Raw genomic sequence first — 183,915 nt, 5'->3', positions numbered from 1 at the left:
TGCGGTGGGCTCGTTCGTCATCGCGTTTCTTGACTCGTATGAAGTTCGGTTTAAGGTCCGTAGGCGCACGCGCGGTGCGGACGGTAGAAGGCAGTTGCGCCGCAACAAGCGCAAATAAGAATGCCCGGGGTTAGAGGCCCGGGCATTTAACAACACCGGAAACTGGTCGCCCGCGCTTTCGATCACTTACGCGGGGTGCGTCGTTTCCTGTAGCTATTGTATCCCGAATCGCCCCGCCGATTTGGGACATTTTGAAAACGCAAACACGTCGGGCAAACCCGGACAATGCGGCCAGGCTCCGCTGGGCGAGGAATCGTGCTTGTAACTATCGAACAAATGTTTGTCAAAATCGCGTTTACCAGGCGTGGGTGCATACACTCGCAGTAAAATATCCTTGCGACGCATCCCGTGCGCGGGCGGCCGACGACTCGATCGGAGGTCACCATATGCTGAAATTCCTTAACGCGCTCGCTGCCCTCGCGGCGGTGGGCTCGTTCGTCATCGCGTTTCTTGACTCGTATGAAGTTCGGTTTAAGGTCCGTAGGCGCACGCGCGGTGCGGACGGTGGACGGCATTTGCGCCGAAAGCGCAAATAAGAATGCCCGGGGGTCGGATCCCGGGCATTTAACAAAAGCTGAAAACTAGGCCGCCCGCGCTCTCGTACACATACGTGGGGTGCGTCGTTTTCAATTGTCATTGTATCCCGAATCGCCCCGCCGATTCGGGACATTTTGAAAACGCAAATATGGGCTCAGGCACGAACGAAATCTCTTTAATTCCGAAAACTATGTATAATTCCAATATGAATTGGAATCGAACGAAAACGATGGAAATGAACGAAGCGCTAATCTACTTACAAGAAGCACTAGGCCTCTCCGCCAAGGCCAAAACTTGGCCTGGATCCGCGCGCTTGCCGCTGCATCTGCGGACGATTGAGGTCCGCGCTGTTGACGCAAACGGTTTTTCGTTTTTGCTTGCAAGTTTGCCTACTGGTGTCGGGCTTCCCGAGGCTAAGAGAGTCTATAGTCAGCTAGCCTTGCGCGCGGAGACTCCTGTTGTCGTTTCGTTTCTTGATGCCGATGCACGTCAGCGCAAAGCATTGGTCGCACAGGGGATTCCGTTTGTTTGCCCCGGCAGACAGGCTTTTCTTCCATTTATGGGCACGGCCTACACGGAGAGGGGCAGTGTCCGGTTTCGCAATCACGCGACCAAGATGTCACCCAACGCGCAGGCTGCCGCAATCTGGGGAGCAGCCCAGGAGCCATATCGTCCCTATGACCTTTGTCGCGCGCTTGGGATTTCGGCAAGCCGCGCGAGTGAGGCCATAACCGAGCTTGTTGACAGGGGGCTCGCGAGGCGCGAGCGTCGCGAGCGACGTGTCGTCGTGTTCCCTGTTGCCGTTGATCTTCTGCTCAGCGAACACATGGCAGAGCTCTCCTCGCCTGTCTCGAAGGTCTTTTTTGCAAGGAAGACGCCGCAGATCGAGTATCTTGTTGACGCCGGGGAGACGGCGCTCGCTGCGCGTTCGATGCTCGCTGCGCCGGGCATGGAACAAAAGGCCGTCTTAAGAAGTGCATGGCGTCAACTGAGCGACCTCGAAGTCGCAGATGGGGAGTTGCCGGATAACGAAACGGCGATGATCCAAGTGTGGCGCTATGCGCCCGTGTTTGCCGGCTCCTCCCGTGTCGACGACATTTCGCTTGCGCTATCTTTGGCGGCAATCGACGATGAGCGAATTCAGCTCGAAGTCGATCGCATGTTTGGAAAGGAATATCCATGGCAAGAAGCGCTGTAGAAGGTCTCCAAGAATTCGGACCGTAGGCGGTGTTTCGGTCCTAGCTGCGTTGTCCGACGCATGAGTTCGCTAATCGGCTATTATTTGTTTAGACAACTTGAGTTGTAGAGGAGTGACCGGCGATGGTGCAGGGCGCCAAACATATGAAGAGCAATAACGCCGCGGCCAACGGCGGCTCAAGCCCTCAGCCCAAACCTCAACCAAAGCCCAAGCGCCGTCGCAAGCGGCTGCCGCGCTGGGCCGACCGGCTCATCACCATCGTCATCATACTTATTGGCGTGGGCCTTATGACCTGGCCGTGGATCTTGGACCGGCTCGAGGCCTCGGGCGTGTTCAACCAGATCAGCACCGTGTCCAGCACCGTGGACGCGCTCTCCGAAGAGGAGCGCGAGCGCATCCTGCTCCAGGCACGCTCCTTTAACGAACAGCTGGCGGGCGAGGCCACCGAGCTTCCCGCCGACCAGATCGAGCCCTACGCTCAGCAGCTCATCTTTGACCGCGACCCCATGATGAGCTGGGTCGAGATCCCCTCCATCGACGTGAGCATGCCCATCTACCACGGCACGAGCGAGGAGGTCCTTATGGCGGGCGTCGGCCACCTGGAGGGCACGAGCCTGCCGGTGGGCGGCACCTCGACGCATTGCGTGCTCACCGCGCACTCGGGCATGCGCAACCTGAGCATGTTCGACGACATCCACTCGCTGGAGCCCGGCGACCTGGTGCTGCTGCACACCATGAACAAGACGCTCGCCTACAAGATGGTGGACTCCGAGGTGGTGCTGCCCGAGGAAATGGAGTCGCTGACCATCGAGCCCGGCGCCGACAAGGTGACGCTCGTCACCTGCACGCCCTACGGCGTGAACGACCATCGCCTGCTGGTGCATTGCGTGCGCACCAAGTACAGCAAGAAGGACGTCGACAAGCAAAAGTCGCTGGCCGGCCGCCACTGGGGCAAGCGCGAGTTTGCCGTGCTCATTGTGGTCGTGGCCATTGTGCTGTTGCTGCTGGACATCGTGATCCACGCGGTCCGCAAGCGCCGCAAGGCCAAGGCCTCGGCATAAGACATTCTTCAGAACCACCACAATGGGGACAGGCACCTTTGTGGTGGTCGGGGCATCCAAACCATCACAACATTCGATGAAAATCGCGAATTTGGCGAAAAACATCGAATGTTGTGATGGTCTTCGTTGTGGGCGGCGCGGTTTTCGTTGCGGGCGAGACGGTTTTAGCTATGGACGGTGCGGTTTCGCCGCAGAACCGCCAGCCCGCCGCCTGCCAGCCCGCCGCCCTCGTTACGTTTTCGCTGCATTTGGGTAAAGCGCCTGCTCCAAGCGGCATTGCCTTGTATACTAGAGCGGTTTATCTATTATGCGGAAGGGAGCGCCTATGGCACTCAGCGAGAAAGACGTGCGCGGCATCGCCGAGTACGCAAAGATCGCACTGACCGATGACGAGCTCACCCAGATGACGTCCTACATGAACGACGCCGTCCAGATGCTCGAGCCCGTCCTGCAATATGACTTGCCCGACGTGGAGCCCACGTTCCATCCTATCGGAAGCCTGTCCAACGTGATGGGCGACGACCTGCGCGAGCCCGAGCGCGACCTGCCGCTCGACGTCGCGCTCGAAAACGCCGGCAGCGCGCGCGACCGCTACTTCCGCGTGCCGTCCATTTTGGGAGAGGGGGAGAGCGAGTAATGGCGCAGAGCTTCGATTCCCTTACCGCCGCCCAGATCGCCGCGGGCGTTGCCGCCGGCGACTTTACCGCTACCGAGGTGGCCCAGGCCTCCCTTGCCGCCATCGAGGCGCGCGAGGGCGGGGTCCAGGCATTCCTGCAGGTGGCGCCCGAGCTTGCGCTCGAGGCCGCCGCGCGCGTGGATGCCGATCGTGCCGCAGGCAAGCCGCTGCCCCCGCTCGCGGGCGTGCCGCTGGCCATCAAGGACAACATGAACCTCGCGGGCACGCGCACCACCTGCGCTTCCCGCATGCTCGAGAACTACCAGAGCGTCTACACCGCCACCTGCGTCCAGCGCATGCTCGATGCCGGCTGCCTACCCATGGGCAAGGCCAACATGGACGAGTTTGCCTTTGGCAGCTCCACCGAGAGCTCTGCCTTCCACCGCACCAACAACCCTTGGGATACCGAGCGCGTGCCCGGCGGCTCCTCGGGCGGCTCCGCTGCCGCCGTCGCCGCGGGCGAGGTCGCGCTCTCGCTGGGCTCGGACACCGGCGGCTCCATTCGCCAGCCGGCGTCGCTGTGCGGCGTGGTGGGCTTTAAGCCCACGTATGGCGCCGTGAGCCGTTACGGCGTGGTTGCCTTTGGCTCGTCGCTCGACCAGGTGGGCCCCTTTGGCCGCACGGTCGAGGACGTCGCGCTGGCCATGAACGCGCTTACCGGCGCGGGCCACGATCCGTACGACTGCACCAGCCAGGATTGCGCCGTCGACTTTACCGAGCATCTCAACGACAGCATCGAGGGCAAGCGCGTGGGCATCATCCCCGCATTTATGGAGGCCGAGGGCCTGACGCCCGAGGTCAAGGCCGCTGTTCAGCGCGCCGCCCAGGAGCTGCAGAACCAGGGCGCCGAGCTGGTCGAGGTCGACCTGCCGCACCTGGATGCCGCCATCGCCGCCTACTACGTCATCGGCCCGGCCGAGGCGTTCTCCAACCTGGCTCGCTTCGACGGCATTCGCTACGGCTATCAGGAGGAGGGCTGCGCCAACCTGTCCGACCAGAGCTCGCTCTCGCGCGCCCACGGCTTTGGCGCCGAGGCCAAGCGCCGTCAGATGCTCGGCGCCTACCTGCTGAGCTCGGGCGTGTACGACAAGTACTACTACGCTGCGCAGAAGGCCCGCACGCTCATCACGCAGGACTACGACGCCGCGTATGCCAAGGTGGACACCATCCTCATGCCCGCCTCGCCGCGCACGGCCTTTAAGTTTGGCGAGATCAGCGACCCCACGCAGATGTACCTCTCCGACCTGTACACTATCTCGCTCAACATTTGCGGCAACGGCGGTATCTCGGTGCCGCTGGGCCTGGGCGAGGACACTCAGCTGCCCGTTTCTGCCCAGCTGGTGGGTCCGGCCTTTAAGGACCGTCAGCTGCTCACGTTTGCCCGTGCCCTGGAGCGCGGCTTTGCCGATGCCGCCACGGGTGCGCCCGCGCTTTCCGTCGCGCCCGATTTTGCCGGGAAGGGAGGCGAGCTGTAATGAAGGAGCTTTCCGAGGTCCTGCAGGATTGGGAGGCCGTGATCGGCCTGGAGATCCATACCGAGCTCACCGCACTCGATACCAAGATGTTCTGCAACTGCAAGCTCAGCCACGATGACGAGCCCAACGCCAACGTGTGCCCGGTGTGCCTGGGCCTGCCCGGCGCCCTGCCGGTGCCCAACAAGCGCGCCATCGAGAGCATCGTCAAGGCCGGTCTCGCCACCAACTGCGAGATCCAGCGCCACTCGATGTTCTACCGCAAGCACTACTTCTATCCCGATATGGCCAAGAACTTCCAGACCACGCAGGGTCCGGTCGCCTTTGCCATGTACGGCCACCTGGACCTGGACGTGACCGGTCGCGGTGCCGCCGAGCGCCCTGACTGCGCATTTGGCGAGGCCGAGGCCCAGAGCCTGGCGAGCGCCTCGGCCAACGCCGAGGGCCTGTCAACGTCCATGACGTCGACCATGCGCGAAGGCAATCAGCGCGCCGGCCATCTGGCCAGCTATGACGCGTCCAACCTGCAGATGCCCGAGCGTCGCGAGGACGGTTCCTACACGGTGCCCATCCGCATCCTGCGCATCCACATGGAGGAGGACGCCGCCAAGATGGTGCACGTGGGCGGTGCCGAGGGCCGCATTACCGCGGCGGCCGAGTCGCTCGTCGACTACAACCGCTGCGGCACGCCGCTCATCGAGCTTGTCACCGAGCCCGACCTGCGCACGCCCGAGGAGGCTCGCCTGTTTATGGAGAAGCTCCGTCGCATTTTTGTGACGCTGGGCATTTCCGATTGCTCCATGGAGAAGGGCTCCATGCGCTGCGATGGCAACGTGTCGCTGCGCCGCCGCGGTGAGACCAAGCTGGGCACCAAGACCGAGCTCAAGAACCTCAACTCGTTTAAGAGCCTGCATGACGGCCTTGCCTACGAGATCTGCCGCCAGGCCGAGGTGCTCGAGGAGGGCGGCATCATCTATCAGGAGACCCGCCACTGGGAGCCCAGCCGCAAGCGCACCGTGGTCATGCGCGTCAAGGAGACGGCCGACGACTATCGTCTGTTCCCCGATCCCGATCTGGCGCCCTTCGATCTGGACGACGAGTTCATCGACCGCTGCCGAGACGAGATTCCCGAGCTGCCCGATGCCAAGTGCGCCCGTTTTGAGGCCGACTTTGGCATTAAGGCGGCCGATGCCGAGCAGATTGCCGGCGACCCGGAGTTTGCCGAGTTCTTTGAGGCCGCCGCTGCCGGTATGGCTGGTAAGGAGGCCCAGACGGTCGCAAACCTGCTGGTGAACGAGATGATTGCCTACCTTAAGGGCGCGGGTGTGTCGCTGGCCGAGTCCGGCATCGCGCCGGCTCAGGTGGCAGCGCTGGCTAAGCTGCTGGCGACCGATGCCATCAGCTCCAACCAGGCGCACGAGGTCTTTGAGGCCATGGCCCAGACCGGCGACGACCCCAACAAGATCGTCGACGAGCGCGGTATGCGTCAGGTGAGCGATGCCGGCGCGTTGCAGCCGATCGTGGACGAGGTGCTGGCTAACTGTGCCGATCAGGCGCAGCAGTATCGTGACGGCAACCAGAAGGTCATCGGCTTTTTGGTGGGCCAGTGCATGAAGGCGAGCCGCGGCAAGGGCAACCCGAAGCTCTTCAACGAGTTGCTGAGAACGTCGCTCTCGTAGCTGCGAGGCCGGGGAAGCCCCGAGTCGCCGGGGTATTTCCTCCAAATTTCAAACAGTCCTATGCAAGACGAAGGCCACATTTAGTGGCCTTCTTTGCATGCGGAACTCATTTGGAGCAAACACCCCGGCGACTCGGGGCTTCCCCGGCCAGACGACTCGGCCGTTCGGGTCAGGCGGGCTGAATGGAATAGAGTGAATGGGCGCGCCAACGGCGCGCCCATTGTTTTGGAGGGAACTCATTTTGAGGAAGCACCCGCCCTGCCGGGGCTCCCGGGTTCTGCTACGACTCGGCCGTTCGGGTCAGGTGGGGCTGAATTGAATTTGGTGAATGAGGGCGCCGTTGGCACCCTCATTCTTTATATATGTTGGGAGCGCCAGGTGGTGGGGGTGGTGCCGGTGTATTGCTTGAAGGCTTGGGCGAAGGCGGCCTGTTGCGGATAATCGAGCCGCTCTGCCACCTGCGCTATCGTGAGCGAGCTATCGGCCAAAAGGTCCTGTGCTCGCTCCATGCGGCGTCTGCGAATGTAGGCGCCCAGGGACTCGCCAGTTTGGGCCTTAAAGGTGGCGCATAGCTTGGAGCGGCTTGTATAGAGCCTCTCGGCCACTTCGTTGACACCCACACGCCTGCCTTTGTCGAGCGCGCGCTCAATCATTGCCGTTGCTTCTTCGGCAATGGTTATGCTGACGCGGGTGTCTGCCGCCTGCCGCGCCTGCTTGTGGGCCGCGCGCGAACAGGCGAGCTCCGCGACCATGGTCTCCACGATGCCTTGCATATAGACGTGTCCGCCTACGGTGCGGGCGCGTTCCTCGTTAATCCGGCGCAGCGTGTGGCAGATGGCAGACGTCGCCTCCTCGTGCCACGACTCGGCAAACGCCTCAAAGACTCCCGCGAACTCAGAGGGATACCGATGCTCCAGCTCGTCAAAATACCCGGGCAAAAAGAGCACCGAGCGCGAGTGATAAAGCTGCCCTGCAAATAGCGGGCTTAACTCCTCGCCACAGTTATCTTGGATAAAGCTGCAGACGACATTGTTTGGCCACGGTCCATGCAAGGGTTTAAGGTTCGTAGGCGTTATGCCAGTCTCGGGCATGCATATAAGTGTGGGCGCGCTGACCTCGCTCACGCAGGCGTACGGCTCGGGTGTGTATTCGGCCAGGTACATATCGTGCGTCGGGGTAATGAAGTGCTCCATAACGATGCAGGTGGGGGAGAGGGGCATGATCCATGCGCGGCCGTGCGCCCGGTCGTTTGCCACCTCGCCGGTAAAGACGGCGCCCTTGCCGGTAAGCTCCAGGCCAAACTGCTCAAACTGCGGTGCGTAGAGCTCGGTTATGTCGGTCGCTGCCCGCCGTATTTGCAAAAGCGTCCCTTTCCTTTGCAGAAACGTCCACGCCTGGCTTGATTGTGAGCCATGGCTAACACATCAATGATAAGTTCATTACGGTTAACTCTCAAGCCGTTAGAAAGGAATCTCATGGCAAAGGAATCAAAAAGGGAAGGTGGAGGCATCGGCGAGTTGCTCGCGTATGCCGGTGACCGCAAATTCCTAACGTATTTGGGCATGGCGCTCTCGGCGCTCTCGCAGCTGCTGAGCTTTGGCCCGTACGTGTGCATTTGGCTTGTCGCGCGCGATCTGATCGCCGTGGCACCTAACTGGAGCGAAGCCTGCAGCATCGCGACGTATGGCTGGTGGGCCGTGGGGTTTGCGCTGGCAAGCATCGTGGTCTATTTCGTGGGACTCATGTGCACGCACCTGTCCGCGTTTCGCTGCGCGTCCAATATCCGCAAGACTACGAGCGAGCATCTGCTTAAGCTACCGCTCGGCTACTTTGACACGCACGCCACCGGTGAGCTGCGCCGCATCGTAGACGGATGCGCCGCCTCCACCGAGACCCTGCTCGCGCACATGCTACCCGATGTCGCCGGCGCCACCGCCATGGTCGCAGGTCTGCTCGTGCTGCTTTTCGCCCTCGATTGGCGCTTGGGCGCGGCATGCCTTATCTCGGTCGCCGTTTCGCTTGGCGCCATGGCCACCATGATGAGCGGCAAGGGCGCCGAGTTCATGAAGGCCTACATGGGCGCGCTGGTCAAGATGAACAAGACCGGTACCGAATACGTACGCGGCATTCCCGTGGTCAAGGTATTTCAGCAGACGGTCTACTCATTTAAGGCGTTCCACGACGCGATCGCCGAATACGCCGACATGGCGCAAAGCTATGCGGGCACGTTCTGCCGAGGTCCGCAGGTGCTCAACCTCACCGCGCTCAATGGCCTTGTGGCATTTCTTTTGCCCGTGGCGTTGCTGTTGGCGCCGGGCGAGACGGACTTCGCGCACTTTATGGTCAACTTCACGTTCTACGCGATATTTTCGGCCGTGGTGCCGACGGCCATGACTAAGCTCATGTTTGTGGGCGAGGCGTCTCAGATGAGTGCGGATTCGCTGGCTCGCATCCGAAGCGTTATGGATTCCAAGCGGCTCTCCGTGCCTGCCCAGCCCAAGCACCCTGCTGGCAGCGATGTGCGCTTTGAGGACGTGAGCTTTACCTACGAGGGTGCCGAAGCGCCTGCCGTCGATCATGTGGGCTTTAGCGTTCCCGCAGGCAGCACCCTTGCGTTGGTTGGTCCCTCGGGCGGCGGTAAGTCGACCTGCGTAAGCCTGATCCCGCGTTTTTGGGATGTTTCCTCGGGTCGTGTGCTCGTGGGCGGCGTAGACGTTCGCGACATGGATCCGCACGAGCTCATGGACCAGGTCGCCTTCGTGTTCCAGACCAACCAGCTGTTCCGGCAAACACTTGCCGATAACGTGCGCGCTTCCAAGCCTACGGCCACTGACGACGAAGTGCGTGCGGCCCTCTCCGCAGCTCAGTGCGACGACATTGTGGCCAAGCTTCCACAGGGCATCAATACCATGCTCGGTGCCGGCGGAGCATATCTTTCGGGCGGCGAGGTCCAGCGCGTGGCACTCGCCCGCGCGATCCTTAAAGACGCGCCTATCGTGGTGCTCGATGAGGCCACGGCGTTTGCCGACCCCGAGAACGAGGCGCTCATCCAGCGCGCCTTTAGCAAGCTGGCGGCGGGTCGCACGGTCATTATGATCGCGCACCGGCTTTCTACCGTGGTGGGGGCCGACAAGATCGTGGTGCTCAACCAAGGTAGCGTGCAGGAGGCCGGCACCCATGCCGAGCTGCTGTCCCAAAAGGGTCTATACGCCAAGATGTGGGCCGAATACGAACAGGCCGCGAGCTGGAAAATCACTGCAGCGACCGCGGATGCCGCCGTCACGAAGGGAGGCGAGGCCTAAATGTTCGCCTCATTCCAAAAGAAGTATTTCCTATCCGATAAAGGCGTCGCCGGCGTAAAACGCGGCATTTTCTGGACCACGCTCACTAATCTCATTACCATGGCCGGCATGGGCTTTTTATTCCTGGTTATGGCCGGCTTTGTCGAGCATCTCGCCAGCGGGGCTGACCTGCCGGATGCCCTGCCGATCGTGGGCGGCCTCCTGGTCTTTTTTGTGTTGCTCTTTGCCTCTAACTGGCAGCAGTATTACTACACCTACTGCATCTTTTACGAGGAGTGCGGCAAGCAGCGCATGGGGATTGCCGAGCGCTTGCGCAAACTGCCGTTGTCGTTTTTCGGCCGTCGTGATCTGGCCGATCTAACCGAAACCATCATGGGCGACGTTCAGACTATGGAGCACGCCTACAGCCACGTGCTGGGAGAGCTTTGGGGTGCCGTCATCGCAAGCGCCATTGTGTTCGTGGCGTCGCTGCTCTTTTGCTGGCAGCTGGCGATCGCGGCGTTTTGGAGCGTTCCCGTGGCCTTTGCCGTGCTGTATCTAACACGCGGCCCCATGACCCCGGTGTTCGACCGCGTGCGCGCCGAGAAGGTCAAGGTCACCGAGGCGATCCAGGAGACGCTCGACTGCGTGCGCGAGATTCGCGCCACCAACCAGGAGGCCCATTATCTTGAGGGGCTTAACGCCGTGATCGATGCCGAGGAGCGCGAGACCACCAAAGGCGAGCTCGCCAACGGGCTTTTGGTCAACTCCGCCTTTGCCATCCTGCGCCTGGGGATAGCCACCACGTTGGTCACGGGCGCCACGATGGTCGCCTCCGGGCAGGTCGACTTTTTGGTGATGGTTGCCTTCCTGCTTATGGTGAGCCGTATCTACGCGCCGTTTGATCAGGCCCTTATGCTCGTGTCGGAGCTGTTTGTCGCCGAGTCGTCGGCCAAGCGCATGCGCTCCATCATGGAAGAGCCCGTGGCGCGGGGCAGCGAGCAGTTTGAGCCCGTAGGTCATGACGTGGTGTTTGATCATGTGGCATTTGGCTATGGTGCGGGCGAGGACGGCCGCGCCGGCGAGAAAGTTCTTACCGATGTGAGCTTTACCGCCAAGGAAGGCGAAGTTACGGCGCTGGTCGGTCCTTCGGGTTCCGGTAAGTCTACGGTGAGCCGCCTGGCCGCGCGTTTTTGGGATGCCACCGAAGGCACGGTCACCGTGGGTGGCGTGGATGTTGCGAGCGTGGACCCCGAGGTACTGCTGCGCGACTACGCCATTGTGTTCCAAGACGTGCTGCTCTTTGACGACACGGTGATGGGAAACATCCGTCTTGGTCGTCGCGATGCCACCGATGAGGAAGTGCTTGCTGCCGCGCGTGCCGCCAACTGCGACGAGTTTGTGAGCCGTATGCCGCAGGGCTATGACACCATGATCGGCGAGAACGGCTCCAAGCTGTCCGGCGGCGAGCGCCAGCGCATCTCCATCGCCCGCGCGCTGCTCAAAGATGCGCCGATTGTGTTGCTGGACGAGGCGACGGCGAGTTTGGATGTGGAGAACGAGACCGTGGTGCAGCAGGCGCTCTCCCGCCTGCTCGCAGGAAAGACAGTTATCGTGATCGCCCACCGTATGCGCACGGTAGAAAATGCCGATAAGATCGTTGTACTCAAGGATGGTGTGGTTGCCGAGCAGGGCACTCCGGCGCAGCTCAAGGCGGCAGGTGGAGAATTAGCCCGCATGGTTGCGCTGCAAAAGGAAGCGGCTGCCTGGCAGCTGTAAGAAGGGGCAAAGGAACAGTCCCTTTGTCACATTGACAATCGGTTACTCTGCATCGTTAATTTTCAAAAGGTTAGCCATGGCTGACCTAGATAGTTAGATAGAATTAAGGTATTTCAAAAGCGTGCTCGAGCTAACTGATGAACTCGGGTGCTAAGGCACCATGCCGCGCCCCATGCGGCAAAAGGGAGAAGCAACATGAAGAAGTCGACGTTTAACACCCTGCTTGTTGGTGGCGGTTTTCTGCTTGGCACGGCCGGCATCAAGCTGCTCACCAGCGCTCCGGTAAAGAATGCCTGCGTGCAGGGTATCGCGTGCGGCATGCGCATCAAGAACGGCTACCAGGACATGGTCGAGCAGGCCAAGGCCGAGGTCGACGATATGGTTGCCGAGGCTGCCTATATCACCCAGAGCGAGGCCGCTGCGGACAAGGCAGCCGAGTAGCACTCCCAGGCACAAACTATGAGATTCTCGATTATTAGCGAGATCCCCGGCAGGACCCGTCTTCAGTTGGCGGGTCCTGTGCCAGAGAGCGATCTCGATGCGCTTCTTAAGCTCAGCGACGACATCGACGGCGTGCGCAAGGTGCGCGTCTACGGCCGTATTGGCCAGATGGCGCTCGAATATGACGAGCCGTGTCGCGATGCCGTGCTGGCCGCCGTCGGTGCGCTCGACGCTCAGGCCATTGCCGACGCAAAGACGGGTTATGTGATGCAGCTTGAGCCACGCAAGCACAAGCTCGTTATGGACTTGGCGACACTCGTCGGTGCTCATTACGCACGTCGCTGGTTCTTGCCGACGCCTCTGCGTGCGGTGTTTGTCGTGGCCGGTTACATGACCTTTTTGCGTGCCGCCCTCCGTGAGCTCGCTCAGCCGAGCCTGACCGTTCCCGTGCTCGACGCTTCGGCCATCGGCATTTCGTTCGTCAAACGCGACGTCGATACCGCAGGCCAGACGATGTTCCTGCTCAACGTGGGTGAGCTGCTCGAGGACTACACCCGCGCAATGAGCGAAAACGAGCTCATCAACTCGCTGCTCGACGTGCCCGATAAGGCACAAAAAGTAGTCGGTGACACCGAGGTAAGCGTTGCCGCCACCGAGCTTGAGCCCGGCGATCTGGTCGCCGTGCGCACTGGCATGTCCATTTGCATCGACGGTGTTGTCGAGCAGGGGAGCGCTATGGTCAACCAAGCGACCCTGACCGGCGAACCGCTGGCCGTCGAGCGCAGCGCAGGCGACGACGTGTTCGCCGGAACCGTCGTGGAGGACGGCAGCATCTTGGTGCGCGTGCGCGCCAATACGGCGCAAACTAAACTGCGCTCGATCGTCTCGCTCGTGCAGACGGCCGACTCGCTTAAGTCCGAGGGCCAGTCGCACATGGAAGACCTTGCCAACAAGATCGTCCCGTGGAACTTCCTGCTCGCGGGCCTGGTTGCGCTTACCACCCGCAGCCTCATCAAGACCTCGGCGGCGCTGATGGTCGACTACTCGTGTGCACTCAAGCTCACGGGTTCCGTTGCCGTCATGACTGCCATGAGCGATGCTGCCAAGATGGGCGTGATGGTCAAGGGCGCGAAGTACTTTGAGTCGTTTGCCAAGGCCGATACCATTGTGTTTGATAAGACCGGCACGCTGACCGAGGCGCAGCCGCGCCTGGCTTGCGTGCTGACGACCGATGGCTGGGGCGAGGACGAGGTTCTGCGCCTTTCCGCCTGCTTGGAGGAGCATTTTCCGCATCCGGTGGCGCGCGCCGTGGTCAACGCCGCCCGCGAGCGCGGGCTCGAGCACCGCGAGCGACATGCCGCCGTCGAGTACATCGTGGCGCACGGCATCGCTTCGTCCATCGAAGGGCGTCGCGCCATCATCGGTTCCGCGCACTTTGTATTTGAGGACGAGGGCGCGCAGCTCGAGTCCGACATCAAGGAGCGCATCGAGTCCCAGATGCAGGGCCTGTCGCCGCTGTACCTGGCGGTCGACGGCACGGTCGTCGGCGTGCTCGGTATCGAGGACCCGCTCAAACCCGGCGTGCGCGAGGCCATTGCCGACCTGCATGCGCTGGGCGTCAAGCATGTCGTCATGCTCACGGGCGATTCGGAGCGCACGGCCGAGCGCATTGCGCGCGAGGCGGGTGTCGACGAGTTTAAGGCCGAGCTGCTGCCCGAGGACAAGTACGCGTATGTGGAGCGCATTAAGAGCGAGGGGCGCCATGTTGCCATGGTGGGCGACGGCGTTAACGATTCGCCGGCGCTCGGTTTGGCCGACGTGGGCTTGGCGATGGGTGGCGGAAGCGACATCGCCAAGGAGGTCGCCGATATCATCCTGGCCGACACGGATCTCGCCGCAATCGTGCGCCTGCGCCGCATGAGCCAGGGCCTCATTGATCGTCTGACGAGTTCCTATTCTAAGGTGATGCTCACCAACTCAGCACTCTTGGCACTGGGCATTACCGGTACGATTACCCCGCAGGCGTCGTCGCTGCTGCACAATGGCTCGACGATTGCCTACAGCCTGAGCAACGCGAAGGCTTACCTGCGTTAGCAGACGTGTTCGCCCACGTTATCTGGCCTGCGCCCAGACGGCATCGGTGTCGTCCGCGCGCAGGCCTTTTGCGTTTGACCATGTGCTAGCTTCTCTATATAGTAGTGCTAGCAGGGCTAGCAATTGAAGGGAGCGGGATCGACGTGGGTGCTGTTAGCGGCATGGCACAGGTGAACGTTCGCGTAGATCGCCAGGTCAAGAATCGTGCCGAGGAGGCGCTGCGGCTTTCGGGCGGGTCGCTGCCCGAGCTCATCAAAAAGGTGGTGGCCAAGGTCGCGCAGGGCGGCGGGCAGTGCGAGGAAGTGCTTGCGGCCGTCGACGACCGGCAGCAGACCGTCGCGCCCGATACTCCGTTCGCCGCATCATGGGCGGCGGCGGATCAGCTTTACGCGGACCTGGGCATCGCTATGTCGCCCGCATCCGACGATCGCGATTGGGACACAATCTATTCCGAAGCCATGGACGAGCGCTATCGCCAAAAGGGGATGATCCAGTGAGTGGGGCGCCTCTCAAGATCATGGTGGACGCCAACGTATGGGTTGATTCGTTTTGCGCCGACCATGCCGAGTCGCTTGCCGCGCGTGCGTTTATTGGGCGGGCGGCGGAGGCGGGGGCATTGCTGTTCTTTCCAGTGCATATCGCCAAGGACGTGCTGTACGTTGTCCAACACGAGCTGAAGCGTAGCGTTCTTGCCAGCGGGGGAGCGCTCGACGAGGCTTCTGCTCGCGCGCTCGGCGAGGCCGCGCTGGCGTTTGTTCGGAACATGACCGAAAACGCCACGGCCGTGGGTGCAGATGCGTCGGACCTTTGGCTAGCCGACAAATACTTAGTGCTCCATCACGATTACGAGGACAACTTGGTGCTCGCCGCATGCAAACGCGCCCAGGTCGATTACTTGGTGACCAACGATCGCGAACTGCTCGAACATGCCGATCTTGCAGCAAAGACCCCGCGCCAAATGATGCCGATTCTGGCTTTGGCCGAACGCGGCGGCGCGGCTATCGGTTGACGCGAACTGCTTGCGGGCCTCTTGGACGACGATGCGCCAAGGGGCCCGCGTCTGCTATTTACAAAAGCTCGGCCTTAATGGCGGGACTTTCTGCGAGCAGCTCGGCTGCCTTTTCGTCGGAGCTGTTGAGCGCTGCCAGACTGCGGTAGACCCACTCGTTGACCTGGGTGTTCTTGACGCCTGCGGTCTGCATAAGGGCGCCTACCTCGCGGATTGCTGCGAACAGATCGGCTTTGGGACCCGCGAGCTCGACCTCGATGCCGTGGTAGGCGGCCACGCCGCGGTTCTCACTCACGTGGTCGATAAAGCCCTCGACGGTCTCAAACTGCTGGGCGAGAGCTGCATCATCGTCAGCGTCCAGCGCAACAAGGGCGTTCGAAACCGTGAGGGCGGGATGTCCGCAGGGGACAAAGCCTTCGATGACATCCATAGCTTCGGTAATGGTTGAGCCCAGGCCTGCGAGAGCATTGACGAGTTGCTGCTTGGTATCCATAACGGTCCTTTCGACGGGTCAATTTTGCTTGGCGAAAATATACGTGACGCGATCGGTAACAAAAGTGCGAAGTGCGGCGCACATTGGGGTCTTCACAGCTCGTGCATAGAACAGCTGTCCGCTTTCAGAACGTGGTAAGATAACACTCCACAAGCGGGGCTCGCCCCGTATGTTCCTTGAAAAGTCGACGGGTATCGGGTGTTTGCAGGCCCGATGCCATCCAGACTTTCCCAACAGTCGGGGGCGACTGGTTTCGACACGATAGCTCTGAGAGAGGAAGCAAGCCGAGGTCTCCTCGCCTCGTTAAACAGGGGTACCGTCAAATTGAATTGACAACAACTCTTCTTTTGAGCCTATGGCTCTCGCTGCTTAATTTATAGCGGCGCGTCAACCCGGTGATTTCCCCGACACCGGCGCGACGTCATTTTAGGGGAATGCTCCTGCGCACGTAATCGGTATGGCGCGGGCTAAGACTGAACCGGTTAGGACGCCGCGAGCGTGTCGCTGCGCGCAAAGCGTCCGAGACTAAACCAGCGACTGAGCTTGGAGATGCCAATCAGGGGGTTTTCGTGGACCGGAGTTCGATTCTCCGCGCCTCCACCATACGTAACAGGCAGGTAGATACTTATATCTACCTGCCTTTTTATTTCCAGTCCGTACCGCGGAGAATCGAACTCTGTGCAGGGCGCGAGCGTTAAGCAAACGCGAAGCGTTTGTAGCGAGCGGGCGAGGACGCCGGCAGGCGGCCGAAGCCGGTGCGGGTTCGCGAAGCGAACACGCGGATTCTCCGCGCAAAGCCTCAACCCTATATAGATGCGATGTTATCGAATCTCAGCCCGCCATGCGCCGCATCAACGGAACCCCAAGCCCGCGGAGAATCGAACTCTGCTCCAAAACCTGTGCGCCCTCCATCCCAAAACTGGGTAGAAGAAAGCCAAAACGCAATCGCAGGAGGTCAATATGACTGCAGAAGATAAGGCAAAGAATGCCGGCAAGGTCGCGCTCGTCTTGGAGGGTGGCAGTTTTCGCGGGCTGTTTACCGCCGGCGTGCTCGACGTTCTCATGGAGGCCGGTGTCGAAATTCCGGCTGTCTACGGTGTATCGGCCGGCGCCCTCAACGGCGTCAACTACAAGTCGCACCAGATCGGTCGCACCAACCGAGTCAATTTGACCTTCTGCAATGACAACCGCTACATGGGTGCCGCATCCTTTGCATCCACAGGTTCCATCGTGGGTTACGACTTTATCTTCAACGATATCCAGGACCGCCTGGATCCCTTTGACAACGAGACGTTCGACGCGAGCCCCATCGAGATGTACGCCGTCGCGACGGACATGCTCTTTGGAACCGCCGCGTACCTGCCGGTCAAAAACGCCGTACTTGACCTCGACGCCGTGCGCGCATCGACCTCGTTGCCGCTGGTGACGCCGCCGGTCGAGATTGACGGGCACAAATACGTCGACGGCGGCGTGGCCGATTCGGTTCCTATCGAGCATGTGCTCGAGGAGGCGGGCTTCGACCGTGCGGTCGTCATCGTTACGCAGGACCGCTCGTATGAGAAAAAGCCCTACGAGTTTTTGCCGGCGGCGCGTGCGCGCTATGCCGACTACCCCTACCTGCTCGAGGCTATCGAGACGCGCCACGACCGCTATAACCTCCAGCGCATGCACCTGTGGAAGTATGAGCGCGAGGGCCGCGCGCTGGTCATCGCTCCGCAAAAGCCGGTCGAGGTCGGCCATGTCGAGCACGATCCGGCCAAGCTTCTCGACCTGTATATCCAGGGCCGCCAGGAGGCAAAGCGCTTGCTGGGAGATATCGAGGCATTTGTCGAGCGCTAGCGTCGCGACATCATGGCCCGTGGACGACATGTGCAGAAAGTCTGGTCAGAGCCAAAATACCTGTTGACTCGGACGACGAGCGGGGTAATATGGACGGGTTACTTGCAGAGCCCCGTGAATCTCTGTAACAACACGTACTGTACATGGAGGAGTCTAAGTGATTTCGAAATCGACTCACTACGCCAAGCAGGGCGAGGTCCAGCGCAACTGGGTTCTCGTCGACGCCGATGGTGCTGTCCTGGGCCGTCTTGCCACCCAGATCGCAATGATCCTGCGCGGTAAGAACAAGCCCCAGTTCACGCCCAACAGCGACTGCGGCGACTTCGTTGTCGTCATCAACGCCGATAAGGTCCAGCTTACCGGTAACAAGGCCGACACGAAGACCTATTATCGCCACAGCGGCTACAATGGCGGCCTCAAGGCTGAGAGCTTCCGCCAGGCTATGGAGAAGCACCCGGAGAAGGTCATCGAGCGCGCCGTTCGCGGTATGCTGCCCAAGACCACCCTCGGCCGTGCCCAGATGACCAAGCTTAAGGTCTACGCTGGTGCCGAGCATCCGCACGCTGCCCAGAACCCCACGAAGATTGAGCTGGAGGCTTAAAGATGGCTGAGAACACCGTTGTCTACCAGGGTACCGGCCGTCGTAAGAACGCCGTCGCCCGCGTCCGTCTCGTCCCCGGCACCGGCAAGGTGACCATCAACAAGCGTGACGCCGAGCAGTATTTCGGCCGTCATCAGCTCGTTGAGAACGCCCTTGCTCCCTTCAAGGTGACCGACACCGCCGGTCAGTTCGACGTTATCGCTCTGTGCGATGGCGGCGGCATCTCCGGTCAGTCCGGCGCTCTGCGCCTGGGCATCGCTCGCGCTCTTCTGAACGCTGGCGACTACCGTGCTGACCTCAAGAAGGCCGGTTTCCTTACGCGCGATGCTCGCGTGGTCGAGCGCAAGAAGTACGGCCTCAAGAAGGCCCGCCGCGCTCCCCAGTTCTCCAAGCGCTAAGGTTTTATCTCCTTTCGAGATACAATGTACAAGCGGGGCCTGCCGATTCCTCGGCGGGTCCCGTTTTTCTTTTTCGACTAGGGTGGGCGGTTGCATATCGCCTGCTAGGGAAGGAGCGATCCTATGCCCCAGAACATCTTCGGTACCGACGGCGTCCGTGGCGTCGCCAATGCCGACCTCTCGTGCGACCTCGCGTTTCGCCTGGGCCGCGCGGCGACCAAGTTCCTTGGTCCGGATATCTGCGTCGGCCGCGACACGCGTCTTTCGGGTACCATGCTCGAGAGCGCTCTGACCGCCGGCATCATGGCCGAGGGCGGCCGTCCGCACTGCTGCGGCGTCATCCCCACGCCTGCCGTGGCGCTGCTCACTGTTCAAAACGAGCTCGACGGCGGCATCGTCATCTCTGCTTCGCATAATCCGCCGGAGTTCAACGGCATCAAATTCTTTAGCTGCAAGGGTATGAAGCTTCCCGATGCGGTCGAGGAAGAGATCAGCGCCTGGGTCATGTCCGAGGAAGCCATGGCTGCCGACACGCTGCCGACCGGTGCCGGCGTGGGCCACATCATCAAGATGAAGGACGCTCGCAAGGCATACGTCGACCACGCCATCGATACGCTTGATGGCCTGAGGCTCGATGGTCTGGTCGTTGCCGTCGACTGCGGTCACGGTGCTTCTTGCCAGACTACACCCGCCGCGCTGCAGCGCCTGGGTGCCACGGTCCATGCCATCAACACCGATTACTGCGGCACTGACATCAACGTCGAGTGCGGCTCCACTCACCTTGAGCCCCTGCGCGAGCTCGTGCTGCGCACTCACGCCGATATCGGCCTGGCCCACGACGGCGACGCCGATCGTGTGCTGTTCGTGGACAGCGAGGGCAACGAGATCGATGGCGACTACATCCTGGCTATCTGCGGTTCCGACCTGGCCGCTCGCGGCAAGCTCGCCAACTCCGAGATCGTCTCGACCGTCATGTGCAACCTGGGCTTCTCCATCGCCATGAAGGAGCAGGGTTTCGAGATGGTTCAGACTGCCGTGGGCGACCGCTACGTTCTGGAGCGTATGCTCGCGGACGGCGCTGTCATCGGCGGCGAACAGTCCGGCCACATCATCTTCCTGGAGCATAACACCACCGGTGACGGCCTGGTGACGGCTCTGCAGCTGCTGGCCGTGCTCAAGCGCACCGGTCGTACCCTCACCGATCTTGCCGGCATCATGAAGAAGTACCCGCAGGTACTCGTCAACGTGCATTCCGACAACAAGGCTGGTCTGGACGATTGCCAACCCATCTGGGATGCCGTCGCTGCTGCCGAGAAGGAGCTTGACGGCCGCGGCCGCATTCTGGTGCGCCCGAGTGGTACCGAGCCGCTGGTCCGCGTGATGGCCGAGGCGGAGACGCACGAGCTCACCCAGCGCGTTGTCGACGACATCGTCGAGGTTGTCAAGCGCGAACTTCCCTAATGGTCAAAAACGGGTGCCAAGTGGTAAACTGTTAAAGCTATTTTGGTTGATTGGTACATCCGAGGGGGAGCATGTTCACTAAAGTCCTAAGGTCTTTTGGTATGCGTGGTCGAGTCCTTACGCTGGATGCTCCCATCTCGGGCGACGTTATTCCGTTGTCCGAAGTAAACGACCAGACGTTTGCCACCGGCCTTTTGGGCCAGGGCGTTGCCATTCAGCCTACGGGTACGCGCGTGATCGCGCCGGCTGATGCCAAGGTCGAGGCCATTTTTCCCACGGGTCACGCCGTTGCGCTCAGCACGGTCGATGGCCTAGACGTGCTCATCCACGTTGGTTTGGACACTGTTCAGCTTGAGGGCAAGCATTTTAGCGTGCATGCACAGGTGGGCGATGTCGTCCAGAAGGGCGACGTGCTCATCGAGTTCGATCGTGAGGCAATTGCTGCCGAGGGCTACGATGTGACGGTCCCCATCTTGGTGTGCAACTCTGTTGAGTTCTCGAGCATCAAGGGCTCCGTTGGCGTGCATGTCGAAGAGATGGACCAGCTCATCGTTGCTCGCGAGCGCTAGCAAGTGCACGTGGCCATTAGCCTACAATTCAAACACGTTTACGGAGGGTGCCCTTGAAAGAGGACGCCCTCCGTGGCAAGATGGGATTTGTCCGAAGCTAAAAGGCTTCGGGTCACCGTGGACGGGCAGGGGCCTCGACGCGGCTAGACACGAGACACATACATTACGCGACCTCGCCCTGGTGGCCGCACACGTTGGTTGCGGCCGACGCGGGCCGCGGGCAAGTGCTTGAAAGGGGAGCCTTGCCTTTCTTGTACGAGAAAGGACGCGTAATGAAGATCATTAAAGCTAAAGACTACGAGGATATGAGCCGCAAGGCCGCCAATATCATCTCGGCGCAGGTTATCCTCAAGCCCGACTGTGTGCTGGGCCTTGCCACCGGCTCCACCCCGATCGGTGCCTACAAGCAGCTCGCTGCTTGGTACGAGAAGGGCGACGTCGACTTTGCCGAGGTCAGCACCTACAACCTGGACGAGTATCGCGGCCTTTCGCACGACGATCCCCAGAGCTATCACTACTTTATGCGTGAGAACTTCTTCGATCACATCAACATCGACCTGAACAACACGCATGTGCCCGACGGTTCCAACCCCGACGCCGCCGCTGCCTGCTCCGAGTACGACAAGGTCGTCGCTGCCGCCGGCTATCCCGATCTGCAGCTGCTCGGCATTGGCAACAACGGCCACATCGGTTTCAACGAGCCCGATGACCACTTCTCCAAGGGCACGCACTGCGTCGACCTCACCGAGAGCACCATTCAGGCCAACAGCCGCCTGTTCGACAGCATCGACGACGTTCCCCGTCAGGCCTACACCATGGGTACCCAGACCATCATGTATGCCCGCATGATCCTGGTCGTCGCCAACGGCGAGGCCAAGGCTCAGGCCGTGCATGACATGTGCTATGGCCCGGTTACGCCCGAGTGCCCGGCTTCGATCCTGCAGCTGCACACCAACTGCGTTGTCGTTGCCGACGAGGCTGCCCTTTCGCTCTGCGAGTAGCGCGAATCCTGCACCTCGACATAGCCTTGCCTAAGGCCTCCGCTTTGCGGGGGCCTTTTTGCTATCCCTTTCTGTCCACTTGACCAAAATCTTGCCGCAAGCTTGACGAATGCCGGATGCCCAACAGCTTGATTCATTCCATATCAGATTCTATGCAAAAATGCCACTAAAAGGTCGTAGACGGTAGCGGGTGCTAGGCGAGTTGAATGACATAGCTGAACCTTGTTCATCTGCGTTACACTGCCGCTTAGATGGGACAAGCTGACAAGCTCATTTACCTGCTTAAAGACCGATTAGTCGGGGGATTAATAACAATCGGCCCTCGCTGTACAAAAACTTGCCGCTTGCGTACCAAAAGACAACCTAGAACACAAGGTCGCTCTATTCATAGCGCGGCTTGTATGGTCTTGCGGTTACAGTGTCCATACGGTCGAGTTGAGGAGCGGGCATGGTAAACGATTTGGACAGTATAGACGACCTCGAGCTGATGCCGCTGGGCGGAGGCTATATGGTGCGACGCGAACGCTTGATGAATGAGCTTCTCGCCAAGGGCCGAAAGGCCGGCATCGTGGTTCTCTATGCGCCCGACGGGTTTGGGAAGACCTCGGTGCTGCTGCAGTACACCCATGAGGTTAAATGCGACCCGACGCGAGGCCCCGTGCGGATTATCGAGGCCGATCGCGCCACTGGGCGCGAGGTGTTTATGCAGCTCGAGGTGGTTACCGAAGAACTCAAAGACAAACCGCACTCCCTTATCGCGATTGATAATGTGCCAAACCTCGATCAGCACGATACCGAAGACCTCATCGACAGGATTCGCGGCCTGCGCGCTATGGGGGTAGGGGTCTTTATCTCCTGCCGTCCTTCAAATCGTCAACTGATTCATGGGCTGGGCGATTCGGTTAAGATCAATGCGCAGATGCTCAAGGTGCATGCCTATGAGTATTCGGCGTGGGCATCGGCGTTTTCGATCAGCACATCGCTCGACTTTTATCAGCTCACGCAGGGCGTGCCCGAGCTCGTTTCGGCATTGCAGACGGGTCTGTATGGCCAAGGCGACGTAGCCGGTCTGCTCGAAAACGAGATTGTCAACGTATATGGCGCGGCACTTGTCGATCTGGCTTCGCTCGACAATAATGCACTGTTTTGCGTGGCATGTCTCATGATTTTGATGGGCGAGGGCAATATCGCAGAACTCGAGGCTTGCGGGGTGAGGCTATCGATGGTCGACCAGTCCTACTTCGTACGCGACTACCCGATCTTTGGCTTGGACCCCGCTGAGCGGAGTTTTACGTGTCTGGGCACGGAGGATAACGGACGCTTGCGCTTGCGTAAGTTGGTGGCCGATGTTCGCCCCGAACTTGTTCCGAGGGCGGCCCGGATTTTGCTTAAGGCGGGCCGATGCGATGCGGCGATGGGCCTGGCGGACGCCTTTTTGGACCGTGGAGCGGTCCTTGAACTTGCTGGGCAGTATGGGGTCGATCTGGCTCTGACGGGGCACGGGGCCGATATCTGCCGAGCAGCGCTGGGCACGATCGATGCCGACGATCCGGCTCCAGAGCCAACGCCTGCCGAGGCGCTTGGCGTATATCTGGCAGCGGTCAGCGTGTCCAATACAAAGCTCGCTCGCTATATGTCATCGGTCATCGAGCGCGGGGGCGAACGGGCGGCATGCGAAATAGACCCTGTTTCATGGAGGGTGGCCCAGACACTGACGGCTGTTTGCTATGGGGACAACGGGCTTGGTCTTCCTACGAACCTGGCCGTGCCAGAAATCGAGACATCCCATACCGCGCTCGATATGTTGTCTGCACATATCGAGGTCAAGCGCTGCCTGACCGAGCGGGGAGATGACGGCGGCGTTCTACAGCAGCTCAAAACGAGCAAGGCCTACGACTGTGAGCTCGACATCGCGGGGATTGTTATACGGGCCGATAGCATGCTGGTGGAGCTCTTTGACGGGTCGTTTACGGGAACCGACGAGCGCGACGACGAGATGACGGTGGTGCGGGAGGCGCTCGACGTACGTGGGCTTAAGGCGATGGCTATCTGGGTGCGCATGGTGTTGGCGGCACGGCGGCTCCTCTCCGGCCTGCCGGTAACCGACGACGCGGCGTTCAACGAGCTCGATCGTTTTGCCGTGCGCATGCGCGACAACCAGATTCAGCTGTTTGGCCTGTTGCTAGAAGGCTGGCAGTCGCTGGCAGAGGGACGGCCGGTTAATGCAAAGTTCCGTGCGGTCCAAGTGCTCAAACTTGCCGAGGAGTCGATTGCGTACATGCGCGATAACGCATTGCTGCTGGAGCGCGCGGCGTATCTGCGTAACACCTCGATGGTTTCGGTGCGCGAGGAAGCGGAGTTGCTCGATATAAGCCAGACGCAGGTTGGTGGAGCGGAGGCCTGGATGGTGGCGCTGCATTTGGCCTGTGCGGGCCGAGACAGCGATCTTGCGGCCTGGATGTCCATGAATCGCGCGGGGATTCTAGAGCCATCGTATCGGCTCTTTGCGCGCCTTGCCATGCATTGTCTGGGCGAGCCGGCGACCAGGATTCGCAAGAAGCTTCCCGTGCGCGAGCTGTCGCGGTACTCGCTGCGCGACGATTTGGAAGGGGAGGGCGAGCGCCTGTTCCAGGCCGGCGAGGTTGAAGCCGTTGATACCATTGACCATATCGAGATTCGCATGTTTGGCGCGTTTCGCGCCGAGCGCGACGGGTTTCCCATCACGGACAAAATGTGGCGCCGCAAGAAGGCGGCGACACTTGCCGAGCGGCTTGCGCTGGGCATGGATGCGCTCGTCGATCGTGAGACGCTGGCCATGGAGCTGTGGCCCCATGCCGAGTTCAATAGCGCCCGCAACAACCTGTACTCGACGATATCGCGCTTGCGGTCGGCTTTGGGACCGACGCCGGATGGCAAGTCGTGTGTGCTCATCCAAAATGAATGCATCGGACTCAACGGCGACTACGTCAAGACCGATGTACGGCTGTTTGACCAGATAAGCCGTGAGGTTTTGGGAAATCGCACAGGTGCGCGCGGGCCCCATTTAGTTGAGCTGTGCCTTAAGATTGAGCAGCTTTATGCCGGACCGCTGTATGTTCCCAATGGCTGTAACCCCACCTACTTTTTGCGTATGCGACGCATTATGCAGTCAAAGTACATCGATTGCATGATTAAGGGAGCAAATGCCGCTCTAGAAGAAAACGATCTGCAGTCGGCGATTTGGCTGGCGGAGTCGGGGCTTCGGCAGGAAACGGCGCGTGAGGATATGGTGCGCTGCGCCATGCGCGTCTACAGTGCGGCGGGGCGGCGGCGCGATATCGTCGAGCTGTACAGCGGGCATATGCACCACCTGAGGGAGCAGGTCAATGGCGTGCCCGAGCCCGAGACGCGGCGTCTATACGAGCGCTTGGTGGAGGGGCGGCTCAATCGCGTGCTGGTCGAGCGATAAAAAACGGGCGCCCGAAGTACTTGGGCACCCGTAAGCTTGCTATGTGTTGACTCGCCGGATCATTGGCTCTTAGACGAGCTTGATCTTCTCGATATCCTTGCGCGAGGACTCGCGATACAGCGAGAACTTGCGGCCGATGACCTGGACGACCTCGGCGTGGCAGCGCTCGGCGAGCTCTTCGGCGGCTTCGCGGGCGGAAAGACTGGAGCCATCGAGCACGGAGCACTTAACGAGCTCATGCTTTTCCAGGTAGGCGACCGTCTGCTCGACGGTGCCCTCGTTGACATCGGACTTGCCGATGATGATGGCGGGGTTGAGGTGATGGGCCATGCTGCGAAGCTGCTTGACCTGGGCTCCTGTCAGTGCCATGGGTTCTCGCTTTCTATGTATGGGGCGCCCCGCGACGGGGCCTTAATCTACGTGAGCTGTCCCACGATAGCGCAGGAACGGCGCGGTGTGGAGCGTGTTTGCCCAGTTCAAAAAGAATGCGGATGCCGAGGTGATGGGCAGTGCGGGCTGTGAACGGGCTACGAGCGGGATTCAGAGACCGGTTCCCATGCAATAAACGCCCAGCGAACCTTACGGATATGGTCGAGCATATAGCGCCCCTGCGGCACGCCCTTGGAGCCCGGCTCACCGGCATGGGGATTCTCGATCATGTGTTGGGCGATGTAGTCGCGCAGACGGTCGACCTTATCCTCGTTGCCATGCTCAAGCATGCGGGAAAAGTCTGCCACGCCCGCTTCAAGGCTGTCGAAGGTATCGCGACGCGGCGATTCAAAGTACGTGACCTGCGGCAGGGCACCCATCTGAATGAGGATGTTGAAGGCGTACACAAAGCCATTACTGCAGGTAACCGAGGCACCGATAGCGTTCATCAAGTGCAGATCATAGCGCGGGCTGGAGTTGGCAACCATCGTGACAGCACAACGCCGACGAGCCGTACGGTCGAGCTTGGCAAGCGCACCTTTTAGATCGGTCGTCGTAACCGACCGACTGGCAAAGGCAACATCCGCCGCTTTCGCGACCGGTCCAACCAAACCCCAATCATCATCCCAAGCAAGCTCAAGCGGCGTAATGCGATCCTCGAGCCCATAGTACTCAATACCAGCATCAAGCGTGCCCAACATAGCAGGGGAGAAGTCAGCAGCAATCACAGGATGCCCAGCCTGAGCAAGCGGAATAGCAATCGACCCAGCCCCACACCCCATATCCAGCACGGATTCACCAGGCTTTAACGCCAACAGCTTCATAAAGTCCCGAGCATACGGGGCAGTTTCCAACGGCCGAAAATGCCGAGCCCGCTTATCCCATTCAAAAGAATCATCAGCCCGCCGCCGATCAGCTTGCAGACGTATCCATTCGCCATTCCAATCCGCAGAAAGCAGATCAGAACGAATCTCCCCATCAACCACGGGCCAACCTCCTAGCAACAAAAAAGCGACTCCTCCCAAAAGAAGAGCCGCAACCAGCATATATCAGAAAAAGAACCGCTCCAACGCCAAACCGCTGCACCAGCCAAGTGGTGCAGGAGCGAAGCAACTGCAACCGGGATAGAACCCAACTGAGGTCCCGTTGTGCGGGAGCCCCGGGGAGGGCAAATATATAAGGTCGATCGCGAGTTCCGCACGAGCCGGAGAGCACTTAATGTGCTCTCCGTGCGAGCCAGGACTGTCCGAGCAGGCGACCTTATATATTTGCCCTCCCCGGGGCTCCTCGCCAGTCCCCCTCAGCTAGTTCTTCAGCGAGTTCAGCGGCGCCGGGAAGCGTCCACCGCGATGGGCAAGCACGGTGCCGGCGTTGGGGTTCACCGGCATGATGGGCGCACGGCCGAACAGGCCGCCGTACTCGACGCAGTCACCCACGCCCTTGCCGATGGCGGGAATCACGCGGACGGCCGTGGTCTTGTTGTTGATGACGCCGATGGCCATCTCGTCGGCGATGATGCCGGCGATGGTCTCGACCGGGGTGTCGCCGGGGATGGCGATCATGTCCAGGCCAACGGAGCACACGCAGGTCATGGCCTCGAGCTTCTCGAGCGAAAGCGCACCGGCCTCGACGGCGGCGATCATGCCGGCGTCCTCGGACACGGGGATGAAAGCGCCCGAGAGGCCGCCCACGCTGGAGCTGGCCATGACGCCGCCCTTCTTGACGGCATCGTTGAGCATGGCGAGCGCGCAGGTCGTGCCCGGGCCACCGCAGGTGCCCACGCCGATGATCTCGAGGATGCGCGCGACGGAGTCGCCGATGGCAGGCGTGGGAGCCAGCGACAGGTCGACAATGCCCTTCTCGACACCCAGGCGATGGGCGGCCTCGCGGCTCATGAGCTCGCCGGCACGGGTGATCTTAAAGGCGGTCTGCTTAATCTTTTCGGCGACTTCCATCATCGATGCGGAATCGGGCAGCTTCTCCAGGGCAGCGGCCATAACGCCGGGGCCCGAGACGCCTACGTTGATGACGGCGTCGGCCTCGCCACCGCCGTGGACGGCGCCCGCCATAAACGGGGAGTCCTCGACCATGTTGGCAAAGCAGACAAACTTGGAAGCGCCGACGGAATCCTGGTCGGCCGTGAGTTTAGCGGCATCGATGATGGTCTGAGCCGCCATAAGCACGGCGTCCATGTTGATGCCGGCGCGCAGGCTGGCGACGTTGACGCTGGAGCAGACGCGGCTGGTGGTAGCGAGCGCCTGGGGGATGGACTGGATGACGCGGCGGTCGGCGTCGCCGATGCCCTTCTGGACGAGCGCGGAGAAGCCACCAAGGTAATCGATGCCGAGCGTCTCGGCCGCGCGGTCGAGGGCATGCGCGATGGGGGTGAGGTCCTCATCCTTGCAGCATGCGGCGATCTGCGCCACCGGGGTGACGGAAACGCGCTTGTTGACGATGGGGATACCGTACTCGCGCTCGAGGTTCTCGGCGGTCTCGACCAGATGCTCAGCCGTGTGCGTCACGTGGTCGTAGATCTTCGTGCACATGCGGTCGAGGTTCTCGTCACCGCAACCCATGAGCGAAACACCCATGGTGATGGTCCTGATGTCGAGGTTCTGTTCCTCAACCATGCCGCGGGTTTCCGCGATTTCTGCGGGCGTGATCGCCATCCTTGCGCTCCTATCTGCCAAAACGAGCATAGTCTTGTCTATTCTAACGTGCCGCACGTGCCAAGTGGCGCGTGCGGCACGTTTTGGTGCTCGGTTGTTTCCGTTGTGTTACTTCCCAAAGACCTCTTCGGCGATACGAGCGCTCTCGGCGGCGTCCTTGGCGTAGTAGTCCGCGCCAATCTGCTTGGCGTATTCGGGGGTGAGCACGGCGCCACCTACGATGATCTTGACGCCTGGCACCTCGGCATGGAGCAGCTTGATGGTCTCCTCCATGGCGACGACCGTGGTGGTCATAAGCGCCGAGAGGCCGACGAGTTTGATATCGCGCTCCTTGACGGTCTTGAGTACCTCCTGCGGATCGACGTCGCGGCCCAGGTCAAAGACGGTGTAGCCGTAGTTGTCGAGCAACATTTTGACGATGTTCTTGCCAATATCGTGAATGTCGCCCTTGACGGTGGCCACGCAGATCTTGCCCTTGTCGGCGATCTCGCCGGCGGGCATCAGGCGCTTGATGGTGTCGAAGCCCACGCGTGCGGCTTCGGCCGAGGCCATGAGCTGCGGCAAGAAGAATTTTCCCTGGTCAAAGAGGACGCCAACCTCGTCGAGAGCGGGGATAAAGTGATTGTTGATGAGGTCCATAGCGTCGTGGTCTGTCAGCAGACGCTCGGTCTCGGCAGCGATCTCGCCTTTGCGGCCCGAGACGACCATTCGACGAATCGGGTCGTCGTTGCCGTCAGTGCCGGCGGTGCCAGCAGCAGGCGCGGCATCACTCGATGCGGCCTGAGCCGCTGCCGGGTTGGCGGCGATCTTGTACGGATCGGTCCAGCCGGCATAGCGCTCGATGTATCCGGTCGAGCCCTCGTCCTCAACGCTCAGGACACGATAGCTGTAGACGGTGTCCATAAAGCGCTTGGAGCCCGGGTTCATGATGGGGGCGTCCAGACCCGCGCCAAAGGCGGCGGCCAAAAAGACCGAACCCAGCAGCGGGCGAGCGGGCAGGCCAAAGCTGATGTTCGACACGCCGAGCGCGCATTTGACGCCCAGACGCTCCTTGCACAGGGACATGGCGCGTAGGATCTGCTCGGCCTGGCGTTGATTGGTCGAGGCGGTCATGACCAGGCAGTCGATGAGGATACGGTCCGGGCCGATGCCGTAGCGGGCGGCCTCGGCCACGATGCGTTCGGCGATGGCAAAGCGGGCCTCGGCGGTATCGGGGATGCCGCCTTCGTCGAGCGTAAGGCCGACGACGTTGGTTCCATAGTGGGCGACCAGCGGAAAGATCTCATCCATGATCTGCTGCTTGCCATTGACCGAGTTGATGATGGGCTTGCCGGCGTAGCGACGTACGGCGGCCTCGACGGCGGCGGGGTCGGTGGAGTCGATCTGCAGCGGCAGCAGCGTGGAGCCTTGGAGCTGCTCGGTCGCTTGCTGGATGACCTTGACCTCGTCGATCTCGGGCAGACCCACGTTGACGTCCAGGATGTCGGCGCCCTGTTCTTGCTGGCTGATGCCCTGGCTCACGACGTAGTCCAGGTCGCCGTCGCGCAGGGCCTGCTGCAGGCGCTTTTTGCCGGTGGGATTGATGCGCTCGCCGATGACGGCAATCTTGTGGCCGTCGCAGGGGAGGTCCACCACGGTCTGGGCGCTTGTGACCGACATGCTGGGCTTGCGGTGGCGCGGACTGGGCGTGTGGTTATCGATAAGCGTGCGCAAGGCGGCCATGTGCGCCGGCGTGGTGCCGCAGCAGCCGCCCACGACGCTCACGCCGTCCTCAATCATGCCGGCGACGGCCTCGGCGTATTCGGGGGCCTGGATGTCAAAGACGGTATTACCGTCGTCGTCCACGTGGGGCAGTCCCGCATTGGCCTGCACCATAACGGGTTTGTCCGTAACGGTGAGCATACGTGCGGCGAGCCCTCGGAGCTCGGCCGGTCCCTGGCTGCAGTTGATGCCCAAAACGTCGGCGCCGATGGCGTCGAGCGTGATGGCGGCCACCTCGGGACTCGTGCCCAGGAACGTGCGACCGTCTTCCTCAAAGGTCATGGTGGCAAAGACGGGCAGGTCGGAGTTCTCTCGGCAGGCGAGGACGGCCGCCTTGATCTCGGCAAGGTCGGTCATGGTCTCGATAATAAAGAGGTCCACGCCCGCATCGACGCCGGCGCGCACTTCCTCGGCAAAGAGGTCGTAGGCCTCGTCGAAGCTGAGGGTACCCAAGGGGCGCAGCAGCGCGCCGATGGGGCCGATATCGCCGGCGATGTAGTGGGCACCGGCTGCGCGGGCGCAGGCGACAGCGGCGGCAAAGACATCTGCCACGGTGGCGGTACCGTCGAGCTTGTGGGCGTTGGCGCCAAAGGTGTTGGCGGTGATCACGTCGCAGCCGGCCTCGACGTACTGTCGCTGAATGTCGGTAATGACCTGGGGCTCCTCAAAGTTGAAGAGCTCGGGCAGGGCGCCTGCCTTCATACCAGCGGCCTGCAACATGGTGCCCATGCCGCCGTCGAACAGCAAGTGCCCCGTGCCCTCGATGGCCGCACGCAGGCGATCGTCCTTAATGCGCAGATCGTCGATCGTGCGCGTCTTGTACGCGGCGCCGTTGCAGCGCGCGGCATTGACAGGTGCCGCCAGCGCAGCACCGTCCAGATCATGAGTGATAAGCGGAGTAAACATCGAGGGCTCCTAATGGCTGGAATAGCAGGTGGTGTGGGCGGCACGGAAGCGACAGTGCTCGCGCATGCGGCAGATATTGCAGGTGGGGCGGCTCTGGGCGTCGTGGACTTCGCCGTCAAACAGACCAATCACCGCGGTCACGCTCTTGGTGGGCATGAGCAGGCTGGTGGGCGTGACGGTAAGCCCGATGAGCCGCGTGGCGTTGAGCGCATTCACGATCGAGCGCTGGGCCGAGAGCGGGCAGTCGCCATAGCCGGGACTAAAGCGCCAGTTGCCGGCGAGCCCATGAACGGCGGCGTCCGTCTTGACCTGCTGGTCCATTTGCTCAACGGCGGCTTCTACATAGGCAGAGCATGCGGCGTCGAGCACGGCTCCCTCTAGGGGCTGCTGAGCTCCCGTGGTGCGCAGACGACGCTCGGCGTCCATGCCGAGGGTGCATGCCATGAGCGCGGCCATGCGGGCGTCCTTGAGATGTCGATAGATGTCGCGACCGCGCAGCTCAACGTTGGTGCCAACCAGACGGATGCAAGGCTCTCCCTGCTCGTCCACGCCCGTGGCATCGACGGTAAACACGCGCCGCACGCCGCGGGGCTCAATGTCCAGCTCAAGGCGCTCGACCACAAGCTCAATACGTCGTGACAGCTCGGGCTCAATCTGCTGGCCGCCGTAGCCCAGATACCGCAGCATCTCGGCACGGTCGACACGGGGATGGTGCGCAGCATCGACACGGTAAAGCGCCGGCGACGCAAGGTCGGCCGGCACTTCGACAGCGGTTGTATCGATGTGCGGTTTTTCCACTACCCCAGGCGCTCCATAATGGTCGCGGCGATCGCAGGACGATTCATAGTGTACAGGTGCAGACCGGCGGCACCGTGCTCCTTAAGGTCGCAAAGCTGACGGGCGGCATAATCTACACCGGCTGCCTGCAGGCTCTCGGGGTCGTTCTCGTACTTGGCGAGAATCTTGATGACGGGGGAGGGCAGCGACGCGCCGCACATAAAGACCATGCGGCTGATCTGGGACTTGCCCATAAACGGCATGATGCCCGCGGTGATGGGCACCGTGATGCCCGCCTTGTCGGCAAGCTCGCGGAAGCGGTAGAAGCACTCGTTGTCAAAGAAGAGCTGCGTCACAAAGAAGCTCGCGCCGGCGTCCTGTTTTTGCTTGAGGTGCTCGACCGAGAGGTTGAGATCCTCGCAGGCAATGTGGCCCTCGGGGTAGGCTGCGGCGCCCACGCAAAAGCCGGCGTCGACGAGCTCGGGGATGAGGTCACGGGCGTAGGCGTAGTCGGAGGCGGGCTTGTCGTCCTCGGTCGCGCCAGCGGGCAGGTCGCCGCGCAGGGCCAGCACGTTTTCCACGCCGGCCGAGCGATACTCGTCAATCTTGGCGGCGATATCGGCATGTGTGCGGCCAACGCAGGTGAGGTGCGCTACCGAGGGCGTATCGAATTCGCTCGTAATCATATGCGCGATGGGGGCGGTGGTGGCACCGTTACCCGAGCCGCCAGCGGAACAAGTGACCGAGACAAAGCTCGGTGAAAGCTTGCACAGGTTGCCTGCCACCTCGCGAGCCGTATCGAGGGTAAGCTCACCCTTGGGCGGGAACATTTCAAACGAAACGGGTGCAGTGCCCTGGGATGCTGCCTGCTTAAAAACCTCGTCGACGCGCATATCGTGCTCCTTTAAATATTTAGTGCGATGTGTTGTAAGGATTCTACAGCACCGCTGTGCCACGGTGGAGTTTTACTCGCGATTTAGGGATACCAATCAAAGATGCCACGCTATCGGCATTGCCTATAGCAGAGCGGTCAATGTAGGAAAGGGCTATATTGAATGGTATCTGATGCAAAATACCAGTTAATAGAGCCCCATCCCAGATTGACTACTCTTAAACCATGCGGGGAGGTCTGCAATTTATGCAGTTCGTTGGCTGTTGAGGGTGGCAATACCGCTGCGATGCGGTAACCTCATTGATTGGTTTCGTGACAGCAACATAACGGTAATGTTGCGGAAACACGACGAGCCTAATCTATGACTCGTTCGTTAGTAATCAACACCGCTTCTCACGCGGTGCCGATACGAAGGGAGTTCCGTATGGCCGAACTTACTGACCGCTTCGGGACCATGGTGTTCTCTGAGGAAGTCATGAAGGACTACCTCCCCAAGGACATTTGGAAGCGCCTTGCTGCAACCCTCGAGGACGGTGAGCCGCTCGACCTGGATGTGGCCAACGCCGTTGCCCACGCCATGAAGGTCTGGGCCATCTCCAAGGGCGCGACGCACTACGCGCACTGGTTCCAGCCGCTTTCGGGCATTACTTCCGAGAAGCACGACAGCTTCCTCGAGCCCAACCACGACGGCACCGCCATTACCAAGTTTACGGGCAAGAACCTCATCCAGGGCGAGCCGGACGCCTCCAGTTTCCCCAACGGCGGCCTGCGTGCCACCTTCGAGGCCCGTGGCTACACCGCTTGGGATCCCACCAGCCCCGCATTCATTAAGGACGATGTCCTGTGCATCCCCACAGCTTTCTGCTCCTACACGGGCGAGGCCCTGGACAAGAAGACCCCGCTGCTGCGCTCCATGACCGCGCTCTCGCGTGAGTCCAAGCGCGTTTTGGCGCTGTTTGGCAAGACCCCCAGGAAGGTCGTTCCTTCCGTGGGCGATGAGCAGGAGTACTTCCTGATCAAGAAGGACGCTTACCGCAAGCGCAGGGACCTGGTCATCACCGGTCGCACTCTCTTTGGCGCTGCTCCCTGCAAGGGCCAGGAGCTCGAGGAGCACTACTTTGGCGCAATCCGCCCCACCGTCTCGGCCTATATGAAGGACCTGGACGATGAACTGTGGGCGCTTGGCATTCCTGCCAAGACCAAGCACAACGAGGTTGCTCCCTGCCAGCATGAGCTCGCACCGGTCTATGGCGAGGTCAACGAGGCCATCGACCAGAACCTGGTCATGATGGAGAAGATGAAGCTCATCGCCTCCCGCCACGACTTGGTCTGCCTGCTGCACGAGAAGCCCTTCGAGGGCATCAACGGTTCGGGCAAGCACAACAACTGGTCGCTTGGCACCGAGTCCGAGAATCTGCTTGATCCGGGCGACACTCCGCTCGACAACCTGCAGTTCATCGTCTTCCTCACCGCGGTGATCGAGGCCGTCGATAACTATCAGGAGCTCCTGCGTGCCTCCGTTGCCTCGGCCGGCAATGATCATCGTCTGGGCGCCAATGAGGCTCCTCCGGCGATTATGTCCATCTTCCTGGGCGACCAGCTTACCGAGGTCGTCGAGAAGATCATCGATGGCAAGGCTTCCGTCCATGCCACGCGCGGCGTGCTCGACCTGGGCGCCGATACCCTGCCCAAGTTGATGCAGGACAATACCGACCGCAACCGCACCTCCCCGTTCGCCTTCACCGGCAACAAGTTCGAGTTCCGTGCCTGCGGCTCCGAGCAGAACGTCTCCGACTCCAACCTGGTACTCGATGCCGCCGTGGCAAAGTCGCTCAAGTCCTTCGCCGACGCACTCGAGGGTACGCCCGAGGATAAGTTCCAGGACGCCGCGCTCGAGTACTGCAAGAAGGTGTTGACCGATCACCAGCGCATCCTGTTCTCCGGCGACGGTTACTCCGACGAGTGGCCCATTGAGGCCGAGAAGCGCGGCCTTGCCAACAACAAGACCACGGCCGACGCCCTGCCCGCCTTTGTTTCCGATAAGGCTATCGCGCTCTTTGAGGAGACGGGCGTCCTGACCAAGGCCGAGGCCCAGTGCCGTTACGACTGTAAGCTCGAGAAGTACAACAAGCTCATGAACATCGAGGCCACCACGATGGTTCGTGAGGCGCGTCGTACCTATCGCCCGGTCATTACCGCCTATGCCACCAAGGTCGCTAAGGGCCTTGAGACTATTCGTGCCGCCGGTGCTGAGGCCGCCATGCAGTGCGAGCAGAACACGCTCAACAAGCTCTGCAACGGTATCACCGCCATCAACGACTCCATCAAGGCGCTCGACGCCGTGCATCAGAAGGCCGAGGCCCTCGATGGCCAGGAACAGGCCAATGTGTACGCGCACGAGGTCGTTCCCGCTATGGATACGCTGCGCGCCGCCGTGGACGCCATGGAGGAGATCGTGGCCGCCGACTACTGGCCGGTTCCGACCTACGACGACATCCTGTTCTACGTGTAGAACGTAACTGACATATCGTCACGGTATTGAGCCGGGGTCTGCATCGCGTGGGCCCCGGCTTTTTTGTTGAACAAATTTATTAGGGAAGAGTCTGCTCCGTGCCGTTTGCTAGGGTAGGGGTGTGCGCGTTGCCGTGTCGTGAAAATGGAAGATGCTCGGAATATAACGCGCCTCGACATACTCAAATTGAGTTCCGGTTGAGTCGAATGTCTGGCTGGTTACGACCGCCAGATACGAAGAAGGATCGATGTCAAGCAACCGGCAGTCCTCAGTGTCGGGCTGGGCGAGTGTTATCGTTCGTTTGCTCACGGCAATGGTGAGCCCTAGCTCATCCTCGATGTAATGGAAGAGCGACAGGGTGGCATTCTGCTCGTTTAGGCCGGGGACGGAGGAAGTTAGGAAGTAGTGGCGGTCGACAGCGACCGGTTTATCGTCGAGCATGCGGACGAGCTTCAAATGCGTAAGGTCTTCTCCTTCGGGAAATCCCGTCAATTGAGCTAGACACTTATTGGTGCTTACGTGTTCGAAATAGACGATTTTTGACGTTGGAATTGCTCCGATCGCGTGTGCCGATTCGCTGAACGAAGAAAGGCCACTTACGGTGAATGCGCCCTCTTTGCTGGTGCCTGCAAGTGACGTCTCGATTACGAGGACTCCCTTGCCTTTAATGGACTGAACTAGACCTTCATTTGCGAGAAGTGAGATGGCCTTGCGCACCGTCATTCGAGAGCAGGAGAACTCTTTGGAAAGATTTTGTTCGGAAGGAAGGAGCGATCCCACGGGATGCTTACCTTCGACAATCCGCTCTCGAAGGCTGCGGTAAATTTCACTGTACAGGATCCTTGCCAAAATGCTCTCCTTATAGAGGTGGTGCGGAATGCGTCAAATCGGTGCGATAGTCTGTTTCTACCAATTATAGGAAGTGAAGGCGCTTAAAGTTACCGCTTACCGCCATAAATCAACCGTTCACCCGTGTGCTTAACATGTCTAGACAGATAGCAAATCATGTGGCTATAATTCAAGTCGTCAAGTACATGTCTAGACAGGAGGATTTGCAATGGCAAAACAGAGCTATGCGGTTACTATCGCGGGAGGCGGAAGCACTTATACGCCGGGCGTTGTTCTGACACTTCTCGCGAAGCGTGATGTGTTCCCCATCAATAGGATTACGCTCTATGACAACGATGCCGAGCGTCAGGGGACAATTGCCAAGGCATGTGCCATCTACATCAGGGAAAATGCTCCAGAGGTAACCTTCAGCTATACGACCGACCCTGAGGAGGCCTTCACAGGCATCGACTTTGTACTTGCCCAGATTCGCGTTGGCAAGTACGCTATGCGCGATAAGGACGAGAAGATCCCTCTGCGCTATGGCGTTCTTGGCCAAGAGACCTGCGGTCCTGGTGGCATTGCTTATGGCTTGCGCTCCATTGGCGGCGTACTCGAGATCCTTGACTACATGGAGAAATACAGTCCCAACGCATGGATGCTCAACTACTCCAACCCCGCGGCGATCGTTGCTGAGGCGACACGCCGTCTTCGCCCGGATTCAAAGATCATCAACATTTGCGACATGCCAATAGCCCTGATGGATATCATGGCTCAGATGTGTGGTCTCAAGGACCACAACGACCTCGTCGTCGGCTACTACGGCCTCAACCACTTTGGCTGGTGGACAAAGATTCACGACCGTGCAGGCAATGATCTTATGCCCACTATCAAGGCCCAAATGGCTAAAAACGGTTATGCTGGCGAGGATTCTGGCCTTGAATTCGTCGATGCGTCTTGGGACCAGACGTTCCGTAAGGCTAAGGATGTTTACGCGCTCGATCCGAATACCATTCCGAACACCTACCTCAAGTACTATCTCTTCCCGGACTATGTGGTTGAGCACACCGACCCCAACCACACCCGTACCGACGAGGTCCGTGAGGGTCGCGAGAAACGCGTCTTCGGTACCGCTCGCCAGATTATCGAAAAGGGCACGTCTGAGGGTTTCGGCCTTAAGCCAGATACCCACGCTGAGTACATTGTCGATCTCGCTCGCGCTTTGGCAGAGAACACCCGTGAACGTTTCTCGCTGATTGTTCCCAACGACGGGGCTGTGTCCAATTTTGACCCAACGGCTATGGTCGAGATCCCCTGCATCGTCGGCAGCGACGGCTACGAGAAAATTTGCCAAGGTGAGATTCCGCAATTCCAGAAAGGACTTATGGAGGAACAGGTCTCGGTCGAAAAGCTTGCAGTGTCTGCTTGGGTCGACCATTCCTATCAGGAGCTTTGGCAGGCGCTGACGCTTTCGAAGACGGTCCCCTCTGCCTCCGTTGCAAAGAAGATCCTTGACGATCTCATTGAGGCGAATAAGGAGTTCTGGCCAGAACTTCACTAGTATCGGAAATCAATTTAGCGAATGATGGCGGGCGGCCGACCTTGGACAGGTCGCATGGGAGGAAAACCATGAGCGAAAGCAAAGAGCTTGCAAATCGCAAGCTCGGCGAGGACGTAGTTGGCCTCGTCGGCGGTAAGGAAAACATCCTGAGCATCTCGCACTGCATGACGCGTCTACGTTTCAAGCTGCGAGACGATGCGAAGGCCGATACTAAGGCAATTGAATCTCATAAAGGCGTCATTCAAGTAATCAACGCGAATGGCCAGTATCAGGTTGTTGTCGGCATCAATGTGATTGAGGATGTTTACGATGCCGCGGTTGCCGCTTCTGGTGTCGAGGGGCTGGGCGAGGTTAATCTTGATGGTGAGCCCGTCAAGAAAGGAAACGTTGTTAGTGCCCTTATCGATACTATTTCGGGCGTAATCCAGCCGATTCTTGCGGTGCTGTGTGCCGCGGGCATGATCAAGGGTGTTTTGAGTATTCTCGTCGCCCTTGGATGGATTACGGCGACAGATGGCTTGTACCAGATTCTATTTGCGGCTGGTGACGGCTTCTTCTACTTCCTGCCGATTATCCTTGGCTATACCGCGGCAAAGAAGTTTGGCTGTAGTGAGTTCGTTGGCATGACGCTCGGTATCGCACTTACGTATCCGGCGATGGTCAACATCACATCTGGCGATGTTTTGGGAACGGTGCTTGCCGGCACTCCCTTTGCCATGAACTACTACACGACTTTTCTCGGCATACCTGTCATCATGCCGTCTTCGGGTTATACGAGCTCTGTCATTCCGATTATCATCTCTGTTTGGTTCGCGGCAAAGCTGGAGAAGTGGTGCCGCAAGCATTTCTCTGAGTATGTAAAGTTCTTCTTTGTGCCTACGTGCGTGCTCGTTGTGATGGTCCCCGCTACCTATTTGATTATTGGCCCGATTGCCACCCTGATCACGAACCTCATGAGCCTGCTGTTTAACTCCCTCTACAGCTTGCCTGTCATCGGCGGCGCGCTCGGCGGCATCGTGCTTACTGCCATTTGGCAGCCTATGGTCATCTTCGGATTCCACTGGAGTGTCATTGCCCTCATGCTGGTGAACATTGCCTCCCAGGGCTGGGATATTGTCATGGCGCCGTACATGGTTTGTTCATACGCTCAGTCCCTTGCCGTCCTCGCTATCCTTCTGAAGACTAAGGACGTAAAGCTCAAGCAGCTTGCATGGCCGGCGTTCATCTCGGGCTTCTTCTTCGGCATCACCGAACCCTGCATCTACGGCGTGACCCTTCCGCGCAAGAAGCCTTTTATCATGAGCTGCATCGCCTCTGTGCCCGGCGGCCTAATCATCGGCGCTCTTGGCACCAAGATGTTCGCCTTCACCGGCGGCGGCTTCTGCGCCTTCCCGGGCTTCATTGACCCGTCCGGTGCAATGGGCGCGAACTACCTGATTTACGTAATCATAGCCATCGTGGTTTCCAGCGTGATTTCGTTCCTGCTTACGTATGCGACGTACAAGGAGGACGTGCCGGCGGTAGAGGCTGCAAAGTAGCCAAAGAAGTGGAGCTGCGGGACAAGTATTTCCCCGCGCGCCAGCAATTAGATGAGGTCGTCCTTGAATAAGCGTCGAGGGCGACCTCATCTTGTACTGATTTCGTTCGAGAGGCAGTGGTTGAGGGTGCCTAATATTATCTTTGACAATAAGATGGGCGAGGCGTGCCTTGCGGCGTGGAGGTCCGCGGGTGTGGAAGTCCGCTCAGTCGTGGTCCGACAAGATGGTGAAGTCGTCTTCGAGCATGCGGCTGCGCCGTTCGCCCTCGAACACGTTCATCCGCTCTATTCTGTGACTAAGTCCTTCACTTCGGTTGCTGTTGGGATGTTGGTGAATGAAGGACGGCTGTCGCTGGCCGATCGCTGGATTTCATACTTTCCGGAATATGAAGGCGAGATTGCGGATGAGCGCTTTCGCAATGTGACGGTTCGCAATTTGCTGACTATGACGATGGGGCAGGAGAGTGACCTTTCGTATATTGGTGCGGGAGACGACTGGGCACATGAGGTTCTTCATCGTGAGTTTGACTGGAAGCCGGGCGAGGTCTTTCACTACGATTCGCTGTGTTCACATTTATTGAGCATGCTCGTGCAACGCATAAGTGGAACGAAAGAATCCGATTATCTCGCTGAACGTTTGTTTACGCCGTTAGGCATTAGAAATTGGTGGTGGGAAGAGGATCAAGCCGGTCATACGACCGGAGGTTTTGGTCTTCACCTTTCGACACCGGATTTGGCTAAGTTTGGTCAATGTTTGCTGGATGGCGGCAAGTGGCGTGGGGAACAGATCATTCCCGCGGAATGGGTTGCCGAGGCGACGAAGATTCAGGTGGAAACGAGTCCCTTTTATCCGTCTGAGGCGACTGAAGACAGCAATGGCTATGGATACCAGTTCTGGATGTGCCGGCGTGGCGGGTTCAGATGCTCTGGCCTTTTTGGGCAGCTGTGCTACATACGGCCCACAGATGGCCTTGTCATCGCTTGCTCGAGTTCTACGACAGGAAGTAAGGCGCTGCTTGATCCGCTGTATAAGGTATTGTTCAAAGAGCCTAGTGTTCGGGAAACGGTGGCTTCCGAACGTGACTTCGATAGCATTCCCGTGCCAGTTGGGTTGGCTTCTGGCGGACGTTTGAGCTCATTACGCCTCGAGGGCATTCATCATTGTATTTTCGGGGATTTTGAAGAGATCGATATTCGATTTCATGAGAATGAGCTGGATTTGTCTCTGTTGCGCGATGGTCGTGAGTACGGCGTGAGGGCCGGCTACAAGTCTTGGGTTTGCAAATCGGGCGATGGGGCCGGAGTTGGAGACCTCTTTCCTTTCGTGACTCATGAAGCTGAGAGGGACGATGCCCCCGCATGGGATGTTCGCAAGTTGTTTGCAGCGTATGCCTGGACTTCGCCAACAAATTTACAAATCGAGACCAGGGAACTGGACTACACGCGGCGCTGTTTTATCGATGTACGGATTGGAGGTATTTATGCTGTGTGCAGGGTGCGAGTTGAGGGAATGTGCTGTTTCCCGACACCCTCGGAACTCACAGCGATTTTGAAGTTGGGATAATTTTTCAAGACGTGCGATTGATAAGAAAGCTTGTCAACATCACGGCTAATGGAGACGGAGCTGTCTCCAGGCAATGTTTTTCGATACGGACGTTTCAGATATCGTATTGCTAGGGACTAAGTTAATCACTTGTTAGGGTCAAAGCGTAGATGCATTTTCTCGGCTTCGCACCCTGTTGGGCTCGAATCCCGGCGCATGGCAGCAAAAAGCCCGTTACCGCGAGGGCAACGGGCTTCTCAGTTTAAATGGTGCCCCCAGCGGGATGTCCGCGTGCGGCTGGCGCCGCCCGCTTTCGCTGCGTCGCTCCGCTCCTTGCGTGCTGCGCTGGAAAACGCTTACGCGTTTCCTCAGCTCCGCACCCTGTCGGGTTCGAATCCCGGCGTATGGGTAGCAAAAAAGCCCGCCACCGCGAGGGCAACGGGCTTTTCAGTTTAAATGGTGCCCCGTTCGAACAACTTCTCGAACCGAGATCTGCTCGTTCGGGACGATCGTTCTTCTTAGGATACCACGCACTAGGCTTGCGGCATAATCGCCTGGTCACCGTGCTCGTCGAGGTACGGCATGAGGTACACGCCGCCCTCGTCTGTCGTGAGCAGAAGGTACTCGCGGTTGAGCTTATCGCACACGATTTCCTGATGCACGCCATCCGGCAAATCGTAAATCGGGCCATCGGTTCGCGCGGGCGATACCGTCATGTCCTGCGCCCCCATGGCCTGCCTGGCGCACGAGGCGGCGGCAAACACGATGAGCAGCAGGATTACCGCCGCCACAAGCGGGCCGCACCCGCCGTTGCGGTCTTCGTCGGCAGGGCTTGGGTACGGCATCGCCTACACCTTCTCTGCGTACTTCTCGCCGGAGGCGGTTTCTACGGCGATCCAGCGCTTGTAGCCGGAACCGCCCGTATAGCGGCCCCAAACGTAGCCGTCGGCCGATGCGAACGTGCCGTCGAGCGTCACAGTCTCCCCGCGATGGTAGGTTGCGACGGTCGAGTAGCCGGTGCCAGCACCGGAGCGCACGTTCAGGGCATCGACGCAGATGCGGTACGTTCCCGCCGAGTTGCTGGTCTGCGCCTGCGCGGTGCCGACGCGCACGAGGTAGTCGTTCGGGTCGTAGCCTCCCGTGGGCTTGCCGACGGCGATGTAGCGAGTATGACCGCTGTCGCTGGTGTAGCGTCCCCACACGTAGCCGTCCGCGATGCAATACCAGTCATCGAGGTTGACTGTCTCGCCCTTGCCGTAGGAGGCTACCACGGAGCCTGAAAGCGCCGGCGCATCTCTGACGTTCAGACAATCGACTGTGCAGCGGTAGGTTCCGTTGAAGCCTGTACCCTCCTTGCCGGTGGCGCTCGGCTGCTCTGCCGGTACCGATGGCGGGACGGTCGGGGCGCTGCCGCCGTCGAGAATCGCGTTCACCTCGGATGCGAGCTGATCCATGCGGGCATGCAGCCACGCGCCGGGGCAATCGGTCGAGGAGAACATGCGGTGCTCGGTGAGCGTGGCGTTTCGCGTTCCGTCGTATGCGAGGCGGAAGCCGTAGCGGCGGCAGATGTCGGCGCACAAGTTGACGAGCGCGGCCCACGTGGCGTCGGTGAGCGAGGAGTCTGCGTTGTTCGCGCACTCGATCGTGATGGCGCGGTCGTCGTTCCACTTGCTAGCGGAAGTCCAGGCGCGGTCGCCCTCGTCCACGCTCATGGCGATGTCGCCGTCGTAGCCGATGCAGTAGTTCGAGCTTGCCTGGCGCGCGGTCGCTGCGAAGTAGTCGGCGCACTGCCTGCCCGTCCAATGGGCCGCCATGTAGTGCGGCGTGATCTTGCAAACGCGATTGCCCGAACGCCCGCTGTTGCGGTTGCCAGTGATGTTGGCGTAGGTGCAGAGGCTACTCTTCGTCATCGTCGCCCCTTCCGTCGTTAAGCTCTTCAAAGGTCTCGTCATCCATGGCTAGCCCTCCTTCTTCACGTCGCCGAGCGCCAAGAGCGCGTCGAGCCACTTGTCGGTAACGCCAACGCTCTTGAAGGCGGCGTAGGCCACCTGCACGCCGCCTACCGCGGCGAAGATGGACGTAACCCACGCCGTGGGGTCAGTCGGCATACCCCCGGCCATGGCCGTCAATGCGCCGCACAGCGCCGATACTGCAATGGCCGTCCAGCGGGCAACATTGCCAGTCATCGCCTTCGTCTTGATAGCCTGCACGATATAGGGCACCACGAGGACGGTCAGCACCGTGAGCCCTGCCTGTATATCAGTCATCTCTATCTCCCTGTCTCCTTGTTGTACATGAGGTCAACTCGGTCGTAGATATGGTCGACCTTCTCTGCCATGCCCTGGCTGCGCGCCTGGCTGTGGACCAAGTCTGCGTGAAGGACGTCATTTGACGCGACAACCGACTCCATGAGCGTTTTCATTCCTTCAATCAGGGTGTTGCTGCGCTCCATCTGGGCGGCGATGCGCCCCTCCATTTGGGACCGCTCGCGGTCGCGCTGCGCCCTCTCGTCGACTTCGGCCTGCTTGCGCTCCTCGCGTTTCAGGTCGAGCTCGCCCTTCCGCTGGTTTTGGCGTTTGTACTCCTCGAGAAACTGTCTCCCGAAGTAGAACGCAACGAGCGCCAGGAGCACGCCTCCAAGCCAAGCCGGTCCGTAAGGCGCAAAAAGTTTGAGCACTTCCATCCTGGGCGCCCTCCTTCCGCCTATTCGGCCGTGTACTCCTCGCCGGTGATCTCCTTGTACTCGTCGGCGGTGATCCACTTGCACTTGACGGCCTTATGCACTCGCGCCTTACTCCAAAGAGGTCGGTCGTAGTACTTCTTGACGAGCGCGAAGTGCTCGGAATGCTCTTCGGTCTTCTTCGTCGGCATTACTGGTCACCTCCAACCGTCATGAGCAGGTAGTCGATGTTCGCCGTGTTCTGCTCGGTCTGCGTCGGCTTCGACGCCTGCTCGCGCATCTGGCCGAGCAGCGCCGGCACGTCGGGCGTCTCGCCTCTGTCGTAGGCGGCGAGCGCCGCCGTATAGGCCATCTTCTTGGCCTTCTGCTCGATGTGCAGGTCGTCGTCGATGACGCCCGCCTCATGGGCCGCGTCGGGGTCGCCCAGCTGCGAGAGCAGGTTTCGCAGCGCGTTCACCTCGGCCTGCGTGCCGTCGTCCACGGTGTCGGGACGCTTCTCCTCAGTGTCCATGCGGACTCCTTTCGTGTCGGGGGATGTGCCGCCATCGTATTAGCGCCGTGAGATTGCCGAGCTTCCTGAACGCGCGCAAAAAAGAAGGCGCGCCGCAGCACGCTCTCAATACGCTGGTTATTTCGTTTCCGACCTGTCTAGGCCGCCGTTTTGAGCTGCCGCCCTTCCGCTATGGCGAGGGCGTTCCGCTCGAATCGCCTTCCGGGTTTGGCTGCATTGAGCAACCCCCCCGCGAGGTTTTCGAACAGACTGCGGTACAGCGCGTCCATGGCCAGCACGCTGCGGTGCGCGTCCAAATGCGCCATGCCGCCGCGCCAGCTCTGGTAGCTCTGCTCCACCTGCTCGGGGGTCATGACGCCATCGGCGACCATGCGGGCCATCTTCTTGAGCTTGCGGCGCTCCCGCGTTATGGAGTCTCGGCACGGCTTCACGACTATGTGGCCCGTCTCCGTGTAGAAGATACGCTTCTTCAGCCACGTGAAGCCGCGCGACAGCTTTACCACGCGGGTCTTGCGCGGGTTCAGCGCGATGCCGAGCTTCGCGCACTCGTGCTCTATCAGCAGAAGGCACACTTGCAGGTACTCCTTGGACTCGTGGATCAGGTAGAAGTCGTCCATGTAGCGCCCGTAGGCCTCGGGGCGCAGCATCTCGGCCACGTAGTGGTCGATGCGGTTGGGGTGCGCCACCGCGCATATCTGGTTTGGCTCGCTGCCCAGGCCCAGGCCGACCTCGCCCTGCGCGTCTATCAGGCGGTGCTCAAGGGCGACCACGCGCGGGTCGAGCAGCGCGTCGGCCACCTGCCGCTTGACCGGCTCGTGGGCAATGCGCGCGAAGTAGTCGGAGAAGTCGCCCAGCAGTATGTAGCCCTCGCGCCCATGCCGCCGCCAGTGGTCGGCCAGGTGGCGCTTGAGCAGCTTAAGGGCGTAGTCGGTGCCGCGCCCCTTGATGTTGGCGGAGTTCGCGGATACGAGCGTGGGGACTATCGCGGGCACGAGGGCGTTCTGGGACAGCGACTTCTGCACCACGCGCTCGGGGAAGTGCACTGCACTGATGTGGCGCAGCTTGCCGCGCTCCCACAGGTCGAAGCGGATGAAACCCCGGCATATGTCGCGGCCCTCCAAAAGGTCTTGGCGCGATTTCACGGCGTTTCGCAGGTAGTCCTTCATGTACCGCTGCGTCGAGGCCTTCCACATGACGCCACGCGCGGCCTGCTTGGAAGCCTTGCACAGGCTGTTGAGGTCGGCCACCGTCTCAAGGGTGCACGCCTTGACGCGCTCGGCCTTGGCCCTGGCGCGCTTCTCCTCGCGGCGCTTCCGGCGTGCGGCCCGCCTTTGCTCCGAGTTCATAGAAGGCACCCCGCACGGCTTGCAATGTGGCTCTGACAGCCGCTTGAGGTATGGCCATGAAACGCGGCGAAGCCACGGAGCGCCGCGCCATGCAAGCAGCGTCCGGCCACCCTCGCGGGGTGCGTATTTACGGGCTCGTGCCCGATGGTCGCGCCTTCCTTCCTCTCCGCGCTCTGCTTTCGGCCCGCTGGCCTACTCGGTCTGGCAGTAAGGGAATCCGGGGCGGGGGCGAACCCAGGTGTTCGTCGCCGAGTTGTAGTTGGCATTGCCGTTGTTGTTGACGTAGCACACGTTGGACGAGGAGCTACCCATGACGGAACGCAGCCACCAATTGTACCGATATACAAGACGGGACCGCCGCCCATTATAGCGAACGCAGGCGCTCTAGCTCGGCCTCGGCCTCGGCTATGCGCTCCTCTGTCGTCTTCTTGCCGGTGACGCGCACGTTCTTGCGCGCGCCCTTGAGCAGTTTGATCTCCTCCTCGACCATGCCCGCCAGCGCCTCGAAGCGGTTGGCGTTCACGGGCAGGCCGATGTCCATGAGGCACTGCATGTCGAGCATCAACTGCTCGCAGTCGGCTATCGCCAGCGTCAGGTAACGCTTGCGCTCAAGCGCGTTGAACGAGCTGTTGGGGTAGAAGCAGTCGGCGCGGTTGACGTTGTACACGATGCTGCGCGCGGTCTCCACCGTGGGGACTGCGTTCAGCAGCCTGTAGGCTTTCGGCACGACCGACGAGGAGGCCATGAGCTTGTTGACCTCCACGCGGATGGCAATGGCCTGCGTGAAGAACTTGTACTCGGACACCTCGCGGTTTCGCTGGTAGACGCCGCTCATGGCACCTCCCGGAAATAGTGGCGAAAAAAACGGCCCGCTACGCGGGCAGGGATGCGACCGCGCAAGGCGGTCGCATCGAAAGAGAAGTATAGAGCACTCGGCTGGCTAGCCAACGAGGAAGCCGGGGCGGGGGCGAACCCAGGTGTTCGTCGCCGAGTAGTAGTGGGCATTGCCGGTGGTGCCGACGTAGCACACGCTGGACGAGGAGCCACCCACGACGGAACGCAGCCACCAAGAGTACCGAGTTCCGTTCAAGCGGTGCGCGGTATCGCGGAACAGGTCGAACTGGCAGTCGAAGCCCACGCTGTAGCCCTTGGTGCCCCACACCGGGCAGCCGTACACCTCCATCTCGGAGGGCGACCACACCTTGCCGATGTCCTGCCAGCTCCAGCTGTTGGAGTCGCTGAGCGCGCCGCTCGCGCTGTAACGCTCCTCAAGCAGCACGCGCTGGGTGAGCAGGTACTTGGTCAGCCCCTCGGGCAGGCACGCCTCGAACAGCTTCTCCCACGCCTTGAGGTTGCTGTTCAGGTACGGGTTCTTCACGTCTGCGGTGCCCTGGTTGGTGTTCGCGGTGTTCCACATCAGGTAGCTGTCGTTGGCCACGCCGGTGACGGTCTTGGCCACGGCGACGGGCGCGGACGCGATGAACGCGATGTGGTGGCCCTTGGCGCTGTCGCCGCACTGGTAGTACGGGTCGAAGTGCGCAAGCAGGAAGCGCACGGACTGCTGGGCCGCCACGTTTGACGCGCTCACGAGCGGCACGTCGATGTAGTCGCCGACGCGCAGCCCAGCGAAGTTGCCGGCGGCGATGCGCTTGTGCAGGGCGTCGTACACCGTACCGCTGTCGATCTCCCCGGCAAGGATGGCGGCGATGCTCTGCCCGCCGTACTTGCCGATGAGGCTCTGGCGGTTGTACTCAGCGTTGTTGAGCGCCAGCTGGGCGTTCTCTCGGGCCGTGCCGTCGATGAGCGTGTAGGTTTGCCCGTCAATGCCGAAGCGCTCTGCGTTCACTGTTGCCATTTGAGTTTCCTTTCTATGCGAGCACGATGGTCGTGCCTGATACCGAGCAGGTGGAGCCGAGCGTGACGGTTCCGTTGCTTATTGACGCCTTCGCCGACGGGGCGTAGACGGTGCCGCCCATGAAGAAGAACTTGCCCGTGGCGTTCGCGAGCATCGAGGCCAGCTTCTCGTTCTGGCTGCGCAGGTCTGCGATGTCGGAATCGCCGACGCTGCCCTGGGCGATCGAGTTGGCGATCTGTAGGGCCTGGTTTGCCGCCGCGTTGGCGCGCGAGGCCGCGCCACTGGCGGCAGCTGCGGCGTTCGACGAGGCCTGTTGGTCTGCGATGTGCTCGTCATGGCGTTTCAACTCGGCCGTCTTTCTGGCGGCCTCGTTGCTTTCGCGCGTCGATTCGGCAGACTTGCGGGCGCTCTCGGCGCTTGCTCGCGAGGACTCGGCCGTTTTGCGGGCGTTCTCGCTGTTGACGCGGGCCACTTCGTTGTTGGCACGGTTCACCTCTGCGTTGAGGCGCGAGGTCTCGTTCGAAGCCCTTGTTTTCTCGGCCGAAACCCGCTTTTCCTCGGCGGCGTTGGCGTTGTCCATGGCCGTCTTGCAGTTCGCTGCGGCCTCTTGCGCCGCTTCCGCCGAATCCATGGCGATGGTCGATGCAATGTAGTAGATCTTGCCGTCGGTCGTGCGCACCCTATCGACGTTCCCGTTGGCGTCGAGCATCAGGGCGGCGTATTGGGTCGTTTCTGCCATCAATACCTCCCTTACTTGGCTATTAGGCCCGTGACGATAGCCTGCGGGCCGATGGTCTCGACGATGCAACGGTCGCCCGCCTTGGCCGCCGAGCATGCCGTGGTCATCGGAAGCCCCGAGAGCGTCGTGCCGGATATGGCGACCGCGAGCGTCGCGCCCGAGACGGACTTCACGGTGCCGAAGCCCACGGAGTGCCCCGAGCCGCCTTGCGGCGAGAACAGGGCGGCGAGCTGTTCACCCGCGTCGGCTATGGTGCTAGCGTTCAAATCGCCTCATCTCCAATTCCATCGGGCATCCTCCCACGAGGGTGAGAGTCTGCTTACGTATCGCGAAGTTCCCGAAGATGCCGGCGCTCGGCCAGCGAACCTCGATGGCGTCGGAAACGCCCACGGGCGCGTAGACGTGCGTCACCTTCAGGCGGTGGATCGCGGATTGCTGGGTGCGCAGGAGGGTCGCCGCCTCGGCGTTGGCGTTGGCCTGCCGTTCAGCCGCCGTGGAGCCTGCCGGAAGCTCGCTCTTCGTGTACTTGGCCGACTTGCGCCAACCGCGCGTGACGGTCGAGTACTGGCTGTTGGGGTCGGAGTCGATTGCCGTGCCCCTTATGCTTTCGTCGGATGTCGAGTAATCGACGTGCACGACGTTCGCCACGCCCGATTTGTCCAGCTCCTCGGTGCCGCCGTCCTCGAAACGCGCCCACTTGCCCTCTTCCATGACCATCGCTGGCGCGCGCTTGTCAGGTTCGACGTAGCGGCGCAGCAGCACGCGCCCCATCGGGTCGCACGACGCCGAGCTGAAGCCCGCCGCATCGAGAAGGGCGTTTACGGCCTTCAGGCGGGTGGCGTAGTTGCTCTCCCCGTTGCCGATTGCCCCGATAACCCACGTGGTCGTTAGCGTGAAGTCGGACGGGTCGGCGATAACCTCAAGGCCGACCTCGCGCAGGAGCTTCGCCGCCTCGCCGACGGCGTTGCTGCCAGCCGCAAGCGAGCGCGGGGCGTCGAACTCGTCTTCCGCAACCTCGGACAAGCGGCCTGATAGGTCTGCTTCAGACGAGTTGTAGCCAGTTGAACGCTTTGGCGTCGATACGACGAACGTACCAAGCGGCTCCGACACCGTTGTGTCGTCCGGGAACGTGGCATCGAGGTAGATGCGCAGGAGGTCACTACCGAGGTCGAGCGTTCCGAGGTAGTCGATCTTGCCCGTCTCGTAGCTGGTGTCCTGGTTTCGCTCGATGCTCCCGCCGTTTCGGATGTTGCGCAGTCGCTCGACATCGAGACCGGTCTTTCGGTCAACGCGCATAAAGCGGTACGAGGCCGCGAATCGCTTTTTCCAATCAGGCATTGCTCGGCTCCTCGAACACATCGTGCTCGACCTTCGCCGATGCCGACCAAAGCCCCGCAGATTTAAGCGACTCGTTGAACGTCATCGCGCCGAACGCACGCTCACCGGCGAGGCCGCGCCACCAGCCCTGCCACTGTGTGCGCATGATCTTGCGGAACAGGTCGTGCCCGTCTCGCTCAAGCAGGCAAGAGGCCGATGTCGCAAGGTCTGCCTCATCGAGCGCATACGACTGCGGAAGCCCACCGTTTTCCCCGCCGTCGGCGAAATGGAAGCTGTTGAAGCTTCGCGCCGCAGATGTCGAGTATTTGGCGTCAAGCTCCATCTTGAGCAGCGTCGAGGCATCCTGGCCGAAGTTGAGCGCCATGCACTCGGCGTGCAGGTTCGCCTTGGCCTCGGCGTAGGAAGACGTTCCGTTCGCCGCAGTGCCAGTTGCGCGGTACTTGAAGTCGGCGTTGAGCGGCGGCACGCGGTCGATGGTTTCCTGGACATCGAGCAGGCTCGACGTGAGAAGGTGGTCGCCCTCGACCAGCACGCGCTCGACCACGAAGCCGACGCATTTCGACGCGTCGCCAAACACCAGTTCGTCGCCGTCGCACGTGATCGTGCCGAGCATGGGTATCTCGCCCGTGTCCTCGTCGTAGGCCATCGGGCCTATGATCGTCGTCTCCTCGACGTTGTAGGCGGAAACGCCGTTCTCCACCTTCACGTGGCACGTGAGGTCATCGCCGTACGTCACGGTGATTACGGGGGTTGCCGGCTCCGCCCAGTGCGTCTTGAACCGGCGCGTGGCCGTTTTCGACAGGCCCGAGCCGCCCGCCACCGTCAGGGTGAGCAGGTAGTCGATTCCGTTCTTGATGGTCGTGTAGCTGCCAAGCTCAACGGGCTTCATGCTCGTCACGTCGGCCGTGGCTATCGTCGCTCCGCCGACCTCGGAAAGCGTCAGCGTGGCATTGGCTATCCCTGTCTCGTCGGAGGCCGATACCTGAACGGTCATCGGCACGGAGTCGATGAGCACGCCGTCGGTCGCAGGCGAGGCAACCCAGCACGACGGGTAATCGGCGACCACGAACGGCACGTAGTCAGACCACGCGCCCCAATCGGCGTGCAGGCCCTTGGTGCGAACGCGCACCCTCCAGCTGCCCTTGGCGAGCGACTTCTTAATGCTCTTCGCCGTTGTGACGCTTTCGGTGATCGCGCTCGGGCCGCTGAACTCGACCTGCGCGGCGGTCTGCTGCGAGCCGTCCGGATGGTTCGGAACCCACGACACCGCCGCCTGGCTTCCGGTGGCCACCACGGTCGGCGCGGTGACCTTCGGGGCGAGCGGCGGCGTGATGGTGGTTACCGAGTTCGACTTCACCCACGCCGAGGCGAGCGAGCCGCGCTTCGCCTGAACGCGGTAGACGACCGTTCCGGCTGGCGCGGCCTTGTCGTGCAGGTCGATCCATGCGGGGTCTTTGCCCTCGGTGGTCGTCGTTATGTCCGCCCACGTTGAGCCGCCGTCGACAGATCGCTGGATGCCCCACGCGTTTGCGTACGCCGCAGCGCCGTACACGCGCAGGGTCACCTCGGTAGCGCCAGCCTTCACGGCCTCAACGCGCGACGGCGCGTTGGGCGTGGTATAGGTCGTGCCAACCGACGCGTGAATGGAGTTGCCGCCGGGGCCGTGCGCGCACAGGCGGTACTCGTACTTGTGCCCGGCCTTGGTCGAGTTGTCCGTGTAGTTCTGGACGTCCCACGAAACGTCGGCGATGTTCACCCATGAGCCATCGTCGGTGCGGCGGTCAACGTAGACGCCCGCCCACGGGTAGGCACCGTCCATTCCCGTGTAATCGACGTCCCAGGTTATCTTCTGCGACGTGTTGGACACGCGCTGCAGCTTGCAGTTCTTGGGCGGATGCGGCTGCGAGTAGCCGCGCTGCGGCACCCATGCGTACACGGTAGCCCACGCGTCGCCGCCGGCAGAGCCGTAGTAGTTGTTGTACGTCTTGCCGTAGACGTGCACCTGCACCGGGCAGTTCCAGCCGCTCGCGCCGCGCGGCACGTCCACGTCAAATGTCACCGCGTCGCGCGTCGCCCAGTTGCCGTAGTTGTTCAGCACGACGTCGCGCGAGCTGCGCACCGAGCCGTTCACCACGACGTCGTAGTGCGTTCCGTACTCGGCGGCGTACTTGTCGTCGATCGCTGCGGTGACTCGCAGGCGAGTCGTGGTGTCGTTGACGTTCCACTGGCTGTCAACGGAGATGTAGCCGCGATACCAGCGGTTGCGGCCCGCGATCTGTATCTCCCTTGTGTGCTCTCCCATGGGCTACCTCCTCGCTGTGGATGAGCGGCGGGCTGCGGCAACCAAGGTGTCGATGGCGTCGGCCACCGCCACGTCTGCGTTCGCCGTAGCTCCGTCGATTGACAGGTAATAGGTGTCGCCACCGGAAACCGAGCCGACGGCTGCCGCAGCCCCGGTCTCGTAGGTGACGCTGTTTCCGCCGAACGACATGCTCAGGTCGTCGGCGAAGCCCGATACGGTGGCCTTCACGCCCTCGAAGCGCTTCTTCAGGCCCGTTTCGAGGGATTGCATGATCCAGCCGCCGTTCGGGATGAGCAGGCGCAAGTCCTTGCGCTTCGGGCCTTTGAGGCTGGCGATCTTGCCCGCGATGCCGGAAACGAAGTCGTACACGCCGCCGATGCTCGACTTGATGCCGTTGAGCAGGCCGCTGACGATGGAGCTGCCGGCGCTGTAGAGCAGGGAGCCGAGGTTCCCCAGCGCGCTCACGATTCGCCCGGGAATCGACGACACGAAGCTCACCACGGAGTTGATGCCGTTCGACACGCCGTTGCGGATGCTGCTCCACGCGTTGTTCAGGATGTTGCCGACCGCGTTCCATGCTGACGACCAGATGGATTGCACCGTGGACAGGCCGCCCGATATGAACGACTTCACGTTGTTGATGCCGCCTTGCACGGCAGTCTTGATGCTGTTCCACGTGCTGGTTACCCAGTTGCCGATAGCGCCCCAAATCGAGTCCCACACGCTCTGGATGAGCGCGAGGCCGTTCTGTATGACCGCCTGGATGAGCGCAACGTCGCCGCTGATGACGTTCTGGATGATGCTCCACACGTTCGCTGCCAGTGATTGGATGGCGCTCCAAACGGAACCCCAGTCGCCGTTGATGACGCCCAAGACAATCGTGATGATGTCCTGGATCGCCTGCATGGCGGACGTCACGATGGCCGAGATGTACGGCCAAACGGCGTCGATAACGCCCTGAATAGCGGTCATCGTCGATGTGATTCTCTCGACCAAAACGGGAAGCACCGTGGAGACGACCGTCTGGATAAGCGTGCATGCGTCAGATATGACCTGCTGGATCAGCGGCATGTTGGCCGTTATGAGGTCGGTCACCTGCTGGATGATTGGGCAAACCGTCGTCGTGATGGCTAGCGCCACCTGGCCTACCGCGTCGATGATCGTTCCGATTACGGGAACGAGGCCCGATACGATCGAGGCGATGACCGGCGCGATTGCCGCAACCAACCCGCCGATGGCGAGCGAGAAGCTGTTCACGACGATTACGGCGGCGGCGAAAAGCCCCTGAAGGGGTTCGGCCAAAGCCGTGAGGCTCTGGAACGCCGGGGCGAGCGATGACGCGATGCTCGAAGCGATGCCGACCATGGAGTTGCGAAACGCCTCGTTGGTTGCCATGCTGTAGGCGAAGATCGCCGCGAAGGCGGTGATTGCCGCGACAGCGACCGCAGCAGGCGCGGAAAGCGCCAGGAACCCAGTGGCAACGCCCTTCAGAGCCGGAACGATGCCGCCCGTAAGCGAGTTGGCAAGCGCGCCGAGCACGGGAATCTGCCCGATGAGGCCGCCAAGCGACACGGCGGCTAGGCCGGCCAAAGCGGCGGCGGCCACCTTGCCGCCCGTTCCGAGCTGTGAGAGGTCTACGACCTGGATCTTCTCGGCCAGGCTGTCGAGGAACCCGCACACCTTCTCGACCGCGCCGCCTGTGCGCGTCAGGTTGCCCTGCGCGTCGTATGTGACGCCCAGGAACTCGCCGAAGGCCACGGTGAGCGGCTTCAGCGCCGCACGGCACGAGTTCAGTACGCCTCGTATGGAGTTGAACACGGGGATGGCGGAGTCCTTGAGCGGAGTCATCCAATCCTGGCCGATTTTCGAGAGCGCGGCCTTCATGTTCGCCATGGAACCGGTGAAGGTCTCGTTCGCCGCCTTTGCCGAATCGCCGAACGCGGAATACATGGCGTCGGAGAAGGTTTGGAAGTCGATCTTGCCAGCCGTGACCATCTTGGAAACCTCGTCGGAGGACTTGCCCAAGTAGGTCGATAGCGTTGATATTGCGTTGATACCTCGGTCGGTGAACTGCGCGACCTGCTCGCCTGAGAGCTTGCCGTTCGCGGCCACCTTGGCCCAAATCGAGGAGAGGTCGCCCAAGTCCTGGCCGAACGTGGCGGCTGTGCCCACGCAGCCGTTCAGAGCCCTTTCCATGTCGTTGCCGGCGGCGACGCCAGATGCGGCGAGCTGGGCGCACGCCTGCGCGGCGGTGTCGAAGCCGAACGCCGTTCCGTCAACTGATTGCTGGATTGTGCTGTAGAAGTCGCTCCATTCGAGCTTCATGCCCTTGAACATCGTCTGGGCCTTCTCGATGTTCAAGGCGCGGCTCATGCCGCCGGTGGCGGCGAGCGTGGTAACGCCTGCGGTAACCGTTCCGATGGCGTTGCCAATTGACTTCGCAACGCTGCCGAAGCTGTTCGCGAAGTATCCCGCCACCTGCGAGCCGACGCCCTTGGCCGTCTCGGTGAGGCCCTTGAGCTTCGATGCGGAGCCATCGACGCCCGAGTCGAAGTTCGAGCCGTCGTAGGTTCCCTTGGCGGAGAGAACGTAATCAGCCATTCAGCTTGCCTCCTCCCCAAGGCGTCCATGGCGGGTTCTTTCGGTGCTGCTCCTTCAGCGCGTCGATCTCCTCGTAGGTGAAGGAGTCCTCGCGGAAGGAGCCGTTGCGCTTTTTCCAGAGCTTGTGGCGCTTCTTGGACAGGCAGTTGGCAACCGCCACCTGTACGGCGTCCTTGAAGAGGTTCGATTGGTCGACGGTCACGGTCTCAAGCTCTTTGCGCACGAACGCGAGCTGCACGGGCGTGTGCTGCGCGTACTGCTCGTAATCCCAACCGAGCCTGGCGGCGAAGAACGCGAAGTCGGCCTCCCTGCGGAACAGGGCGGCGTCTTGCGCGGCTTCGCCGCTTTTCGGCTTGGCGGTGAAGTAGTCGAAGCCGGTGAGGCGCGTTAGGGCTAGTTCCCTGCGCCCTTGAATAAAAAAGCGCAGTCGCGCTGAAGCGCCATCATCACGGCCTGGAACACGACGGGGTAGCCGTTCGTGTCGATGAGCTTGTTCACGATCTCCTCGGCCTTCTGCGGCAGGAAGTAGCCGCCGCCCTGCACCTTCAGGCCGTAGCCCGCGATGGCCGCAAGCTCCTTGAAGGTGAACATGCCGTCGTTCTTGTAGAACGAGGCGATGATCGGCGTGTGGCGCTCCTCGTAGAGGTCGATGCGCTTGCGCGAGAATCGGATCTCGCAGACGTGGCCGCGCACGGTGAAGGTCTGCGGCTCCATGCTCTCGGGGTCTTGTTCAAGCTCGTTCACGATGTCTTCGGTTTCTGCGGCATCTGCGGCGGAATCCTCAAGGAATGCGTCGAGTTCGGTGTCTTCTGTCATTGGTCAGGCTCCTTAGCTGTTGGAAACGGTGATGGTGGCTGCGGTGATCTGCTCCTCGGATGCGGTCTCGTAGAGCCACGGCTTGCCCGTGCCCTGGAACTCCATGGAGTAGGTGGCGTTGTCGTCGTTCGGCGCCTCGAAGCTGTCGGAGGACACGAGCGCGAGGCCCATGCGCAGCGGAACGTACTTGGTGTTCGCGCTCGTGCGGATACGCTTGCAGACCTTCAGGCACAGGTACTCGCCCTCGGCAAGCGCCTTGGCGACGGTCTTCGTGGCGGAGTCGTCGGGCGAGTACAGGCCGTCGATGGATGCGTCCCAGCTCTTGGAGCTGGCGAACTTGAGCGTCCAGCCGCCGATGGCGTCGTCCTTGGTCGCGGCCTCTGTGTTGTCCTGGCTCATGTTGAATTTGAGTCCCTGCTGGCCGCTCACGGCGAGCAGCTCGGTGCCGGTCTTGTCGGTAACGAGGGCAACGATGTCGTTGCCGCTGAGGGCCTTGGCGGTTGCTGCGTCGAAGTCGCAGCCGATGAGGTTGGTGTCCTGCTGAGCAGTAGACATCTCGGTTCCTTTCTAGTTCTTGACGCGGAGGCCGTAGCAAACGCGGAAGGTGAACTCCGCGATGGCGTGGCCCTCGTCGGTCTCGTCTTTCTTTACGGTCTGCACGCCGTTGCAGGTCGTGCGGTAGAGGCTGAACGGCGCTGGAAGCTCGAAGCCGTCAGCAAGCGCCTGTTCGAGCCGCTGCACCATGCCGAGCACCTTGGCGTTGCTGTATGGGCGCACTGGCTCGCTGATGCAGTGCACCCAAACGGTGATGGCGTCGATGTACATGGTTTTGGTGTTCTCAGGCTGCGTCGATTGCAGCTCGACGCTGTAAAGCGGCGAATCACGATTCTCTGGGCTGTCGTAGCAGCTGGTGCCGGTACCCGCCTCGATGGCCTCTATGAGGCAACCGAGGAACACCGCGAGGCTTAATCGTTGGATCATCGCGCTCTCCCTAGAGCTTCCGTAGCTGGTCGATTAGGTCTTGTCTGAATATCGGCTCTTGCGCCTTGACGTTGCGTTGCAGGAATCGCTGCCCCTCCACGTATCCGCCGTTCACCGTGCGGTGGCCGTACTCGACGTGAGGCGCGTAGTCCTTCGCGTATCCGACGGTGTCGCCGGACTGCCCCAACGACATGCGCAGCTCGCCGTGTGGCCCACCAGGCCTGGTCTTCTCGGTAGATACGGGCGTTCCGCCGTCCGCTTTGCCACGGTTGTAGATTTGGGCCATGTTCTTCATGATCACGGCCTCGAACCTTACGTGCGAAAGGCGGTTGAGCTTTCCGGCAAGACCGTTCACGTCGCGTATCACGAGGCCCATGGCTTGCACCTCTTGACGCTCACGACGGTTGCGTCGCCGTCGGCCATGACGTTCTCGACCTCGTAGGAAGTCCCTTTGACCTCGACGCCGCAGACGCCGGCGAAGTCGCTTGCCGGGCGCTTGGTGAGCAGGGCGCGGGAAACGCTGTCGAAGGCGTTTCCCGCCTCGGCGCTGCGAACCTTGTGGCTCGGGCCGAAGCGCACGAAGAAGTCGAACGCCTCGACGGTCGAGCAAATGGGGTTGTGCAGCTCGTCGATGCCCGTCTGCTTGCGTCTATAGGCCTTTGCCCTACACCACTTCATCGGCGCGCTCCCATGAACTTGATGCCTTTGGGGCGACACGCCTCGCGCAGGGCCTCGATGTCGTCGGAATAGGCGGACAGCACGTCGTCGATGAACGAGTTCGACATGCTGCCGCCGTCGGACGCCGATTCGGAGGTGCTGCCCTCGTAGCCGCGCAGGCGCAGGGCCTTCACCGCCGCATCGACGGCGATTGACTCGGCCAGGCGCGGAAGTCTCTCGACCTTGAGGCGGATGAGCAGACGGTCGGTGACCGTCTGGATCATCTCCTCGATTGCCGAGTCGTCCGGCACGGCCTCGTCGGGCAGGTATCGCGCCTTAACGCGGTCTACGAGCGCGGCCATGGCTAGCCCTCCACGTGGTTGGACTCGTCTTCGAGCGCCTGGGTGGAGGTGGTGTCGATGGTCGCGATGATGTGTCCGTAGACGTTGGGCAGCACGGGGATGAACACGCCGGAGGCCTTCGTCCACGTGGCAACGGGGTCGGGGGTGTCCCAACGGGTGCAGGTGACGAACTGCATCTGGCGCTTCTCGTCGAAAGCGCCGCCCTGCTCAAGCTCCTCGGGGGTGACGCCCCAAAGGCCCGTGCCCACGGAGCCGTCGTAGCCCACGGAGCACATGACGAACTTGTCCTCGGGGAAGAAGCGGCCCTGGGACACGCTGCCGCCCTTGGCCCCGATGATGCCGTAGCGCTCCTCGTCAACGGTCAGCGTGAGGCCGTTGAACTGCTGCGCGAGCAGGTTGTTCACCTGCGCCAGGCTGGGCAGGATGCCCGCGCCGTTGACGCCGAAGATGGCCTTCTGCACGGCGGCGTTGCGCTGGATAAGGGAGAACACCTTCTTGGAGGTGACGGCCACGGTCGGGGTCTGGCCCTTGCCCTGCGCGATGGTCACCCAACCGTCGATGTCTCCAAGGATGTCGGCTTCGGCAACCGCCCACTTGGCCGTGACCTTCTGGTCTTCGGGCACGCCGAAGTCGATTTCCATGGACACGTTGTTCTCGGCGATGATCATCTTGCCCGTGGTCAGGGCCTCAATTTTGGCCTTCTCGGCGCGCGTGACGACGGACTCGGCGGTGCGGGCGACGTCATCGAAGACGTAGCGGCGCACGGAGTCCATCTGCATGTCGAGGCCGCGAGTGATGCGGCGCAGGCGCTCGGAGAGGTTGATCTTCTCCTTGATGAGCAGGGACTCGGTGGTGACGCGCTCGAACGGCACGCGGGAACCGATGTGTGCCTCGGTGTCGAAGCCGTGGATCATGGCAACGGTGGGCAGGTTGCCGTTCTCGGCCAGGCGCGTGTACTCGGCCTCGATGTACTGCGTCTTGCGGTCGGGGAACAGGCGGGAGCCTGTGTAGCTGCGCTGGACGTTGAAGCCCTGCGAGAAGTCGAGCATGTCGCGCTCGGTGATGAGTTCAGAGATGAGACGCATGTTGCGCTGCTCCTTTCGTTAAACCAGGTAGAGGCCTGCTGCGGCGAGGTCTGCCTTCTTCGCCTTGGCCTCGGCGGATACCTTGTCGGCCTTGAGTCGGCCCTGGAAGATGACCGCAGCCGGGCACTTGTCGGTGTCGGTCATGTCGTAGTCCTCAAGGAACACGCCGAACTCGGACGTGCCCGTGAAGAGTGCGCCCGCCTTGATGAGCTTGCGGCCATCGACCTCCTTGGCCATGGCCTGCGTGGCGGTGCGGGTCTTCGCGACGATGCCCACCTCGGAATCGAGGATGCTTTGGGACTCGCCGTAGGTGAACGCCTTATTGAGCGCCATCTTTCTTTCCTCCGTTCATTCGGTTGCTGTAATCGGATGCGAACTTCGACGCGAACGACTGGCTGGGCTTGGTGCCCGCGCCGTCTTTCGGGGGCTGGCGCTTCAGCGCCTCCTGCACGGCGGCGTTTACCGCCTTGGTGAACAGCTCCTTGATCTTGGAGATCGCGGCGTTGGTGTCGTCGGCCTTCTCCGTGACGAACATGGACAACAGCTCGTCGCCGAGGTCGATGCCTGCGGCCTTCAGCTCGGAGCGCGCGACGCCCATCTGCTCGGCCAGGTTGATGCGGCGCTCAAGCTCGGCCTTCTCGCCCTGGGCCTTCTTCAGCTCGTACTGCGCGCGCTGCAGGTCGTTCATGCCCGCCAGCTTCTCGGCCTCGGAGCGCTTGTCGTCTGCCTGCTGCGCAAGCTCCTCGCGGATGCGCTTTTCGAGCTTCTTGCCCTCGCGCGCGAGCTTCTGCTGCACGATGGCGTTCACCTCGTCGTCGGTGTAGGTCTTACCTGCTGGCTTCGGCTCTGGGTCGGTGCCGTCGCCGCTTGGCTCGGGGTCGGGGTCGTTGCTCTCGTTGCCTTCTGCGCCATCGCCTGCAGGGTCGGCGCTGCCGCCCTGCGGAGGCGTGAGGTTGCCGCCCGCTACGCCCGCGAACTTCTGTCGGTTTCCGTCTTTCGCCATGTTTTGCACCCTCCATAAGGTTTCTCGTGGCTCATGCCTGCACGTTTCGCCGTAGCTTTTAGCGGGTTCCACGCCTGCCCGATGCCGTGGCTTTTAGCGACTTCAACGCTCGGTCGGTCTTTGACCAAGCCAGTGTCCCGCGTGCGTGAGATTCGCCCGCTACGAGGGGTCTAGGATGTCTTCAAGGCGTTCTAGCGTCGGCAGATCGGCAAGACGCATGACCTCCGCGCCTTCGTCGGTTATCACCACCATGGGGATGCGCGTTATGCGCTCGGAGTTGTTCAGCCGCTCCATAAGGCCGTCCCATGCCCAGTGCTCGCGCACCTGGTCTGGGTATTCGGCTGCAAGCGGCTCTATGACCGCCTTCCTGTAGGCTTCGCACGCGGGGCAGCCCCGGCGTGTGATGTACTCGGCCCTGATCACGTCTCCTCCAATCGGCAAAAGAAAAGCCCCCATGTCGGGGGCTTCGTTCTACCGTGGAGGTGAGAAGGGTGTTAGGTTTTAGCGGTGGAGTTCCTTGTTGCGCTTGCGGATGATAGCCTCGGCCTGCTCTTGGCTTATCTCGTCAAGCCAAAGCTCGCCTACCAGCACGGCCCACAGGTCGTTGTCGTCGCGCCATCTCCTGAGCGTGAAGTTGTAGGTCTCTGCGGTACCCGCCTCAAGGTCGATGCGCGAAACGCGCTTCACGGAATCGTCGGTGTAGTAGTTCATTTGCGCACCTCCTCGATGTTTGGCGGGGTTGAAAGCCCGTCGGACAGCTCTATCATGCGGCGCACAAGCTCGGCGCGCCGTTTCGGGTCGGTCTCGGGAAGCCGCTGCTCCTCGTAGAGCTTGTGAAGCTCGTTCTCCTTCAGGGCAAGCGACTCGGGCGTGTGGAACTGCAGCTCGAACTTGAAGCCGTCGGGCGTCTCGAACTGGCAGTTGACGCCGCGGTACGTTACGCCCGTGCTCTGCAGCGTGTTCTTGACCTTGACCAAAGTATAGCCCGCCTTCTCAAGCTCGACGCGGATGCGGGCGAACTCGTCGGCGAAGCTGGCCGTTTGAAGCTGATAGGTATACCGCAGCACGTCGTGGATGGAATCGGCTGCTTCCTGCTCGCTCATGGTCTTGTCGTGCGAGTCGGTGCGAATCTTGCGCGCGAGCGACTGCTGGCCCTTGAGCCTGAAATCAAGCCCCGCGAGCGTCGAGCCTACGCGCTGAAGCGATTGCAGGAACGACGTGGTTTCAGGCTCGCGCACCATGGCGTCGGAGCGCAAACGCGTTGCTTGGGTGCCCGAATCGCCTCCGCGCTTCTGCACGTACTCGTCTATCCACTTGTCCCAGTCGGCCACCTCAAGGGTATACGAGCAGCGGCACCACGGGTGCATGGGCGGGAAGTTCGTTCCCGGCATGCGCTCCGACAGCTTGGCCGGATGCTGCTTCTGGTAGGCCTCAAGCTCGCGGCAGACCTCGCAGGCCTTGCCGTCGTGTATGCAGCTGATGGCGTAGCTCTCGAACTCTGACTCGTGGACGCGTGCCTGCGCCTCGTTGAAGAGGTACGTGCCCTCGGTGTACACGAGGCGCATAGCCGTGCGGGTGCCGCTGTGGTTCAGCCTAGCCCGAAGCTCGCGCGAGATCTCATCGTATGAGACGCCGCGCGCTATGAGCTTCGAGAAGTCGTCGTTTAGGTAGCTCGCCAGCTTCTTGCGGTTTGCCCAAATGCGGGCGGAGAAATCCTCGCCAGCCGCCCAAGCGGCCCCGACGGTAGCCTTGACCACCTCGGAATCGTAGCGGTAGAAGTCCTTGCCGAAGCCCAGCTCCTCGGCGGCCATGTTGGCCGCGCGGCGCGCCTGCTCGGAGAAGTGGCGCTGAAGCTCTGTCTGCTCGATGGCCCCTATCTCGTACTGCTGGATGCGTATCTGAAGCTGGATGGCCTCAAGCTCGTTCAGCCGGTAGATGGACTCGCGGACGGGCATGAGGTCGGCGTACTGCGGGTACTTCTTGGCAAAGTCGTCCATGCGCTCCATGAGCAGGGTGTGGTCTTCCGCGCTGATGGATTGCAGCAGGCGGCGGTACTCGATCACCTTGTCCTCGCCGTACTGGGCGTAGTAGGCGGCTATGAGGCGGTCGAGCTTGGCCGCCTCGCTGGCGTACACCTTCTCAAGGCGCTTGCGCAAGGCGGACTCGTCCTTCTCAAGCTGCGCAAGGAACTCGTCTCGGCGCTCGCGCCAGTACTCGTCGCTAGGCTTACTCATCGCTGCCCATAAGAAGCTCGATGATCTGCGCCTTGGTGGCGTTCTTCGGAAGGGCCACGCCGCTTCCCTTGGCAAGCTCGCGCAGCTCGTTGATCTTCATGGCCATCAGGCCGGCGTTGTCGTCCGCCTCGGGCTGCTCTTCGGCAGGCTCGGGTTCGGCCTCTTGCGCAGGCGCTTCCTGCTGCTGTTCCGCCTCGGGCTGCGGTGCACCGCTCGGCTGCTCCTTGATTGCGTACGTTGTCGTATCCACCAGGGAGCCGACCGTCACGAGGTCTTCGCGGATGTAGCCGCCCATGGTCAGCTCAAGCCAGCCGGGTGCGGCATCCTCGACGTGCGCGGCGCAACCGCTGCCCATCGTTCCGATAATTGGCGCCTCTGCGCTCGGCTGCTCGCGGATGGCAAGGCGCTTGCCTCGGCTATAGATCGCTACCTTCATCGTTGGTTCCTTCCTCTTCGGTGTCATCGGCCTGAGCCGTCCTATTGGTGGGCATGCCGCCGCTTATGGCGTCGGCCTTCTCTTCCTGTTCGTCGCGCTTGCGCTGCATCTCTGCCTTCGGGTCGCTCACGCACGAGAGCACGGAAAGCTGGGTCTCCTCGGACACGATGCCAGAGAGCTGCCCGGCCACGCTTGCCTCGGATTGCAGGTCGTCGGGCATGTTGCGGTGCATGGTCACTTCCACGGCCTGCCAGTCGTCGCCCGCGAAATCGGCGTTGGGGTAGGCGGTCAGAAGGCGCATGCGCTCCTGCACGCCGCGCCTGAACTTCAGCTCTTTGTTTCGCGCCAGGTTGCTCATGGGCATCATGCGCATCTTGAGCGCTATGCCGGAGGCCGTGGCGAAGTTGTCGTCGGTGATGTCGGGCACCATGGCAGTCTTGTAGATGAGCGTTTCCAGGCGGTTGATGAGGTTTTCCTGCACGCCGTCGGCGTTCGGCTTCACGAGGAACATCACGTCGAGGCCCTCGGTCGATTCGCCGAACAGGTTGATGATCTTGTTCTCGCGGATATTCTCTATCTCGGACTCGTCAAGCTCCTTGCCCTTGACCACCATGTAGCAATCGCTGAAGTACTCGACGTCGTTGGCCTTCTCGGACAGCACGGCGTTGTACTGCTCGATGAGCGACAGCACGCCCTCGTAGAGGCCGCGCCCCTCGGTATTCTGGCGGAAATCGACCGCGGGCACGCTTCCGAACGCATGCGCGCTAGGCTCGCCGAAGGCGAAGCCATCGTTTGTGCGGGCGAAATCGACCACCTGCGCGGCATCCGACCAGCTGCCCTTGATGGCCCCGTCGTCGCCGTAGAACCAGCGCACAAAGAACAGCGGGCGCTTCAGCACGGAGTCGTCGTACACCATGAAGGCGGTCAGCGGCGCTACCGCGATTGAGCGCGGCATGCCGTCCTCGTCTTGGTAAAGCATCTCGTAGGCATGGCCGAACTTCGAGGCCATCTTCGAAAGCTCTGCGTCCACGTCCTCCTGAAGGTTTCTCGCCGTGAACTCGGCGATGAACGCCTCCACGGCGCTTTTCCGCGAATCGGGCATCCCCTCGGCGTTTCGCACGGAAAGCGTCATGGGCACGCCGATGAAGTAGCCCTCGAAGGTCTGCGTGATGGTGTATGCGAAGTCCGCAGCCATGCGGTTGTCGGGCTTGTAGTCGGGCTTCCTGCGCCAGGCGCGGTCGAAGATGGCGTAATGGCCCCTGTAGGCCGCGTCCAGGTACTCGTAGCGCGGCTTGTGGGCCTGCTCGAACTCGTCGATGAGCCTCTGAAGCAGCTCGGGCGTCATCTCGGTGCCGGCGGGCACGCGGAAGTCCTCGGTCTCAGGCTCGCGCTGCATCTGGTCGTAGTAGAAGGAATGGAACTCGTGCGCCACTTATATGCCTCCCTTGAAGAACTTCACGCCCGGCTTGCTCTGCCACTGCCTTATCGCGCTTGCGAGCGAATCCGGCATGTCGTCGTGCGCTGCGTTCTCGCTGTAGTCGAGCACCTGGTTCAATGCGTCCGCGTCGAGCGGGTACTGGTCGCAGTCGAGGAATCTCACGTTGGCCCACTGGCTGCGCAGGTGCGTGCTTATCTTGATGTACTTGTTCTCCGCCTCCTGGTAGGAGCAGCACGGGTGCCCCCTGCGGATGATGGACTTGCGCAGATAGCCCTTGTCGGCGTTCGACTCGCAGAAGACGGTGCCGATGCGCAGGGCCTTGCACTCCTTCAGGATCTCGTCGAGGCAGTCGTCTACGTGCCTATGCCACATGCGGATGTGCGCGTACCAGATGCCGCCCTTCTCCCTAACGCAGGTGAAGGCCGTGTAGTCAGCGCCGCCGTAGCTCGCGTCTATGTGGCCTATACCGTCCGCCAAAAGCTGCGGCTCCTTGAAGAACTGCGCGTTGGTGAACATGGCGTCCTCGTCGGCGATGTGCTTCAGCTCGTAGTTGGCAGCGAAAAGCGAAGGCGACATGCTGGCGCGCACGCGCTCTATGTCCTCGCGGCTCATGAGTCCCGTCTCGAAGCAGCTCCATCGGCGGATGTTGGGCATCAGCTGGAAGGCGTCGTCCTTGTGCCACGGCGTGCCCGTGTTGAAGATGCGCCCGCCTCGGTTGCGGATGTTCTGAAGCTCCATGTACAGCAGCTTGATGCGCTCGCGCTCGGCTGCGGACACCCTGTCCTTCACGTTCACGATGTCGTCGGTGAACACCTTGTCGGCGTGCTTGCCCGTGAGAGAGCCGCCGCAGCCAAGCCCCAGCAACTGGGGAGCGCCCGACACGCCCTGTTTGAGGTTCGTCGACACCGAGGACTGCGTGGCCTTGGTTATCACGAGGTCGGTGCCGTAGAGCATGCGCCCGAGGGCCTGGAACCACTCCGATTGAAGAACGTTGGCCGTGGCCGTCATGACCTCCGCCACGTCGTCGTCGGTCTTGCGCAGGAATATGACGCGCTCGCCGGGGAACAGCACGAGGATGAAGGCGAACGAGATGTGCAGGCACGTGGTCTTGAACGAGCCTCGGTGCGCCTGGATGGTCTCGTCCTCGGTGCCGAACACCATGTCCTTGATCCACTTGTTGTGCAGGTCGGTGAGCTTGTCGTATCCCAGCTTCACGGCTATGTCGGCGGGGCAGTCGTACACCAGGTCGATGAGGTCAGCCCTTGTCGGCATGGCGCTTCGCCTCTATCAGCTTGCCGATCTCCTCGGCCGCGTGCGACACGTCCGCTGCCACCTCGACCTTCTCGACGGGCTTCTCGCCTGCGGTGTCGCGAAGGAACTGAAGCGCGGCTATGTCGCCCTTCATGGCCTTCCTGGCGACCTTGAGCACGCTTATCTCGGAGACCGTGAGCTTGCGGTCGGGGTAGTCCTCGAAGGACATCCCCTCCAGCTCGTCCAGCTCGGCGTCGGTGCCCTCGAACGGCATGTGCAGCACGGTCTTGGCGATCTCCTGCAGCTGCTTCTTCTCGCGGCGCTTCTTGGCGGCGGCCTTGCCGGCCTTCGAGGCAGCGGCCCGGCGCTGCTCGGGCGTCTGGTCGCGCTTCGGCTTGATGAGGTTCTGGTCGTTCATGGCTAGTCCTCGAACGTGAGGCCCATGAAGCGCAGGCGCTTGTCAAGCTCGGCGAGCGCGCCGAAGTCGTTGGAGCCGTACACGAGGGCGTGGACGATGGCGGTGTCCATGACGTACTGCCACTGGCGCTCGTCCCAGCGGTCGCTGCAACGGTCGTCGCGCCACGCGTTGAACCATGTGACGGTCTCGGCGGGCCAGTCTGTGTCGGTGGGAAGCGTGGGCTTCTCTCGCTTGGCTGCCATGCGTTCACTCCTCTCTGTTTTGCTTTGACGATGGAAAGGGCCAGCGCCTTATGATCGCGCTGGCCCTGGGTTCCCCCTTAGTAGGAGGAGCGGCCGGAAGAGCTGCCGCGACCGCGATTGAACGCGGAGCGCACTCGGTTGGCGATGTTTCCCGCTGCGCGGCGAATACGACCGAACATGCCTGCCTCCTCTCGTTTTCGGGAACAAAAAAGGCGTCCCGAAGGACGCCTTGATTTTCCTATGCGCGTGAGATTGGCCTTAGGCCTCAAGGGCCTCAAGGATCTTCGACCCGTCCATGTACAGGTCGCCGTACTTCGCCAGGGCATACTCCCTGATGAAGCTTTCGAGGTCGTCGGAGTCGCGGAACACGCACACGACGTAGTAGGCGCTGCTCCAAACGTTGTCGTAGTAGGGCTTAACCTCAAGCGACTCGAACGCCTTGAGTATGGCATCGGCCTCGGCGAAGCTGTCGCCTTCGAGGCTGTCGGTGGTATCGACCGAATCGAGCGGGTTCGGCATCGGCGTGCCCTTCTGCTCCTTCGGCTTGAACTGCCGCTTGTTCTGAAGGCCTATGCGCTCCTCGAACACGGGGCGGATTACGTCGCCGAACGTCCAGCCCTCGGCATCGGCCTTGACCAGATCGGCGAAGCGCCCGCGCTCCTCGGCGTCATGGAAGCAGAAGCAGATCCAGAAGCCGGAATCGACGGCCATCTGAAAGCGCTTCTCCTCGCGCTTCTCGCGGTCTCGGTAGCTTTTCTGGTGGTCGGTCAGCTGCGCTTCCTCGGCCGCCTTAGCCTCTTTACGCGCCTTCTGCGGCTTCTCAAACTTAAAGCCCATAGTGCTCCCACCTCTTCTCGTCTGCCTCGATGAACGGGTACCACTTCTTGACCACGGCGAAATCGTCGGGGCGCTTCTCGCGCAGGGGCTTCATGAAGCGCATGTCCAGGCCGTCGAAGCTGCGCCCGAACAGCTCGTAGTCCGGAGGCAGGCCGATGCCCCTGCGGGCGATCGCATCCATGACCTCTGCCTTCGTCCAGTCTGCAACCACCGAGGCCTTGTGCGTGGTATGCTTCATGAGGCCGTGCTTGGTGAGGCTGGCTCGACGGTACGGGTTGTCGCAGGCGCGCACGCCGTCGCAGAACCACGTGTTATCGGGCAGGCCGAGGTCTTCGAGGATGTAGGGGCGCATGTCGTCGTAGCTGTAGACCGGCATGTTCGCGGCCTCGATCACGTCGCAGTGCGCCGGGCTTTGGAACACGCAGTTGTTGAGCGTCCTCGACCATCTGGGGTGCGGGTACTGGTGTATCTTCACGCCGAACACCTTCTCGATGGTTCGCACGTTCTGCTCGACCATCGGAAGGCCCGGGATAGACCAGTAGTAGATCGGCACGACCTCTATACCCTCGTCCTCAAGCGCCACCCAGGCGGCCAGCGAGTCCTTGCCCAGCGAGCAGGAAAGCACCACGGGGCGTCCTTCCGCCTTGAGCCGCTTGCGAATCTCGGCGCTAGTCGGCTGGCCCTTGATTATCGTCGGCATCTTCGCTCCTCTCCGTTATCTCGATGGGTTCGCCCATTCCGTTCAACGTCAGCTTAAATCCCATGTGAGAAGCCATGAGCGCGAGGTTTCCCGCGCCAAGGTCGGAACCTTGTTTGATCGTGTTATGAACGTAGTTCCTGCTCTTGCCCATGGCCTTTGAAAGCGCGTACATGCTCATGCCGGAACGGTCAAGCATTTCTTTAAGCGCCTCAGTCGGTGTCATGCAACCTCCCTCCATGCCTTGATCTGATCCCCTGATGATACAGCAATAGCAATAGGGATACAACAATAGGAATTGTGCAGGTATTGTGTAGAACAATAACTATTGTGCATTATGCCTATAGCACACTAATTATTGTGCAATAATTCAGTTGTCAGCAATGAGGGCCACAAAGCCCACAGAGCTAGCAAGCAGCTTTAGAACCGAATAAGGAGGCTACAGAGATGGCAGAGCAGCAGAGTTTAGATCTGGTGGTAAGTGGTCAGCTGGTGAGCAACCACACGATCCTAGCCATAGTTGAGGGTATGAGAGCACGAGGCTACTTCAGGAAAGGCCCCCAGGGCCGAAAGGATGGCCTAGAGCTTGCAACAGCCTTGAAGCTTGTAAACGAGTACATGGCTTTTCCCGAGCTTGGCAGGTACACAGTGGAGGCCACGAAGCACAGGCCAATTAACGAGATCCCCCGAGCCGATTACGAGCAAGTGGAGATCATGAGGGCTTGCGATAACTACCTTGCACAGGTAACCGAGGCATTCAAGGCCAACAGCGACGAGGAGGCCATTATTTACATGGTCAAGGATCTTCGAAAGCAGGTCATAGCCGAGGGCATCGAGTCAGGGGCCTTGAAAGTCCGGAAGTACTTCGGAAAGCACGGATTCTACTACATGGATGATCAGGGAAAGTGGCAGAACGCCAAAACCGTTGATTGGAACATCGGCGAGACGAACCCCATCAGACCGGCAGAGCAAGCAGCCTAAAGCAAGCAGGAGGCCCCGAAAAGGGGCCTCCCACAACAACACACAGGAGATCATACCATGCAAAAGCTCATGACGAAAGAGCTTCAGAAGAAGCTCCCGCCCCTCTACTCGCAGGATGGCAAGAAGGCCGAGACGATCGTTTACGGCCACTGGTTCAGCTGCTTCAACGGCTGGGACTTCTACGCCACCGAGTACGACGAGGAGACCGGCGACATGTTCGGGTTCGTCTTCGGGGCAGTCCCGGAGATGGGCTACTTCAACCTGGCCGAGCTTGAGGAGATCAACCGCAAGTACGGCCTGAATTTCTTCGAGCGCGAAACCAATTTCACGCCCCAAAAGGTAATCGAGGTTCCCAGGATAGCCGAGGCATTCGGCTACCTCTGGGAAAAGTAACAGATCACTACAGGGGGGGCCTAGCCCCTCCCATAAAGGAGGTTTCAACCATGGAACGAGAAAAGATCATCGAGAAGATCAAGAAGCTTCGCGAGCACAGCGTGGAGAACGGCTGCAACGAGGCCGAGGCCATCCAGTTCGCACTCAAGGCCCAGAAGCTCATCGCGGACAACGACGTGGAGGAATGGGAGCTTGCCGACGAGGTGAAGCGGGTTACCGAGACCGAGGGATGCAAAGCCTCGCGCCCATGGGCGCAAAGCCTCCTCGCGGTGGTGGCCGAAAACTTCAGGTGCAGGGCCTACATGCAGAAGGCGACCATGCGTAGCCGGTCATGGAAGCCCGTCTTCGTGGGCTACAAGGCAGACTCGGAGGCTGCGGCGCTGGTGTTCGAGCACCTTCTAAAGACAGGCGACCGTCTGGGCCGCGAGTACGAGGAGTTCGCCTACACGGACTCCAACGCCTACACGAACTTCACCATGGGCTTCGTGCTGGGCGTCAAGTCGGAGCTTGAGAAGCAGAGCTTCGAGCTGATGATCGTTTGCCCCAAGGAGGTTGACGACTACATGGAGGGACTGAACCTCAAGACCTCGAAGAGCCGAGGCCCCCGAACCACCAACAACGACAGCATAAGCCGAGGCATGCAACGGGGCCGCGACGCGGTGCGCAGCCGGCGCATGGAGGCCCCGAGGGGCAACCTCCTCCCGGCATAGCAGGAACGACACAGGGGCAGGGCTTCAGGCCTTGCCCCGATCTTTAGAAAGGAGCGAACCATGCAGGTAAAGGCAGGCGACATTTTCGAATGCGAGGGCAGTTTCTACCAAGCCATCAAGGCCACAGCGAAAACAGCCACGATCAGGCCCATAGAAAGCACCTTCGAGGGTTTGGCCGACGCCTACGAGTGGGAGCGCAAGTACATGCCCTTGCCGAACTGCTTCACCTATGACCCGATCATGGGCCGCGAGGCGAGCGACAACGGGAAGCGACTCAAGGTCAGGGACTACGGCAGGGCGAAGAACAGCCCCGAACTCGAATTATGCGGGTACCGGCTCACCCTATGGGACGGCACCCCGAGCATCTGCGACACATACAACTAGAAAGGCAAGCCATGAAAGACCGAGAGCCGAAGCAGTGGCACGAGCTTTTGCAGATCATCAGCGAGGCCAAACGAGACCTAGAGAAGGCTATAGCAGCCGAGAAGGCCACAGGGCAGAGCAGATAGCAGCAGGCAGCAGAAAGCCCCCTAGATTCGATTCTAGGGGGCTTCTTCATGCCTTCAGGGGCTACACAAGCCCCCATATACTGGCAACCCAGCGAGCCAGCAGGGAACAAACCCCGATCATTGCGAGCGACACAGCCACGAGGCTACCGGCATACACCACGGCGGCTATGACCTTCTGCGCGCGGTTCACTTCAGGCCCCCAATCTTGGCCTTGATCTTGCTCAGCACCCCATAGGGGCGAGGAATTGGCACGAACACGAAGCGCTTGCAACCCTCGCGCCCGCAGGCACCAGGATAGGGCTTCGAGCCGGTGACGCGCCCGCGCTTGCGGTCTCTGTCCTCGCAGTCCATGAGGTGCAGGCGCATGTCGTTGCAGCCGCATGCCTTTACGAGGTTGGCAGTCGCCTGCACGACGTCGGCGCACTCCTCCATGAGGGACTGGCGGCATTCGGCCTTGGCCTCGTCGTCGCGGCACTCGTCCCACACCTGCCAGGCGTTGTACACCTCGGAAGCCTCCTCAAGCACCTTCAGAGCTTGGGCCTTGTCGGGCGCAACGCCGTCGAACGTGGCGACGCTGCCCAAGATCACGCAGTCTTGCATGTCATACTCCAATCATCCAGCGCGCGAGCGACGAAGCCGCCCACACGGCAAAAGCATCAATAATCAGGGCCACGGCGAGGAACGCCAGGCAGCCCCAGTTCACATTTCGCAACGCGCCTCCTATCCGCAGGCGAGCAGGGCCAGGAGAACCAGCCCCGCCGCCAGCATCCGTATCGCCCAGGCCTCAATGGCGAGGACTCCCAGCAGCAAAGCCATGGCGGCGGTCGCTAGCCATCCCATCGGTCGCACACGTCCTCCTGCTCATCCTTGTAGTGCTCAACGATCCAATCACGCGCCCAGAGCGCAGCCTTCCACGGCGTGGTCTTCACCTCGTGGTCGGCCTCGTCGAACGCATCCTCGAACTCAAGCCCGCATATCCCGAAATCGCAGCAGCCTTCCAGGCAGTGCGAGCAGTTCCCGCAGGTCTTCGGCTCTTCCTGGTTCCACGGCGCGCGCGGGTCGGACTCGAAGCATCCCGGCGGCAGGTTCCAGCCGCTAGGCGGCTCGAAGTCAACCATTTCATCACGCCCTCTCGAACCGGTTCTGGTCAAGCCACCAGCTCGGACAGGGCTTCAGGCCTTGCCAAAAGCGGTAGTACGTCCAATCCTTCTGGCGGTCGGCGTGGGCGCAGCCGTAGAACTTTCCGTAAAGGCACGTCGAGCAGTTTTCCGGCACCTCCTGCGTCGCAATCACCCTCGCCATCGTCAGTCACCATCCCAAACGCCGTCTGGGCGCATGCGGGCCATCGCCGCCAGCTGCAACAGCGGGCGCTTGGCGTTGCCCTCGGTGGCCTCCCAGTAGTTGTCCGAAACCTCGTCGGACAGCTTGGCCGCTGCCGCTTCGAGCACGGGGATGGACTCCGCGCCCGTCATGCCGTAGATGGTGCGGATGCCCTTGTCGCCGAGCACGCGGTAGTAGTGCTTGCCGTAGTTGTAGGTGACGTTCAGCCAGAGGCCGGTAGTGCCGCCCATGGCGTAGGTGCCGCCACGCATGTCGTGAGGCACGTCGGTTTGCAGCGCCTCGTGCGTCACGGGGTCGCACAGGCGTATGTCGTAGCTCATCGCGCCTCCTCCCAGTAATCGCAGTGGTTGTTGTCTCCTGTCACGAAGTGCTTGCCGTCATGGTTGCAGTAGCAGCGCGTGCCGGTCGTGCTGCCCGCCTCGTTGCCGTCTACGTCGAAGCGGACGATTGGCACAACGTCGTGCTCGTGGTGGGCGCAGTTCTCGCAGCGGTGCGCGGGCGGCTTCCACTCGTCGTGTATGTCGGGGTTGAACACGTATTGATCGGTCATTTATCCTCCTCGTCGGCTCGTTTCCAGTAATGACCTCCGGCCTTGCATCCCGTTCTGACGGCCCTCACGATGTTCGAGCTGCCGCAATACCCGTATGTCGCGAGCGCCGCCGCGCCAGCCGACTCGAATCGCACGCCATCGTCGCGGACAACGGCGCCCACCGGGCCAGCCATCTGGGCAACGGGGATCTTCTGACGCTCTTTGGCAATCAATAAAGCTCGCTTCATTCGCTGCCTTGGAATCTTGATCCCTGCCTTCTTGGCACAGCCCGCGTGATAGCCGGTTTTCGAGAGTGTGTACCCGCCACACAGAGGGCAGACGGTCGCATAGCCGCAGCGGGCGCGGGATTCCCACCATTGGCGGTTTCGCCTCTCGCGCAGCTCGCTTTCGGTAAACCGCTTCGTCCTGCCTCTAGCCATTCTTGGCGACCTTCGCGCCGCAATCTGGGTAATACGTCGCGCTGCTCATGCATAGGTAGTCGCATCCACATTTTGCGCAACACGTGTGGCCGTCTTCATCGAGGACAAGGTGCGTGGTCGCGCGGTCGATAAGGCCGGTCAGCTTGCCTATGCGCTCAATAGCTTGCTCTGGCGTGTGGCCGTCCCACTCTGGCGCTCGGTCAAGCTCCTTGCAGCGGAACATACCCCAGTACGGATCGATGTCGTAGTGATAGGTGGCCTGGCCGTCTGGCGTGTCGATGCCGACGATGAACATGCCGCCATACATGGTGCCGTCGCTGTGCGCCTTCGCTTTCCATGCCTTGTCGGGAAACGCCGAAACGACGACGGAAAATAGCACGGCTCGGTGGTGGTATAGCTCGTCAAAGGTGTGATAGCCGTCGGACGTGCTTCCGTTGATGGGGTTCGGCCTGATGAGTCCCGCCAGGCGCGTGAACAAGGAGCGCGGATCGGGGAAATCTTCATAGTTGCATGCCACAGACTGAAGGCGTGCCCACCATTCGGATAGAGACGAGCCGTCGAGGTAGACTGCATCGTGTTCAAGCTGGTCGGCAACGCTGTTGCGCGTCGCGTCGTCAATCATCATCGGCACCTTCCTATGCTTTTCAGGTACAGGTTGTTGCGGCGCGATCGCGCTAGCGCGCGGCGATAGCGGCGCTGCCACCTCGGGTCGAGCCGCTTCGCCAGCTTGCGTATTGCCTTCGCCGCTTGGAGGAACGCCCGCGCGAAGCACTCGGCCAACGCCTTCACGGCATCCACCGTCATGCGGGCTGCCTCGGCGAAGAACTCGCTACTCCTCATAAAGCACCTCCAACCCGTATGCGGTGGCGGCGTCGTGTTCGATCTTGCAGCCTCGGGCGTCTTCCCAGCCCTTGCAGAAGTAGGCCGCATGGCAAAGGCTCATGTTCTCAAGCGACTTCGCGAGGAAGCACAGCGGAACCTGCACCACGCCGCGCTCCTTCATGGCCTCGTCGCTGTACCACTCGTCGGTGAATAGGGTGTTCACGACCTCGTAGCCCATCTGGCGCAGCTTCGCCACGGCGAGGTCGCGCGTGGCCACGATTTCCTCGTCTGTCTTGCCGGCCATCGGCTGCGAGATCATGGCCTTCTTCACGGTTGCAGCTTCCTTGGCGGTCTCGGTTTTCTTCTCGTCGGTCATCAGATTTCCTTTCCTATCAGCTTCCACAGGTCGAGGAGCGTTCTCCTGCACCTGCGTATGTCGTTCTGTATCTGGGTCTTGCTCTGCCCGTCTTCCAGGCCGTAGCCGAGGCTGCCGTAGGTGTGCAGGCACGACTCGCTAGCCTCTCGGGCCTCGATGTTGTCGCACAACTCGTCAACCATCAGGCGCAGCAGTTGCGCTTTCCGTAACACCTTGGCGTTAGCCATCGCTGCGGCCCTCGCAGGCGATGATGATTCCCGCCGTGATGGACTGCACCATGTAGGCCAGCTCCTCGGCGGCGGGCGTGTCCTCCCCAATGCTGGCAAGCATGTCGCACGCCGCATGCGTCGCCTCGTGGGCGGCGAGCGCGTACAGGTCCGGGGCCTTCACCTTGCGGCTGATCCAGATCACGCACCCCTTGCCCGGGATGCAGCTGGTGAGGCCGTCCTTGCCCTTGGTGTCTCCCGGCTCTTCGCCCATCCTGCGCACGGCCTCGCGGTACTCTCGCTTGCTGGTGGTGACCCAAAGCGGGTCGAACGGCATAATCAGCGGCTCAATCTCGGTTGCCATCGCGTTCCTCCTCACAGCCCAACTCCACGCAACCGGGGAACCGGCCCCGCAGGTCGAGCACGGTTCCGTCTTCCAGCAGTGCGAAGCACTGGTAGCTGTCGTCGGTCAGGGCCTCGACGATGGAAAGCGCCTCTTCCTCGGTGCCCGTGGTGGCGATTTCGATGCCCTGCCGGTATGCGCTTGCGTAGCTCTGGCAGAGCGAGCGCTCATAGATGCGTATCATTCGCGCGCCTCGGCAGTCTGCTTGTCGTACTCCGCGCGAAGCTCAGGTTCGAACTCCTTGATGAACGCAAGCACGCTGATGCCCTCGGGCAGGTAGTACTTGCGCACATTCTCAAGGCACCAGTCCTCGAACGTCTCGCCGTCGGTCACCTCGCACGCGTATCCCGTGCAGTGGCTCATGAGCGCATCGCGCCCGGCCTTGCGGACGGCCTGCTGCATCGCGGAGCCGTGCGCCGCCTGGATGGCATCAATCTGCCCGGTCAGCTCGTCGATGCGCTCGTCGCGGTACTTCAGCTCGCGGTTGAGCATGTCGTTCTCGTCCTGCTGGTCGAACAGCTGTGCGAGCACGTACTGCTCGCAAGTCTTGATCTCCATGGTCATTTCCCTTCTCGGATCATTTCGTTTCCGTGTTCGTCGGTTATCGCCCAATAGCCGTACTCGTACAGCCCCGGGTGGTGCGGCTCGTAGACTTCCAGCAGTTGGCCCGTCCACCAGGCCTCCTCGTACACCTTGGAGCGCCAGCGCCACTCGGCCCTGAGGCCCGCGCCGCCGTGGAACTGGTTGTGGCACCCGGTCGTGCCGCTGCCGCACAGGGCGAACAGCGGGCTTCGCAGGCTCCACGTGCCGTTCGGCGTGACAAGCTCGAACTCAAGCCCCCAGCTTCGGTGCGCCACGTGGTGGCAGCTCTGTGCGCGCCTGCCGCAGACGCAGCAGCGGTCTTGCAGAAGCTCGTACGACCGCTTGCCCGTGTAGCGCGCCCCGAGGTGTGGCTTTCCGTAAAGCTCGGCGCGCTCCTTCGGCCAGCCGCGCAGCTGGCTTGCTTGCAGGATCATGCGAGCCTCCTGTCCGGGCCGTCGAACTCGACCACCCTTGCCCCGTGGCGCAGCCGCGACACGATGGCCTTGGCCGTGTCGGCGTCGCCCTGCTCGGCGAGCCTGCGCACGAGGTCGCTGGGCCTGTACTGCGTGGTGACAAGCGTGGGGCGCATCGCCGAGTAGCGCTGGTCGATGAGCTGGAACAGGCTGTCGAGCACGAAGCCCGTGGGCCTGCGCTTGCCCAAGTCGTCGATGAGCAGGTAGCCCGCTTCGGCATAGCGCTTCAAGGGGTCGCCGCCGTCGTGGAAGCTGCGCTGAATCTCGTCGAGCACGCGGTACATCGGCACCATGAGCGGCGACTTGCCCCGGTCGTGCAAGCGCATGGCCACGGCTGCGGCGCAGGTCGTCTTGCGGGTGCCGACGTCGCCCCACAGGTAGAGCCATTGGCCGCCCTCCATGGCAAGCGCAAGCTCGTCGGCCATGGGGTGGTCAAGCCCCAGGTAGCGCTCGGGCACGCCGCAGCGCACAAGCGAGCGCCTGCGCTTCTCGGCGACGGCCTTCTCGGCCTCAGCCTGCTCTTGCGCCGCTATGGCAGCGCGCTCGGCGACGGCCCCTTCGCAGCCGCACGACTCGTAGCCGCAGAACAGGCGCTTGAGGCCCAGCTGGGCGTACCGCGCGTTGAGTACGGCCCCGCAATGCGGGCACTCAGTCGTACTGGGAAAAGTCGTCACCTTCGCTCACCTCCTGCTTCGTCTCGCGTATCGGCTTCGATGTGCGCACCCAGTTGCGCACGGAGGCCTTCCAATCCTTCATTCGCGATTTGCCAACCATCCAGCCCTTCTGGGCGTAGAAGTCGACGAACCGCTCTGGGTCGAAGTCGGTCGAGGCAAGGTCGATGCCCTTGGACGCCGCATAGGCGGCTGCGTACTCGGCTACCTCTTCGGGAGAGGGGGCGCGGAAACGCGCCGCACTCGCTTTTCCCTCTTCCTTAATTCCTCTTCCTACTTCCTCTTCCTCTTCGCTTGGCCGTTTGCTTTCGGCTTTGCTTGCCAGCTCGCTTGACGTTTTGCTTCCGCTTTTGCTTTGCGGTTTGCTTCCCGTTTTGCTTGGCCGTTTGCTTTCGGCTTTGCTTGCGTCGTTGCTTGACGATTTGCCGCCGTTGCCTCCCGCCACGATGCGCGAGCGGGAGGTTTCCATGACGGGCCGTATGGCCGTTAGCACCGCTTCCTGGGTGTCGGTGCGCGGCTCGGGTTCCTCGCCCGTGCGCAGGTACCGGACGATCATGCCTATAAGCTCGTCGCCCTCCCTGCGGTTGCGAAGCCTAAGCGGCCCGTCGATGAGCGAGTCCAGGACTTGCACGCCGCCGTCACCCCTAAAAGGGAATGTCGCCGTCGTACACGTCCATCGACTGCTGCACGGGCTGCTGGGGCGCTTGCTGCGGGGCCTGCGGTGTCTGCTGGGGCGCGTACTGCGGCACGGGTGCTGGTGCTTGCTGGCGCGGCTGCGGGGCGGCAGGCGGGTTCTGGTAGGCCTGCTGAGCGTTCCACTGGGGTGCCTGCTGCTGCGGCGCTTGCTGCGGCTGGTACGCCTGCTGCGGTGCCTGCTGGGGCGCGTAGGCCTGCGGTTGGTAGCCCTGCGGCGCGTACTGCTGCGGATGGCCCTGCTGGGCGTTGGGGTTCTGGCTCAGAAGCTCCACCTCGTCGGGGATGACTTCGAGCTTCGAGCGCCTGCCGCCGCCGTTCTTGTCCTCCCACGAGCTGTAGCGCAGCTTGCCCTCGATGGCCACCTTCATGCCCTTGCGCAGGATGCGGCTCAGGGCCTCGGCGCGGTTGCCGAACATCGTGCAGTCGACGAAGTTCGGGTAATCCTCCCACTGGCCCGTCTGCTGGTTCTTTCGGCGGTCGTTGACCGCAACGCCGAAACCGAGAACCGCCATGCCGCCCGCCGTGCTGCGAAGCTCGGGGTCTCGCGTCAGGTTGCCCGTAATGTTCACTCGGTTGATGCTCACAAAAAGCTCCCTTCTCCGGTGCCGCCGCTCGTCCACGTCCTCTGGATGTCGGCGTCAACGGTCTTGATCCTCAACTTGATTGCCATGATTGCCTCGCTCGAGGCCTTGTAGAGCGCTTCGGCGCAGTCGCGCAGCTGCTTCTTCTCGGCTATGTCGGGGCGTCCCCGGCACAGGTCGCTTATCACGGTGACCGGCGTGCCCTTGGAACGCTCCTCCAAGATGGCTATGCGCAGCGCCTTGCGGTACTCGGCCTCGTTCTCGGCGTACTGCTGGCCAGTCCTGCGCAGGGCCTCAAGCTCCTGCATGAGCTGGTCGAAAAGCTGCTCGCGCTCTCCGTACAGGTCTTGCATGGTCTACAAGACCGTCCACGTCGGGGTCGCGCAGCAACCGGGGTTCTGGATGAACTGCTCGTACTGCTCACGGCTGTTGAAGCGGTAGGCGGTGCCGCAGGCCTTGCACTTGGCGTCGAACGGCCCCTGCACGGGCGGCTCCTTCTCGGGCTTTTCCACGCCGTTCAGGGAGTCCGGGTCGCTCGTGCCGTCGATGTCGAACATGCCGCAGAGCGCGTACTTGCGCGCGTAGCTCGACGCCGAGCCGGTGAGCTGCGTCTCGCTCATGCCCTTCTGGGCGAGCGGCTCGCGGGCGTAGGCGCAAATGACGATCTCGCCGGGCGTGCCGTCCTCGAACTTCACGAGGCAGGTGGCCTTCACGTAGAAGCGGTCGCCCACCTGCTCGATGGAGTCGTTGAGGGTGAAGAACACGCCCGCGTCACGGCAAGGCTCCTTGAGCGCGGCAACGATGTCCTCCATCGAGCGGTAGTAGTAGTTGCCGTGCGCGTTGTACCGCGCCTTCGGCACGACCACGGAGCGCTGAACCTGCGCCACCGCCTGGTCGATTGTCATGTGCTTGTCGTCTGCCATTCGATGCTCCTAACGGATCGTGCGCTCGTAGACCTGCTGCAGGGTGCCGCGCTTGAACACGCCGCTCACGCCGATGCTCCCGCAGAAGCGCCCGATGGCCTGCATCTGGTCGGTCGTGGCGGAGTCGATGAGCATCACGCAGGGGGTTGCGGGACCACTCGACACGGGCTCCGGCGAGGCAACTGGTGCGGGCACGGGCGCCGGTGCGGCAATGGGCGCGGGGCCGATAGGCTCGTCGTCGATCTCCTGCATGGGGCTTCCGCCCGGATACCAGTTGCCGGCGGGTTTGGGCGCGGCCTCCGGCTCTGGTTCAGGTTCCATGGCGGCTTTCAGCTCGGCAATGCGCGCGGCCTCTTCTGCCGCCTTGCGGGCCGCTGTGAGCGCTGCGCCCAGGTCGAGGGTCGCGAACAGCTCGCGCTCGGCCTCGGCATAGAAAGGCTCGCCCTCGAACTGCGACTTGAGCGTTTCCCAGTCGCCCGCCAGCTTGGAGACCTTCGCCTCAAGCGCCTCGTAAGCCTTGATCTCGCCGAAGGTCTTGTTGAGCCACTGCGGCTCGTGGAAGCGCTCGTAGGGCACGACGGGGGCCAGAAGCCCGGCGAACTCCTCGTAGTGCTCCTGCAACTTGGCGTAAGCGCGGGCCTTGCGCTCTTCCTCGGCCTGGTCGAGCTGCGCCTTGATGTTGTCGGCGGCTTCGTCGATGATGGCCGTGATCTGCTTGCAGCGCTTCTCGAAAGCGTCGAGCGGCTTGCTGTACTCGCGCTTCACGGCCTTGCGGCGCTCGTCGATCTCCTTCTTGAGGCCGTTGAGGTAGCTGCGGTCGTGCTTGGCCTCTGCGATGTTCTCCTTCTTGGTGAGGTCGTAGGTCGCGCCATCGTAGGCCTCGACGGTCTTGCGCACGTGGGCTTCGAGCGCGTCGAAGTTCGCCTCGATGACGGACGGCTTGTAGGCCACGGTCAGACTCGATGCGTCCTGCTCCTCGATGACCTCGGCCACAACGTTCTCGGCTTCGTTACTCATCCCAGACCTCCCCGGTCTCGTCGTCGAACTCGATGGTCTTCTGCTCGCTCTCCACGGTCGGGATCACGTAGCCGCCCGTCTTCTTCATCAGGGGGAAGGCGTTCTCGCTGTCCATTCGGACGGAGAACTGCAAGACCGCCTCGTCGCCCTTGATGGTCGATTGCTTGAACATGGCGCGTGCGCTTACCGGTTGCGTTGTGATCAGCGCCACGGCTAGTCCTCCTTCTTCACGCCGAAGATGATGCTCATGACGTGCTTGGCGGCCTGCTCGGCCTCTTTGCGGCGCGCCTGCTCCACAAGCTCCCGGTTGGTGTTCTCGTTGACGACCTGGTAGCCCTTGGCGCGCACGTCCTCGGGGTAGCTTTCAAGCGCGGCCTCGGCCAGGGCGATCATGGCCCACCAAGCGCCCGCGTCCTTCTCGTCGGCCTCGGCCTCGCCGCCCGCCACCATGAGGGCGTTCACGGCGATGCAGCTGGTGAGGTCGATAAGCGTCTCGATGCTGTCGGTGCGGCTCATGCCGTCGTTCACGTTGTTCTCGAAGTGCTTCATTTCTTCTCCTTCACGTACTCCTCGACGAAGTACTCGATGTAGATGCTGATAAACGGTTGCGTCCCGTGGCAGGGCCTCGGGCGCTTGTTCACGGTGCAGGTGATCACCTGCTGGTCGTCCTTGAAGGCAAGGCCGTTGAGCGAGTCGCAGACGAGCTTGCCCACGTTGTCCCAGTCGGGCTTTCCCATGTCGGAGCGCCCTTCCCAATACTTGGGGTTGCTCTTAGCGAGCGGTCGGTAGGTGGATATGCGCATCCTCACGGGGCCGTCGTGCCCGGCGAAGGTCTCGCCGTATTCGGCCCGCCACGCGTCGCGCACCTCCTTCTCGGCCTTCAGGGTCTTGGTGGGGGTGTAGGTGCGGTGGTTGCGGTAATCGGTGCGGGGGCGCTGCTTGCCCACGACCTCGCGAACCGGAACCACGACCCGCGCCGTCGCCGCCAGCGTTTGAACCCAGCTCATTCGCTGAAACCGTCCGACTGGCTGCGGTGCTTGTTGAAAGCGCCCTTCAGCTGCGGGTAGCGGGCCTCCATGATGCGGGCCAGGCTCGGGGCGATGCCGTTCTTGCAGGCCACGTGCAGCTCGTTGCGCACCATGTTCACCAGGTAGTTGACCGACACGTAGCCCTTGCGGTTGAGCCTCACGGCGTTCTCCACCATGAAGTTCCAAGCGCCTGGGTTGTCCTCGATCCACTTGCGGGCCTCTTGGAAGTCCTGCTCGCCTGCGGAGCCGAGGCCGAATATCTCAAGCTGGTTGCTCTGCGGCTTGGGGCTGTAGCGCTCGTCGTTACGCATGGACGACACCCGCCGTGGTCTCGTATGCCTGCTGGGCCGTTGCCATAGCGCCGTCCATCGTGGGGATTACCCACGCCCACAGGACGATGAGGAAGATGATTGTGGCGGCTAGGAAGCCGACCAAAACGCCAGCCTTGAACTGGGAGGCGTCCTGCATCTCCTTCGCGGTGGGACGGGGCTTGCGCTCGAATGGTATGATGGTCGAAGCATCGTTCTCGATGCGGTTCATGCGGGCGCTCGGAGTGTGGTAGCTGGGGGTGCTCGCTTTCTTTTTGCTTTGCATTTCGTGCTCCTTTCTGATGTTTCCGCAGGTCATAGCACGTGTGGCTTTTGGTGTGCCTATTTTTGCTTTTTCTTGGCGCGGCTCTTTGCGCTGTAGTAGCGCTGTCGCTCCTGGTTGTTCCTCTTCTCCCTAACCGCCTCCTCTCGCATGGCGTTGGCCTGCTCGGCTAGGTCGGACATGTGAAGTTCCTTCGTGCACTCGATGCACCAGCCGTTGATGCGGTTCAGGGGACGGAATGTCCATCTGCCGCAGTTTGGGCACTGGCTCCGCTTGCGGAGTGAGAGTCCGCAGTGTTGCGCTTGCCACTTAACCGAGTCTTCCGAACGTCCCAGCGCCTTGGCTATCGCTTTAGCGCCTTCGCCCGCGTGCTCTTCGAGGTACTTGAGTTCACGTGTCGACCACTGCCTCATCGCGCCTGCTTCTCGCCTTTCTGCTCGCTTTCCCGGTACGCCTTGACCAGCACGTCGCACATGTGGTCGAATGCCAGCTCGCGCGGCGTTTTGGGCTTTTCTGCCTGCTGCTTGGTGGGCGTCTGCTGTTCGGCCATTTAGGCCACCGTCCTGTTCTCCGTAAGTCCAAGCAGGTAGTCTGCGGAGCAATGGAAAAGCTTCGTCATGGCTACGAGCTTCGAGCCGGGGATTTCACCGCCACTTTCGTAGCTAGCAACAGTGGCGCGGCTTTTGAGTCCGAGCTTCGTTGCCAAATCTTCTTGGCTAAGACCGATTCGAACTCGCTCGCTTGCGATCGGGTTCATATGCACCTCCATTTCACTATTTGTGAACTTCACAATTAGTGAATATAGAAGAACTTCTGACCTTTTGCAAGTAAGGAATTCACTATTTGTAAATTTTTTTGTACAATGTGCATATAGAAGCAAGGAGGGCACAGTGGGCACGCAATTCCGTCTCAAGGAAACAAGACTCAAGTATGGGAAGAAGCAGCCCGAAGTGGCCGCTGTTCTCGGTATAGGTGTTCCCGCTTACTCGATGATGGAAAGCGGGCAACGCGAAATCAATGGATCAAAGCTCATAAAGCTTGCAAGGTATTACGAATGCTCCGTTGACGAACTATTGGGTACGGGGCCTTGGGATACTGGCGAACGGAAGGAATAACACATGGGAATGTTCAACAAAAGCGCCGCTAAGAAGATGGCTAGCGATGCGGACGAGTTCATCGTGAGCGACGGGAAGGTTCACGCCCTCGTGTTCCAGGTCGCGGGCAAGGCCATGTATTCGACCGCCACGCAGCTTGAGGACAAGGTTACCGAGCGCATCGACGGAACGTTGTCGCGCATCCAGGACAAAGGTTGTCAGGTCGTCGATGTCAAGATGGCCGTCAGCGCCAACACGCGCGACAGCGACATGATGCTGTACTCGTTTACCGTCTTATATAGGTAAAGAAAAAAAGAAGCCCCACGGGGTCACAGCGTTGCAGCGCTACCCGTGGGGCTTTCCACAGAACCTCTGAAAGGAGGCCGTTTCATATTATGCCAAAAACAGCGGTGATATATGCCCGCTTTTCATGCAACAAGCAGCGCGAGGCCTCGATAGACGACCAGCTGCGCGTGTGCCGCGACTGGTGCAAACGCGAGGGCTATGCCATCGCCGCCGAGTACTGCGACTACGCCATATCGGGCCGCACCGACGACCGCCCCGAGTTCCAGCGCATGATAGCCAACGCGGGCGAATCCGACATAGTGCTTGTGTACATGATGGATCGCTTCTCCCGTGGGGAGTACGACGCGCCCATATACAAGCGCGAGCTTGCCAAGAAGGGCGTGAAGCTCGTGTCGGCGCTTGAGGCCATACCCGACTCGCCCGAGGGCATCATCTACGAGAAGCTGCTGGAAGGCCTTGCCGCCTGCGAGTCGAAGAAGACCGCCATACGCACCAAGCGCGGAATGGAGGGCAACGCGCTCCGTTGCAAGACCAACGGCGTGCGCGTGTTCGGCTACCGCAAGTCGGAGGACGACGAGTACGAGATAGACGAGCATGACGCCGCGTTCGTGCGCGAGGCCTTCAAGCGGCGCGTCAACCGCGAGACCGTGAACTCGATAGCTCGGGACTTCGCCCAGCGAGGCGTGAAGACCTCCAACGGCAACCCGTGCGGCTACTCGATGGTTTACCAGATGCTCCACAACAGGCGCTACACGGGGCGCTACGAGTGGGGCGACATAGTCAAGGAGGGCGGAATGCCCGCGATCATAGACGAGGTGACTTTCATGGACGCTCAGCAGGTGCAGGGAACCAAGAAGCGCTCTTCGGAGGACTGGGGCGATTTCGCCTTGGCGGGTAAGGCCATATGCGCCGGCTGCGGGCGAAACCTGCAGGGCGTGAGCGGGCGCGGGCGGCACAACGTCAAATACGAGTACTACAGCTGCGTTGACGGCTGCATGAGAAACGTTCGCCGAGAGGAGCTTGAGGGCGCTATCGTCGGTGCCCTGCGCGAGCTGCTTTCCGACCGCGAGGAGGCCTTGAGGATAGCCCGCATGGTCGCCGACAGGGCAGACGGGGCGGAGATTGCCACAAGGCGAAAACAGGCGGCGGAATCCCTTTCAGCTGCGGAGCGCGGGCTGAAGAACATCCTGAACGCCATCGAGCAGGGAATCATAGCGCCGGGCGTGAAGGAGCGCATAGCCGAGCTTGAGCAGCAGAAGGCTCGCGCCAACTACGACCTGCAGGCCATCCAGGAGCAGAAGATAGACCCGGAGCGCTTCGCGGACTTCCTGCAGTGCGGCGCGAAGCTCGATGACGCAACGCTATTGAAGGCGTTCGTATGGCAGGTGAGCGTATCCGACGAAGACGTGCTCGTGACACTGAACTACGACACGGAAAGCAACGAACCCGCCAGACTTGACATCCAGCGGGTTCGAGGAAAATTGGAATGGTGCCCCCAGCGGGATTCGAACCCGCGATATCCACCTTGAAAGGGTGGCGTCCTTGGCCGCTAGACGATGGGGACAGCGGGAAAGAGTATAGCAGACTTTTTTGCCGGCGCGTATATCGTTGGCAAACTGGAAAACCACCACACAGGAGCGGGCTTCTATCCCGATTTTCAAATATCTCAATCTGTAACATCTGAGCGGGTAAATCAGCTCTACCTGTTACAGATCGAGACAAAAGGCAGACGTCGGGACGAATATCTCAATCTGTAACAGTAAGACGACTTTCAACGGCCTAGATGTTACAGATCGAGACAAACAAACGTGGCAGATCAAAACCACCACAAAGGTGCCTGTCCCCTTTGTGGTGGTTAGGGGAGAAGCTTCATCGCGGCGTCGTGGGCGGCGTGCTCGTAGGTGTCGTCGAGGCGCTTGAGCGGCAGCAGGGCTGTGGCCTGCGCATCGCCGCGGCGCTCGAGGGCGTGGGTAATGAGCCAGTCGGCGAGCTCGGGGTTCTTGGGCAGTGCCGGTCCGTGCAGGTACGTGCCGATGACGCCCTTGTAGACGAGGCCCTCAAAGCCATCGTCGCCGTTGTTACCGGTGCCCGTGACAACGGACGTTCCGAGTGGTGTGGCCTCTGCATCGAGCAGGGTGCGGCCGCCGTGGTTCTCAAATCCCACAAAGGGCTCGGGTGCCAGGTCGGTCTTGACGGCGACGTTGCCGATCAGGCGGTCGGAGCCGCGCACAGTCTCGGCGGCAATGACGCCCAGACCCTCAATGCGATCTTCGCCCATGTAGTACGAACGGCCGAGTAGCTGATAGCTGCCACAGATGGCAAGCAGTGTGCCGCCAACCTCAACATAGGCCGCGACCTTGTCTTTTTGGGCGAGCAACTCGTGTGCCACGGCTAGCTGGTCGCGGTCGGAGCCGCCGCCCATCATGACGATATCGGCATCGGCCAAATCAAGCGTCTCGCCCATGCGGACCTCGTCCACGCGCACGGGAATGCCGCGCCAGGCGCAGCGGCGCTCAAGCGCAATAACGTTGCCGCCGTCGCCGTAGAGGTTGAGGGCATCGGGGTACAGATAGACGATACGCAGGGGGCGCGAAAGCTCGGCCGGCGCAATATCGGTGGGGACAGCGCTGCCATCGGCGCGCGTTACGGCGTGGGAGGCTACCGAGTTCGTATCGGTGCCTTTGAGCCCGTCGAGCTCCTTGACCAGCGGCGGAAAGGCCGTGTAGTTGGCGACGGCATAGAAAGTGTCGCCGGCGGCTTCATCCGCAACGGCGCCAATTGCCTGCGCGACGTCCGAGATAATCGCGGCATCGATGCCGGCGTACTTGAGGCGTACCTGCATGTCGTGCGCACGCGTGCCTCCGGCAAAGGCGACAAGACCCGGCGTGTCGGCGATGCGCTCGAAGTCGACATCGTAGATCCACGAGACATCGTGGCCGTCGGCATCGTTATCGTTGAGGTAGAAAGCGCAGAGCCTGCCACCTGCCGTTTTAATGGACTGAATCTGACGATCGAAGCCCACGGGATTCTTGGCCAGGTTTGCCTCGACGGTGCGGCCGGCAATGTTCCAGCGGCCCATGCGTCCGCCGGCGGGGACGTAGGCGTCGAGCGTGGGCTGCAGGCATGCGGCGTCCACGCCCAACTCGCGTGCCGCAAAGAAGGCTGCGGCTACGTTGTAGACCATGTACAGGCCGTTGTAGCGCGTGGCGATGCGCGTTGCGGGTGCGTCGGTATCGGGTCCAAAGACCAGGTCAAAGCCGTAGCCGTCGCAGCCGAGCTCCACGCCCGTCACGCGACGGACCAGCGCGGGACGCTCCCATCCGCACGAAGGGCAATGATAGGCTCCGAGCTGTCCGTACTGCACATAGTCGTACTCCAACGGTGCGTTGCACTGTGAGCAAAAACGCGAGTCGCTAATGCGGTCGGACTCGGTGCCCGTGGCACCGTCGATGCCAAAGGCGATGCTTGCGTTGGGAACGCGCGCGGCGATCGCGGCACACAGCGGGTCGTCTGCGTTGTAGATGAGCGTTGTTACCGGAGAGAGTTCCAACGCATGGGCGATGACGTCTTGGGTATGGTCGATCTCGCCGTAGCGGTCTAGCTGGTCGCGGAACAGGTTGAGCAGCACAAAGTACGTCGGCTTGAGCTTGGGCAGAACGCGTACGGTGTAGAGCTCGTCGCACTCAAAAACGCCCACGCGCTTGCCGCTGCTGGTGTGCTTAAGGCCGCCGCGGGCTTCGAGCAGAGCACCCACCACACCAGGCTCCATATTGTTGCCGGCGCGGTTGCACACCACGGTAGCGCCGCTGGCAGCAACGGCGTCGGCGATGAGGTTGGAGGTGGTGGTCTTGCCATTAGTACCGGTAATCACTACGCTGCGGTCGACAAGGCCGGCGAGGTCGCTCAGCAGCTCGGGGTCGATCTTCATGGCGATGCGGCCGGGGAGTACGCCGCCCTGGCGTTTAAGGATAGAGCGCAGCCCCCAGCGGGCGATATCGCTCGAGGCGCAGGCGAGAGATGAGCGGAAGTTCATGAAGTCGTTCCTAACGTAGATGACATGGTCGTGACGTTTGCGCCGTTAAAAGCCGTAACGGCGCGCAAATTCCTGGGCAAGCTGCGATACGTCTTCGCAAGCGCTGGCCCAGGGGGCAAAGTCGGGGGTGTCCGAGATAATGCCGTCGGCCTCCCAAACTGCCTGGTGCGAAAGGTCCCAGGGGTCGTGCGGCTCGGGTCGGCAGGGAAGATACGGCGTCTGGTACATGGGGTTCAGCAAAAAGAACGCGCCGCCCTCGCAGCGGTTGGCAAACTCGCGCAGCGCGCGTGTCGCCGGGCGCATCTTGTTCGTTTTGAACAGCAAGATCGTGCGGGCGAGCAGGTACCAAGGAGAGTTTTCGAGTGCGTCTGCCCCCATCTGCTCCTCGAGCTGGTGGGCCAGGGCAAAAAAGCCGTCCTGGTCTTCCAGGCGGGCGAGGGCGAGCAGCACGGTGCCGGCGGCTCGGGTGGGATAGCCTTCCGCCTTAAGAACGCGGCGAGCATAGTTGGCGGCAGCACGGTAGCGGGCGCTCGCCATGCACAGCTGCGAGATGGCCTCGAGCGTGTGGAGCCACCCGATAAGGGCCGGCTCGCTCACGGTAAGGTCCGCTGCGGTGACACCGTCGGCCAAAACATTATTGGCCCAGTAGTGCGGGGCCTCCATATCAAACCCGGGCACGCTCTGTTGCAGGTAGTCGGCCGTGCTCGTCTCGAGCTTCATCAGGTCGCCCAGGCAGGCGTCGACGGGCGTGTCCGCCAAAATGATGGCGAGCAGCTGGGCATCGACAGCCAGCGCATCGATGCGGACGATCTTGAGCAGCTCATCACGCATATCGTCGAACAGGCGGTTGCGCGTCTGCTCGAACTCCTCGTCGCTGCCCATGTCCTCAATGCGATGGAGCTCGTCGAGCAGGTGGCGATGAACACCGGCATAGGACAGCAGCGCCTGAGCATGCTCGGACTGCGCGTACTTGTTAGGATTCGCACTGATGTCGTTATGGACAAGCTCGCGTGCTGCATCAGTGAGCTCGGGGTGCGACGCCAGATAGGTGCGCTCCAAGTAGGCGGGGATGTAGACGCTCGGATCCATTAGAGGTCCCCTCCCTTAAATGGAAGCCCCTGCTCGGCTGCGCGCAGGATGCGCTCGTCGATCTGGGAGCGCACGATGTCGTTGGTGGCGACCCAGGCGGCAAAGCTGGCGTTGTCGGGCGCGCCTAGACCCTCCTGTAGCACCGGCGTCGCCTCGGACAGGGCAAGGACGAGCTCATCGGTGGAGCCCACGCCCACGTTGACGCGGGCATAGACGCCATCGGGAAACTCGGTTTGGAAGTAGAGCGCCTCGGCTGCGTGCGGGCACGAGCGCGCAAGGATGCGCAGGTAGTGTTCGGCGCCCTCGTAATCCAGCTCGCGCCAGGCAGCGCTCATCAGCGCGATGAGCGTCCACGGGTCCAAGTCGCGTTCTGCATCCTTGGGACGACGGCGCAGCGGCGTGTTGGCGAGATAGGGGACGGAGTGGGCAGAGCGAAAGCGCTTGAGCTCCTCAGCGGGGTATTCGAGCTTTGCCATGGCGAGCATTGCGGTGTGGCGGACGCCGGCAGGATCGTTGGGGGCAAAGTCGAGGCTGCGGTTTGCGGCTTCGAGCGACATGCGGTAGCGGCCGCTAATGAGCGCGCGCGATGCCAAGGCGGCAAGCCAGCGCAGGTAGGGACGGCGGGTCAGGTCGCCTGCGGCCTCACGCTCGTAGGGGTCCTGCGCCGAGGCAATCTTGAGCGCCAGATCGTGCTCCACCTCGTCGCACTTGGACACCAGATATTGCACGTATTCCTCGTTGGATTCGGCGGTGAGCGCCGTCAGCATGCGCTGGGCATCCCAGTTGGCCGGATCGAGCGCGGCTGCCTCGCGGAGCATGTTCTCGGCTGCGGCTTCTTCTTGCTCTGCCTGGGCGTCGTCGGGGATAAAGGGGATGCGGTAGTCGACAGCCTCGACCACCTTGGCAATGAGGTGCCCGGCGCGGTCGCGGTCGTGCACGATGAGCGGTGCAGGGTTGCGGGTGAATTGTTCCATCAGACGCTCTACGGCGGCACCGTCGGTGAGCGGGATATTGTCGCGGCGCAAGGCCTCAAGAACGAGGCGATGGCAATCCTCTTGAATGGGATCGAATGCCATGGGGCCTCCTTTGCTGCGGTTAGGGTTCAAATGTCTCTATATAAGGTTCTAGTTTACCCGCATGTGGCACACCGGGGGTACCGCACTTGGACTTGCACCTTTGCACCACGAAGACGGATGTCGCACAAATGTCGGCACCTTGGACGACCGAGTGGTATCACGGTGCCGCAAACGGTCGATATTTGGCGGCGAACGGTGCATATTTTGGAGGGGCACCGTCCTGCCCGGGATATGTAGTCAACCTTGATAAAACGTTTGCCCAGCTTGGGGGTATGGATGCCACACAAGGGTCTTCGGGGATAGAAAAAACGTTTCATCATTGGCGGCTTTAGGTGAATAACTGACCAACCAGAACGGTAAAATAGTGTTTGTCTAAGCGTTGAGACGTTTAGACATCGTGCATTGTCATCGCCGGCAACGCACAAAACGGTCCTAACGGAGCCAATCGGGTGCTCCGTTATATACACAAGTCTAAGAGGGGCTTGTTTAGGAGGCACAGTATGGGACGTTTTACCAATCCTCGCGATCTGTACTTTGGTGAGGGCGCTCGCCACGAGGTGAAGAACCTCAAGGGCAAGAAGGCCATCATCGTTTCTGGCGGCAGCTCTATGCGTCGCGGCGGGTTCTTGCAGGACGTCGAGGCCGACCTCAAAGAGGCCGGCATGGAGGTCAAGCTGTTCGAGGGCGTTGAGTCCGACCCGTCCATCGAGACGGTCATGAAGGGCGCCGAGGCCATGCGCGAGTTCGAGCCCGACTGGATTATCGCCATCGGCGGCGGCTCGCCCATCGATGCCGCTAAGGCCATGTGGGTCTTCTACGAGTATCCCGAGGAGTCCTTCGATAACATCATCCAGCCGTTCAGCTTCCCCGAGCTGCGTCAGAAGGCTCACTTCTGCGCCATTTCCTCCACCTCCGGTACCGCTACCGAGGTCACTGCCTTCTCCGTCATTACCGACTACGCCAAGGGCATCAAGTACCCGCTGGCCGACTTCAACATCACTCCTGATGTCGCCATCGTCGACCCCGAGCTCACCTACACCATGCCCGCCAAGCTGTGCGCTCACACCGGCATGGATGCTCTGACCCACTGCATGGAGGCCTACGTTTCCACCTTCGCCTCTATGTTCACCGACGCCAACGCTCTGCACGGCATCCGCGAGATTGTCGAGTGGCTGCCCAAGTCCTATGCTGGCGACCATGAGGCCCGTCAGCACATGCACGAGGCTCAGTGCATCGCCGGTATCGCCTTCTCCTCGGGCCTGCTCGGCATCGTTCACTCCATGGCTCACAAGACCGGTGCTGCCTTCGAGAACGGCCACATCATCCACGGTGCTGCTAACGCCATGTACCTGGGCAAGGTTATCCAGTGGAACTCCAAGGATCCCCGTGCTGCCGAGCGTTACGCTTACGTGGCCAAGGAGATCCTGCACCTTCCCGGCGAGACCAACGAGGAGCTCATCGCTGCGCTCGTCCAGAAGATTCGCGACCTCAACGACCAGCTCAACATTCCGCAGTCCATCAAGGATTACGCGAATGGTGGCGTGAAGGTCGATGCCGAGAACCCGCAGATGGTTTCCGAGGAGGAGTTCCTCGCCAAGCTGCCCGAGATCGCCGCGAACGCCGAGACCGACGCCTGCACGCCGGAGAACCCGCGTGAGACCAAGGCTGCCGACTTCGAGAAGATCCTCAAGGCCTGCTACTACGACACCGACATCGATTTCTAATCGACTCTTGTTATCGTAACGAGGGGCTCCGCACGTATCCGTACGGAGCCCCTTTCTTTTTAATTAATTAGAGAATGGGATAATTATGGCTGCAATTTTCAATAGCCCCAGCAAGTACATCCAGGGCCCGGACGAGCTGGCCAAGCTCGGCTCCTATGTCGAGCCGCTCGGCGCTAAGGCCCTCGTCATCGTGACGCCTTCGGGCAAGAAGCGCGTCGGTGCCAAGATCGAGGGCGGCTTTGCCGAGGCTAAGGCCGAGCTGCTGTTTGAGGACTTTAACGGCGAGTGCTCCAAGGGCGAGGTCGATCGCCTGGTTGCGCTCGCGCGCGACAACGGTTGCGACATCATCGTCGGCGTCGGTGGCGGCAAGATCCTCGACACCGCGAAGGCCGTCGCCTATTACCTGGAGTCCCCGGTTATCATTTGCCCCACCATCGCGTCGACCGACGCACCGTGCTCGGCGCTTTCGGTGCTCTACACCGACGACGGCCAGTTCGATAAATATCTCTTCCTTAAGGCAAACCCCAACATTGTCCTGATGGATACGACGGTTATCGCGGCGAGCCCGGTGCGCCTGACGGTTTCCGGTATGGGCGATGCGCTCGCAACTTACTTTGAGGCCCAGGCAACGCATGATGCCGACGGTGGCACTTGCGCCGGCGGCAAGGGCGGAATGGCCGGCCTGGCGCTCGCCAAGCTCTGCTACGAGACGCTTATGGCCGATGGCGTCAAGGCCAAGGTCGCGCTGGAGAAGGGTGCGCTCACGCCTGCAGTCGAGCATATCATCGAGGCCAATACGCTGCTTTCGGGCATTGGCTTTGAGAGCTCGGGCCTTGCTGCTGCTCATGCCATCCACAATGGCCTGACGATGCTGCCCGAGTGCCACGGCATGTATCACGGCGAGAAGGTCGCCTTTGGCACCATCGTTCAGCTGGTACTCGAGGATGCTCCGACTGAGAAACTCGAGGAAGTCTTGGGCTTCTGCATTGAGCTGGGCCTGCCGGTCACGATGAAGGAACTTGGCGTTGCCGAGCTTACGCGCGAACAGGCCATGATTATTGCCGAGGCCGCCTGCGCGCCCGATGACACCATGTGCAATATGCCGTTTGAGGTGACGCCCGAGATGGTCGCAAACGCCATCCTGGGTGCCGACGCGCTGGGACACTACTATCTCATGGATGAGTAAATCAAGCTAAGGAAGGGGCAAAGCCAGCAGACGGCTTTGCCCCTTTTTGCTATGGTGCAAACTAACCTGACCCCATCGCACCAAGTTGGTGCAAGGGGGTCAGGTTACTTTGCACCAATCGTTGTTTGATGAAGGGCGGATTCTCGTATGGCGCTTCCTATGGTTTACGGCGGTCCTGGCCGGTATGTTCAGGGGCCGGGCGAACTCTCGCGTCAGGGCAGGTATTTGTCATGGTTGGGCTGCGCTGCCTATGTTTTGTTTGACCAGGGCACCGAGGATCGGCTGTGCAGGCAGATCGTCGATGGATTTCTGGATGAAGATCTAAGCGAGCCGTTCTTTAAGATTTACAACGGTCCGTGTACGGAAGATGCCGTTGTCGAAATGGCCAAGGAAGCCCGGGCCGAGTATTGCGACATGGTGGTGGGCATTGGCGGCGGCAAGATGCTCGATATCGCCAAGGCAGTAGCGTTTTATGCCGAGCTGCCGTTGTGTGTATGCCCCACGGCGGCCTCAATGGATGGTCCGTGCAGCGCGATTTCGGTGTTGTATCACGAGGACGGGTCGTTCGACCGCTACCTGATGCTCGAGAAGAATCCAGATCTGGTCGTAGTCGATACCAACGTGGTTGCTGCGGCCCCACTGCGTATGACGGTCGCCGGTATGGGCGACGCGCTGGCAACGTACTTCGAGGCGCGTTCGTGTGCCGCGGCGAGAGGTGCGAACGAGCACGGTGGCGCGCCGGGGCACTTGGCACTGGTCGCGGCACGTGCCTGCTGCGACACGCTTATGGAATGCGGCGTCGCTGCCAAGCGCGATCTCAAAAAGGGGCGTACATCGCCGGCGGTTGAGCGCCTGATCGAGTGCAACATCCTGCTTTCGGGCGTTGGCTTTGAGAGCGGTGGCTTGGCGTTGGCGCATGCCATCGCCAACGGTCTGACGATCCTGCCCGAGTGCAAGGCCATGCATGGCGAGGCCGTGGCATTTGGCCTGGTGGTGCAGCTGCGTCTGGAGCGTGCGCCAGAGCTTGAACAGGTGCTCGAGTTTTGTCAGCGCGTCGGTCTGCCGACGACGCTCGAGGAGCTGGGCCTTGGCGAGATTTCCGATGCCGACCTGATGAGCGTTGCGGATGCGGCCTTTAGAAACGAACGCAATATGGCCAACGAGCAGGCCAAGGTGACCAAACAAAAGCTTGTCGAGCTCATGCGCGAGGCATAGTTTGGCGCTTGATTGACCTTGTGCAATCGAGGCGGCGATAGGCCATGGGCTATTTGCCGCAAAGATGCTCCGCGTGTAATTTGCCCGAGGCGTGGACCGATGGCGTATCATTATCTCTTGCTTGTTTGCACTGCTCAGGGAGGGGCCGCGCATGGCGCAGGAACACGATCTGTTTGATGACATTATCGAGATCAGCAAGGGTTTCGACTTTCTTAAAAACCCGCTTGGCGGTGTGACCGATGCACTCGATCCGTCGGCGCCGCAGTGGAATCCTGCCGACTACAAGGAGCGTCCGCGCGGCAACACGATTCCGTGCTTGACCTGCAAAAACGAAAAGAGCGGCTGCACCGCGTGTATGGATGTGTGCCCGGTCAACGCCATCGAGGTCGAGGAAGACGCCATCGAGATCCTCGATTCCTGTCGCAAGTGCGGCCTGTGCGCTGCCGCCTGCCCGACTGAGGCGATTATTTCGCCGCGCCTGGCGCCCAAAAACCTGTATGACGACATTGTCTCGGCAGCTACGAGCCACGAGACCGCCTACGTCACCTGCACACGCGCCCTCAAGCGCATGCCGCGCGAGAACGAGGTCGTCGTCGCCTGCGTGGGCGATATTACTGCCGAGACCTGGTTCTCGGTGCTGGCCGACTATCCCAACGTGAGCGTCTACCTGCCACTGGGCGTGTGCGATAAGTGCCGCAACACCGGCGGTGAGGACATTCTGGGCGAGGCAATCGCCACTGCCGAGGAGTGGGCCGGTACGGGCATGGGCCTGGAGGTCGACCCCAAGAGCCTCAAGTGCCATAAACGCCGCGAGTACGAGCGCAAGGAGTACATGGAAAAGATCGCCCGCACCACGGGCCTTACCGTGACAAAGCTCAATCCGGCAACGGCGGCACTGGCCTCGGTGACGCAGAAGCTCAAAGCCCATCGCCATCAGATTACTCAGTTGGAGCGTACGCTCAACACCATGTGCGGCACCACGACGACCAAGCGTCGCCGTTCGCTCACGCACGGGCGGCAGCTGGTGCTCTCGACATTGCAAAACCACCCCGAGCTTGCCCAGAACATGCAGGTGAGCACGCCGGAGTGCGATTTTGACAAGTGCACGTCGTGCGGCGAGTGCGTCAATGTATGTCCCACGTTCGCCTGCGATCTGGTGGGAAGCGGCCGCTTTGCACTGGAGTCCACGTATTGCCTAGGCTGCGGAGCCTGCGTCAAGGTGTGCCCCGAGCATGCGCTTAAGTTGGTTGAGCATGATGCATCCAACCTGGTCGTCGTCGATCCCGAGGCCGAGGAAAAGGCCGCCCAGAAGGCTAAGGCCCACGAAGAAGCCCAGAAGGTCAAGGCCGAGGCAAAGGCCAAGCTCGACAAGATGCTCGACCAGGTGGAGAAGCTCGCGGACTAGCCAGCGACCCCCATCTCTGCTTCATTCGTGCCGCCGTGGCGTCCGGGTTCGCCCAGATGCTGCGGCGGCGCTATACTTATGCAGTTTGAAATGCTTGTACCAAAAGGAGCTGTCGTGTCCCTTTCCATCGGTATCGTGGGCCTGCCCAACGTGGGCAAGTCGACGCTGTTCACCGCGCTTACCAAAAAGACCGGCCTTGCCGCCAACTACCCGTTTGCCACGATCGACCCCAACGTGGGTATCGTCGATGTGCCCGATAGCCGCCTACAAAAGCTCGCCGACATCGTCAACCCGGGCCGCATCGTGCCGGCTACGGTCGAGTTCGTCGACATCGCAGGTCTGGTGAAGGGCGCCAACGAGGGCGAGGGCCTGGGCAACCAGTTCTTGGCAAACATCCGCGAGACCGACGCCATCTGCGAGGTCGTGCGCTACTTTAAGGATCCCAACGTCATGCGTGAGGTGGGCCGCACGGGCGAGTTCGTCGATCCTGCCGGCGATGCCGACACCATCATGACCGAGCTCATCTTGGCCGACATGGGTACGCTCGAGAAGCAGCTGCCCAAGCTCGAGAAGGAGGCCAAGCGCGACAAGGAACTCATGCCCAAGTTCGAGGTCGCCAAGCGCCTGCTTGCCTGGCTCAACGAAGGCAAGCGCGCCGCGTCCATGGAGATGACCGACGAGGAGCGCGCCGCTGCCAAGGGCCTGTTCCTGCTCACTATGAAGCCCATCCTGTATGTGGCCAACGTGGACGAGGATATGCTCAACGACGATCTGGCGCCCATCGATGGTGTTAAGCCGCTGCCCATCTGCGCCAAGATCGAGGCCGAGCTTTCCGAGCTCGATCCTGAGGACGCCGCCGACTACCTGGAGAGCTTGGGCCTGGAGCAGCCCGGTCTGGACGTGCTCGCACAGGCGGCCTATAAGCTGCTCGGTCTGCAGTCGTTCTTTACGGCCGGCGAGATGGAGGTCAAGGCCTGGACGGTTCGTCAGGGCGCGACCGCCCCGCAGGCTGCCGGCGTTATCCACACCGACTTTGAGCGTGGCTTTATTAAGGCCGAGGTCATTGGCTATGACGACTACATCGAGCTCGGCGGTGAGCAGGGCGCCAAGGCCGCCGGCAAGCTGCGTATTGAGGGCAAGGACTATGTCATGGCCGATGGCGACGTCGTGCACTTCCGCTTTAACGTGTAAGGACGACGCACATGTTTAAATATGGCAAAAAAGCCGGCTACATGGGTATTGCGCTGCTCGTGCTTGCGGTGATTCCGCTGGTGGTCGCAGCGTGTGTTATCCCCAACATTGGTCCCGAGGTGGCAACAAAGTTTAATGCCGCCGGCGAGGCGACGCGCTGGGGCAAGAGCTACGAGTTGCTGGCGCTGCCGGTGCTCAACCTGTTGCTGAGCGTGGCGACGTACTTTACGGCAGGACGCCAGGCTAAAAACAATGATGACTCCGCCGCCATGGCGCGCATCGTGTGCGAGCGCTACCTGCGCAACGGTTGCATCACGGGTGTGTTCCTCAACGTGATCAACGTTTACTTTATGTACTCGGCGATTACCGGAACGGGCTTTGGCCTTGGTTTCTAGCTTGTCCTTTTAGGCAACGAGCCTGCACATATATTCAATGGCTGCTGCGAGGCCGCCGCTCGATCGTGGTTTAAAGACCATGTCGGCGGCGGCCTCGTTTTCGTATCCGGCGCCGCGAAGAGTGAGCGCGGTACCGGCTTCCAGGAGAAGCGGCAGACCGCGTTGACTGGTTGCGATTACGGCAGCCTGATTGAGCGAGCAGCTGTGCGCTTGGCATTGGATGGCAAGTTCACCTTGCGCCGGGCAAGGGGCCAGAACGGCGGCGACGCGACTTGATAACAATGCAAATGCTGTGCACTCATCGGGCGAAAGACATTCTGCTTCAACGACGACGAGCTTGGGCGGTGCGCTGTTTGTGCGAAGCGTGGCTCGGTACATGCGGACCGAAGAACCCGACATAGAAAACTCCTGTGTATTCGGCAAAACGTAAACTATAGTTTACGTTTATGTTCGGCTCCATTTCAAACTCGGCTGCATGGACGAACGTGCGAAACAGATTCTTGGCAAGCGAGTCGAGCAGACGCGCAGGGACCTTGGCATCTCCAAGGTCGATTTTTGTGTGGCAGCAGGAATCAGCCGCCCCTATCTCGACAGAATCGAAGATGGAACGGCAAATTTCACGCTCAAGGTTCTATTTAAGATCGCGCCCGCCCTTGGCATGACGGTGTCAGAGCTTCTCGAGGGTATCGAATAGGGCGTTCCCCCGCTGCTAATTGACGCTCTTTGGGTGGGTCCCCCTGGTTGCGATGTGCAAAATCGCGAGTATTCAGCACCTGTTCAGCCGTAGATGGTAGCTCGGGCGGCTGGCTTTGCCTTTTGACAGTAGTTAATCCACACGCTAAATAAAAATGTGGAATAAATATTTACTAGACGGTCCCCTCGTACTAAAAGTTCGTCTAACAATCGGCCGATCTTATGCCTCCGGCGGAGAAATTGCAGAATACTCCGATTTTTGCACGGCTCGAGGGGGACCACCTGTCGTTTGAGGCTGCGATAAGTGGAACTGCCTTAGGGATTACGCCATCGGGATGCGGTCGTGGTTGACTTGGCTGTAGAACAGGCGCTGGATCTCGGCGGCATCGCGTGACTGGCCGAGTGCCCACATGGTCTTGGCCACGAGCGTCTCGGTGGTCATGTCGTCGCCGCGCAGAATGCTCGGATGATCGGCGTAAGCACGGCCAACCTCATAAACACCCAGGTCAAGGCCCTCTTCTGGGACCTGCGTGGTCATAACGACGGTGCGGCCCGAATCGACCCAGCGGAAAATTGCCTCTTGGAACGACTCGCCCGACTCGCCAAACTCGGGAATACCGCCAATGCCAAAGGTCTCAAGGATTACAGCGTCGTAGCTATCGGCAAGGGCGTCGAGGATGCCCGGGTTTACGCCGGGCGTGAGCTTGAGTACAAATACGCGCGGGTCGATGCTGTCGTAGAAATGCACCGGGTTTTCGCCCTGATGCGTGCCGTGAAGCCCGTTGCGCACGATGCGGTCGTTGCGGATATAGGCGATGGGCGGATAGTTGACGCTAATGAACGCGTTAAAGCTCATGGTGCGCTGTTTGCGGGCGCGCGTGCCGGCAATGGCTACGCCGCCAAACACGATTGAGACGTCGTGCGAGTGCTCGTCGAGCGCATAGAGCAGGCTCTGGTACAGGTTGAGCTTGGCGTCGGTAAAGGGATTGCCCATGGGCTTTTGCGAGCCGGTGAGTACGATAGGCTTGGGGCTGTCCTGAATCAGATAGGAAAGCGCCGCCGCGGTATAGCTCATGGTGTCGGTGCCGTGCAGAATCACGAAGCCGTCGTGGTCGGCATAACCCTCGACGATGACGTCGCGGATACGCATCCAGTCACTGGGGCGCATATTGGTGCTGTCGATGTTCATGGGCTGCACGACGTCGAGCTCGCAGAGGCCCGAGATCTCGGGGACGCTCTGGGCGAGCTCCTCACCGGTCAGGGCGGGGGAGAGGCCGTTGCCGTCCTCGGTCGATGCGATGGTGCCGCCCGTGGCGATGAGAAGGATGCGCTTCATGCTGGTATTCCTATCGTATTTGCCGCCGCAGAGGCGGAGTCGTTCGGCAGTATTGTGGCACAGGGCGTCCAATGTTCAAACGTATTACATCATCTGTAACGTTTGGTAACACTTCAATCGCCGTCAAATAGGGCCCAGGTCGTGCGTTTGCCGTGCGCTGATGGCTGCGAGGGACGAGAAACCCCATATAACGTGTACACTATGAAAGCTGTTTTCGTTTATTCGCGCGGGTGGGCACCGGCTCCCCGCCAACAAGAGGGGGAAACCATGGATCAAAAGGCTTCCGCAAAGGTCCTCGTACTCGACTTTGGTGCGCAGTACGGTCAGCTCATTGCCCGTCGCGTCCGCGACCTCAACGTGTATTCCGAGATCGTTCCCTGCGACATCTCGGCCGACGAGATTCGCGAGATGAACGCCTCTGCGCTCATCCTTTCCGGCGGCCCGGCCTCTGTGTACGCCGAGGACGCTCCGTCCATCGACCCCGCCATCTTTGACCTGGGTCTTCCCGTCCTGGGCTTTTGCTACGGCCATCAGATCACGGCCGTGACGCTCGGCGGCAAGGTCGGTCACTCCGAGGTGGGCGAGTACGGCCGCGCCACTATTACGCGCACTGCCGGCGCCAAGCTCTTTAACTCCACGCCCATGGAGCAGACCGTGTGGATGAGCCACCGCGACGCCGTGTCCGAGGTGCCCGAGGGCTTTACCGTTACCGCCAGCACCGACGTGTGCCCGGTTGCCGCCATGGAGTGCGTCGAGCGCAAGATCTTCACCACGCAGTTCCACCCCGAGGTCAAGCACTCCGAGTACGGTCAGCAGCTGCTGAGCAACTTCCTGTTTGAGATCTGCGGCCTGGAGCCCAACTGGAGCATGGACAACCTGGTCGAGACCATGACGGCCGAGTTCCGCGAGAAGGTCGGCGACGACCGCGTGATTCTGGCCCTGTCCGGCGGCGTCGACTCCTCCGTCGTGGCTGCGCTGGGCGCCCGCGCCGTGGGCAAGCAGATGACCTGCGTGTTTATCAACCACGGCCTGCTGCGCAAGGGTGAGCCCGAGCAGGTGGAGGAGGTCTTCACCAAGCAGTTTGACGTCGACTTTATCCACGTCCACGCCGAGGACCGCTATGCCGAGCTTCTGGCCGGCGTGACCGAGCCCGAGGAGAAGCGTCGCATCATTGGCACGCAGTTCTGGAAAGAGTTTTTCGCCGTGGCGCAGCAGCTCGAGACCGATGGCAAGCCGGTCAAGTACCTGGCTCAGGGCACCATCTACCCCGACATCATCGAGTCCGGCGCTCGCAAGACGGGCGGCAAGACGGCCACCATCAAGAGCCATCACAACCTGATTCCGTTCCCCGAGGGCGTACACTTCGACCTCATTGAGCCGCTCGACCACTTCTTTAAGGACGAGGTCCGTGCGCTTGGTCTGGCGCTCGGCCTGCCGGGTCATATCGTGTTCCGTCAGCCCTTCCCGGGCCCGGGTCTGGCCATCCGCGTCATCGGTGCGGTCGACAAGGAGAAGCTCGAGATCCTCAAGAACGCCGACGCCATCGTGCGTGAGGAGCTCGACGCCTACAACCAGCGTCTGTTTGAGCAGACCGGCGAGCGCAACTCCGAGCACAGCTGCTGGCAGTATTTCGCGGTCCTGCCCGACATTAAGTCCGTCGGCGTTATGGGCGACGAGCGCACTTATCAGCGCCCGATCATCCTGCGCGCCGTCGAGTCCAGCGACGCCATGACCGCCGACTGGGCCAAGCTGCCCTACGACGTGTTGGCCCGCATTTCCGGCCGCATCGTGGCCGAGGTCCCCGGCGCCAATCGCGTGTGCTACGACATCACGTCCAAGCCGCCCGCGACGATCGAGTGGGAATAGTAAATAGCCCTTTGCGAGGGAGGTCGGATACGGCCTCCCTCGTTTTTTATTTGCGTGCCATGGGTGCTTGTGCACCGTGGTGTATGTGGTACATGCAAACCAGCTACGCAATCTCTCAAGCTGTTTAGCTGGGATGATAGTTTGCTGGTACGTTTTAGAGTGCTTTCAATTACCGAAGCAACGCCATCGATTTATTTCTAATTAATGCTGACCGGCAGATTGCGTCCGCCCGTAAGAGGCCGCTCAGACTGGTACTCAAAATGTACTCACGACGTTTTGAGTATCGATATGCTGGTACTCACAGACGGTAAAAACGGCTGTCTACCTCGATATATTCGTTATCCCCAACGATTCGTCAACGAATACTGACTAGTGATTGAGTGCTGCATGGCTCAAATTAGCCTACGTAATTACGTAATTACGTATTCTGGCGTAAAATGATTTCGGTCAATTTAGGAACGTAGAACAGTTCAATTCGGAGGGGCGACCATGGAGGAAGATCAGGCTGTTCATGCCGAAAGGGAGCTGGATAAGTTCACGCTCTCGATAACCCGCGAGGATAAGCGGGCTCTTAAGTCCTATGCCGCGCGCCAGGATAAGACGGTGGCTAAAGTCCTGCGCGAATGGATTGACGAGAAGTGCAAGGGGGAGAAGTGATGTCTCAAACAGCGCAAGCGGTCGTTCAGAACCTTGTTGATCGCGCTGTCAAGCTGGGCGATCGTCAGCTCGCTGCCGACATCCGCGCTTTTGCTGCGCAGCGCCAGTTTGGGCTTGTGTTTGAACACAACCGCCCGGAACGACTTCGCCTTTATGGCAAACCTGTCATGAAGGGCGATATCGTACAGGTGCTTCCCGAGCGTGGTAAAAAAGAGGACTCTAGCTCCCAACTGCTATGGTTGGTAAATGCCGTTCGGGGGGGGGGGTTGCTGATCTAAAGCCATATCAATCGCCCTCATATGACGAAAACGAATGTGAGCCCCGCTCCGTTGCTGTCGACGATGTCGTGCCTGTTGCTGAATATGACCAGCCGATTTATGCTGGCCTCAAAGAGACTGGGCGTGTCGAGCGCGCTGGCGATAAGCCCTATCAAGTAGTCATTAACGGCGAAAACTACCATGCTCTTGAAACCTTGGCCTTTGCCTATGCAGGCAAAGTGGACTGCATATATATTGACCCGCCCTATAACACTGGCGCCCGCGACTGGAAATACAACAACGATTACGTCGACGGCTCCGACGCCTATCGCCACTCCAAGTGGCTTGCCTTCATGGAGCGCCGCCTCAAGCTCGCCAAGCAGCTGCTCAACCCCAACGATTCCGTACTCATCGTGACGATCGACGAGAAGGAGTACGCAAGGCTTGAGCTTCTTTTAGAGAGCGTTTTTCCCAACGCGACCGGTATCCAGACGGTTTCAATCACCATAAACAAGAACGGGGTTGCCCGCGGCAACCAGTTCAAGAGAGCTGACGAGTACGCTGTCTTTTGCTTTTTTGGCACCGCCGCGCCGTGCCAAGTGGACCGCAGACTCTATTCCGTTGAGTTCGGAGAACTTGAGGAAAAAGTGGCTGATGACGCGTCGAGCAGCCGCTCCCAACGTAAAGTACGTTGGGAGCGGCTGCTGAGGGGCGGTCCCAATGCCGCTCGCACCGCAAGGCCGAACCTCTTCTATCCCATCTATATCGATGAGGAGACCGCGACCATTAAGGAGCTCGGCGCTTCTCTCCCCCTTGAACAAGACTGGACAAAGATACCGACAAAAACGGGTCTCAGGGCAGTTTGGCCTATTAGGACCGATGGCCGAGAGGCGACTTGGAGGATCTCCCAGAATGCTCTACAGGCCAAGCTTGATCGCGGGTGCGCAAAAGTAGGTGAGTACAACAAAAAGAATGATCGGTACTCCCTCCTTTACCTAGGAGATTCCCAAGAGGAGCGTCTCAAGAATGGAGAAATTAAACTCATCGGCAAGGCTGAGGATGGGTCCTTGCTTCTCGAAGAGCAGGGAGAGCGCTCTGCCATTCCAACAACTGTTTGGAGTGGCACGCAGTTCTCTGCCGGTGAATACGGGAGCCGATATATCAAAAAGTTCATCGGCGATAGGCGCTTCACATTTCCAAAGTCCCTTTATGCGACCGAGCTCTCAATCGCTTCCGTTGTTGCCGACAAGCCCGACGCCCTTGTAGTCGATTTCTTCTCAGGATCGGGCACCACGGCACATGCCGTCATGCGCTTGAACCATCAGGACGGCGGGCGCAGGCGCTCCATCAGCGTAACGAATAACGAGGTCTCCGAGGACGAATCCAAAAAGCTCACCAAGCGCGGTTTTCGTCAGGGCGACCCCGAATGGGAGGCACTGGGCATCTGCCAGTACGTTACCAAACCTCGCGTCACGGCGGCCATCACGGGCAAGACGCCCGAGGGCGATTCCATCAAGGGTGACTACAAGTTCACCGACGAGTTCCCCATGGCCGATGGCTTCGAGGAAAACGCCGTCTTCTTTGACCTCACCTACGAAGACCCAGACGCCGTCGAGCTGGGCGTGGCCTTCGAGGAGATCGCGCCCCTGCTCTGGCTGCGCGCTGGTTCGCGTGGCAGCATCATCAAGCACGAGCAGCCGGGCTTTGCCATGGCCGACGCCTACGCCGTCCTTTTCGACTTTGCTTCGGTCGGCGCTTTCATAGACGCCGTCAAGCGGAATGCCAGCATAGGGTGCGCCTATGTGATCACGGACGACACGGCTCGATACGCCTCCGTCAAGACACAACTGCCTGGGCTCGATGTCGTCCGCCTGTACGAGAACTACCTGCAATCGTTCAAGATTGCCGCCGAGGATGCGGTGAGGTAAACATGAGAGTCGAACTTAAGGATTTCCAAGCCGGTGCGGTCGCGACCCTGGCGAACAAGTTACAGTCGATGCGCCGACGCTACGAGCAGGACGGCGAGCTGTCCTCGATATGCCTCGCATCTCCCACGGGGTCGGGCAAAACGGTCATGTGTGCAGCGACGATCGAAGCGCTCTTCTTCGGAGACGACGATCTGAGCCTCATGCCCGACGAGAATGCCGTCGTTCTTTGGCTCTCGGATTCCCCGAGCCTGAACGAGCAGACGAGCGTGCGCTTCTCCAATGTGTCGGACAAGCTCGCAGACAGCATCCTCGACAGGCGCCATCTGGTCACGATTACTAACGACTTCGGAGCCGCACACGACATTCTCGAGCCGCGCCACGTCTATTTCCTCAGCAAGGACCTACTCAGTAAGAACGGCCTGCTCACCAAGGGTAGTGAGGTCAACTCCGGCCGCGTGTTCTGGGACATCCTTGACCGCACCATCAGGGACCCGGAGCGTAATCTCTATCTGTTCATAGACGAGGCCCATCGCGGCCTGGGGGCCAATGCCTCAAGCGAGCGCGGCACCGCGACGATCTACGCCAGCCTCATTGATGGGCTCGACGGTCGTGCAGCGATGCCCATCGTCGTCGGGGTCTCTGCCACGCCGCAGAGGTTCGAGGCTGCTATGGACCAGCGCGCCGATCGCGTACGCATGCCGAAGGTTGCTGTGACCCCTCGCGAGGTCCAGGAGTCGGGTCTGCTCAAGGACATCATCGAACTGCGCGTGCCAGAGAAGGACGACCCAGTCGAGCACCAGTACCTCACTATGGCGTGCGAGCGCTATGCCCTGGCCTGCCGCGAGTGGGGCGAGTACTGTGTCCGTGAGGGCGAGAGCCCCGTCAACCCGCTGCTGCTCATCCAAGCGGCGGACAACGTGAGCAACTCGACCCTGGCTGAGATGTGCGACCAGATTACGGGCCTGGTCCCCGGCCTTTCCGAGGCGATGTCGTTCGCCAACGTCTTCGGCGAGCATAAGGACATCACAGCGGGAAAATACCTCATTCCCTATGTCGAGCCCGAGTTCGTTCAGGACACCTCGCGCATTCGCGTGCTCTTCGCCAAGGAGGCTGTCTCCAACGGATGGGACTGCCCGCGAGCGGAGGTCATCTTCTCGCAGCGCAGGCGTTCGGACTCGACCTATATCGCACAGCTCGTGGGCCGCATGGTGCGCACCCCGCTCGCGCGGCGCATCGAATCCGATGATCTTTTGAACTCCGTCTCCTGCTACCTGCCCCAGTTCAATCCCGAGAGCACTCAGGACGTGGTCGACTACCTCATGGGCCGCAAGGACGACATGGGCGAGAGCTCCATTGGCAAACAGAACATCGTCCTCAACCCGGTGACCATCACGGCGGCTGCGCCCAAATCCGAAGCCGACTACCAACAGGAGCTCAAGGCGTACGAGGAGAACGAGAAGGCCATCGAGGCGGCGCGGCAGGCACAACCCGGCTACCAGGCGCCGCTTGCCGGCATCGCGATTCAGGAGCCGTTGGACATGCAGGGAACGCAGCCCTCGCTTGCCTCTGCGGTCAGGCCCGTCGACGTCCCGGCGCCAGAAGCGGAGCTGGCGCCTCAGCCCGCAACGGGCAACTACGTTGCAACGCCTGCCCCGCAGCAACCTGCGATACCTGAGCCGAGTTACACACAGTCTGAGCCGACCCAGCCCGCCTCGGTCGTAAAGCCCGTGCCCATGGCAAAGCCCAAGCCGCCCACCAAGCGCGAGCAGTCTTTCACGCACCAGGAGTGGCAGGGCATCCGCACAGCCTTCGATTCCATCCCCGTCCAGCGCATTCCGAAGAAGGCCAGGAACGAATTCCAGAGCCTGGTTAAGACGGCGACTCTGCTTGTCGAGACTGGCCTCGATGTCAATGCCGCGGCCGACGTGAAAAAACAGTTCGTCCAGAAGCTCAAGGGGTACATCGTTGCCAACGAGGACGAGTACCGCGAAACCAAACACGACGTTGAGGTTGCCGAGACCGTCAAGATTACGCTCGACAAGCTCAACGAGACCGAGGACCAGGAGCAGGAGGAGGCCCGCACGGACGCCGAGGGCCTCAGAAAGGCTGCCCGCGACGCCGACATGCATTTCACTAAGGAGTTTGCGAATGAGTATCGTCGCGCCAACTTCAAGGAGCTTGGGCGGCCCGAGTGCGACCTGCGCCTTGCCGCAGCGGTGCGCACGCAGGCCATCGTTGATGCACTCGAGGGCTGGGCGGCTCAATGCCGAAAGGAATACTTCGATAAGGTCGATGGATCTGGCGATTATGACTACCTTAACGACGCGGCAAAGCAGCGCTACGACGAGCTGGCCCGTGAAACCGAGGGCAAGCGTCTCACAAAGATAGAGTGGCCCACGTCTACCAGCACGTCGGACGACTTCGCTAAATATCCGTGCCATATCGTGCAGAAAGAGGACGGCCTCTGCCCGCTCGACCTGAACCCGGCGGAAGACTATATCGTTAGGAACGAATTGGCAAAGAATCGCACGGTTGCCTTCTATCGCAATCCGTCGGGCAGCATGTCTGCCAAGGCGTTTTCGATTCCGTACATGTCTTCGGTGGGACGCAAAGCCCTGCATCCAGACTTCCTCTTCTTCGTGAAGGATGAAGGGGGCGTCATCAGGCCGTCCATCGTCGACCCGCATGGCGAGTTCCTCAGCGACACGCTGGCAAAGCTTAGGGGCTATGTGACCTATCTGCGCGATTATCCCGACGTGTTCAAGCAGGTGCTCTTCGTCGGGGATATGGGCGAGGGCGTGTACAAGGTGCTCAACCTGCTACGCACCGACGTTCAGGATGCCGTCATGGCCTACAGCGACGTCGACTGTAAGGCGCTCTTCTACGGTTCCTTCGCAAACGATTATCACTAGGAGCGTTGGGATTTGCCCGGCAGGCGTCTCGCACCATATACCAGAAGCGAAATAGTAAGGCACGCTAAGGCGGCCGTCCGTTAGTGGGCGGCCGCCTCTCTTCAGTCTTGACCCCATGATTTGCAGCGTGTCGGCGGCATTCGCCGGTCATGATCTCGTATCCGTTACGCGAGTGGCACCTCCGCTACGCCGCGTCAAGGGGCCCATGAGACCCCGCACAAACCTCCGCTCCGCTCCGGTTGGTGGAGGCCGTCATGGACTCCCTTGACCCGCCTTCGCTCCGGTGCAGCTTTGCGGGGAGCAAAGCCGACGACGACGCGCGGCGTCGCCATTCGGCTTTGCCCGCAAGGGCGAGATGTTCAGGGCAACGTGCCCGGAAACGGAGGAAGACATGCAGGAGCTGATGACGAGGGAGATTGCGGAGGAGCTGCCGAGGCTCTATGAGCAAGACGGTTCGGAGGACCCCACGGTATACGTCCACTACTTCTCGTGCGTGAACGGATGGGACTGGTGGCTGCTCGAGTTCGACGGCACGGACGAGGCGTTCGGCCTCGTCGAGGGCTACGACGACGAACTCGGCTACTTCAGCATCAAGGAGATGGAGGAGCTGAACCGCCAGATGGGGTTCGCCGTCGTCGAGCGCGACGAGCACTTCGAGCCGAAGCCGCTCAGCGCCGTCGGGGGGAGGTAGCTACATGGGGATGTTCGTGTGCAGCGCCGTAGGTTGCTCGGACGAGGTTCCGGGTGAGGGAAACGAGCTGACGGTTGTCGTTGAGTACGAGACGGAACTCGAGGGAGGGGTGTATGAGGTGGGCGTCGCGCTGGAAGGGTCGCCCGGGCTCGAGCGTCTCGTCTCGGAGGCGCGCGGCGAGGCTGACGCCATGGTGGGGAACGAGGGCGGATGGGCCGCCGTCCGCATAGGGTTCGGCGACATGGAGAGCATTGACTGCGAGAGCGGCCGGACCGTGTACGTTGCCGGAGAGGGGTGAAGCACATGCAGAGAACGCGGGCATGCCATCGGCGTGTCCGCGCCAGCTTTTCCGGGGATGCCTCGCGCCATCCCCGAACCCCTGCGCGCCAAGGGGCGGTGCCCCTTGGAACCTTGGCTAAGGTGACTCGGGAACATGGAGGATACTGAGACTCGTGCGCCCGGGTGGCATCATTAGATCTCAATCTGATGCCTGACCGCTACGGCCTAGAATTCGGCGGCTTCCGCTACTTCGTGGCACCGCAGGAACAAGTGTAGTATGCCGCAGAATCTGTAATCGTAACCGCTTCCTCCCATGCCGCAGAATCTGTAATCGTAACCGTTTCCTCCCATGCCGCAGAATCTGTTACGGTATTGTATACCGTATGATATGCGCCACATGCTTTATTGCCTGCCATAAGTGCATTATACGCATGAGCTTGTTCATTGCCCGTGATATCTGCTCCGCAGCCGTTGCAAATTGAGCACTCTTCCGTATGGGTCACTGCGGGATGGTACACCTTCTCCGTATGGGTCACTGCGGGATGGTACACCTTCTCCGTATGAGTCACCGCAGGATGGTAGATATCATACTTATGAACATGCGCCGGGGTGCCATCCTTTTTCGATGAACTGCCTGAATTGGTGTTCGAGCCGGAGTTGCTGCTGTTGCCGCCACTCGGCTTGCTATCGGATTTTCCTTCGTCTTTCTTGGAAGATGAATTGCTCTTATTTCCAGAATTATCGGAGCCGCCTGTGGCCTTTCCATCATCCTTCTTGCCGCCGGAGGTCTCCGGTGTCTTCGCATCGGACTTGTCTTCCTTGGCGGTCTCCTCGGCCTTCCCAGTCTCCTTCTCGACGGCATCCGTATCGGCATTCGGGTTCTTCTTGATGTTGTCCTCGAACTTCTTCACGACCTCGGCACCCTTGTCCCCGGTCAGAGTAGAATCGCCCTTCTTCACGGCTTCCGCAACATCCTTGGCAATGTCTGTCAGTTCATCCTTCATCACTTTGTCCGCATCCACCTTATCGAAAGTCACGCCTGTGGCGGCTGTCTTGTCGGTTTTCCCGGCGGCAATCCTCTTCGATGGCACCTTGTAGATAGAACCGTCGGCGTTCACCGGAGAGATGAACGTAACGGTATAAGTGCCGGACTTGCCAACCTTTACGGTTACCTGTCTATTCGCGTCGATAGCGGTGTAGAAATCCACCTCGCCGTCCGCACCCTCGATATGCGCGATGACAGGCGTGGAGGTGTCCGCATCCCATCCCTCGGCCTTCACCTCAAGGACGAACTCCATGTCCTGCTTTTCATCGTCCTTTGACTGGGACACCGCAGGGACGTTCGCTTTGCCCGTCACTCCGGCATGTGTGACGGCATACCCGCCACCGCCGACGAGAAGCGCCGCGCAGAGGATTCCTGCACCGGCCGCGCAGACCTGCTTGCGGGAGAGCTTGCGTCCGAAGAGTATGAGCGGCTTCTTAACGTTCTCCTCCTCCGTCGAATCCACGACCTTCGGGATTTCGGCGGTCTTGTCTGCCGGGGCACCCTTGGTCTCGATGCTGCTGTCGTTAAACATATTGCTGTCATTCTTCATCTCTGTCAGTCTTTTCTGTCTCATAGGAAGTTTTCCTGCCCTCTATCTATCCATATTACCGGTAGGTCTCTACACCAACATGCCCCATAGGACATGCACGAGGATGATGAGAGCGAGGATGACCGTCGTCCATTTGCCGTAGTAGAGCAGCCTATCGGGCAGCGTCGCCATCGAAAGGCGCTCGATGCGCTTCTTGGACTCATCTACCATCGAATCAATGACCTTCCTGTTCCTTGCGGTCACCTCTTCGACGTTCTTTATGGTCGTCTCTCCCGCCTTCTGTTGGGCGTTCGCAACTCCCATGAGCGCCATCTGATTCGCCTGATGCTGCGCGTCCGCCGCGCCGTTTCTCAGCTCCTCGACCTTCTCGAGCACATCCTTCATCTCCGAAACCGTGCCGCGCATCTCCCTTGCGATGCGTTCGTTGCTCCGGCGCTGCTCGGCGATAAGGTCTTCCAGCTTCTTCACGGTTCCGATGAGGTCGGTCTCGTCCTCAATCCTTCGTCCGGCGTTTCTAGCATTATGGGAAAGAAAGGATGCCTATCGACTTCTTTCCATGACAGCTCTTGTGCTTCCCATCTCCCTTGTAGGGAAGGGATCTGTGCCTGCTACTTCGTCGCACCGCAGGAAGAGCACTTGTACCCGGTGGTTACGGTCTCGTCCCATGCCGCGCTCACCTGCACCTGTTCGTCATAGGCAGCCTGCACTGTACGAGACTCTTCGTGGCAAGAACCGCAGTTGCCACCGTTAAGCAGCGAGTTCTCAAAATGAGCAGCTTCGTTCCCTGTGATATCCGCGCCACAGTTGTTACAAATGCTGACATACTTTACAACTGCGTCATGGTGGACGGTCTTGTATTGCGCGTCGTGGTGGACGGTCTTTGTCTGGGCTACCCAGTTGTGCTGATGCGCCGGGGTGTCATCCTTTTTCGATGAGCTGCCTGAATTGGTGTTCGAGCCAGAATTGCTGCTGTTGCCCCCATTCGGCTTGCTATCGGGTTTTCCGTCTTTCTTGGAGGATGAATTGCCCTTGCTTCCAGAATTATCGGAGCTGCCCGCGGCCTTCCCCTTCGCTTCCTCTCTGCTCGAGGAGGCCTCCTCGGACTGGCCGCCTTCTGCCGCCGGTTCGGAGGCTTCGCTCGCGTCGCTTTGAGTGCCGGAACCGGTGCCTCCATCTTTTCCGGACGCCTCCTCGGATTCCCGCCACGCGTGCGCAGCCGGCTCGCCTCCGGCCCCGTTTTCCGCGGGTGAGACGTTCGTCCAGACGAGGACGAGGAATGCGAGGAGCAGGATGGCCGTCGCCACAGCCGCGGCCTTCCGCGACGCCATGCGCGCGAGAGTCCCTGTCGCGAGCCGCCTGCCCCTGTCGCGCCTATTTTCCATTGACGAACACCACCGCGCTCCACTCGGAGGAAAGAGTTAGCGTGAGGGTGCCCTTGCGATCGGAAAGCTTGAAGTCCGTCTTCTCGCCCGCGACGGTCATCGTCCCCTCGTAGATCAGGGGCCGGGGCGACGATCCGTCCGAGCTCACCCACTGGGAGGTCACGTCGAGCTCGTATTCGCCGGAATGGTCCGAAGCGAGCCATGAGCTCTCGCGCGGGGCGTCGGTGTAAGAGCCCTTCCTCCGGTATTCGCCCTTCGTGAACGCAAGCGAGCCGTCGTCGAACGAGAGCGTCTCTGCGACGGTTTGGGTCGAGGGAAGGTCCTTAACCGACCAGGCGGTGCCCTCCAGCATGGCTTTTACCCTGTCGGGCGCTGCCGCCGTGTATTCGTCGTAGTAGGACTTTGCCGCCGACTCGTCCCCGAAGTACCTCTCGCCGTAGTCTTCGCACCCCGAGGGCACGTAGCTCCCGTCGTCCTGCCTCACGAGCGTAACGGTGCCGAGCTGCAAGGAGGACAGAACCACATCGTCGCCCTCGGCTTCCCAATCGCCGCTGAGCTCCTGGGAGCCGACATAGTGCCAGGTGCTCTCTTCGAACTTGATCGTCGACGCGGATCCGGGCTTGTTCGCGCATACCTTGCCAAGGGCCACGCTGCCGCAAACCGAGTAGTAGTAGAGGGTCTTGCCGCTGATGCTGCTCTTGCCGCACCCGGCGAGCCCGAGCGAGCTCATGACGGCGAGGGGTCCCGCTGCGAGAAACGCCCTTCTAGAGATTTCAATGTTCATCGTGCTTCCTCCCAGATTGAAATCTTCTGATTCCCGTATTGTATTTCAAATTGTCACTTATATAGGTGTGACTTATATAGAACAGGGCCGAATCATTGACACCGACGGTAAGGAGGTGCCGATGACTCAACTGGGCCCCAAGATGCGCGTGGGGCTTCGCGTCAAGGAATTGAGGGCCGGGCTCGGCGTGAGCCAAGAGGCCTTCGCATATTCCATCGAGATGTCGCGCACCTATTTCGCCGAAGTCGAGACCGGCAAGCGCAACGTCTCCATCGAGAATATCGAGCGCATCGCAGGCGGGCTCGGCGTCTCTCTGAGAGAGTTTTTTGATTCAGACCTGTTCGATGGCTAGCTCGGCTGCCGGCTTCTGGCGTCATTTTTCGGCGCTATGGTTCGAATGCTACGCATCACCTTGGATTCGGTTTTCCGCCACGAAGTGGCGGTGCAGGATAAGGCTCCACTACGTTTCGCCGAAGGCAAACGGCGCAACTCGGCGAGCCGAGTTCGAAGGCGCAGGTAGATGCCTGCACCTAAAACGAAAATCTTCCGCACCCGCGTGTAGTACGCGGGTGCGGAAGTGTAGTTGATCGAGGCGTTTCCACTGGATATGGGCGATTACGCGGCTAGATTGAGCCTGCCACCATTGATGAAATTGTAGTGTTTACAAGCAAGAAAGGTGACGATTATGAGTAATATTTTGAAATCCACAAAATTAGATATCGCATTGGTAAAACCATATTTTAAGACAATTTGTTTCACCCTGCTTCTGCCGATTGTGTTTGCCGCAATCAATCGTTCTTTGCTGACAGGAGTATCATTTGCTATGTGCTTTATTGCCATGACGACGGGATATACCTTTTCCATCACAGAAAAAAACAGTATGGATCGTCTGTTTGGTATTTTACCTGTTCGTAAAAGTGAGCTTGTGATCGGACGCTATGTTTTTGTCCTTGCAATGGGGCTTCTTTCCTTGATTATTTCTTTGATTGCACAGCCGCTTGTCTTGAAAGTGCTGGGTGAAACAGTTGGCGTATTTGATATTGTAACTGCCGCTATTGCAGGAGTATTCTTATTTGCACTCTATACCGTGTTCCAGATTCCGGGATATTACAAGTACGGCTCAATCAAAGGACGGGTATTTATGTAATTGGCGCACGGGCACCTTACGGTTACAGGAAAGACCCTGATAATTGCCATAAACTTCTGATTGATGAAAATACTGCCCCTGTGGTAAAACAGATTTTTGAATGGGCACATGAGCATGTGGCACTGAACCGGATTGTCCGCAACCTAAATGAGATGGGAATTCCGGCACCGAGCCATTATAAAAAGACCACTGGCGAGATTACCAGTCCGGGACTGATCGGAAGCGGCAAATGGCAGACCCGTACAGTGATGAAAATCTTAGAAAGCGAAGTTTATACAGGCGATCTGGTTCAAGGAAAAACAAAGATTGTAGATCATCAGCAGGTCAAGGCTGGAGAAGATAATCTGATTATTGCAAAATGCACCCATGAACCGATCATCAGCCATGAATTGTTTAATGCAGTTCAGGAATACAGAAAACAGATCTGTGAAGAAAGCAAAGCAACTCCAAAACGTCCCTACACACCAAACATTTTCAAAGGTAAAGTGTTCTGTGCTGATTGTGGCAGAAACCTTCACAGGCAACGCGCCGAGCGCCGGAAAGGACCCGACACTTACTGGTTCCACTGCCTTACAAACAGCCGGGTAGAAAAAGATAGCTGCAAAGGTGCGATGATACAAGAGAAAGAACTGATTTCTACTGTTACGGCTATTCTTGAAAAAGAGCTGACAGTTGCGCTGGGAATGTCGCTGCCACTCTTTCAGTTGGAGGCAAGACAAAAACAGGAAAAAGATAAGCTGAAAATTCAGATGTCGGCCAAACGGCAGGAAATTGAAAAAATACGCCGGCTGATCCGTGGCCTATATGAAAATTTTGTGCAGGGTATTTTGACAAATGACGAATACTTTGAATTGAAAGCGGATTATGAACATGCTATCAATGCTCTGTCTGGTGAGATTGAAGTATTTGAAAAATCTATGGACTCTCTGGACAACCAGCTTGCCAAATACCGTGCAATGGAAAAGGATGCAAAAACACTGGCACAGGATCACGTACTGACTGCAAAACTGATTGAACGGCTCATTGAACGAATTGAGATAGACCACGAGCGGAATATTCATGTGACCTTCCGTTTCAAAAATGAATTTCAGGGAAAGGCGGTGGAACCGTGCGCAACTATGTGATTGCCCTTTATATCCGTCTTTCTGTGGAAGATTTCAAAACTGAAAGTTTGAGCATACCAAATCAAAAACTGATTCTTCATGAAAAAGCTATGTCTCTGCCGGAATGGGATAACAGCGAGATTTTGGAATTTATTGACAATGGTCATACGGGGACAAACTTTGAGCGTCCGGCGGTGCAGGAACTTTTAACAATGGTTCAGGCCGGAAAAATCAACTGTATTATTGTAAAAGACCTTTCCCGATTTGGACGTAACAGCATTGAAACCGGCTATTTTATTGAGCGGGTATTTCCTCTTTATCACACCCGTTTTATTTCCGTCAGTGATGATTTTGACACAGCTAATTTCAAAGGTGATACCGGAGGGATTGATATTGCTTTCAAGTATCTTATTAGCGAGTGCTATAGCCGAGATATGTCCATGAAAACCAAAAGTGCAAAATACGCAAAGATGCGTCGCGGGGAATATCAGAGTGTCATCTGTCCTTACGGCTATCGCAAGAGTGCAGACGGACGTATGGAACCGGACGAGGATGTTGCCCCGAATGTGCAGATGATATTTCAATGGGCGTCTGAAGGCAACACCGCAGCCGAGATAACAAGAAAACTGTATGCCATGAATATCCCCACCCCTGGGGAATATCGCAAACTTAAAGGCAAGGGCTATTACAATGTTTCCCGAACAAACGGCGTTTGGAGTACATCAACGGTCCTGCGTATTTTAGAAGATCAAAGATATATCGGTACCTATGTAATTGGCAAGAGAAAGGTAAAAGAGATTGGCAGCCGACATACACAGTTAAAGGATGAAAGTGAGTGGTTCAAAATACCGAACCATCATCCGGCTATTGTAAGTGTGGATCTATTTGAGAAAGCCAATGCTTCAATTAAGCGTTTCTCTCTGTCAAATAAAAAGCTGCGTGATTATCTGCTCCGTGGTAAGGTATTCTGTGGATGCTGCGATCATGCAATGTCTCTACGAAATGGTGCGTGGTTTTATTGCCGTCATTCCGAGGTGGCTGAAACGCTTCCTTGTCATGGTGTGCGCATAAAGATGGCAGATTTGGAGCAGGTTGTATTTGAAACAATTCGGGCTCAAATGTGTCCGGCATTGGGAATTGATAGCAATAAGGATAAATTGGATTTGCAGACAGTCCAGCAGGCCGAACATGAAGAAAAACTCCGTTCTATTCAAGACAGCAAGCGGCATCTTTATGAGCAGTATGCACTCGGAGAGATTGATTTGGAAACCTATCGAACACGAAAAGCGGTTTATGACACGGAACTGGTACAAGCCAAAAATGTTCATGCTGTCATTACTGCACAGACAAAGCAGATAAAAAGTGATTATGAGATTAAGCTGAAACAACAGGAAATTGTGCAGGAAGTCGGAAACGCCAACATGCTGACAAAAGCTCTGATTGACCGACTTATCAACAAAGTTTACGTCTTTCCAGGAGATCGGATTGAGATTGAATATGCAACACAGAATTTCTTAGAAACTAAGGAATCCGAAAAGGAGGGATAACCGTGAACACCCATTTGAAACAGCTATGGGCAGCTATGAGGCTGCCCGAAAAACTTCAAAAAAAGTTATAAATTTTTTTGTCGTGGGCTTGACATACGGGTGGCGGATGTCGTGGATGCGGATGCGCTTGACGCCCGAGATTTCGCAGCCCCGTTTCATCTCGTGGGACAGGGCATGCTTCGTAACGGGGAAGAGCCGGTCAACGGGAGCGATTTCAGGATGTGTTGTAAGATAATCATGCAGCTCCTCACGAAGGAGGCTCGGCATGACGATGTCCCGCTTCGAGGCGCGCGTCTTGGGCGGACCGATAACGTCCTCGCCCTTGATGCGGGCGTAGGAATGACGGATACGGATAACGTTGAGATTGAAGTCGATGTCTTCCGGACGGAGGGCGAGGAGCTCGCCCTCGCGGCAGCCCGAGAGGTAGAGCGTGAGGAATGCAAGGTAGATGAGCGGCTTGTCCTCGATGGCCTGGGAGAAGCGCTTGAACTCGGCAGGGGTCCAGTAGAGCATCTCCTTCTCGGGGCGCTTGGAGCCGACCTTTCCCGCCGCCAACATGGGATTCTGGGGCAGGCGGTAGAAGCGGACGGCGTGGTTGAAGATGGCTGAGAACTGGTTGCAGATGGTGTGGAGATAGCTCTGCGACAGGTTCTGCTCAAGGAGCCAATTCTCCCAACGCACCACGTCCGCAGCCTTGACGTCACAAAGGCGCATGGGGCCAAAAATGGGCAGGATGTACTTGTCGATAATGACATCCTTGGTGAGCCTGGTGCCGACTCGCAGTCGAGGGTAGATGTCACGTGCGTACATGGTTTTGACGAAGGCCTCGACGGTGACCTCGACACGTTCGTTGCAGGAGGCGAGGAAGTCGCGCTCCCAAGCCACAGCCTCCTTCTTGGAGACGAACCCGCGCTTCGTCTTCTTGTGGCGCTCGCCCATGGAGTTGCGGTACCAAGACTCAACCGTCCAAGTCCCGCGCTTCTTGTCGCGGCTAACTGACATTAGTCATCGCCGCCTTCTGCTTAGAAGGGGCGGAGAGAAGACGTGCCTCGAAATACGAGCGCTGGACCTTCCCGGGGATGGTCATGATTCCCTGAGCTGCAAGCTCTGTATTCAAGGTCTTGATTAGCTTGAACGAATAGGACTTGCTCATGCCCGTGATCTCGGCAACCTCCTCCGCGCCGATAAGCTGACGTGTCATATGTAGTCTCCTTTCTAGGATGGGACACCTGTTGCCCCTTGTCTCGATTATGTACAAGAAAGGTATTAGCTACGACGAAAACTGGAATATTTCCAATCTGGCCACATCTCCTACATTTTTTGTACGCACTAGATTTCGCGTGTAGACTTAAGGGCAGCTATTCTTTGGAGGTGTATCTGAATGACTGCCGTCGACTACGTCGGTACAATCTCGGAGGCCCTGTCGTCGTTTGCGGCCGACAGGGAGTGGGAACAAACGAGCAAGCGCTGGGGGAGGCAGCAACTATCTCAGAAGCTGTTTTGCCTCCGCTCGGCGCGTAAATGGACCCGAAAGGTGGCTGCGCAGGCGGCGGGAATCCCGGAATCGGCCTTAAGGAATTACGAGCTGATGAAGTCGGCCCCGAAAGAGGAGCATCTTGAGGGGCTTGCGAACGCCTTTGGCATACGAGCCGAGGCGCTTCGCTACTACGATTTCAGTGATACGGACCTAATTGCTCAGGCTTTCTTTCAATTTGCTGCGACATACGGGTTCGAGCCCGTTGCAAATGAGCGCTATTCTGCGCTCAAGCCGACTTCATCTTTCATGAAGGCGTTCCTGAAGAAATGGGCTGCTCAGCATGCTCAGGTTGAGAGCGACTCCGACCGGGATGATTATGAAAGATGGAAGGACAACTTCGCGGCTGACTTTGACCCGTCCCAGTTTCCCTTGCGCTACGAGTACGATCCGCGAGAGTCCTGGATACTGATTACACCCTGGCAGAATAGAATGCAGTCGAAGAAACTGCCCGAGCTAAGGGCGCGGTGCACTCCTGCGAAGACTCAGCCGGATTTGGCCCGAGAGACCGATCTTTCCCTTGCAACGCTACGTTCGTATGAACAAGGGGCTAGGGTGCCAAAATTCGCTGCACTCCAAAAACTGTCTGCTGCTCTTGGCGTGAAGAGAGGGGCGCTTGTATTTACCGATTTCGGTAGTCCTGTCCAAGCGGCCCACGCATTATTTCAGCTTTCGGCCTCATATGGGTTGATTCCGGTTCAGCTGGAAGACGGCCCAGTGCTCCTCGCGAGGGGACCTGTTTCCGACTCTTTTCTTTTTGAATGGGCAAAGAAGTACGAGACTCGTGTGAAGCGGGCCGATGAATACGACGAGTGGCTCGATCGGTTCAGCTATTTCGAACATGATAAGTCTGATGACTATGTCGATAAGTTTCGGCAGCATACGATACGCCAACCGAATGGTTCGCTGCTTATTGACGGTCATGTTTATAGCGATTTCTGTCCCTTCGACGAACGTTTCAAGAGGGGATATGCGCTTGCTTAGCAAGTTTCTGCCATTGGCGGGTCGGAACATATTGCTTTGGAGCAAACTGTTGGGAAGGGAGAGGATATGAATAAAGAAACGAAATTGGGCGATGGAGTCGCCAATGAGCTAAAGGAAGAAATCAATCGCGAGCTGTCTTCGACGGCTAAGAGTTTCATTCGAATCCTGTTTGCATACCTTAACGATAAAGTTCAGGGTATCGATTTTGATGATCTCCTAGGAAAACTGAGCAAGAAAGACGAGGACGAGATTATGTCCCTCTGGTCTTCTCAACTCGTAGAAGAAGGCCTAGTGCCAAGTGGGTATGGCGGCTTGCCGAATGATTTACTTATTGAAAATTTGCATCAAACAGGCTATGTAGATGGTCTCTATAGCGGGTACGTTCTTGCAATGATCTCGCTGGTAGATAACAATGCGCCTCGCGAGCTGATTGCTTCTGTAAAAGACGATCTATTTCCTAAACCTATAGCATTGCGCTACAGAGATCGCCATGAGTTGGTTTCGCGCCTTGATGATGAAAATTATCGCTGGGTCAAATGTCTGACGAAGGATGATCCAGCTGATTAAAGATCTCGAATCAACCTTTTCGTTTTATGCGTGAGGACCAAATGAGGACCAAATTCCGTCGAAGAAACGCCTGTTAGCTTGCATTGTAAAAAAGTGAGCTGCCTTTCTAGCCGCGGTGCTCGTTATCGAGTGGGAATAGAACAGACGTTCGATAAAATAATATAGTATCAGATAGCGGGCGCGGTTTTAATCGAATCCGTGCCCGCTGCTGTATGTGTGTCCTTGCACGCCCAATATGCGCCGTAAAAGCCGTCTTCTTCAACGCCAAAGTGAATGCGCTTCATTTTTGCCTCTTAAAATCTTATTTTCACGATTTGCATTTTCATCCCGTTGTCACCGACCCTTGCGAGAAACCGGAAAAAGCCGCTGATAGAAGGGTCTCTCAAATCGTTGTAACCCAGCATATAGCCGCGACTTGTGACCTGCAGACGGCTGTCCCACGCGCCGATTTCCTTGGCGGCATCCGAAACCGCAAAATATGCCCCCACATCCTTGATTTTTGCAGTCTTAAGCCATGTTTTTGCGATCATCTTTACCGCCGTCCGATTGGCAGCATCAAAGACCAGCACACCGCCGGGGAAAGCGTCCGCCATCCCCCGCACCAGTTCCCGGACCTGCTGGGTCAGAAAGTAATAGAACACCCCGGAGGCAAAGAACACCGCCCCGCGGGAGGCATCGATTTTGCTAAACCATGCGGTGTCTTTCAGGTCGCAGGGGATATTTTGTTCTCGATCCCCGGCGGGCAGTAGCTGCTGCCGCAAGGCAATCACATCCGGGAAGTCCAGATTGTAGATCTTGCATCTACCGTTGTCGCAGGTTCTGCCGGTGTTGTCCAGACCGCAGCCCAGATTGACCACCGTCGCATTGGGGTGGCCTTTCAGGTAATCCCGCACCTCGAAAGCAAGATCACTCTGCCGTGTGGCCACCTCCAGCGCACCAAAGCGCTGCATCAGGCTGCGGGAGTTTTTCTCTGCCTCTGAAAAGTCGTAGTCGATCTGGTCGAGCAGACGAACCGCTGTTTCATCCCTGTAAAGGTTCGGGTACAGCTCCGTACACAGCTTCCGGGAATACAGCGGGAGGACCAGCGTCTCCTGCACGGTGTTTTTCTCAATTCTACATTTCATAGGTTTCTTCCTCAGTGAATAAAAACTGTCATAATTGCCGCCAGCATAGTCGCTATGACCGTCATGCCTATCGCCATGTGCAGGATGGATGCAAAAATACCCGTGCTTGATGCCCCTACTTCCGCGCCGTGACGCAGAGCCACTTTTTCTTTTTGTGTATCTGCACCTCGTGAAAACCCGCCTGCTCCAGACATGCCTTTAATTCAATGTCCTTGTAGATGGTCATGCCGCCGATGATCTGCGTCCACCTCTCGTCCTTGTCCGTATCGCCATTGCTCTCGTTGCAGATGAGAATTGTCCCGCCTGGCTTCAGCGTCCGCCAGACCTCACGGAAGCATCGGGACAAATCAGGCCAAAAATAGACGGTTTCAAAGGCCGTGGCGGCATCGAAGTAGCTATCCTCAAACGCCATATCCGCCACACTGCGTTGCAGAACGGCGCAACGCCCCTCCTGAATTGCAGTTCGGTTGAGCTTTCTAGCCTTCTCCACGCTGACGGGCGAATAGTCGACGCCCTTGACGACGCCATGCGGGCATTTTTTCAGCAGCCGTTTTATGTTTGCCCCGCCGCCGCAGCCGCAATCCAGCACCTTTGCGTTTGGCGTAAGTCGTAGAAATCGAAGTCCCCACCGCGCCACAGGGCTGTGGCCCAAATTCATCATGGCAACCATAAGTTTTCCGCCGAGGCCCACGGGCTTGCGGGTGTTTTCAAAGAACGACATCTGGCCCCTCCGATTTTGTGCATTCCGCATAGGTCAACGGGAACGAGGCCTTCAGCACCGCGCTTTTCTGCACCGCCCAGCCGTTTTGACGCAGGAAACGTAGGTATTCCTCGCTTGTCCACCTGCTGTGGAGGGGGAATCCCGCCATATTCATGAAAAAGGCTTTTGTCTTGCCGGAAACCGAGTTCCCCGCGTGGGTGAAGGTTGGCGCGATGAGCACGCCGTCGTCCTTCAGCACTCGCCTGATTTCTTGCAGGGCCTTTTCCGGATGCGGCACTATGTGAAGCGCGTTGGACGCGATCACCACTTCGAAGGACTTCTGTGCATAGGGCAGGCGGAACATATCTTGTACGGAAAAGTGCAGCTTTGCGGATTGATTGTCCCGCTTTGCTTCAAGGATCATCTGTGCAGAAGCGTCTGTAGCCTCGATGTGTGCCGCCGCATTCACGATGCTCTTTGCGATAAGCCCCGTGCCGGTGGCAACCTCCAGTACGGTCTTTGCTTTCACCACCGGCCGGATCAGCCCATACATCTTCTCATACGCCGCCCGGTCGTTTCGCATGAAACGGTCGTACCGACTGGGATTCTTGTCCCAGAAGCCCTTGCGTTCGTGCATGACTATCGCCCCCAATCAGTTAGAGCTATCTAACTGTAGCGCATAAATCGCGCAGTAAGGGAAGACTAACTTCAGTTTCTCGGCAAAGACGCATCTCTTCGCCTTTCGCCTATAGCGGCACGATTCAGATACTAGGCTGGAGCTGAAAAAGGAGCTTAACGGACAGGTAGATCGATACTGGTTCCCGGAACGGTGATCCAGCCAATTACACCAGGGCTCTAGTCATGCAGGTAAACCCAATCCATGACGGGAAATAGGTCCTTTTCTCTAGCTCGACGTCTTTCGCGGGCGACGGGTTAATGTGGCTGGCGGGATTTCCTGCACGAAGCCGTTGTCGCCACCGCCTCCAGGCACGGTTCACTCGGCAAGATGGGCGACTACGAGGCCGGCGGCGGCGAGGTCAGAAGACCCGACATGATGCGGGGAATCTGGTCCTCTTACGTCTCGGCATCACCCTATGCGGAAGGCGTCGATTTCGAAGAGGCGGTCGATTCGGCCATCGAGCTCGCAAGGCTTTCGGGGCTTGACGATTTGGACTGATGGGGGGGGGTGAGAAGTCCCTCACCGCGCCAATACCAGACGGTTGCGCTACAGGCATCTCTCCGACCCTTTGAATCACCCCTTTTCACGCCACCCGCTACGACCCCCGGCGGAAACCAGGGAATGATTGAAGGAGCGACCTGCGGTTTTGCGAATCAATTGAGTCATTCCCAAAATCGCGAATCAAGGGCCCGATTCGCCCAAATTGCGCACGAATCAGCCCTTGGGCGGTACAACGCGACACGCATCGACAACACTCGGACTGGATTAGTCGCTGAGTGGGAGTAGAGAATTCCTTAGTTATAGGGGTATAAATCGTTTAGTCGATAACAAATACCCCAATAAGCCTCTAATTTGATATACTGGCTCCAATGAAGATTGGAGCCAGTATGCGTCTGTTTCCTCGCGAAAGCTATCTGAAGAAAATCCGCGGCTTCTACTATGACGACGGGATGATCAAGGTCATCACGGGCGTCCGCCGCTGCGGCAAATCCTGCCTCATGCAGTGCATCGCCGAAGAGCTGAGGGCCGAAGGCATCGATGACGAGCACATCGTCTTTTTCGACCTCGACCGATACGGGTACCGGTCAGTCAAGAACCCGGAACAACTCGAGGCCCTCGTCGAGCCCCTGCTCGCCATCTCGGGTACGAAGTACCTCTTTATCGACGAGGTACAAAACGTCGAGGGCTTCGAAGACGTGCTCAACGGGTTTCGCACCGAAGGCGGATTCTCCATCTTCATCACTGGCTCAAACTCCTACCTACTTTCGGGCGAACTGGCAACGAAGCTAACCGGGCGCTACATCGAATTCGAGATGCAGACGTTGGACTTTGGCGAGTATTGCCAGATGAAGCGCTTCTTGGGACTGCCCGTGAACCCGAATCCGGTCGCGGAATTTGACGCCTACATCCTCGAGGGCGGCTTCCCGAAAGCAATGGATTACCCCGACCTCGCCGACAAGCGCGCTTACGTCGCGGCGGTAATCCAGGAGATTTTCGAAAAGGACATTCGCAGGCGCGTGAAGATCAAGAACGTCTCCGTGTTCAACCAAGTGCGCGACTACGTCATCAACAACTTCGGCGCCACCACATCGCTTGCGAACATCCAATCGGACCTCGAGAGCAAACAGGGCGTCAAGATCAAGCGCGAAACACTCGCGCGATACCTCCAGATCATCGAAGATGCGAAGATCGTCAGCAAGTGCGCTCGCTTCGACCTGAAGTCGCGAAAATCGCTGCGGGGTGAGCAAAAGTACTACCTGGCGGACCTAGGCTTCTACTTCGCCCTCAACACCGACAACCGCATCAACTACGGGCCCGTGCTGGAGAACATCGTCTATCGCTACGCTCGCGCGCAGGGTTGTAAGGTCAGCGTCGGGCGCATCGGGAAGCTGGAATGCGACTTCATCCTCAGGAACCCCCAGATGGGCTATGCATACGTCCAAGTGGCCATGACCATCATGGCCGACCGGTCCACCGAGGAGCGCGAATACCGGCCCTTCACTCAGATCAAGGACAACTACCCCAAGTACCTGTTGACGCGAAGCGACCCCATCCAGCAAAGGGACGGCATCATCCATGCCAACATCCCCGAGTTCATGCAGGAAGGAAGGACCTTCTAAGCGAGATGGAGATCGGCTGTTGACGAGCGGTGCAATAGATGGCGGTGTCGGTTTCGAGTGGAGCCGACACCGCTTCCGTAAAAGGCTTGCTTCAAATGGCGATCAATGCCCGCGATGCTTCTGCTTGCGCTTCAGCTTCCGCTGCTCGAAGCGCGCCTTCGCCTCGTCCGCGCGGCGCTGGCTTCTTGCACGGACCGACTCCCGTTTCATTGCCTCCCGCCGACTCGCGAGCGCCTGCTGCGCCTTGGTGCCCATTGCCGGCTGCTTAAGGGCCCTCGACGCCTCGCGGGCGCGCCGCTTGGGGTTCTTCGCGGGCTTGCTTGCCTCAGCCGGTTCGCCACCGAAGAATGAGAACTTCTCCCATTTGCTTGTAACGAATTTCTGAATCTCCTCATCGGACGGTTCTGCGCCGAAGACGATGCGGGCGACGCCGTACCTTCCGTCCTCGACGTGCTCCGCCAGCCCGACCCAGAATTGCCCGTCGTGATATACGGTCAGGGTGGACGACACGCTGATCTGCATGGTTGGTTCCTCCTTTATGTAGATGACCATGCAGAGAAGGGACAACCAAGGAGGCAGGTTACTGATGCGGACTAGCGCACGCCCACGACTACCCGACGGGGACTGTGTTTTCATCTCTGGTGCCCGTATTGTAGCACGCGCAAATGTATGTTGATATCGCTGCTGACATGGTGCGACCGGGATGCGCTCCTCGGGGTTCTTGCTGGTTATCCGCTAGAAGGGGTACTTGATAATTCCCTGTGTGTCGTATTCCGCACCCAACTAATAGTGGACGCCGCACTTGTCCTCCCAAGGCTTGTATCATTTCTCGAAACGCTCTCCCGCATAGTTGAAACCCGCGACCGCACCAGCGACGATGCACTCTGCGTCCGTAATCGCGCATGCAATCTTCTTGATCGGGTTATCCCTAGGCGTGCGGCTATGCCTCAACGATTTTTACGCGTCCCTTTCTACGGGGTTTTGCCTGCGGGTATGGTCCTTTGCAGTGTCCCAAAGCAAGGAAAGCGCGACAAATGTAATTGTCGGGAACGCCCCACGCAGTCAGAAGGCTTTTGCCTTCTTCGGAGACAAACGTCTGCTCGCCACGGCTGACGATGCAGCTGGAGATTCCCAGGCCGTGAGCCTCTAGCGCCATGGCCTGCGCGATCACAAAGGCGTCAGGGACGCTGAAGGCGAAATCCTTTTGACAGAACACGCAGACGGCGGTCGGGGCGCCATAGAAGCCGTTCTTGATGGAGGGGTCGTCGATGACGCTTGGCTGCTCGGAGCTGACGCGGCTGCCGATCAAATTGCCTCTGTCGAAGCGAGCCATGTTCAGCTTGCCCACCTTCTCTGCCAGGGCGGCGTCGTGCAATGCCACCACCATGCTTCGCTGGGCGCCGCCGGCATTGGGCGAGTAGATTCCCGCCTCAACGATGCGCTCCAGGTCTTCGCGGGCAATCTGCTCGCTTGTGTACTTGCGCACCGAACGGCATCCCTTAATGATCTCCATCATATCCATGTTTTCATTTCCTTTCAGCATTGCGGGCTGCGGCGTACGCGTCTCCGGTATTGCCGAATTTCCCTTTTCGGTTTTTTGTGCATTTATCTGCGCATCCACAGGTTCGCGCATAAAAAAGGAAGCGAAAAGAACGCACTAATCTATCGCCTAGTTACTGAAAGGTAATTAGGTGGGCAGAAGAAACCAACGCGTGATAGCGTGCGCAAGAATAGCTAAATTTGGGAATAGTGGGACCTCGGACAGCGCTACCGAGCGTGAGCGTTTTTGTAGGCCTTTTTGATCTCTTTCGGCAAGCCGTCGGGAATCATGGCCCTCAGCTCGGCCTCGTTGTCGCCTTGATTCAGCTGCTCGTAGTACCAGCATTTGAACTTCAGCATATCGAGCGCACGGTTCATGTTCGCGATCTCCGATTCCATGTGGGCCTTCCGCTCCTCGAACATGGCCTTGCGCTGGGGGTATGTTGATGGGCCCTCCGCGCACCATTCCATGAACAGCCGGATATCCCTGATCTCCATCCCCGCCTTCTTTAGGCATTCGATGACTCGAAGCGCCTCGAGTTCCTTGTCGCCAAATCGGCGAATGCCGGACGCCCGCTCCAATCCCGGGAACAATCCCTGCTTGTCGTAATATCGCAGCGTTGAAGCGGGCAAACCGAACATTTCCGCCACCTGTCCGATTGTGTACATGGCTCCTCCGAAACAATGTCGAATTCATTCCTTGACCTAAAGTCAGGTTTAGGTATTACCTTCATTCTCGTCAATGTAAATCGGGAGCGCAAGGGGTGTTCCGTAATGGGCAAAACGGTTTTGATAGTTTCTTCAAGTCCACGAAAGAATGGCAATTCGGAGACGCTGGCGGAGGCTTTCGCCAACGGCGCGCGGGAGGCAGGTCACAGCGTTGAGACCGTGCGTCTGCGCATGAAGCAAATGGGCTTCTGCAGGGGCTGCCTTGCCTGCTTAAAGCTGGGGCGTTGCGTCATCCAAGACGATGCCGTGGAAATTGCCGCCAAGATGCACGACGCCGATGTTCTGGTGTTCGCAACGCCCGTCTATTACTACAGCGTTTGTGGTCAGCTCAAGACCATGCTGGACCGCGCCAACCCGCTTTTTGGCTCCGATTATGCATTCACCGAGGCATATCTGTTGGCGACGGCGGCGGAGAACGGGCGCTCGACCTTCGACGGCGCGAAAAAGGCAGTGCAGGGATGGGTTGACTGTTTCTCCCGCTGCACGCTCGCTGGAACGGTATTCGCCGGCGGCGTGAGCGGCGTGGGCGAAATTGCCGGGCATCCCGCTCTGGAGCAGGCGCGACGAATGAGCATGGGAATCTAGCCGGACTGCTTGGCAGCGCGGAAGCAGATTTGTGCCTAATACCATCGACAGGAGGAAATCGATCATGGCAGTTAAACAGACGGCAGGCAGAGACGCCCTGGGGGAGTTCGCTCCCAAATTCGCACAGCTCAACGACGACGTGCTGTTCGGCGAGGTGTGGAGCCGAGAGAGCGAGCTCTCCCTGCGCGACCGCAGCGTGGTGACGTTGGTTGCCCTGATGTCGCAGGGGCTGACGGACTCTTCGTTCAAATATCACCTGACGTCCGCAAAGAACAACGGCGTGACCAAGGCGGAGATAGCGGAGATCCTTACGCATACAGCGTTTTATGCGGGTTGGCCCAAGGCGTGGGCTGCCTTCCGCATGGCGAAGGAGGCCTGGGCGGACGACGATGCCGCCGACGCAAAGGCTCAGCACCAAAACGAGATGGTTTTCCCCATCGGTGCCCCCAACGACGCCTTCGCGAAGTTCTTTATCGGTCAAAGCTACCTCGTGCCCCTTTCCACCGAGCAGGTCGGCGTCTACAACGTGACGTTTGAGCCCGGCTGCCGCAACAACTGGCATATCCATCACGCCAAAAGCGGTGGCGGACAGATCCTCGTCTGCGTGGCTGGCCGAGGGTTTTACCAGGAGTGGGGCAAGCCGGCACAGGAGCTGCGCCCCGGCGACGTGGTCAACATCGCCCCGGGGGTGAAGCACTGGCACGGCGCCGCGCCCGACAGCTGGTTCTCGCATCTCGCGTTGGAGGTTCCGGGCGAGGAGACCTCCAACGAGTGGTTGGAGCCTGTGGGTGATGAGGAATATCTCAAAACGACTAACAAAGAGGCTTAAGCCTCGCCGCGCTACCCGTCGCGTTGCTGTGCCGCCGAGAGCAGCGCGCCCAAATCGGCCTGAATTGCCTCTGCCTTGCTTCCGAGCTGCAGCGGAGCCGAGCCGTTCGAGATGTTGACGCTCAACAGGTGCGCATCCGGCAGCTTTGCGGTCATGCTCCAGAACGGGAGCGTGATGATGCCAGGGGTCATTTCGCCCACGCCGAGCTCCAGCAACAGCACGCGGCCATTGCCGCGCTCGCTCACAAAGCGCTCGTATCGTTCGAGACTCTCGCGCCATGCCTTACCCTGCAAAAACGTGTCGTCGCGCACCCACGGCACAAGCTGCCAGCCGCAGTGCGGGCATCGGGGAATATCCTCGCTGCGAATCTCGAACCCCGTCATGCCGGCGAGCATGCGCTCAACGTAGGGGCTCGCGTCAAAGAGCTCATCGCAGCATGGCTGCCTGCACTGAAGATGCGCGAAGCTTCCCTGGTAGTTGCAGACTCTCTCGGCGGGAAACGTCTTCTCGACCTGGGTGTCCACGTTGGTGCTCAGGATAAAGTAGTCCTTGTGGCCGATGAGGGAACGCAGGTCGAGATAGGGCTGAGAGGCCGGCTCGCGCAGCATGAAATCGATGTATCGCGCGTAGTAGGCCCATTGCTGCTCGAGGCTGGGGTAGAGGTGGTAGAAGCCGTCGAAAAGGCTCTTAAAGCCAAATGCCTGCTGCCAGTCATCCATTCCGGCGCGCGCCATGCCCGCGTGGTTGTAATGGTTGAACCCGGCGGCGCTCGACATGCCCGAGCCGATGCCGACGACGATGGTGTCGGCATCGGCAATAAGGCTTCGAAGCCTATCTGCTGCTCTTTCTAGAGACGGCATCGAACGACCTCCTCAAAAGCCGGTGCCATATCGCCATCAACGAGAATGGTCTCACGTGAAGCATCGGGCGCCATGGCCTGGTTGTAGTTGAACACGATATAGGTGGTGTGCTCGCAGGTGTTTGCGATCTGAGCGAGCATGCGCTTTATGACGCCGTTGTGCAGCCCCACGCCAAGCTCGAGGATGGCAACCCTGTCGTTGCGATGGGTTCGCACAAGGCGCGCAAGCTCTTCGAGCTGGGCCGCGGCGATGGCGTCTGGATGAGCGAGACGCAGCTCGTCGATCGACGTGCGCGTGCTCCCCTCCGTCTCGAGCACGCGGTTCTCGTCGAACCCTGCGCGAGCAAAATGCCCGTCGATATTGCAGGTGATCACGAAAGAGTCCACATGCTCCGTAAGACGCCGCAGCGTGTTCATGAGCGGGCTGGGCTCATATTCGAGATGCTCCTTTTGATGGAATCGCTCGGCCCATCGACGTCGTACGTTTGCATCTGGGGAGGCGAGCCCCTGCAGTATGCAGCTGATGACGTCGGCCTGGGCGAGGTCCCCGTACGCCTCCCAAAAATGATCATCGGCGCGGAAGAGGTTGAGCCCCTCCGCCATGTCGAGCCCGTTGCTGGCGCCGATGACGATCAGATCCGCCTCGGCAAGCGCCCGGCCGATGCGAGCCGCTTTTGCCGCTTCCATGCGCTACCTTCCCAGCGTCTTGCGAACGTCGGCGAGCACGTCGGCGATGTCGGCGCGGATCGCCATGCCTCGGTCCTCGATCGTGCGGGGGAGAAACTGCGTCTGATTGTTCACGGCGATGTAGCTCGCCTGCGGCAACTGCGCCGTGAGAGCCCAGAACGGCTCCTGGATAAACGCAGGCGTCATGCGGCCCACGCCCAGTTCAAGGAAAAGTATCTTCTGATCTGCGTGCGCGTCGAGCCAATCGGAGACCTTGCGGTACTGCTCCTCGTAGAGCTCGCCTTGCAGAAAGTTGCCGTAACCGCGAACCCAAGGGAACGCCTCGGCACCGCAGTGCGGGCAGTGCGGCACGAGCTGCGGCGGAACCTCTAGGTCGTCTCCCATGGCCTCGATCATGCGGGAGACGGGCTCGGTCGCATCCCATACGTCATCGGTGCAGCAGCGGGAGCACTGGAAGAAGCGGTGATCACCCTGGATCTCCGCCACCTTCTCCCAGGGGTAGATCTTTACGAACTGCGTGTCCTGGTTGGTGGTGAGCACAAAGAAGTCCTTCTCGGCAAGAATAGCGTCGAGGTCCTTGTAGGGCTGGCGCAGCGGGGCGTTGAGCGTGGTGTCGAGGAAGGTGGCAAGATAACCCCAGCGCGCCTCGGCGGTGGGCCAGCGGTAGAATGAGCCCTCGAAAGCGCCCTTGAAACCGTAACGCTCGGCGAACTTGCCGAAATGCCTGCGATAGGTCGCGTTGTCCTCGTAGTAGAAGTCGCCGCCGCCCGCCGCGGAGAGACCGGAGGCACCGCCCACAAGCACGCAATCGGCCTCCTCGACCATGCGGACAAAGTCCTTGATCTGCTGGTCGTAGGGCTTGGGCTCGCGGTCACTCAGGTCGTAGGGCGTGCCACCGCCGCGGTAGGCTGCCTGATGGGAAAACGACCGGTTGGTGAGCTCGATAACGAGCTGCTCGTACAGAGTCACTGGATACCTTCTTTCGGCTATTATAGACAGGTGTCTATAAAAAGTATCCATGTTGATTTATGCGAGAGCAATGAACAGCTTCAAAGCGCTGTCGATAAACGAACGTTTGCTGGGCATTGTTGAGCGTTGCAATTGGAGGAGCCATGGAAGCGGGGAAGGTCGATCGTCGCCGACGCTATACGCTCTCGGTCATACGGGAGGCGTTCTTTGCGCTGCTGGCCGAGGTCGGCTTCGCAAAGATGACGGTGGCGGATATCTGCCGTCGCGCGGATATCAACCGCGGTACGTTCTATCTGCATTACGAGGACAAGTTTTCGCTGCTCGATGCGCTTATCGATGAGGCCCTGGCGGCGGCACCTCCGCTCGAGGGGACGGGGTCGGGAGCCCTTTGCCAACGCCCGCCGGCAAACGATGACTATTATCTGCTCTACTCGGATGACGACGCGTACGCCCGCGTGGCGCAGCGCGTCATCGAGTGCGGAACAGAGCAGATGGTTCCCTCGATTATGGAGAAGACCGGGCTTTCGCGTGAGGACGCTTATCTGCTCTTTGTCCACAGCGTTCAGGGAAATCTCGCGGTCAACCGCCTGCTCGGTTGGAGGCGGGGACCCGAGTTCGCCCATGCCCAGGAACTGCTCAGCACCTATTCCGAAGGAGGCTTGCGAGCGGTATCGGCTCGTCACGATTTCCGTAGTTGATCTTGACTGTGGACTCCTTACAAGTCTTGCTCGAGATCGAGCGGAGACTGGGCCCTGCCGAATCGGAGCTATGGCGACCAAAAATGTTGCCAGAAGACGCCGTCGACGCTGTTTGCGATGGGGCAGAGCTCGATGGCGGTTCGGCACAGTCTGTTTCGTCGGTTTCGCGGGGCGTCGATGGCGTGAAAGCGACCGTTGGAAAAAGCTCATTTCCGTTGGGAAGAAACTTCTCGGTGAGTAAAGCTCATCGGAGCGGGGATAGAGCGCTGTCTGCGGGGTACGAAATGCTGGCTAGCGGTTGCGACGCCTTGTTGCAGAAATGCCAACTGCCGCAACTACAGCACCTGCAACACTCAGGGCGGCTGCCATCGCACCGTTGTCGCCCGTCGCGGGTAGGGTGGCCCCGGCTGGTTTAACCGCCGCTACTGCCTTGGTGGAAACGGGATTTGCCGTGGGCTTTTTTGCATTGGGCTGCGGTGTGGGCTCGGGCTTGGTTTCCGGTTCGGGTTTGGAACCGCTCGTATCGGTTGCAAACAAGTGCACGTCACTGTCGAAGACGTAACGGATGTAGTACTCGTGCCGCGTCTCGTGCATAATCCCCTGCCCGCTGTCGAAGTCACGGTCAACGTGTGTGCCAAGGTAGGTTGAGCTGTTGAGGTTCAGCCTGTAAGGGATTTGGTCGTCGGCGTAACTGCCTGTAAAGACTACGGTTGCTCTAACGTGATTGTCGATCATAGTCAGGGCAATAGAGAGACTGGCCTCTTTGGGGTTCTCGGTTTTTATAAGGCTTTCGGTATCGGTGTCGATCTTGAAGAGGTGGACGGTGTCGTTAAGCCCGTAGATGAAGTCCTCGGGTTTGTCGGGAAAATCGTATACAAGAGCCTCGTTCTGGACCAACTCGAAAGCAGGGGGTAGCTCCAAATCGTAGTAATGATCGACGGTGGTTGCTGTGAGACTGCCTTCCGCGTTGACTTCGTCGCAGGTGATGGGTGTTGCGACATCGGGCTCGGGCATTTCGGTCGCTAGTGCTGCGCAGGGTAGCAAAAGCTGCCCTGCCATAAGAATGCTTACTCCGAAGGCAACGACTCTGGCGCCTGCATGAAGCTTGACGTTGCGGATAGACAGGCCAGTGCGTTTGTAATGGGTTTGCGGTGCAACATGCTGTCCATACATAAGGCGCTCCTTGTTCGTAGGCCGGTTTCCGTGGATCTATATTGCGCCTGCCCGATTCGGCCAGGCTCATACACGCGAACGCTCACGCGAGTAGGAGAAAGCTCTAGTTAATTTTCCCACAGTCGACACTTTGCGGCCAACGATTTGCTGTTCAATTCTCGGAGAGAGAATCAAGACAGTTGAGGAGTTATCAGGCAATGAGACCGAGCGCGACAGCATGGCCTCCTCGCCCAAGCTGGAAGAGGTGCGCGAGCTCGCCCGCAAGCTCGCCTAAGGGTAAGAAGAACGCATGGCGATCGGTGTTGGTGGAAATGCTTGCTGTCCTTATCAAGAGGAATGCTGATTGCCATGCGTCGATGCCCCAGCGGACAATTCCGGTGTGCTAAAACGCCTTCTCGCTCAAGAATTCCCTGAACGCGGGGATGTCGAAGCCGACGAGGCCACGTCCACGTTTCCCGATAACGCCGTCCTCGAGGAGGCGGCGCTTGTACTGGCTTGCATAGTTGCTGGCGACGCCCATACGCTTGGCGATCTCCGAGACCCTGCTGGATCCAGAATCAGGCAGAAGATTGTGAGTGAAAATCGGGAGTAGCACTCCCGATTTTGACCAATTAACGTTTGTACGAGATAATAGGCTCCATAACGGGAGGCGATTCTATGTACATCGAGCGCGAAATTGAACAGACGATAGATTCGATGCTGGGACAGGGAAAAGTTGTCCTGGTGACCGGAGCGCGCCAAGTTGGGAAGACGACGGTTCTCAAGCAACATCTAGGCGACCGATTCGACTATGTTTCGATGGAGAACCCGCGGGATTATCTTCTTGCAAAAGAGGATGCCGCCCTGTTTTTCGAGTCTCATGATTTGCCGATCATCATTGATGAGATTCAGCGCGTGCCTGAGCTTTTTTCTCCGGTGAAGTGGGTTGTCGATCAATCAGAGGAGAAGGGCCGAATCGTCCTCACGGGATCCCAGACATATCACCTCATGAAAGGGGTGAGCGAATCTTTGGCGGGGAGGATTAGAATTCTGGAGATGCCCTCTTTAAGCTTGCGAGAGCTTGTTGGTGGTTCCCAGGGCCCTCGTCCGTATATCCCCAAAAAGGTTTCCTTGGCCTCTAAGATGTCTTCGGGAAATATTTGGAACATCATCCATAGGGGTTCGATGCCCGAACTGCAAGACCCAAATATCGATTGGGACTCCTATTATTCCGACTACGTTGCCGCATATCTCGAACGCGATGTTCGCGATCTTGTAAACGTGAAGGATGAGGCGAAGTTCTACAGCTTTATGGTCGCGTGCGCAGCGAGAACGGGGCAACTGTTAAATGCCACCGATATTGGAAACACCGTTGACGTCGACCGTAAGACGGTGAAGGCTTGGCTCTCGGTTTTGCAGGCGTCGAACATCGTTCGGATTGTCGAGCCCTTTTGGCCTAATGTCGATAAGCGTCTGACCAAGACCCCTAAGATATTCTTTATGGATACAGGTCTTGTTTGTCATCTAACGAGGTGGATAACGCCGGAGCAATTGCGCAACGGGGCCGCGGCGGGGCATATATTTGAGACGTTCGTTGTCTCGGAAATTTTGAAGAGCTTTATGAACGCGGGGAAGAGCCTTCGCGACGTATGGTTCTATCGAGACCAAAAGAAGCGCGAAATTGATTTGCTCATTCAAGAGGGCCATATTCTCCATCCCGTCGAGGTGAAGATGTCAGCCACGGTGGGCAAAGATGCAGTAAAGAATTTTTCCTGTCTCGAGGGCCTGACCGGCTATGAAATTGGGTTTGGACACGTTGTCTGTCAAACCCCGGATCCATACCTTATTACCAAGGATGTCCAAGCGATTCCCGTGTGGGGCATATGATATACGTTGCAACGAGCGGGGCCCCGGAGCGCGATGTTGCTGCGCTCCGGGCCCCGCTGCTTTGTAAAACCATGACGGTTTGGCCACCGTTGTTTTAGTCAAACAGACTCGGCATGTCGTTTTCTTTCATGAGGGCACCGGCTGAGGGGAGGCTCTGCGCGGTGAACTTCTCGGCTGAGACGCCGGCGCCAAGAATCTCCTCGGTCGTGCCGACGGTGGTGACCGAGCGACCCTTCTTGGCGGTAAAGGCCTGGACGCCCTGCGTGTTGGTGGTCGTCTTGGTCTTGAGCAGCGACGTGTTGAAGTTCATCAAACGATAGTCGCTCGAGACCAGCGCGATGTCGCGATCTTCCTTGAGCACCTGGGCATACAGCAGCTTGCTGCCACCGTAGATGGCGTTCTTGAGGCGCTTGCGGTTGGTCTTGGTGACGTATCCAGAAAGCGCGACGCGCACCACGCGGCCGTTCTCAAAGACAAACAGCACGTCGGCCTTGTAATCCTCGGGGTCGATGACCCAGATGACGCTCTCGTCGGGTTCCATCTCAAGATCGGTCGGCAGGTACGAGCCCAGCTGGGCCGACTTGGTGCCCTCAAACGCTGCAACCTTGCACTTGTACACCTGGCTCTTGTTGGTAAAGACCAACAGCTCGTGGGTGTTGGAGGACGGGAGCTCGATAAAGGGTTTGTCGCCGTCCTTGTACTTGAGCGTGGTCGCCTTCTTGAGCACGCGGTCCGTCATCTTCTTAAGGTAGCCATCGCGCGAGAGCATGATGGTGACCGGGTATTCCTCGACCTCGGGCTCCAAGCTTACCTCGATAACCTCATGGGGCTCGATCCTGCCCGTGCGGCGCGGCATCACGTACTTCTTGTTGACCGCGGCCAGCTCGTCGCTGATGACCTTCTTGATGTTCTCTTCGCTGGAGAGGGTCTCCTCAAGCTCGGCAATCCCGCCCTCGAGCTTGGCGATGTCCTTGGTGCGGTTGAGGATGTATTCCTCGTTGATGTTGCGGAGCTTGAGCTCGGCGACAAACTCGGCCTGGGTCTCGTCGATGTCGAAACCCTTCATAAGGTTGGGCACGACCTCGGCTTCGAGCTTGGTGCCGCGGATGATGGCGATCGCCTTGTCGATGTCGAGCAGAATAGCCTCGAGGCCGTGCAGCAGGTGCAGACGCTCGGACTTTTTGCCCAGGTCAAAGTTAATGCGGCGACGCGTGGACTCAATACGCCACTTGACCCACTCGTGCAGGATCTGGCGCACGCCCATAACGCGGGGATAGCCGTCGACCAGCACGTTAAAGTTGCACGAGAACGAATCCTGCAGCGTGGTCGAGCGATAGAGCTTCGCCATGAGCTTGTCGGGGTCGACGCCGCGCTTAAGGTCGATAGCGATGCGCAGGCCCGAGAGGTCGGTCTCGTCGCGAATGTCTGCGATCTCCTTGACCTTGCCCTCTTTGGAGAGCTTGACGATGCGCTCGATAATGACATCGGTCTTGGTGGTGTAGGGGATCTCGTAAACCTCGATGATGCGCTCTTCGGGAATCCAGCGCCAGCGGGAGCGGATCTGGAAGCTGCCGAGGCCGGTCTCGATAATCTTTTCCATCTCCTCGCGGCGGTAGATAATTTCGCCGCCGGTCGAGAAGTCGGGCATGGGCATGTACTCGAGCAGGTCGCAGTCGGGATCCTGCAGGTAATGCATTGTGGCGGTACAGACCTCGTTGAGGTTGAAACCGCAGATATCGGATGCCATGGCGACGCCGATACCCTTGTTGGCCGAGACGAGGATGTTGGGGAACGTGGTGGGCAGCAGGCGCGGCTCCTTCATGGCGCCGTCGTAGCTGTCGACGAAGTCGACCGGGTCCTTGTCGATGTCCTTGAAGATCTCGGCGCTAATGGGGGAGAGCTTGGCCTCGGTATAACGCGAGGCGGCGTAGCTCAGGTCGCCCGAATAGTATTTGCCAAAGTTGCCCTTCGACTCCACGAAGGGGGCGAGCAGCGCCTCGTTGCCGGTGGCCAGGCGCACCATCGTCTCGTAGATCGCGGCATCGCCGTGCGGGTTGAGCTTCATGGTCTGGCCCACGATGTTGGCGCTTTTTTGGCGCTCGCCCTTGAGCAGACCCATCTTGTACATGGTGTAGAGCAGCTTGCGGTGCGAGGGCTTAAAGCCGTCAATCTCGGGGAATGCACGCGAGACGTTGACGCTCATGGCGTAGGGCATGTAGTTGACCTCGAGCGTCTGCGTGATCGGCTGGTCGGTGACCTCGGAGTGCAGGCTGATGACGTTCTCGGCGTTGACCTGCTTTTTCTTTGGCTGGTTCTTCGTCTTCTTCTTTGCCACGATTTCCTCTTGAACTTCTTATGGGCCGTCGTTATCGATTTGCTGCTACTGCAGGTCCAGCTGGTCCAGGTATTCCTTGCCGTGCTCGGAGATATGGCGCTTACGGCCCGCCTCGTCGTTGCCCAGCAACAGGTTGAACATGGTCTCCATCTTGGTGACGTCCTCGGGCTCCACCTTGATCAGGCGGCGCGTCTCGGGGTTCATGGTGGTGAGCCACATCATGTCCGGATCGTTCTCACCAAGACCCTTGGAGCGGTTGATGGAACACTTCTGGTCGCCGATCTCCTTGAGGATGCCGTTCTTCTCGAGCTCGGTGTAGGCAAAGTAGGTCTTCTCTTTGCAGTTGATCTCGTAGAGCGGCGACTCGGCGATATAGACGTAGCCCTCGTCGATAAGTGTGGGCACCAGGCGGTAGAGCATGGTGAGCACGAGCGTGCGGATGTGATAACCGTCGACGTCGGCGTCCGTACAGATGATGACCTTGTTCCAGTTGAGGTTGTCCAGGTCAAAGGCACCGAGGTTCTTGATGCGCTTGTCTTTGATCTCCACACCGCAGCCCAGCACGCGCATGAGGTCCATGATGATGTCGGACTTAAAGATGCGCGGATAATCTTCCTTTAGGCAGTTGAGGATCTTACCGCGGACGGGCATAACGCCCTGGAACTCGGCATCGCGCGAGGTGCGGATGGCGCCTGCTGCCGAGTCGCCCTCTACGATGTAGATCTCGCGACGGTCCTTGTCCTTGGAGCGGCAATCGATGAACTTCTGCACGCGGTTGGCCATGTCGGTCTTCTGCTGCAGGTTGGTTTTGATGCTCTGGCGCGTCTTCTCGGCGTTCTCGCGCGAACGCTTGTTGATGAGCACCTGCTCCATGATCTTGTTGGCAGCGTCTTTGTTCTCGATCAAGTAGGTCGAGAGGCGCTCCTTAAAGAAGGCAGTCATGGCCTGCTGGATAAAGCGGTTGTTGATGGCCTTCTTAGTCTGGTTTTCGTAGGACGTCTGGGTGGAGAAACAGTTGGTCACCAGCACCAGGCAGTCTTGGACGTCCTGCCATTTGATGCCGCTCTCGTTTTTGTTGTACTTGCCCTGTTGCTTGATGTAGGCGTCAATGGCGCTAGTCAGAGCACTGCGGGCCGCCTTCTCGGGCGAACCGCCGTTCTCGAGCCATGACGAGTTGTGGTAGTACTCCTGCATCATGAAGGTGCGCGAGAAGCACATGCACGCGGTAATCTTGACGTTGTAGTCGGGCAGGTCCTCGCGGTCGCGACCGCGGCGGTCGGCCTCGATAAAGAAGGGCTCGGTGAGGTAGTCGGCACCGACCTTCTCGAGCACGTAGTCCTCGATGCCCTTGGGGTAGCAAAAGTCCTCTTCGGAAAACTCGCCATCGTCGCCCTCGATGCGCAGGCGGAAGGTAACGTTGGCGTTGACCACGGCCTGGCGGCGCATGGTCTCGCGATACCAATCGTGGGGAATGCTGATCGAGGTAAAGACCTCAAGATCGGGGCGCCACTTGATGGTGGTACCGGTGCGGTTCTCGTCGCTGGGCTCAATCTCGAGCGCCTTCTTCTTGGCGCCGACGACCTTGCCCTTCTTAAAGTGTAAGGAGTACTTGTTACCGTCACGCCAGACGGTGACGTCCATGTACTCGGAGGCGTACTGGGTCGCGCACGAGCCCAGGCCGTTGGTGCCGAGCGAGAAGTCGTAGTCGCCGCCCTGGTTGTTGTTGTATTTGCCGCCGGCGTAGAGTTCGCAAAAGACGAGCTCCCAGTTAAAGCGCTTCTCGGAAGGGTTCCAGTCGAGTGGGCAGCCGCGGCCGTTGTCCTCTACCTGAATGGAGCCATCGCGAAAGGCGGTAAGGGTGATGAGCTTGCCGTAGCCCTGGCGCGCCTCGTCAACGGCGTTGGACAGGATCTCGAAGGCAGCATGCGCGCAGCCATCGAGTCCGTCCGAGCCAAAGATGACGGCGGGGCGCAGGCGTACGCGCTCCTCGTCCTTGAGCTGGCGGATACTGTCGTTACCATAGTTTGCGGTGTTTTTTGCCATACTCGCTCTCTCGGTGCTCCTTTGCTGCGTTTAAGTCATATAGATAGTCAAGGTAGCATAGCCCAGCCCTTGGGCGATTCCACCCAACACGAAATCCATCGAACAATCGTTCGTGATATATTGACTGATGTTACGTTATTGGGAGAAATAGCTGAATAAAATCAAGAGATATTTGATTTCATTTAGTAGAATCAGATATATATTAAACGAAAACGAATCAAGAGAGCTTTTATTTAATAGAACGGTGAAGATATGAAGATCATCGAACGTCCTCAATATATGGAAGCGCTTCTTGGCGCTAAGGGAACGCCGGACATCAAGGTTATTACCGGCATTCGTAGGTGCGGCAAATCTGTTCTACTGGAAGCTCTTGCCGATCGCTTTCGTGAGGTCGACCCCAATGCCAATATTATCCGCATCAATTTCAATCTCCTCGAATTCGAGGAACTAACGGATTATCGAGCATTGCATCGCTACGTTGAGGAAAGCTATTGCGAGGGTCTCGATAACATTGTGATGATCGATGAAGTGCAAACCTGCGTTGGGTTCGAAAAGGCGGTCAATAGTCTTCATGCATCGGGAAAATACGATATCTACGTTACTGGCTCCAACGCTTTCTTGCTTTCGAGTGATTTGGCGACGCTTTTTCGCGGGCGTACATATGAGGTCGAAGTATTTCCGTTTTCCTTGCTTGAGTTTTCGATATATTACGAAATTCATAACCCGGACGAAGCGCTTGACCGATATTTGAGAGAGGGCGGAATGCCTGGCTCATATTTGTATCCTAGCGAGCGAGCTCGCTATCGATATATTGCGAACGTGCTAGATGTCTTGGTTTTGCGTGATGTGGAAGAAAAGCATGGGGTTCGTAACAAGGTGCAATTAGAACGTGCATGCGATTTCCTAATGGACAATATCGGTAACATATCTTCTGTTAGCGGGATTGTGGCTGCGCTGGATGCTGCCGGAACACGCGTTTCCGTGGCAACGCTCGCCCAGTACCTCGGATATCTATGCCAGGCCTTTGCGTTCTATCGAGTGCGCCGCTATGACGTAGGCGGTAAAAAGTACCTCACTTCGGGTGATAAATACTATTTATCGGATCATGCAATCAGATACGCAAAACTGGGCACTAAAAAGCTCGACTTCGGGCACGTATATGAAAATATGGTCGCCATAGAGCTCCTAAGACGCGGTTGGGAAATCTATGTCGGGGTGCTTTATAAGAAGGAAATCGACTTCGTGGCAATTCGTCGCGATGAGCGAGTGTATATCCAAGTTAGCGATGACATTTCGCGTCAGGAGACTTTTGAACGCGAAGTGGCACCCCTGCTTGCGATACGTGATGCGTATCCCAAAATGGTCATTGCGCGAACAAAGCACGAGGCTGTTGATTATGAGGGGATTAAGGTGGTCGACATCGCCCGATGGCTGATGGGGGAGGGGCCGGATGTCGAATAGCGGACAGTGATAGTTTACGCTCGAGTTTACTCGGACAAAACCGAGTCGGTTCTGTCCGAGTAAGTTTGAATAGCGAATCGAAATTGTTATGTCCACATGGCGATGGCGAACATGATTTCCATAATGACAGATATAGTTGACATCTTATAATTGATGCAATATATTTCCGTCATGTTGCAACGGATATTTGTCCATTACTACGAAAGGAGTTCCATGCCGGGCAAAAAGAACCTCCGCATGAAGGCGGCGCGCGCGGCGGCTGGCCTTTCGCAAGCCGACTTGGCCCAGACCGTGGGCGTTACGCGCCAGACTATCGGTCTTATCGAGGCGGGCGGCTACAACCCCACGCTCAATTTGTGCGTGGCAATCTGTAAGGCGCTGCGCGTTACGTTGAACGACTTGTTTTGGGAAGACGAAACCGACGCCGACCCTAATGCTCTTTAGGAGTTCACTATGAAATTTGAAGATCTGACAATCGTGCAAAAGTGGCGTGAATATGCCGGCCCAAAGGATGAACGCCTGGAGGCTGAGAACGCGAAGATCTACAAGATTGGTTTCGTGCTGCTTTCGTTTGGCATGTTGATGATCTTTTTCTACCAGTTTATAGCTCGACAGGTTGCGTGGGTTCACAGCGACGCCAGTGAAATGCCGCACGGCTTTGCAACGCCGTTCGAGGCAGCCATGTATTTGTGGCTCGTTCTCGTGATGTTGATTTGCGCAGGACTGCAAACGCGGAAGGGCTATGTCGATACCAATCGTTTTGGGCAAACCGAGCATCTTCCTGTTGGATATTTCCTGCTTGTCAGCGGTCTTAGCGGCGCCGCGTTCGCGCTTGTTATTGCCGCAATGCGCTGTATCGCTGAGGCGCAGATCGTACCGCTCGAAAGCGTCTTTTGGTTGGCGAACCTGGCCACGGGCGTGTTCTGCGGTGCGACGATTTTCGCGGCCACGTTTGCTGTCCTGTGCGCATCGTTCTTCACGGCGAAAAAGCGTCGTGCCAAGATTGAGGCAGAACTCGACTCCGCTGGCGACATCTAATGCGTAATGGGCTGGCTCTGGGTATCCAGAACCAGCCCTTTTTGGTGCTCGATGAGCCGAGTCGGCGTCTCTCGTAAAAGCAACTAGGAGCTAGCGAGGCTCATCCGAATTGACCTCATCGGCGGTGTCTTTTTCGAATGCCGTGCGGCGGGCGCTGTAGGCGACGAGGCCGGCGCCTGCCGCGGCGAGTGCTGCAGCGGCTGCCGTAAGGGGAGCGTTGACATCGCCCGTGCCCGCAAGCGCGCCCGCTTTTCCGGAGCGCTTGTTATTGCCGTGGTCCTTGCCACTGCCGGAGCTGCTTCCGCCGGAGCCGCCGCCCTCGTCAGTACCGCCGCCACTTGAGCCACCATCGCCGTCTACTGTCATCGGGGCGTCGTGAAGTCCTGTCGTATCCGCGCTGTCGCATACGCCGACCTGCACTTCTGAGCGTTCGCATGCCGCGTCGGGCACATGAAGCTCGTGCAGAACGGCACCCAGCGCCGAGTTTGCGCCCGGTCGGATCTCCTCGAGCGTTACGGGATCGAGCGCCACCAGATTACGCGCCTTCGCATACAGCGTTACGCGTTTGCCCACTTCGTCGCTCCAACTCTCGGGGATGGCGAAGCTCATGCGGAACTGTGCCGTGCAACCCGGTGCCAGCATGGCGTTGCCGTTGTCGGCTACCAGCGGGTGCGTTGCAAAACGTGTGCCCAGCGTCTCGGGCGCGTACTTCACGTGTGCCATGTCGTTGGCCGAAGCATCTTCGGCAAGCTCCGGATCGTAGATCGATGCCGTGCGTGCGTTCGCTCCGAATCCGATGGATGCGCTGGAGAACGGTTGGCTGGAGCCCTCTCGGTACAGATCGATCGTGCCGGCAGTCAGCAAAGTGTTGCCGTCGTTTCGCACCGTGACCATGAAGGATTCGCCTGCTGCTCCGGGCACCACCGCGCCTGAGGTAGCGACCGCGCCCGTCGGAGTGGCACACGCCACCAAGGGCACTTCGATGCCGTGCAGCTCTGCCTCGCTCTTCTCCGCGCTCACAATGTGCGTGGCGAGCGCGGAGAGCATGCCTCCCGACGTCAAAAATGTCGTTATCTGATCGACGGGATGGTCCAGTTCGCACATCACGAACGGCTCCGTGAACAGATCGCCTGCCAAGGTGCTGGCGAAGATGCGGAAGTGCTTGCCCATCACTGCTACCGGGTTGCCTTCTTCGTCGTAGGTTTGCCCCACCTTGCCATCGGTGTTCTCTACATAGAGCGCGCACCTGCCGTTGTTGCTTACGCTAAACGATGCCGGGCCACAGCCTGCGGCACCCACGGGCTGCGTTGCAAATGCCGATGCGCCTCGCGTCCAAGTAATATGCTGCAGCTGCTCGTTGACGGTGGCCAAAAAGCCCGAATGTTGTGGCCACGGCACCGCATGGGGCACCGTGGCGTCTGGTGGCATAACGCCCCAGCCCGCAATGGACTGGCCGATCACGGCGTACGATGCGCAGCCGCAACCGTCTGCGGTCTCGTACGCAACGGGCACCACCATTTTGCCGTTGATATTCTCGGGCTCGCTCAGCTCGATACTCGACGGTGCCTGCGGAAAGCGAAGAACTTGGCGGAACGTCAGGCTGTCGCCCAAATCATCCGACCACAGGGTAAAGCATTCCAGCGCAACCTCGGCCTCGCTGCCGAGCGCCTTTTCTGCGGTGGTTCCGCGGCGGTGGAGGTAGGCACCCGACAGGCGTCCGTCGACCAGCGTCTTGCCTACCGTGATGCGCGGGCACTGCAGGCAATGGTAGCCATCCTCCTGAAGGCGGCCGCGCGAGATGCTGCGCCACGACGTGTGCGATATCACGCGAACTCCGTCGTTGCTTATGCGCAGGCGCACAACGGACAGTATGCCGGATGTGCTCGCCGTATCGAAAAGGGTGTTGTCGCCGGCGGGGCGCTCGCCCGAGACCAGCAGCACGTAGGCGTCCTGGTTTTCCCTCCCGTCTGTATATTCCACGACGTCGAAGTCGTAATCGAATATGCCGTCGCGCCCCACGTCGCCCTCGCCAAACCCAAGGGGGAAGTCCACGGGCGTGGGAGCGGACCACGTGCCGTTTGCCTTTGTGTGCACCACCAGGCGCGAGCGGCCATTGTCGCCGTAGCGCACCGAGGCGATACGGAACAGGCATTCTACGCCGGCAATCATTGCCAGCTTCATGTGAGCTTCGCTGAGCACGCCAGCAAACAGCACGTTGTCGCTCGAGGGTTTTATGCCGCCACGCTCGTCCTCCGACACGCCGGCAGAATTGGCGTTCGGGTCAGCAACGGCGTTCGTTGCCTGACCGATGTAGGCGTACTCATACATCGGCGCGGCGTTTTCGTCGTTCTCTACCAGTGCATGGACGAAATGCTCGATCCGTCCCGTGTCGTCGCTTTCTGCATCCGCCTCGAGCTCAATGCGCGTGACCGCTTGATCCCAATCGCGCACGACAGACGCGGCGTTTACGGCAGTGGCCTTAACCTCGGCGCGTGCGAGCAGCTCGGCGTTGGTGACGATGGTGGCCGATGCGATAAATTGCGGCACGCCCGCCTCGATGTTGCCGGGCGTGCCGAAGCGGTAAGGCGTATCTCCACCCAATGCGAGCTCGGAGCGCTGGAGCACATACTGGTCGCCATTGTTCACCGACATATTCCACGAATCGATGAGTGTGGGCCACGACCCCGACCAAGCCTTGGTGGTCCACTTGAACATTACGAACTGGAGTATCACATCGACATCGACGTCTGCACCTACACGCAGTCGTGGAAGCTGGTGTCCATCTGCCTTCTCGTACCCAATGAACAGCGTGAGGGATGCGGCGCCGCGCACGGCAGACGAAGCGACGCCTGCAACGCCGGCGCCAAAGGTGACGGCGAGCCCGATTTGGATGGTGAATGAGCCCGAGGTGTTTGAATAGTCGAGCGATATGTTTTTAAAAAACGCCGCGCCGCTGCCGTGCGTGTGGGCACCCACGGCGAGCGCCAGCTTCGCCAGCACCCAGGGGTTGACGTTTAGGAAAAAGGGCACCGGTCCCAAGGTGAACTGTTCGGTCCAGTTGAGGTCGGTTCTTACCTGGAAGAGGGCCTTAATATTGCCGTATGCGGGGTCGTTGTTGTTACCCCAGGTTTTGCCCACCCAATCGTAGGCGAGCGATCCATACAGCTGTGTGGCGATATCCATCGTGAACAGCGGCGTGCAATGGTGGCGAAGGAGCTTGGTGTTTCTTGGATCGGTGCCCGAACCGGCACTCATACTTTTGTACTGATTCCACTTCCCCTCCATCTCGTCGAGGTAGCGGTTTGCCTGCTTGGCGCCCGACTCGCGCGGCGATTTCTTCCAGTACTCTGGATCAGGATTGCCCGAATCGTTCATATAGCTGGCTGGTTTGTATCCTCCGCCAAACAGTACGTACCCGGCAAACGAGAAATCGAACAGAATGGGGAACGAGGGCATCCAGCAGGTGAACTTGTTGCCGCCGATGCCGGGAAACGCCGCGGGGAAATCAAACGGAGTGATCTCTTGGTCCATGGTGGTGGGAATGATGGTGGTCGAGCCCGATTCCGCCTTTGCGGCCGGCGCGGTGACAACGGCCATAGGGGATGAGAGCGTGTAGGTTTTGCCCTGATAGTCGAGGACAAAGCGCAGTTTGCACCCTTCTTCCAGAAGGCCCGATGCCGCGTCGAGAAACTTGTCTTCGAGTGCGAACGTCGCCAGATTATCCGCGCCCGATGCGCTGGCCTTGATCTGGCCGATCTGCGTGACGGTTTCGGGTGAGCTGCCCGCAGCGGGCATCACTTTATTGATATGCAATGTTGCCTGCCCGCCCTGCGGCAGATGAGCCTGCACGGTAAAAGCGTGCGTGTCGGGCTGGTCGTTTGCTGCTTCGTCCGCTGGCATTGCCATAAACGTGGCGTCGGCGTACTGGATGTCCCATTCGTCGAACGTGAGCTGGCGGAAGTACGGCTCGCCATCGGAGAGCGGACGTGTGGGTGCGGTTATGGCGGTGCCGCCCTGGATACGCGCAAGGGGAATCTCGACATCACGGTAGCCCGCCATGCTAATGGAGATGCCGCCGTTAAAGTCGTATGCGTCGAGGAGCGTTGCCTCGTCTACGTAACCTTCCGAAAGAGGGGCGACCTCAAAGATGGCCGTGCCTTCTTCATCGGTCGTGGCGGCGAGCTGCTTGCCTGCGGCGTAGCGCGACGTGAGCGTGACCTTGGCACCTGCGATAGGCGTATTCTTGTTGGCGACGTCGACCACGACCACACCAAACATGGTGCGCGAGAGAACGAGCACCTTGAAGGGGTCTTCTTCGTCGGCATAGGCTTCGGTGGGCGCGAACGGCAATATGAAGGCGTTTGCGCTGCCCGGCACGCGAGGCAGCATGATGCCTGCCAGCGAGGATGCTCCGGCGATAAGTAACGAACGGCGATCAAGCATTTTGGGCTCCCATCCCGCAGGTATCGGTGGAAATAATCCAATTTTGCGAGAAGGCGCCCCGTGGCGGTAGTGCCGTTCAAGGGTCAAAATGTCCAAATTGATCGAGCGAAGCGCTGGGTTCCGGAACGCGTTCGATGCGCTTGGCAGCCCGGTCGCTAACGCAACATGTGCGCGACCAGCTCGGCGCGTGTGCCGATGCCAAGCTTTGCGTATACGTTGGACAGCCGATTTTTAACGGTACCCGGCGATACTCCCATATGGCGTGCGATTTCGGCGTTGGTCCACCCACGACAGGCGAGCATGGCCATGGTGAACTCCGTGGTCGTTAGATCGTCTGCCACGTCCTCGCCCGAATCGGGGTTGTGGATGCGCCGCCAACCGTAGCTGAATCGATACGTGATCTCGATGATGCGAGCGAAATCGTCGGGGTATTGCGTTTTTAGGCACGCCTCGATGAGCCCCTGTAAAAGGCCGTGGTGCTCGCCGATGAGCTCGATAAGGCCGTCGGGACGCGCAATGTTCCAAGCAGCTCCGAAGTGCGTCCTTGCGGCGTCGACGTCTTTGAGACTCATGCAGGCCATGGAAGCTGCCAGGTGCAGGAACAGTTCCGAGATCGGATAGCTTCCCTGTTTCATGATCAGGGCGTTTTCCGCCATGCCCAGACTGCGGCCATATTCGCCGCGCAGGTACAGGGCATGCGCCATCACGTAGCTGGCGAACAGGCGCAGGCCTTCGGGCAGATGCGCCGCAAGCGGATAAAACTCTTCGGCGGAATACGGGGAAGGCAAGTGCAGCAGGACGCTCGCGGCCGAGGCGAACAGGATATGCGTGGCGTGGACGGCGGGCGATTCCTCGTCAGTTGGCGTATCGAGGATGCCCGCAAGGCAACGGCGGGCATCGGCGATACGGTTGAGCGACAGACTGGCATATCCGCAGATAAAGCATGCGGAATAGCGCAGCGCGGGATCGTTGGCGTCAAGATAGGGGCGCGCCGTCTTGGCAGCGAGGGTGGCCTGTCCGCGAAAGTACAGCGTTTCTGCCGTGGCGATGGTGCGTGAATCGGGGTCGGAAATGCCTGCAACCGCAGCGTCAATCTGCCCCGGCGCAAAGGCAGTGCACATCAACGGCATGGGAACGCATGGGTAGCCATCGCAGTCCATCTTCCATCTCCCAACAGCTGGCAACAATAGCAGCAATTGTACTCCTGTTGCTCGGGACCCCTTTCGTTTTACTGTTCGGTTAACGCTACGGATCGTTTTGGAAGGCTTACGAGCATGGTGGTCCCGTTCTCGGAACTTGATTCGACTTCCGCGGTGCCGCCATGGAGCGTCGCAATCTCCCAAACAAGCGCTAGCCCGAGCCCTGCGCCGCCGTATGCCCTGCTGCGGGATTTATCCAGGCGAAAGAACGGCTGGAAGATGCTCTCACGGTACTGCTTGGGTATTCCCGGGCCCTGATCCTCAACTCGCAGGAACACGCGGCTGTCGTTGTCGCGGATGGAGACGTTGACGGTCGAGCCGGGGCGGCTGTAACGGATGGCATTTTCGACCAGGTTAAACACCAGCCGATAGAGAAGCGTGTCGCTTCCGATTACCAGGGCGCCTCCACTGCAATTGAGGGCGATGTCTTTATGCTCGGCAAGCGGAGCGAGGTCGGTGAGGACTTCTTCGGACAGGGGGCCAAGCTCAATATCGTCCTCGCAGGGGACGCTGCGGAGCTCACTCATCTCGAGCAATACTTTGGTCATCCGCGACATCCGCTCGGTTTGTTCTTGTAACAGGTCGAGCAGCTCGGCTGTTTCGGGTTGCGATGTGGGGTGCTCGGAGACAAACAGCTCAATCTGCGCTTGCATAAGGGCGAGCGGGGTGCGCAGCTCGTGTGCGGCGTTGCCGGTAAACTGGCGCTGTGCAGAGAACCCTTCGCCAAGACGGGCGATCATGTCATTGAAAGAGGCGCTGCATCGTTGTAGCTCGGCGGGCACATCTTCGCTGAGTCTGATTTCGCTCAGGTTGTCAGGCTGCACGCGCTCCACCTGGGCGGCAAAATCCCGTAGCGGCTTGAGCGCGCGGCCGCTCACAAAGTATGCCAGCACGCCGCCGAGCAGCGTGACTCCAGCCGTGATGCACCAGGCTGTCGCGCCAAAAGACTCCTGTGCGTCGTTTACGACGATCGTGACCTCGTCATCGAGGGCTGCTTTTGTTGGGTCAAATGCCTGGGGCGAATCCACGCCGGCGGCGTTAAAGGCCGAGATGTCGCTGCCGATGGCATCCATGTGGCGCATGCCCGCATAGCCGACCAAGCAGTTCATCAGCACGCACGCCGCGCACGTGAGCAGCGCCGTCATGATCGTTATGCGCCATCGCAGCGAAAGCCTTTTCATTCGCCGTCCTCCATAACGTAGCCCTCTCCGATGCGGTTGCGAATCGGGTCGTATCCCAAAGCGCTGCGCAGCTTTTTTCGTAGCGACGAGATGTGAACGCGGGTTGCGTTGCTAAAGCTGTTCACGGTGCTATCCCAAACATGCTCGATAAGCTCCTCTTGGCTTACCGGTCGCCCCTGATTAAGCATCAGGTATTCCAAGATTCCCGTTTCCTTGCGCGTAAGAGATAGAGCCTCGCTGTCTACGGAGGCGATGCGCGCCTTGGTGTCAAAGCTGAGCTTTCCGCAGGTTAGTACTATGTCGCTTTGTGCGAAGCGCCTGAGGGTAAGGCTGCGGATCCTTGCCGCAAGCTCGTCCAGATGAAACGGCTTGGTAAGGTAATCGTTGGCGCCGGCATCGAGCCCTGAAACTTTGTCGGAGACTTCACCGCGCGCGGACAGAATCAGAACCTTGGTCTCGCAGTCGGTCTTCCTAAGTTCCCTGAGCACGGTCATGCCGTCGATACGGGGGAGATTGAGGTCGAGTACCACGAGGTCAAAGACTTCGACGCCCAGCAGGTCGAGCGCCTCCCGTCCATCGTGGCAGCAGTCGACGCTGTATGCCAGGTTTCGCAGGCTGCGCGCGATTGTGTCGCACAGCGCCCGCTCGTCCTCGACGATCAAAATACGCATAACAGTCTCCTTGCACATTCCAAATCGCGCTTAACACGGATTTTATGGTCGATATGGTCCAATGGTCGCGTAACGAAAGGAGTGGTCAGATTGTTCAAAGCGGTAAAACCCGTGGCACAGGTCGCTTTGTTGATCGTCGGAATTGCCATGGTGTGCTTTGGCGTTATGCGTGGCGAGGCGGATGCCGTGCTGGCCAAAGCGATTAGGCTGTGCTTGGAGTGTATCGGAATTGGATAAAAGAGAAAACACTGCGTCGCATGTTTTGGCCCGATTTCGCGGATTCATTCAGGCGGCGGCGACGCTCATCACCAACATTCACCTGCCAAACTTTGCCAAAGGCGGCATCTATCAGGGCGCGGGAAAAACAGTCTGCGTACCTGGGCTTAACTGCTATTCGTGCCCCGCGGCATCGGGTGCGTGCCCCATCGGGTCGTTCCAGTCGGTGGTGGGTTCATCCAAGTTCAACTTTTCTTACTACGTTACCGGTACGCTCATTTTGCTCGGCGTGCTGCTGGGACGCTTTGTATGCGGCTTTCTGTGCCCGTTTGGCTGGCTGCAGGAGCTGCTTCACAAGATTCCTGGCAAAAAGCTTTCGACAAAAGGGCTCAAGGCGCTTACGTATATCAAATACTTTGTGCTGCTGTTTGCCGTGGTGGCGCTGCCCGTGCTGGTGGTCAACGATGTGGGGATGGGCGATCCGTTCTTTTGCAAATACGTCTGTCCGCAGGGCGTGCTCGAGGGCGCCATTCCGCTGGCCATTGCCAACGCCGGCATTCGATCTGCGCTGGGGCAGCTCTTTACCTGGAAACTTGTCGTTCTCATTGCCGTGGTAGTGCTGAGCGTTTTGTTCTACCGCCCCTTCTGCAAATGGATTTGCCCGCTCGGCGCATTCTATGCGCTCATGAATAAGGTGTCCCTACTGGGGATTCGGGTCGATGCATGCAAATGCGTCTCGTGCGGCAAGTGCTCAAAGGTTTGTCAGATGGACGTCGATGTGGTCCGCGCACCCAATCATGCCGAATGCATCCGGTGCGGAAAGTGCATCGGGGCCTGCCCCGTCGGTGCCATCAGCTATCGCTACGGCCTGGATGTGTCGGCGGAAAAGCTCTCCCTGACCGCCGATAAAAAGTAAACAAGCTTCGACAAAACGGAGGAATGACCATGAAGCTTTCTAAGATTGCGGCCCTGTTTATGGTGCCGGTACTGGCCTTGTGCCTTGCGGCGTGCTCGGCGCCCGGTGGCAATGCGAGCGAACCTGCGAGCTCCGATCCCAAGATCGCGGAACTCACTGCACAAGAGCCGGCCAACGCCGACGAGGCCGCCGAGCTGTATGCGAAGCTCATGCAAAAGGAGAACGATATCCTTTCGAGCGATAACGCGCTGTGGGAAAAGGTGTTTCTTGCCGCCAATAAAGATATGCCGATGATCGAGGACGGCGGCAATTACGGCGATTTCCTGCTCAAGACCATCGACGGCGCCAAGGATGAGTTCACGGCGGATGAGCTCAAGACGCTCAAGGCCGGCGCGCAGCAGATCAAGGAGATCGAGGACAAGCTCGAGAGCCTGGAGAAGGAGTTTCCCGGCTGTGGAAGCACGCCGAGCGCGGGCGAGAGCGTCGACGCTTCGGCCGCGGGCATGACGGCTGGCGCCAATGCTTCGAGCGAGGCGACGAAGTTCCCCAGCTTTACGGGCAAGGACCTGGACGGCAACGACGTGAGCAGCGACGAGCTGTTCTCTAAGAACAAGGTCACCGTCATGAACTTCTGGTTTACCACTTGCAAGCCGTGCGTGGGCGAGCTGGGCGATCTTGAGAACCTGAACAAGGAGCTTGCCGAGAAGGGCGGCCAGGTCGTGGGTGTCAATTCCTTTACGCTCGATGGCGACAAGGGCGAGATTGCAGATGCTAAGGACGTGCTGAGCAAGAAGGGCGTGACATATAAGAACATCTGGTTCAAGTCGGATAGCGATGCCGGTAAGTTTACGTCAAATTTGTTCTCGTTCCCGACAACGTATGTCATCGATCAGAATGGCAACATCGTAGGGGATCCAATCGTGGGAGCCATCAGCTCCGCCGAGCAGCGCGCAGCGCTCGACAAGCTTATTGACCAGGCGATTGCGAATAGCGAGCAGTAGAAAACGCGTAAAGCATGGCGAGGATCGTGCGCCGCTGTGCGGAGTAGTCCGCTGCCTTTCAAGATAATCTCCACCATATAGAGGTCCCGCTCGGGACCTCTTCTTTTAGGCACCGTCCCGTTCGTTTTTTGATGCGGTTCCCTACATTCCTCACTGGCGCCGGCAAAAAATGGGGATAGAGTAGGACAAACGCGTCGAATACGAACGGCGGGGGAGAGCGGGCAGGGTGCCTGCGCAGGAGAGGTTGCCGTCCATGCTGGAGCTCAAAGGAATTTGCAAAAGGTACGTCACGCAGTCGTTTACGCAGGTGGCGCTCGACAACGTAAGCCTGGCTTTTCGCGATAACGAGTTCGTAGCCATTCTGGGTCCCTCGGGCTCGGGTAAAACTACGATGCTCAACGTTATCGGTGGGCTCGACCACTTTGACTCGGGCGATCTGCTGATCGACGGTATTTCGACCAAGGACTTTCACGATCGCGATTGGGATGCCTATCGCAACAACCGCATCGGCTTTGTGTTCCAGAGCTATAACCTCATTCCGCATCAGACCATTTTGGAAAACGTGGAGCTGGCGCTTACGCTCACGGGCGTGGGGCATGCCGAGCGTCGCCAGCGTGCGCGCGAGGCGTTGGAGAAAGTCGGCCTGGACGAGCACATTAACAAGCGTCCGAGCCAGCTTTCGGGCGGACAGATGCAGCGCGTGGCCATCGCCCGCGCCCTGATTAACGATCCCGAGATTGTGCTGGCTGACGAGCCGACCGGCGCCTTGGACTCAACGACATCCGTGCAGGTCATGGATTTGCTCAAGGACGTTGCGCGCGACCGTCTGGTTATCATGGTCACGCACAATCCCGAGCTGGCGTACAAGTACGCCACGCGCATCGTCAACCTGGCGGACGGCAAGATCACCGACGATTCCGATTCCTTTGATGTTGCCAATGCCGCGCGTCGCGAGGCTAAGCCTACGCGCAAAACCTCGATGAGCTTTGTGACAGAGCTGGGGCTTTCGGCGCGAAACCTTTTGACCAAGAAGGGCCGTACGGCTATGACGGCCTTTGCTGGTTCAATCGGCATCATCGGTATCGCGGCGATTCTGGCGCTCTCCAACGGCGTAAACGGCTACATCAAAAAGGTCGAGGAGGATACGCTCTCGAGCTACCCGCTCACCATTTCCAAGCAGGATTACGACCTGTCGTCCATGATGGGCGGACAGGGGACCACGGATGACGATACGTCCAAGAACGAGGGCTCGTCCGACGGCAGCACCGACGGCAAGGCTCGGGGAACCGATAAGATCCCCGTGGTCACGGCCGTAAAGGATATGTTTGCGAGCGTTAAGTCTAACGACATGACGAGCTTTAAGGCATGGCTCGATGCCGGTGGCGATGGCATCGATAAAGAGGTCAACGCCATTCAGTACGGCTACGGTGTATCGCCGGTTGTCTATCGTGCCGGGAAGGGCGATGGGAAGCCTGTCCGGCTGGTGCCCAACGCCATGACCGAGGCCATGAGCGGAGGCGCGAGCTCGGCAGCAACGGTGAGCATGGAATCCATGGGAACCTCGGTCTTTAACGAGATGATTGACGACCAGAGCCTGCTCGACAGCCAGTACGATGTCGTCGCCGGTCATTGGCCCACGTCTGCCAACGAAGCCGTGATGGTGCTTTCGAGTCGTGGCACGGTGGGCGACTATACGCTCTACAGCATCGGTGCGCTGGATATCAATGAGCTCAACGACCTGGTTAACAGCGCTATGACGGCTGACGGTGGCGTCGAAGCGCCCGAGACCGGTACCGACTTTACCTACGACGATGCGCTGTCCACGACGTTTAAGGTGCTGTCGCCGGCCGATGCGTATCGCAAAAACGAAGAGACCGGCATGTGGACTGACATGTCTGGCGATGCCGACTTTATGGCGGCCAAGGTTGCCGACGGCATTGACGTGCGCATTGTGGGCGTGGTGCGACCCAACGAGACGGCCAACGCGAGCGCATTATCCCCGGGCATTGCCTATACGCATGCGCTGACATGCCAGCTTATGAAGCGCGCCGCCGATTCGCAGATCGTGCAGGAGCAGCTTGCCCACCCCGAGACGGATGTCTTTACGGGCAAAACCTTTGACGAGTTGCAAGGTGAGGCCAAGCAAGGCGTGGATCTGGGCAGTATGTTCAGTGTGGACGAGGCAGCGCTGAAGAGCGCGTTCTCGTTCGATGCATCTGCGCTCTCGGGCGCGGCGGGCGGTGTCGACCTTTCTGGTATCGATTTGTCCGGGCTGAACATTGACCTTTCGGGCGTTGGTAAGGACATCGACTTTAGTGACATCATGGCCAAAGCGCCGGCCCCCGATTTCTCGGGTATCTTTGACGGTCTGGAACTTGCGCCCGAGCAAATGAAGCAGGTGGGAACACTAGCCAACCAGCTGTTTGAGGGCTTTTTGCGGTCTGATCAGTTTAAGGAGCTGACACCCGATGATCTTAAGGACGCGTCAAAGCTTGCCGCCGCGTTCTCGACGTATCTTGAGAACGATACGGCAGCTCAGCAAATCCTGGCCCAGCTCAAAGCGCTCGGCGGCGATGCCCTGGCCGAGCGCCTGCGGCAGGCGATGACCGACTATGTGCAAAAGCAACTGGCTCCGTATCTGCAGCAGGCTATGGATCAGGTGATGAAGGCAATCAGCGAGCAGATAGCGTCGACGGTATCGTCCCAGCTCAAGGCGGGCGCGGCAGGGCTCATGGACCAGATGGCGACGCAGATGTCTTCGAGTTTTGCCAACCTGGCGAGCGCCATGCACGTGGATGCGAGTGCCTTTGCTCATGCTATCCACTTCAACATGGACGCCGAGGACCTGAGTTCGCTCATGATGAGCTATGCCAAGGCGTCGAAGCTCACCTACGATAACAATCTGACCACGCTGGGCTATGCGGATGAGGCAGACCCCATCTCGGTTAAGATTTTCCCGCGCGACTTTGAGGCCAAGGAGCGCGTGCTCGATCACATCGATGCGTACAACAAGCAGGTCAAAGCTGCCGGCCACGATGAACAGGCAATCTCGTACACCGACTACATGGGTATCATCATGGGTTCGGTGACCGACATCGTGAACACCATCAGCTTGGTGCTCATCGCATTCGTGAGCATCAGCCTAGTCGTGAGCTCCATCATGATCGGCATCATCACCTACATCAGCGTACTGGAGCGCAAAAAGGAGATTGGCATCCTGCGCGCGATCGGCGCGTCAAAGCGCAACGTGGCCAACGTATTCAATGCCGAGACCTTTATCGAGGGCCTCATTGCCGGCGTCTTTGCCATTGTCGTTGTGGTGCTCGTGAGTTTTCCGGTCAATGCCTGGGCGCTTGCGGCCAAACAGGTCCCCAACCTGATGAGCCTGCCCGTGCAGGATGCGCTGGTGCTTATTGCGATTTCGGTGCTGCTGACGGTCGTCGCCGGCCTGCTGCCTGCCCGCAGCGCATCCAAAAAAGACCCCGTAGAAGCCCTACGCTCCGAATAATGTGACAAAGGGACAGTTCCTTTGTCACATTGAGTGGCTTGTAAATCGAGGTCTAATACTTTTCCCGAGAAGTGAACGAGTGAAAACGGGCCCCCGAAGTATCGGCGCTTTCGAGATGCAATTTCCTGCGGTTTTGCCAGTCAAATCCTGCGGGCTTGACGTCTAAAAATGTCGATGCTTCGGGGGTCCAAAAACGGTCGTTCACTTCTCGGGAAAAGTATTAGACCTCGATTTTGCAAGGGCCCAATTACCGTTCGGCACGTTAAGAACTCCCTTTCCCCGCTTAATGCTTGACGAAGAGTCCCCTGGTTTATATACCTATCGGTAGGCATATAGGATGTAATGCCGATAGAAATGGAGTGACCATGGCTCTCACCGTACCAGACGAAAAAGACCGTCCTCGCGAGAGCGGCGCATTTGCTTGGATTGTCGTTATTGCGCTCGGCTTAATGTCCGCCGGGACGACTGGCACATATAGCATTATTGCCGGCTCATTCGTTGCTCCAGTATGTGAAGACCTGGGCTTTGAGTACACCTCTTTCTCTTTCTATTTCACTGCGATTCTTCTTGGCCTTGCACTTGGACTTCCACTTTTGAGCCGTTTCATTCCAAAAGTAATAGGCAAACCGGTGCATATTTGCGTTGAACTCGTCCTTATTGCCGCCGGCGCCGCAATGGCGTTCTACACCGAAGTCTGGATGTTCATCGTCTCCGCTGCGGTGATCGGCATCTGCTTTTCATTCACAACGGGCGTCTGCATGTCCGATGTTATTGACCAATGGTTCAGTAAATCGTCCGGTCTTGCCATCGGCCTTGCTTGGGGCGTTAATTCTCTCTGTACGCTGTTGTTGAGCCCTGTCATTACGCTGGTTATCGAGCAACAAGGCTGGCGTACGGGATACATCGTACTTGCGGCCGTTTCTGCAGCTATGATTTTACCTGCGAGTGCATTTATCATTCGCCTTAAACCCTCTGATCGCAGCATGCTTCCGTACGGAGAGACCGCCTCTGAAACCCATGAGAGACACAGCGTCGATGAGCGGGAAGATACCCTTTCGGGCATGGCACTACGTGATGCCACGAAAACGCCGTCTTTTATTCTCTGTGTCCTCCTGCTTTGCGTGGCGCAGCTCACCTGCTGCATGAACCAGTTGTTTCCAACCTATGCAAGCGAGGTCGGTTTCAATCCCATCGTAGGAAGCTTAATGGTCTCGGCAGCTTCGTTCTCCGACATCTTCCTAAATCCCTTCGTAGGCAAAACATGTGACAAGCTCGGCTCTATTAAAGCAACGGTCGCGTGGACAGGTGTCAGCATTTTTTCGTTCCTGCTTCTCATCATTGGCGGAAGCAATGAGACTGTTTCAATCATTGCAGCTGGCGTAAACGATGCCATGTTCGCCATTGTTGGAACCGCAATGCCGATGCTTCTCCTCTCGCTCTTTGGATCACGCGATTTTGGAAGGATCTATTCGATCGTTTGCTCAGCGGGCTATGTCGTCGGTGCTTTTGGAATGCCGGTCATGATGAAGGTTTACGGCATGGCAGGGTCATTCCAGGGAGTATTTATCTTCTGCATTGCCTGCAACCTTATGATTGCTGCGTTTGCTATCGTTTCCGGCTTTCTCAGTAAGGCTGCTGAAAAGTAATAAGCGCCGATTGCATCGGCATAGATTGCCACGCAACAGGGGTCGACTCCAAGCCAGACTGGAGTCGGCCCCTGTTTTCGTTTAAAGGTTGCCCGCAGGCACCATGTGTGCCAACATGCGTTTCAGCTTGGCTGGTCTATTTGAACATAAGCTCGACTATTCCCGCCCAAACCGCTTTTTCATCAATATCCTCACCTTGAGCGACCGTATTGCTCGCTCCCTCCAGAACGGTATAAAGAATTTGTACGTAGAGCATCACGTCGGCACTATCGGAAAACGCGCCAATCTCTACACCATGAAGAAGGATGTCTTTAAGCGCATCCATGGTTCGTTTGGTCGCCGTCGCTTGACGTTCCTGAACTGCAGGAATTCGATTTGCTTGAACGCTAACCTCGGCCAGCACGCGCCGGCGTTTTTCATCGCTTCGATAGCCACCTATAACTGAATTGCCGAGCTCGATAAGCGCGGCCTTGAACCCGTCCCTATCGACTATTAGCGAGTAGTCGCGCTGATAGTCAATGGTCGGAAACATGCTGTCCAAGAGCGTAGTGAAAATCTCCTCTTTAGAGGGAAAGTAGTAGTACACCGACGGCTTGGATATACCGACAAAGTCGCAAATCTTTCCGATAGACGCTTTGTCATAACCGACTTCTGCCACAAGATCGTACATTGCGTCCAATATTTTTTTTCTTGTGCTCACGCTGCATTTCTCCATTGCAAATCACTTCCGCACTACCAACATTATTAAGGATGGCAACGGAACATCAATTCGTGTCCAAACATGACCACTATATACGGTGAACGGTACGTATCAGTAGGCGAGCGGCAATTATTCAAAACTATCTACCGAACGGTAGGTATAGTAGTACTATAGCAGGTGAAACCCCGCTATTGTCGCGGCCGGACAGCATCGCGGGAAACCCGACGGAAGGACCAACCATGTACGAGAACTATCGTATGCCGGGCGAGTTCGAGAAGCGCTCCAACGTCTATGTGACATGGCTTCCCGATTACATCCGTGCAGAGGGCTACGATAACCGCCAGCCCTGCGTTGACGTGATCAAGGCTCTGCTCGAGTATGGCGACGTTACGGTCAACCTCAATTGCGGCACCCCCGGCTCCTATGAGGAGGCTTGCTCACGCCTGAAGGAGGAGGGGGTTGATCTCGATCGTATCGAGATCACGCAGTTCGAAGACTCCAACTTCTATGTCCGCGACAACGGCCCCAGCATCATGGTCGACGACAAAGGCCATTCTTATATGGTCAACCCTGCTTGGACCTATTACGGCGTGTGGGACAAGAACTCCCCGGAGTGCCAGTCCGCACGTAAGGCAGCCGTTCACATGGCGGTTGCGCTCGGTTGCTTCGATATCGTCAATTCCGAAATGGTTTCGGAGGGCGGCGATCGTGAGTTTGACGGTCACGGCACCCTGATCGCCATCGAGGACACGGAATGCCGTAAGCGCAATCCCGAGTTCACGAAAGATGAGGTAGAGGCCGAGTATAAGCGCATCTACAACCTCAACAAGGTTATCTGGCTTCCTCAGCCCATGCTTGAGGACGACGATTATCGACTGGGCATCCTCGACGAGAAGGAAGACGGAACCCCCGTCTTTGGCATGAGCTTTGCCGCTCACATCGATGAGATGTGTCGCTTTATCACTCCGAACAAGATTCTTCTTGCCGAGGTGTCCGATGAAGAGGCAGCCTCGAGCAAGGCTGGCGCAGAGTCTCGTCGCCGCATTGAGGCGGCCTACGAGATCCTGAGCAACGAAACGGACTGGGAGGGCAAGCCCTTCGAGATCGTTCGTATGCCCACCGCCGAGCCGATTGAAGTCGTTATCGCCCCTGGCGATGAGGATTACGAGCTCTATAAAGGCTTCATCGACGAAATGGGCGGCAAGTTTATGGATGGCACCCCCTGGCCCGAGGGCCCCGTCCACTTCTACGCTGCAGCGAGCTACTGCAACTTCCTGATCTGCAACGGCGTCGTTCTTGGCCAGCGTTATTACCACGAGGGCATGAGCGAGGTCGTGAAAGAGAAGGACGAGCAGGCCAAGGCGGTTCTTGAGAGCTGCTTCCCCGATCGCAAGGTCATCATGATTGATTCCCTCGCGCTTAACCTGTCCGGCGGCGGCGTGCACTGCTGGACTAAGGACGTGGCGGCCAGTCGTTAGTGAGCCTTAGAGCCTGCGTTCTTTGGCTTAGGCGCCACATGTACCGCTCCCCGAGGGATATCCGTGTTTCCTTCGGGGACACATTTAGCAATAATTTTGATAATAATTCGAAAGGAAAATAGACATGAACAACAGCCTCCGCGGTCGCGACTACATCAACATCCATGATCTCTCCTCCGAGGATTTCCGCTATCTCATCGATCTTGCCTGGAACCTTAAGGCTCAGAAGAAGTCTGGTGTCGACCAGCGCTACTTCCCCGGCAAAAACGTCCTCGCCAACTTTGAGTGGGGCTCGACCCGTACTCGTTGCGCATTCGAGACCTCCTGCAACGATTTGGGCATGGGCTTCACTTATCTGACCAACTCCCACATGGGTGACTGCGAGACCGTCAAGGATGCCATGCGCGTCTTCAACGGCATGTATGATCTCATCGTCTACCGCGCACAGAAGGACGAGCAGTTCCTCTATGACGTCGCCGACCTGGTTGACATCCCGGTCATCAATGCCCTTACTCTCGGCGATCACCCGACTCAGATGCTCGCTGACGCTCTTACGATGGAAGAGCAATGGGGCGGTCTGCGTACGAGCCGCGGCAAGAAGATGGCTTTCGTTGGCAACTGCGCCGGCGCCCCGGTGTGGTATGGCCGTCTGTGCGCGATGCTCGACATGGACTTCCTCGCCATCGGTCCCGACGACCTCCGTCATCAGATGTGCAAGGAAATGGTCGAAGAGGTGGAGGCCTGCTACGCCAAGTACGCTCCCAATAGGACCTTTACCATCACCTCTGACCTCGATGCCTTGGATGGCGTTGACGTTATCGTTACCGAGGAGTGGCGCTACATCAACCCCGAGTGCGGCGAAGAGGTTCTGGATCCCGACGACTACAACTCCTGGCTGGGCGATGCCGAGTCTCTGTACCCCTATCGCGTCACCAGCGAGCTGTGCAAGCGCACCAACAATCCCGACATCTTCTGCATGCATGAGCTTCCTTCTGTCCACAACGCAGATCACCGTGTTGGCAAGATGCTCCTCGACCAGTGCAAGAACGACCTCCATCGCGAGATCATCACCGAGGGTTTCGAGATTGCCGACGAGTGCTTTGAGGCCAACGCTTCGGTCATCTTCCGTGAGGCAGAGAACCGTCAGCACACCATCAAGGCCGTTATGTGTGCCCTTCTAGGTCTCTAGGAGTTGTATCAATGGAAAATGCAAAGTTAAAGAGCAGCAAGGTCTACGCATGGGTTCTCGTAATCGCGCTTGGCCTCATGTCTGCTGGTACGACCGGATCCTATAGCGTAATCGCCGGCTCCTTCGTCGCGCCCGTGTGCGAGGAGTTCGGGTTTGACTATTCAATCTTCTCGTATTACTTCACCGCGACGCTCATCGGTCTTGCGGCGGCGCTTCCGTTTGTCGGAAAACTCATCCCCAAGGTTGTTGGCAAGGTTTGGCTCCCCGTCGTCGAGCTTATTCTGCTCGCCGCCGGCGCAGGCATGGCTTTCTACACCGAAGTTTGGATGTTCATCGCCGCTGGCGCCCTGATTGGCATTTGCTTCGCCTTCACCACCGGCGTCGCCATGTCCGACGTTATTGACCAGTGGTTCAAAAAATCTGGTGGCCTGGCAATTGGTCTTGCTTGGGCAGTGAACTCGATTTACATGCTCATCATGAGCCCCGTCATCACCTCTGTCATCGAGGCCGCTGGCTGGAGGACTGGTTATCTGGTGCTCGCTGGCGTCTCCGCCGTGCTCATTCTCCCCGCTTCCGTCCTGATTATCCGCTATAAGCCTCAGGACAAGGGCATGCTGCCCTATGGCTACGTCGAGGGCGAGACGGTCGCCGAGACCGAGGAGACGACCGAGGATAGCACGCGTGGCGTTAGCTATGCGCGCGCCATTAAGTCGCCTGCCTTCTTCTTCTGCATCGGCTTCCTCTGCCTCGTTCAGCTCACTTGCTGCATGAACCAGCTCTTCCCGACGTATGCTTCCGAGGTTGGTTTTAGCCCCATGGTGGGCGGCTTCATGGTATCCGCTGCATCGCTCTTCGATCTGTTCCTCAATCCGATCGTCGGCACCACTTGCGATAAGTTCGGCAGCACGAAGGCCATTCTGGGCTGGCTCGCTGTCTCCATCCTCTCCTTTGTCATGCTCATGATGAGCAGCGGCAACTCGACGCTCAGCATCTTCGCAGCAGGCGTGAACGACGTAATGTACGTCATCGCTGGCACTGCCCTGACCGTTTTGGTTATGGATGTCTTTGGCTCCCGCGATTTCGGTCGCATCTTCGCGCTGATCTGCTCCGTGGGCTATATCGTCGGCGCCTTTGGCATGCCCGTTATGATGAAGGTCTATGAGCTTGTCGGCTCCTTCCAGGGCGTCTTCATCTTCTGCATCGCATGCAACGTTATTATCGGCCTGTTCTTGCTGCTGGCCAAAAAGACTGGTAAGAACCTCTCCTGGGACGAATAGTCCGATTCGTCTTAGACATACGCTGTAGGGCTTAACCTGCAGCCGCTTTGGGGCATCGACTAACGTCGGTGCCCTTTTTCATCGAATGTGACAAAGGGACAGCCCCTTTGTCACATTGAGTGGCTTGTAAATCGAGGTCTAATGCTTTTCCCGAGAAGTGAACGAGTCAAAATAGACCCCCGAAGCATCGACACTTTTGGCGAGCAATTTCCTGCGGTTTTGCAGTCGAATCCTGCGGTTTTGATGCCTAAAAATGCCAATGCTTCGGGGGTCCAAAAACAGTCGTTCACTTCTCGGGAAAAGTATTAGACCTCGAGATATAGACGATGTTCGCGAGCGGCAATTAGAGCGTAAGCCTTTAGTTCTTTTTTGCAGAGAGCATGAGCCTAATTTCCGGATGGGTGTATTCGTCGAAATCTTCTGCGGCTTCGGTGTCAAAGGTGTAGTACGACTTGATAGATTCGTCCTCCGTCTTGATGCTGATTTCTTTATATAGGGATCCGGCTAAAAATGTCTGTTTAAAATCATCCGACAGGCTGCATGGCGTGAGGAGGCCCGGTGTGGCAACGGAAATGTCCAACCCGTTGAGCGGGGCGCAGAGCGTCGCGATGTCCTGCTCGGCGCGAGCGAGGTTGTCTGCAAGGCTTTCCTCGGGGTTGACCTGACTGGTGTAATCGACGTCCGTGAGCATGCCGTCTGCATCAAAAGAAAGGTAGACATAGGCTGCTTGAGCGCCAAGGTCATTGTCGCGCAGATAGCCGATAATGCGGTAGCCGTAGTCGTGATACGACTCGTATGGGTCGTCTGCCGCGACGCGTTCACACACGGGCTCCAGGGCATCTTGCGCGATGGCGAGCTGCTCGGCGACTGCAGCCTTTCTCGCCTGAAGCTCGTTATTTCCCTGGACAAACTGCGGGATGTAGACGCCAAGCAGCACAATGGCGGGCACCACTGCGAGAGCTATGGCCTGCTTCTTGACGCTTGGAATCGTCACGCCGTATGCGTTTGCCATGGCCTCGGCATTGCTCGAGGTCTCGGCTAGCACGTCTGCCGCGGTGGCAACTGCCCCTACGGCGCCGGCGACCTCCGCGGCGCCGCCCAGGTTGCGCGCGAGATCGTTATCACTGTTCTTGAGCAGGCGGCCGGCAGCTTGCGTGGCGAGCACGCCGGCGACCTCCGCGGAGCGGTCTTTGTTGGTTTGGGCTACCGCAAGCCTGCTCTGCAGCTCCTTCCACTGTTTGCCCTGCATTCCAAAGCGCGGCGCAAGAGCGCAATAGCAAAAGACGACGAGTTCGATTACGGTGAGTGCGATGGCGGTATATATGCCCGCGGGTTGGAATTCCTTTTGGTGGAACGCGATATCGTTGATCATTTGGAGCGGCAGCATGAGCAGACATGCTACGAACGACATGACGAGTGCGGTCGCTGCGATCTTGGGGTACGCACAGTACCGCTGAATGCGTTTCTTTTCACGTTCGGTGAGCTGATGCATGGGGGCCTCGACTCTCATCGTTTTTCGGGGGCGATGCGCACACGCTCTTGAGTATAGATGAGTGGGGGAGCTGCTGCGGGGCGGCCCTACTTGCTGTTCGTGGACACCGTTCACCTTCGTTGCACAGGGATGGTTGGAGGGCTGGTTGGCGTCAAGTAACCGCCTCCGCCTTGTGGGCCGCCTCGAGGACAAGGCATAATGCATGTGACAAAGGGGCAGTCCCTTTGCCACATTGATTTGAGAGTAGATGTTGATGATTCTATCGCTTGCCCCTATGGAGGGGATTACCGGGCATGTGTTCCGTCGCGTGCATGCGGAGTGCTTTGGCGCGCTCGACTGCTATTACACGCCGTTTTTGCCGCCGCCGCGGGTTGGCAACCGTTTTGGTGGCAAGGCGTTTAAAGAGGTCGACCCTGTCAATAACCAGGGGCTCAACGTGGTGCCCCAGCTCATGTCCAAGAATGCGGATGAGTTTGTGTGGGCGGCGCACGTGCTCGCCGACATGGGCTACCGCGAGGTCAATCTCAACCTGGGTTGTCCCTCGGGAACGGTTGTTGCCAAGGGCAAGGGCTCGGGTTTCTTGCGTAATCTCGACGAGCTCGAGGTGTTCTTGGGCGATGTGTGCGAGCGCTCACCGTTACCGGTATCGGTAAAAACCAGGCTGGGGTTGGAGCGCGATGACGAGTATGAGCGTGTGCTCGATCTGTATTGCCGCATGCCGCTGGCAGAGCTGATCGTGCATCCGCGCGTGCAAAAGGACCGCTATACGGGCTCGCCGCGCAAGGAGTTTTACGGCGAGACGCTGGAACGTGCGCCGTTTCCGGTGGCATACAACGGCGACATTTTTGATCTTGAGGATATGGACGCGCTGGTGGAGGCCTATCCCGGCACGCGCCATGTGATGCTGGGGCGTGGCCTGCTCGCGAACCCCGCTCTGGCTCGTATGGTCAACGGCGGTCCTGCTGCCACGGCAGCCGAACTGCAGCGTTTCCACGACGCGCTATTCGCGGCCTATGCAGAAGAGATTGGTGGCAACGCGGTCTTTCGCATGAAGGAGTGGTGGTTCTACGCCAAGTGCGCTTTCGCCGACCCCGCTACCGTTCACAAGCTCGTACGCAAGACCAAAAAGGTCGACGAATACCGCGCCGCCGTTGATCGTGTCTTTCGCGAACAGTCACTCGCGCCCATAGCCTGTTTCCACGGCTAGCTAGTCATCGGGGACGTTCTTTAACGACTAGCTATTTAAGAACGTCCCCGATGACTATGTTCCCAACGACTATGTTGCAAAAAGCTGTACACCAGCATCCAAAGATGTCGAAAAATGTCGACTTTGGATGCTGGCGTACTTGTTTGGGCCGTATGGGGTGGAGCCTTGGACGGACGGGGTGCGCGTGCTAGAGCAGGTTCTTTTGTGCCCACGCGATGATGTCGCTCGATTCGTAGAGCGGCTTTCCGTCAATGAATAAGCAAGGAACCTGGCGCTTTCCGCCGACGGTGATGAGCGTCTGCTCGGCATCGGAATCGGTCGAGATATTGCGCTCGGGAATGGTCACGCCGTTATCGGCCAAAAAGTGCTTGACCTTTATGCAATACGGGCAGCCGGTCATAACGTAGAGCACGAGCTCGTGATCAGTAGCCATGGGTCTCCAATCGGTTGAGGTTTCAATTGAAATACCCAAAGCCGCCGCGGTCTATGCGCGGGCCAGTGACGACTCGATGGCATGGACCAGAAACGCCGTGGCTCCGGTGCCGCAGGGCTTGTCGTAGTAGTCGATAAAGCGCTGATCGGCAAGATAGCCGTGGGCGAGGCCCAGGTATGCTTCGTCTTGGGGTTCGTGTCCCCAGTTAAGGCCAATCCATCGACGGTGCATTGCGACAAGCTTGCGCGCCTCGCTTCCATCCGGTTCGCCGTCGCCCATGGCGATCGAGAGCTGGCCCAGAATAGCGCGTTCAAGTTCCTTCATGTCGTTCCATGTCTCGGGGTCCATGTCCAGCAGTGCCTCGTTTGCTGCATCGACGGCCTCGTCGCCATAGCGCGCCCGCGCCTCGGCACCGTAGCGCTCCTCGTTTTCCTGCACGGTGCGCCAGCGCTCCAATTGCGGCAGCACGGCGCCCATGAGCGAGACGGCTTCGTCGAGCGACATACCGGTGTTTTGTGCCAGGCGCGGGGCGCAATCCTCAATCATGGCCTCCATCGTGGTCTCGTAGGTGTACTTGCCGTGGTCGTAGCACCACTTGCAGTAATGGTCGGTCGTTGCGCCGTGAGCATCGGTGCCGCAGTCGTCGGGCGTGAGTATCATGCCGCAGCTTTGGCAATAGTGCTCGGGCATTTCGAGCAGGTGGGGCAGCGGCTCTCCGGTTACGGAGGCAATGAGCTTCATCATGTCGATGCCCGGTGTGACCTCGCCGCGTTCCCAACGGCTGACGGCTTGGCGTGTGACGAAGAGCTTGGCGGCGAGCTGCTCTTGGGTAAGGTGATGGGCGCGACGGACAGCGATGAGCTTTTCTGCGAAGGCCATAACGGCTCCTTTCTGCTGGTTGATGGCTTAAGCATACGCGGCAGTAGGCGCCCTTCCAAGCAACCGTTGGTTGCACGACGGGGACCGCGGCGAAGAATTGCGCGCAATGCCTCACACCTCCATGCCGTACAATGACCGACATGAAACCTATTGCACACATACATACCGACCTGCCGCAAAAGTTCGGCATTCCGCGCAACAGCTTTTTGGCGTCTCATCTGCTGGGACGCATCGTCTTTGAGCCGGAATTTGCCTCCAACGCAGCGGTTGAGGGCCTGGACTCCTTTTCTCACCTATGGCTGTTGTGGCGCTTCGAAAACGGAACGCCCGGCGGCACGGCTAAGGACATAGCTACCGATGCCAAGACGCAGGACAGGTCCGGCACCAATGCCAAGTGGTCGAAAACCGTGCGCCCGCCGCGTCTGGGCGGAGCCGAGCGTGTGGGCGTGTTTGCCACGCGCAGTCCGTTTCGCCCTAATCCCATCGGTCTTACCTGCGTCAAGCTCGATTGCGTCGAGCTCACCGACGACGGCCCCATCATCCATGTGCTGGGGGCCGATCTGCGCGACGGCACGCCCATCTACGACATTAAGCCCTACATTCCGTTTGCAGATTGTCACCTGGATGCGACAGGCGGCTGGATTGAAGACGCGCCGTGGCAAGAGCTCGACGTAGAGTTCCCGCAGACGCTGCAGGATATGGTCCCGCCCATAAAGCTCCCCGGCCTGGTCGAGGTCCTACGCCAAGACCCGCGCCGCGCAGGCAGTAAGCACGAGCCAAACCGCGTTTACCACTTGGCTTACGCCGGGTTCGACATATCATTTACGGTCGACGGAGCCAGGTTGGTGGTAACCGCCATCAACGACGCTCAAGACTAATCTGCCATCCGTCCGTATCCGTCAAAAACAACGCCAAACCTCATGCAAAAACCGTCCACGCTGGTGGACAATAACGCCTATCGAAACAGTCTACTTCGCACGGGAGCTCAGCATGAAATACGACTTTAGCTCGTTAATCGACCGCCACGGCATGGACTCCATCGCCGTTGACTCCTGGGGCGAGATCCCCGGTATGGCTCCGAACGCACCCGACGAGGGCTTCGACCGCATTCCCATGTGGGTGGCCGACATGAATTTTGCCACGGTGCCCACGGTCCAGGAGCACATCATTCAGCGTGTCCAGCATCCCATGTTTGGCTATTTCAATCCGCGCCCCGAGTACTTCGACCGCATCATCGAATGGCAGAGCCGTCGCAACGGCGTTGAGGGCTTGGCGCCGGAGCATATCGGCTACGAAAACGGCGTGCTGGGCGGTGTCGTGTCGACGCTGCGCGCGTATGTCCAGCCCGGCGATGCGGTGCTGGTCCACAGCCCCACCTACATCGGCTTTACCAAGTCTATCGAAGCCGCGGGCTATCGCATTGTCCACAGCTCGCTTAAGCTCGACGACCAAGGCGTGTGGCGTATGGACTTTGAGGACATGGAGCGCAAGCTCGCCCAAAACCATATCCATGCCGCGGTGTTCTGCTCGCCGCACAACCCCTGCGGCCGCGTATGGGAGCGCGACGAGATCGAGCGCGCCATGGACATCTATCGCCAGCACGATTGCGTGGTGATCTCGGATGAGATTTGGTCCGATATCATCCTGCCGGGTCACAAGCATATCCCGACGCAGTCGGTGAGCGAGGATGCCCGCATGCGCACGGTTGCCCTCTATGCACCCAGCAAGACGTTTAACCTAGCGGGCCTGGTCGGCAGCTATCACATTATCTACAACGAGACGCTGCGCGACCGCGTGTGCGCCGTGTCCGACAAGACTCACTACAACGAGATGAACGTCCTCTCCATGCATGCGCTTATCGGTGCCTACCAGCCGCAAGGCTATGAGTGGGTGGACGAGCTCAACCAGGTGCTTGCCGGCAATATCGAGTACTTCTGCAATTACGTGGACGAGCATTTTGAGGGCGTGGGCTATTCGCGTCCGCAGGGCACGTACATGGTGTTTCTGGACTGCACCGAGTGGTGCCGCGAGCATGGCCGCGATATTCAGTGGTTGCTCGACGAGGGGGCGCGCGTGGGCGTGGGGTATCAGGACGGCCGTCCGTTCCACGGACCCTGCCACATTCGCGTGAATCTGGCGCTGCCGCTTTCGCGCGTAAGGGAAGCGTGTGACCGCCTGGACCGCTACGTTTTTGGGGTATAGGGGGCGCTCGATTCGAGTGCTGTCCCATGCGCCCACGCCGTCAAAATGCGTGGGCGCATGGGGCGCAGAGGGTAGCGAGCGCGTTTTCCGCATTCGCTACTTTTCGTGAATCTGCTTACCGCAGAGATGCTCAATCGAAATCTCGTAGAGTTGGACGCCCTTAATGTCTTTGGCGATCTCCTCCTCGACTTCTTCGACAGAAGGGTAGTACTTAAGCGCGAGCTGACGGACTTTGTCCTCGATAAACGCGGGCGCTTCATCTACCAGGCGACAACGACCAAAGACAACGGTACTCATAACGTAGGGAGCCCAGTCGCCGTCCTTGTACCACTCGTTGCCGTAAACGGTAAAGCAGACTTTATCATCATGCCTGAGTGAATCGACCTTGTGGCCAGCCTTGGCGCCATGGAAATAAATCTTGTCGTGCTCGGCGTCAAAGAAGTAGTTGACGGGAATGGCGTACGGGTAGCCATCATCGCCGTTGACGGCAAAGACCCCGCGCTTGCAGGTAGCGAGCAGTTCGCGCGCTTCCTCGTCGGTGATGGCGCGTTTCTTTCGACGTAAGGGCCTAAACATCGTTGGCTTCCTTTCTACTGCGCATAGTGGTTGAGCACAAACTATAGCGAAACAGCCCCGTTTTTCTTGATACAGGCGAGTATGTTTTTGAGCTTGTTAAAGTCGAGCGGTTTGGGCAGATGGGCGTTCATGCCGGCGTCGTGTGCCGCCTTGGCGTCTTCGGCAAAGGCGTTGGCGGTGAGCGCGATGATGGGGATGTCGGCCGCATCGGCCTTTTCGCTCAGGCGGATCGCGCGGGTTGCCTCGTAGCCGTCCATGCCCGGCATCATGATGTCCATTAGAATCGCATCGAAGCTACCCGCGGGGCGGCCAACGTATAGGTCGACCGCTTCGTTGCCGTCGGAGGCGCGAGTTACGACGATGCCCTCGCGTTCGAGCAGAGCCTGGGCAATCTCGGCATTGAGCTCGTTATCTTCTGCCAAAAGAACGTTCATGTCTGCAAGCGAGCAACTGTATGCCTGCTCGTCCGTACGTTCTTTTGCCTGAGGGTTCTTGTCGATCTCGAGCGGAATATGGACATTAAACGTACTCCCCACGCCAACCTCACTCGAAATCTCAATCGTGCCGCCCATCATATCGATGAGCGATTTGACGATAGACATGCCAATGCCGGTTCCTTGGAACTTGCTGCGCGCATCGTCGCCTTCCTGGGCAAACGGCTCGTAAATGTGTGCCAAAAACTCGGATGTCATACCAATGCCGGTATCCGAGACGCTAAAGCAAAACACGGCGTGCTCGTCGTCGACCGGTTTGATGGTCGATGAGAACGTGACGGTGCCTCCGTGCTTGTTGTACTTGATGCTGTTGTCGAGCAGGTTGACAAGGATCTGCCGAATATGGGTGGGGCTGCCGATCATATATTGATCGACAGCGTAGGGCTCGCTGGTGTCGAGCATGGTTATGCCGCGGTCCGATGCGCGGAGCTTGCACAGTACGAGCGCATTGTCGCACAGCTCTTTAAGGTTGAATGATTCGTGCTCGAGTGTCACTTTGCACTCCTCGATCCTGCCCATCTCGAGGATGTCGTTAATCAGTGACAGCAGGTGATTGGCGGCAACGCGCGCCTTGGCGCGGCTTTCGCGGGCGACCTGCATGTCGCCTTCTCTCAATTCCTCAATTTCGATAAGGCCCAGGATACCGTTGAGCGGCGTGCGGATGTCGTGGCTCATGCGCGTGAGGAAAGCGGTTTTGGCGGTGTTGGCGGCATCAGCTTTCTGCCGTTCCTCCTGTGCGCGGTAAAGCGACCAGACAAGGATGGCGATGCTGGTGAGCAAGATGCAGATGATAACAGTCGCAATGGCGGTGCGGTTGCGATAGAAAAACTGGAACGTGTCCGATTCTTGCGCCGAGTACGATGTGGGGAAATAGCTGTTTGCAGAGAGCGATTCACCTGCATTGACGATGCCCTTATTGATGATTCCCAGCAGCTCGGGCTTGCCGCGCGAAATTAAACACGATAGCTGCGCCGTGTTGGTGAGTTCCTGTGTTTCGAAATCCTCGATGTCGTAGGTGTCGCGGAGAGTTTCCAGGCGCGTGCTGGGGACAATGATGCAACGTGCCTTCCCCTCATTGAGGGCTTTGAGCACCTCGCCGTCATTCGAGTACTCGGTTACTGTTGCGTTCGGGAAGAGACTTTCGAGCTCAAAACGGTTAACGATTGTGCTCTTTGTACAAGCGATGTTCTTAAGGTCGCTGTTCAGGTTTTTGCCACTGTGAATGGCGGTCAGCGAAACCGTTCCCATCGAGTTTGACTGGATGACCCCTGTCTGCTCGGCGAGCCAGTAGTCGCGAAACAATGGCAGGGCGACATCGATGGTTCCGTTGGAAAGGCTTTGATCATTTGCTTGTTGTTCGAGAGTGCGATTGTTTTGACCGTAATGCCAAACTTGTCGTGCAACGTCGTTGCAAGCGAGGCGAGCGATCCTTCCATCTCGCCGTCGTCATTTTGCGTGCAGTAGGGAAGTTGGTTTTTAAGATAGCCGAGCGTGATGGTATTGCCGTTTGCTTTGAGCCAGGTGGTCTCGGGGCCGGTGAGCGATGACGAGCCACTGTTTTGGGTCGAGTAACTCGATTTGACTTCCTCGTTATAGCGCGGGTTATCGCGGGCGATGGTCGTCATGGCGGCGTTGATGTCGTTCATCAGATCGGGGCGGCTTTTGGGAACGGCAAAATAGTAGTCGCTCGAGCCTACGTAGAACATGGGTGACGCATCGGGCGACGAAATGGTATCGTTCATGATGACGGCGTCGACCTCGCCGTCTGCAAGCGCCTCAAAGAGGGCACTGCCGGTGTCGATTTCTTTATAGGTGCAGGTGACGCCTTCGTCGGCGAGCCACTGCTGGCCGACGATAGTTTGCATAACGCCAGAGTTGCAGCCGATGGTGAGGCCTTGGAGCGCCTGGGGGTCACCCTTGGCCAGATCGTCGCGGTCGGGCCTGGCGTAGATGTAGTAGCGCTCGGTGCCCTCGGGGTTCGAGGAAAAGAGCAGCTTCTGCTCGCGTTCTGCCGAATACGAGATGTTGGGCATGAGGTCGATTTCGCCTGCTTCGAGCATGTCCATAAGCTCGGAGAAGGTGCCGCTAACGTATTCGTATTGCCAGCCCTTTGTGTAATACGAGAGGGTCTGGAGGTACTCGTAGCCCCACCCCGAGAGTCGCTCGCCCGGCATGCCTTCCTGGAAGCCTTTGTTGTTGACGAGCCAGCCAACGCGGACCGTCTTGACCTGCTGGTCGGAGTCGGCGGCAAAGGCGGGGGCGGGCATGACGGCGCTCAGTATGGCGAGCGCGGCAAGCGCGACGGCCAGGGTGCGATATAGAGCCAAGCGAAAGACAGCGGAAGGTTTCACATGAAATCCTATCGAGTTGAGACAGTTTCGCATAAGGATACCAGCTCAGCCTGCCCATTCAGCCGCCGCACCGCTAAACGGTCACTCCCGGCAGTTGGGGACAGTTCCTTTCTGCCGGGTGTGGGACAATAACGAGCGAATGTGATTGGGCGTCTGGAAAAGGGGTCGCGATGAACAAGTTGAGGACGCTTGCCGACGTGTTGCGCCAGGCTGGCTTTGCACGCATCACGGGCCTGTTTCTCGTCTTCTATCTGCTGTGCTCGACGGCCGTCTGGCTGTCCGAGCCCACGACCCTTACGTTTGGCGACGGCCTCTGGTTTAGCTTTGAGACCGTATCGACCATCGGCTTTGGCGATATCCCGGCCGAGACGCCGGTTGCCCGCGCTATCACTGTCGTTTTGAGCGTCATCAGCATCTTCTACATCGCCATGCTCACGGGCGTGGCGGTGAACTACTGCAATACGCTCATCAAGATGCGCCAAAAGGACACCATGGCGCGCTTTATGGACGATCTTGAGCATTTGGAAGAGCTCGATCGTGACGAGCTTGCCGACCTATCGCGCCGTGTGCGCGAATATCGCCGACGCCAACGCTAGAACGGGCGCCGCGCGTCACGATGAGGGGGACTAAATATGAATATCACGGTATACCTGGGCGCCAGCGTTGGTAACGACCCAGCATTTTTGCCTGCGGTGCAAGAGCTGGGCAACTGGATTGGCTCCAACGGGCACGCGCTGGTATACGGCGGGTCCAAATCGGGCCTGATGGGTGCGCTCGCCGATAGCGTACTCGATGCCGGTGGACACGTGACGGGCGTGGAGCCGAGCTTTTTTATCGAGGCCGAGTTTCAGCACGATGGCATCGACGACCTCATCGTGACGAGCGACATGGCCGAGCGTAAGGCCAAGATGATCGAGCTCGGCGACGCGTTCATCGCCTTCCCGGGCGGTACGGGCACGCTCGAGGAGATTGCCGAGGTCATGTCGGCCGTGTCGCTGGGGCATCTGAGCGCGCCGTGCATCCTGTATAACCTGGACGGTTACTACAACGATCTTAAGTCGCTGCTCGAGCATATGATTGATAAGGGGCTATCGAGTCCGCAGCGCCAACAGGGCATCTACTTTGCCGATGACCTGCACGAGATCGCGTCGATTATCAACGGATAAGTCTTGAGCCTGCCCCACTATGACTCCCAATGGTGCCGTTTGCGGCGCAGATGGTTGGCTCGTTCGGGCAACGCTCGCCCTACAATAAAACGTATCCTTGTCGATTTTGACCGCGGGAGGACCCGATGAATAGTCTTGCAAAACCCAAAAACCGTGCGCTGTTTTTAGTGAGCGTTGCCGTGACCGGTGCGTTCGCAGGCGCCGCGGTCTGGCTGTTCTTTTTTGCGATGGAGCACGGTATCGACTATCTATGGACCGAGATTCCGCATATGCTGGGTGTCGCTTCGCCCGAGCTCGCGAGCGGTCCGTTTGGTTTTTTGCCGTACCCGTTTTTCGTCTGCCTGCTGGGCGGCCTGCTGATCGGTCTGTACGAAAAGATGACGGGCACCAAGACCGATGACCTCAACCAGGTGATGGCCAAGGTTAAGCAAGACGGTCGCTACCCGTACGACAACCTGGGCAAGCTTTCACTCGCGGCATTGCTGCCGCTGCTGTTTGGCGGAAGTATTGGACCGGAGGCCGGCCTGACCGGCGTTATCGCGGGTCTGTGCAGCTGGGTCGGCGACCGCATGCGTCGCTTTGGCGCCGAGTTTAGGGAGCTCACGCTGTTGGGCACCCAGGCTGCCCTGACGGCGCTCTTTACCGCGCCCGTGTTTGGCTTTGTGGCGCCGCTCGCCGGTAGCGCCGACGGCCAGGGCGCTGGCGAGGACTCCGCGTCCGACGAGATCACCATCAAGCTGCCCAAGGCGCAAAAGACCGTGGTCTACGGCATCGCGATTGCCGGCGGTCTGGGTACCTACCTGCTGCTCGGCCAGCTCATGGGCGGCGGCATGGGCATGCCCAGGTTCGAGTCCGCCGAGGTGGGCAACCTGGAGCTTACCTGGCTCATCCCTCTGTCGCTGATCGGAACAATCTGCGGCTGGCTGTACTTTGTCTCTGAGCACGCGAGTGAAGCGCTTGCCCATGCCATAGGGGAGCGCCCTGTCGTCAAGGCAATGCTAGCCGGCCTGGCGCTCGCCATCTGCGGAACGGTCCTGCCCTACACCATGTTTGCCGGTGAGACCCAAGCCGATGTACTTATGGAGACCTACCTCACCATTCCCGCCGGCGTGCTTATCGCGACCGGTCTTGTTAAGGCCATGCTGACGCCCGCCCTCATCAACATGGGCTGGCGTGGCGGCCATTTCTTCCCGGTTATCTTCTCGGGCGTGAGCCTGGGCTACGGCCTTGCCATCCTCACTGGCACAGATCCGGTCTTTTGCGTCGCCGTCTGCACGGCATCGACGATGGGTGTCGTCATGCGTCAGCCGGTCATGGTCGTGGGTCTGCTGCTCATGTGCTTCCCGCTCAAGGGTATCGTCTGTATGATCATCGCCGCGGTCATTGCGGCAGGCATTCCGCTGCCCAAGCCCCTGCGCAAGTAGCACGGTAGCGCGCGGGCAATACAAACATCTCAAGCCCGGTGTGGGCGCTGTGTCACGGATTTGCGGGTGGACTGAATCTCGCCTGGCACCGACGCTACTTCCAAATCGCGAGCGCTGCGGTGCCCAGCACGATGAGGAAAAGGCCGATGACGCTTCGATGCGACAGCTTTTCGTTGAAGGCCAGTCGTGCGAACAGCACCGATACGACAATCGATAGTTTGTCGATTTGCACGACGACGCTCACCTGGCCTGCAGCGATGGCGTGGTAGTACAGCAGCCACGACGCGCCGGTCGCAATGCCCGATGCCGCGAGAAATGCGAGTTCGCGCGGGTCAATGCGCGCGACCTGCTCCAGCTTTCCCTTGGCAGCCACGATTGCCCATGCCATAACAAGTACCACACAGGTGCGGATTGCCGTGGCCAGGTTTGACTCGACACCTTCGATGCCGATCTTGGCGAGGACGGAGGTGAGTGCCGCGAACGCGGCGGCGCCGAGGGCGTAAGCGAGCCAGGCTCGGTCTTGCTTTTGCTCTGCGCCGACGGACTGCTTTTTCTCGATCATCAAAAACGTGCCGAGCGTGATAACTGCGGTTCCCACGAGCTTGACCGCCAGGTTGCCTGTCTCACCAAAAAGCACTATGGCGATCAGCACGGCGAGCACGGTGCTCATCTTGTCGACGGGTACAACCTTGTTGACGTCTCCGATGCTGAGCGCCTTAAAGTAACAGATCCACGAGGCGCCGGTGGCGAGTCCCGAGAGGGTGAGGAATAGCCAGGCTTTGGCGGGAATGGCGCCGATTGCTCCGATGGATCCAGAAATGCCCGCCATTGCCCAGGCAAATACGAGCACCACGCAAGTACGGATGGCGGTTGCAACGTCGGAGTCGGTGTGCCTGATGCCGCATTTGGCCAAAATGGATGTGATGCCGGCAAAGAAAGCTGATGCAAATGCTGCTGTAACCCACGACACGGGTTGAGCGCCTCCTCATAAAAGACCGCGCCAGATCTGCGGCGCATGCCCGATGATACCGCGCTTGCCTACAGGTCGCGTGCCCGATAGACCTTGGTGCTGACGATGCAGCTAAGTGCACATAGCGCGAGGGCCAGTACGGCAATTCCTGCGCACAGGCAGCCGAGGACGGCGGGATCGGGATTCGCCCCAGCAATCGACATGAGCCAGTTGCTGATGGGGTTGGAGGAGCTCAGTGTGGCCATGGCAAGGCATCCGAGCAGGGCAAACAGGCCGACGGAAAGGCGCAGCGCCTCCATGTGTCCAAATCGAAAGAACAGCGGCTGTGCCAGAAACACCATCATGAGGGAAATGAGCATGGACGCGGTCGAAGCGATTGCGGTCTCAAAGACGGTCTGTCCCGTCGAGGGGATACCCACGCTGTTGAAGAGCGGGATAGAGACGATGCTCAGAAGCGCGGCGGCGCACGCCATGACAGCCGAGAAGACAACGATGCACAGGTAGCGTGCGCAGATGATGTCTTTGCGCGAGAGGGGCAGTGTTGCCCGATAACGCTCCCATCCGTTTTGATTGTCGAAGCCGGCCAGCGAGCTCATGACCATGATGGGTGACATGGCACTGACCGCGCAGGCGCCGGCACTCATGCCAGAGTCACCGTCCGGTGCGTTGGCGAGGGTCAGTACGACGAAGATGAACAGGCCGACGCCCGCGATGCTCGGGACAAGCGAGCGAACGATGGCGAGCTCGGACATAAAGGCGCGTTTCATTTCGAAGCCCCTTTCAGCATGAGGCAAAGATAGTCATCAATGGTTGCCCGATCGCAGGGAATCTCGGGGAAGGCTTCGAGCACGTCGCGACGGTTGGGCACAAGCACGTCCACGCTATAGGCGTGGTGGGCGGCGCGGGCGCCTTCGACGCACGCCATGAGCTCGGACGCTTGTGCTTGGGTGCAGTGGGCGATGCCGGCTCGGTCGGTAATGTCCTCGCGCGGCAGGTCAAACACAATCGAGCCGTTATCGATGCAGATGACGCGGTCGGCAGCGCGATCGAGGTCGGACGTAATATGACTCGAGAGCAGCACGCTGCGCTGGCCGTCGGAAACAAAGGCGAGCAGCTCGTCAAGCAGCTCTTCGCGTGCCATGGGATCGAGGCCCGCAGTGGCTTCGTCCAAAACGAGCAGCTTGGCATTGTGGCTGAGCGCGCAGGCGAGCTGCAGCTTCATGCCCATGCCGCGGGAGAGGTCCTTGACCTTCGTCTTGGGATCGAGGCCAAATCGGTCGATGAATCCGGCGAACGTTTCGCAGCTCCACGTGGGGTACGCCGGGCCTACGAGCCTCTCGACCTGGCTCACCTTGAGCGTGGAGGGGAAGGGACACGTGTCCAGGACAAGCCCGATGCGGGAGCGCAGGTGGCGCTGCGTCTCATCGGGCACGTCGGCGCCGCAGCGCTGCCCAAACAGGTGCACCTCGCCGGCATCGAGCTTTATAAGCCCAAGCGCGGCGCGAATGGTCGTCGTCTTGCCGGCACCGTTTGCTCCCACAAAGCCGACAATTTGGCCGGGCTCCACGGCAAGCGTGACGTCGCGCAACGAAAAACGGTCGCTCACGCGGCGCGATACACCTTTGAGTTCTAGCAAATTTTGCATGGTATAGCCTTTCTTGCAGATGGCTACTGCATGGTTTCGGGGGCTACGAGGTCGAGCATCTCGTGCAGCTTGTCGCGCGTGACGCCCAAGGCTTCGGCTTGGCTCGCCGCTTTCGCAAGCAGCTCTTCGATATGGCAGAGCTGGTTTTCGCGCAAGAGCTCCTGGTTGCCCTCGGCGACAAAACAGCCCTTGCCCTGCACGGTGCAGATAAAGCCGAGTTGCTCCAGGTCGGCGTAGGCGCGCTTGGTGGTGATGACACTCACGCCAAGATCGCTCGCGAGTGCACGGATGCTGGGGAGTTTGGCTCCCGCCGCGAGCGTGCCCGAAAGGATCTGAGCTTTGACTTGCGAGGCTATTTGCTCGTAGATGGGCTTGTCGCTCGAATTGGATAGGATGATGTCCACAGCGGCTCCTTAGCTGATGGGCTACACGTGTATATAACCGGTAAGCACAGTATATATACACTATGCACAGTTATGCAAGAGACAAATTCGGATTGGGCCAGCTGCCCGGGCCCTGACTGATGAATTTGTCCTGATAGACGCCCTAGAGCGGGATTTCACGGCTACAATAGTGCGGTTACATCGACGTAATGCACTCAATGCAAGAAAGGATCCGCATGGCAAGCCTGTCGGATGAAATCTCGTCGCGCCGCACATTCGCGATCATCAGCCACCCGGACGCCGGTAAGACCACGCTTACCGAGAAGCTGCTGCTCTATACCGGCAGCATCCAGACTGCCGGTTCGGTCAAGGGCAAGAGCTCGGCCAAGCACGCCGTCTCGGACTGGATGGACATCGAGAAGGAGCGCGGCATTTCCGTTACCTCCTCGGTGCTGCAGTTCACCTATAATGGCGCCTGCGTCAACATCCTCGATACCCCCGGCCACCAGGACTTCTCGGAGGATACCTACCGTACCCTTATGGCCGCCGACGCCGCAGTCATGGTCATCGACGGCGCTAAGGGCGTCGAGGCCCAGACCAAAAAGCTCTTTAAGGTCTGTACGCTGCGCCACATTCCCATCTTCACCTTTGTGAACAAGCTCGACCACGAGGCTCGCGACCCCTTTGAGCTTATGGAAGAGATCGAGAATGTCCTGGGAATCAATACGTATCCCATGAACTGGCCGATCGGCAGCGGCCGCAACTTCCGCGGCGTGTTCGACCGTCAGACCCGTCGCGTCATTGCCTTTGAGGGCGACGGTCACGCCAACGCCACCAAGAAGGTCGCCGAGGTCGAGGCCGAGTTGGGCGATCCCGCCATGGACGAGCTTATTGGCGAGGAGAACCATAAGAACCTGATGGACGACATCGAGCTGCTCGATGGCGCCGGCGATGAGCTCGACTTGGATGCCGTGGCCTGCGGCAAGCTGAGCCCGGCGTTCTTTGGCTCGGCGCTCACCAACTTTGGCGTGGAGCCCTTCCTTAAGGAGTTTCTGCGTCTGGCCCCGACGCCGCGCGCCTATACCGATACGCTCACCAGCGAACCGGTCGATCCCTGCCGCGATGACTTTAGCGGCTTTGTGTTTAAGATCCAGGCCAATATGGACAAGAACCACCGCGACCGCATCGCCTTTGTGCGCATTTGCTCGGGCAAGTTCGAGCGTGGCATGGACGCCTTCCACGTGCAGGGCAACCGCAAGCTCAAGCTTGCTACGGGCACGTCGATGATGGCCGATGACCGCGCCATCGTGGACGAGGCGTACGCGGGCGATATCGTGGGCCTGTTCGATCCGGGTATCTTTAGCATCGGTGACACCGTGTGCTCGGGCAAGCGCCATGTGCAGTATCCGCAGATCCCGACGTTTGCCCCCGAGATGTTCGCCCGCATTACGCAGGTCGACACGCTCAAGCGCAAGCAGTTCGTCAAGGGTATGGAGGAGCTTGCCCAGGAGGGTGCCATCCAGATCTTCCGCGAGCTGGGTGCCGGCATGGAGAGCGTCACCGTGGGCGTGGTCGGCGTACTGCAGTTTGAGGTGCTCGAGCGCCGCCTCAAGGCCGAGTATCGTGTTGAGGTTCGTCGCCAGCCGCTGCCCTATACGGACATCCGCTGGATTCAGAACGACCCCGATACCATCGATATCCCGGGCCTTTCGCTCACGCGTGACACGCTGCGCGTCGAGGACATGCGCGGTGGTAAGCTGCTACTGTTCACGAGCCCGTGGAACGTGGATTGGGCAACCGATCACAACCCCGATCTTATCCTGTCGGAGTTTGGCAACGTAGCCTTCTAACGCATCGGCGCGGTGGCCCTGCGGGGCTGCCGCGCCGGTTGCTTGCCTGATGCCGTGTGAGCGGCTATCATACCCACCGTCGTCTCAAGACCGGGGCGTCCGAGCAGTTCGGGTCCGATATCCTGCTCGTTAAACCTAAAACCAAAGGAGTACATAATGATCAAGAAGGTCATGGAGGACTACAAGGTCCTGTTGCGGAGCATTCCCGCGGCAACGGTTTCGCTGTTTTTCGTGAGCGTCATCATGATGAACCTGCTGGCCAACAAAGAGCTTATCAGCCTGCCGTATCTGGCACTCGATTGCGGCTTTGTGGTGAGCTGGGTTTCGTTTTTGTGCCAGGACATGATCTGCAAGCGCTTTGGCGCCAAGGCATCCATCAAAATCTCTATCCTCGCGCTGCTGGTCAACCTGGCCGTGAGCCTGTGCTTTTGGGCATGCTCGCTCACGCCCGGCATGTGGGGCGCCTACTACGACACGGGCATGATCGAGGTCAACACCGCCCTTAACGCCACCATCGGCGGCACCTGGTACGTGGTGCTGGGCTCTTCGCTGGCAATGCTCGTTTCTGCCGTGGTTAACTCCACGCTCAACCAGTCGCTTGGCCGTATGCTCAAAAAGAATAACTTTGCGAGCTTTGCCTTCCGCTCCTATGTGTCCACGGGTGTTGGCCAGTTTATCGACAATCTGGTCTTTGCCATTGTGGTGAGCCACACGTTCTTTGGTTGGACCTGGGTGCAGGTCCTTATGTGCTCGCTGACCGGCGCTGTTGCCGAGCTGCTGTGCGAGGTCTTCCTGAGCCCCGTGGGCTACAAGGTCGTGCGTGGCTGGGAGCGTGAGAATGTGGGCGCCGAGTACCTCGAGCGCCACGCAACCGCCTAAGGAGCAAGTATGCGGGTTTTGATCACGGGCGCTTCGGGCGGCATCGGAGCCGCATGCGTGCAGCGCTTTTTGGACGAGGGCCACGAGGTCGTGGGCTTTGATCTGCAGCCGGCGGCGATCGAACACGAGCGCTACCGCCATCTGATCGTTGATGTCCGCGAACCGGACTCGTTTCCAGACGACCTTGAACCCCAGGTAATCGTAAACGTTGCCGGTACGCAGGATTCGGCCGATGACATCGCCGCCAACCTGTGTGGCACCATCAACGTGACCGAGCGCTACGCCTGTGTGGGGGAGGGGCTTGCCGCCAAGCCGGCGCCGGCTATCAAATCCGTGGTCAATGTGGGGTCGGCGAGCGGACATACGGGATCGGAGTTTCCCGCCTATGCCGCCAGCAAGGGCGGCGTTATCGCCTACACCAAGAACCTTGCAAACCGCCTGGCACCGCAGGCCATCGCCAACAGTGTGGACCCGGGCGGCGTTATCACGCCGCTCAACCGTTGCGTGATGGAAGACGAGCACCTGTGGAACCAGATTATGGAGCTTACGCCGCTTAAGCGCTGGGCCACCGCCCAAGAGATCGCCGAGTGGATCTACTTTGTGGGCGTGACCAACCGTTTTATGACCGGGCAGAGCCTGCTGATCGATGGCGGCGAGGCCGACCGCACACAATTTATTTGGCCCGAATAGGAAACGCGCCCGATGGAAAGCCGTCGGGCGCGTTTTTGATGTATCGGTTTTTAGCCGAGGCAAGTCCAGTTGACGGGGGTCGAGCCGTGCTGTTCGAGTAGCCGATTGGCAGCGGAGAAGGGGCGCGACCCCATAAAGGCGGGGAGTTCTGCCGTGGCGCGGTTTGCCGAAAGCGGCGAGGGGTGCGTGGACGCAAGGCAGAACTTGCTGGTTTTTCTGCCCGCCCCGGTCGCGGCGAGCTTGCCCTCGACCATCTGCTGGGCAAAGCGGCCCCATGCCAAAAAGACGACCGGTTGGGGCAGCAGGCAGCAGCGTTCGATAACATAGTCGGTGAGCGTGCTCCAGCCCAGTTTGGCGTGCGAGTTGGCGGCATGCTCGCGCACGGTGAGCGTGGTGTTGAGGAGCAGGACGCCCTGTTGTGCCCATGGGGTTAGGTCTCCCGTGGCGGGAATGGGGCAGCCTAGATCGGCATTGAGCTCCTTGTAAATGTTGCGCAGGCTCGGCGGCAACTTGGTTTGCGACGCGGGGACCGAGAACGACAGCCCCATTGCCTGGTTGGGTCCGTGATAGGGGTCTTGACCCAAGATGACAACCTTGACTTGGTTGGCCGGCGTATAGGCGAGGGCATTGAGGATGTCGTCTTGTGCCGGGTAGATGGTTTGCTCGGCACGTAAAAGGGCGATGCGCTCGAGCAGCTGGTTCGTTGTGTCACGTATCGGCTGCGGCGCATCGCCCAACCAAGTTGCTATGTTGCGGTCGCGAGTTGCGGTGTCCATGGGGCTCCTTTACGGCAGATGCTCTGTTGGCATCTATTGTAAAGGCGCACCGGTTGCCTTTATGCCGCGGCTGCATGAAGAGTGGGGTCTACGAGACGCGCTCGGGCGCTCCTGCCATGCGAGCGTGTTCATGTGCGCGAAGACGAGGAAGCTCGACGGTTGCCACCATGACACCGGTGAGGATGAGGGCGGCGCCAAAGAAGGCGATGGGGCTCAGGACCTCGCCGACCAGGAAGAACGAGAAGACGGCAGAGCAGACCGGCTCGAGCGAGAAGGCGAAGCCGGTGGTCTCGGCAGGCACGTGGGGCTGCACGAGCGTCTGGGTGATAAAGCCATAGGCAGAGCAGATGAGTGCGAGGGCAACGACGACTACGACCTCGCCCGGCGTGCCGGGAAGCGTGAAACCGCCAAAGACGAACGCGGCGATGCCCGAGAACAGGCCGCCAAAGCCCAGCTGCCAAACGCCCAGAGCCAGCGGGTCGACATCTTCGACAAAGCGCTTCGCCACAATGATGTGGCCGGCATAGACAAAGGCTGAGAGCAACATGATGATCGCACCGGGATTCAGGCTGGTAAAGTCGGCGCCCGAGAGCAGCAACATACCGCAGGTGACGATGGCGGTGCCGACGAGCACCTTGCGCTCGGGGGCGCGACGCAGTAAGGCGGCGTTGGCAAACGGCACGATCACGACCGTCAGGCTCTGCAAAAAGCCAGCGGTGGAGGCGGAGGTGAGGCTGGAGCCCAGGCACATGCAGGTGAGCTCGGTTGCCATGATGGCGCCGATGATGGCGGCGCGAACCATCAGGTCACGGTTGATGCGCAGCGCGTGCTTGTGAAAGAGCACAAGGCAAGCTGCAAAGGCGATGATGCAGCGCAGCGCAACGATGCTCGTGGCGTTCATGCTGTCCATGCCGATCTTCATGAGGGGGTACGAAAAGCCCCATGCGACGGGAACGGAAAATGAGAGCGCGATTGCTTTTTTGCGATCCATGGGACTCCTTTTGTTACAGAACGGTTTCGCAAAAAGGATTCTGCTCCCAGATATGGATGTAGTAAAGCGAATGTATCTTCAGTATGATTAAGAAATACTAATGCTAGTAGAAAAAGCCCTGGCAAAACGTTTTACGGCTGCATTGATGTGGAGGCACGATGGCATCGCGGTATCAGATTGTTTGTATGGTGGTCGATCGCGGCAGCCTGAAGGGCGCGGCCGACGAGCTAGGCTATACGCAAAGTGCGGTGAGCCAGGCCGTCAAGGCGCTCGAGCGCGAGCTGGGTACCACGCTTATCGAGCGCGGTAAGCAAGGTGTCTCGCTTACGCGCGACGGCAAGCAGTACCTGCCGTATCTGCGCCAAATCGTAACTGCCGAGGCCGAGCTTGAGGGCAAGCGTCAGGAGTTGCTGGGACTCTCCTCGACTGATATTCGAATCGCGACGTTTACTAACGTGAGCCGCACCGTATTGCCGCGCGTGATTCGCGACTTTGGGGCTCTGCATCCGGGCGTGCACTTTACCCTCAAGCAGGGCGATTACACGCGCAACGCTCAATGGGTACACGATGGCGTGGTTGATTTTTGTTTTACGGCGCGCGGATTTACCGCGGGGCTCGAGAAGCGCGTGGTCTATCACGACGAGTTGGTAGCATTGTTGCCGGCCGCGCATCCGCTGACGGCAAAGGAAAAGGTGACACTCGCCGACCTGGCGTCCGAACCGTTTGTGTTACTGGATGAGGGCGAACAGAGCCTGGTGCTCGATGCATTCGCGGCGCATGGGCTGTCGCCGCACGTGACGAGTGAGGTGACCGACGACTACACCATTATGGCGATGGTGGAGGAGGGCCTAGGAGTGAGCATGCTCTACCGTCGTACTGTGGAGGGCATGCGAGCCGATATTTGTGTGCGGCCCATCGTGCATGCCCCCTCGCGCGACGTGGTGGCCGCCTGGCGCAGCTGGGACACCATGCCCATCGCCACGAGGCGCTTTATCGACTATATGAGCTCTCATATTGTCAATTAATGACTGGCGTGACGTTGAGTGCGGTGTTTAGCGGGCAGTCGCTTTGACTTGGGCGGTGCGATAAGTGCGTGCCGGGTGGCAGAGCAATACCGCCACGACCATAAAGAATGCCGTGGTGCCTAGGCTGATGGGGTAGACCATCATGATGTTCGCAAAGGTACGGAAGTGCGGGAACACGCAGAATACCCAATAGAAGCGAATGCCGCAGACGCAGATCATGGTGATGAGGGCAGGCATGAGCGAGATGCCAAAGCCGCGTAGGTAACCGGACATGTTTTCGTAGAACATGCTAAAGGCGTAGGCCGGGAAGATCGAGCACACGCGGATATAGCCGATCGAGACGATGTTGGGGTCGCTATTAAACAGCGCTAGGATCTCGCGCCCCAGACCGACGATGATAACGATGGTAGTGAGCGCGACGATGCCACCTTCGACCAGGCAGACCTTGAGTGTTTTGGTGCAGCGGTCGATTTGGCGAGCGCCGTGGTTTTGTCCCACAAAGGTGGTGCAGGCCTGGCTAAAGCTGTTGAGCAGGTTGTAGCACACGTACTCCAGGCTCATGGCGGCGCTCGATGCCGCCATGACCTCGGTGCCCAAGCTGTTGATGGCGGACTGGATGATGATGTTGGCGACGGCGAAGACGGCGCTTTGGATGCCGGCGGGAAGGCCAATCTTGACGATGCGCTTGAGGGCGACGGGGTCTAAGCCTAAGTCGCGCGGGGTGACGCGGACGACGGAGTCGGTCTTGAGCAGGCGGATAAAGAGTGTGGCGGCGCTGACGGTGTAGGCGATGGCGGTGGCGATGGCGACGCCCGCGACGCCCCAGTGGAGCACGGGGACAAAGATGAGGTCCAGGCCAATGTTGAGGACGGTGGACACGGCGAGCGCCTGCAGCGGCATGCGGGTGATGCCGACGGAGCGGAAGATCGCGGCCTCAAAGTTGTAGAGCAGGATCGAGGGCATGCTGAGCAAAAAGACGCGCAGGTAGAGCGAAGCGAGCGGCATGGTTTCGGCGGGAACGTTGAGCGCGGCGAGCATGGGCTCGGCAAAGATCTCGCCCAGCGCGATGACGACAAAGCCCACAAGCGCCATGAGAATCGAGGTGTGGACGGCGCGGCTGACCATGTTCTGATCGTTGCGGCCGATAGCGTTGGCGATGACCACGTTGGAGCCAAGCGACATGCCAATAAAAAGGTTGAGCATAAGACTGGTAAGCGGAACATTGGAGCCGACCGCCGCCATGGCGAGGGTTCCCTGGTCGCCCGAGAAGTTACCGATGATGACCGTGGCGATGAGGTTCGACAGCTGCTCCAAGATGCTCGTGGCGGCCACGGGGAAGGCGAACAGGGGAATATTGCGCCACAGCGAGCCGGTGGTCATGTCAATGTGCTTAGATGCGGTATCAGCCATACGCTCTCAATCTCTAATGTGCTTGTTCACGCTTATTTGCGCAGACGATGATACTCCTAACGCAACCAATCGGCACTTAGGGACGTTCCTTTTCTGCCGGCAGCTGGGGACACTCCTTGTCTCTTCTATGACTAGGTGGGGAAGGCGTGCGACAATGGTGGGCGTTGTGTTGTTCGCGCTAAGGAGTTGCCATGTTGTTGTGTCCCGTTTGCCATGAACCGTTGGTGGACGACGAGCGCGGTGCTGCATGCGCGGGCGGACACCGATTTGACCGTGCGCGCGAGGGCTATCTCTATCTGCTGTGCTCGTCCAAGAGCGGTGACTCCATGGGTGATCCCAAGTCGCAGGCGCGCAGCCGTCGTGACTTTCTGAACCGTGGATACTACGCGCCGTTGCGCGATGCGATGGTCGAGCTGGTGCGCGAGCGGGTGTCTGGACGTGCCGCGTCTACGAACTGCCCCATGACGCTGCTCGATATTTGCTGCGGCGAGGGCTACTACACCAGCGCTATGGGCGTGGTGCCGGGCGTAGATGCTTACGGTTTCGACCTGGGCAAGGAGATGGTGCGCCTTGCCGCCAAGCGCGGCGATGCGACGTACTTCGTGGCCAACATGAAAGATATCCCCGTGGCTGATGGCGCCTTTGATATGGTGACCGAGCTCTTCGCTCCCTTTAACGAGCGTGAGTTTGCCCGCGTGCTGGCGCCAGAGGGTTCGCTCTACACCGTGGTGCCGGGTGCTCGGCATCTGTTTGGCCTCAAAGAGGTGCTCTACGACACGCCATATCTCAATGACGAGAAGCTGCCGAAGACCACCGAACTCGAGTTGGTCTCAACGCAGCGGGTGTTTGCGAATATTACGCTCCAGACCCAGGTCGACATCGAAGCCGTATTTCAGATGACGCCCTACTACTACCGCACGCGCCCTGCCGACAAAGAGCGCCTGGCAAATTTGGATACCCTTCAAACCGACATCGACTTCATCATCGCCGAGTACCGCCACAGCTAACAGCCTGCCAAAAAGGGACAGGTTTATTTTGGCAGGTGTTATCTGGGCAAACGTAAAGGGCCGACCGCAGAGATGCGCGATCGGCCCTTTTTAGTTGCTTGACTGCAGAGGTTATGAGGAGTGAGCGCCTACAGGCGGTCCTTGTTCTCGGCCTTAACGGCGTGCGCCTGCTGAATAAAGAACAGGTCGTAGACCACGATGACAAAGGCTCCAATATTGACGGCGCTGCCGCCGAGCGCGGGAAGGGTAAGCACAGCCTGCGCAATCGTGGCGATTGCAGCAACGATGCCGAGCTTAAACGCGCCATCTACCTGCGAAGGCTTGTTGGCACCCTTGATGCCCGCAACACCAGCGGCAAGATCAACGAGGCCCTTGGCGATAATCACGACCGCGGCGAGCATGGCATTCGATCCGTAGGTGGACTCGAGCTTGCCGGTCGCGATGCCGGCGATTCCAATGACGAGACTGGCGATGCCCAGAACAAAATAAATCAGGGCAAGGATTTTGAGTGTCTTGCGAGCGGCGCTCATAACTGGTCCTTTCGATGCGGGCGCGGTGAATCTGTCGCACCCAGGTTGCGACATATATGGTGAAGCACATTGTAGTTCAACGGAGCGATGCATGCGTTTGAAAGCGCTTTGAGCCTGTGCGGCCCAACCTTTCAAAAAGGAAAGCTGGGCGTAAGCAAAATCGATGGCAGCGTATGTGCGGCGCTGCGATGATGAGGCCATGGTAAGAGCTGGACCGAAGGAGGAGCCATGATGTACGGAGCCAAGCAAGTGCGTGAGCCGCGTTCGTTAGGAAGGCGTATGGGCGATTCCGTGATCGCTGCCGTGTGCACGGGATTGATGGCGGTGCTTTGCATCGGGATGCTGTGGACCATGTCGCGTGTGGGACAATAGCGGACGGTTGGGTGCCAACTGAGGTGGCGCTCACGTATTCGTTTTGCTTGCTAAGGAGTGTCCATGGGCGTCGTCGATCCCTTTTCTGTTGCTCGGGCTGCTGGGCTCGAGCTCGTGCGGACGTCCGAGGGCCTTACGCTCACCGACGGCACGATGGAGTTGCGTGCCGATTTTGGCCGCATGCTTCCACGGCTCAAGCAGGGCCGTTTGCAGCAAGAGCTGTTGGTAAAGGCTGCGCGCGCAAAAGGCATCGAGCGCCCATGGGCGATTGATGCCACGGCAGGCTTTGGCGAGGATTCGCTGCTGCTGGCGGCCGCGGGCTTTACCGTCGATCTGTATGAACAGGATTGCGTGATCGCGGCGCTCCTCAAGGATGCCTTGGATCGCGCGGCAGATGATCCGGCGCTTGCGATAGCCGTGGCGCGCATGCGCTTACATGCGGGCGAGGATAGCGTTGCCGGCCTTCGCCATACAGCTGAGCTGATCGGGCAGGGCGAGCTCACCGCTCCTGACGTGGTATATCTGGACCCCATGTTTCCCGGGCGCACCAAGAGCGCGGCGGTGAAAAAGAAGTTCCAACTCTTGCATCATCTGGAGCAGCCGTGCGCCGACGAGGAGACGCTGGTCCAGGCAGCACTTGCGGTGTATCCGCGCAAGGTCGTTATCAAGCGGCCGGTTAAGGGGCCACTGCTTGCCGGCGTTAAGCCGAGCTATCAGCTTGCGGGCAAGGCCGTTCGTTACGATGTTTTGGTGCCGCCGCGCCCGTAGCTTGCTTGCGATTGCCGGCGCCGTGCCGATGCGGGGTCTATTTCCAAGGGTGCGACGTCAGGTGCCAGCCGCCGCAGTATTCGCATTTGTAGCAGGCCAAACCACGCCGTCCGCGGTTTTCGCAGTCGGCCATAACGGCTTCGGCCTCGGCGCGCGTGTCGTAACGGTTTTTGCGCTCGCACGACTTGTAGCGCCAGGCTTCATCGCGTTCGGCGTCCAGGGCCTCGCGGCGCTCATCCTCGCGCGCAAACAGGTCGCTCATATCGCCGCCGGTGGCAGCGCCCAAAAACTCGCTTTTGGCTTTTGACCAGGCGGCTCGCTTTTTGCTACCCATCTGCTTCGCGCCCCTCTCCAAACGTTGGTATCATTGCTCAATCAAAGTGATACCAATAAACGTGAGGTCGCCGCGTGATGATCAGAAAAACCCTCGATACCGACATTCCCGCCGTCATGGCTATCTATGACGCGGCCCGCGCCTTTATGCGCGCGCATGGTAACGCCACGCAGTGGCCGGTAGGCACGCCCTCGGCCGAGCAGCTCAAAAGCGATATTGCCGCGGGCGGTAGCTATGTGTGCGAGGAAGACGGGCGCGTGGTGGCGACGTTTGCCTTTCTGCCGGGGCCGGACAGTTCCTACGATGCGATCGAGGGCGGCCAGTGGCGCAGCGATGCCCCGTATGCTGTGCTGCACCGCGTGGCATCCGACGGCACCACGCATGGCGTCGCGGCTGCGATGTTTGCCTTTGCCAAGGAACGCGCCGACCATCTGCGTATCGACACGCACGAGGACAACTTGCCCATGCAGGGCGTCATCGCCAAGGCCGGGTTTAAGCGTGCCGGTACCGTATATGTGTCGGACGGTACGCCGCGTGTCGCGTTTGATTGGCTGCGCGAGGCGTAGGAGCCAAGGCACGTATCATCACCCAGCTCAAATAAAAAATGGCCCCGAGTGGGGCCATTTTTGGTAAAACGCGTCGTTGTGGGGCTCGCGTTGTTACTGCCCCAGATAAGCCCGGGCAGACAAAAAGGGGAGGTGCCGGCTTTCGCAAGGCGCGAACCTACGAAAATCGCCGCGCGGCAACGCAGGGCGATGAGCTCGGTCGGGGGATAGGGCCCGCTTCGCCCGCCGGCCCGTAAATTGTATCATCCAGTGTGGAACGAGGATGCCCGTCGCCGCGTGCGATGGGCTTGCAATAAGAGGAGAGCCATGTCGAAGCAAGCGGTCGTTGGAATCTTGGCGCATGTCGATGCCGGCAAGACCACGCTGGCCGAGGCCATGCTGTTCAACGCGGGTCGCATTCGCAAGCGCGGCCGCGTGGACGATGGCGATTCGCATCTGGACACTGACGCGATCGAGCGCGAGCGCGGCATCACGATCTTCTCGTCGCAGGCCGTGCTCGACCACGGCGATACCCACGTCATGCTCGTGGATGCACCGGGGCATGTCGATTTTTCTGCCGAGGCGGAGCGCATGCTGCGCGCACTCGACTATGCGATTTTGGTTGTGGGTGCCAACGATGGCGTGCAGGGGCACACCGAAACCCTGTGGCGCCTGCTTGCGCGCTATGACATCCCGACGTTCATCTATATCAACAAAATCGATTTGGAGAATCCCGGCCGCGATGTTTTGCTGGCACAGCTTGGGCAGCGTCTTTCCGAAGGCTGTCTGGATGCCAACGAGCTGCTGGCGGGCGGTGCCGTTCAGGAGGATGCTGCTGCGTTGGACGAGGCGGCACTCGAGGAGTTTCTTGAAGCGGGTGAGCTTTCCGTCGCAACGCTGTCGCGCATGGTTGCCGAGCGCAAGCTCTTTCCCTGCTTTGCCGGCTCGGCGCTCAAGGACCAAGGCGTGGACGAGCTGTTGGATGGCATATGCGCGCTGATGCGTGAGCAGGCGTGGTCCCCGGAGTTTGCCGCGCGCGTCTATCGTGTCAGCCGCGGAGATCGCGGC

At 59.3% G+C, this 183,915-nt stretch carries 193 protein-coding genes, 1 tRNA gene, 1 other RNA gene and 1 pseudogene (1 of these 196 cut by a window edge); 81 read left to right on the top strand and 115 right to left on the bottom strand.

Going from position 1 to position 183,915, the window contains the following annotated elements; all coding sequences use genetic code 11:
* Positions 1-745 precede the first annotated feature (745 nt).
* The 5 genes from I2H81_RS03710 (at position 746) to gatB (ending at position 6,683) form a co-directional block, all read left to right on the top strand.
* Positions 746-1,795: a hypothetical protein gene (locus I2H81_RS03710; protein WP_195644592.1), complete on the top strand. Its 1,050-nt coding sequence runs from the start codon at positions 746-748 to the stop codon at positions 1,793-1,795.
* A gap of 143 nt (positions 1,796-1,938) precedes the next feature.
* The gene (locus I2H81_RS03705) at positions 1,939-2,856 is read left to right on the top strand and encodes a class C sortase (RefSeq protein WP_195644591.1); all 918 of its coding nucleotides are present in this window, start codon (positions 1,939-1,941) and stop codon (positions 2,854-2,856) included.
* Positions 2,857-3,181: 325 nt separating this feature from the next.
* The gene (gatC, locus tag I2H81_RS03700; RefSeq protein ID WP_055250987.1) at positions 3,182-3,493 is read left to right on the top strand and encodes an Asp-tRNA(Asn)/Glu-tRNA(Gln) amidotransferase subunit GatC; all 312 of its coding nucleotides are present in this window, start codon (positions 3,182-3,184) and stop codon (positions 3,491-3,493) included.
* On the top strand, positions 3,493-5,007 hold the full coding sequence (gene gatA / locus I2H81_RS03695; protein ID WP_195644590.1) for an Asp-tRNA(Asn)/Glu-tRNA(Gln) amidotransferase subunit GatA: 1,515 nt from the start codon (positions 3,493-3,495) through the stop codon (positions 5,005-5,007). Before gatC ends, gatA begins: the two co-directional genes overlap by 1 nt.
* A complete protein-coding gene (gene gatB, locus I2H81_RS03690; RefSeq protein WP_195644589.1) occupies positions 5,007-6,683 on the top strand; it encodes an Asp-tRNA(Asn)/Glu-tRNA(Gln) amidotransferase subunit GatB in 1,677 nt (558 codons plus the stop codon). Before gatA ends, gatB begins: the two co-directional genes overlap by 1 nt.
* 356 nt (positions 6,684-7,039) lie before the next feature.
* Here the strand turns inward: gatB and I2H81_RS03685 are convergent, their stop codons facing one another.
* A complete protein-coding gene (locus tag I2H81_RS03685) occupies positions 7,040-8,044 on the bottom strand; it encodes a helix-turn-helix domain-containing protein (RefSeq protein ID WP_195644588.1) in 1,005 nt (334 codons plus the stop codon).
* Positions 8,045-8,158: 114 nt separating this feature from the next.
* On the opposite strand from I2H81_RS03685, the gene I2H81_RS03680 reads away from it, so the two are divergent.
* The 6 genes from I2H81_RS03680 to I2H81_RS03655 all read left to right on the top strand — a co-directional run bounded on the left by I2H81_RS03680 (position 8,159) and on the right by I2H81_RS03655 (position 15,287).
* Positions 8,159-9,985, top strand: coding sequence for an ABC transporter ATP-binding protein (locus I2H81_RS03680; RefSeq protein WP_195644587.1), 1,827 nt, complete (start codon positions 8,159-8,161; stop codon positions 9,983-9,985).
* Positions 9,986-11,743: an ABC transporter ATP-binding protein gene (locus I2H81_RS03675; protein ID WP_195644586.1), complete on the top strand. Its 1,758-nt coding sequence runs from the start codon at positions 9,986-9,988 to the stop codon at positions 11,741-11,743. It abuts the gene before it with no gap.
* 195 nt (positions 11,744-11,938) lie between these two features.
* Positions 11,939-12,184, top strand: a complete 246-nt coding sequence (locus I2H81_RS03670) for a DUF6110 family protein (protein WP_117736171.1) — start codon at positions 11,939-11,941, stop codon at positions 12,182-12,184.
* Positions 12,185-12,262: 78 nt separating this feature from the next.
* Entirely contained in the window at positions 12,263-14,278 is a 2,016-nt protein-coding gene (locus tag I2H81_RS03665; protein ID WP_271817452.1) for a heavy metal translocating P-type ATPase, read from the top strand.
* A 143-nt stretch (positions 14,279-14,421) separates the two neighbouring features.
* Positions 14,422-14,775: a hypothetical protein gene (locus I2H81_RS03660; protein ID WP_195644584.1), complete on the top strand. Its 354-nt coding sequence runs from the start codon at positions 14,422-14,424 to the stop codon at positions 14,773-14,775.
* Positions 14,772-15,287: a type II toxin-antitoxin system VapC family toxin gene (locus I2H81_RS03655; protein WP_195644583.1), complete on the top strand. Its 516-nt coding sequence runs from the start codon at positions 14,772-14,774 to the stop codon at positions 15,285-15,287. Before I2H81_RS03660 ends, I2H81_RS03655 begins: the two co-directional genes overlap by 4 nt.
* A gap of 58 nt (positions 15,288-15,345) precedes the next feature.
* Here I2H81_RS03655 and I2H81_RS03650 read toward each other — a convergent pair whose 3' ends face one another.
* Complete coding sequence (locus I2H81_RS03650; protein WP_195644582.1) at positions 15,346-15,780, bottom strand: hypothetical protein; 435 nt, start codon at positions 15,778-15,780, stop codon at positions 15,346-15,348.
* Between the two features lie 239 nt (positions 15,781-16,019).
* Between I2H81_RS03650 and ssrA the strand changes: the two genes are divergently transcribed.
* The 8 genes from ssrA to I2H81_RS03610 all read left to right on the top strand — a co-directional run bounded on the left by ssrA (position 16,020) and on the right by I2H81_RS03610 (position 25,097).
* Positions 16,020-16,383, top strand: a transfer-messenger RNA (tmRNA) gene (ssrA, locus tag I2H81_RS03645).
* 357 nt (positions 16,384-16,740) lie between these two features.
* A complete protein-coding gene (locus tag I2H81_RS03640) occupies positions 16,741-17,619 on the top strand; it encodes a patatin-like phospholipase family protein (RefSeq protein WP_195644581.1) in 879 nt (292 codons plus the stop codon).
* 157 nt (positions 17,620-17,776) lie between these two features.
* Positions 17,777-18,220: a 50S ribosomal protein L13 gene (gene rplM, locus I2H81_RS03635; RefSeq protein WP_022094635.1), complete on the top strand. Its 444-nt coding sequence runs from the start codon at positions 17,777-17,779 to the stop codon at positions 18,218-18,220.
* A gap of 2 nt (positions 18,221-18,222) precedes the next feature.
* The gene (gene rpsI / locus I2H81_RS03630) at positions 18,223-18,618 is read left to right on the top strand and encodes a 30S ribosomal protein S9 (RefSeq protein WP_022094634.1); all 396 of its coding nucleotides are present in this window, start codon (positions 18,223-18,225) and stop codon (positions 18,616-18,618) included.
* 123 nt (positions 18,619-18,741) lie between these two features.
* Positions 18,742-20,079, top strand: a complete 1,338-nt coding sequence (glmM, locus tag I2H81_RS03625) for a phosphoglucosamine mutase (RefSeq protein ID WP_195644580.1) — start codon at positions 18,742-18,744, stop codon at positions 20,077-20,079.
* A 101-nt stretch (positions 20,080-20,180) separates the two neighbouring features.
* Entirely contained in the window at positions 20,181-20,648 is a 468-nt protein-coding gene (locus I2H81_RS03620; protein WP_324253200.1) for a PTS sugar transporter subunit IIA, read from the top strand.
* 272 nt (positions 20,649-20,920) lie between these two features.
* On the top strand, positions 20,921-21,649 hold the full coding sequence (gene nagB, locus I2H81_RS03615) for a glucosamine-6-phosphate deaminase (protein WP_117716776.1): 729 nt from the start codon (positions 20,921-20,923) through the stop codon (positions 21,647-21,649).
* 448 nt (positions 21,650-22,097) lie between these two features.
* Complete coding sequence (locus tag I2H81_RS03610) at positions 22,098-25,097, top strand: AfsR/SARP family transcriptional regulator (RefSeq protein ID WP_195644578.1); 3,000 nt, start codon at positions 22,098-22,100, stop codon at positions 25,095-25,097.
* A gap of 69 nt (positions 25,098-25,166) precedes the next feature.
* Here the strand turns inward: I2H81_RS03610 and I2H81_RS03605 are convergent, their stop codons facing one another.
* The 6 genes from I2H81_RS03605 to I2H81_RS03580 all read right to left on the bottom strand — a co-directional run bounded on the left by I2H81_RS03605 (position 25,167) and on the right by I2H81_RS03580 (position 32,532).
* On the bottom strand, positions 25,167-25,466 hold the full coding sequence (locus I2H81_RS03605; protein WP_006234690.1) for a YhbY family RNA-binding protein: 300 nt from the start codon (positions 25,464-25,466) through the stop codon (positions 25,167-25,169).
* Positions 25,467-25,624: 158 nt separating this feature from the next.
* Complete coding sequence (locus I2H81_RS03600; protein WP_229108057.1) at positions 25,625-26,308, bottom strand: hypothetical protein; 684 nt, start codon at positions 26,306-26,308, stop codon at positions 25,625-25,627.
* Between the two features lie 522 nt (positions 26,309-26,830).
* Entirely contained in the window at positions 26,831-28,195 is a 1,365-nt protein-coding gene (locus I2H81_RS03595) for a PFL family protein (RefSeq protein WP_117817135.1), read from the bottom strand.
* Between the two features lie 108 nt (positions 28,196-28,303).
* Positions 28,304-30,862 (bottom strand): homocysteine S-methyltransferase family protein, encoded by a 2,559-nt coding sequence (locus I2H81_RS03590; RefSeq protein WP_195644577.1) that lies wholly within the window; start codon positions 30,860-30,862, stop codon positions 28,304-28,306.
* A 9-nt stretch (positions 30,863-30,871) separates the two neighbouring features.
* Positions 30,872-31,660 (bottom strand): hypothetical protein, encoded by a 789-nt coding sequence (locus I2H81_RS03585; protein ID WP_089573171.1) that lies wholly within the window; start codon positions 31,658-31,660, stop codon positions 30,872-30,874.
* The gene (locus I2H81_RS03580) at positions 31,660-32,532 is read right to left on the bottom strand and encodes a methylenetetrahydrofolate reductase (protein ID WP_195644576.1); all 873 of its coding nucleotides are present in this window, start codon (positions 32,530-32,532) and stop codon (positions 31,660-31,662) included. Before I2H81_RS03580 ends, I2H81_RS03585 begins: the two co-directional genes overlap by 1 nt.
* Positions 32,533-32,955: 423 nt before the next feature.
* Here I2H81_RS03580 and I2H81_RS03575 point away from each other — a divergent pair, with 423 nt between their 5' ends.
* Positions 32,956-35,043 (top strand): glutamine synthetase III family protein, encoded by a 2,088-nt coding sequence (locus I2H81_RS03575; protein WP_195644575.1) that lies wholly within the window; start codon positions 32,956-32,958, stop codon positions 35,041-35,043.
* A 108-nt stretch (positions 35,044-35,151) separates the two neighbouring features.
* On the opposite strand, the gene I2H81_RS03570 is transcribed toward I2H81_RS03575, so the two are convergent.
* Positions 35,152-35,892 (bottom strand): GntR family transcriptional regulator, encoded by a 741-nt coding sequence (locus I2H81_RS03570; RefSeq protein ID WP_195644574.1) that lies wholly within the window; start codon positions 35,890-35,892, stop codon positions 35,152-35,154.
* A gap of 208 nt (positions 35,893-36,100) precedes the next feature.
* On the opposite strand from I2H81_RS03570, the gene I2H81_RS03565 reads away from it, so the two are divergent.
* From I2H81_RS03565 to I2H81_RS03555, 3 genes are all read left to right on the top strand, one after another.
* Entirely contained in the window at positions 36,101-37,432 is a 1,332-nt protein-coding gene (locus I2H81_RS03565; RefSeq protein ID WP_099432703.1) for a 6-phospho-alpha-glucosidase, read from the top strand.
* Between the two features lie 68 nt (positions 37,433-37,500).
* Positions 37,501-38,970, top strand: a complete 1,470-nt coding sequence (locus I2H81_RS03560) for a PTS transporter subunit EIIC (RefSeq protein WP_195644573.1) — start codon at positions 37,501-37,503, stop codon at positions 38,968-38,970.
* 192 nt (positions 38,971-39,162) lie between these two features.
* Positions 39,163-40,533 (top strand): serine hydrolase domain-containing protein, encoded by a 1,371-nt coding sequence (locus I2H81_RS03555; protein WP_195644572.1) that lies wholly within the window; start codon positions 39,163-39,165, stop codon positions 40,531-40,533.
* A gap of 512 nt (positions 40,534-41,045) precedes the next feature.
* Here the strand turns inward: I2H81_RS03555 and I2H81_RS03550 are convergent.
* The 36 genes and pseudogenes from I2H81_RS03550 to I2H81_RS03380 form a co-directional block, all read right to left on the bottom strand.
* Positions 41,046-41,357: a hypothetical protein gene (locus tag I2H81_RS03550; protein ID WP_195644571.1), complete on the bottom strand. Its 312-nt coding sequence runs from the start codon at positions 41,355-41,357 to the stop codon at positions 41,046-41,048.
* A 3-nt stretch (positions 41,358-41,360) separates the two neighbouring features.
* Positions 41,361-42,422, bottom strand: a complete 1,062-nt coding sequence (locus I2H81_RS03545; protein ID WP_195644570.1) for an N-acetylmuramoyl-L-alanine amidase — start codon at positions 42,420-42,422, stop codon at positions 41,361-41,363.
* A gap of 48 nt (positions 42,423-42,470) precedes the next feature.
* Positions 42,471-42,779, bottom strand: a complete 309-nt coding sequence (locus I2H81_RS03540; protein WP_195644569.1) for a hypothetical protein — start codon at positions 42,777-42,779, stop codon at positions 42,471-42,473.
* A gap of 2 nt (positions 42,780-42,781) precedes the next feature.
* Entirely contained in the window at positions 42,782-43,195 is a 414-nt protein-coding gene (locus I2H81_RS03535) for a hypothetical protein (RefSeq protein ID WP_195644568.1), read from the bottom strand.
* Positions 43,196-43,215: 20 nt separating this feature from the next.
* The gene (locus I2H81_RS03530) at positions 43,216-43,383 is read right to left on the bottom strand and encodes an XkdX family protein (protein WP_195644567.1); all 168 of its coding nucleotides are present in this window, start codon (positions 43,381-43,383) and stop codon (positions 43,216-43,218) included.
* A complete protein-coding gene (locus I2H81_RS03525; protein WP_195644566.1) occupies positions 43,383-43,703 on the bottom strand; it encodes a hypothetical protein in 321 nt (106 codons plus the stop codon). The genes I2H81_RS03530 and I2H81_RS03525 overlap by 1 nt, the downstream gene beginning before the upstream one ends.
* 137 nt (positions 43,704-43,840) lie before the next feature.
* A complete protein-coding gene (locus I2H81_RS03520) occupies positions 43,841-45,049 on the bottom strand; it encodes an RNA-directed DNA polymerase (protein ID WP_195644565.1) in 1,209 nt (402 codons plus the stop codon).
* Positions 45,050-45,241: 192 nt separating this feature from the next.
* Positions 45,242-45,379: pseudogene (locus tag I2H81_RS10375) on the bottom strand (DUF6273 domain-containing protein); the annotation flags it as partial.
* Positions 45,380-45,413: 34 nt separating this feature from the next.
* Positions 45,414-45,884, bottom strand: coding sequence for a hypothetical protein (locus tag I2H81_RS03515; protein ID WP_229064840.1), 471 nt, complete (start codon positions 45,882-45,884; stop codon positions 45,414-45,416).
* 105 nt (positions 45,885-45,989) lie between these two features.
* Entirely contained in the window at positions 45,990-46,904 is a 915-nt protein-coding gene (locus I2H81_RS03510) for a DUF6273 domain-containing protein (protein ID WP_195644564.1), read from the bottom strand.
* A gap of 13 nt (positions 46,905-46,917) precedes the next feature.
* Complete coding sequence (locus I2H81_RS03505) at positions 46,918-47,643, bottom strand: hypothetical protein (RefSeq protein WP_195644563.1); 726 nt, start codon at positions 47,641-47,643, stop codon at positions 46,918-46,920.
* 11 nt (positions 47,644-47,654) lie between these two features.
* A complete protein-coding gene (locus tag I2H81_RS03500) occupies positions 47,655-47,909 on the bottom strand; it encodes a hypothetical protein (protein WP_195443436.1) in 255 nt (84 codons plus the stop codon).
* Complete coding sequence (locus tag I2H81_RS03495) at positions 47,899-48,981, bottom strand: hypothetical protein (protein ID WP_195644562.1); 1,083 nt, start codon at positions 48,979-48,981, stop codon at positions 47,899-47,901. Before I2H81_RS03495 ends, I2H81_RS03500 begins: the two co-directional genes overlap by 11 nt.
* The gene (locus tag I2H81_RS03490; protein WP_195644561.1) at positions 48,974-51,283 is read right to left on the bottom strand and encodes a fibronectin type III domain-containing protein; all 2,310 of its coding nucleotides are present in this window, start codon (positions 51,281-51,283) and stop codon (positions 48,974-48,976) included. Before I2H81_RS03490 ends, I2H81_RS03495 begins: the two co-directional genes overlap by 8 nt.
* 3 nt (positions 51,284-51,286) lie before the next feature.
* A complete protein-coding gene (locus I2H81_RS03485; RefSeq protein ID WP_195644560.1) occupies positions 51,287-53,884 on the bottom strand; it encodes a tape measure protein in 2,598 nt (865 codons plus the stop codon).
* Positions 53,877-54,086 (bottom strand): hypothetical protein, encoded by a 210-nt coding sequence (locus I2H81_RS03480; protein ID WP_138378128.1) that lies wholly within the window; start codon positions 54,084-54,086, stop codon positions 53,877-53,879. The genes I2H81_RS03485 and I2H81_RS03480 overlap by 8 nt, the downstream gene beginning before the upstream one ends.
* A gap of 191 nt (positions 54,087-54,277) precedes the next feature.
* Entirely contained in the window at positions 54,278-54,700 is a 423-nt protein-coding gene (locus I2H81_RS03475; protein ID WP_138378130.1) for a hypothetical protein, read from the bottom strand.
* Between the two features lie 12 nt (positions 54,701-54,712).
* The gene (locus I2H81_RS03470; RefSeq protein WP_195443451.1) at positions 54,713-55,255 is read right to left on the bottom strand and encodes a phage major tail protein, TP901-1 family; all 543 of its coding nucleotides are present in this window, start codon (positions 55,253-55,255) and stop codon (positions 54,713-54,715) included.
* Between the two features lie 12 nt (positions 55,256-55,267).
* A complete protein-coding gene (locus tag I2H81_RS03465) occupies positions 55,268-55,681 on the bottom strand; it encodes a DUF5072 family protein (protein ID WP_195443454.1) in 414 nt (137 codons plus the stop codon).
* Between the two features lie 10 nt (positions 55,682-55,691).
* A complete protein-coding gene (locus tag I2H81_RS03460; RefSeq protein WP_195644559.1) occupies positions 55,692-56,057 on the bottom strand; it encodes an HK97 gp10 family phage protein in 366 nt (121 codons plus the stop codon).
* The gene (locus tag I2H81_RS03455) at positions 56,045-56,359 is read right to left on the bottom strand and encodes a hypothetical protein (protein ID WP_195644558.1); all 315 of its coding nucleotides are present in this window, start codon (positions 56,357-56,359) and stop codon (positions 56,045-56,047) included. Before I2H81_RS03455 ends, I2H81_RS03460 begins: the two co-directional genes overlap by 13 nt.
* Complete coding sequence (locus I2H81_RS03450; RefSeq protein ID WP_195443463.1) at positions 56,356-56,700, bottom strand: hypothetical protein; 345 nt, start codon at positions 56,698-56,700, stop codon at positions 56,356-56,358. The genes I2H81_RS03455 and I2H81_RS03450 overlap by 4 nt, the downstream gene beginning before the upstream one ends.
* Positions 56,701-56,702: 2 nt before the next feature.
* A complete protein-coding gene (locus I2H81_RS03445) occupies positions 56,703-57,785 on the bottom strand; it encodes a major capsid protein (protein ID WP_195644557.1) in 1,083 nt (360 codons plus the stop codon).
* 18 nt (positions 57,786-57,803) lie between these two features.
* Positions 57,804-58,118: a hypothetical protein gene (locus I2H81_RS03440; RefSeq protein ID WP_195644556.1), complete on the bottom strand. Its 315-nt coding sequence runs from the start codon at positions 58,116-58,118 to the stop codon at positions 57,804-57,806.
* Positions 58,105-58,788 carry a DUF4355 domain-containing protein gene (locus I2H81_RS03435; RefSeq protein WP_195644555.1) on the bottom strand — a complete coding sequence of 228 codons (684 nt, stop codon included), beginning with the start codon at positions 58,786-58,788 and terminating at the stop codon, positions 58,105-58,107. Before I2H81_RS03435 ends, I2H81_RS03440 begins: the two co-directional genes overlap by 14 nt.
* 159 nt (positions 58,789-58,947) lie before the next feature.
* Positions 58,948-59,211, bottom strand: coding sequence for a hypothetical protein (locus I2H81_RS03430; RefSeq protein WP_195443471.1), 264 nt, complete (start codon positions 59,209-59,211; stop codon positions 58,948-58,950).
* A gap of 78 nt (positions 59,212-59,289) precedes the next feature.
* A complete protein-coding gene (locus I2H81_RS03425) occupies positions 59,290-59,499 on the bottom strand; it encodes a hypothetical protein (protein ID WP_195644554.1) in 210 nt (69 codons plus the stop codon).
* The gene (locus I2H81_RS03420) at positions 59,496-61,022 is read right to left on the bottom strand and encodes a minor capsid protein (protein WP_195644553.1); all 1,527 of its coding nucleotides are present in this window, start codon (positions 61,020-61,022) and stop codon (positions 59,496-59,498) included. The genes I2H81_RS03425 and I2H81_RS03420 overlap by 4 nt, the downstream gene beginning before the upstream one ends.
* Entirely contained in the window at positions 61,015-61,458 is a 444-nt protein-coding gene (locus I2H81_RS03415) for an SH3 domain-containing protein (protein ID WP_195644552.1), read from the bottom strand. Before I2H81_RS03415 ends, I2H81_RS03420 begins: the two co-directional genes overlap by 8 nt.
* Positions 61,439-62,890: a phage portal protein gene (locus I2H81_RS03410; protein WP_195644551.1), complete on the bottom strand. Its 1,452-nt coding sequence runs from the start codon at positions 62,888-62,890 to the stop codon at positions 61,439-61,441. The genes I2H81_RS03415 and I2H81_RS03410 overlap by 20 nt, the downstream gene beginning before the upstream one ends.
* Positions 62,891-64,168, bottom strand: a complete 1,278-nt coding sequence (locus I2H81_RS03405) for a hypothetical protein (RefSeq protein WP_195644550.1) — start codon at positions 64,166-64,168, stop codon at positions 62,891-62,893.
* Positions 64,152-64,565 carry a hypothetical protein gene (locus tag I2H81_RS03400; RefSeq protein ID WP_138378145.1) on the bottom strand — a complete coding sequence of 138 codons (414 nt, stop codon included), beginning with the start codon at positions 64,563-64,565 and terminating at the stop codon, positions 64,152-64,154. The genes I2H81_RS03405 and I2H81_RS03400 overlap by 17 nt, the downstream gene beginning before the upstream one ends.
* A gap of 2 nt (positions 64,566-64,567) precedes the next feature.
* A complete protein-coding gene (locus tag I2H81_RS03395; protein ID WP_138378146.1) occupies positions 64,568-64,807 on the bottom strand; it encodes a hypothetical protein in 240 nt (79 codons plus the stop codon).
* 258 nt (positions 64,808-65,065) lie between these two features.
* Positions 65,066-65,644, bottom strand: a complete 579-nt coding sequence (locus tag I2H81_RS03390; RefSeq protein ID WP_195644549.1) for a hypothetical protein — start codon at positions 65,642-65,644, stop codon at positions 65,066-65,068.
* On the bottom strand, positions 65,634-66,344 hold the full coding sequence (locus I2H81_RS03385; protein WP_195644548.1) for an adenine nucleotide alpha hydrolase family protein: 711 nt from the start codon (positions 66,342-66,344) through the stop codon (positions 65,634-65,636). Before I2H81_RS03385 ends, I2H81_RS03390 begins: the two co-directional genes overlap by 11 nt.
* Complete coding sequence (locus tag I2H81_RS03380) at positions 66,313-66,567, bottom strand: helix-turn-helix domain-containing protein (protein ID WP_195644547.1); 255 nt, start codon at positions 66,565-66,567, stop codon at positions 66,313-66,315. The genes I2H81_RS03385 and I2H81_RS03380 overlap by 32 nt, the downstream gene beginning before the upstream one ends.
* A gap of 221 nt (positions 66,568-66,788) precedes the next feature.
* On the opposite strand from I2H81_RS03380, the gene I2H81_RS03375 reads away from it, so the two are divergent.
* The 4 genes from I2H81_RS03375 to I2H81_RS03360 are packed head-to-tail and all read left to right on the top strand — an operon-like array spanning position 66,789 to position 68,809.
* Positions 66,789-67,322, top strand: a complete 534-nt coding sequence (locus tag I2H81_RS03375) for a hypothetical protein (protein WP_195644546.1) — start codon at positions 66,789-66,791, stop codon at positions 67,320-67,322.
* A 57-nt stretch (positions 67,323-67,379) separates the two neighbouring features.
* Positions 67,380-67,715, top strand: coding sequence for a DUF2958 domain-containing protein (locus I2H81_RS03370; RefSeq protein ID WP_195644545.1), 336 nt, complete (start codon positions 67,380-67,382; stop codon positions 67,713-67,715).
* A 50-nt stretch (positions 67,716-67,765) separates the two neighbouring features.
* Positions 67,766-68,425 (top strand): DUF2786 domain-containing protein, encoded by a 660-nt coding sequence (locus tag I2H81_RS03365; RefSeq protein ID WP_195644544.1) that lies wholly within the window; start codon positions 67,766-67,768, stop codon positions 68,423-68,425.
* A gap of 60 nt (positions 68,426-68,485) precedes the next feature.
* Positions 68,486-68,809, top strand: a complete 324-nt coding sequence (locus tag I2H81_RS03360) for a hypothetical protein (RefSeq protein WP_195644543.1) — start codon at positions 68,486-68,488, stop codon at positions 68,807-68,809.
* A gap of 311 nt (positions 68,810-69,120) precedes the next feature.
* On the opposite strand, the gene I2H81_RS03355 is transcribed toward I2H81_RS03360, so the two are convergent.
* From I2H81_RS03355 to I2H81_RS03235, 26 genes are all read right to left on the bottom strand, one after another.
* Positions 69,121-69,534 carry a hypothetical protein gene (locus tag I2H81_RS03355; RefSeq protein ID WP_195644542.1) on the bottom strand — a complete coding sequence of 138 codons (414 nt, stop codon included), beginning with the start codon at positions 69,532-69,534 and terminating at the stop codon, positions 69,121-69,123.
* Positions 69,535-69,761: 227 nt separating this feature from the next.
* Positions 69,762-70,052: a hypothetical protein gene (locus I2H81_RS03350; RefSeq protein ID WP_138378155.1), complete on the bottom strand. Its 291-nt coding sequence runs from the start codon at positions 70,050-70,052 to the stop codon at positions 69,762-69,764.
* A 186-nt stretch (positions 70,053-70,238) separates the two neighbouring features.
* Positions 70,239-70,595, bottom strand: a complete 357-nt coding sequence (locus I2H81_RS03345) for a hypothetical protein (RefSeq protein WP_195644541.1) — start codon at positions 70,593-70,595, stop codon at positions 70,239-70,241.
* Positions 70,592-70,825, bottom strand: coding sequence for a hypothetical protein (locus I2H81_RS03340; RefSeq protein WP_195644540.1), 234 nt, complete (start codon positions 70,823-70,825; stop codon positions 70,592-70,594). The genes I2H81_RS03345 and I2H81_RS03340 overlap by 4 nt, the downstream gene beginning before the upstream one ends.
* Complete coding sequence (locus I2H81_RS03335; protein WP_195644539.1) at positions 70,822-71,052, bottom strand: hypothetical protein; 231 nt, start codon at positions 71,050-71,052, stop codon at positions 70,822-70,824. Before I2H81_RS03335 ends, I2H81_RS03340 begins: the two co-directional genes overlap by 4 nt.
* 184 nt (positions 71,053-71,236) lie before the next feature.
* Positions 71,237-71,866 (bottom strand): WDGH domain-containing protein, encoded by a 630-nt coding sequence (locus I2H81_RS03330; RefSeq protein ID WP_195644538.1) that lies wholly within the window; start codon positions 71,864-71,866, stop codon positions 71,237-71,239.
* Between the two features lie 207 nt (positions 71,867-72,073).
* Positions 72,074-72,442 carry a DUF4406 domain-containing protein gene (locus tag I2H81_RS03325; RefSeq protein WP_229108039.1) on the bottom strand — a complete coding sequence of 123 codons (369 nt, stop codon included), beginning with the start codon at positions 72,440-72,442 and terminating at the stop codon, positions 72,074-72,076.
* Complete coding sequence (locus I2H81_RS03320) at positions 72,442-72,669, bottom strand: hypothetical protein (protein ID WP_195644537.1); 228 nt, start codon at positions 72,667-72,669, stop codon at positions 72,442-72,444. The genes I2H81_RS03325 and I2H81_RS03320 overlap by 1 nt, the downstream gene beginning before the upstream one ends.
* Positions 72,662-73,012 carry a hypothetical protein gene (locus I2H81_RS03315; protein WP_195644536.1) on the bottom strand — a complete coding sequence of 117 codons (351 nt, stop codon included), beginning with the start codon at positions 73,010-73,012 and terminating at the stop codon, positions 72,662-72,664. The genes I2H81_RS03320 and I2H81_RS03315 overlap by 8 nt, the downstream gene beginning before the upstream one ends.
* A complete protein-coding gene (locus tag I2H81_RS03310) occupies positions 72,996-73,235 on the bottom strand; it encodes a hypothetical protein (protein WP_138378163.1) in 240 nt (79 codons plus the stop codon). Before I2H81_RS03310 ends, I2H81_RS03315 begins: the two co-directional genes overlap by 17 nt.
* Positions 73,232-73,609 carry a hypothetical protein gene (locus I2H81_RS03305; RefSeq protein WP_195644535.1) on the bottom strand — a complete coding sequence of 126 codons (378 nt, stop codon included), beginning with the start codon at positions 73,607-73,609 and terminating at the stop codon, positions 73,232-73,234. The genes I2H81_RS03310 and I2H81_RS03305 overlap by 4 nt, the downstream gene beginning before the upstream one ends.
* A gap of 2 nt (positions 73,610-73,611) precedes the next feature.
* Entirely contained in the window at positions 73,612-74,067 is a 456-nt protein-coding gene (locus tag I2H81_RS03300; protein WP_195644534.1) for a hypothetical protein, read from the bottom strand.
* A complete protein-coding gene (locus I2H81_RS10570; protein ID WP_195644533.1) occupies positions 74,064-74,780 on the bottom strand; it encodes an ATP-binding protein in 717 nt (238 codons plus the stop codon). The genes I2H81_RS03300 and I2H81_RS10570 overlap by 4 nt, the downstream gene beginning before the upstream one ends.
* On the bottom strand, positions 74,755-75,333 hold the full coding sequence (locus tag I2H81_RS03290) for a hypothetical protein (protein ID WP_195644532.1): 579 nt from the start codon (positions 75,331-75,333) through the stop codon (positions 74,755-74,757). Before I2H81_RS03290 ends, I2H81_RS10570 begins: the two co-directional genes overlap by 26 nt.
* 88 nt (positions 75,334-75,421) lie before the next feature.
* A complete protein-coding gene (locus I2H81_RS03285) occupies positions 75,422-76,057 on the bottom strand; it encodes a single-stranded DNA-binding protein (protein ID WP_195644531.1) in 636 nt (211 codons plus the stop codon).
* Positions 76,054-76,407, bottom strand: a complete 354-nt coding sequence (locus tag I2H81_RS03280; protein WP_195644530.1) for a hypothetical protein — start codon at positions 76,405-76,407, stop codon at positions 76,054-76,056. The genes I2H81_RS03285 and I2H81_RS03280 overlap by 4 nt, the downstream gene beginning before the upstream one ends.
* Positions 76,408-76,410: 3 nt before the next feature.
* On the bottom strand, positions 76,411-76,977 hold the full coding sequence (locus tag I2H81_RS03275) for an ERF family protein (protein WP_138378170.1): 567 nt from the start codon (positions 76,975-76,977) through the stop codon (positions 76,411-76,413).
* 9 nt (positions 76,978-76,986) lie between these two features.
* Positions 76,987-77,994 (bottom strand): DUF1351 domain-containing protein, encoded by a 1,008-nt coding sequence (locus I2H81_RS03270; RefSeq protein WP_195644529.1) that lies wholly within the window; start codon positions 77,992-77,994, stop codon positions 76,987-76,989.
* Positions 77,987-78,205: a hypothetical protein gene (locus I2H81_RS03265; RefSeq protein ID WP_195644528.1), complete on the bottom strand. Its 219-nt coding sequence runs from the start codon at positions 78,203-78,205 to the stop codon at positions 77,987-77,989. Before I2H81_RS03265 ends, I2H81_RS03270 begins: the two co-directional genes overlap by 8 nt.
* Positions 78,206-78,207: 2 nt before the next feature.
* A complete protein-coding gene (locus I2H81_RS03260; protein WP_195443523.1) occupies positions 78,208-78,543 on the bottom strand; it encodes a hypothetical protein in 336 nt (111 codons plus the stop codon).
* Positions 78,540-79,001, bottom strand: coding sequence for a RusA family crossover junction endodeoxyribonuclease (locus tag I2H81_RS03255; RefSeq protein WP_195644527.1), 462 nt, complete (start codon positions 78,999-79,001; stop codon positions 78,540-78,542). The genes I2H81_RS03260 and I2H81_RS03255 overlap by 4 nt, the downstream gene beginning before the upstream one ends.
* Complete coding sequence (locus I2H81_RS03250) at positions 78,998-79,333, bottom strand: hypothetical protein (protein ID WP_195443526.1); 336 nt, start codon at positions 79,331-79,333, stop codon at positions 78,998-79,000. The genes I2H81_RS03255 and I2H81_RS03250 overlap by 4 nt, the downstream gene beginning before the upstream one ends.
* Complete coding sequence (locus I2H81_RS03245) at positions 79,326-79,616, bottom strand: hypothetical protein (protein ID WP_195644526.1); 291 nt, start codon at positions 79,614-79,616, stop codon at positions 79,326-79,328. The genes I2H81_RS03250 and I2H81_RS03245 overlap by 8 nt, the downstream gene beginning before the upstream one ends.
* Before the next feature lie 56 nt (positions 79,617-79,672).
* A complete protein-coding gene (locus I2H81_RS10520) occupies positions 79,673-79,795 on the bottom strand; it encodes a hypothetical protein (protein ID WP_267472603.1) in 123 nt (40 codons plus the stop codon).
* Positions 79,796-80,022: 227 nt separating this feature from the next.
* On the bottom strand, positions 80,023-80,163 hold the full coding sequence (locus I2H81_RS03240) for a hypothetical protein (protein WP_195443532.1): 141 nt from the start codon (positions 80,161-80,163) through the stop codon (positions 80,023-80,025).
* On the bottom strand, positions 80,164-80,370 hold the full coding sequence (locus tag I2H81_RS03235; RefSeq protein ID WP_195443535.1) for a helix-turn-helix domain-containing protein: 207 nt from the start codon (positions 80,368-80,370) through the stop codon (positions 80,164-80,166).
* A gap of 133 nt (positions 80,371-80,503) precedes the next feature.
* Between I2H81_RS03235 and I2H81_RS03230 the strand changes: the two genes are divergently transcribed.
* From I2H81_RS03230 to I2H81_RS10595, 3 genes are all read left to right on the top strand, one after another.
* Positions 80,504-80,728: a helix-turn-helix domain-containing protein gene (locus I2H81_RS03230; RefSeq protein WP_195443538.1), complete on the top strand. Its 225-nt coding sequence runs from the start codon at positions 80,504-80,506 to the stop codon at positions 80,726-80,728.
* A 3-nt stretch (positions 80,729-80,731) separates the two neighbouring features.
* Positions 80,732-81,013, top strand: coding sequence for a hypothetical protein (locus I2H81_RS03225; RefSeq protein ID WP_195443541.1), 282 nt, complete (start codon positions 80,732-80,734; stop codon positions 81,011-81,013).
* An 89-nt stretch (positions 81,014-81,102) separates the two neighbouring features.
* On the top strand, positions 81,103-82,542 hold the full coding sequence (locus I2H81_RS10595) for a recombinase family protein (RefSeq protein WP_411266925.1): 1,440 nt from the start codon (positions 81,103-81,105) through the stop codon (positions 82,540-82,542).
* On the opposite strand, the gene I2H81_RS03210 is transcribed toward I2H81_RS10595, so the two are convergent.
* The 4 genes from I2H81_RS03210 to I2H81_RS03190 form a co-directional block, all read right to left on the bottom strand.
* Positions 82,501-82,577 (bottom strand) — tRNA-Glu (locus tag I2H81_RS03210). The two genes, I2H81_RS10595 and I2H81_RS03210, sit on opposite strands and share 42 nt — an antisense overlap.
* Before the next feature lie 291 nt (positions 82,578-82,868).
* On the bottom strand, positions 82,869-85,046 hold the full coding sequence (locus I2H81_RS10360) for a MurT ligase domain-containing protein (protein WP_229108038.1): 2,178 nt from the start codon (positions 85,044-85,046) through the stop codon (positions 82,869-82,871).
* A gap of 45 nt (positions 85,047-85,091) precedes the next feature.
* The gene (locus I2H81_RS03195; RefSeq protein ID WP_195644525.1) at positions 85,092-86,135 is read right to left on the bottom strand and encodes a hypothetical protein; all 1,044 of its coding nucleotides are present in this window, start codon (positions 86,133-86,135) and stop codon (positions 85,092-85,094) included.
* Positions 86,135-87,211, bottom strand: coding sequence for a tetratricopeptide repeat protein (locus I2H81_RS03190; protein WP_195644524.1), 1,077 nt, complete (start codon positions 87,209-87,211; stop codon positions 86,135-86,137). Before I2H81_RS03190 ends, I2H81_RS03195 begins: the two co-directional genes overlap by 1 nt.
* A gap of 500 nt (positions 87,212-87,711) precedes the next feature.
* Between I2H81_RS03190 and I2H81_RS03185 the strand changes: the two genes are divergently transcribed.
* From I2H81_RS03185 to I2H81_RS03160, 6 genes are all read left to right on the top strand, one after another.
* Complete coding sequence (locus I2H81_RS03185) at positions 87,712-88,935, top strand: iron-containing alcohol dehydrogenase (RefSeq protein ID WP_195644523.1); 1,224 nt, start codon at positions 87,712-87,714, stop codon at positions 88,933-88,935.
* Between the two features lie 85 nt (positions 88,936-89,020).
* Positions 89,021-90,121, top strand: a complete 1,101-nt coding sequence (locus I2H81_RS03180) for a glycerol dehydrogenase (protein WP_195644522.1) — start codon at positions 89,021-89,023, stop codon at positions 90,119-90,121.
* A 147-nt stretch (positions 90,122-90,268) separates the two neighbouring features.
* The gene (locus tag I2H81_RS03175) at positions 90,269-91,336 is read left to right on the top strand and encodes a glycerol dehydrogenase (RefSeq protein WP_195644521.1); all 1,068 of its coding nucleotides are present in this window, start codon (positions 90,269-90,271) and stop codon (positions 91,334-91,336) included.
* Between the two features lie 151 nt (positions 91,337-91,487).
* Positions 91,488-92,741 carry a 4Fe-4S binding protein gene (locus I2H81_RS03170; protein ID WP_195644520.1) on the top strand — a complete coding sequence of 418 codons (1,254 nt, stop codon included), beginning with the start codon at positions 91,488-91,490 and terminating at the stop codon, positions 92,739-92,741.
* A 114-nt stretch (positions 92,742-92,855) separates the two neighbouring features.
* Complete coding sequence (gene ychF, locus I2H81_RS03165; protein ID WP_035136922.1) at positions 92,856-93,932, top strand: redox-regulated ATPase YchF; 1,077 nt, start codon at positions 92,856-92,858, stop codon at positions 93,930-93,932.
* Positions 93,933-93,943: 11 nt separating this feature from the next.
* Positions 93,944-94,327, top strand: a complete 384-nt coding sequence (locus I2H81_RS03160; RefSeq protein ID WP_099432711.1) for a DUF1648 domain-containing protein — start codon at positions 93,944-93,946, stop codon at positions 94,325-94,327.
* Positions 94,328-94,336: 9 nt separating this feature from the next.
* On the opposite strand, the gene I2H81_RS03155 is transcribed toward I2H81_RS03160, so the two are convergent.
* Positions 94,337-94,726, bottom strand: a complete 390-nt coding sequence (locus I2H81_RS03155) for a hypothetical protein (protein ID WP_195644519.1) — start codon at positions 94,724-94,726, stop codon at positions 94,337-94,339.
* A 76-nt stretch (positions 94,727-94,802) separates the two neighbouring features.
* Between I2H81_RS03155 and I2H81_RS03150 the strand changes: the two genes are divergently transcribed.
* Positions 94,803-95,021, top strand: coding sequence for a helix-turn-helix domain-containing protein (locus I2H81_RS03150; protein WP_117757405.1), 219 nt, complete (start codon positions 94,803-94,805; stop codon positions 95,019-95,021).
* 321 nt (positions 95,022-95,342) lie between these two features.
* On the opposite strand, the gene I2H81_RS03145 is transcribed toward I2H81_RS03150, so the two are convergent.
* Positions 95,343-96,356 (bottom strand): asparaginase, encoded by a 1,014-nt coding sequence (locus I2H81_RS03145; RefSeq protein ID WP_195644518.1) that lies wholly within the window; start codon positions 96,354-96,356, stop codon positions 95,343-95,345.
* Between the two features lie 267 nt (positions 96,357-96,623).
* Here I2H81_RS03145 and guaA point away from each other — a divergent pair, with 267 nt between their 5' ends.
* The 7 genes from guaA (at position 96,624) to I2H81_RS03115 (ending at position 104,965) form a co-directional block, all read left to right on the top strand.
* Positions 96,624-98,222, top strand: coding sequence for a glutamine-hydrolyzing GMP synthase (gene guaA / locus I2H81_RS03140; RefSeq protein ID WP_195644517.1), 1,599 nt, complete (start codon positions 96,624-96,626; stop codon positions 98,220-98,222).
* Between the two features lie 489 nt (positions 98,223-98,711).
* Positions 98,712-98,879 carry a hypothetical protein gene (locus I2H81_RS03135; protein WP_158553195.1) on the top strand — a complete coding sequence of 56 codons (168 nt, stop codon included), beginning with the start codon at positions 98,712-98,714 and terminating at the stop codon, positions 98,877-98,879.
* The gene (locus I2H81_RS10355) at positions 98,879-99,157 is read left to right on the top strand and encodes a hypothetical protein (RefSeq protein ID WP_229108037.1); all 279 of its coding nucleotides are present in this window, start codon (positions 98,879-98,881) and stop codon (positions 99,155-99,157) included. Before I2H81_RS03135 ends, I2H81_RS10355 begins: the two co-directional genes overlap by 1 nt.
* A 68-nt stretch (positions 99,158-99,225) precedes the next feature.
* Entirely contained in the window at positions 99,226-101,064 is a 1,839-nt protein-coding gene (locus I2H81_RS03130; protein ID WP_271817450.1) for a site-specific DNA-methyltransferase, read from the top strand.
* Between the two features lie 2 nt (positions 101,065-101,066).
* Positions 101,067-103,976 carry a DEAD/DEAH box helicase gene (locus I2H81_RS03125; RefSeq protein WP_195644516.1) on the top strand — a complete coding sequence of 970 codons (2,910 nt, stop codon included), beginning with the start codon at positions 101,067-101,069 and terminating at the stop codon, positions 103,974-103,976.
* Positions 103,977-104,367: 391 nt separating this feature from the next.
* Positions 104,368-104,667: a DUF2958 domain-containing protein gene (locus I2H81_RS03120; protein ID WP_195644515.1), complete on the top strand. Its 300-nt coding sequence runs from the start codon at positions 104,368-104,370 to the stop codon at positions 104,665-104,667.
* A 4-nt stretch (positions 104,668-104,671) separates the two neighbouring features.
* The gene (locus I2H81_RS03115; protein WP_195644514.1) at positions 104,672-104,965 is read left to right on the top strand and encodes a hypothetical protein; all 294 of its coding nucleotides are present in this window, start codon (positions 104,672-104,674) and stop codon (positions 104,963-104,965) included.
* A gap of 226 nt (positions 104,966-105,191) precedes the next feature.
* Here I2H81_RS03115 and I2H81_RS03110 read toward each other — a convergent pair whose 3' ends face one another.
* From I2H81_RS03110 to I2H81_RS03095, 4 genes are all read right to left on the bottom strand, one after another.
* On the bottom strand, positions 105,192-106,565 hold the full coding sequence (locus I2H81_RS03110; RefSeq protein WP_195644513.1) for a hypothetical protein: 1,374 nt from the start codon (positions 106,563-106,565) through the stop codon (positions 105,192-105,194).
* A 45-nt stretch (positions 106,566-106,610) separates the two neighbouring features.
* Entirely contained in the window at positions 106,611-107,009 is a 399-nt protein-coding gene (locus I2H81_RS03105; RefSeq protein ID WP_195644512.1) for a hypothetical protein, read from the bottom strand.
* A gap of 140 nt (positions 107,010-107,149) precedes the next feature.
* Positions 107,150-107,845 carry a hypothetical protein gene (locus I2H81_RS03100; RefSeq protein ID WP_195644511.1) on the bottom strand — a complete coding sequence of 232 codons (696 nt, stop codon included), beginning with the start codon at positions 107,843-107,845 and terminating at the stop codon, positions 107,150-107,152.
* Between the two features lie 67 nt (positions 107,846-107,912).
* Positions 107,913-108,707: a hypothetical protein gene (locus I2H81_RS03095; protein ID WP_195644510.1), complete on the bottom strand. Its 795-nt coding sequence runs from the start codon at positions 108,705-108,707 to the stop codon at positions 107,913-107,915.
* 121 nt (positions 108,708-108,828) lie between these two features.
* Here I2H81_RS03095 and I2H81_RS03090 point away from each other — a divergent pair, with 121 nt between their 5' ends.
* The 4 genes from I2H81_RS03090 (at position 108,829) to I2H81_RS03075 (ending at position 112,504) form a co-directional block, all read left to right on the top strand.
* Positions 108,829-109,059: a helix-turn-helix domain-containing protein gene (locus I2H81_RS03090; protein ID WP_195644509.1), complete on the top strand. Its 231-nt coding sequence runs from the start codon at positions 108,829-108,831 to the stop codon at positions 109,057-109,059.
* 333 nt (positions 109,060-109,392) lie between these two features.
* On the top strand, positions 109,393-109,854 hold the full coding sequence (locus I2H81_RS03085) for an ABC-2 transporter permease (protein ID WP_229108035.1): 462 nt from the start codon (positions 109,393-109,395) through the stop codon (positions 109,852-109,854).
* Positions 109,773-110,978, top strand: a complete 1,206-nt coding sequence (locus I2H81_RS03080) for a recombinase family protein (RefSeq protein ID WP_324253201.1) — start codon at positions 109,773-109,775, stop codon at positions 110,976-110,978. The genes I2H81_RS03085 and I2H81_RS03080 overlap by 82 nt, the downstream gene beginning before the upstream one ends.
* Positions 110,963-112,504 carry a recombinase family protein gene (locus I2H81_RS03075; RefSeq protein WP_195644508.1) on the top strand — a complete coding sequence of 514 codons (1,542 nt, stop codon included), beginning with the start codon at positions 110,963-110,965 and terminating at the stop codon, positions 112,502-112,504. Before I2H81_RS03080 ends, I2H81_RS03075 begins: the two co-directional genes overlap by 16 nt.
* Positions 112,505-112,537: 33 nt before the next feature.
* Here the strand turns inward: I2H81_RS03075 and I2H81_RS03070 are convergent, their stop codons facing one another.
* Both I2H81_RS03070 and I2H81_RS03065 read right to left on the bottom strand, forming a co-directional pair.
* Positions 112,538-113,506 (bottom strand): site-specific integrase, encoded by a 969-nt coding sequence (locus I2H81_RS03070; protein ID WP_195644507.1) that lies wholly within the window; start codon positions 113,504-113,506, stop codon positions 112,538-112,540.
* The gene (locus I2H81_RS03065) at positions 113,496-113,705 is read right to left on the bottom strand and encodes a hypothetical protein (protein ID WP_148331614.1); all 210 of its coding nucleotides are present in this window, start codon (positions 113,703-113,705) and stop codon (positions 113,496-113,498) included. The genes I2H81_RS03070 and I2H81_RS03065 overlap by 11 nt, the downstream gene beginning before the upstream one ends.
* Positions 113,706-113,885: 180 nt before the next feature.
* Here I2H81_RS03065 and I2H81_RS03060 point away from each other — a divergent pair, with 180 nt between their 5' ends.
* Positions 113,886-115,022 carry a helix-turn-helix transcriptional regulator gene (locus I2H81_RS03060; RefSeq protein ID WP_195644506.1) on the top strand — a complete coding sequence of 379 codons (1,137 nt, stop codon included), beginning with the start codon at positions 113,886-113,888 and terminating at the stop codon, positions 115,020-115,022.
* Positions 115,023-115,088: 66 nt separating this feature from the next.
* The gene (locus tag I2H81_RS03055; RefSeq protein ID WP_195644505.1) at positions 115,089-115,589 is read left to right on the top strand and encodes a hypothetical protein; all 501 of its coding nucleotides are present in this window, start codon (positions 115,089-115,091) and stop codon (positions 115,587-115,589) included.
* Positions 115,590-115,882: 293 nt separating this feature from the next.
* Here I2H81_RS03055 and I2H81_RS03050 read toward each other — a convergent pair whose 3' ends face one another.
* From I2H81_RS03050 to I2H81_RS03040, 3 genes are all read right to left on the bottom strand, one after another.
* Complete coding sequence (locus I2H81_RS03050) at positions 115,883-116,713, bottom strand: class I SAM-dependent methyltransferase (protein ID WP_195644504.1); 831 nt, start codon at positions 116,711-116,713, stop codon at positions 115,883-115,885.
* A gap of 115 nt (positions 116,714-116,828) precedes the next feature.
* Entirely contained in the window at positions 116,829-117,434 is a 606-nt protein-coding gene (locus tag I2H81_RS03045; RefSeq protein WP_195644503.1) for a class I SAM-dependent methyltransferase, read from the bottom strand.
* Positions 117,421-118,050, bottom strand: a complete 630-nt coding sequence (locus I2H81_RS03040) for a class I SAM-dependent methyltransferase (protein WP_195644502.1) — start codon at positions 118,048-118,050, stop codon at positions 117,421-117,423. The genes I2H81_RS03045 and I2H81_RS03040 overlap by 14 nt, the downstream gene beginning before the upstream one ends.
* A 369-nt stretch (positions 118,051-118,419) precedes the next feature.
* On the opposite strand from I2H81_RS03040, the gene I2H81_RS03035 reads away from it, so the two are divergent.
* Together I2H81_RS03035 and I2H81_RS03030 are read left to right on the top strand one after the other, a co-directional pair.
* The gene (locus tag I2H81_RS03035) at positions 118,420-118,590 is read left to right on the top strand and encodes a hypothetical protein (protein WP_195644501.1); all 171 of its coding nucleotides are present in this window, start codon (positions 118,420-118,422) and stop codon (positions 118,588-118,590) included.
* A 389-nt stretch (positions 118,591-118,979) separates the two neighbouring features.
* Positions 118,980-120,212, top strand: a complete 1,233-nt coding sequence (locus I2H81_RS03030; RefSeq protein ID WP_195644500.1) for an ATP-binding protein — start codon at positions 118,980-118,982, stop codon at positions 120,210-120,212.
* Positions 120,213-120,314: 102 nt separating this feature from the next.
* On the opposite strand, the gene I2H81_RS03025 is transcribed toward I2H81_RS03030, so the two are convergent.
* The 3 genes from I2H81_RS03025 to I2H81_RS03015 all read right to left on the bottom strand — a co-directional run bounded on the left by I2H81_RS03025 (position 120,315) and on the right by I2H81_RS03015 (position 122,420).
* Positions 120,315-120,734: a YjdF family protein gene (locus tag I2H81_RS03025; protein WP_195644499.1), complete on the bottom strand. Its 420-nt coding sequence runs from the start codon at positions 120,732-120,734 to the stop codon at positions 120,315-120,317.
* Positions 120,735-121,152: 418 nt separating this feature from the next.
* A complete protein-coding gene (locus I2H81_RS03020) occupies positions 121,153-121,734 on the bottom strand; it encodes a nitroreductase family protein (RefSeq protein ID WP_195644498.1) in 582 nt (193 codons plus the stop codon).
* Positions 121,735-121,979: 245 nt separating this feature from the next.
* Complete coding sequence (locus I2H81_RS03015) at positions 121,980-122,420, bottom strand: MerR family transcriptional regulator (RefSeq protein WP_195644497.1); 441 nt, start codon at positions 122,418-122,420, stop codon at positions 121,980-121,982.
* 105 nt (positions 122,421-122,525) lie between these two features.
* Between I2H81_RS03015 and I2H81_RS03010 the strand changes: the two genes are divergently transcribed.
* Together I2H81_RS03010 and I2H81_RS03005 are read left to right on the top strand one after the other, a co-directional pair.
* Positions 122,526-123,065 carry a flavodoxin family protein gene (locus tag I2H81_RS03010; protein WP_195644496.1) on the top strand — a complete coding sequence of 180 codons (540 nt, stop codon included), beginning with the start codon at positions 122,526-122,528 and terminating at the stop codon, positions 123,063-123,065.
* A 64-nt stretch (positions 123,066-123,129) separates the two neighbouring features.
* Positions 123,130-123,894, top strand: a complete 765-nt coding sequence (locus tag I2H81_RS03005) for a carboxymuconolactone decarboxylase family protein (RefSeq protein WP_195644495.1) — start codon at positions 123,130-123,132, stop codon at positions 123,892-123,894.
* An 11-nt stretch (positions 123,895-123,905) separates the two neighbouring features.
* Here I2H81_RS03005 and I2H81_RS03000 read toward each other — a convergent pair whose 3' ends face one another.
* Genes I2H81_RS03000 through I2H81_RS02990 form a run of 3 tightly spaced genes read right to left on the bottom strand, consistent with a single transcriptional unit; the run spans position 123,906 to position 126,409 of the window.
* Positions 123,906-124,754, bottom strand: a complete 849-nt coding sequence (locus tag I2H81_RS03000; RefSeq protein ID WP_195644494.1) for an SIR2 family NAD-dependent protein deacylase — start codon at positions 124,752-124,754, stop codon at positions 123,906-123,908.
* A complete protein-coding gene (locus I2H81_RS02995) occupies positions 124,742-125,440 on the bottom strand; it encodes an SIR2 family NAD-dependent protein deacylase (protein ID WP_195644493.1) in 699 nt (232 codons plus the stop codon). The genes I2H81_RS03000 and I2H81_RS02995 overlap by 13 nt, the downstream gene beginning before the upstream one ends.
* Before the next feature lie 3 nt (positions 125,441-125,443).
* Positions 125,444-126,409 (bottom strand): SIR2 family NAD-dependent protein deacylase, encoded by a 966-nt coding sequence (locus I2H81_RS02990; protein WP_195644492.1) that lies wholly within the window; start codon positions 126,407-126,409, stop codon positions 125,444-125,446.
* Between the two features lie 143 nt (positions 126,410-126,552).
* Here I2H81_RS02990 and I2H81_RS02985 point away from each other — a divergent pair, with 143 nt between their 5' ends.
* Positions 126,553-127,107, top strand: coding sequence for a TetR/AcrR family transcriptional regulator (locus tag I2H81_RS02985; RefSeq protein WP_195644491.1), 555 nt, complete (start codon positions 126,553-126,555; stop codon positions 127,105-127,107).
* A gap of 291 nt (positions 127,108-127,398) precedes the next feature.
* Here I2H81_RS02985 and I2H81_RS02980 read toward each other — a convergent pair whose 3' ends face one another.
* The gene (locus tag I2H81_RS02980; protein WP_195644490.1) at positions 127,399-128,280 is read right to left on the bottom strand and encodes an LPXTG cell wall anchor domain-containing protein; all 882 of its coding nucleotides are present in this window, start codon (positions 128,278-128,280) and stop codon (positions 127,399-127,401) included.
* Positions 128,281-128,937: 657 nt separating this feature from the next.
* Here I2H81_RS02980 and I2H81_RS02975 point away from each other — a divergent pair.
* Positions 128,938-130,146 carry an ATP-binding protein gene (locus I2H81_RS02975; RefSeq protein ID WP_195404655.1) on the top strand — a complete coding sequence of 403 codons (1,209 nt, stop codon included), beginning with the start codon at positions 128,938-128,940 and terminating at the stop codon, positions 130,144-130,146.
* Between the two features lie 94 nt (positions 130,147-130,240).
* Here I2H81_RS02975 and I2H81_RS02970 read toward each other — a convergent pair whose 3' ends face one another.
* On the bottom strand, positions 130,241-132,481 hold the full coding sequence (locus I2H81_RS02970) for a DNA gyrase subunit A (protein WP_195644489.1): 2,241 nt from the start codon (positions 132,479-132,481) through the stop codon (positions 130,241-130,243).
* 45 nt (positions 132,482-132,526) lie between these two features.
* Positions 132,527-134,524 (bottom strand): DNA gyrase/topoisomerase IV subunit B, encoded by a 1,998-nt coding sequence (locus I2H81_RS02965; RefSeq protein WP_117854849.1) that lies wholly within the window; start codon positions 134,522-134,524, stop codon positions 132,527-132,529.
* Positions 134,525-134,776: 252 nt separating this feature from the next.
* On the opposite strand from I2H81_RS02965, the gene I2H81_RS02960 reads away from it, so the two are divergent.
* The 3 genes from I2H81_RS02960 to I2H81_RS02950 all read left to right on the top strand — a co-directional run bounded on the left by I2H81_RS02960 (position 134,777) and on the right by I2H81_RS02950 (position 137,023).
* Positions 134,777-135,985, top strand: coding sequence for an ATP-binding protein (locus I2H81_RS02960; RefSeq protein ID WP_195644488.1), 1,209 nt, complete (start codon positions 134,777-134,779; stop codon positions 135,983-135,985).
* Between the two features lie 213 nt (positions 135,986-136,198).
* A complete protein-coding gene (locus I2H81_RS02955; protein ID WP_195644487.1) occupies positions 136,199-136,429 on the top strand; it encodes a helix-turn-helix transcriptional regulator in 231 nt (76 codons plus the stop codon).
* A 9-nt stretch (positions 136,430-136,438) separates the two neighbouring features.
* The gene (locus tag I2H81_RS02950; protein WP_195644486.1) at positions 136,439-137,023 is read left to right on the top strand and encodes a hypothetical protein; all 585 of its coding nucleotides are present in this window, start codon (positions 136,439-136,441) and stop codon (positions 137,021-137,023) included.
* Positions 137,024-137,113: 90 nt separating this feature from the next.
* Here I2H81_RS02950 and I2H81_RS02945 read toward each other — a convergent pair whose 3' ends face one another.
* The 4 genes from I2H81_RS02945 to I2H81_RS02930 all read right to left on the bottom strand — a co-directional run bounded on the left by I2H81_RS02945 (position 137,114) and on the right by I2H81_RS02930 (position 144,535).
* On the bottom strand, positions 137,114-141,466 hold the full coding sequence (locus tag I2H81_RS02945) for a hypothetical protein (protein WP_195644485.1): 4,353 nt from the start codon (positions 141,464-141,466) through the stop codon (positions 137,114-137,116).
* A gap of 155 nt (positions 141,467-141,621) precedes the next feature.
* Positions 141,622-142,626: a helix-turn-helix domain-containing protein gene (locus tag I2H81_RS02940; RefSeq protein ID WP_195644484.1), complete on the bottom strand. Its 1,005-nt coding sequence runs from the start codon at positions 142,624-142,626 to the stop codon at positions 141,622-141,624.
* 68 nt (positions 142,627-142,694) lie between these two features.
* Positions 142,695-143,846, bottom strand: a complete 1,152-nt coding sequence (locus tag I2H81_RS02935; RefSeq protein ID WP_195644483.1) for a sensor histidine kinase — start codon at positions 143,844-143,846, stop codon at positions 142,695-142,697.
* Positions 143,843-144,535: a response regulator transcription factor gene (locus I2H81_RS02930; protein ID WP_229108034.1), complete on the bottom strand. Its 693-nt coding sequence runs from the start codon at positions 144,533-144,535 to the stop codon at positions 143,843-143,845. The genes I2H81_RS02935 and I2H81_RS02930 overlap by 4 nt, the downstream gene beginning before the upstream one ends.
* A 129-nt stretch (positions 144,536-144,664) precedes the next feature.
* Between I2H81_RS02930 and I2H81_RS10645 the strand changes: the two genes are divergently transcribed.
* The 5 genes from I2H81_RS10645 to I2H81_RS02910 all read left to right on the top strand — a co-directional run bounded on the left by I2H81_RS10645 (position 144,665) and on the right by I2H81_RS02910 (position 151,804).
* On the top strand, positions 144,665-144,754 hold the full coding sequence (locus tag I2H81_RS10645; protein WP_022094046.1) for a CD1871A family CXXC motif-containing protein: 90 nt from the start codon (positions 144,665-144,667) through the stop codon (positions 144,752-144,754).
* Positions 144,747-145,649 carry a 4Fe-4S binding protein gene (locus I2H81_RS02925; RefSeq protein ID WP_195644481.1) on the top strand — a complete coding sequence of 301 codons (903 nt, stop codon included), beginning with the start codon at positions 144,747-144,749 and terminating at the stop codon, positions 145,647-145,649. The genes I2H81_RS10645 and I2H81_RS02925 overlap by 8 nt, the downstream gene beginning before the upstream one ends.
* 29 nt (positions 145,650-145,678) lie before the next feature.
* Entirely contained in the window at positions 145,679-146,650 is a 972-nt protein-coding gene (locus I2H81_RS02920) for a TlpA family protein disulfide reductase (RefSeq protein ID WP_195644480.1), read from the top strand.
* A gap of 253 nt (positions 146,651-146,903) precedes the next feature.
* Positions 146,904-150,158 carry an ABC transporter ATP-binding protein/permease gene (locus tag I2H81_RS02915; protein WP_195644479.1) on the top strand — a complete coding sequence of 1,085 codons (3,255 nt, stop codon included), beginning with the start codon at positions 146,904-146,906 and terminating at the stop codon, positions 150,156-150,158.
* A gap of 365 nt (positions 150,159-150,523) precedes the next feature.
* The gene (locus I2H81_RS02910) at positions 150,524-151,804 is read left to right on the top strand and encodes an MFS transporter (RefSeq protein ID WP_195644478.1); all 1,281 of its coding nucleotides are present in this window, start codon (positions 150,524-150,526) and stop codon (positions 151,802-151,804) included.
* A 136-nt stretch (positions 151,805-151,940) separates the two neighbouring features.
* Here the strand turns inward: I2H81_RS02910 and I2H81_RS02905 are convergent, their stop codons facing one another.
* Positions 151,941-152,504, bottom strand: a complete 564-nt coding sequence (locus tag I2H81_RS02905; protein WP_022094929.1) for a TetR/AcrR family transcriptional regulator — start codon at positions 152,502-152,504, stop codon at positions 151,941-151,943.
* 239 nt (positions 152,505-152,743) lie between these two features.
* On the opposite strand from I2H81_RS02905, the gene I2H81_RS02900 reads away from it, so the two are divergent.
* The 3 genes from I2H81_RS02900 to I2H81_RS02890 all read left to right on the top strand — a co-directional run bounded on the left by I2H81_RS02900 (position 152,744) and on the right by I2H81_RS02890 (position 156,448).
* On the top strand, positions 152,744-153,982 hold the full coding sequence (locus tag I2H81_RS02900; RefSeq protein ID WP_117757260.1) for an agmatine deiminase family protein: 1,239 nt from the start codon (positions 152,744-152,746) through the stop codon (positions 153,980-153,982).
* A gap of 124 nt (positions 153,983-154,106) precedes the next feature.
* On the top strand, positions 154,107-155,171 hold the full coding sequence (locus I2H81_RS02895; RefSeq protein ID WP_117757261.1) for an ornithine carbamoyltransferase: 1,065 nt from the start codon (positions 154,107-154,109) through the stop codon (positions 155,169-155,171).
* Positions 155,172-155,182: 11 nt separating this feature from the next.
* Complete coding sequence (locus I2H81_RS02890) at positions 155,183-156,448, top strand: MFS transporter (protein ID WP_117757262.1); 1,266 nt, start codon at positions 155,183-155,185, stop codon at positions 156,446-156,448.
* A gap of 358 nt (positions 156,449-156,806) precedes the next feature.
* Here the strand turns inward: I2H81_RS02890 and I2H81_RS02885 are convergent, their stop codons facing one another.
* Positions 156,807-157,940, bottom strand: a complete 1,134-nt coding sequence (locus I2H81_RS02885; RefSeq protein ID WP_117757263.1) for a hypothetical protein — start codon at positions 157,938-157,940, stop codon at positions 156,807-156,809.
* A 253-nt stretch (positions 157,941-158,193) separates the two neighbouring features.
* Between I2H81_RS02885 and I2H81_RS02880 the strand changes: the two genes are divergently transcribed.
* Positions 158,194-159,147, top strand: coding sequence for a tRNA dihydrouridine synthase (locus I2H81_RS02880; protein WP_117757317.1), 954 nt, complete (start codon positions 158,194-158,196; stop codon positions 159,145-159,147).
* A 187-nt stretch (positions 159,148-159,334) separates the two neighbouring features.
* On the opposite strand, the gene I2H81_RS02875 is transcribed toward I2H81_RS02880, so the two are convergent.
* Together I2H81_RS02875 and I2H81_RS02870 are read right to left on the bottom strand one after the other, a co-directional pair.
* Positions 159,335-159,580: a glutaredoxin family protein gene (locus tag I2H81_RS02875; RefSeq protein ID WP_195644477.1), complete on the bottom strand. Its 246-nt coding sequence runs from the start codon at positions 159,578-159,580 to the stop codon at positions 159,335-159,337.
* 51 nt (positions 159,581-159,631) lie between these two features.
* A complete protein-coding gene (locus I2H81_RS02870; protein ID WP_195644476.1) occupies positions 159,632-160,459 on the bottom strand; it encodes a TipAS antibiotic-recognition domain-containing protein in 828 nt (275 codons plus the stop codon).
* Positions 160,460-160,599: 140 nt separating this feature from the next.
* On the opposite strand from I2H81_RS02870, the gene I2H81_RS02865 reads away from it, so the two are divergent.
* Both I2H81_RS02865 and I2H81_RS02860 read left to right on the top strand, forming a co-directional pair.
* On the top strand, positions 160,600-161,337 hold the full coding sequence (locus tag I2H81_RS02865; RefSeq protein WP_229108033.1) for an SAM-dependent methyltransferase: 738 nt from the start codon (positions 160,600-160,602) through the stop codon (positions 161,335-161,337).
* A 112-nt stretch (positions 161,338-161,449) separates the two neighbouring features.
* The gene (locus I2H81_RS02860) at positions 161,450-162,661 is read left to right on the top strand and encodes a MalY/PatB family protein (protein WP_195644474.1); all 1,212 of its coding nucleotides are present in this window, start codon (positions 161,450-161,452) and stop codon (positions 162,659-162,661) included.
* Positions 162,662-162,757: 96 nt separating this feature from the next.
* On the opposite strand, the gene I2H81_RS02855 is transcribed toward I2H81_RS02860, so the two are convergent.
* Genes I2H81_RS02855 through I2H81_RS02845 form a run of 3 tightly spaced genes read right to left on the bottom strand, consistent with a single transcriptional unit; the run spans position 162,758 to position 166,082 of the window.
* Positions 162,758-163,237 (bottom strand): pyridoxamine 5'-phosphate oxidase family protein, encoded by a 480-nt coding sequence (locus tag I2H81_RS02855; RefSeq protein WP_124786444.1) that lies wholly within the window; start codon positions 163,235-163,237, stop codon positions 162,758-162,760.
* A gap of 41 nt (positions 163,238-163,278) precedes the next feature.
* Complete coding sequence (locus I2H81_RS02850) at positions 163,279-164,979, bottom strand: ATP-binding protein (protein WP_195644473.1); 1,701 nt, start codon at positions 164,977-164,979, stop codon at positions 163,279-163,281.
* Complete coding sequence (locus tag I2H81_RS02845; RefSeq protein WP_195644472.1) at positions 164,961-166,082, bottom strand: substrate-binding periplasmic protein; 1,122 nt, start codon at positions 166,080-166,082, stop codon at positions 164,961-164,963. The genes I2H81_RS02850 and I2H81_RS02845 overlap by 19 nt, the downstream gene beginning before the upstream one ends.
* Before the next feature lie 170 nt (positions 166,083-166,252).
* Between I2H81_RS02845 and I2H81_RS02840 the strand changes: the two genes are divergently transcribed.
* The 3 genes from I2H81_RS02840 (at position 166,253) to I2H81_RS02830 (ending at position 168,672) form a co-directional block, all read left to right on the top strand.
* Positions 166,253-166,678 (top strand): potassium channel family protein, encoded by a 426-nt coding sequence (locus I2H81_RS02840; RefSeq protein ID WP_055252221.1) that lies wholly within the window; start codon positions 166,253-166,255, stop codon positions 166,676-166,678.
* A 36-nt stretch (positions 166,679-166,714) separates the two neighbouring features.
* Positions 166,715-167,248 carry an LOG family protein gene (locus I2H81_RS02835; protein ID WP_195644471.1) on the top strand — a complete coding sequence of 178 codons (534 nt, stop codon included), beginning with the start codon at positions 166,715-166,717 and terminating at the stop codon, positions 167,246-167,248.
* Positions 167,249-167,373: 125 nt separating this feature from the next.
* A complete protein-coding gene (locus I2H81_RS02830; protein WP_195644470.1) occupies positions 167,374-168,672 on the top strand; it encodes a chloride channel protein in 1,299 nt (432 codons plus the stop codon).
* Between the two features lie 94 nt (positions 168,673-168,766).
* Here the strand turns inward: I2H81_RS02830 and I2H81_RS10565 are convergent, their stop codons facing one another.
* The 4 genes from I2H81_RS10565 to I2H81_RS02810 all read right to left on the bottom strand — a co-directional run bounded on the left by I2H81_RS10565 (position 168,767) and on the right by I2H81_RS02810 (position 171,691).
* The gene (locus I2H81_RS10565) at positions 168,767-169,642 is read right to left on the bottom strand and encodes an EamA family transporter (RefSeq protein ID WP_195644469.1); all 876 of its coding nucleotides are present in this window, start codon (positions 169,640-169,642) and stop codon (positions 168,767-168,769) included.
* 68 nt (positions 169,643-169,710) lie between these two features.
* On the bottom strand, positions 169,711-170,409 hold the full coding sequence (locus tag I2H81_RS02820; RefSeq protein WP_195644468.1) for an ABC-2 transporter permease: 699 nt from the start codon (positions 170,407-170,409) through the stop codon (positions 169,711-169,713).
* Positions 170,406-171,287: an ABC transporter ATP-binding protein gene (locus I2H81_RS02815; protein ID WP_195644467.1), complete on the bottom strand. Its 882-nt coding sequence runs from the start codon at positions 171,285-171,287 to the stop codon at positions 170,406-170,408. Before I2H81_RS02815 ends, I2H81_RS02820 begins: the two co-directional genes overlap by 4 nt.
* A gap of 23 nt (positions 171,288-171,310) precedes the next feature.
* The gene (locus tag I2H81_RS02810; protein WP_055252216.1) at positions 171,311-171,691 is read right to left on the bottom strand and encodes a GntR family transcriptional regulator; all 381 of its coding nucleotides are present in this window, start codon (positions 171,689-171,691) and stop codon (positions 171,311-171,313) included.
* A 215-nt stretch (positions 171,692-171,906) separates the two neighbouring features.
* Here I2H81_RS02810 and I2H81_RS02805 point away from each other — a divergent pair, with 215 nt between their 5' ends.
* From I2H81_RS02805 to I2H81_RS02795, 3 genes are all read left to right on the top strand, one after another.
* Positions 171,907-173,520 (top strand): peptide chain release factor 3, encoded by a 1,614-nt coding sequence (locus tag I2H81_RS02805; RefSeq protein ID WP_195644466.1) that lies wholly within the window; start codon positions 171,907-171,909, stop codon positions 173,518-173,520.
* 156 nt (positions 173,521-173,676) lie between these two features.
* Positions 173,677-174,399 carry a VUT family protein gene (locus I2H81_RS02800; protein ID WP_226812554.1) on the top strand — a complete coding sequence of 241 codons (723 nt, stop codon included), beginning with the start codon at positions 173,677-173,679 and terminating at the stop codon, positions 174,397-174,399.
* Between the two features lie 9 nt (positions 174,400-174,408).
* Entirely contained in the window at positions 174,409-175,089 is a 681-nt protein-coding gene (locus tag I2H81_RS02795) for an SDR family NAD(P)-dependent oxidoreductase (protein ID WP_195644465.1), read from the top strand.
* A gap of 50 nt (positions 175,090-175,139) precedes the next feature.
* On the opposite strand, the gene I2H81_RS02790 is transcribed toward I2H81_RS02795, so the two are convergent.
* Together I2H81_RS02790 and I2H81_RS02785 are read right to left on the bottom strand one after the other, a co-directional pair.
* The gene (locus tag I2H81_RS02790; protein ID WP_195644464.1) at positions 175,140-175,865 is read right to left on the bottom strand and encodes a uracil-DNA glycosylase; all 726 of its coding nucleotides are present in this window, start codon (positions 175,863-175,865) and stop codon (positions 175,140-175,142) included.
* A gap of 88 nt (positions 175,866-175,953) precedes the next feature.
* Positions 175,954-176,856: a DMT family transporter gene (locus I2H81_RS02785; protein WP_195644463.1), complete on the bottom strand. Its 903-nt coding sequence runs from the start codon at positions 176,854-176,856 to the stop codon at positions 175,954-175,956.
* 158 nt (positions 176,857-177,014) lie between these two features.
* Between I2H81_RS02785 and I2H81_RS02780 the strand changes: the two genes are divergently transcribed.
* Positions 177,015-177,881 (top strand): LysR family transcriptional regulator, encoded by an 867-nt coding sequence (locus I2H81_RS02780; protein ID WP_195625364.1) that lies wholly within the window; start codon positions 177,015-177,017, stop codon positions 177,879-177,881.
* A gap of 27 nt (positions 177,882-177,908) precedes the next feature.
* Here the strand turns inward: I2H81_RS02780 and I2H81_RS02775 are convergent, their stop codons facing one another.
* Positions 177,909-179,291, bottom strand: coding sequence for an MATE family efflux transporter (locus I2H81_RS02775; RefSeq protein ID WP_195644462.1), 1,383 nt, complete (start codon positions 179,289-179,291; stop codon positions 177,909-177,911).
* Between the two features lie 191 nt (positions 179,292-179,482).
* On the opposite strand from I2H81_RS02775, the gene I2H81_RS02770 reads away from it, so the two are divergent.
* Positions 179,483-180,298 carry a putative RNA methyltransferase gene (locus I2H81_RS02770; protein WP_195644461.1) on the top strand — a complete coding sequence of 272 codons (816 nt, stop codon included), beginning with the start codon at positions 179,483-179,485 and terminating at the stop codon, positions 180,296-180,298.
* A 128-nt stretch (positions 180,299-180,426) separates the two neighbouring features.
* Here the strand turns inward: I2H81_RS02770 and I2H81_RS02765 are convergent, their stop codons facing one another.
* Positions 180,427-180,828, bottom strand: a complete 402-nt coding sequence (locus I2H81_RS02765) for a hypothetical protein (protein ID WP_195644460.1) — start codon at positions 180,826-180,828, stop codon at positions 180,427-180,429.
* Positions 180,829-181,263: 435 nt separating this feature from the next.
* On the opposite strand from I2H81_RS02765, the gene I2H81_RS02760 reads away from it, so the two are divergent.
* Positions 181,264-181,968 (top strand): class I SAM-dependent methyltransferase, encoded by a 705-nt coding sequence (locus I2H81_RS02760; RefSeq protein WP_195644459.1) that lies wholly within the window; start codon positions 181,264-181,266, stop codon positions 181,966-181,968.
* A 37-nt stretch (positions 181,969-182,005) separates the two neighbouring features.
* Here I2H81_RS02760 and I2H81_RS02755 read toward each other — a convergent pair whose 3' ends face one another.
* A complete protein-coding gene (locus I2H81_RS02755) occupies positions 182,006-182,302 on the bottom strand; it encodes a hypothetical protein (protein ID WP_195644458.1) in 297 nt (98 codons plus the stop codon).
* 77 nt (positions 182,303-182,379) lie between these two features.
* Here I2H81_RS02755 and I2H81_RS02750 point away from each other — a divergent pair, with 77 nt between their 5' ends.
* Both I2H81_RS02750 and I2H81_RS02745 read left to right on the top strand, forming a co-directional pair.
* Positions 182,380-182,868: a GNAT family N-acetyltransferase gene (locus I2H81_RS02750; protein ID WP_195644457.1), complete on the top strand. Its 489-nt coding sequence runs from the start codon at positions 182,380-182,382 to the stop codon at positions 182,866-182,868.
* Positions 182,869-183,174: 306 nt separating this feature from the next.
* On the top strand, positions 183,175-183,915 hold the start of the coding sequence (locus tag I2H81_RS02745) for an elongation factor G (RefSeq protein ID WP_195644456.1). It continues 1,266 nt past the right edge of the window; only the first 741 of its 2,007 coding nucleotides appear in the window; the start codon lies at positions 183,175-183,177; its stop codon lies beyond the right edge, outside the window.

Origin of the sequence: Collinsella aerofaciens, assembly GCF_015561195.1 — a bacterium.
GTDB classification, from domain to species: Bacteria; Actinomycetota; Coriobacteriia; order Coriobacteriales; family Coriobacteriaceae; genus Collinsella; species Collinsella aerofaciens_AC.
The sequence above is the reverse complement of the archived record's forward strand: the minus strand, read 5'-3'. Positions and strand labels throughout refer to the sequence as shown.

What these genes read in the sequence shown, in the direction of transcription:
- I2H81_RS02910 (WP_195644478.1), top strand. Translation starts at nt 150,524, where the DNA reads ATGGCTCTCACCGTACCAGACGAAAAAGACCGTCCTCGCGAGAGCGGC.
- I2H81_RS03030 (WP_195644500.1), top strand. Translation starts at nt 118,980, where the DNA reads ATGCGTCTGTTTCCTCGCGAAAGCTATCTGAAGAAAATCCGCGGCTTC.
- I2H81_RS03240 (WP_195443532.1), bottom strand. Translation starts at nt 80,163, where the DNA reads ATGGCCGAACAGCAGACGCCCACCAAGCAGCAGGCAGAAAAGCCCAAA.
- I2H81_RS03110 (WP_195644513.1), bottom strand. Translation starts at nt 106,565, where the DNA reads ATGAGACAGAAAAGACTGACAGAGATGAAGAATGACAGCAATATGTTT.
- I2H81_RS02880 (WP_117757317.1), top strand. Translation starts at nt 158,194, where the DNA reads ATGATTCTATCGCTTGCCCCTATGGAGGGGATTACCGGGCATGTGTTC.
- I2H81_RS03600 (WP_229108057.1), bottom strand. Translation starts at nt 26,308, where the DNA reads ATGGGGTGTGGGGCTGGGTCGATTGCTATTCCGCTTGCTCAGGCTGGG.
- I2H81_RS03605 (WP_006234690.1), bottom strand. Translation starts at nt 25,466, where the DNA reads ATGGCACTGACAGGAGCCCAGGTCAAGCAGCTTCGCAGCATGGCCCAT.
- I2H81_RS03485 (WP_195644560.1), bottom strand. Translation starts at nt 53,884, where the DNA reads ATGGCTGATTACGTTCTCTCCGCCAAGGGAACCTACGACGGCTCGAAC.
- I2H81_RS03180 (WP_195644522.1), top strand. Translation starts at nt 89,021, where the DNA reads ATGGCTGCAATTTTCAATAGCCCCAGCAAGTACATCCAGGGCCCGGAC.
- I2H81_RS03235 (WP_195443535.1), bottom strand. Translation starts at nt 80,370, where the DNA reads ATGAACCCGATCGCAAGCGAGCGAGTTCGAATCGGTCTTAGCCAAGAA.
- I2H81_RS02975 (WP_195404655.1), top strand. Translation starts at nt 128,938, where the DNA reads ATGTACATCGAGCGCGAAATTGAACAGACGATAGATTCGATGCTGGGA.
- I2H81_RS03460 (WP_195644559.1), bottom strand. Translation starts at nt 56,057, where the DNA reads ATGGGCCTCGTGATACGCGACGTGAACGGTCTTGCCGGAAAGCTCAAC.
- I2H81_RS03160 (WP_099432711.1), top strand. Translation starts at nt 93,944, where the DNA reads ATGTTTAAATATGGCAAAAAAGCCGGCTACATGGGTATTGCGCTGCTC.
- I2H81_RS03255 (WP_195644527.1), bottom strand. Translation starts at nt 79,001, where the DNA reads ATGAGCTGGGTTCAAACGCTGGCGGCGACGGCGCGGGTCGTGGTTCCG.
- I2H81_RS03530 (WP_195644567.1), bottom strand. Translation starts at nt 43,383, where the DNA reads ATGCCGACGAAGAAGACCGAAGAGCATTCCGAGCACTTCGCGCTCGTC.
- I2H81_RS02885 (WP_117757263.1), bottom strand. Translation starts at nt 157,940, where the DNA reads ATGCATCAGCTCACCGAACGTGAAAAGAAACGCATTCAGCGGTACTGT.
- I2H81_RS03245 (WP_195644526.1), bottom strand. Translation starts at nt 79,616, where the DNA reads ATGCAAAGCAAAAAGAAAGCGAGCACCCCCAGCTACCACACTCCGAGC.
- I2H81_RS03060 (WP_195644506.1), top strand. Translation starts at nt 113,886, where the DNA reads ATGACTGCCGTCGACTACGTCGGTACAATCTCGGAGGCCCTGTCGTCG.
- I2H81_RS10360 (WP_229108038.1), bottom strand. Translation starts at nt 85,046, where the DNA reads ATGAACTTCCGCTCATCTCTCGCCTGCGCCTCGAGCGATATCGCCCGC.
- I2H81_RS03065 (WP_148331614.1), bottom strand. Translation starts at nt 113,705, where the DNA reads ATGACACGTCAGCTTATCGGCGCGGAGGAGGTTGCCGAGATCACGGGC.
- I2H81_RS02865 (WP_229108033.1), top strand. Translation starts at nt 160,600, where the DNA reads ATGAAACCTATTGCACACATACATACCGACCTGCCGCAAAAGTTCGGC.
- I2H81_RS03380 (WP_195644547.1), bottom strand. Translation starts at nt 66,567, where the DNA reads ATGACACCGACTGAGGCGCTTAAAGAAATGCTTGACCGTTCCGGCATG.
- I2H81_RS03025 (WP_195644499.1), bottom strand. Translation starts at nt 120,734, where the DNA reads ATGCAGATCAGCGTGTCGTCCACCCTGACCGTATATCACGACGGGCAA.
- I2H81_RS02870 (WP_195644476.1), bottom strand. Translation starts at nt 160,459, where the DNA reads ATGGCCTTCGCAGAAAAGCTCATCGCTGTCCGTCGCGCCCATCACCTT.
- I2H81_RS03045 (WP_195644503.1), bottom strand. Translation starts at nt 117,434, where the DNA reads ATGTCGTTCTTTGAAAACACCCGCAAGCCCGTGGGCCTCGGCGGAAAA.
- I2H81_RS02860 (WP_195644474.1), top strand. Translation starts at nt 161,450, where the DNA reads ATGAAATACGACTTTAGCTCGTTAATCGACCGCCACGGCATGGACTCC.
- I2H81_RS03260 (WP_195443523.1), bottom strand. Translation starts at nt 78,543, where the DNA reads ATGAAGCACTTCGAGAACAACGTGAACGACGGCATGAGCCGCACCGAC.
- I2H81_RS03420 (WP_195644553.1), bottom strand. Translation starts at nt 61,022, where the DNA reads ATGAGTAAGCCTAGCGACGAGTACTGGCGCGAGCGCCGAGACGAGTTC.
- I2H81_RS03520 (WP_195644565.1), bottom strand. Translation starts at nt 45,049, where the DNA reads ATGAACTCGGAGCAAAGGCGGGCCGCACGCCGGAAGCGCCGCGAGGAG.
- I2H81_RS03000 (WP_195644494.1), bottom strand. Translation starts at nt 124,754, where the DNA reads ATGCCGTCTCTAGAAAGAGCAGCAGATAGGCTTCGAAGCCTTATTGCC.
- I2H81_RS02795 (WP_195644465.1), top strand. Translation starts at nt 174,409, where the DNA reads ATGCGGGTTTTGATCACGGGCGCTTCGGGCGGCATCGGAGCCGCATGC.
- I2H81_RS03505 (WP_195644563.1), bottom strand. Translation starts at nt 47,643, where the DNA reads ATGGCAGAAACGACCCAATACGCCGCCCTGATGCTCGACGCCAACGGG.
- I2H81_RS03115 (WP_195644514.1), top strand. Translation starts at nt 104,672, where the DNA reads ATGGGGATGTTCGTGTGCAGCGCCGTAGGTTGCTCGGACGAGGTTCCG.
- I2H81_RS03435 (WP_195644555.1), bottom strand. Translation starts at nt 58,788, where the DNA reads ATGGCGAAAGACGGAAACCGACAGAAGTTCGCGGGCGTAGCGGGCGGC.
- I2H81_RS03225 (WP_195443541.1), top strand. Translation starts at nt 80,732, where the DNA reads ATGGGAATGTTCAACAAAAGCGCCGCTAAGAAGATGGCTAGCGATGCG.
- I2H81_RS03450 (WP_195443463.1), bottom strand. Translation starts at nt 56,700, where the DNA reads ATGGCCGCGCTCGTAGACCGCGTTAAGGCGCGATACCTGCCCGACGAG.
- I2H81_RS03575 (WP_195644575.1), top strand. Translation starts at nt 32,956, where the DNA reads ATGGCCGAACTTACTGACCGCTTCGGGACCATGGTGTTCTCTGAGGAA.
- I2H81_RS03145 (WP_195644518.1), bottom strand. Translation starts at nt 96,356, where the DNA reads ATGAAGCGCATCCTTCTCATCGCCACGGGCGGCACCATCGCATCGACC.
- I2H81_RS03155 (WP_195644519.1), bottom strand. Translation starts at nt 94,726, where the DNA reads ATGTCGGGTTCTTCGGTCCGCATGTACCGAGCCACGCTTCGCACAAAC.
- I2H81_RS03305 (WP_195644535.1), bottom strand. Translation starts at nt 73,609, where the DNA reads ATGGAGATCAAGACTTGCGAGCAGTACGTGCTCGCACAGCTGTTCGAC.
- I2H81_RS03580 (WP_195644576.1), bottom strand. Translation starts at nt 32,532, where the DNA reads ATGCGCGTCGACGAGGTTTTTAAGCAGGCAGCATCCCAGGGCACTGCA.
- I2H81_RS03385 (WP_195644548.1), bottom strand. Translation starts at nt 66,344, where the DNA reads ATGCCGACGATAATCAAGGGCCAGCCGACTAGCGCCGAGATTCGCAAG.
- I2H81_RS03085 (WP_229108035.1), top strand. Translation starts at nt 109,393, where the DNA reads ATGAGTAATATTTTGAAATCCACAAAATTAGATATCGCATTGGTAAAA.
- I2H81_RS03070 (WP_195644507.1), bottom strand. Translation starts at nt 113,506, where the DNA reads ATGTCAGTTAGCCGCGACAAGAAGCGCGGGACTTGGACGGTTGAGTCT.
- I2H81_RS03175 (WP_195644521.1), top strand. Translation starts at nt 90,269, where the DNA reads ATGGCGCTTCCTATGGTTTACGGCGGTCCTGGCCGGTATGTTCAGGGG.
- rpsI (WP_022094634.1), top strand. Translation starts at nt 18,223, where the DNA reads ATGGCTGAGAACACCGTTGTCTACCAGGGTACCGGCCGTCGTAAGAAC.
- gatB (WP_195644589.1), top strand. Translation starts at nt 5,007, where the DNA reads ATGAAGGAGCTTTCCGAGGTCCTGCAGGATTGGGAGGCCGTGATCGGC.
- I2H81_RS03005 (WP_195644495.1), top strand. Translation starts at nt 123,130, where the DNA reads ATGGCAGTTAAACAGACGGCAGGCAGAGACGCCCTGGGGGAGTTCGCT.
- I2H81_RS03345 (WP_195644541.1), bottom strand. Translation starts at nt 70,595, where the DNA reads ATGAGCTACGACATACGCCTGTGCGACCCCGTGACGCACGAGGCGCTG.
- I2H81_RS03415 (WP_195644552.1), bottom strand. Translation starts at nt 61,458, where the DNA reads ATGAAGGTAGCGATCTATAGCCGAGGCAAGCGCCTTGCCATCCGCGAG.
- I2H81_RS02945 (WP_195644485.1), bottom strand. Translation starts at nt 141,466, where the DNA reads ATGCTTGATCGCCGTTCGTTACTTATCGCCGGAGCATCCTCGCTGGCA.
- I2H81_RS02900 (WP_117757260.1), top strand. Translation starts at nt 152,744, where the DNA reads ATGTACGAGAACTATCGTATGCCGGGCGAGTTCGAGAAGCGCTCCAAC.
- I2H81_RS03595 (WP_117817135.1), bottom strand. Translation starts at nt 28,195, where the DNA reads ATGGCGATCACGCCCGCAGAAATCGCGGAAACCCGCGGCATGGTTGAG.
- I2H81_RS03010 (WP_195644496.1), top strand. Translation starts at nt 122,526, where the DNA reads ATGGGCAAAACGGTTTTGATAGTTTCTTCAAGTCCACGAAAGAATGGC.
- I2H81_RS03035 (WP_195644501.1), top strand. Translation starts at nt 118,420, where the DNA reads ATGGGCGACTACGAGGCCGGCGGCGGCGAGGTCAGAAGACCCGACATG.
- I2H81_RS02780 (WP_195625364.1), top strand. Translation starts at nt 177,015, where the DNA reads ATGGCATCGCGGTATCAGATTGTTTGTATGGTGGTCGATCGCGGCAGC.
- I2H81_RS02855 (WP_124786444.1), bottom strand. Translation starts at nt 163,237, where the DNA reads ATGTTTAGGCCCTTACGTCGAAAGAAACGCGCCATCACCGACGAGGAA.
- I2H81_RS02765 (WP_195644460.1), bottom strand. Translation starts at nt 180,828, where the DNA reads ATGAGCGCCGCTCGCAAGACACTCAAAATCCTTGCCCTGATTTATTTT.
- I2H81_RS03565 (WP_099432703.1), top strand. Translation starts at nt 36,101, where the DNA reads ATGGCAAAACAGAGCTATGCGGTTACTATCGCGGGAGGCGGAAGCACT.
- I2H81_RS03675 (WP_195644586.1), top strand. Translation starts at nt 9,986, where the DNA reads ATGTTCGCCTCATTCCAAAAGAAGTATTTCCTATCCGATAAAGGCGTC.
- I2H81_RS03470 (WP_195443451.1), bottom strand. Translation starts at nt 55,255, where the DNA reads ATGTCTACTGCTCAGCAGGACACCAACCTCATCGGCTGCGACTTCGAC.
- I2H81_RS02890 (WP_117757262.1), top strand. Translation starts at nt 155,183, where the DNA reads ATGGAAAATGCAAAGTTAAAGAGCAGCAAGGTCTACGCATGGGTTCTC.
- I2H81_RS03150 (WP_117757405.1), top strand. Translation starts at nt 94,803, where the DNA reads ATGGACGAACGTGCGAAACAGATTCTTGGCAAGCGAGTCGAGCAGACG.
- I2H81_RS02875 (WP_195644477.1), bottom strand. Translation starts at nt 159,580, where the DNA reads ATGGCTACTGATCACGAGCTCGTGCTCTACGTTATGACCGGCTGCCCG.
- I2H81_RS03050 (WP_195644504.1), bottom strand. Translation starts at nt 116,713, where the DNA reads ATGAAATGTAGAATTGAGAAAAACACCGTGCAGGAGACGCTGGTCCTC.
- I2H81_RS02980 (WP_195644490.1), bottom strand. Translation starts at nt 128,280, where the DNA reads ATGTATGGACAGCATGTTGCACCGCAAACCCATTACAAACGCACTGGC.
- I2H81_RS02940 (WP_195644484.1), bottom strand. Translation starts at nt 142,626, where the DNA reads ATGGACTGCGATGGCTACCCATGCGTTCCCATGCCGTTGATGTGCACT.
- I2H81_RS03320 (WP_195644537.1), bottom strand. Translation starts at nt 72,669, where the DNA reads ATGGCTAACGCCAAGGTGTTACGGAAAGCGCAACTGCTGCGCCTGATG.
- I2H81_RS03650 (WP_195644582.1), bottom strand. Translation starts at nt 15,780, where the DNA reads ATGGATACCAAGCAGCAACTCGTCAATGCTCTCGCAGGCCTGGGCTCA.
- I2H81_RS02820 (WP_195644468.1), bottom strand. Translation starts at nt 170,409, where the DNA reads ATGAAACGCGCCTTTATGTCCGAGCTCGCCATCGTTCGCTCGCTTGTC.
- I2H81_RS03375 (WP_195644546.1), top strand. Translation starts at nt 66,789, where the DNA reads ATGGCAGAGCAGCAGAGTTTAGATCTGGTGGTAAGTGGTCAGCTGGTG.
- I2H81_RS02955 (WP_195644487.1), top strand. Translation starts at nt 136,199, where the DNA reads ATGCCGGGCAAAAAGAACCTCCGCATGAAGGCGGCGCGCGCGGCGGCT.
- I2H81_RS03250 (WP_195443526.1), bottom strand. Translation starts at nt 79,333, where the DNA reads ATGCGTAACGACGAGCGCTACAGCCCCAAGCCGCAGAGCAACCAGCTT.
- I2H81_RS03540 (WP_195644569.1), bottom strand. Translation starts at nt 42,779, where the DNA reads ATGACTGATATACAGGCAGGGCTCACGGTGCTGACCGTCCTCGTGGTG.
- I2H81_RS02750 (WP_195644457.1), top strand. Translation starts at nt 182,380, where the DNA reads ATGATCAGAAAAACCCTCGATACCGACATTCCCGCCGTCATGGCTATC.
- I2H81_RS02985 (WP_195644491.1), top strand. Translation starts at nt 126,553, where the DNA reads ATGGAAGCGGGGAAGGTCGATCGTCGCCGACGCTATACGCTCTCGGTC.
- I2H81_RS03055 (WP_195644505.1), top strand. Translation starts at nt 115,089, where the DNA reads ATGAATAAAGAAACGAAATTGGGCGATGGAGTCGCCAATGAGCTAAAG.
- I2H81_RS03275 (WP_138378170.1), bottom strand. Translation starts at nt 76,977, where the DNA reads ATGGCAGACGACAAGCACATGACAATCGACCAGGCGGTGGCGCAGGTT.
- I2H81_RS03440 (WP_195644556.1), bottom strand. Translation starts at nt 58,118, where the DNA reads ATGGCGCTCAATAAGGCGTTCACCTACGGCGAGTCCCAAAGCATCCTC.
- I2H81_RS03405 (WP_195644550.1), bottom strand. Translation starts at nt 64,168, where the DNA reads ATGCCGACAAGGGCTGACCTCATCGACCTGGTGTACGACTGCCCCGCC.
- I2H81_RS03550 (WP_195644571.1), bottom strand. Translation starts at nt 41,357, where the DNA reads ATGCCGTACCCAAGCCCTGCCGACGAAGACCGCAACGGCGGGTGCGGC.
- I2H81_RS03620 (WP_324253200.1), top strand. Translation starts at nt 20,181, where the DNA reads ATGCGTGGTCGAGTCCTTACGCTGGATGCTCCCATCTCGGGCGACGTT.
- I2H81_RS02850 (WP_195644473.1), bottom strand. Translation starts at nt 164,979, where the DNA reads ATGGGAACGGTTTCGCTGACCGCCATTCACAGTGGCAAAAACCTGAAC.
- gatC (WP_055250987.1), top strand. Translation starts at nt 3,182, where the DNA reads ATGGCACTCAGCGAGAAAGACGTGCGCGGCATCGCCGAGTACGCAAAG.
- I2H81_RS03090 (WP_195644509.1), top strand. Translation starts at nt 108,829, where the DNA reads ATGACTCAACTGGGCCCCAAGATGCGCGTGGGGCTTCGCGTCAAGGAA.
- I2H81_RS03270 (WP_195644529.1), bottom strand. Translation starts at nt 77,994, where the DNA reads ATGAGTAACGAAGCCGAGAACGTTGTGGCCGAGGTCATCGAGGAGCAG.
- I2H81_RS03120 (WP_195644515.1), top strand. Translation starts at nt 104,368, where the DNA reads ATGCAGGAGCTGATGACGAGGGAGATTGCGGAGGAGCTGCCGAGGCTC.
- I2H81_RS03490 (WP_195644561.1), bottom strand. Translation starts at nt 51,283, where the DNA reads ATGGGAGAGCACACAAGGGAGATACAGATCGCGGGCCGCAACCGCTGG.
- I2H81_RS03310 (WP_138378163.1), bottom strand. Translation starts at nt 73,235, where the DNA reads ATGATACGCATCTATGAGCGCTCGCTCTGCCAGAGCTACGCAAGCGCA.
- I2H81_RS03015 (WP_195644497.1), bottom strand. Translation starts at nt 122,420, where the DNA reads ATGTACACAATCGGACAGGTGGCGGAAATGTTCGGTTTGCCCGCTTCA.
- I2H81_RS03135 (WP_158553195.1), top strand. Translation starts at nt 98,712, where the DNA reads ATGGAGGAAGATCAGGCTGTTCATGCCGAAAGGGAGCTGGATAAGTTC.
- I2H81_RS03495 (WP_195644562.1), bottom strand. Translation starts at nt 48,981, where the DNA reads ATGCCTGATTGGAAAAAGCGATTCGCGGCCTCGTACCGCTTTATGCGC.
- I2H81_RS10520 (WP_267472603.1), bottom strand. Translation starts at nt 79,795, where the DNA reads ATGTCCGACCTAGCCGAGCAGGCCAACGCCATGCGAGAGGAGGCGGTT.
- I2H81_RS10645 (WP_022094046.1), top strand. Translation starts at nt 144,665, where the DNA reads ATGGTGTGCTTTGGCGTTATGCGTGGCGAGGCGGATGCCGTGCTGGCC.
- I2H81_RS03670 (WP_117736171.1), top strand. Translation starts at nt 11,939, where the DNA reads ATGAAGAAGTCGACGTTTAACACCCTGCTTGTTGGTGGCGGTTTTCTG.
- I2H81_RS02790 (WP_195644464.1), bottom strand. Translation starts at nt 175,865, where the DNA reads ATGGACACCGCAACTCGCGACCGCAACATAGCAACTTGGTTGGGCGAT.
- I2H81_RS02760 (WP_195644459.1), top strand. Translation starts at nt 181,264, where the DNA reads ATGGGCGTCGTCGATCCCTTTTCTGTTGCTCGGGCTGCTGGGCTCGAG.
- I2H81_RS02960 (WP_195644488.1), top strand. Translation starts at nt 134,777, where the DNA reads ATGAAGATCATCGAACGTCCTCAATATATGGAAGCGCTTCTTGGCGCT.
- I2H81_RS03545 (WP_195644570.1), bottom strand. Translation starts at nt 42,422, where the DNA reads ATGACGAAGAGTAGCCTCTGCACCTACGCCAACATCACTGGCAACCGC.
- I2H81_RS03560 (WP_195644573.1), top strand. Translation starts at nt 37,501, where the DNA reads ATGAGCGAAAGCAAAGAGCTTGCAAATCGCAAGCTCGGCGAGGACGTA.
- I2H81_RS03535 (WP_195644568.1), bottom strand. Translation starts at nt 43,195, where the DNA reads ATGGAAGTGCTCAAACTTTTTGCGCCTTACGGACCGGCTTGGCTTGGA.
- I2H81_RS03020 (WP_195644498.1), bottom strand. Translation starts at nt 121,734, where the DNA reads ATGGATATGATGGAGATCATTAAGGGATGCCGTTCGGTGCGCAAGTAC.
- guaA (WP_195644517.1), top strand. Translation starts at nt 96,624, where the DNA reads ATGGATCAAAAGGCTTCCGCAAAGGTCCTCGTACTCGACTTTGGTGCG.
- I2H81_RS03370 (WP_195644545.1), top strand. Translation starts at nt 67,380, where the DNA reads ATGCAAAAGCTCATGACGAAAGAGCTTCAGAAGAAGCTCCCGCCCCTC.
- I2H81_RS03315 (WP_195644536.1), bottom strand. Translation starts at nt 73,012, where the DNA reads ATGGCAACCGAGATTGAGCCGCTGATTATGCCGTTCGACCCGCTTTGG.
- I2H81_RS03280 (WP_195644530.1), bottom strand. Translation starts at nt 76,407, where the DNA reads ATGCAAGACCTGTACGGAGAGCGCGAGCAGCTTTTCGACCAGCTCATG.
- glmM (WP_195644580.1), top strand. Translation starts at nt 18,742, where the DNA reads ATGCCCCAGAACATCTTCGGTACCGACGGCGTCCGTGGCGTCGCCAAT.
- I2H81_RS03515 (WP_229064840.1), bottom strand. Translation starts at nt 45,884, where the DNA reads ATGAGCGGCGTCTACCAGCGAAACCGCGAGGTGTCCGAGTACAAGTTC.
- I2H81_RS03445 (WP_195644557.1), bottom strand. Translation starts at nt 57,785, where the DNA reads ATGCGTCTCATCTCTGAACTCATCACCGAGCGCGACATGCTCGACTTC.
- I2H81_RS03360 (WP_195644543.1), top strand. Translation starts at nt 68,486, where the DNA reads ATGCAGGTAAAGGCAGGCGACATTTTCGAATGCGAGGGCAGTTTCTAC.
- I2H81_RS03455 (WP_195644558.1), bottom strand. Translation starts at nt 56,359, where the DNA reads ATGAAGTGGTGTAGGGCAAAGGCCTATAGACGCAAGCAGACGGGCATC.
- I2H81_RS03640 (WP_195644581.1), top strand. Translation starts at nt 16,741, where the DNA reads ATGACTGCAGAAGATAAGGCAAAGAATGCCGGCAAGGTCGCGCTCGTC.
- I2H81_RS10595 (WP_411266925.1), top strand. Translation starts at nt 81,103, where the DNA reads ATGCCAAAAACAGCGGTGATATATGCCCGCTTTTCATGCAACAAGCAG.
- I2H81_RS03525 (WP_195644566.1), bottom strand. Translation starts at nt 43,703, where the DNA reads ATGGACACTGAGGAGAAGCGTCCCGACACCGTGGACGACGGCACGCAG.
- I2H81_RS02835 (WP_195644471.1), top strand. Translation starts at nt 166,715, where the DNA reads ATGAATATCACGGTATACCTGGGCGCCAGCGTTGGTAACGACCCAGCA.
- I2H81_RS02965 (WP_117854849.1), bottom strand. Translation starts at nt 134,524, where the DNA reads ATGGCAAAAAACACCGCAAACTATGGTAACGACAGTATCCGCCAGCTC.
- I2H81_RS10355 (WP_229108037.1), top strand. Translation starts at nt 98,879, where the DNA reads ATGTCTCAAACAGCGCAAGCGGTCGTTCAGAACCTTGTTGATCGCGCT.
- I2H81_RS03335 (WP_195644539.1), bottom strand. Translation starts at nt 71,052, where the DNA reads ATGAAGCGAGCTTTATTGATTGCCAAAGAGCGTCAGAAGATCCCCGTT.
- I2H81_RS03395 (WP_138378146.1), bottom strand. Translation starts at nt 64,807, where the DNA reads ATGGCAGCCAAGCGAGAGAAGCCCACGCTTCCCACCGACACAGACTGG.
- I2H81_RS03040 (WP_195644502.1), bottom strand. Translation starts at nt 118,050, where the DNA reads ATGCACGAACGCAAGGGCTTCTGGGACAAGAATCCCAGTCGGTACGAC.
- I2H81_RS02775 (WP_195644462.1), bottom strand. Translation starts at nt 179,291, where the DNA reads ATGGCTGATACCGCATCTAAGCACATTGACATGACCACCGGCTCGCTG.
- I2H81_RS03350 (WP_138378155.1), bottom strand. Translation starts at nt 70,052, where the DNA reads ATGGTTGACTTCGAGCCGCCTAGCGGCTGGAACCTGCCGCCGGGATGC.
- I2H81_RS03705 (WP_195644591.1), top strand. Translation starts at nt 1,939, where the DNA reads ATGAAGAGCAATAACGCCGCGGCCAACGGCGGCTCAAGCCCTCAGCCC.
- I2H81_RS02805 (WP_195644466.1), top strand. Translation starts at nt 171,907, where the DNA reads ATGGCAAGCCTGTCGGATGAAATCTCGTCGCGCCGCACATTCGCGATC.
- I2H81_RS02785 (WP_195644463.1), bottom strand. Translation starts at nt 176,856, where the DNA reads ATGGATCGCAAAAAAGCAATCGCGCTCTCATTTTCCGTTCCCGTCGCA.
- I2H81_RS03475 (WP_138378130.1), bottom strand. Translation starts at nt 54,700, where the DNA reads ATGACAGAAGACACCGAACTCGACGCATTCCTTGAGGATTCCGCCGCA.
- I2H81_RS02920 (WP_195644480.1), top strand. Translation starts at nt 145,679, where the DNA reads ATGAAGCTTTCTAAGATTGCGGCCCTGTTTATGGTGCCGGTACTGGCC.
- I2H81_RS03590 (WP_195644577.1), bottom strand. Translation starts at nt 30,862, where the DNA reads ATGTTTACTCCGCTTATCACTCATGATCTGGACGGTGCTGCGCTGGCG.
- I2H81_RS02895 (WP_117757261.1), top strand. Translation starts at nt 154,107, where the DNA reads ATGAACAACAGCCTCCGCGGTCGCGACTACATCAACATCCATGATCTC.
- I2H81_RS03170 (WP_195644520.1), top strand. Translation starts at nt 91,488, where the DNA reads ATGGCGCAGGAACACGATCTGTTTGATGACATTATCGAGATCAGCAAG.
- I2H81_RS03355 (WP_195644542.1), bottom strand. Translation starts at nt 69,534, where the DNA reads ATGCAAGACTGCGTGATCTTGGGCAGCGTCGCCACGTTCGACGGCGTT.
- nagB (WP_117716776.1), top strand. Translation starts at nt 20,921, where the DNA reads ATGAAGATCATTAAAGCTAAAGACTACGAGGATATGAGCCGCAAGGCC.
- I2H81_RS03390 (WP_195644549.1), bottom strand. Translation starts at nt 65,644, where the DNA reads ATGGGCTTTAAGTTTGAGAAGCCGCAGAAGGCGCGTAAAGAGGCTAAG.
- I2H81_RS02815 (WP_195644467.1), bottom strand. Translation starts at nt 171,287, where the DNA reads ATGCAAAATTTGCTAGAACTCAAAGGTGTATCGCGCCGCGTGAGCGAC.
- I2H81_RS03300 (WP_195644534.1), bottom strand. Translation starts at nt 74,067, where the DNA reads ATGATCCTGCAAGCAAGCCAGCTGCGCGGCTGGCCGAAGGAGCGCGCC.
- I2H81_RS03125 (WP_195644516.1), top strand. Translation starts at nt 101,067, where the DNA reads ATGAGAGTCGAACTTAAGGATTTCCAAGCCGGTGCGGTCGCGACCCTG.
- I2H81_RS03400 (WP_138378145.1), bottom strand. Translation starts at nt 64,565, where the DNA reads ATGAACGACCAGAACCTCATCAAGCCGAAGCGCGACCAGACGCCCGAG.
- I2H81_RS03680 (WP_195644587.1), top strand. Translation starts at nt 8,159, where the DNA reads ATGGCAAAGGAATCAAAAAGGGAAGGTGGAGGCATCGGCGAGTTGCTC.
- I2H81_RS02830 (WP_195644470.1), top strand. Translation starts at nt 167,374, where the DNA reads ATGAATAGTCTTGCAAAACCCAAAAACCGTGCGCTGTTTTTAGTGAGC.
- I2H81_RS02995 (WP_195644493.1), bottom strand. Translation starts at nt 125,440, where the DNA reads ATGGAAGCGGCAAAAGCGGCTCGCATCGGCCGGGCGCTTGCCGAGGCG.
- I2H81_RS03465 (WP_195443454.1), bottom strand. Translation starts at nt 55,681, where the DNA reads ATGATCCAACGATTAAGCCTCGCGGTGTTCCTCGGTTGCCTCATAGAG.
- I2H81_RS03365 (WP_195644544.1), top strand. Translation starts at nt 67,766, where the DNA reads ATGGAACGAGAAAAGATCATCGAGAAGATCAAGAAGCTTCGCGAGCAC.
- I2H81_RS03510 (WP_195644564.1), bottom strand. Translation starts at nt 46,904, where the DNA reads ATGGCAACAGTGAACGCAGAGCGCTTCGGCATTGACGGGCAAACCTAC.
- I2H81_RS03290 (WP_195644532.1), bottom strand. Translation starts at nt 75,333, where the DNA reads ATGATCGTCCGGTACCTGCGCACGGGCGAGGAACCCGAGCCGCGCACC.
- I2H81_RS03095 (WP_195644510.1), bottom strand. Translation starts at nt 108,707, where the DNA reads ATGAACATTGAAATCTCTAGAAGGGCGTTTCTCGCAGCGGGACCCCTC.
- I2H81_RS03340 (WP_195644540.1), bottom strand. Translation starts at nt 70,825, where the DNA reads ATGACCGATCAATACGTGTTCAACCCCGACATACACGACGAGTGGAAG.
- I2H81_RS03185 (WP_195644523.1), top strand. Translation starts at nt 87,712, where the DNA reads ATGGGACGTTTTACCAATCCTCGCGATCTGTACTTTGGTGAGGGCGCT.
- I2H81_RS03610 (WP_195644578.1), top strand. Translation starts at nt 22,098, where the DNA reads ATGGTAAACGATTTGGACAGTATAGACGACCTCGAGCTGATGCCGCTG.
- I2H81_RS02915 (WP_195644479.1), top strand. Translation starts at nt 146,904, where the DNA reads ATGCTGGAGCTCAAAGGAATTTGCAAAAGGTACGTCACGCAGTCGTTT.
- I2H81_RS02950 (WP_195644486.1), top strand. Translation starts at nt 136,439, where the DNA reads ATGAAATTTGAAGATCTGACAATCGTGCAAAAGTGGCGTGAATATGCC.
- I2H81_RS03330 (WP_195644538.1), bottom strand. Translation starts at nt 71,866, where the DNA reads ATGATTGACGACGCGACGCGCAACAGCGTTGCCGACCAGCTTGAACAC.
- I2H81_RS03325 (WP_229108039.1), bottom strand. Translation starts at nt 72,442, where the DNA reads ATGACCGACGAGAAGAAAACCGAGACCGCCAAGGAAGCTGCAACCGTG.
- gatA (WP_195644590.1), top strand. Translation starts at nt 3,493, where the DNA reads ATGGCGCAGAGCTTCGATTCCCTTACCGCCGCCCAGATCGCCGCGGGC.
- I2H81_RS03190 (WP_195644524.1), bottom strand. Translation starts at nt 87,211, where the DNA reads ATGGCATTCGATCCCATTCAAGAGGATTGCCATCGCCTCGTTCTTGAG.
- I2H81_RS02840 (WP_055252221.1), top strand. Translation starts at nt 166,253, where the DNA reads ATGAACAAGTTGAGGACGCTTGCCGACGTGTTGCGCCAGGCTGGCTTT.
- I2H81_RS02930 (WP_229108034.1), bottom strand. Translation starts at nt 144,535, where the DNA reads ATGTGCAAGGAGACTGTTATGCGTATTTTGATCGTCGAGGACGAGCGG.
- I2H81_RS03195 (WP_195644525.1), bottom strand. Translation starts at nt 86,135, where the DNA reads ATGGATCCGAGCGTCTACATCCCCGCCTACTTGGAGCGCACCTATCTG.
- I2H81_RS02755 (WP_195644458.1), bottom strand. Translation starts at nt 182,302, where the DNA reads ATGGGTAGCAAAAAGCGAGCCGCCTGGTCAAAAGCCAAAAGCGAGTTT.
- I2H81_RS02770 (WP_195644461.1), top strand. Translation starts at nt 179,483, where the DNA reads ATGTTGTTGTGTCCCGTTTGCCATGAACCGTTGGTGGACGACGAGCGC.
- I2H81_RS03710 (WP_195644592.1), top strand. Translation starts at nt 746, where the DNA reads ATGGGCTCAGGCACGAACGAAATCTCTTTAATTCCGAAAACTATGTAT.
- I2H81_RS03425 (WP_195644554.1), bottom strand. Translation starts at nt 59,499, where the DNA reads ATGAACTACTACACCGACGATTCCGTGAAGCGCGTTTCGCGCATCGAC.
- I2H81_RS02935 (WP_195644483.1), bottom strand. Translation starts at nt 143,846, where the DNA reads ATGAAAAGGCTTTCGCTGCGATGGCGCATAACGATCATGACGGCGCTG.
- I2H81_RS02800 (WP_226812554.1), top strand. Translation starts at nt 173,677, where the DNA reads ATGATCAAGAAGGTCATGGAGGACTACAAGGTCCTGTTGCGGAGCATT.